This is a genomic window from Actinomadura mexicana (assembly GCF_900188105.1).
Taxonomy (GTDB): domain Bacteria; phylum Actinomycetota; class Actinomycetes; order Streptosporangiales; family Streptosporangiaceae; genus Spirillospora; species Spirillospora mexicana.
The window spans coordinates 345,638-575,495 of record NZ_FZNP01000001.1 but is presented as its reverse complement, the minus strand read 5'-3'; the positions used below and the strand labels follow the sequence as shown (position 1 = coordinate 575,495).

The 229,858-nt window shown below is 71.7% G+C and carries 198 protein-coding genes, 2 tRNA genes and 2 riboswitches (2 of these 202 cut by a window edge); of the genes, 109 read left to right on the top strand and 91 right to left on the bottom strand.

What is annotated here, in order from left to right; genetic code table 11:
* Positions 1–979, top strand: the 3' portion of a protein-coding gene (locus CHC11_RS02425; protein ID WP_089309890.1) for an AMP-binding protein. Its footprint begins 638 nt before the window's first position; only the last 979 of its 1,617 coding nucleotides appear in the window; its start codon lies off the left edge, out of view; its stop codon occupies positions 977–979.
* A gap of 107 nt (positions 980–1,086) precedes the next feature.
* Here CHC11_RS02425 and CHC11_RS02420 read toward each other — a convergent pair whose 3' ends face one another.
* From CHC11_RS02420 to CHC11_RS02405, 5 genes are read right to left on the bottom strand one after another with little or no spacing between them, the layout of a single operon-like run.
* Entirely contained in the window at positions 1,087–1,875 is a 789-nt protein-coding gene (locus tag CHC11_RS02420) for an SDR family NAD(P)-dependent oxidoreductase (RefSeq protein WP_089309889.1), read from the bottom strand.
* 22 nt (positions 1,876–1,897) lie between these two features.
* A complete protein-coding gene (locus tag CHC11_RS41945; protein WP_218825905.1) occupies positions 1,898–2,131 on the bottom strand; it encodes an SDR family NAD(P)-dependent oxidoreductase in 234 nt (77 codons plus the stop codon).
* Positions 2,107–2,226: a hypothetical protein gene (locus CHC11_RS43250; protein WP_281258277.1), complete on the bottom strand. Its 120-nt coding sequence runs from the start codon at positions 2,224–2,226 to the stop codon at positions 2,107–2,109. The genes CHC11_RS41945 and CHC11_RS43250 overlap by 25 nt, the downstream gene beginning before the upstream one ends.
* Positions 2,227–2,258: 32 nt before the next feature.
* Positions 2,259–2,495 (bottom strand): ferredoxin, encoded by a 237-nt coding sequence (locus tag CHC11_RS41030; RefSeq protein ID WP_089309888.1) that lies wholly within the window; start codon positions 2,493–2,495, stop codon positions 2,259–2,261.
* Positions 2,492–3,649 (bottom strand): 3-ketosteroid-9-alpha-monooxygenase, oxygenase component, encoded by a 1,158-nt coding sequence (locus CHC11_RS02405; RefSeq protein WP_089309887.1) that lies wholly within the window; start codon positions 3,647–3,649, stop codon positions 2,492–2,494. The genes CHC11_RS41030 and CHC11_RS02405 overlap by 4 nt, the downstream gene beginning before the upstream one ends.
* Before the next feature lie 155 nt (positions 3,650–3,804).
* On the opposite strand from CHC11_RS02405, the gene hsaA reads away from it, so the two are divergent.
* On the top strand, positions 3,805–4,971 hold the full coding sequence (gene hsaA, locus CHC11_RS02400; protein WP_089309886.1) for a 3-hydroxy-9,10-secoandrosta-1,3,5(10)-triene-9,17-dione monooxygenase oxygenase subunit: 1,167 nt from the start codon (positions 3,805–3,807) through the stop codon (positions 4,969–4,971).
* A 154-nt stretch (positions 4,972–5,125) separates the two neighbouring features.
* On the opposite strand, the gene CHC11_RS02395 is transcribed toward hsaA, so the two are convergent.
* A complete protein-coding gene (locus CHC11_RS02395) occupies positions 5,126–6,667 on the bottom strand; it encodes an FAD-dependent oxidoreductase (protein WP_089309885.1) in 1,542 nt (513 codons plus the stop codon).
* 178 nt (positions 6,668–6,845) lie between these two features.
* Between CHC11_RS02395 and CHC11_RS02390 the strand changes: the two genes are divergently transcribed.
* From CHC11_RS02390 to CHC11_RS02380, 3 genes are read left to right on the top strand one after another with little or no spacing between them, the layout of a single operon-like run.
* Complete coding sequence (locus CHC11_RS02390; RefSeq protein WP_089309884.1) at positions 6,846–7,496, top strand: TetR/AcrR family transcriptional regulator; 651 nt, start codon at positions 6,846–6,848, stop codon at positions 7,494–7,496.
* A gap of 48 nt (positions 7,497–7,544) precedes the next feature.
* Complete coding sequence (locus CHC11_RS02385) at positions 7,545–7,802, top strand: SDR family NAD(P)-dependent oxidoreductase (protein WP_089309883.1); 258 nt, start codon at positions 7,545–7,547, stop codon at positions 7,800–7,802.
* An 11-nt stretch (positions 7,803–7,813) separates the two neighbouring features.
* On the top strand, positions 7,814–8,590 hold the full coding sequence (locus tag CHC11_RS02380; protein WP_089309882.1) for an SDR family oxidoreductase: 777 nt from the start codon (positions 7,814–7,816) through the stop codon (positions 8,588–8,590).
* Between the two features lie 45 nt (positions 8,591–8,635).
* On the opposite strand, the gene CHC11_RS02375 is transcribed toward CHC11_RS02380, so the two are convergent.
* Positions 8,636–9,556: a 3-oxoacyl-ACP reductase gene (locus CHC11_RS02375; RefSeq protein WP_089309881.1), complete on the bottom strand. Its 921-nt coding sequence runs from the start codon at positions 9,554–9,556 to the stop codon at positions 8,636–8,638.
* A gap of 345 nt (positions 9,557–9,901) precedes the next feature.
* Here CHC11_RS02375 and CHC11_RS02370 point away from each other — a divergent pair, with 345 nt between their 5' ends.
* The 4 genes from CHC11_RS02370 to CHC11_RS02355 all read left to right on the top strand — a co-directional run bounded on the left by CHC11_RS02370 (position 9,902) and on the right by CHC11_RS02355 (position 14,620).
* Positions 9,902–11,062: a steroid 3-ketoacyl-CoA thiolase gene (locus tag CHC11_RS02370; RefSeq protein ID WP_089309880.1), complete on the top strand. Its 1,161-nt coding sequence runs from the start codon at positions 9,902–9,904 to the stop codon at positions 11,060–11,062.
* Between the two features lie 7 nt (positions 11,063–11,069).
* Positions 11,070–13,247 (top strand): acyl-CoA dehydrogenase family protein, encoded by a 2,178-nt coding sequence (locus CHC11_RS02365; RefSeq protein WP_089309879.1) that lies wholly within the window; start codon positions 11,070–11,072, stop codon positions 13,245–13,247.
* On the top strand, positions 13,244–13,855 hold the full coding sequence (locus CHC11_RS02360) for a PaaI family thioesterase (protein WP_089309878.1): 612 nt from the start codon (positions 13,244–13,246) through the stop codon (positions 13,853–13,855). The genes CHC11_RS02365 and CHC11_RS02360 overlap by 4 nt, the downstream gene beginning before the upstream one ends.
* A gap of 243 nt (positions 13,856–14,098) precedes the next feature.
* The gene (locus tag CHC11_RS02355; RefSeq protein ID WP_179278646.1) at positions 14,099–14,620 is read left to right on the top strand and encodes a Type 1 glutamine amidotransferase-like domain-containing protein; all 522 of its coding nucleotides are present in this window, start codon (positions 14,099–14,101) and stop codon (positions 14,618–14,620) included.
* A gap of 25 nt (positions 14,621–14,645) precedes the next feature.
* On the opposite strand, the gene CHC11_RS02350 is transcribed toward CHC11_RS02355, so the two are convergent.
* Positions 14,646–15,389 (bottom strand): hypothetical protein, encoded by a 744-nt coding sequence (locus tag CHC11_RS02350; protein ID WP_089309876.1) that lies wholly within the window; start codon positions 15,387–15,389, stop codon positions 14,646–14,648.
* A gap of 32 nt (positions 15,390–15,421) precedes the next feature.
* Positions 15,422–15,928: a DUF4240 domain-containing protein gene (locus CHC11_RS02345; protein ID WP_089309875.1), complete on the bottom strand. Its 507-nt coding sequence runs from the start codon at positions 15,926–15,928 to the stop codon at positions 15,422–15,424.
* A 151-nt stretch (positions 15,929–16,079) separates the two neighbouring features.
* Here CHC11_RS02345 and CHC11_RS02340 point away from each other — a divergent pair, with 151 nt between their 5' ends.
* Both CHC11_RS02340 and CHC11_RS02335 read left to right on the top strand, forming a co-directional pair.
* Positions 16,080–17,501, top strand: coding sequence for an AAA family ATPase (locus tag CHC11_RS02340; protein WP_089309874.1), 1,422 nt, complete (start codon positions 16,080–16,082; stop codon positions 17,499–17,501).
* 118 nt (positions 17,502–17,619) lie between these two features.
* On the top strand, positions 17,620–18,264 hold the full coding sequence (locus tag CHC11_RS02335; RefSeq protein ID WP_089309873.1) for an SDR family oxidoreductase: 645 nt from the start codon (positions 17,620–17,622) through the stop codon (positions 18,262–18,264).
* On the opposite strand, the gene casG is transcribed toward CHC11_RS02335, so the two are convergent.
* Positions 18,162–19,769 carry a steroid-24-oyl-CoA synthetase gene (gene casG / locus CHC11_RS02330; RefSeq protein WP_089309872.1) on the bottom strand — a complete coding sequence of 536 codons (1,608 nt, stop codon included), beginning with the start codon at positions 19,767–19,769 and terminating at the stop codon, positions 18,162–18,164. The genes CHC11_RS02335 and casG overlap by 103 nt on opposite strands.
* A 253-nt stretch (positions 19,770–20,022) precedes the next feature.
* On the opposite strand from casG, the gene CHC11_RS02325 reads away from it, so the two are divergent.
* The 12 genes from CHC11_RS02325 to CHC11_RS02270 all read left to right on the top strand — a co-directional run bounded on the left by CHC11_RS02325 (position 20,023) and on the right by CHC11_RS02270 (position 31,963).
* A complete protein-coding gene (locus tag CHC11_RS02325; RefSeq protein ID WP_089309871.1) occupies positions 20,023–20,784 on the top strand; it encodes an SDR family NAD(P)-dependent oxidoreductase in 762 nt (253 codons plus the stop codon).
* Between the two features lie 431 nt (positions 20,785–21,215).
* A complete protein-coding gene (locus CHC11_RS02320; RefSeq protein WP_089309870.1) occupies positions 21,216–21,569 on the top strand; it encodes a hypothetical protein in 354 nt (117 codons plus the stop codon).
* 85 nt (positions 21,570–21,654) lie between these two features.
* Positions 21,655–22,854: an NADH:flavin oxidoreductase gene (locus tag CHC11_RS02315; RefSeq protein WP_179278645.1), complete on the top strand. Its 1,200-nt coding sequence runs from the start codon at positions 21,655–21,657 to the stop codon at positions 22,852–22,854.
* On the top strand, positions 22,847–24,592 hold the full coding sequence (gene casI, locus CHC11_RS02310) for a steroid-22-oyl-CoA synthetase (protein ID WP_089310276.1): 1,746 nt from the start codon (positions 22,847–22,849) through the stop codon (positions 24,590–24,592). The genes CHC11_RS02315 and casI overlap by 8 nt, the downstream gene beginning before the upstream one ends.
* A 16-nt stretch (positions 24,593–24,608) precedes the next feature.
* On the top strand, positions 24,609–25,772 hold the full coding sequence (locus CHC11_RS02305) for an acyl-CoA dehydrogenase family protein (protein ID WP_089309868.1): 1,164 nt from the start codon (positions 24,609–24,611) through the stop codon (positions 25,770–25,772).
* Positions 25,769–26,737, top strand: coding sequence for a bifunctional MaoC family dehydratase N-terminal/OB-fold nucleic acid binding domain-containing protein (locus CHC11_RS02300; RefSeq protein WP_089309867.1), 969 nt, complete (start codon positions 25,769–25,771; stop codon positions 26,735–26,737). The genes CHC11_RS02305 and CHC11_RS02300 overlap by 4 nt, the downstream gene beginning before the upstream one ends.
* Entirely contained in the window at positions 26,737–27,801 is a 1,065-nt protein-coding gene (locus CHC11_RS02295; RefSeq protein ID WP_089309866.1) for an acyl-CoA dehydrogenase family protein, read from the top strand. Before CHC11_RS02300 ends, CHC11_RS02295 begins: the two co-directional genes overlap by 1 nt.
* Positions 27,798–28,277 carry a MaoC family dehydratase gene (locus tag CHC11_RS02290; protein ID WP_089309865.1) on the top strand — a complete coding sequence of 160 codons (480 nt, stop codon included), beginning with the start codon at positions 27,798–27,800 and terminating at the stop codon, positions 28,275–28,277. The genes CHC11_RS02295 and CHC11_RS02290 overlap by 4 nt, the downstream gene beginning before the upstream one ends.
* On the top strand, positions 28,274–29,449 hold the full coding sequence (locus tag CHC11_RS02285) for a lipid-transfer protein (RefSeq protein ID WP_089309864.1): 1,176 nt from the start codon (positions 28,274–28,276) through the stop codon (positions 29,447–29,449). The genes CHC11_RS02290 and CHC11_RS02285 overlap by 4 nt, the downstream gene beginning before the upstream one ends.
* Positions 29,446–30,252 (top strand): MaoC/PaaZ C-terminal domain-containing protein, encoded by an 807-nt coding sequence (locus CHC11_RS02280; protein ID WP_089309863.1) that lies wholly within the window; start codon positions 29,446–29,448, stop codon positions 30,250–30,252. The genes CHC11_RS02285 and CHC11_RS02280 overlap by 4 nt, the downstream gene beginning before the upstream one ends.
* A gap of 8 nt (positions 30,253–30,260) precedes the next feature.
* Positions 30,261–31,052 (top strand): SDR family NAD(P)-dependent oxidoreductase, encoded by a 792-nt coding sequence (locus CHC11_RS02275; RefSeq protein ID WP_089309862.1) that lies wholly within the window; start codon positions 30,261–30,263, stop codon positions 31,050–31,052.
* Positions 31,053–31,333: 281 nt separating this feature from the next.
* Positions 31,334–31,963 carry a GmrSD restriction endonuclease domain-containing protein gene (locus CHC11_RS02270; RefSeq protein ID WP_089309861.1) on the top strand — a complete coding sequence of 210 codons (630 nt, stop codon included), beginning with the start codon at positions 31,334–31,336 and terminating at the stop codon, positions 31,961–31,963.
* Between the two features lie 184 nt (positions 31,964–32,147).
* Here CHC11_RS02270 and CHC11_RS02265 read toward each other — a convergent pair whose 3' ends face one another.
* Positions 32,148–33,740: an amidohydrolase family protein gene (locus CHC11_RS02265; RefSeq protein ID WP_089309860.1), complete on the bottom strand. Its 1,593-nt coding sequence runs from the start codon at positions 33,738–33,740 to the stop codon at positions 32,148–32,150.
* Between the two features lie 237 nt (positions 33,741–33,977).
* Here CHC11_RS02265 and CHC11_RS02260 point away from each other — a divergent pair, with 237 nt between their 5' ends.
* Entirely contained in the window at positions 33,978–35,537 is a 1,560-nt protein-coding gene (locus CHC11_RS02260; protein ID WP_089309859.1) for a FadD3 family acyl-CoA ligase, read from the top strand.
* Here CHC11_RS02260 and CHC11_RS02255 read toward each other — a convergent pair.
* Together CHC11_RS02255 and CHC11_RS02250 are read right to left on the bottom strand one after the other, a co-directional pair.
* A complete protein-coding gene (locus tag CHC11_RS02255; RefSeq protein WP_089309858.1) occupies positions 35,521–36,423 on the bottom strand; it encodes an acyl-CoA dehydrogenase family protein in 903 nt (300 codons plus the stop codon). The genes CHC11_RS02260 and CHC11_RS02255 overlap by 17 nt on opposite strands.
* On the bottom strand, positions 36,420–37,604 hold the full coding sequence (locus CHC11_RS02250) for an acyl-CoA dehydrogenase family protein (RefSeq protein ID WP_089309857.1): 1,185 nt from the start codon (positions 37,602–37,604) through the stop codon (positions 36,420–36,422). Before CHC11_RS02250 ends, CHC11_RS02255 begins: the two co-directional genes overlap by 4 nt.
* A gap of 224 nt (positions 37,605–37,828) precedes the next feature.
* On the opposite strand from CHC11_RS02250, the gene CHC11_RS02245 reads away from it, so the two are divergent.
* Complete coding sequence (locus CHC11_RS02245) at positions 37,829–38,608, top strand: NYN domain-containing protein (RefSeq protein WP_089309856.1); 780 nt, start codon at positions 37,829–37,831, stop codon at positions 38,606–38,608.
* A gap of 30 nt (positions 38,609–38,638) precedes the next feature.
* Here the strand turns inward: CHC11_RS02245 and CHC11_RS02240 are convergent, their stop codons facing one another.
* From CHC11_RS02240 to CHC11_RS02230, 3 genes are all read right to left on the bottom strand, one after another.
* Positions 38,639–39,580 (bottom strand): SEC-C domain-containing protein, encoded by a 942-nt coding sequence (locus tag CHC11_RS02240; protein WP_089309855.1) that lies wholly within the window; start codon positions 39,578–39,580, stop codon positions 38,639–38,641.
* A 67-nt stretch (positions 39,581–39,647) separates the two neighbouring features.
* Positions 39,648–40,940, bottom strand: a complete 1,293-nt coding sequence (locus tag CHC11_RS02235) for a phosphodiester glycosidase family protein (RefSeq protein WP_089309854.1) — start codon at positions 40,938–40,940, stop codon at positions 39,648–39,650.
* A gap of 472 nt (positions 40,941–41,412) precedes the next feature.
* Entirely contained in the window at positions 41,413–44,574 is a 3,162-nt protein-coding gene (locus CHC11_RS02230; RefSeq protein ID WP_089309853.1) for an AfsR/SARP family transcriptional regulator, read from the bottom strand.
* Positions 44,575–44,901: 327 nt separating this feature from the next.
* Between CHC11_RS02230 and CHC11_RS02225 the strand changes: the two genes are divergently transcribed.
* Genes CHC11_RS02225 through CHC11_RS02215 form a run of 3 tightly spaced genes read left to right on the top strand, consistent with a single transcriptional unit; the run spans position 44,902 to position 47,776 of the window.
* The gene (locus tag CHC11_RS02225) at positions 44,902–45,996 is read left to right on the top strand and encodes a hypothetical protein (protein WP_143226890.1); all 1,095 of its coding nucleotides are present in this window, start codon (positions 44,902–44,904) and stop codon (positions 45,994–45,996) included.
* 2 nt (positions 45,997–45,998) lie between these two features.
* Positions 45,999–47,240, top strand: coding sequence for a hypothetical protein (locus CHC11_RS02220; RefSeq protein WP_089309851.1), 1,242 nt, complete (start codon positions 45,999–46,001; stop codon positions 47,238–47,240).
* Complete coding sequence (locus CHC11_RS02215; RefSeq protein WP_143226889.1) at positions 47,240–47,776, top strand: hypothetical protein; 537 nt, start codon at positions 47,240–47,242, stop codon at positions 47,774–47,776. Before CHC11_RS02220 ends, CHC11_RS02215 begins: the two co-directional genes overlap by 1 nt.
* Here the strand turns inward: CHC11_RS02215 and CHC11_RS02210 are convergent.
* Entirely contained in the window at positions 47,697–49,850 is a 2,154-nt protein-coding gene (locus CHC11_RS02210; protein ID WP_179278644.1) for an ATP-binding protein, read from the bottom strand. The two genes, CHC11_RS02215 and CHC11_RS02210, sit on opposite strands and share 80 nt — an antisense overlap.
* 195 nt (positions 49,851–50,045) lie before the next feature.
* Between CHC11_RS02210 and CHC11_RS02205 the strand changes: the two genes are divergently transcribed.
* Positions 50,046–50,411: a hypothetical protein gene (locus tag CHC11_RS02205; RefSeq protein ID WP_089309848.1), complete on the top strand. Its 366-nt coding sequence runs from the start codon at positions 50,046–50,048 to the stop codon at positions 50,409–50,411.
* Positions 50,412–50,429: 18 nt separating this feature from the next.
* Here the strand turns inward: CHC11_RS02205 and CHC11_RS02200 are convergent, their stop codons facing one another.
* Positions 50,430–51,371 carry a DUF5954 family protein gene (locus CHC11_RS02200; protein WP_245918717.1) on the bottom strand — a complete coding sequence of 314 codons (942 nt, stop codon included), beginning with the start codon at positions 51,369–51,371 and terminating at the stop codon, positions 50,430–50,432.
* Positions 51,372–51,950: 579 nt separating this feature from the next.
* Here CHC11_RS02200 and CHC11_RS02195 point away from each other — a divergent pair.
* The 5 genes from CHC11_RS02195 (at position 51,951) to CHC11_RS02175 (ending at position 58,383) form a co-directional block, all read left to right on the top strand.
* A complete protein-coding gene (locus CHC11_RS02195; protein ID WP_089309846.1) occupies positions 51,951–52,961 on the top strand; it encodes a patatin-like phospholipase family protein in 1,011 nt (336 codons plus the stop codon).
* Positions 52,962–53,006: 45 nt separating this feature from the next.
* The gene (locus CHC11_RS02190; RefSeq protein WP_089309845.1) at positions 53,007–53,507 is read left to right on the top strand and encodes an ArsR/SmtB family transcription factor; all 501 of its coding nucleotides are present in this window, start codon (positions 53,007–53,009) and stop codon (positions 53,505–53,507) included.
* A 47-nt stretch (positions 53,508–53,554) separates the two neighbouring features.
* The gene (locus CHC11_RS02185) at positions 53,555–54,388 is read left to right on the top strand and encodes a M23 family metallopeptidase (protein ID WP_089309844.1); all 834 of its coding nucleotides are present in this window, start codon (positions 53,555–53,557) and stop codon (positions 54,386–54,388) included.
* Between the two features lie 796 nt (positions 54,389–55,184).
* Positions 55,185–56,981 carry a selenium-binding family protein gene (locus CHC11_RS02180; protein WP_218825903.1) on the top strand — a complete coding sequence of 599 codons (1,797 nt, stop codon included), beginning with the start codon at positions 55,185–55,187 and terminating at the stop codon, positions 56,979–56,981.
* Positions 56,965–58,383, top strand: a complete 1,419-nt coding sequence (locus tag CHC11_RS02175; protein WP_089309843.1) for a hypothetical protein — start codon at positions 56,965–56,967, stop codon at positions 58,381–58,383. Before CHC11_RS02180 ends, CHC11_RS02175 begins: the two co-directional genes overlap by 17 nt.
* A 31-nt stretch (positions 58,384–58,414) precedes the next feature.
* On the opposite strand, the gene CHC11_RS02170 is transcribed toward CHC11_RS02175, so the two are convergent.
* Positions 58,415–59,242: an SDR family NAD(P)-dependent oxidoreductase gene (locus tag CHC11_RS02170; RefSeq protein WP_179278643.1), complete on the bottom strand. Its 828-nt coding sequence runs from the start codon at positions 59,240–59,242 to the stop codon at positions 58,415–58,417.
* Between the two features lie 154 nt (positions 59,243–59,396).
* On the opposite strand from CHC11_RS02170, the gene CHC11_RS02165 reads away from it, so the two are divergent.
* The gene (locus tag CHC11_RS02165) at positions 59,397–60,044 is read left to right on the top strand and encodes a TetR/AcrR family transcriptional regulator (protein WP_089309841.1); all 648 of its coding nucleotides are present in this window, start codon (positions 59,397–59,399) and stop codon (positions 60,042–60,044) included.
* 59 nt (positions 60,045–60,103) lie between these two features.
* Here the strand turns inward: CHC11_RS02165 and CHC11_RS02160 are convergent, their stop codons facing one another.
* Positions 60,104–61,375, bottom strand: a complete 1,272-nt coding sequence (locus tag CHC11_RS02160) for an outer membrane protein assembly factor BamB family protein (protein WP_089309840.1) — start codon at positions 61,373–61,375, stop codon at positions 60,104–60,106.
* A gap of 7 nt (positions 61,376–61,382) precedes the next feature.
* On the bottom strand, positions 61,383–62,867 hold the full coding sequence (locus tag CHC11_RS02155) for an MFS transporter (RefSeq protein ID WP_245918662.1): 1,485 nt from the start codon (positions 62,865–62,867) through the stop codon (positions 61,383–61,385).
* Between the two features lie 232 nt (positions 62,868–63,099).
* Here CHC11_RS02155 and CHC11_RS02150 point away from each other — a divergent pair, with 232 nt between their 5' ends.
* The 3 genes from CHC11_RS02150 to CHC11_RS02140 all read left to right on the top strand — a co-directional run bounded on the left by CHC11_RS02150 (position 63,100) and on the right by CHC11_RS02140 (position 67,132).
* Positions 63,100–63,777 (top strand): TetR/AcrR family transcriptional regulator, encoded by a 678-nt coding sequence (locus CHC11_RS02150; RefSeq protein ID WP_218825902.1) that lies wholly within the window; start codon positions 63,100–63,102, stop codon positions 63,775–63,777.
* Positions 63,778–64,038: 261 nt separating this feature from the next.
* A complete protein-coding gene (locus CHC11_RS02145; RefSeq protein ID WP_089309838.1) occupies positions 64,039–64,983 on the top strand; it encodes a TIGR01777 family oxidoreductase in 945 nt (314 codons plus the stop codon).
* Positions 64,984–65,323: 340 nt separating this feature from the next.
* The gene (locus tag CHC11_RS02140; RefSeq protein ID WP_089309837.1) at positions 65,324–67,132 is read left to right on the top strand and encodes a RecQ family ATP-dependent DNA helicase; all 1,809 of its coding nucleotides are present in this window, start codon (positions 65,324–65,326) and stop codon (positions 67,130–67,132) included.
* A 55-nt stretch (positions 67,133–67,187) separates the two neighbouring features.
* Here the strand turns inward: CHC11_RS02140 and CHC11_RS02135 are convergent, their stop codons facing one another.
* Positions 67,188–69,182 (bottom strand): TerD family protein, encoded by a 1,995-nt coding sequence (locus tag CHC11_RS02135; RefSeq protein ID WP_245918715.1) that lies wholly within the window; start codon positions 69,180–69,182, stop codon positions 67,188–67,190.
* A gap of 573 nt (positions 69,183–69,755) precedes the next feature.
* Positions 69,756–70,103, bottom strand: a complete 348-nt coding sequence (locus tag CHC11_RS02130) for a helix-turn-helix domain-containing protein (protein WP_089310273.1) — start codon at positions 70,101–70,103, stop codon at positions 69,756–69,758.
* Positions 70,104–70,245: 142 nt separating this feature from the next.
* Here CHC11_RS02130 and CHC11_RS41025 point away from each other — a divergent pair, with 142 nt between their 5' ends.
* Entirely contained in the window at positions 70,246–70,392 is a 147-nt protein-coding gene (locus tag CHC11_RS41025; RefSeq protein ID WP_179278642.1) for a hypothetical protein, read from the top strand.
* A gap of 479 nt (positions 70,393–70,871) precedes the next feature.
* Here the strand turns inward: CHC11_RS41025 and CHC11_RS02125 are convergent, their stop codons facing one another.
* Both CHC11_RS02125 and CHC11_RS02120 read right to left on the bottom strand, forming a co-directional pair.
* Entirely contained in the window at positions 70,872–71,066 is a 195-nt protein-coding gene (locus tag CHC11_RS02125; RefSeq protein ID WP_342749942.1) for a DUF397 domain-containing protein, read from the bottom strand.
* A complete protein-coding gene (locus CHC11_RS02120) occupies positions 71,063–71,878 on the bottom strand; it encodes a helix-turn-helix domain-containing protein (RefSeq protein ID WP_089309835.1) in 816 nt (271 codons plus the stop codon). Before CHC11_RS02120 ends, CHC11_RS02125 begins: the two co-directional genes overlap by 4 nt.
* A 99-nt stretch (positions 71,879–71,977) precedes the next feature.
* On the opposite strand from CHC11_RS02120, the gene CHC11_RS02115 reads away from it, so the two are divergent.
* A complete protein-coding gene (locus CHC11_RS02115) occupies positions 71,978–72,406 on the top strand; it encodes an ATP-binding protein (protein WP_089309834.1) in 429 nt (142 codons plus the stop codon).
* A gap of 106 nt (positions 72,407–72,512) precedes the next feature.
* On the opposite strand, the gene CHC11_RS02110 is transcribed toward CHC11_RS02115, so the two are convergent.
* From CHC11_RS02110 to CHC11_RS02075, 8 genes are all read right to left on the bottom strand, one after another.
* Positions 72,513–74,510 carry a WD40 repeat domain-containing serine/threonine protein kinase gene (locus CHC11_RS02110; protein ID WP_245918713.1) on the bottom strand — a complete coding sequence of 666 codons (1,998 nt, stop codon included), beginning with the start codon at positions 74,508–74,510 and terminating at the stop codon, positions 72,513–72,515.
* A 22-nt stretch (positions 74,511–74,532) separates the two neighbouring features.
* A complete protein-coding gene (locus tag CHC11_RS02105; protein WP_089309832.1) occupies positions 74,533–76,557 on the bottom strand; it encodes a WD40 repeat domain-containing serine/threonine protein kinase in 2,025 nt (674 codons plus the stop codon).
* A 571-nt stretch (positions 76,558–77,128) separates the two neighbouring features.
* Positions 77,129–77,201, bottom strand: a tRNA-Lys gene (locus tag CHC11_RS02100).
* A gap of 84 nt (positions 77,202–77,285) precedes the next feature.
* Positions 77,286–77,855, bottom strand: a complete 570-nt coding sequence (locus CHC11_RS02095; RefSeq protein WP_089309831.1) for a response regulator transcription factor — start codon at positions 77,853–77,855, stop codon at positions 77,286–77,288.
* A gap of 331 nt (positions 77,856–78,186) precedes the next feature.
* Positions 78,187–78,519, bottom strand: coding sequence for a hypothetical protein (locus CHC11_RS02090; protein ID WP_089309830.1), 333 nt, complete (start codon positions 78,517–78,519; stop codon positions 78,187–78,189).
* Positions 78,520–78,914: 395 nt separating this feature from the next.
* A tRNA-His gene (locus CHC11_RS02085) sits at positions 78,915–78,990 on the bottom strand.
* Between the two features lie 54 nt (positions 78,991–79,044).
* Entirely contained in the window at positions 79,045–79,641 is a 597-nt protein-coding gene (orn, locus tag CHC11_RS02080; RefSeq protein ID WP_089309829.1) for an oligoribonuclease, read from the bottom strand.
* Positions 79,642–79,693: 52 nt separating this feature from the next.
* Entirely contained in the window at positions 79,694–80,344 is a 651-nt protein-coding gene (locus CHC11_RS02075) for a pyridoxamine 5'-phosphate oxidase family protein (protein ID WP_089309828.1), read from the bottom strand.
* A 117-nt stretch (positions 80,345–80,461) separates the two neighbouring features.
* Here CHC11_RS02075 and pdxR point away from each other — a divergent pair, with 117 nt between their 5' ends.
* On the top strand, positions 80,462–81,778 hold the full coding sequence (gene pdxR / locus CHC11_RS02070; protein ID WP_089310271.1) for a MocR-like pyridoxine biosynthesis transcription factor PdxR: 1,317 nt from the start codon (positions 80,462–80,464) through the stop codon (positions 81,776–81,778).
* A 10-nt stretch (positions 81,779–81,788) separates the two neighbouring features.
* On the opposite strand, the gene CHC11_RS02065 is transcribed toward pdxR, so the two are convergent.
* Positions 81,789–82,478 carry a hypothetical protein gene (locus tag CHC11_RS02065; protein WP_245918661.1) on the bottom strand — a complete coding sequence of 230 codons (690 nt, stop codon included), beginning with the start codon at positions 82,476–82,478 and terminating at the stop codon, positions 81,789–81,791.
* A 441-nt stretch (positions 82,479–82,919) separates the two neighbouring features.
* Between CHC11_RS02065 and CHC11_RS02060 the strand changes: the two genes are divergently transcribed.
* Entirely contained in the window at positions 82,920–84,005 is a 1,086-nt protein-coding gene (locus CHC11_RS02060; RefSeq protein WP_089309826.1) for a phosphotransferase family protein, read from the top strand.
* A gap of 9 nt (positions 84,006–84,014) precedes the next feature.
* Here the strand turns inward: CHC11_RS02060 and CHC11_RS02055 are convergent, their stop codons facing one another.
* The 3 genes from CHC11_RS02055 to CHC11_RS02045 all read right to left on the bottom strand — a co-directional run bounded on the left by CHC11_RS02055 (position 84,015) and on the right by CHC11_RS02045 (position 89,760).
* On the bottom strand, positions 84,015–85,502 hold the full coding sequence (locus CHC11_RS02055) for an RNA polymerase sigma factor (protein WP_089309825.1): 1,488 nt from the start codon (positions 85,500–85,502) through the stop codon (positions 84,015–84,017).
* 213 nt (positions 85,503–85,715) lie between these two features.
* The gene (locus CHC11_RS02050) at positions 85,716–87,218 is read right to left on the bottom strand and encodes an RNA polymerase sigma factor (RefSeq protein WP_089309824.1); all 1,503 of its coding nucleotides are present in this window, start codon (positions 87,216–87,218) and stop codon (positions 85,716–85,718) included.
* A 292-nt stretch (positions 87,219–87,510) separates the two neighbouring features.
* Entirely contained in the window at positions 87,511–89,760 is a 2,250-nt protein-coding gene (locus CHC11_RS02045) for a substrate-binding domain-containing protein (protein ID WP_089309823.1), read from the bottom strand.
* A gap of 271 nt (positions 89,761–90,031) precedes the next feature.
* On the opposite strand from CHC11_RS02045, the gene CHC11_RS02040 reads away from it, so the two are divergent.
* Both CHC11_RS02040 and CHC11_RS02035 read left to right on the top strand, forming a co-directional pair.
* Positions 90,032–90,919, top strand: coding sequence for a TrmH family RNA methyltransferase (locus CHC11_RS02040; protein WP_089309822.1), 888 nt, complete (start codon positions 90,032–90,034; stop codon positions 90,917–90,919).
* A gap of 23 nt (positions 90,920–90,942) precedes the next feature.
* Positions 90,943–91,305: a hypothetical protein gene (locus CHC11_RS02035; RefSeq protein ID WP_089309821.1), complete on the top strand. Its 363-nt coding sequence runs from the start codon at positions 90,943–90,945 to the stop codon at positions 91,303–91,305.
* 8 nt (positions 91,306–91,313) lie between these two features.
* Here the strand turns inward: CHC11_RS02035 and CHC11_RS02030 are convergent, their stop codons facing one another.
* From CHC11_RS02030 to CHC11_RS02010, 5 genes are all read right to left on the bottom strand, one after another.
* The gene (locus tag CHC11_RS02030) at positions 91,314–91,733 is read right to left on the bottom strand and encodes a hypothetical protein (protein WP_143226887.1); all 420 of its coding nucleotides are present in this window, start codon (positions 91,731–91,733) and stop codon (positions 91,314–91,316) included.
* 553 nt (positions 91,734–92,286) lie between these two features.
* Complete coding sequence (locus CHC11_RS02025) at positions 92,287–93,291, bottom strand: COG1361 family protein (protein ID WP_143226886.1); 1,005 nt, start codon at positions 93,289–93,291, stop codon at positions 92,287–92,289.
* A 121-nt stretch (positions 93,292–93,412) separates the two neighbouring features.
* On the bottom strand, positions 93,413–93,781 hold the full coding sequence (locus tag CHC11_RS02020; protein ID WP_089309818.1) for a hypothetical protein: 369 nt from the start codon (positions 93,779–93,781) through the stop codon (positions 93,413–93,415).
* A complete protein-coding gene (locus CHC11_RS02015) occupies positions 93,778–97,896 on the bottom strand; it encodes an SseB family protein (RefSeq protein ID WP_089309817.1) in 4,119 nt (1,372 codons plus the stop codon). Before CHC11_RS02015 ends, CHC11_RS02020 begins: the two co-directional genes overlap by 4 nt.
* 111 nt (positions 97,897–98,007) lie before the next feature.
* Entirely contained in the window at positions 98,008–99,267 is a 1,260-nt protein-coding gene (locus CHC11_RS02010) for an aminotransferase class V-fold PLP-dependent enzyme (RefSeq protein WP_089309816.1), read from the bottom strand.
* 40 nt (positions 99,268–99,307) lie between these two features.
* A riboswitch (SAM riboswitch) is annotated at positions 99,308–99,424 on the bottom strand.
* Positions 99,425–99,473: 49 nt separating this feature from the next.
* On the opposite strand from CHC11_RS02010, the gene CHC11_RS02005 reads away from it, so the two are divergent.
* A complete protein-coding gene (locus tag CHC11_RS02005) occupies positions 99,474–99,848 on the top strand; it encodes a hypothetical protein (RefSeq protein ID WP_089309815.1) in 375 nt (124 codons plus the stop codon).
* Positions 99,849–99,861: 13 nt separating this feature from the next.
* Here CHC11_RS02005 and CHC11_RS02000 read toward each other — a convergent pair whose 3' ends face one another.
* The gene (locus CHC11_RS02000) at positions 99,862–102,780 is read right to left on the bottom strand and encodes a transglycosylase domain-containing protein (RefSeq protein WP_245918660.1); all 2,919 of its coding nucleotides are present in this window, start codon (positions 102,778–102,780) and stop codon (positions 99,862–99,864) included.
* A gap of 216 nt (positions 102,781–102,996) precedes the next feature.
* Positions 102,997–104,145 (bottom strand): FKBP-type peptidyl-prolyl cis-trans isomerase, encoded by a 1,149-nt coding sequence (locus tag CHC11_RS01995; RefSeq protein ID WP_089309814.1) that lies wholly within the window; start codon positions 104,143–104,145, stop codon positions 102,997–102,999.
* Between the two features lie 222 nt (positions 104,146–104,367).
* On the opposite strand from CHC11_RS01995, the gene CHC11_RS01990 reads away from it, so the two are divergent.
* The gene (locus CHC11_RS01990; protein ID WP_089309813.1) at positions 104,368–105,201 is read left to right on the top strand and encodes an exodeoxyribonuclease III; all 834 of its coding nucleotides are present in this window, start codon (positions 104,368–104,370) and stop codon (positions 105,199–105,201) included.
* Positions 105,202–105,302: 101 nt separating this feature from the next.
* Positions 105,303–105,506 carry a hypothetical protein gene (locus tag CHC11_RS01985; RefSeq protein ID WP_089309812.1) on the top strand — a complete coding sequence of 68 codons (204 nt, stop codon included), beginning with the start codon at positions 105,303–105,305 and terminating at the stop codon, positions 105,504–105,506.
* A 114-nt stretch (positions 105,507–105,620) separates the two neighbouring features.
* On the opposite strand, the gene CHC11_RS01980 is transcribed toward CHC11_RS01985, so the two are convergent.
* The 7 genes from CHC11_RS01980 to CHC11_RS01955 all read right to left on the bottom strand — a co-directional run bounded on the left by CHC11_RS01980 (position 105,621) and on the right by CHC11_RS01955 (position 112,301).
* Positions 105,621–106,202, bottom strand: coding sequence for a class I SAM-dependent methyltransferase (locus CHC11_RS01980; protein WP_089309811.1), 582 nt, complete (start codon positions 106,200–106,202; stop codon positions 105,621–105,623).
* Between the two features lie 10 nt (positions 106,203–106,212).
* Positions 106,213–106,974 carry a class I SAM-dependent methyltransferase gene (locus CHC11_RS41020; RefSeq protein WP_179278640.1) on the bottom strand — a complete coding sequence of 254 codons (762 nt, stop codon included), beginning with the start codon at positions 106,972–106,974 and terminating at the stop codon, positions 106,213–106,215.
* Positions 106,975–107,000: 26 nt separating this feature from the next.
* Positions 107,001–108,047, bottom strand: a complete 1,047-nt coding sequence (locus tag CHC11_RS41015; protein WP_179278639.1) for a hypothetical protein — start codon at positions 108,045–108,047, stop codon at positions 107,001–107,003.
* A gap of 112 nt (positions 108,048–108,159) precedes the next feature.
* Positions 108,160–108,996, bottom strand: a complete 837-nt coding sequence (locus CHC11_RS01970; protein ID WP_089309810.1) for an SAM-dependent methyltransferase — start codon at positions 108,994–108,996, stop codon at positions 108,160–108,162.
* Positions 108,981–109,508: an ATP-binding protein gene (locus CHC11_RS01965; protein WP_179278638.1), complete on the bottom strand. Its 528-nt coding sequence runs from the start codon at positions 109,506–109,508 to the stop codon at positions 108,981–108,983. The genes CHC11_RS01970 and CHC11_RS01965 overlap by 16 nt, the downstream gene beginning before the upstream one ends.
* Positions 109,509–109,891: 383 nt before the next feature.
* Positions 109,892–110,923: a restriction endonuclease subunit S gene (locus CHC11_RS01960; RefSeq protein WP_089309808.1), complete on the bottom strand. Its 1,032-nt coding sequence runs from the start codon at positions 110,921–110,923 to the stop codon at positions 109,892–109,894.
* Entirely contained in the window at positions 110,916–112,301 is a 1,386-nt protein-coding gene (locus CHC11_RS01955; RefSeq protein WP_089309807.1) for a type I restriction-modification system subunit M, read from the bottom strand. Before CHC11_RS01955 ends, CHC11_RS01960 begins: the two co-directional genes overlap by 8 nt.
* Positions 112,302–112,388: 87 nt before the next feature.
* Between CHC11_RS01955 and CHC11_RS01950 the strand changes: the two genes are divergently transcribed.
* The 3 genes from CHC11_RS01950 to CHC11_RS01940 all read left to right on the top strand — a co-directional run bounded on the left by CHC11_RS01950 (position 112,389) and on the right by CHC11_RS01940 (position 115,410).
* On the top strand, positions 112,389–113,582 hold the full coding sequence (locus CHC11_RS01950) for a glycosyltransferase (RefSeq protein WP_089309806.1): 1,194 nt from the start codon (positions 112,389–112,391) through the stop codon (positions 113,580–113,582).
* A gap of 85 nt (positions 113,583–113,667) precedes the next feature.
* The gene (locus CHC11_RS01945; RefSeq protein WP_089309805.1) at positions 113,668–114,921 is read left to right on the top strand and encodes a lipase family protein; all 1,254 of its coding nucleotides are present in this window, start codon (positions 113,668–113,670) and stop codon (positions 114,919–114,921) included.
* 99 nt (positions 114,922–115,020) lie between these two features.
* On the top strand, positions 115,021–115,410 hold the full coding sequence (locus CHC11_RS01940) for a DUF6221 family protein (protein WP_143226885.1): 390 nt from the start codon (positions 115,021–115,023) through the stop codon (positions 115,408–115,410).
* Here the strand turns inward: CHC11_RS01940 and CHC11_RS01935 are convergent.
* Positions 115,407–116,036 (bottom strand): nucleoside/nucleotide kinase family protein, encoded by a 630-nt coding sequence (locus CHC11_RS01935; protein ID WP_089309803.1) that lies wholly within the window; start codon positions 116,034–116,036, stop codon positions 115,407–115,409. The genes CHC11_RS01940 and CHC11_RS01935 overlap by 4 nt on opposite strands.
* Before the next feature lie 67 nt (positions 116,037–116,103).
* A riboswitch (S-adenosyl-L-homocysteine riboswitch) is annotated at positions 116,104–116,184 on the top strand.
* Between the two features lie 22 nt (positions 116,185–116,206).
* Between CHC11_RS01935 and metH the strand changes: the two genes are divergently transcribed.
* The 7 genes from metH to CHC11_RS01900 all read left to right on the top strand — a co-directional run bounded on the left by metH (position 116,207) and on the right by CHC11_RS01900 (position 125,811).
* Complete coding sequence (metH, locus tag CHC11_RS01930) at positions 116,207–119,812, top strand: methionine synthase (protein ID WP_089309802.1); 3,606 nt, start codon at positions 116,207–116,209, stop codon at positions 119,810–119,812.
* Positions 119,813–119,982: 170 nt separating this feature from the next.
* Positions 119,983–120,657: a formylglycine-generating enzyme family protein gene (locus CHC11_RS01925; protein ID WP_089309801.1), complete on the top strand. Its 675-nt coding sequence runs from the start codon at positions 119,983–119,985 to the stop codon at positions 120,655–120,657.
* Positions 120,658–120,827: 170 nt separating this feature from the next.
* A complete protein-coding gene (locus CHC11_RS01920) occupies positions 120,828–121,967 on the top strand; it encodes an SRPBCC family protein (protein ID WP_089309800.1) in 1,140 nt (379 codons plus the stop codon).
* Between the two features lie 75 nt (positions 121,968–122,042).
* Entirely contained in the window at positions 122,043–123,362 is a 1,320-nt protein-coding gene (locus CHC11_RS43245) for a putative sodium/potassium/calcium exchanger (RefSeq protein WP_089309799.1), read from the top strand.
* On the top strand, positions 123,359–123,616 hold the full coding sequence (locus tag CHC11_RS01910; protein WP_089309798.1) for a hypothetical protein: 258 nt from the start codon (positions 123,359–123,361) through the stop codon (positions 123,614–123,616). The genes CHC11_RS43245 and CHC11_RS01910 overlap by 4 nt, the downstream gene beginning before the upstream one ends.
* A 331-nt stretch (positions 123,617–123,947) precedes the next feature.
* The gene (gene bla, locus CHC11_RS01905) at positions 123,948–124,907 is read left to right on the top strand and encodes a class A beta-lactamase (RefSeq protein ID WP_089309797.1); all 960 of its coding nucleotides are present in this window, start codon (positions 123,948–123,950) and stop codon (positions 124,905–124,907) included.
* 106 nt (positions 124,908–125,013) lie between these two features.
* On the top strand, positions 125,014–125,811 hold the full coding sequence (locus tag CHC11_RS01900) for an NUDIX domain-containing protein (protein ID WP_143226884.1): 798 nt from the start codon (positions 125,014–125,016) through the stop codon (positions 125,809–125,811).
* Between the two features lie 40 nt (positions 125,812–125,851).
* Here the strand turns inward: CHC11_RS01900 and CHC11_RS01895 are convergent, their stop codons facing one another.
* Positions 125,852–126,532 carry a hypothetical protein gene (locus CHC11_RS01895; RefSeq protein ID WP_179278637.1) on the bottom strand — a complete coding sequence of 227 codons (681 nt, stop codon included), beginning with the start codon at positions 126,530–126,532 and terminating at the stop codon, positions 125,852–125,854.
* 732 nt (positions 126,533–127,264) lie between these two features.
* Between CHC11_RS01895 and drmD the strand changes: the two genes are divergently transcribed.
* Both drmD and CHC11_RS01880 read left to right on the top strand, forming a co-directional pair.
* The gene (gene drmD, locus CHC11_RS01885; protein WP_245918659.1) at positions 127,265–130,291 is read left to right on the top strand and encodes a DISARM system SNF2-like helicase DrmD; all 3,027 of its coding nucleotides are present in this window, start codon (positions 127,265–127,267) and stop codon (positions 130,289–130,291) included.
* Positions 130,292–130,293: 2 nt separating this feature from the next.
* Positions 130,294–134,325, top strand: coding sequence for an Eco57I restriction-modification methylase domain-containing protein (locus CHC11_RS01880; RefSeq protein WP_089309793.1), 4,032 nt, complete (start codon positions 130,294–130,296; stop codon positions 134,323–134,325).
* Positions 134,326–134,494: 169 nt separating this feature from the next.
* On the opposite strand, the gene CHC11_RS01875 is transcribed toward CHC11_RS01880, so the two are convergent.
* A complete protein-coding gene (locus tag CHC11_RS01875; RefSeq protein ID WP_179278636.1) occupies positions 134,495–134,845 on the bottom strand; it encodes an ATP-binding protein in 351 nt (116 codons plus the stop codon).
* A 176-nt stretch (positions 134,846–135,021) separates the two neighbouring features.
* Between CHC11_RS01875 and CHC11_RS01870 the strand changes: the two genes are divergently transcribed.
* Entirely contained in the window at positions 135,022–135,837 is an 816-nt protein-coding gene (locus tag CHC11_RS01870) for a helix-turn-helix domain-containing protein (RefSeq protein ID WP_089309791.1), read from the top strand.
* Complete coding sequence (locus CHC11_RS01865; RefSeq protein ID WP_089309790.1) at positions 135,834–136,028, top strand: DUF397 domain-containing protein; 195 nt, start codon at positions 135,834–135,836, stop codon at positions 136,026–136,028. Before CHC11_RS01870 ends, CHC11_RS01865 begins: the two co-directional genes overlap by 4 nt.
* A gap of 233 nt (positions 136,029–136,261) precedes the next feature.
* On the opposite strand, the gene CHC11_RS01860 is transcribed toward CHC11_RS01865, so the two are convergent.
* Positions 136,262–136,726 carry a hypothetical protein gene (locus tag CHC11_RS01860; RefSeq protein ID WP_089309789.1) on the bottom strand — a complete coding sequence of 155 codons (465 nt, stop codon included), beginning with the start codon at positions 136,724–136,726 and terminating at the stop codon, positions 136,262–136,264.
* Between the two features lie 1,193 nt (positions 136,727–137,919).
* Between CHC11_RS01860 and CHC11_RS01855 the strand changes: the two genes are divergently transcribed.
* The 3 genes from CHC11_RS01855 to CHC11_RS01845 are packed head-to-tail and all read left to right on the top strand — an operon-like array spanning position 137,920 to position 140,673.
* Positions 137,920–138,558, top strand: a complete 639-nt coding sequence (locus CHC11_RS01855) for a hypothetical protein (protein WP_089309788.1) — start codon at positions 137,920–137,922, stop codon at positions 138,556–138,558.
* Positions 138,559–138,571: 13 nt separating this feature from the next.
* On the top strand, positions 138,572–139,924 hold the full coding sequence (locus tag CHC11_RS01850; RefSeq protein WP_089309787.1) for a nucleotidyl cyclase domain-containing protein: 1,353 nt from the start codon (positions 138,572–138,574) through the stop codon (positions 139,922–139,924).
* Positions 139,921–140,673: a hypothetical protein gene (locus CHC11_RS01845; RefSeq protein WP_089309786.1), complete on the top strand. Its 753-nt coding sequence runs from the start codon at positions 139,921–139,923 to the stop codon at positions 140,671–140,673. The genes CHC11_RS01850 and CHC11_RS01845 overlap by 4 nt, the downstream gene beginning before the upstream one ends.
* A gap of 24 nt (positions 140,674–140,697) precedes the next feature.
* Here CHC11_RS01845 and CHC11_RS01840 read toward each other — a convergent pair whose 3' ends face one another.
* Both CHC11_RS01840 and CHC11_RS01835 read right to left on the bottom strand, forming a co-directional pair.
* Positions 140,698–141,243, bottom strand: coding sequence for a ParB N-terminal domain-containing protein (locus CHC11_RS01840; RefSeq protein WP_089309785.1), 546 nt, complete (start codon positions 141,241–141,243; stop codon positions 140,698–140,700).
* A 15-nt stretch (positions 141,244–141,258) separates the two neighbouring features.
* Positions 141,259–142,056, bottom strand: a complete 798-nt coding sequence (locus CHC11_RS01835) for a nucleotidyltransferase domain-containing protein (protein WP_143226883.1) — start codon at positions 142,054–142,056, stop codon at positions 141,259–141,261.
* 398 nt (positions 142,057–142,454) lie between these two features.
* Between CHC11_RS01835 and CHC11_RS01830 the strand changes: the two genes are divergently transcribed.
* The 6 genes from CHC11_RS01830 (at position 142,455) to CHC11_RS01800 (ending at position 156,878) form a co-directional block, all read left to right on the top strand.
* On the top strand, positions 142,455–146,492 hold the full coding sequence (locus CHC11_RS01830; RefSeq protein ID WP_089309783.1) for an Eco57I restriction-modification methylase domain-containing protein: 4,038 nt from the start codon (positions 142,455–142,457) through the stop codon (positions 146,490–146,492).
* Positions 146,493–146,707: 215 nt separating this feature from the next.
* On the top strand, positions 146,708–150,538 hold the full coding sequence (gene drmA, locus CHC11_RS01825) for a DISARM system helicase DrmA (RefSeq protein WP_089309782.1): 3,831 nt from the start codon (positions 146,708–146,710) through the stop codon (positions 150,536–150,538).
* A complete protein-coding gene (gene drmB / locus CHC11_RS01820; RefSeq protein ID WP_089309781.1) occupies positions 150,535–152,436 on the top strand; it encodes a DUF1998 domain-containing protein in 1,902 nt (633 codons plus the stop codon). Before drmA ends, drmB begins: the two co-directional genes overlap by 4 nt.
* Positions 152,437–152,707: 271 nt before the next feature.
* Positions 152,708–153,496 carry a DISARM system phospholipase D-like protein DrmC gene (gene drmC / locus CHC11_RS01810; protein ID WP_245918658.1) on the top strand — a complete coding sequence of 263 codons (789 nt, stop codon included), beginning with the start codon at positions 152,708–152,710 and terminating at the stop codon, positions 153,494–153,496.
* Positions 153,493–155,340 carry an N-6 DNA methylase gene (locus CHC11_RS01805; RefSeq protein WP_089309779.1) on the top strand — a complete coding sequence of 616 codons (1,848 nt, stop codon included), beginning with the start codon at positions 153,493–153,495 and terminating at the stop codon, positions 155,338–155,340. The genes drmC and CHC11_RS01805 overlap by 4 nt, the downstream gene beginning before the upstream one ends.
* A gap of 8 nt (positions 155,341–155,348) precedes the next feature.
* A complete protein-coding gene (locus CHC11_RS01800) occupies positions 155,349–156,878 on the top strand; it encodes a serine/threonine-protein kinase (RefSeq protein WP_245918657.1) in 1,530 nt (509 codons plus the stop codon).
* Between the two features lie 557 nt (positions 156,879–157,435).
* Here the strand turns inward: CHC11_RS01800 and CHC11_RS01795 are convergent.
* The 3 genes from CHC11_RS01795 to CHC11_RS01785 all read right to left on the bottom strand — a co-directional run bounded on the left by CHC11_RS01795 (position 157,436) and on the right by CHC11_RS01785 (position 159,621).
* Positions 157,436–157,906 carry a hypothetical protein gene (locus CHC11_RS01795; RefSeq protein WP_089309778.1) on the bottom strand — a complete coding sequence of 157 codons (471 nt, stop codon included), beginning with the start codon at positions 157,904–157,906 and terminating at the stop codon, positions 157,436–157,438.
* A 427-nt stretch (positions 157,907–158,333) separates the two neighbouring features.
* The gene (locus CHC11_RS01790) at positions 158,334–158,858 is read right to left on the bottom strand and encodes a hypothetical protein (RefSeq protein WP_089309777.1); all 525 of its coding nucleotides are present in this window, start codon (positions 158,856–158,858) and stop codon (positions 158,334–158,336) included.
* Between the two features lie 331 nt (positions 158,859–159,189).
* The gene (locus CHC11_RS01785) at positions 159,190–159,621 is read right to left on the bottom strand and encodes a hypothetical protein (RefSeq protein ID WP_143226882.1); all 432 of its coding nucleotides are present in this window, start codon (positions 159,619–159,621) and stop codon (positions 159,190–159,192) included.
* Between the two features lie 82 nt (positions 159,622–159,703).
* On the opposite strand from CHC11_RS01785, the gene CHC11_RS01780 reads away from it, so the two are divergent.
* The 4 genes from CHC11_RS01780 (at position 159,704) to CHC11_RS01765 (ending at position 162,090) form a co-directional block, all read left to right on the top strand.
* Positions 159,704–160,210 carry a VOC family protein gene (locus CHC11_RS01780; protein ID WP_089309775.1) on the top strand — a complete coding sequence of 169 codons (507 nt, stop codon included), beginning with the start codon at positions 159,704–159,706 and terminating at the stop codon, positions 160,208–160,210.
* Positions 160,211–160,235: 25 nt separating this feature from the next.
* The gene (locus CHC11_RS01775) at positions 160,236–161,054 is read left to right on the top strand and encodes a MerR family transcriptional regulator (RefSeq protein WP_089309774.1); all 819 of its coding nucleotides are present in this window, start codon (positions 160,236–160,238) and stop codon (positions 161,052–161,054) included.
* Between the two features lie 176 nt (positions 161,055–161,230).
* Positions 161,231–161,593: a metalloregulator ArsR/SmtB family transcription factor gene (locus CHC11_RS01770; RefSeq protein ID WP_089309773.1), complete on the top strand. Its 363-nt coding sequence runs from the start codon at positions 161,231–161,233 to the stop codon at positions 161,591–161,593.
* Positions 161,590–162,090 (top strand): SRPBCC family protein, encoded by a 501-nt coding sequence (locus CHC11_RS01765; protein ID WP_089309772.1) that lies wholly within the window; start codon positions 161,590–161,592, stop codon positions 162,088–162,090. Before CHC11_RS01770 ends, CHC11_RS01765 begins: the two co-directional genes overlap by 4 nt.
* 24 nt (positions 162,091–162,114) lie before the next feature.
* On the opposite strand, the gene CHC11_RS01760 is transcribed toward CHC11_RS01765, so the two are convergent.
* Together CHC11_RS01760 and CHC11_RS01755 are read right to left on the bottom strand one after the other, a co-directional pair.
* A complete protein-coding gene (locus tag CHC11_RS01760; protein WP_089309771.1) occupies positions 162,115–162,891 on the bottom strand; it encodes a class I SAM-dependent methyltransferase in 777 nt (258 codons plus the stop codon).
* Between the two features lie 127 nt (positions 162,892–163,018).
* A complete protein-coding gene (locus CHC11_RS01755; RefSeq protein ID WP_089309770.1) occupies positions 163,019–163,399 on the bottom strand; it encodes a nuclear transport factor 2 family protein in 381 nt (126 codons plus the stop codon).
* A gap of 113 nt (positions 163,400–163,512) precedes the next feature.
* On the opposite strand from CHC11_RS01755, the gene CHC11_RS01750 reads away from it, so the two are divergent.
* The gene (locus CHC11_RS01750) at positions 163,513–164,130 is read left to right on the top strand and encodes a TetR/AcrR family transcriptional regulator (protein ID WP_089310266.1); all 618 of its coding nucleotides are present in this window, start codon (positions 163,513–163,515) and stop codon (positions 164,128–164,130) included.
* Between the two features lie 138 nt (positions 164,131–164,268).
* Entirely contained in the window at positions 164,269–165,237 is a 969-nt protein-coding gene (locus CHC11_RS01745) for a suppressor of fused domain protein (protein ID WP_089309769.1), read from the top strand.
* On the opposite strand, the gene CHC11_RS01740 is transcribed toward CHC11_RS01745, so the two are convergent.
* Positions 165,234–167,186: a SpoIIE family protein phosphatase gene (locus CHC11_RS01740; protein ID WP_089309768.1), complete on the bottom strand. Its 1,953-nt coding sequence runs from the start codon at positions 167,184–167,186 to the stop codon at positions 165,234–165,236. The two genes, CHC11_RS01745 and CHC11_RS01740, sit on opposite strands and share 4 nt — an antisense overlap.
* Positions 167,187–167,457: 271 nt before the next feature.
* On the opposite strand from CHC11_RS01740, the gene CHC11_RS01735 reads away from it, so the two are divergent.
* On the top strand, positions 167,458–168,885 hold the full coding sequence (locus CHC11_RS01735) for a DHA2 family efflux MFS transporter permease subunit (protein ID WP_089309767.1): 1,428 nt from the start codon (positions 167,458–167,460) through the stop codon (positions 168,883–168,885).
* Positions 168,886–169,032: 147 nt separating this feature from the next.
* Here CHC11_RS01735 and CHC11_RS01730 read toward each other — a convergent pair whose 3' ends face one another.
* Positions 169,033–171,189 carry a TerD family protein gene (locus CHC11_RS01730; RefSeq protein WP_089310265.1) on the bottom strand — a complete coding sequence of 719 codons (2,157 nt, stop codon included), beginning with the start codon at positions 171,187–171,189 and terminating at the stop codon, positions 169,033–169,035.
* Between the two features lie 72 nt (positions 171,190–171,261).
* Positions 171,262–172,533, bottom strand: a complete 1,272-nt coding sequence (locus CHC11_RS01725; protein ID WP_089309766.1) for an acyltransferase family protein — start codon at positions 172,531–172,533, stop codon at positions 171,262–171,264.
* Here CHC11_RS01725 and CHC11_RS41005 point away from each other — a divergent pair.
* On the top strand, positions 172,503–173,192 hold the full coding sequence (locus CHC11_RS41005; RefSeq protein WP_089309765.1) for a VOC family protein: 690 nt from the start codon (positions 172,503–172,505) through the stop codon (positions 173,190–173,192). The two genes, CHC11_RS01725 and CHC11_RS41005, sit on opposite strands and share 31 nt — an antisense overlap.
* A gap of 130 nt (positions 173,193–173,322) precedes the next feature.
* Here the strand turns inward: CHC11_RS41005 and CHC11_RS01715 are convergent, their stop codons facing one another.
* Complete coding sequence (locus CHC11_RS01715) at positions 173,323–174,186, bottom strand: NAD(P)H-binding protein (protein ID WP_089309764.1); 864 nt, start codon at positions 174,184–174,186, stop codon at positions 173,323–173,325.
* Positions 174,187–174,296: 110 nt separating this feature from the next.
* Between CHC11_RS01715 and CHC11_RS01710 the strand changes: the two genes are divergently transcribed.
* The 4 genes from CHC11_RS01710 to katG all read left to right on the top strand — a co-directional run bounded on the left by CHC11_RS01710 (position 174,297) and on the right by katG (position 179,187).
* Positions 174,297–175,259, top strand: a complete 963-nt coding sequence (locus CHC11_RS01710) for an AsnC family transcriptional regulator (protein WP_089309763.1) — start codon at positions 174,297–174,299, stop codon at positions 175,257–175,259.
* A 95-nt stretch (positions 175,260–175,354) separates the two neighbouring features.
* Complete coding sequence (locus CHC11_RS01705; protein ID WP_089310264.1) at positions 175,355–176,023, top strand: nitroreductase family protein; 669 nt, start codon at positions 175,355–175,357, stop codon at positions 176,021–176,023.
* Positions 176,024–176,535: 512 nt separating this feature from the next.
* Positions 176,536–176,940: a Fur family transcriptional regulator gene (locus tag CHC11_RS01700; RefSeq protein WP_218825927.1), complete on the top strand. Its 405-nt coding sequence runs from the start codon at positions 176,536–176,538 to the stop codon at positions 176,938–176,940.
* A gap of 30 nt (positions 176,941–176,970) precedes the next feature.
* Positions 176,971–179,187, top strand: coding sequence for a catalase/peroxidase HPI (gene katG, locus CHC11_RS01695; protein ID WP_089309761.1), 2,217 nt, complete (start codon positions 176,971–176,973; stop codon positions 179,185–179,187).
* Between the two features lie 84 nt (positions 179,188–179,271).
* Here katG and CHC11_RS01690 read toward each other — a convergent pair whose 3' ends face one another.
* Complete coding sequence (locus tag CHC11_RS01690) at positions 179,272–179,706, bottom strand: Fur family transcriptional regulator (RefSeq protein WP_089309760.1); 435 nt, start codon at positions 179,704–179,706, stop codon at positions 179,272–179,274.
* Between the two features lie 213 nt (positions 179,707–179,919).
* On the opposite strand from CHC11_RS01690, the gene CHC11_RS01685 reads away from it, so the two are divergent.
* Positions 179,920–180,645, top strand: a complete 726-nt coding sequence (locus CHC11_RS01685; protein WP_089309759.1) for a hypothetical protein — start codon at positions 179,920–179,922, stop codon at positions 180,643–180,645.
* A 40-nt stretch (positions 180,646–180,685) separates the two neighbouring features.
* Here CHC11_RS01685 and CHC11_RS01680 read toward each other — a convergent pair whose 3' ends face one another.
* Positions 180,686–181,222, bottom strand: a complete 537-nt coding sequence (locus tag CHC11_RS01680) for a cysteine hydrolase family protein (protein WP_089309758.1) — start codon at positions 181,220–181,222, stop codon at positions 180,686–180,688.
* Between the two features lie 75 nt (positions 181,223–181,297).
* Complete coding sequence (locus tag CHC11_RS01675) at positions 181,298–181,915, bottom strand: TetR/AcrR family transcriptional regulator (protein ID WP_179278634.1); 618 nt, start codon at positions 181,913–181,915, stop codon at positions 181,298–181,300.
* A gap of 86 nt (positions 181,916–182,001) precedes the next feature.
* Here CHC11_RS01675 and CHC11_RS01670 point away from each other — a divergent pair, with 86 nt between their 5' ends.
* Positions 182,002–182,916, top strand: a complete 915-nt coding sequence (locus tag CHC11_RS01670) for an oxygenase MpaB family protein (RefSeq protein ID WP_089309756.1) — start codon at positions 182,002–182,004, stop codon at positions 182,914–182,916.
* Positions 182,917–182,939: 23 nt separating this feature from the next.
* The gene (locus CHC11_RS01665) at positions 182,940–184,484 is read left to right on the top strand and encodes an AMP-binding protein (protein WP_089309755.1); all 1,545 of its coding nucleotides are present in this window, start codon (positions 182,940–182,942) and stop codon (positions 184,482–184,484) included.
* 68 nt (positions 184,485–184,552) lie between these two features.
* Here the strand turns inward: CHC11_RS01665 and CHC11_RS01660 are convergent, their stop codons facing one another.
* Positions 184,553–185,089 carry a hypothetical protein gene (locus tag CHC11_RS01660; RefSeq protein WP_089309754.1) on the bottom strand — a complete coding sequence of 179 codons (537 nt, stop codon included), beginning with the start codon at positions 185,087–185,089 and terminating at the stop codon, positions 184,553–184,555.
* Between the two features lie 313 nt (positions 185,090–185,402).
* Positions 185,403–186,845, bottom strand: coding sequence for a purine-cytosine permease family protein (locus CHC11_RS01655; RefSeq protein ID WP_089309753.1), 1,443 nt, complete (start codon positions 186,843–186,845; stop codon positions 185,403–185,405).
* Positions 186,846–186,950: 105 nt separating this feature from the next.
* On the opposite strand from CHC11_RS01655, the gene CHC11_RS01650 reads away from it, so the two are divergent.
* Entirely contained in the window at positions 186,951–188,507 is a 1,557-nt protein-coding gene (locus tag CHC11_RS01650) for a PucR family transcriptional regulator (RefSeq protein WP_089309752.1), read from the top strand.
* Positions 188,508–188,535: 28 nt separating this feature from the next.
* On the opposite strand, the gene CHC11_RS01645 is transcribed toward CHC11_RS01650, so the two are convergent.
* Genes CHC11_RS01645 through CHC11_RS01635 form a run of 3 tightly spaced genes read right to left on the bottom strand, consistent with a single transcriptional unit; the run spans position 188,536 to position 191,201 of the window.
* Complete coding sequence (locus CHC11_RS01645) at positions 188,536–189,402, bottom strand: polysaccharide deacetylase family protein (protein WP_089309751.1); 867 nt, start codon at positions 189,400–189,402, stop codon at positions 188,536–188,538.
* A gap of 37 nt (positions 189,403–189,439) precedes the next feature.
* Positions 189,440–190,570, bottom strand: a complete 1,131-nt coding sequence (locus tag CHC11_RS01640; RefSeq protein WP_089309750.1) for an oxidoreductase — start codon at positions 190,568–190,570, stop codon at positions 189,440–189,442.
* Between the two features lie 46 nt (positions 190,571–190,616).
* Complete coding sequence (locus tag CHC11_RS01635) at positions 190,617–191,201, bottom strand: DUF1989 domain-containing protein (RefSeq protein ID WP_089310263.1); 585 nt, start codon at positions 191,199–191,201, stop codon at positions 190,617–190,619.
* A gap of 399 nt (positions 191,202–191,600) precedes the next feature.
* On the opposite strand from CHC11_RS01635, the gene CHC11_RS01630 reads away from it, so the two are divergent.
* From CHC11_RS01630 to CHC11_RS01550, 17 genes are all read left to right on the top strand, one after another.
* A complete protein-coding gene (locus tag CHC11_RS01630; RefSeq protein WP_245918656.1) occupies positions 191,601–192,434 on the top strand; it encodes an STAS domain-containing protein in 834 nt (277 codons plus the stop codon).
* On the top strand, positions 192,434–192,820 hold the full coding sequence (locus tag CHC11_RS01625) for an STAS domain-containing protein (RefSeq protein WP_179278633.1): 387 nt from the start codon (positions 192,434–192,436) through the stop codon (positions 192,818–192,820). Before CHC11_RS01630 ends, CHC11_RS01625 begins: the two co-directional genes overlap by 1 nt.
* Positions 192,817–193,236, top strand: a complete 420-nt coding sequence (locus CHC11_RS01620) for an ATP-binding protein (RefSeq protein ID WP_089309749.1) — start codon at positions 192,817–192,819, stop codon at positions 193,234–193,236. The genes CHC11_RS01625 and CHC11_RS01620 overlap by 4 nt, the downstream gene beginning before the upstream one ends.
* Positions 193,224–194,279: an ATP-binding SpoIIE family protein phosphatase gene (locus tag CHC11_RS01615; protein WP_245918655.1), complete on the top strand. Its 1,056-nt coding sequence runs from the start codon at positions 193,224–193,226 to the stop codon at positions 194,277–194,279. Before CHC11_RS01620 ends, CHC11_RS01615 begins: the two co-directional genes overlap by 13 nt.
* Positions 194,280–194,283: 4 nt before the next feature.
* Complete coding sequence (locus CHC11_RS01610; RefSeq protein WP_089309748.1) at positions 194,284–196,008, top strand: sensor histidine kinase; 1,725 nt, start codon at positions 194,284–194,286, stop codon at positions 196,006–196,008.
* The gene (locus CHC11_RS01605; protein ID WP_089309747.1) at positions 196,005–197,585 is read left to right on the top strand and encodes a fused response regulator/phosphatase; all 1,581 of its coding nucleotides are present in this window, start codon (positions 196,005–196,007) and stop codon (positions 197,583–197,585) included. Before CHC11_RS01610 ends, CHC11_RS01605 begins: the two co-directional genes overlap by 4 nt.
* A gap of 191 nt (positions 197,586–197,776) precedes the next feature.
* The gene (locus CHC11_RS01600) at positions 197,777–198,760 is read left to right on the top strand and encodes an urea transporter (protein ID WP_245918654.1); all 984 of its coding nucleotides are present in this window, start codon (positions 197,777–197,779) and stop codon (positions 198,758–198,760) included.
* Between the two features lie 35 nt (positions 198,761–198,795).
* Complete coding sequence (locus CHC11_RS01595; RefSeq protein WP_089309745.1) at positions 198,796–199,104, top strand: urease subunit gamma; 309 nt, start codon at positions 198,796–198,798, stop codon at positions 199,102–199,104.
* Complete coding sequence (locus CHC11_RS41000; protein ID WP_089309744.1) at positions 199,104–199,928, top strand: sirohydrochlorin chelatase; 825 nt, start codon at positions 199,104–199,106, stop codon at positions 199,926–199,928. Before CHC11_RS01595 ends, CHC11_RS41000 begins: the two co-directional genes overlap by 1 nt.
* Positions 199,918–200,349, top strand: coding sequence for an urease subunit beta (ureB, locus tag CHC11_RS01585; protein ID WP_089309743.1), 432 nt, complete (start codon positions 199,918–199,920; stop codon positions 200,347–200,349). Before CHC11_RS41000 ends, ureB begins: the two co-directional genes overlap by 11 nt.
* A gap of 6 nt (positions 200,350–200,355) precedes the next feature.
* On the top strand, positions 200,356–202,077 hold the full coding sequence (gene ureC, locus CHC11_RS01580) for an urease subunit alpha (RefSeq protein WP_089309742.1): 1,722 nt from the start codon (positions 200,356–200,358) through the stop codon (positions 202,075–202,077).
* Positions 202,074–202,784: an urease accessory protein UreF gene (locus CHC11_RS01575; RefSeq protein ID WP_245918653.1), complete on the top strand. Its 711-nt coding sequence runs from the start codon at positions 202,074–202,076 to the stop codon at positions 202,782–202,784. The genes ureC and CHC11_RS01575 overlap by 4 nt, the downstream gene beginning before the upstream one ends.
* 23 nt (positions 202,785–202,807) lie before the next feature.
* On the top strand, positions 202,808–203,443 hold the full coding sequence (gene ureG, locus CHC11_RS01570) for an urease accessory protein UreG (protein WP_089309741.1): 636 nt from the start codon (positions 202,808–202,810) through the stop codon (positions 203,441–203,443).
* A 5-nt stretch (positions 203,444–203,448) separates the two neighbouring features.
* Positions 203,449–204,393 carry an urease accessory protein UreD gene (locus CHC11_RS01565; protein ID WP_245918652.1) on the top strand — a complete coding sequence of 315 codons (945 nt, stop codon included), beginning with the start codon at positions 203,449–203,451 and terminating at the stop codon, positions 204,391–204,393.
* 8 nt (positions 204,394–204,401) lie between these two features.
* Positions 204,402–204,917 carry a FluC/FEX family fluoride channel gene (locus CHC11_RS01560; RefSeq protein WP_179278632.1) on the top strand — a complete coding sequence of 172 codons (516 nt, stop codon included), beginning with the start codon at positions 204,402–204,404 and terminating at the stop codon, positions 204,915–204,917.
* Positions 204,914–205,270 carry a fluoride efflux transporter CrcB gene (gene crcB, locus CHC11_RS01555; RefSeq protein WP_089309739.1) on the top strand — a complete coding sequence of 119 codons (357 nt, stop codon included), beginning with the start codon at positions 204,914–204,916 and terminating at the stop codon, positions 205,268–205,270. The genes CHC11_RS01560 and crcB overlap by 4 nt, the downstream gene beginning before the upstream one ends.
* Positions 205,271–205,288: 18 nt before the next feature.
* Positions 205,289–207,208, top strand: coding sequence for an FUSC family protein (locus CHC11_RS01550; RefSeq protein ID WP_089309738.1), 1,920 nt, complete (start codon positions 205,289–205,291; stop codon positions 207,206–207,208).
* A gap of 61 nt (positions 207,209–207,269) precedes the next feature.
* On the opposite strand, the gene CHC11_RS01545 is transcribed toward CHC11_RS01550, so the two are convergent.
* Together CHC11_RS01545 and CHC11_RS40005 are read right to left on the bottom strand one after the other, a co-directional pair.
* Positions 207,270–208,484: an ammonium transporter gene (locus tag CHC11_RS01545; protein WP_089309737.1), complete on the bottom strand. Its 1,215-nt coding sequence runs from the start codon at positions 208,482–208,484 to the stop codon at positions 207,270–207,272.
* Between the two features lie 131 nt (positions 208,485–208,615).
* A complete protein-coding gene (locus CHC11_RS40005; RefSeq protein ID WP_143226881.1) occupies positions 208,616–208,837 on the bottom strand; it encodes a hypothetical protein in 222 nt (73 codons plus the stop codon).
* Positions 208,838–209,174: 337 nt separating this feature from the next.
* Here CHC11_RS40005 and CHC11_RS01535 point away from each other — a divergent pair, with 337 nt between their 5' ends.
* Positions 209,175–210,185 (top strand): NBR1-Ig-like domain-containing protein, encoded by a 1,011-nt coding sequence (locus CHC11_RS01535; RefSeq protein WP_089309735.1) that lies wholly within the window; start codon positions 209,175–209,177, stop codon positions 210,183–210,185.
* A gap of 49 nt (positions 210,186–210,234) precedes the next feature.
* Here the strand turns inward: CHC11_RS01535 and CHC11_RS40995 are convergent, their stop codons facing one another.
* Genes CHC11_RS40995 through CHC11_RS01520 form a run of 3 tightly spaced genes read right to left on the bottom strand, consistent with a single transcriptional unit; the run spans position 210,235 to position 213,026 of the window.
* Positions 210,235–211,182: a SpoIID/LytB domain-containing protein gene (locus CHC11_RS40995; protein WP_179278631.1), complete on the bottom strand. Its 948-nt coding sequence runs from the start codon at positions 211,180–211,182 to the stop codon at positions 210,235–210,237.
* Positions 211,183–211,216: 34 nt separating this feature from the next.
* A complete protein-coding gene (locus tag CHC11_RS01525) occupies positions 211,217–212,107 on the bottom strand; it encodes a peptidase inhibitor family I36 protein (protein WP_089309734.1) in 891 nt (296 codons plus the stop codon).
* 58 nt (positions 212,108–212,165) lie between these two features.
* Complete coding sequence (locus CHC11_RS01520) at positions 212,166–213,026, bottom strand: peptidoglycan-binding domain-containing protein (protein ID WP_089309733.1); 861 nt, start codon at positions 213,024–213,026, stop codon at positions 212,166–212,168.
* Between the two features lie 223 nt (positions 213,027–213,249).
* Here CHC11_RS01520 and CHC11_RS01515 point away from each other — a divergent pair, with 223 nt between their 5' ends.
* A complete protein-coding gene (locus CHC11_RS01515; RefSeq protein ID WP_089309732.1) occupies positions 213,250–214,026 on the top strand; it encodes an aldo/keto reductase in 777 nt (258 codons plus the stop codon).
* A gap of 51 nt (positions 214,027–214,077) precedes the next feature.
* Here CHC11_RS01515 and CHC11_RS01510 read toward each other — a convergent pair whose 3' ends face one another.
* The 3 genes from CHC11_RS01510 to CHC11_RS01500 are packed head-to-tail and all read right to left on the bottom strand — an operon-like array spanning position 214,078 to position 216,246.
* The gene (locus tag CHC11_RS01510) at positions 214,078–214,998 is read right to left on the bottom strand and encodes an NAD-dependent epimerase/dehydratase family protein (RefSeq protein WP_089309731.1); all 921 of its coding nucleotides are present in this window, start codon (positions 214,996–214,998) and stop codon (positions 214,078–214,080) included.
* On the bottom strand, positions 214,995–215,600 hold the full coding sequence (locus CHC11_RS01505) for a dihydrofolate reductase family protein (protein ID WP_089309730.1): 606 nt from the start codon (positions 215,598–215,600) through the stop codon (positions 214,995–214,997). Before CHC11_RS01505 ends, CHC11_RS01510 begins: the two co-directional genes overlap by 4 nt.
* A gap of 43 nt (positions 215,601–215,643) precedes the next feature.
* The gene (locus tag CHC11_RS01500; RefSeq protein WP_089309729.1) at positions 215,644–216,246 is read right to left on the bottom strand and encodes a dihydrofolate reductase family protein; all 603 of its coding nucleotides are present in this window, start codon (positions 216,244–216,246) and stop codon (positions 215,644–215,646) included.
* Between the two features lie 107 nt (positions 216,247–216,353).
* Here CHC11_RS01500 and CHC11_RS01495 point away from each other — a divergent pair, with 107 nt between their 5' ends.
* A complete protein-coding gene (locus CHC11_RS01495; protein WP_089309728.1) occupies positions 216,354–219,242 on the top strand; it encodes an ATP-binding protein in 2,889 nt (962 codons plus the stop codon).
* 66 nt (positions 219,243–219,308) lie between these two features.
* Here CHC11_RS01495 and CHC11_RS01490 read toward each other — a convergent pair whose 3' ends face one another.
* From CHC11_RS01490 to CHC11_RS01455, 8 genes are all read right to left on the bottom strand, one after another.
* The gene (locus tag CHC11_RS01490; RefSeq protein WP_089309727.1) at positions 219,309–219,887 is read right to left on the bottom strand and encodes an alkaline shock response membrane anchor protein AmaP; all 579 of its coding nucleotides are present in this window, start codon (positions 219,885–219,887) and stop codon (positions 219,309–219,311) included.
* Position 219,888: 1 nt separating this feature from the next.
* A complete protein-coding gene (locus CHC11_RS01485; RefSeq protein ID WP_089309726.1) occupies positions 219,889–220,497 on the bottom strand; it encodes a DUF6286 domain-containing protein in 609 nt (202 codons plus the stop codon).
* A complete protein-coding gene (locus CHC11_RS01480; protein WP_089309725.1) occupies positions 220,494–220,847 on the bottom strand; it encodes an Asp23/Gls24 family envelope stress response protein in 354 nt (117 codons plus the stop codon). The genes CHC11_RS01485 and CHC11_RS01480 overlap by 4 nt, the downstream gene beginning before the upstream one ends.
* Positions 220,844–221,047, bottom strand: coding sequence for a hypothetical protein (locus CHC11_RS01475; protein ID WP_218825897.1), 204 nt, complete (start codon positions 221,045–221,047; stop codon positions 220,844–220,846). The genes CHC11_RS01480 and CHC11_RS01475 overlap by 4 nt, the downstream gene beginning before the upstream one ends.
* A gap of 5 nt (positions 221,048–221,052) precedes the next feature.
* Positions 221,053–221,577 carry an Asp23/Gls24 family envelope stress response protein gene (locus CHC11_RS42340; protein ID WP_245918651.1) on the bottom strand — a complete coding sequence of 175 codons (525 nt, stop codon included), beginning with the start codon at positions 221,575–221,577 and terminating at the stop codon, positions 221,053–221,055.
* Positions 221,574–222,059 (bottom strand): Asp23/Gls24 family envelope stress response protein, encoded by a 486-nt coding sequence (locus CHC11_RS01465; RefSeq protein ID WP_425427268.1) that lies wholly within the window; start codon positions 222,057–222,059, stop codon positions 221,574–221,576. The genes CHC11_RS42340 and CHC11_RS01465 overlap by 4 nt, the downstream gene beginning before the upstream one ends.
* Before the next feature lie 120 nt (positions 222,060–222,179).
* Positions 222,180–223,355, bottom strand: coding sequence for an FxsB family cyclophane-forming radical SAM/SPASM peptide maturase (locus CHC11_RS01460; RefSeq protein WP_089309722.1), 1,176 nt, complete (start codon positions 223,353–223,355; stop codon positions 222,180–222,182).
* Positions 223,352–224,722, bottom strand: a complete 1,371-nt coding sequence (locus CHC11_RS01455) for an HEXXH motif domain-containing protein (RefSeq protein WP_179278630.1) — start codon at positions 224,720–224,722, stop codon at positions 223,352–223,354. Before CHC11_RS01455 ends, CHC11_RS01460 begins: the two co-directional genes overlap by 4 nt.
* Positions 224,723–224,920: 198 nt before the next feature.
* On the opposite strand from CHC11_RS01455, the gene CHC11_RS01450 reads away from it, so the two are divergent.
* Genes CHC11_RS01450 through CHC11_RS01440 form a run of 3 tightly spaced genes read left to right on the top strand, consistent with a single transcriptional unit; the run spans position 224,921 to position 229,352 of the window.
* Positions 224,921–225,880 (top strand): hypothetical protein, encoded by a 960-nt coding sequence (locus CHC11_RS01450; protein WP_089309720.1) that lies wholly within the window; start codon positions 224,921–224,923, stop codon positions 225,878–225,880.
* The gene (locus CHC11_RS01445) at positions 225,877–226,884 is read left to right on the top strand and encodes a P-loop NTPase family protein (protein WP_143226879.1); all 1,008 of its coding nucleotides are present in this window, start codon (positions 225,877–225,879) and stop codon (positions 226,882–226,884) included. The genes CHC11_RS01450 and CHC11_RS01445 overlap by 4 nt, the downstream gene beginning before the upstream one ends.
* A complete protein-coding gene (locus tag CHC11_RS01440) occupies positions 226,881–229,352 on the top strand; it encodes an ATP-binding protein (protein WP_143226878.1) in 2,472 nt (823 codons plus the stop codon). Before CHC11_RS01445 ends, CHC11_RS01440 begins: the two co-directional genes overlap by 4 nt.
* Before the next feature lie 111 nt (positions 229,353–229,463).
* Here CHC11_RS01440 and CHC11_RS01435 read toward each other — a convergent pair whose 3' ends face one another.
* Positions 229,464–229,858, bottom strand: the end of a protein-coding gene (locus CHC11_RS01435) for a hypothetical protein (protein ID WP_089309717.1). 544 nt of this gene lie beyond the right edge of the window; 395 of the gene's 939 nt are visible here — the last part of the coding sequence; its start codon lies beyond the right edge, outside the window; the stop codon is at positions 229,464–229,466.

Below are 229,858 nucleotides of genomic sequence, written 5' to 3'. Positions count from 1 at the left end.
CATGCCGATGTTCCACTCCAACGCGCTGATGGCCGGGATCGCGCCCGCCGTCGCCGCCGGCGGCCGCATCGTCCTGCGCCGCAGGTTCTCGGCGTCCGGGTTCCTGCCGGACGTGCGCCGCCACGGCGTCACGTTCTTCAACTACGTCGGCAGGCCGCTCAGCTACATCCTGGCCGTCCCGGAGAAGCCGGACGACGCCGACAACACGCTCCGGATCGCGTTCGGCAACGAGGCGGCGCAGCGCGACATCGACGCGTTCGCCCGCCGTTTCGGCTGCACCGTCATCGACTCCTACGGGTCGAGCGAGGGCGAGATCCGCCTCAACCGCGTCCCGGGCACGCCGCCCGGCTCGCTGGGCGTCGCCGAGGCGGGCACCGTCGTGATGGACCCCGGGACCCTGCGGGAATGCCCGCGCGCCGAGTTCGACGCGAACGGGCTGCTCCTCAACGCCGACGAGGCGATCGGCGAGATCGTCGACACGATGGGCGCCGCCAAGTTCGAGGGCTACTACAACAACCCCGAGGCGACGGCGCGGCGGGTCCGCAACGGCTGGACCTGGTCGGGCGACCTCGCCTACCGCGACGCCGACGGCTACTGGTACTTCGCCGGCCGCGACGACGACTGGCTGCGCGTGGACGGCGAGAACTTCGCCGCCGCCCCCGTCGAACGCCTCCTGGCCCGCTTCGAGCCCTTCACCGACGTCGCCGTGTACGCCGTCCCGGACGACCGCGTGGGCGACCAGGTGATGGCGGCCGTCACCCTGGCCCCGGGCCGCGCCTTCGACCCGTCCGCCTTCACGGCCTTCCTGGCCGCGCAACCCGATCTGGGCACGAAGTGGACGCCCCGCTACGTCCGCGTCGTCACCGAACTACCCCGCACCCCCACCAACAAAGTCGTCAAACGGATCCTCCGCACCGAGGCGTGCGACACCACCGACCCCGTTCACGAGTACCGCGACGGCACCTACCGGCCCCGCTGATCCCGCGCCGCCGCGCTCACCAGCGGCGCCTGCCCCTCCGGCGGCAGGACTCCCCGCTGGTGCTTCCGCGAGCGCGGACGCCGCGTCCGGATCTTCTGAGCGGCGTGTCAGGACGGCTTCGGCAGCATGCGCCGCATCGCGGCGTGCGCCCCGGCGACGAGCTTCTCGCGGGGGAACCCGGCGCGTTCGCGGGCCATGTCGTAGTTCCCGCCCGCGACCCAGACCGGGCCGTCCCCCAGGTGTTCGAGGCCCTCGCGGGCGACGTCGTCGGGCTCGGCGACGTTCAGGCCCGGCATGTCCATGTCGAGGCCGGCGCGCTCCATCGCCGGGGTGCGGGTCACGCCGAGGACCAGTTCCAGGACGTCCACCCCGTGCTCGCGCATCTCCAGCCACAGCCCCTCGGCGAAGACGCGGCCGAACGCCTTCACCGCCGAGTAGATGCTGATCTGCGGCTGGCCCATGTAGCCGGCGAGGGAGCCGACCAGCAGGATGCCGCCGCGTCCCCGCTCCTTCATCAGCGCGCCGAAGTGGTGCGTCAGCGCGAGCTGGGCGGTGACGTTGAGGTCGATGACGCCCTGGAAGCGGTCCAGGTCGCCGGTGACGAACTCGTGGCCGTAGCTGTTGGCGCCCGCGTTGAAGACCAGCAGCCCGACGTCCAGGGCGTCGGTCACCTCGCGGATCGCCTTCAGCGGGTCCGGGGCGACCAGGTCCAGTCCGAGGGTGCGCACCTCGACGCCCTTCGCGCGGACGGCCTCGGCCGTCTCCGCCAGCGGCCCCGGCTTGCGCGCGATCAGCACGAGGTTCAGGCCGGCGTCGGCGAGGCGGTGCGCGAAGGCCGAGCCGACGCCCTCCGAGCCACCGGCGATCACGGCCCACGGGCCGTATCGGTCGATCATTGTTCTCCGTCCAGGTCCGGGTTCAGGCGACGCCGTTGACATGCGAGCCGCCGTCCGCGAACAAGGTGTTCCCTGTCAGGTAGCCGACGCCGGTCGGCGCCCACTCGCGGGCGGCCGTGCGGGTCAGCGTCCGGTGGGTCTCCTTGGCCGAGTTGTACTCCAGGGTCCCCATGTGGGCGTTGACGCCGTTCAGCGAGCCCATGTTGATGACGCGCCCCCACCCGCGGGCCTTCATGTGCGGGAACGCGGCCTGCATCGCCCACAGCGGGCCGTAGTGACCAGCACGCGGGCGCCCTCGGCGGCGAAGCGGCGGGCGACGCCGCGCCCGATCCCGTCGCCCGCGCCGGTCACGACCGCGACCCGCCCGGCCGGCCGTCCGCCCGTCACTCGACCACCGTGATGGCGCCGTTCAGCGCGGCCTCCTGGATGGCAGAGCGGAGCGCCGGGCAGGTCGCGTGCGGGTCGTCCAGACCCACGCACGCCTCCCTGGCCTCGGCGTTCCACTGGATGCTCGTCTGCTCCCAGCTCGACTTGCGCACCAGCACCTCGGCGGCGCAGCGGCGGCAGCGGACCGGCAGCAGCGGCCCCTCCAGGAGGCGCTCGTCCTGGCGGGTCGTCACGCCGACGCCCCCTCGGCCTCCCGGCGGGCCATGTTCGCGTCGACCTCCTTCTGCCAGGACTCCACCGGACGGGTCGTGTCGATCTCGTACTCGAACCGGTCGGTCATCTCCGGCGTGACGTCGGCGGCGTCCACGTAGAACTGCTGGTACCAGCGGCGCAGCTGGTAGACGGGCCCGTCCTCCTCGCAGAGCAGCGGGTTGTCGATGCGGGTCTTGTTCCGCCAGATCTCGATGTCCTGCTCGAAGCCCGCCAGGATGAAGTCCGACAGCTTCTGCGCGGTCGCCTCGGCGGCGTCGGCCGGCAGCGCCGCGCTGTGCTGGACGATGATGCCCGAGTGCAGCGAGAACGATTGCTCGTCGATCGGGTAGTGGCAGTTGATCAGGACGGAGTGCAGGTCGTACCCCTCGTAGTGGTACGTCAGCTCGTCGATCATGAACGCGGGGCCGTGGTAGGACGCCACGGAGGTGTTGCCGAGCATCCGCGGCCCGCCGCCCCCGCCCTCCCGGCGCGCGTCCTCCCGCGTCCGGCCCTTCATGATCTGCGTGGCCACCTGGCCCTCGAAGATGTTCTTGAAGTAGGTCGGGAACGACTTGTGGATGTAGAAGAAGTGCGCCATGTCCACGACGTTGTCGATGACCTCGCGCGCGTTGGTGTGGACGACCGTCTCCGTCCAGCGCCAGTCGGTCCAGTCGTCGCGGGTGGCGCCCTCGATCACCGGGATCGTGACGTCCGCCGGCGGCTTCCCGCCCTCCGGGTCGTTCCAGAGGAACAGCAGCCCGTCCTGCTCCATCGTCGGCCACGCGGCCGTCCGGGCCCGCAGCGGGACGCGGCGCGCGTAGGGGATCTGCTTGCAGCGGCCGTCGCCGCCCCAGCGCCAGTCGTGGAACGGGCACGCGATCGCGTTGCCCTTGACGGTGCCCTGGGACAGGTCGCCGCCCATGTGCCGGCAGTAGGCGTCCAGGACGTTCGTCGTGCCGTCCTCACCGGTGAAGACCACGAGCTTCTGCCCGAAGGCGTTGACCGTGTGGGGCTTGCCGTCCCGGAACTTCTCGGCCAGCCCGAGGCAGTGCCAGCCCCGGGCGAAACGGCGGGTGATCGCCTCCGCCTCGATGGCGCGGACGGCGTCCGACTCGGTTGCGGTCACGTGGATCATCCCTTCAGCGACGGATGGGTGATTCGAACGTTAGATCGCAGGTCACCGTCCCGACCGCCGAGTCCCATTGGGCGGGACGCCCGTCCCCGCGCCGGCACGGGACCATGGTCTCCTGCAATGGTCTCCTGCAAGGGCCGTACTAGGGAAGGAGCGGGATGAGCAACGAGGTCCTGGACGCCGTGCGGGGACTGCTGCCCGGCATCGCCGAGCGGGCCCGGTCCGTGGACGAGAAGGGACGCGTCCCCGCCGAGACGATCCGGGAGCTGACCGCCGCCGGGGTGTTCCGGATGCTCCAGCCCACCCGGTACGGCGGCGCCGAGGACGACCCGGTCGCCTTCTACGAGGTGATCCGCGCGGTCTCCGGCGCCTGCGGCTCGACCGGCTGGGTCGCCGCCGTCCTCGGCGTCCACTCCTGGCACCTCGGCCTGTTCGCCGACGAGGCGCAGCGCGAGGTGTGGGGCGCGGGGCCCGACACCCTCATCGCCTCCTCCTACGCCCCGATCGGCCGCCTCACCCCCGTCGACGGCGGCTACGAGGTGACGGGGCGCTGGTCGTTCTCCTCCGGCTGCGAGTTCGCCTCCTGGGCCCTGCTCGGCGCGCTCGTCGTCGGCGCCGAGGGCCGCCCGGTCGACTTCATGACCGTCCTCGTCCCCCGGCGCGACTACGAGATCGCCGAGGTCTGGGACTCGATGGGCCTGCGCGGCACCGCCAGCGACGACATCGTCGTGGAGAAGGCGTTCGTCCCGTCCCACCGCGCGATGCGCAACTTCGAGCAGGCCCAGCTCCGCAACCCCGGCCGCAAGGTCAACACGGGCCCGCTCTACCGCATGCCCTTCGGGACGATCTTCACCAGCACCGTCGCCGCCAGCGTGATCGGCATGGCGGCCGGCTGCCACGACCTGTACGTGACCCGCATGCGCGACAGGATCCGCCTCAGCCTCGGCGGCGGCCGCTTCGTCGAGGACCAGTTCGCCCAGGTGGCCGTCGCCCGCGCCGCCTCCGAGATCGACGCCGCGATCCTGCAGACCGACCGCAACGTCCGCGAGATCCACGAGTACGCCGTCCGCAACGAGAAGATCCCGATGGAGCTGCGCCTGCGCGCCCGCCGCGACCAGGTCCGCGGCACCGAGCGCGCCATCGAGGCCATCGACATCCTCTTCAAGACCGCCGGCGGCAACTCCCTGCACCGCGGCAACGTCATCGAACGCGCCTGGCGCGACGCCCACGCCGGCAGCGTCCACGTCGCCAACGACGTCGAACACGCCCTCTCCATGTACGGCCGAGGCGAATTCGGCCTCAAGGTGGAGGACAACCTGGTCTGACCCGGCGCCATGCCTCGGCGGAGTGCGCCCGGGTGGTGTCGGGCGTTGGCGCGGTCCGCGCGGTCCCAGGCGATCATGGCGCTGGCCCGCCGCCGCGTCGATGTGCGGTGGGCGATGCTGCGTGACAACCGGACGTTCACCCCCGCCCGGCCGGTCACGCAGGCGGCTTGCCTCGGTCATTGAGGTTCCTCCTGATGTCCTGGACGGCGCGGTAGGCGAAGGCCATGGCCGACCCGATCGGTACGCCGGGCCCCGGGTAGACGGGGCCCGTGAACGAGGCGCTGGTGTTGCCGGCGGCGTAGAGCCCGGGGAGGGGGCGTCCCGAGCCGTCCAGGACGCGGGCGTCGGCGTCGGTGCGCAGCCCGCCCTTCGTCCCGAGGTCGCTCAGGACGACCCGCGCCGCCAGGTAGGGCGGCCGGTCGACGGGCACGACGCACGGCCTGCCGCCGGAGAAGTACAGGTCGTAGGCGTCCTCGCCGCGGTGGAAGTCCTCGTCCGCGCCCCTGGCGGCGAAGCCGTTGAACCGCTCGACCGTGCCGGTGAGCGCGTCCGCCGGAAGCCCGGTCATCTCGGCCAGCTCGGGCAGCGTGCCCGCCTGGACCCAGGCGCCGGACGCGAGCTGCTCGTCCGTCCGCAGCGGCGGGACGGAGATCGCGGGTAGGCCGTCCGCCCGCGAGTCCCAGATCAGATGGAACGGTCCCTCGGCGGCGGCCATCCGGCGGCCCATCCGGTCGTAGGGGAGGGACTCGTTGGCGAAACGGCGGCCCGAGGCGTCCACGATCAGCCCGCCGCGGAACCCGAGGGTGAACGCGGGCCGGCCGTCCGGGGTGAGGAGTCCGGGGCAGAACCAGGCCTGGTCGAGCAGGCCGGTGGACGCGCCGATCCGGACGGCGGCCTCGATCGCGTCGCCGGTGTTCGCGCCGTCCGGGGCCATCGTCCAGCCGGCGCCGCCCGGCACGCCGCGCTCGGCCCGCAGCGCGGTGGACGACTCGAACCCGCCCGCCGCCAGCAGGACGCCGCGCCGGGCCCGCAGCCGCACCGGGCCGTCGGCGGTCCTCGCCGCGACCCCGGTCACCCGGCCGTCCTCGACGATCAGGTCGGTCAGCGCGGTCCGCGTGCGGATCCCCCCGGCGCCGGTCGCGTTGATCGCCAGCAGCAGCCGCCCGATCAGCGCCCGGCCCTGCGCCAGCGGCTTGGACGCCGAATGCCCCCGCCCCGCCCTGTCCCGGTCGACCGGCGGACGGACGAGCGCCGCGAGCTCCCCGAGCTCCTCGGCCGGCAGCTCCAGCGGGACGAACGACCGCCCCATGTCCAGGCGCCCTGGCGCGTCGAAGTAGTCGGGGAACGCTTGGAAACGGAATTCGATCGCCGAGTCCTTCTCCAGGAAGTCCACCAGTTCGGGGGCCGTTTCCAGGAACGCTTCGCGGCGCTCCTCCTCGTCGTCGCCCAGCAGCGCCCGCAGGTAGGTCCGCGCGCCCTCGGTCGAGTCGCCGAGCCCGGCGCGCTCCTGGACCCGCGTCCCCGGGAGCCAGATCGCCGAGCCCGAGTACGCGGACGTCCCGCCGAGCAGGCCCGTCTTCTCCAGGACGGCGGTGCGCAGCCCGCCCGACGCGGCTGCCAGCGCGCCCGCCATCGCCCCGGCCCCGGAGCCGGCGACCACCACGTCGTACTCGTCGTCCCACCCGGCTCGTCCCATGTGACATCCCCTCCGACCTCGGGATCCGGCGCGGGCACACCGTAGGGCGCGCCCCGGGCGGGGAGGTGCGGCCCGTCCCACTGACCGGTACGGATGTTCGCGGGGACGGTCCGGAGCCCGGATATTGTTCCCTGTCAGGACGGGAAGGGTCAGGACGCGGAAGGACCGGGGGAGGACCGTGGCGAGGATCGCAGCGGGCAGGCTGTCCGCCGAGCCGAGCTCGCCGGAGCAGCACGACCGGCGCGAGCGCATCCTGCGCGCCGCGTCGCGCATCGGTGCCGAGAAGTCCCTCGAACGCGTCCAGATGCACGAGGTCGCGAAGGCCGCCGGGGTCGCGATCGGCACCCTGTACCGGTACTTCCCCTCCAAGGTCCACCTGTTCACCGCGGTCATGGCCAAGCAGGTCGACCGGCTCCGCGACCAGGTCACCGAGCCCGCGCCCGGCACGAGCCCGGAGAACGCGGTCGCCGACCTGCTGGTGCAGGCCAGCCGGCACCTCATGGCGCAGCCGGTCCTGTCGACGTCGATGCTGCACGCGTCCAACACCGCCCACGTCGCGACCGTCGCCGACACCGTCTACATCGACAGCACGTTCCGGGAGATCCTGCTGCGGGCGGTGGGGATCGAGGTGCCGACCGCGCAGGACGTCACCCTCGTCCGGCTGCTGATGCAGTGCTGGTACGGCGTGCTCCAGTCGAGCCTGAACGGCCGCGCGTCCATGGCGGACGTCGAGAGCGACATCCGCCTCGCGTGCGAACTGCTGCTCGCGCCCCGTTCGAACGCCCCGGGCAGCGGCGGCACGGCTTCCGCGCCGAACGCCTCCCAGTGATCGGGACCGTTCCGGCGGACGTCCCGCGCCCGCGGCTAGCGTGCCGCCATGAATCGCTTAGACGGCGTGAAAGTGCTGCTCACCGGGGCGGCGTCGGGCATCGGGCGGGCCACCGCGATCCGGCTGGCCGCCGAGGGCGCCGCGGTGTACGCCGTGGACGTCTCGGAGCAGGGCCTCGCGGAGACGGCCGCCGCGGCGGGCGGTCCCGGCGCCGTCGCCACCCGCGTGGCGGACGTGACCGCCTCGTCCGACGCCGCCTACCTCACCGGCGCCGACCTCCGCGTGGACCGCGGCGCCCACACCTGAGAGGGACCACCATGGCACGCACCATCGCCGTCAGCGGGACGGCGTCCGGCATCGGCAGGACGCTCGCCGGGCTGCTGCGCGAGCAGGGCGACACGGTCGTCGGGGTCGACCTGCGCGACGCCGACGTGTGCGCCGACCTCGGCGGCGCCGAGGGGCGGTCGCATGCGGTCGCGCAGGTGCTGGACCTGTGCGGCGGCACCCTGGACGCCGTCGTCGCCTGCGCCGGCGTCTCCGACTTCACCGAGCTGCCCGTCAAGGTCAACTACTTCGGCGTCGCCGCGCTGATGGAGGGCCTGCGCCCCGCGCTGGCCCGGGCGGAGGCGCCGCGCGCCGCCGTCGTCGGTTCGATCGCCGGCACGCACCCCGTGGACGAGGAGATCGTGCGGGCCTGCCTGGCCGGGGACGAGCCAGCCGCGCTGGACGCGGCGGCGAAGGCCGTCGCGGAGGGCGGGGGCCACAAGACGTACCCGTCGTCGAAGGCGGCGCTGGCCCGCTGGATGCGCCGTGCCTCCGTCACCCCCGAGTGGGCGGGCGAGGGCATCCCGCTCAACGCGGTCGCACCGGGCGTCGTCAGGACGCCGATGAGCGCGCCGCTGTTCGAGGACGAGGCGATGCTCAAGGTGATGAACGAGGCCGTCCGGATGCCGCTGAACGGCTACGCCGGCCCCGAGGTGATCGCGGAGGCCCTGCGCTGGCTGGTCTCGCCCGCCAACACCCACATGACCGGCCAGGTCGTCTACGTGGACGGCGGCGCCGAGGCGACCCTGCGCGGCCCGGACGTGTTCTGAGCAGGCGGCGGCCCCCGCCTCGCGGAGGGCGGCCGCCGCCGCGCTTCAGTGCCTGCTGGTGCCGGTGTCGTCGAGCGCGGCGACGCTGTAGGCGGCGTAGGTCCTGTGCGGCTCGCGTCCCTCGAAGTACGGGGTGACCTGCTCGCCGAGCTCCTCGACGGAGAAGACGCCGTCCGCGGCGGTGAACTTGTGCTCCACGGTCGGCGCCGCCATCAGCGCGACCATGTCGCCGTACACGACGAACACCTGCCCGCTGATCTTCTCCGCGGCCGGGGACGCGAGGTAGCCGACGAACGTCCCGACCCGCTCGGGCGCCATGGAGTCCAGCCCGCCGGGGGAGGTGCCCTCGGCGAACGTCGCCTCGGTCATCGCCGTCCGGGCGCGGGGGCAGATCGCGTTGGCGCGCACCCCGTACCGGCCGAGGCCCGAGGCGGTCGACAGCGTCAGCGCGACGATTCCGGCCTTGGCCGCCGAGTAGTTCGGCTGGCCCGCCGACCCGAACAGGAACGCCTCCGACGCGGTGTTGACCACCCGTCCGTAGACCGGGCCGCCCGCGGCCTTGCCGGCGGCGCGCCAGTGCACGGCGGCGGCCCGCGACACCGACGCGTGCCCCTTCAGGTGGACGCGGATCACGTCGTCCCAGTCCGGCTCCGACAGGTTGAACAGCATCTTGTCGCGCAGCACGCCCGCGTTGTTGACCAGGACGTCCAGCGAGCCGAACGTGTCGACGGCGGCCGACACCAGCGTGTCGCCCATCGACCAGTCGCCGACGTCCCCGGTCACCGCGACGGCCTGGCCGCCCGCCTGCTTGATCTCGGCGACGACCTCCTCGGCGGCCGGGCCCATGTCGTTGACGACGACGTTGGCGCCCCGCGCGGCCAGGGCGAGGGCCTCGCAGCGGCCCAGCCCCGCGCCCGCGCCGGTGACGATGGCGGTGCGGCCCGCCAGGGAGAGGTCAGCGTTCATCCGGAGCCTCCGGGGTCGGTGTTCGGAATCGTCCGCCGGGAGGCTAGTACGTATTCTAGTTCCGCCCCCGGAGACGTCCCGCTGAGCGGGCCCGCACCGGCCGTTCGATCGGCCCGGACCGCTGAGTGGGACACGCGCCCGCTCTGAATGAGAATGAATTCTAGTCTGGCGCCATGACGCTGATGTCCCCTTCACCCCGGTCGTCCGCTCTCCGAGCGGCAAGGCCGACCACCGCTGGGCCGAGCGCATCCTGACCAGCGAGCCCACGGCCCGACTTCCGCCCGGAGACGCCGCTGCGCTGGGCGGCGTACTGATCAGTTGTTCGTAGTGAAGAGAGTGTCCTCTATGCCCGAGGCCGTCATCGTCGATGCCGTCCGGACTCCGGTCGGCAAGCGGTACGGGGCCCTTTCGGGGCTCCACCCCGCGCAGCTGCTCGGGGCGGCGCAGCGCGGGCTGCTCGACCGCGCCGGTGTCGAGGCCGCGACGGTGGAGCAGGTCGTCGGCGGGTGCGTGACGCAGGCGGGCGAGCAGTCCAACAACGTGACCCGCAACGCCTGGCTGTACGCGGGCCTGCCCTACCGGACGGCGTGCACGACGATCGACTGCGCGTGCGGGTCGTCCCAGCAGGCCGTGCACATCGTCGCCGGGCTGATCGCCTCCGGGGCGGTCCGCACCGGGATCGGCTGCGGCGTCGAGGCGATGAGCCGGGTCTTCCTCGGCCAGGCGCTCACGCCGGAGACCGGCAGCCCGGCTCCGGACGGCTGGGAGCTGGACATGCCCGACCAGTTCACGGCGGCCGAGCGCATCGCCAAGAAGCGCGGCATCACCCGCGCGGACGCGGACGCGTTCGGGCTGGCGTCCCAGGTCAAGGCGAACGCGGCGTGGGCGCAGGACCGTTTCGCCGGCCAGATCCTGGAGATCGAGGCGCCGGTCATGACCAAGGAGGGCCCCACCGGGGAGACCGCCCTCGTCACCCGCGACCAGGGCTTGCGCGACACGACCGCCGAGGCGCTCGCCGGGCTGAAGCCGGTCCTCCCGGACGGCGTCCACACCGCGGGCAACTCCTCGCAGATCAGCGACGGCGCCGCGGCGGTCCTGCTGATGGCGGCGGACCGGGCCGCCGAGCTTGGGCTGCGTCCCCGCGCCCGGATCGTCGCGTCCGGGATGGTGGGCTCCGACCCGTACTACCACCTGGACGGGCCGATCGAGGCGACGCGGCACGTGCTGGACCGGGCCCGGATGAAGCTGTCCGACATCGACCTCGTGGAGATCAACGAGGCGTTCGCGTCGGTCGTGCTGTCCTGGGCCTCGGTCCACGGCGCGGACATGGACCGGGTCAACGTCAACGGCGGCGCCATCGCCCTCGGTCACGCGGTCGGCTCCACCGGAGCCCGCCTCATCACCCAGGCGGTGAACGAGTTGGAGCGGTCCGACAAGTCGACGGCGCTCGTCACGATGTGCGCGGGCGGCGCGCACTCCACGGCCACCATCATCGAACGGATCTGAGGAGCACATGACCATCGGGCTGACCGAGGAGCACCGCGACCTGCGCGACGCCGTGCGCGCGTTCACCTCCCGGCAGGTGACCCCCGCGGCCGTCCGCGCCGCCGTGGACGCCGACCGGGAGAAGGCACCCGCGTTCTGGGACGATCTCGCCGCGCAGGGCCTGCTCGGCCTGCATCTTCCCGCGGACGTCGGCGGCGCGGGCTACGGTCTGGTCGAACTGGCCGTCGTCCTGGAGGAGCTGGGGCGGGCCGTCGCTCCGGGGCCGTTCCTTCCGGCGGTGCTGGCGAGCGCCGTGCTGCACCGGGCGGGGCACACCGATCACCTGCCGTCCCTCGCCGACGGGAGCACGGTCGGTGCGGTGGGCCTGGACGCGGGGACGCTCACGATCTCCCGCACGGGCGGCGAGATCACGGTGACCGGAACGTCGGGCCCCGTCCTCGGCGCCCCGCTGGCCGACGTCCTCGTCCTCCCGGCGGAGGACGGCGACGCGGCGGCCTGGATCGTGCTGCCCCGGGACGCCGTGACGGTGGACGAACTGCCCAGCCATGACCTGACCCGGCGGCTGGCCCGGGTGGGGTTGGAGAACCGCACCGTCCCCGCCCGTTCAGTCCTGCATCTGGACTCGCAGGACGTGCGCGACCTCGCGGCGGTGCTGTTCGCCGCCGAGGCGTCCGGCCTGGCCGACCGGGCGACGACGACCGCCGCCGAGTACGCCAAGGTCCGCGAGCAGTTCGGCCGTCCCATCGGGCAGTTCCAGGGCGTCAAGCACCGCTGCGCCCGGATGCTCGCGCATGCCGAGCAGGCCCGCGCCTGCGCCTGGGACGCCGCCCGCGCCCACGACGAGGGCCGGCCGCGGGAGGCGTCGCTGGCGGCCGCCGTCGCCGGGGCCACCAGCGTCCAGGCCGCGTTCCAGACCGCGAAGGACTGCGTGCAGACCCTCGGCGGCATCGGCTTCACCTGGGAGCACGACGCGAGCCTCTACCTGCGCCGCGCCCAGACCCTCCGCGTCCTGCTCGGCTCCACCGCGTCCTGGCGCCGCCGCGTCGCCCGCCTCACCCTCGGCGGCGTCCGCCGCGAACTCCGCGTGGAACTCCCCACGGAGGCCGAGCAGATCCGCGCCGAGGTCCGCGCCGAGCTGGAGCCCGCGAAGGCCCTGGACGGCCGGGAGCGCCTCGCCTACCTCGCCGACCGCGGTTATACGTCCCCCCACCTGCCCGAGCCCTGGGGCAAGGGCGCCGACGCCGTCGCCCAGCTCGTCATCGCCGAGGAGATGCGCGCCGCCGGGCTGCGCGCCCACGACATGATCATCGGCAACTGGGTGGTGCCGACGCTGATCGCGCACGGCTCGCCCGCCCAGCACGAGCGGTTCCTGCCAGCCTCGCTGCGCGGCGACGTCCGCTGGTGCCAGCTGTTCTCCGAGCCAGGCGCGGGATCCGACCTCGCCGCCCTCAGCACCCGTGCGGACAAGGCCGAGGGCGGCTGGAAGATCACCGGCCAGAAGGTGTGGACGTCCATGGCCCGCGAGGCCGACTGGGGCATCCTGCTCGCGCGCACCGACCCGTCCGTCCCGAAGCACAAGGGCCTGTCGTACTTCCTGCTCGACATGAGGTCGCCCGGCATCGACATCCGGCCCCTGCGCGAGCTGACCGGCGACACCCTGTTCAACGAGGTGTTCCTCGACGGTGTGTTCATCCCGGACGACCTCCTCGTCTCCGCCCCCGGCGACGGCTGGAGGCTCGCCCGCACGACCCTCGCCAACGAACGCGTCTCGCTCTCGAACGACTCGTCCCTGGGCAGCGGCGGCGAGGCCCTCCTCAAGCTGGCGACGGACGCGGACGACGAGCGCCTGACCAACCTCGGCGGCATCCTCTGCGACGCGCAGTCGAGCAGCCTCTTCGGCCTGCGCACCACCCTGCGTTCCCTCGCCGGAGGCCAGCCCGGCGCCGAGTCCAGCATCGGCAAGCTGATCGGCGTCGAGCACATCCAGCAGGTGTGGGAGACGGCCGTGGACTGGATCGGCCCGGAGGCCCTCTCCGGCGAGGGCGAAGGCGGGATGGACGACCCGACCTGGATGTTCCTGAACTCCCGCAACATGTCGATCGCGGGCGGCACCACCGACGTCCAGCTGAACATCATCGGTGAGCGCCTGCTCGGCCTGCCGCGCGACCCCCGGGCGGCGTCGTGACCCTCGACCTCCAGGCCGGGTCGCAGGCGACCGGCGTGGACGCGGCGGCCGCGGCGGCCCGCCGCGTCCTCGACGCGCTGGTCCGCTCCGGTGACCTCTCGGGTGCCGACATGTCCGACGTGGCCGACCGCCTGAACGCCGTGGCCGACGACCTGGAGGAGGCGGCCCCGCCGCTGCGCGACCGCCTGGTCGACATGTGGCGCGGCGACGGCAACACCCGCCACGACCCCGTCACCGGCCCCGAGAACCCGATCGCCCCGCCGCTCGAATACACCGCCGCGGACTCCCGCACCATCGAGGCCACCGCGACGCTGGGCCTGCCGTACCAGGGGCCGCCGTCCAGCGTCCACGGCGGGATCTCTGCCCTCCTCCTGGACCACACCCTCGGCGTGGCGAACGGATGGGCGGGCAAGTCGGGCATGACGGCGGAACTCACCCTGCGCTACCGCCGCCTGACCCCCCTCTTCGAGCCACTCACGATCAGGGCCCGCCAGGTCTCCGTGGACGGCCGCAGGATCCGCACGGTTGGAGCGATCCAGGCGGGCGGCGAGGACTGCGTGACGGCCGAGGGCCTCTTCATCGCCAAACACCCACCCCGCCCCCGCTGACCTGCACCTCTGGAGATGCGTGTTGGCTGCGGGGCCACCAGGGGAACATGCGGTGCTTGAGGAGCAGGTCGACCGGCTCGGCCGCCGCCTCGACGTCTCGGCCAGGAATTGGCCGAGGCTCGGCCGCGTGCGGGAGGGTGGGAAAGTCAGAACGTGACGGAGGCGCGGTTGTTTCTGGGGTCGGCTGGGCTGGGGGCGTTGCCCGGGTGGCTGGGGGCGCTGCCGTTTGCGGCGCGTCGGGCGGTGCTCGTCCCCACTGCGGCGAATCCGCTGCCGTCCGCCCCGTTCGTCCGTGCCGCCGCTGACCTGCTCGCCGCCGAGGGGCTGGCGGTGGACGTCCTTGATCTCGAAGGCGCCTCAGGTGACGACGTCCGGCGCGTGCTGGACGGGGCCCAGGTCGTGTTCGTCACCGGCGGGTATCCCATCTTCCTGCTGGAGCATGTTCGTCGCAGCGGGTTCGATCGCCTTGCCGCGTCCGCCGTCGCCGACGGGTCCCTGGCCTACGTGGGGATCTCGGCCGGGGCCGCTCTCGCCGGGCCGGATCTGCGGCCGCTGCAAGCCGCGGACGATCCCGGAACCGTCGACTCCACCGCCGGGCTCGGCCTGGCCTCGTTCGTCGTGCTGCCGCACCGGAACCGAGGGCGGGCCGCGCGGCACGATCGGCTGGCTCGCGAGCCCGGCCGGACGTGGCGCGTGATCTCCATCAGCGACGACCAGGCCGTCGCCGTCGCCGGCGACGGCTTCGACATTCTGGGTTCCGGCTGATTCTCAGCATGGAACGCGGGTCGCGCTAACGGCCGGTCCCCAGGGCGGTGTGGGCCTTACAGCCCTTCCTGGCCTCGGTCTCGGACGGAACCCATGCCAGCGTCTTGCCCGGGGCGACCCTGGCGAGGACGCAGCGCGGTTTGCCCGTGGGGGCGGAGCCGCTGATCAGGGCCACGCCTACGGCGAAGTCGGATTGGGACTCGGTCTCGATCCTGATCGCGGGGTGAAGGCCGAGCTTCGCCAGCGCGGCGCGGACGTCCCTCTCCTCCACGCCCCGGCCCGAGGGAAGCGCGTTCACCTTGGGGAGAGCCCGCTCGACCCGCGCAGCCGAAAGCGGCGGTGCCTCGGGCCATGGGGCGAACGTCGGGGGAGCGCCGTCGGGACACGGAGCGGGCGGCGGGAGGTTGTCCCACTCGCCGGGCCTGCCGTCGAAGGCCAGCTCGAAGCAGCGGTCCGCAGTGACCTGCCCGGGTCCCTGGAACAGCCCCTCGCTTCGTTGCGCGATACCGGAGACCCGCACGATCACCCGGACGCCGCCCGGGTCGCCGGTGCCGGTGCCGGACACCTTTAGAACCTTGACGCCCGTGAGGTCAGCGACGTGATGGCCGATGTCGCTCGCCTTGGTCAGCCGGGTGCCGTACATGGAGTTGCTCACCTGCTCGGCCTTGTCGCGGGCGTCGTCCACGGCGTCCGCCTCGGCCGCGGCGCCGGTGCAGCCGGCGGCGGTCAGGGCGGTGACGGCGAGGGCCGCGATCAAGGTGAGTCGCACGGGGCGACTCAACCACACCGAGGGGGCGGCCCTCAGTCCGGCCAGCCGTCATGGTTCGTGCAGCTCTCGCGGGAGATGCTCGAGCCGGTGTCCGGGAATGTCCCGAAACGCTTGTGGTGGACGTGGGAGAAGAAGTAACACATCGACTCGCAGTCGGCGTCCGGGACGGCGATGAGGGGGTTCGCGGCCACCGCCGTGTAGAAGTCGCGGCCAAGGGCGACGATGAAGCCGCGCGCGTAGAGGAAGCCGTCGTCGGAGCCGTCCGTCACCGCGTGGACGTCGGCCCGGTCGATCTCGTGGAGCAGGCGCTCGCACGACCGGTCGAGGCCGGTCAGCTCGTCGGCGGTCAGGTCGCGGGCGGCGGCGGCGAGGTTGCCGAGGAACGCGTCCAGGGCCTTGGTGACCACAGAGACCTCGGTCATCTCCCAGGCGTCCGTGGACGGGTCCCGGGTGGTGAGGGCCCGCCGTGCCGCGCCGACCTCGGCCCCCAAGGGCGCCCACGCGGCCTCGATCACGTCCCAGAATCGCTCGTCGGTCATGGCGGAAGCCAACCAGGAGCCGCCGACAGTTCGCCGCGTCCCACCGGAGGCGGTCACGCCTGTGGTGGGCGGCAATGCCGGGGGAGGTCACGTAGATTGAATCTATGTAGACTTTATCTACATAGATTTGAGCTACCTCCTTGGGGGTCGGGTGTTCATCGGCAGGAGGGCCGAGCTGGCGCTGCTGGGGAAGCGGCTGGAGCGGGTCGCGGCCACGGGGGCGGGGACGGCGGTCGCCCTGCGCGGTCGCCGCCAGGTCGGCAAGTCGCGGCTCGTCCAGGAGTTCTGTGACCGGGCCGGGGTGCCGTACCTGTTCTCGGCCGCCACGAAGGGGGCATCGCCCGTCGAGGCGGTGGCCTCGTTCGCGCGCGACCTCAGGGAATCGGCCCTGCCGAGCGAGCCCGACCTCGTCCCCCGGCTGGACGGCGGCAACTGGCCCGACGCGTTCAGGGTCCTGGCGGCAACGCTGCCGGACACGCCGTCCATCGTCGTGCTGGACCAACTGCCGTGGCTCGCCGAGCAGGACCCCGTGTTCGACGGCGCACTGCAGACCGCGTGGGACCGGCTGCTGTCGTCCAAGCCCGTCCTGCTCCTGCTCCTGGGCAGCGACCTGCACATGATGGAGCGCCTCACCGCGTACGACCGCCCGTTCTACGGGCGGGCCGACAACCTGGTGCTCGGTCCGCTGAATCCGGCCGACCTGGGCCAGGCGCTCGGCCTCGGCGCCGCCGACGCCATCGACGCGCACCTGGTCTCCGGAGGGCTGCCGGGCATCATCCGCACCTGGCCCCACGCCACGCCCGCACTGGACTTCATGCGGGACGAGTGCGCCGACCCGGCCGCGGCCCTGTTCGGCGTGCCGGAGGCGTCCCTCCTGGCGGAGTTCCCCAACCCCGACACGGCGCGGCGCGTGCTGGAGGCCGTCGGCTCCGGTGACCGGACACACGCCAACATCGCCGCGGCGGCCGGTGGCCGAGGCGAGGCGCTCCCGTCCGGGACCCTGTCGCCTCTCCTGCGCCGGCTGACCGGGGAGAAGCACGTCCTCGTCGAGGACCGGCCCCTCTCCACGAAGTCCGGCAAGCCCGCTCTGTACCGGATCGCCGACAGCAACATGCGCCTCTACCTGGCGGTCCTCCGGTCGGCCCACGAGCAGGCCCGCCGGGGACGCCCGGAAGCGGGCTTCCGGCTGATCGAACGCCGCTGGACGTCCTGGCGGGGCCGGGCCGTGGAACCGCTCGTCCGGCAGGCCCTGGAGCTGTCGGACCTGCCCTGGCCGGACGTCGGCGCGGTCGGCGGCTGGTGGAACCGCCGCTTCGACCCGGAGGTCGACCTCGTCGGCGCCGACCGCGCCCCCGTGGCGGACCGGATCCACTTCGCCGGCTCGGTCAAATGGCTCAGCGGTCCGTTCGACGACCGCGATCTGGCGGACCTCCGCCGCGCCGCCGCCGAGGTTCCCGGCCTGGACCCGGCGACCGCGGGTCTCGTCGTGGTGTCCCTTTCCGGCACGGAAATCACCGGTGATGTCGCCCTGAGCTGGAGCCCCGACGATGTGATCGGCGCTTGGCGCCGGTAGGCGGGACGTCAGCGGCGGCCGATCGGGTGGGGGAGCACCGGCATTCCGCGGCGAAGTCACCTTTCCGGAGCCGGCGCAGTCGTGATGAGCGAGTACAGCGGATTCGCTTGGAGGAGTCATGGCATCAGCCATCCTGGTCACCGGTGGGACGGGCACGCTCGGGCGGCAGGTCGTGCCGCGGCTGCGGGAGGCCGGGCAGGACGTGCGGGTGCTCAGCCGCAGCAGGCGGGAGCCCGCCGACGGCGTCGAGTACGTGACCGGCGACCTGTCCAGGAACGAGGGGATCGACGCCGCGCTGGACGGCGTCGAGACCGTGATGCACCTCGCGGGCGGCAGCAAGGGCGATGACGTGGTCGCGCGGAACATGGTCCGCGCCGCCTCGCGCGCGGGGGTGAGGCACCTGGTGCTCATCTCGGTCATCGGTGCCGACAGCGTGCCGGTGGCCCGGCTCAGGACCCGCATCCCCGGGGAGGCCGGGCGCGCGTACCGCGCCGGCGACAACCTCTCCATCGAAGGGACCGACCGGGGCGTTCGCACCCGGGAGGACTTCCAGGCCGACCGGCTCGGGCGTCCCGCCCCCGTCCAGGCGGCGGCCGGCCGAACGCCTCGCCGCGACTCGTCCCGCGGCGTGTCTCCGCTGTCGCCGCAAGCGCGGGCGGGTCAGAGGACTTCGGTCTCGACCTGTTTGCGGAGCACCTTTCCGGTCGCGTTGCGGGGGAGGGGGTCGGTGGTGAGGTGCCAGCGCGACGGGACCTTGAAGTAGGCGAGGCGCTCCCGGGCGAAGTCGGTCAGTTCCTCGGCGGAGGGCGGGGCGTCGGCGAAGACGGCGACCGCCGCGACCTCCTGGCCGAGGTCGGGGTGCGGGACGCCGAGGACGATGCACTCGCGCAGCCCCGGGTACTCGGCGAGGACGTTCTCGATCTCCGCCGGGTAGACGTTCTCGCCGCCGCGGATGATCAGGTCGGAGCGGCGGGTGGTGAGCCGCAGCCGGCCCTGCTCGACCATGCCGATGTCGCCGGTGTGCAGCCAGCGGTCGGCGTCGAACGCGCGGGCGGTGGCCTCGGGGTCGCGCCAGTAGCCGACCATGTTGTAGGCGCTGCGGACGCAGACCTCGCCCTCGACGCCGTCGGGGAGCGGCCGGTCGCCGGGGTCGCGGATCTCCAGCTGCACCCCGACCGACGGGCGGCCGAGCGTCCCGGGCGCCTCCGCCAGGTCGGCGGGGGTGGCGGTGGACACGCCGGTGCACGACTCGGTGAGGCCGTAGCTGTCGACCAGGCCGCCCTTCGCGGGCGGGAACACCGCGCGCAGCCGCTCCTTGAACGCCGGTGAGGACGGCGCGGTGGCCAGCGAGAACGCCGTGAGCGAGGAGACGTCGTACTTCGCCAGGTCGTCGTGCTCGATCATCCGGTGCGCCATGGTGGGGACGGCGCCCCAGTTCGTCACGCGCTCGCGCTCGATGAGGCCGAGCACCTTGTCCACGTCGAAGCCGCCCTCGTGCATGATCACCGCGGTGCCGGTGGCGAGCCGGGGCACGGCGAGGTTGTGCAGGCACGCGATGTGGAACAGCGGCAGCGCCAGCAGGTAGCGGCGGGACGCGGGGTCCACCGGGTCGCCGAAGGCGCGCATCAGGGCGTCGTTGAAGCGGTGGTACTCGATCACCGAGGTCAGGTTCCGGTGCGAGTGGACGGCCCCCTTGGGCCGGCCCGACGTGCCGCTGGTGTAGAGGATGACCGCCGGGTCGTCCTCGGCGACCCGCGGCGGCTCCAGGACGGCGCCGCCGTAGCGGCGCGTCAGCGACGGGACGTCCCGCTCCACCGTCAGCACGTCCTCGGAGATCAGCGCCGCCCGCTTCTCGTCGGCGATGACGACCTTGGGGTCGGTGTGCCCGAGGGCGTACTCGATCTCGCGGGGCGCCCACCAGGCGTTGTAGCCGACCGCGACGGCCCCGGCGGCGATCGCCGCCCAGAACGAGATGATCCACTCGGGGCTGTTGGCGGCGTCGATCGCGATGCGGTCCCCGGGGCGCACCCCGAGGTCGTCCCGCAGCGCCTTCGCCATGGAGGCGACGGCGGTGGCGTGCTCGGCGAAGCTCAGCCGCCGGTCCGCGGTGACGATGTAGTCGCGGTCGCCGTGGGACGCCGAGCGGGCGAGCACCTCGCCGAGGCTGCGGGCGCGGTTCGCGAACACCGGGATCCGGGCGCCGAGCACGTCCTCCTCCCGCAGTTCGAACTCGCCACCGGGACCTGTCAGCTTCCTGACGATCTCCATCGGGACCCCTCCTCCTCGCCGGACGCGCTCATTGTCGGCCGCCCCACCACGGGCTTCACCAGGGCATTCCGCTCAGCGGGACCGCCGCCCGCACTTCCGGTCGCGGTGGTTCCCGGTGAGCGGGACTGGTCCCTTCGCGTGGTCCCCATCACATCACCATGGGCCCTCACCAGGACTGATTCAGTCCGGCCCCCGCCGCGTGCGGCGCAGGGGACCGGGCTGGGCGCGAAGCAGGACTGAGCGGAGTCGTTTCATGGGAAGCCTCAGCGGCAAGGCCGCGATCGTGACCGGAGCGGGACAGGGCGTCGGGCAGGGCATCGCGCTCGCGCTGGCGTCGGAGGGCGCGGCGATCGCCGTGCTCGGCAGGACGCGGGCCAAACTCGACGCGACGTGCGAGCTGGTCCGGGCGCGCGGCGCCGAGGCCGGCGCGTTCGTGTGCGACGTCGCCGACACCGAGGCGGTCCCCGCGGTGGTCGAGGGGGTCGCCGAGACGTTCGGCGGCGTCGACATCCTCGTCAACAACGCCTACTCCGGCGCCTACGGCCCGCTCCTGGAGATGAGCGACCGCGCGTTCCGGAAGGGGTTCACGACCGGCCCGTTCGCCGCGTTCGCGTTCATGAAGGCGTGCCACCCGCACATGAAGGCCCGCGGCGGCGGCAGCATCGTCAACCTCGTCACCTCCGCCATGGTCCGCTGGGACCCCGCCACCTTCGGCGCCTACGCGGCCGCCAAGCAGGCGCTCCGGTCGCTGACCCGCACGGCCGCCGCCGAGTGGGGGCCGGACGGGATCCGCGCCAACAGCATCGCCCCGCACGCCCTGTCGCCCGGCCTGAAGTGGTGGGCGGAGACGAACCCCGAGGAGGCCGAGGAGTTCCGCAGGACGATCCCCCTCGGCTACATCGGCGACTGCGAAGACGACATCGGCAGGGCCGTGGTGGCGCTCGTCCAGCCCGCCATGCGCTACCTCACCGGAGCCACCATCCCGCTCGACGGAGGCCAGGCCCACTTCGGCTGAACCCGCGGCGACACAGACCACGCCCCCCGCCTGACATCACCTCACCACCCCATGCCATCGGCCGCGTGCGCGCGCGCCGGTGAAAGGAGTACGTCCGCATGAAGGTCGACAAGATCGGACGCCTCGCGGCGGGAGCCCTTGCGGTCGCGCTCGTGACGACGTCCTGTGCATGAGACCGCTCGGGCACCGACGGGACGGCCGCCGGGAACGGTCCAGGCGGCGGCGCGAGCGCGGGCGCGGGCGCCAAGGCGTTCGGGACGCTGCCGTCCCCGTGCGGCCCGGGCGACGCCAAGGGCAGGACCGACCAGGGCGTCACCGACGACCAGATCGCGATCGGGTTCGGCGACGACCGCGGCTTCACCTCCGCGGCCGGCCCGCCCGCCGAGATCGAAGACCGGCTGTCCAGCGACTACCTGGGAGGTTGACCCACCATGCGCGCTGAGGAACGGCGCCAGAAGTTCAAGGACGACGTCGCGCGGCAGCGGCTCAGGACCGACCGGTCCCGCTTCGACGGGGCGGTGCGGATCGCCGGCGTCCTGGCCATGATCGCCGGCATCGCCGGGACCTTCGTCGCCTACAACGTCTCCCTCACCAAGGACGACCTGCGGGACGTGGGCTCGCTGCAGACGCTCGCCGTCGGGTTCCTGGCGGTGACCGTCCTCGGCGCGGCCCTCTACCTGGCCGCCGCCGTCACCCGCGTCCTGCGCCTGTGGCTGCTGCGCCAGCTCGTGGAGCAGCAGTCCCAGGCCGACCAGATCGCCGCCGCGCTGCGCGGGGACGCCTAGCGGCTCGATGCTCCCGGTCAGCGGGATGTCCGGAGTGCCCGGACATCCCGCTGATTAACGTCTAGTCCCGATGGAGGACTCTCACATGAACGACCGGAAGCCCGACGTGTTCACCCCGGCCAAGCTGGGCCCTGTCACGCTGCGGAACCGCACGATCAAGGCGGCGACGTACGAGGGGCTGACCAGGGACGGCCAGGTCACCGACGCGCTGATCGACTTCCATGTCCGGCACGCGCGCGGCGGCGTCGGGATGACCACGGTCGCGTACTGCGCCGTCGCGCCGGAGGGCCGCACCGACCGCAGGCAGATCCACTGGCGGGACGAGGCGATGCCCGGCCTCCGCAGGCTGACCGACGCCGTGCACGCGGAGGGAGCGGCCGTCCAGGCGCAGATCGGGCACGCCGGTCCGGTCGCCAACCCCAAGAGCAACGGGCTCCCCGCCCTCGCGCCCAGCCGCCGCTTCCACCTGACCACGCAGACCGTCACGAAGGCCGCCACGCACGCGGACCTGGAGCGCGTCGTCGAGGCGCACGGCCGCGCGGGCCGGATGGCGGTCGAGGCGGGGTTCGACTCCGTCGAGATCCACATGGGGCACAACTACCTGACGAGCTCGTTCCTCAGCCCCAAGGTCAACCACCGCGGGGACGAGTACGGCGGCTCGCTGGAGAACCGCGCCCGGCTGGCGCGCGACATCGGCCGCGCCGTCCGCGACGCCGTCGGCGACCGCATCGCGATCACCGCCAAGCTCAACATGGACGACGGCGTGCCCGGCGGCTTCTGGATCGACGAGGCCATCCAGGTGGCGCGGTGGCTGGAGGCCGACGGCACCGTCGACGCCCTCCAGATGACCGCCGGCAGCTCCCTGCTCAATCCCATGTACCTGTTCAAGGGCGACGCGCCGCTGCACGAGTTCGCCGCCGTGATGAAGCAGCCGACCAGGCTCGGGATCAAGCTGATCGGCAAGCACTTCCTGAAGTCCTACCCCTACGAGGACCTCTACCTGCTCAAGGACGCCCGGCAGATCCGCGCCGCGGTGGGCCTGCCGATGATCCTGCTGGGCGGCGTCACCGACAGGGCGGGCATGGACACCGCGATGGCGGAGGGCTTCCCGTTCGTCGCGATGGCCCGCGCCCTGCTGCGCGAGCCCGACCTGATCAACCGGATCCAGGACGACCCCGCGACCGGGTCGCTGTGCATCCACTGCAACAAGTGCATGACCGCGATCTACGGCGGCACCCACTGCGTCCTGTCCACCGAGCCGGCCTGGGGTGCCGCGCGTGCGTGACGAGACGATCGCGGCGATGCTGCTGGACCGGCTGGGCGACACCCGGCCCGGCCTGCGCAGCCGCGAGCGGACCTGGTCGTGGGACGAGGTCGTCCGGGAGAGCGCGGCGCGCGCGTCGCTGGCCCGCGGGCTGCGCCGGAACAGCCCTGTCTCTTGCGAGGGGGCGACCCCCCGCTCCCCCCGGAACAGCCCTGTCTCTTGCGAGGGGGCGACCCCCCGCTCCCCCCGGAACAGCCCGTTCCACATCGGCGTGCTCCTGGAGAACGTCCCGGAGTACGTCCTGTGGCTCGGGGCGGCGGCGCTGGGCGGCGCGACGATCGTCGGCATCAACCCCACCCGGACCGGCGCCTACCTGGAGCAGGAGGTCCGGCACACCGACCTCCAGCTCGTCGTCACCGACCGGGCCGGGCTGGAGCTGCTGGACGGCCTCGACATCGGCGTCCCGCGCGACCGCTTCCTGCTGGTCGACGACGACGGCTACCCGGAGCTGGTCGCGGCCCACGCCTGCGAGCCCGAACCCGACGAGTCGATCACCCCGGAGACCCAGCTGCTCCTGCTGTTCACCTCCGGGACGACCGGCGCGTCGAAGGCGGCGCGCTGCTCGCAGGGCCGGCTCGCCGAGCTCGGCCGCGCCAACAGCGCCAAGTACGACGTCAAGCGCGAGGACGTCAGCTACTGCCCGATGCCGCTGTTCCACGGCAACGCGCTGATGGCGCTGTGGGCGCCGTCGCTGGCGGTCGGCGCGACCGTCGTCCTCGCGAGGAGGTTCTCCGCGTCCGGGTTCCTGCCGGATGTCCGGTACTACGGCGCGACGTTCTTCACCTACGTCGGCAAGGCGATCGGCTACGTCCTCGCCACCCCCGAGAGGCCGGACGACGGCGACAACACGCTCACGCACGGGTTCGGGACGGAGGCGTCCCCGGAGGACAAGGCCGAGTTCCTGCGCCGCTTCGGCGCGCGGCTGGTCGAGGGCTACGGGTCCAGCGAGAGCGCCGGCATGATCAGGCGGGATCCGCAGGCGCCGCCGAGCGCGCTCGGGCGCCCCGCCCACGACGGCGTCCGCATCGTCAACCCCGAGACGCGCGAGACCTGCGCGCCCGCCGACCTGGACGGGCACGGCCGCGTCACCAACGCCGAGGCCGCCGTCGGGGAGATCGTCGACGTGCACGGCGCGGCCGGGTTCGAGGGCTACTACCGGAACCCGGAGGCCGACGCCGAGCGGGTCAGGCACGGCTGGTACTGGACGGGCGACCTCGGCTACGTCGACGGCGACGGGTTCCTGTACTTCGGCGGGCGCTCCGGCGACTGGATCCGGGTGGACTCGGAGAACATCTCCGCGCTGGTCACCCAGAACGTCGTCCGCCGCCACCCGAGAATCGTGGACGCGGTCGCGTTCGGCGTGCCCGACCCGCGCTCGGGCGACCAGGTGATGGCGGCGATCGAGATCCCCGAGGGCGTCGAATTCGAGGACCTGGACCTGCCCGCCTTCCTGGCCCGCCAGGACGACCTCGGAACCAAGGGCGCGCCCCGGTTCGTGCGCGTCTCGCACGCGCTGCCGACGACCGGGTCGGGAAAGCTCAGGAAGAAGGAGCTCCAGCTCGACGGCTGGCGCACGTCCGACCCCGTGTTCCGGTGGGCGGGCCGGGGCTCGCCGGAGTACGTCCTGATGACCGAGGCGGACAAGGCCGCGCTCCGCGAGGAGTTCACCGCCGCGGGCCGCGGGCGCTTCCTCCCCTGACCGAGAAAGGGCATGTATGGATCTGCGTGAGTCCGAGGCGCATCGCGAGTTGCGCGCGGAACTGAGGGCGTACTTCGCGGGCCTGCTGCCCGAGGACGTGCGGCGCCGCGCCGGCGAGCAGGGCGTGGGCGGCGAGCGGTTCCGCGAGATCGTCAAGATGCTCGGCAACGACGGCTGGCTCGGCTACGGCTGGCCGGAGGAGTACGGCGGGCAGGGCAGGTCGATCGCCGAGCAGTACGTCTTCTTCGACGAGGTGCAGCGCGCCGGGCTGCCGTTCCCGTTCGTCACCGTGAACACGGTCGGCCCCACGCTGATGCGGTTCGGCACCGACGAGCAGAAGCGCAGGTACCTCCCGGGCATCCTGTCCGGCGACATCGTCTTCGCGATCGGCTACACCGAGCCCGAGGCCGGGACCGACCTCGCCTCGCTGCGCACCCGGGCCGTCCGGGACGGCGACCGGTTCGTCGTCGACGGCGGCAAGGTCTTCACCAGCGGCGCCAACACCGCCGACCACATCTGGCTCGCGGCGCGCACGAACCCGGACGCGCCGAAGCACAAGGGCATCTCGATCCTGATCGTCCCGACCGACGCCGACGGGTTCTCCTGGAGCCCGATCCCGACGGTCGGCGGGATGGTCGTGACGGCCACGTACTACAACGGCGTCGCGGTGCCCGCGTCGTCGGTGGTCGGGGACGTCGACGGCGGCTGGAGCCTGATCACCACGCAGCTCAACCACGAGCGCGTCGGGCTCGCCGCGCTCGGCGGCCGGATGATCAGGCTGTGGGAGGACGTGCGCGACTGGGCGCGCGAGAACGGGGTGATCGACCTGCCCTGGGTGCGGGCCGACCTCGCCCGCACGCACGCCAGGCTGGAGGCGATGCGGCTGATGAACTGGAAGATGACGATGGCGGTCGAGGCCGGAACGCTGACCGGCGCGCAGGCCGGCGCCGCCAAGACCTACGGGACCGAGACGCACATCGAGGTCCAGCGGACGCTGACCGGGGTACTCGGCGCCGCCGGCCGGATCCGCCCCGAGTCGCCGGGGGCCGTGCTGCACGGGCAGATCGAGCAGCTGTCGCGGCAGGGCATCGTCAACACCTTCGGCGGCGGCGTCAACGAGGTGCTGCGCGACATGGTCGCCGTCCAGGGGCTGGGCCTGCCGAGGGCGAGGCGGTCATGAGCGGGAGCGGCGAGGAGTACGAGGCGCGCCTGCGGGCGTGGGTCGGGCGGCCCTACGGCGCGCGGCGGGCCGGGCAGGACCCGGTGAACGTCCCCATGATCCGGCACTGGGTCGAGGCGATGGCGGACGGCAACCCCGTCTACCTGGACGAGGAGGCCGCGCGGGCCACCGGCCGCGACGGCGTCGTGGCGCCCGCGTCGATGATGCAGGCGTGGACGATGCGCGGGTACGCCGCGTCCGTCCGCGCCGACCCCGCGGGCCCGGACGAGCTGACCGAGCTGCTGGCCGAGGGCGGCTACACCTCCGTCGTCGCCACCGACTCGGAGTTCGAGTTCCACCGGGAACTGGTGCCGGGCGACCGCGTCAGCGTCGAGGAGACCGTCGAGTCGATCTCCCCGGAGAAGAGGACCGCGCTCGGCACGGGACGCTTCGTCAGCACGGTCAAGACGTACCGGGACGGGGCGGGCGAGGTCGTCGCCACGCAGCGGTGGCGCCTCCTGAGGTTCCGCCCCGCCGAGAAGCCCGCCGAGAAGCCCGCCGAGAAGACGGAGCCGAAGGCGCTGCGCCCGCGCCCGGCGATCAACCCGGACAACGCGTTCTGGTTCGAGGCGGCCCGCGAGCACCGGCTCGTCATCCAGCGCTGCGCCGACTGCAAGTCGCTGCGGCACCCGCCGGGGCCGTGCTGCCCGCAGTGCGGCTCGTTCGACTGGGACACCGTCCAGGCGTCGGGCGACGGCCACGTCCACAGCTACGTCGTCAACCACCACCCGCGCCACCCCGCGTTCGACTACCCGCTGGTCGTCGCGGTGATCGAGCTGGCCGAGGGGACGCGGCTGATCGCGAACATGACCGGGGTCGCGCCGCAGGACGTCGAGGTCGGCATGCCCGTCGTCCTGGACTGGATCGACCCGGACCCCGACCTGTCCCTGCCGGCGTTCCGCCCGGCCGGACCGAAGGAGCGCTGATGGACTTCACCCTTGGCGAAGAGCCGGCGGCGGTCAGGGACCTCGCCCGGCAGATCTTCACCGACCGCGCCACGCAGGCGCGGATCAAGGACGCCGAAGGGTCCGGGCACGGGTACGACGAGGGCCTGTGGGCCGAGCTGGGCGAGACGGGGCTGCTCGGCGTCGCGCTGCCCGAGCCGGCGGGCGGCGCGGGCCTCGGCGCCGCCGGCCTGGCCGTCCTGCTGGAGGAGCAGGGCCGCACCGTCGCCCCCGTCCCGGTCTGGCCCGCCGTCGTCGCCGCGCTCACGCTCGCCGCGCACGGCGAGGACGTCCCCGCGGCCTTCGCGGACGGGACGTCGCGGCCGACCGTCGCGCTGGAGGAGTTCGGCGCCGCCGACCCCGCCGCGCCGCGCTGCGCCGCCGTCCGCGACGGCGGGAACTGGCTGCTGACCGGCACGAAGGCCGCCGTTCCGACGCCCTTCGGGGCGAGCCACGTCCTCGTCTCGGCCGCGTCGCCGGAGGGGCCCGGCCTGTACCTGCTGGAGACCTCGGCCGCCGGGGCGTCGTGGGAGCGCGCCGAGACCACCAGCCGGGACGTCGCCGGGCACCTGACCCTCGACGCCGCCCCGGCGCGTGCCCTTCCCGGCGGCGCGCTGGACACGGCGCTGCGGCTGGCCCGCGTCTCGCTGGCCGCCGTCCAGGTCGGCGTCGCGGAGGGCGCGCTGCGCATGGCCGCCGACTACCTGTCGGGCCGCGAGCAGTTCGGCCGCCCGCTCGCCACCTTCCAGGCCGCCCAGCACCAGCTCGCAGACTGCTACATCGAGATCGACGCGATGCGCGTCTGCCTCTGGCACGCCCTCTCGCTGGTCGACGCCGGGGAGGACGCCGATACCGCCGTGCTCGTCGCCAAGTGGTGGTCGGACGAGGGCGGGCTGAACGTCGTCCACCGCGTCCAGCACCTGCACGGCGGCATCGGCGTGGACGTCGACTACCCGGTGCACCGCCACTTCCTGTGGGGCAAGCAGATCTCCGGGACGCTCGGCGGCGCGTCCTTCGACCTGGAGCTGCTGGGGGCCGCCCTGTGACCGGAGACGCCGCGGGCAGGAGCTACGAGGGTGTGGCGGTGGGGGAGCAGCTCCCCGAGCTGAGCATCCCGCTGACCCGCACGATGATCGTCGCGACCGCGCTGGCGAGCCGCGACTACCAGGACGTCCACCACGACCCTTCGCTCGCCGTCGAGCGCGGCTCCAGGGACGTCTTCATGAACATCCTGACGACCAACGGGCTCGTCGACCGGTACGTGACGAGCTGGGCCGGGCCCGCCGCGGTCGTGAAGGCCATCAGGATCAGGCTGGGCGCGCCCAACTACCCGGGCGACACGATGGTGCTGACCGGCACCGTCGCCGCCAAGGACGACGCCGGCCGCCGGGTCGAGATCGCGGTGCGCGGCGTCAACGCGATCGGCCCGCACGTCACCGGCACCGTCGTGGTCGAGCTGCCCGCCGTGGCACCGTCCGCCGTGGCACCGTCCGCCGGCCGAGCGCAGGGGAGCGGCGCATGAGCGTGCTGCCAGGGGCGGCCGCGGTCGCCGGGATCGGCGCCACCGAGTTCTCCAAGGAGTCGGGTCGCAGCGAGCTGCGGCTGGCCTGCGAGGCGGTGCTCGCCGCCGTCGTGGACGCGGGGCTCCAGCCGTCCGACGTGGACGGCATGGTGACCTTCACCGCCGACACCAACTCCGAGATCCACATCGCGCGCAACCTCGGCATCGGCGAGCTGAAGTTCTTCTCGCGCATCGGGTACGGCGGCGGCGCGGCCTGCGGCACCGTCCAGCAGGCGGCGATGGCCGTCGCGACCGGTGTCGCCGACGTGGTCGTGTGCTACCGCGCGTTCAACGAGCGGTCCGGCACCCGCTACGGCCTCGGGCAGGCCGACCGCCCGATGGACGTCAGCGCCGACAGCGCCGCGTACGCGTGGATGAACCCGTTCGGCCTCTCGACCCCCGCCCAGTGGGTCGCGATGTTCGCCCGCCGCTACATGCACGAGTACGGCGCGACCAGCGAGGACTTCGGCCGCATCGCCGTCGTCGACCGCAGGCACGCCGCCGCGAACCCGGCCGCGTGGTTCTACGGGCGGCCGATCACGCTGGAGGACCACCAGGCGTCCCGCTGGATCGCCGAGCCGCTCCGCCTCCTGGACTGCTGCCAGGAGAGCGACGGCGGCCAGGCCCTCGTCGTCGTCTCCGCCGAGCGCGCCCGCGACCTCCCGCACCGGCCCGCCGTGATCTGGGGCGCGGCGCAGGGCTCCGGCAACGACCAGCACATGATGACCAGCTACTACCGCTCGGAGATCACCGGCATTCCCGAGATGGGGCTGGTCGGACGGCAGCTCTACGGCCAGTCGCGCCTCACCCCGGCCGACGTCCAGGCCGCGATCCTCTACGACCACTTCACGCCGCTCGTCCTCCCGCAGCTGGAGGAGCTGGGCTTCTGCGCGAAGGGCGAGGGCAAGGACTTCGTCGCCGACGGCAACCTGGAGCTCGGCGGGCGGCTTCCGGTCAACACCCACGGCGGCCAGCTCGGCGAGGCCTACATCCACGGGATGAACGGCATCGCCGAGGCCGTCCGGCTCGTCCGCGGCACCTCGGTGAACCAGCCGGGCGACGTCCACAACGTCCTGGTCACCGCCGGCACCGGCGTCCCGACCAGCGGGCTGATCCTGGGGGCGGACGAATGAACGGGACACACGAATGGCAGGGGCGTGCGCTCGGCGCGCGCACGGTGACCTACGACGAGACGCGGCCCATCCTCTACGCGCTGGCGGTGGGTGCGGGCGCCTCGGACCTGGACCTGGTGTTCGAGGAGAGGCTCCGGGTCCTGCCGACGTTCGTGCTGACCCTCGCCCAGTGGGCGCCGGACGCCCTGGGCTCGGCGGGCGCGTTCGACGTGCGGACGGCCGTCCACGGGACGCAGCGCCTCCGCGTCCTGAAGCCGCTGCCGCGTTCCGGCTCGGTGGAGATGAGCGCCCGCGTCGCCGACGTGTGGGACAAGGGCTCCGCGGCCGTCTTCGACGTGGCGGTCGAGAGCGAGTACTTCGAGGCGACGTGGTCGCTGTTCGCGCCGGGAGGCGGTGGTTTCGGCGGCGAGCGCGGCCCGTCGTCCCGCCGCCGCCCCGAGGCCGACCCGGACGGCGTGCTGACCGCCCGCACGGCGTCCGGCCAGGCGGCCCTCTACCGGCTGCTCGGCGACCGCCACCACCTGCACATCGACCCGGAGGCGGCGAAGGCGGCCGGGATGCCGCGCCCCATCATGCACGGCCTGTGCACGCTCGCGGCCGTCACCCTCCCGCTCGCCGAGTCCCTCGGCGCCCACCCGGCCGACCTGGCCGAGCTCGAAGGCCGCTTCGCCGCGCCCGTCTTCCCCGGCGACGCGCTCCAGGTGGGCACCTGGCGGGACGGTGACGCGGTCCTCTTCGAGGCGGCCGTGGACGGGACGACGGTCATCTCGGGCGGCCGGGCCCGCTTCGGCGCGGCACGCTAGGCCGCGCCATGGACGATCCTTCGAGCGTCGTCGTGACCGGTGGGAACCGGGGTGTGGGGCGCGCGGTCGCCGCGGAGGCCGTCCGGCGCGGCCACCGGGTGACGATCGTGGCGCGGCGGCCGGACGCGGGCGCCGCCGCGGCACGGGACGTCGGCGCCGACCTCGTCGTGGGCGACCTGTCGTCCGTCCGCACGGTCCGTGAGCTGGCCGGGGCGCTCGCCGCGGCCGGCCCCGGGCCGAGCGTGCTCGTGCACAACGCGGCGCTCTGGCCCGACCGGCGCGAGGCCAACGAGGACGGTCTCGAGCAGGCGTTCTTCACCAACCACCTGGCGCCGTTCCTGCTGAACCGCCTGCTGGAGGAGCGGCTGCGCCGGGTCGTGCAGGTCAGCGCCGCCCTCTACGCCGCGGGCCGGGTCGACCCCGACCGGACGCCCGAGGGCCGGGACTTCCACCCCGTGCGCACCTACGCCGACACCAAGCTGGCGAACCTGCTGATGGTCCCGCTGTTCGCCGAGCGGTGGAAGGACGCCGGGGTGACGATCGACGCGGTGCACCCGGGCGTGCTGCGGACGGACCTCACCACACGGGGCGGGCCCTTCGGCCTGCTCATGAGGGCCGTCAGACCGATGCTGAAGCCGGTGGGCAGGGCCGCCCCGCCCGTCGTGGACCTGGTGGACTCCGCCGGCACCGGACGGTACTTCCACCTCGCCAAGGAGAGGCCGCTCAGGCCCAGGGCCCGCGACGGCGCGCTCGCCCGCCGCCTCTGGGACGACGCCGAAAGCGTCCTCGCCACCGTGTAGCAGCGCCAGGCCCCCCTGCCCCGCCCGGGCCCTGCCCGCGCTGCGCCGGGGTTCACGGATTCTTCATCCGCCGTCACGGGACCGGCATCTCCATCGTCGTCGCAGCTCAGCGGCTCTCGTCCGGCGGCAGACGGCACCTTCCGACCAACCGCGGTACCGCGCATGGGCAAAGCGTGACGTTTATTCGGATTTGTCGAGAATGTCACCGTCGCAGTGCCGTCGTTCCCGCTCCCCCTCGGGGCCCCAGCCCCGGCCCGGGGACGACTGCGGAAAGGCGTCCGATGCGACGACTCCTCACGCTCGCGCTCCCCGCCGCACTGAGCGCGGCACTGCTCGGTGCGGCCGCCGCGCCCGCGTCCGCCACACCGCCCAACATCCCGTCCGCCGCCACGGCCGCGAGCCGTCTGGCCACCCTCACCGTGGCCGCCGAATCGCACCAGAGCACCTACGACCGCGACCTGTTCCCGCACTGGATCACCATCTCCGGCACGTGCAACACCCGCGAGACCGTGCTGAAGCGGGACGGCACGAACGTCACCACCGACTCCGCGTGCGCCGCGACGTCCGGCCGCTGGTACTCGCCCTACGACGGCGCCACCTGGACGCTCGCGTCCGACCTGGACATCGACCACATGGTGCCGCTCGCCGAGGCGTGGGCGTCCGGCGCCTGGTCCTGGACGACCTCCCGCCGCCAGACGTACGCCAACGACCTCAGCGGCCCCGAGCTGTGGGCCGTCACCGACAACGTCAACCAGGCGAAGAGCGACAAGGACCCGGCGGAGTGGCAGCCGTCGGTCACCTCCTTCCGCTGCACCTACGCCCGCGCCTGGATCCAGGTGAAGTGGTACTACAGCCTGACCGTGGACAGCGCGGAGAAGAGCGCGCTCAACACGATGCTCGGCACCTGCTGACCGAGCGTCCCGCCGCCGGCGCCTGCGAGACCCTTCCCGCAGGCGCCGGTGCGGCGTAGGCCCTCAGCCCGCCCGGTGGTGGAGGAGGCCGCTCGCGACCACCTCGTCCCAGCGGTCGTCCGGCGCCGGGAACCTGTCGAAGCGGATCGACGTGCTCATGGTCGGCCCGCAGACTACCGATCTCTCAGGACGGCGCGGTCTCGGCGCCGCGCCACATCCGCAGGTAGGCCTCCGCCCCGCGCGCCATGTCCTCGGTGATCTCCGGCCCGCCGACCGCGCGGATGTCGGCGATCCAGTCGGGGACGAGGCCGTAGTTCGCGACGCCGTCGGTGTTGAGGTCCCAGGTGCGCAGCCCTGCGCGGAGGCGGTCGAGCCTCACCGCCGGGTCGATCGGCGAGGTGAAGGGATAGCGCAGCGGGCCCGCCTCGCCACCCGTGCGGGGCTCCGGCAGCGCGCCCATGCCGTTCGCGTCGAGCCCGTACCCGTAGCCGAACGGGCGGGCGGGATCGCGCTGGGCCTTGTTGCGCCGCCACTCGGCGGTGAACCGGTCGGCCGCACTGCCGTACCCGGCCACCATGCCGCCGAGCCGGTAGACGCGGGGCAGGTAGGTCGCGTCCATCCAGCTGTGGGAGGAGATGACGCCCGGGTACCGCGCGGCCTCCAGGACGCCGAGGGCCTGCCCGGCGGCCTTCGCGCTCATGTGGTCGATCTCGACGAGCATGTGCCGCTTCATCATCCCCTGGATCATGTACGCGCCGAGGTCGCTGAGCCCCCGGACGTTGCAGTGCGGGGCGCTCGGATAGATCGGGAGCGTGATCCCCGCCAGCCCGAGCAGCTTCAGGATCGGTTCGAGGGCGTCGCCGACCTCGCCCGCCGGGGCGATCGTGTTGTCGTGGGCGGGGCCGGTGCACGTCTCGGCCTGCCAGAACCGCCCGGTGCCGACGAAGTTGGCGAGGTTGACGAACGCGCCCGCCACGCCACCGTCGAACCGCACGCCGCAGAGCGCGTTGTCGTACTTGTGGCACACGAACATCGAGGCCACGCCGAGGCTCCGCGCCTCGTCCAGCCCCCGGTCGATGTCGGCGCGGGTGCAGGCCGGGCCGCCCTTGACGAGTCGGCAGCCGAACGGCTCTGAGGTCTCGATGCCGAGGACGACGGCGAGCTTGCCGTCCTCGATGACCCGGCGGGCGTCCGCCGAGTCGCGCACGATCCGGAACCAGCCCCTGCCGGGGCCGCCGCTCCGCTCGTCGATGAAGCTCTGCATCTCCTGCATCCGCTGCGCCTGGAGCCGGATCACGGCCATCTCGTCGCAGGGGTTGCGCTTGAGCGGGTAGATCTCGCAGAGCTGCCGGTTCGCCACCAGGTGGTTCACGAGGACGCGCTGCCCGGCCCGCCAGGACCGCTCCAGCCACTCGTAGTACACCTGCTGGTGGGTGCGGGAGTCGTAGGCGGGCCAGTCCTTGAACGTCGGCCAGCCGGTCGGGTCGTGGGTCCCGAACGGGGTGCCGTACCTGGTGAAGTTCTCCCACCAGGCGAGCACGCCGTTGCCGGCGTGGTCGGGGCAGTCGCGCAGCGCCTCCTGGATGCCGCGCGGGTCGAACGGCCTGCCGCACATGAGCGCCCCGCCGAACGCCTCGTACGCCATCAGGTGGCTGTGGGCGTCGATGTAGCCGCGCACCTCGCGCGGCTCGTCCCCCGCATGCGCGCGGGGGACGGGGAGGAGGGCGAGCAGGAGAACGAGGAGGATCGGAACGCAGGTGGCACGGCGGACGGGCATGGGGCACCTCGGCCGGGGAGACGTCCAGTGGCTCTCAGCCGAGTGAAACACCGATCCGAGAAAATGTGAATAGTCCTCATGTTGATGCTGGTCAACCCCGGTGCGCCAGGGAGGACGCGCCGCGAGGCGGCCACCAGGGAGCTCCGCTACACCCTTCGTCCGTGCGGAGGAGACGGGTGTACCGGTCACCGGGACGCCCGGGGCCGGGCGGAGGCGCGACCGGGATGATGGTGGCTCATGAGCGAGCTGACGGTTCCGGGGTTGGTGGCGCGGGCGGCGAGGGAGTTTCCGGACGCGGAGGCGGTCGTGGACGGGGACGTCCGGGTCACCTACGCCGAGCTGCGGGAGCAGGTCCGCCAGGCCACGGGGGCCTTCGCCGGCGCGGGGATCGAGCCGGGGGACCGCATCGCGGTCTGGGCGCCGAACGGGCTGCGCTGGATCGTCACCGTGCTCGGCGCGCTCGGCGCGGGCGCGACGCTCGTCCCGCTCAACACCCGCTGCAAGGGCGACGAGGCCCGGTGGCCGCTCTCCAAGGCCGGAGCGAAGATCCTGTTCGTGGAGGACGGGTTCCTCGGCATCGACTATCCCGGCATGCTCGGCGTGGACGGATCCGGCGTCCCCGGGCTGCCCGCGCTGCGGACGGTCGTCACGTTCAACGGCTCCGCGCGCCCGGGAGTGATCTCCTGGGACGACTTCACCGCCGAGGCCGCGCCCCCGGACGAGGCGGACGCGCGGGCGGCGGCCGTCGCACCGGACGATGTCGCCGACATCCTGTTCACCTCCGGGACGACCGGCAGGCCCAAGGGCGCCGTGGTCACCCACGAGCAGAACGTCCGCACCTACCAGGCGTGGGCGGGGCGCACCGGCGTGCGGGCCGGCGACCGCTACCTCATCGTGAACCCGATGTTCCACACGTTCGGCTACAAGGCCGGCGTGCTGGCGTGCGTGATGCAGGGCGCCACGATGGTGCTGCAGCGCACGTTCGACGTCCCGGAGACGCTGCGGCTCATCGAGCGGGAGAGGATCACCGTCCTGCCGGGGCCGCCGACCATCTACACCGCGCTCCTGGACGCCCCCGGCCGCGACGAGCGCGACCTGTCGTCGCTCCGGCTGGCGGTGACGGGCGCGGGGGACGTGCCCGTCGCGCTGGTGCGGCGCATCAAGGACGAGCTGTTCCCGCAGGTCGTGACCGCGTACGGGCTGACCGAGTCGTCCGGCACGGTCTCGGCCTGCTCGGTGGACGACGACGACGAGACCATCGCCACCACGTCCGGCAGGCCCATCGCCGACGTCGAGGTCGCGATCGTCGACGGCAGCGGCGAGCGGGTCCCGGCCGGCACCGACGGCGCGATCCTCGTCCGCGGCTACAACGTCATGAAGGGCTACCTGGACGACCCGGAGGCGACCGCCGAGACGGTCCGCGACGGCTGGCTCGACACCGGGGACCGCGGGCGCGTCGACGAGCGCGGCAACATCACCATCACCGGGCGCACCAAGGAGATGTTCGTCGTCGGCGGGTTCAACGTGTACCCGGCCGAGGTCGAGAACGTCCTCGCCCGCCACGACGCCGTCGCCGAGTCGGGCGTCGTCGGCGTCCCGGACGCGCGCATGGGCGAGGTGGGGCGCGCCTACGTCCGGCTCCGCCCCGGCCGGACGACCACGCGGGACGAGCTGGTCGCGCACTGCCGGGAGCGGCTCGCGAACTTCAAGGTCCCCCGGGAGGTCATCTTCGTGGACGACCTCCCGAAGACCGCGTCGGGCAAGATCTGGCGCGTGAAGCTCAAAGAGCGGCGATGACCCGCGCCCTGTGCTCGGCCACGGTGCCCCAGGCCGCGTACAGGGCCCGCGCCTTGCGGATCCACAGCGACGGGTCGTACTCGTCGGTGTAGCCGATCGCGCCGTGCACCTGGAGAGCGGTCTTGGCCATCCCGTAGGACGCCTCGGACGCGGCGACCTTCGCGGCGGACACGTCCCGCGCGAAGTCCGGCGTCCCGTACGCCAGCGCCGCCCCGAACACCAGCGGGCGGGCGAACTCCAGCTCGACCATCGCGCTCGCCAGCTGGTGCTTGATCGCCTGGTACTCGCCGATCGGGCGGCCGAACTGCCGCCGCGTCCCGGCGTACTCGACGGACACCTCCAGCAGCGCCTGCCCGAGCCCGACCTGCTGCGCCGCGCACAGCAGCACGCCGAGGTCGGTGAACCCCGCGCCCCCGGGGACGCGGAACAGCCGCCGCGCCGGGTCCAGCGACGCGACGGCCGCCCCGGTCGCCCCGCGCTCGGCGCCGTCGGCGGTGAGCACCAGGTCGGCGACGTCGGCGTCCAGCGCGTGCGGGACGGCGAGCGTCACCACCGCCTCGCCCTCGGCGATGCGCGGCAGCCACGGCGACTCGCCCAGCAGCTCGGCGGCGGCGAGCGTCTCCACGTAGGGGCCGGGCGCGGCGGCCCGCCCCAGCTCCTCCGCGGCGACGGCCAGCTCCACCGGCAGCAGCCCGGCGCCGCCCGCCTCCTCCGGGACGGCCACCGCGAACGCCCCGGCCCCGGCGACCGCCGTCCACAGCGCCCGCCCCGGCCCGGCGTCCCCGTCCGCCCAGGCGCGGGCCGCCTCGGCGGTGCCCGCCGTGGCCAGCAGCTTGCGCAGCGTGTCGCCGAACATCCGCTGCTCGGCGGAGAGAACGAACTTCACCGGGACCCCCTCGGCAGGCCGAGCAGCCGCTCGGCGATGACGTTGCGCTGGATCTCGTTCGTGCCCGCGTAGATGGGGCCGGCGAGCGAGAACACGTAGTTCTCCAGCCACTCCGACTCCAGCTCGCCGTCCGGGCCGAGCAGGTCGAGCGCGGTCTCGTGCAGCGCCACGTCCAGCTCCGACCAGAACACCTTGTTCAGGCTCGACTCCGCGCCGATGTCGTCGTCCCGCGAGACCGTCTCGAACCCCTTGAGCCGGTAGGCCCGCGCCCTGATCCAGGCGTCCGCGACCCGGTCCCGCAGCGCGTCGCCGGAGGCGTCCGCGCGCTCCTTCCACAGCTCGACGAGCCGCTCGGCCGCCGCGGTGAACCGCCCGGGGCTGCGCAGCGTGAGGCCGCGCTCGTTGCCGGCGGTGGCCATCGCGACCCGCCAGCCGTCGCCGGCCGCGCCGATGACGTCCTCGTCGGGGACGAAGACCTTGTCGAGGAACAGCTCGGCGAACGCGGGCTTGCCGTCCAGCCGCCCGATCGGGCGGACCGTCACACCCTCGGCGTCCAGCGGGAACATCAGGTAGGTGAGCCCCTTGTGGCGACTCACTGTGGGGGGGCGACCCCCCACACCCCCCGGTTCGCTCCGCTCGTTCTCGGACGACTCGGGGTCGGACCGGAACAGCCCGAACCCGCGGTCGGCGAACGCGGCCCGCGAGCTCCACGTCTTCTGCCCGTCCAGCAGCCAGCCGCCGTCGGTGCGGGTCGCCGTCGACCGCAGGGCCGCCAGGTCGCTGCCCGCGCCCGGCTCCGACCACGCCTGCGCCCAGATCACCTCGCCGGCCGCCATCGGCGGCAGGATCCGCGCGAGCTGCTCGGGCGTCCCGTGCTTGAACAGCGTCGGCGCCAGCAGGTTGATGCCGTTCTGGCTGACCCGTCCCGGCGCCCCCGCCGCGTAGTACTCCTCCTCGAAGACCAGCCATTGCAGCACCGACGCGCCGCGCCCGCCGTACTCCTGCGGCCACGACACCACGCCCAGCCGCGCCGCTCCGAGCGCCCGCTCCCACTCCCGGTGCGCCGCGAAGCCCTCCCCGGTCTCCAGCGACGGGAGGGGTTCCGCCGGGACGTGCTCGCGCAGCCACGCCCGCACCTCGCCGCGGAACTCCTCGTCCGCCGCCCCGAACTCAAGATCCATACGACCCTCTTTCTAACAACTGTTTGGTAGAGTAACCTCCCCTCGCCGTCCCCGCCTCCCCCTCCCGCCCAGTGAGATCCCGGCGGCAACCCGGCACCGCCCGCGCAGAGGCCGGGTTGCGTGGGGGCGACCGTGTCCATATCCAGCGCGGCGCGGGCGACTTTTGATGTACTGACCAGGTTCTGCTCGGCCGAAGGGCTCGGCGAGTTTCGTGGGAGGTGCGTATGGTCAGCGAGAACACTGCCAGGCTGGCGGTGCTCATCGACGCCGACAACGCCCAGCCCGCGATGGTCGAGGGCCTGCTGGCCGAGGTCGCGAAGTACGGTACGGCGCACGTCAAGCGCGCTTACGGCGACTGGACGGGCACCAGCCTGCGGGGCTGGAAGGAGCGGCTGCTCGACCAGTCGATCCAGCCGATCCAGCAGTTCGCCTACACCAGGGGCAAGAACGCGACCGACGCGGCGATGGTCATCGACGCGATGGACCTGCTGTACTCGGACCGGTTCGACGGGTTCTGCCTCGTCTCCAGCGACAGCGACTTCACCCGCCTGGCCGCCCGCATCCGCGAGTCGGGCCTGACCGTGTACGGGTTCGGTGAACGCAAGACGCCCAAGCCCTTCGTAGCGGCGTGCGACAAGTTCATCTACATCGAGAACCTGCTGTACGACCAGGACGCGACCACCCCGGCCGCCGCGACGCTCAAGCCCGCGCCCCCGACACCCGCCGCCAAGCTGAAGAAGGACGCCGCCCTCGTCAACCTTCTCCGCAACGCCGTGGAGGCCGCGTCCGACGAGGACGGGTGGGCCGCCCTGGCGTCCGTCGGCCACATCATCACCAAGCAGCGCCCCGAGTTCGACTCCCGCAACTACGGCTACGCCAAGCTCAACGAGCTGATCGCCGCGACGACGCTGTTCGTCCTGGACCGCCGCAGCCCCGGCGACGGCAAGGCGCACATCATCTACGTCCGCGACAAGCGCCACCAGGACAAGAAGCCGGGCTCCTAGCCTCCTCGCCGGACCGCACGCGACGGTGGGTCAGCGGTTGGTGGGGGAGCCGCAGCACTTCTTGTACTTGCGGCCTGAGGCGCACCAGCAAGGGGCGTTGCGTTCGAGCGGCCAGGCGAGGGTGGGGACGCCTTCGGCGATGCGGGCCCGGAGGTGGTCCGCGCGAGTCTGCTCGTCCTCGGGGTCGCGGCCTTGTTCCTTGGCGTACCGCAGGAGGTCGTCCACCTTGACGGGCAGGATGCGGAACTGTGCCGCGCCGCTCTCGTCCATGGATGCGCGCCAACCGCTCTCCACACGCGGGTAGTAGCTGGACGCGTCCAGGGCTTCGGAGCCGGTGTGCACGAGACCCTCGGCGAACGCGCGCTCGATGTCGGACCGGACGAAGAACGACCCCGTGGGCGCGGGCTCGGGCTCCGTCGCGCCGCCCTGGGGACCGAGGAGGTCCGCGACCCCTTCCTCCACGCTCGAATCGAGGGAGTCGGGCGGGAGGCCGAGGGCCCGGCGGACGCGCTGCCGTCCGCGCAGCCGGGACAACGTGAACAGGGAGATCTCATCGGAGGCTTGCGTCTCGTCCGCCAGGAGGTCCCGGCAGGCGACGTTGAACCAGGTGAGGGCTTCTTCCAGGTGGCCCCGGCTTTCGAGCAGTTCCCCGATCAGCTCGGCAGGGCCCGGGGAGACGCGCGCCCGGTCGAGCCGGGCCAGTTCCGCCTCCGCCTCCTCGTCGCGGCCGAGCTCGAACAGCAGAGAGATCCGCTCCGAGGCCGCGAACTCCGCGTCCTCACCCCGCCGGGCGTCCATCAGGTCCGCCTGGATCTTCAGCGCCCGCTCGGGTTCGCCGGCGGCGGCCCACTTCGAGGCCGCCTCCAGCAGGATCTCCGTGCGCTCGTCGGGGTACGCATCGGCGTCGCGTTCGAGTTCCTCCGCGTATCGCCGTGCCTTCTGCCGCTGGTGAGGGGAGCCGGTCGTCGCCACTGCGCCACCGTACAAGAGACGCCGCCCGTTCCCCTCACCCTTCGAGAGTGTCCGGCCATGGGCGCTTTCAGTGGCGTGCGCTTGTTGTGAAGACGCCGATGCCGTTGGCTACCGCGCGTTCCGTCCCGTCTGAGGGCGTGTTGCGGACGGTGACCGAGGGCTGGCCGGGGGAGCGCGCGACGAAGGTCGACGAGCCGCCGCCGTCGAGGTTCACGGCGTCGTCGGCGCCCGCCCTGTCCAGCAGGGACGCCAGTTCGGCGACGGTCACCCCGCCGCTCTGCTCGGACCTGCCGTCCACCACGACGAGGTAGAAGTGGCGGCCGTCGCGGCTCACTCCGGCGGCCGTGCGCGGCGCCGGGCCGGTGGCGCTCAGGCCGTCCAGCGGCCTGCCGTTCCGCAGGATCGGGAACCCGCCGACGGCGAACCGGAAGCGGACCGGCCCGGTGAAGCGGTAGGAGACCCGCACCCGGTCGCCGGGCTTGAGGCGGCGCAGCGCGTCGGCGCCCTTCTCCCGCCCGACCAGCACGGTCGTGCCGGACGGGATCGCGCCGCCGCCCACCGTGCCGGAGACCCCCATCACCACGCCCCGGCGCACGGTCACCTCGGCGGTGTTCTCGCTGCACGGGTCGTTGCGCACCTTGTCCGTCCCGCATACCGCGCGCTGCCGCGACACGTCCCCCCAGCCGGGGTCGAACGCCCCGACGCCGCCGACCGGGAGCGCGTACTGGTCGAGGCCGCGCAGGGCGATGGACGTCCTGCCGGAGCGGACCGTCCCGGTCAGGCGCAGGCGCGCCATGCGCCCCCGCCGGTCGGCGCCGACGCCGATGACGTCCTCGGCGGACGTGCCGGGCGGCAGCGGGGGCCCGAACCGCTGCCCGTCCGGGACGGCGCCCTTGAGCGGACGGCCGCCGTCCACCTCCGGTCCGGACGACGACCCCGTGGGCGCCACTCCGGCATGGGTCTCGCTGATGTTGAAGAAGTCGCCGTTCACCCCCGCCACGGCGTGCTGCGCGTCCGCCATGGCCGACACCGTGCGGCGCGCGGCGACCACGGGCGGCCGAAGCAGCCCGACCCCCGCCCTGCGCAGGTCGACGTCCACCAGATCCCCGGCGACCCGGCCGCCGGCCCCTGATGTCTCGAACGTCCGGAACCTCGCACCGGACGTGAGCCGCTCCGAGGAGGTGAACCGCACGTTCCCGACCTCGGTCGAGAGCCGGGCCCGTGCCCCTGCCGAGTCCGCCCGCTCACCCGACCCCGCCCCGTCGCCCCCCGGCGGCGGCCCCTCCGCCCGCGCCGGAACCCACCCGGCCCCGACCGCCACGACCACCACCACTCCCACGGCCGCCCACCTGCTCGCCATTCGCCCGCCCTTTCGCCGACCACAGTGTGATTGATCATGACGCGCGCACGGTGAAGACCTGGGTGCCCGCACGCTAACATCGGTGCAAGATCTTTCGACGTGTTCGGCGGACGTCGCCGGGAGTTGCCCCCACACGGCGATCGGGTGGGTCCGCGCTTCCGCGGCCCACCCGATACAGGGGATGATCTTCTCAGGTCATATGGACGAGCACCGAAGCGCTTGCCGTCCCCGCAGTGATCATCATGAGAACGGCGGCCGTGATGGTCACCGTGAAGGCGCGTTTCATCAGTGAAAGTTCCCGTTCTGACAAAGAAACACACGGTTTTTTGAGTGCTTCGCCCACAGTACTAGCTGTGCCGGGCCGCTGTCGATCAGACCGGAAGTTCGGCGACCTTTCCATCGCATTTGATGCAAATGTCAGATTTAGGGGGTTGCTGATGAGCGTGCCCTGGCCGCGAGCACGTCCCCGGTCTCAGGTCCCGGCTGCCTCGTCGAGGCGGCGGAGGCGGATTCTGAGGTCCTCTGCCTCGGGCAGGTCGAGGGACTCGAAGATCTGAGCGGCCTTCTGCCAGAGTTCCCGGGTCTTGTCCCGGCCCTGGACGTGCAGGAACGCCGTGCCGAGGCTCTCCAGGGTCTTCCCGATCTCGTCCGGCACGCCGATGCGGGCGGCGAGGTCGCCGGCCCGCTGGAGGTGTTCGATGGCGGCCGGATAGCGGCCGGACGCCGTCAGCGTCTCGCCCAGGTGCCGGAGGGCGAGCGCCTCCTCGTACCGCTCGTTTATGCTCTGCGAAATCGCCAGCGCCCGCTCGTGATGGACGAGAGCCTCACCGTACCGACCGGTATTGTGGAACGTGGCTCCGATGCCGATCAGAGTCTCGACCTGGGTTCGCCGGTCGCCCAACTCCATTGCCAGGGCGAGTGCCTTTCGATAGTGCGCCAGAGCCGTCTCGTGGTCGCCGGTATGCCTGCTGACATTGCCCAGGTTGATGAGCATGATGGCTTGGTTCTGGCGCCCCAGTTCCGCCGCCGCGGCGGCCGTCCTCCCGTAATAGTCCACCGCCCTGTCGACGGCGCCCATGCGCAGCATGAGGTCGCCCATGTTGTTGAGGGCCATCGTCCGGCCGCGCGGATCCTCGATCTCGGTGAAAATGGTCAAGGCGCGGAGGCGTAGTTGCTCGGCCTCCCGGTATCGCCCCATGTATTCGAGGTAGATCGCTGTGTAGTCGAGATTCTTCGCCTCACCGCGCCGGTCGTCTAATGCCCGGTGGATGGCGAGCGCCTCCTCGCCGTGGGCGAGCGCCTCGGGGAACCGGGAGAGATGCCAATGGATGAGGCCGACGTGATCGAGGATGTCGGCCTCGCCGTGTCGCTCACCTGCCGACCGGAAGACGGCCAAGGCTCGCTCGGCGTCCTCCAGTGCGCTGTCGTACTCGCCGCTTCGGAACCGGACGAGACTGCGGTCCGACAACGCGCGGGCGAGGCCCGGCCCGTCATCGCCGTCGCGAAGGGCGGCGATCGCGCGGGTGTGGAGTCGTTCCGCCGCATCCCAGTGCCCCTGCGACTCCAGGTATCCGGCGAGCACGCGGGCGAACCCGGCGACGTGGCCGGGCAGCCCCGCGCGCTCGGCTTCGGCGGCGGCGTTCAGCAGGCAGTGGTGCTCGGCGGCGAACCACGTGGCGGCCTCCGACTCCTCCAGCGGCGCAGGGAGCTCCGGGGGCGGGTGGACGATCCGCAGGTCAAGAGCAGGGCGGTGCGGGGAGATCAGCCGGTCCGCCCGCTCGGCCGCGGTGAGGTGAAAGTCGAGGATCCGATGGACGATCCGGCGGCATTCCTCGTCCGAATCGGTCTCGCGGGTGAGGCGGCGGGCGTAGTCGTGCACCAGGTCGTGGAATCGGTAGCGGCCGCCGACCGGTTCGGTGATCAGGTGGCGGTCGAAGAGTTCCTCCAGGATCCGCTCGGCCTCGCGGACCGGGCGTCCGAGCGCCGCCGCGGCCGCGTGCGCCGTCAGGTCGGGACCGGGATGCAGCCCGAACGCGCGGAAGGCGTCCCGGAGCGGCGCGGGCAGCCCGCGGTAGGAGACCTCGAACACGGTGGTGATCTCGCGTCCCTCGTCTCGCAGCTCCTCCAGCCTCCGGTCGTAGGGGGTCAACCGGGCCAGCAGGTCGCGGGTGGTCCAGGCACGGCGGTGTAGGAGCCGGCTCGCCACCATGCCCACCGCGAGCGGCAGCCGCCCGCAGCGTTCGACCACCTCCCTGACGTCGTCGCCGGCCTCCGCGCGCCCGGCCCCTGCGATGCCGGTGAACAGGGCCGTCGCGTCCCGGACCGGCAGGACGTCCAGCGACAGCGGCCGGGAGTCGTGCAGCCCGGTCAGCCGGCGGCGGCTGGTCACGATCACCAGGCATCCCGCGGACGCGGGCAGCAGTGGCCTGACCTGCTCGTGGCCCGCGGCGTCGTCCAGTACGAGGATCGCGCGGCTCGCCGCCAGCTGGGACCGCCACAGCGCGGCTCGCTCGTCCAGTGCCCGCGGCACGCGGGCGGCCGGAAGCCCGATCATGCGGAGCAGCGTGTCGAGCGCCTCCGCGGGGCCGAGCGGCTTCTGCCGGGGGTCGTGCGCGTGCAGGGACAAGAACATCTGCCCGTCGGGGAACTGCTCGGCCAGGCGGTGAGCGAGGCGGACGGCCAGCGCCGTCTTGCCTACGCCCGGCATTCCGTCGAGGGTGACGACGGTGACCGTGGACGCGCTCGGAGGACCCGCGGCCCCGTGCTCCCCGACGGCGGGCACCATGTCCATGAGCTGCCGGAGCTCCTCGTCGCGCCCGACGAAGACCCGCGGGTCGTGAGGCAGCGTGTGCGGAGACCGGTCGACGCTCAGCTGGGTGCCGGGAACCCGCAGCAGTGCTGGGTCGGACCGCAGGATCTGTTGCTGGAGCTGCCGCAGGCCGGGACCCGGTTCCGTCCCGGACTCCTCAACGAGGAGGACGCGGGTGCGCCGGTACACCTCCAGTGCTTCGGCCGGCCGTCCGCACCGGTAGAGGGCCATCATCAGCCGTGCGACCGGTCGCTGGTCCTGCGGATGCCGCTCGGTGAGCTCCGAGAGCTCGCGGACGAGATCGGCGTGGTTGCCGCGCTGTAGCTCCAGATCGATGCGGTAGAGAGCGGCGGCGAGCAGCTCCTCCTCCAGATTGCGGCGGGTACGCTCGGCCCAGTCGCCGGCGAGGTCGGCGAGCGGCTCGGCACGGCAGAGCGCGGCGGCCTGGCGGTGGTGGTCGAGGGCGTACTCGTCGTCGCCGCTCTCGGCGATGGCCCGCGCCTGGTCGCGCAGCAACCGGAACCGGTACAGGTCGACCGACTCGTCCGCGACGTCGATTTGATAGGAGCCCTGTCGCGACACCAGGGCGACGTCTTCCACGCCTTCCAGCCGGTTCCGCAAACGCGCCATATAGGTGTGGAGTCCTTGGCGGGCTTTGGTGGGCGGACTATCACCCCACACCCGATATATGAGAATCTCAGCGGGTACAGGTTGTCGTGGAGTCAACAGGAGCGCGGCCAGCACGCAACGCTCCTTGGTCGTTCCGAGGTCGCGCCGCTGGCCGTCGATCCACAGCTCAACGGGGCCTAAGACGCGGAACTCCACCCGGCGCCCCTTTGTGAAAATGTCCTCCTAAGTCGATTTTGGCATCAAGTGCCCGGCATGACCAGACTTCTGGTCATAGTTCACATGGCCACCAGGGGCGCCCCTACTTGCCAAGTCAGGCCGACTGCAAGTTTTCGTCAAGTTCCCCGATCGACACTCGATTCCAGAGGCGGGTCATTTCGATCCGCGACGGAGGAGCGGATGACAACATCCGAGGTCGAAGGGGGTTCGTTGACGGGGCCAATGGGTTTCGAATGGCGCCGGGCACTTAGCCGGTTCGATCCTGGCTGGTGGGGCGGACTGGGGGACCGGCGCACGGTACTGGTGGTGGTGGGCTCGTCCGAACTCGGGCAGCCCGTCCTGGACGCGGCCCGGCTGGCGGTCGCCGATCCACGGCTGCGGGTCCTCTTCACGGTGCCCCCGGGGCCGTGGGCGGCGGCGGCCGACGCGCTGCTCAGGGACGCGGGCACCGTGCCGCTGCCCTGGCGCGAGGCGATGTCCGGCGACTTCGCTTTGGTCGTCGCCGCGCCTCCGGCGCCTGGTCGCGGGCCGTCGGCGCCGCTGATCATGCTTCCGGGGGCGGGCGCGGAACGCGCAGCGCACCCGCCGGGCAGGAGAGAGCGCGCGGGAGCGGTGGTCCTCGCCTGCGCTCACGAGATGGACCGCCCCCTGCCGGCCGAGGCCGGGGCGGCCACTGAGGTGGTGGTCGTCGGGGACTCCGTTCACGACCGGATCGTCGCGAGCCTCCCGTTCCGCGACTTCTATCGCCGTGCCCTGGGGGTGGGCCGGCACCGCAGGCTCGTGGTCGTGGCGCTCCCCGCCACCGGCGCGGCGAACCGTTGCGGGGGCGCTCGCCCCGGCACGGGGAATCTCGTGCACCGCCTGCTCACCGAGCTATCTCCCGAGCGCTTCCAGGTCCTCGGCCTGTACGAGCCGGGACCCCACCCGTGCACCGGCGGCCTCAGCGCGGCCGGCCTGCGGAACGGTTCCGGGCTCCTGCCGCCGGAGGCGGACTGGCGTGCGGCCCTCGTCGCCGCCGATTGGATCATCGGTGCGCCCGGTGCGGTGACCCGGTACGGAACGATCACCGGGGTCCCGGTGATGCTCACCGACGCCCCACCTCGCGCGGCGGAGCATCCCTCAGTTCCGCCCGTCCCGTACGGTATCCGGCTGGTGGCGCACCGTCCGGTGCCGGAGCAGCTGGCCGAAGCGGCGGCGCAATGGCGGTCGGACCGCGTCCAGGCGGTGGTCCGGCGCATCACCTCGGAGCCGGGGCGGTTCGACCGCGCCGTCCGCCGCACGATGTACAGGCTCCTGCGCCTGCCGCAGCCCGCCACGATTCCCGTCGCTGAACCGGTCCCGCCGCCGCTCCGCATGGAGTGCCCGGCCGACCGCCCCATCGACGCCTGTCAGGGAGACTGAGCATGGACGGCACGACCGACACATGGGTGCCGGGCCCGTTCGGGCCGGACGCCCGGCGGGGCTCGACGATGCCGGGGCAGCGCACCGTTCTGGCGGTGGCGCACCACCTGACGGCGGCGACGCGGCTGGCGGACGTCATACCGCTGCTGGAGACCGACCGGAGAGTGGCCGTCGCCTACACCGCCGCACCGGCGTCGGTCTTCACCGGTGGGCTGGACGCGCATCTGCGGGACCTCGGCGGGCTGGTGCTGCCGTGGCGCCAGGCGGTCACCACCCGGTTCGACCTCGTCGTGGCGGCGAGTCACGGGATGCTGGAGAACTTGCACGGGCCCGTCATGACCCTCCTGCACGGGGCGGGTCCCGGCAAGCTGCTGGGCCGCCTGCGGGGCGCCGGACCTCCGGCCGCACGGCCGGTCACCGGACTGATCAGGGAGCGGATCGTCGTCGCGGGACGCGTCGTGCCCTCGTCGATGGCCCTGGCGCACGAGCGGCATCTGAGCATGCTCGACCGCGAGTGTCCGGAGGCGCGGCCGGTGGCCTTCGTCTGCGGAGACCCCTGCCTGGACAGGCTGACGGCGAGCCTGCCCTACCGCGAGGCGTACCGGCGGGCGCTGGGCGTCGGCGACGGCAGGCGGTTGGTCTTCGTCAGCTCCACGTGGGGCCGGGACTCGCTGTTCGGGGCGCACCCCGACGTGCTCCTGCGGGTGGCGGCCGAGCTGCCGCGCGACGAGTACCAGATCGTCGCGGCACTGCACCCGCACATCTGGTCGTGGTACGGCAGGAGGCAGGTGCTCTCGTGGCACGCGGACTGCCTGCGGCACGGCGTCCGGCTGCTGCCGCCGGAGGAGGGCTGGCGCGCCGCGCTGGTCGCCGCCGACCGGGTGATCGGCGACCATGGCTCGGTGACGTACTACGGCGCGGCGCTGGGCCTGCCGGTGCTCCTGGGCGCGTTCCCGGAGGAGAGCGTGGCGCCTGGGACGCACACCGCCAGGCTCGGCACGGTCGCTCCGCGGGTCGGGTGGGACCGGCCGCTCGTCCCCCAGCTCGCCGAGGCCGCCCACGCGTTCACCGGGCGGCTCCACGACGAGATGCGCCGGGACCTGAGCTCCCGGCCGGGAGAGGCGGCCCGCCTGATCAGGTCTGAGATGTACCGGTTGATGCGGCTGCAGGACCGGGCATGCCCGCCGGACGTCCTCCCCGTACCGGTGCCGTGTCCGCCCGCCATCCGCCTGCGGGCGGCGTGATGGCCACGCTGGTGCGGGTCTGGGACGATCCGGCCGGGTACCGGGACGCGGGAACGGAACGGGTCCTGGTGGGAGGCCGGGTGCTCAGACTGGAGCGCTCGCCGGGCGGCGGCGCCCCTTCCAGGCCGCCGCTCGACGAGCACCTGGTGGCGGGGCCCGGTGAGACGTCGCGGACCCTGCTGTCCTGCGCGGACGTGATCGTCCGCAACGCCGGTGAACCGGTCCTGCACCGGGCGGCCTTCCCAGGATGCCTGGTCGTCGCCGTGAACACGCGGGACGGGTGCCTTCTGGCCGCGGGCGGCTGGTCGGCGCGACTCGTCCCGGTCCTCGGGGAGACCTGTGCGGAGGAGGATGCGTCGGCGTACGCGTCGGCGGTGCATGCGTGGATGGTGGCGGGCCGCCCGCTCGGCGCGCTCACCCGCCTCACGGCTCTGCGGGGGAACACCGTCGCGCAGGTCAGGGTCCGAGATCCGGCGGCGCAGGCGGGTCCTGCGGTGCAGGCGATTCCGGCCGCACCTCGCCGAGCCGTGCCCTGACCGGCACGGCCTGCGGCGCGCCGAGCTCGGTGTAGATGGCGAGCGCCTGCTCCAGATAGCGGCGCTCGTCCGCCGAGGCGCCCCGGTGCGCCGCAACTCCGGCGAGCTCCCGCAGGGCGCCGGCCTCCACGTGGCGCGCGCCCGTCTCCCGGGCGATGCCGAGAGACGCGCGGAACGCCTCCGCGGCCTCGTCCAGACGCCCCGCCAGCAGACGGGTCTGGCCCAGACAGGTCAAGGTCCGGGCCTGGTGGTACGGCTCGTCGAGCCGCGTGAACGTCTCCAGCGCACCGGTCAGAACGGCGTCGGCCTCACCGTGCCGCCCCGCCGAGCTGAGCGCCTCGCCGATGTGGCGTTCCATCAGCGCGACGCCGCGCGGACGGCCGAGGGCCGCGTGCACGTCCCGCGCCTCCGTGAACAGGCCGACGGCGGGGACCAGGTCGCCGGTGGCGAGAGCGACGAGGCCGAGCCCTTCCAGCGCCGCCGCCTCGCCGAGCCGATGGCCGACCTGCCGCTCCAGGGCCAGCGCGGCCTCGTACCGGTCGCGGGCGCCGTCGATCTCCTGGAGGTTGAGGTGGGCCACCCCGAGGCCCACCAGCATCCGGGCTTGGGCGCGAGGGTCGTCGCAGCTCCGGGCGGCCGCGAGGCCGACCTCGTACATCCGGATCCACGCCCGGTAGTGCTTGCGGTGGAGGAACAGCGGCCAGCCCGCCTCGCAGAGCTGCCACGCGACGGAGTGCAGCCCGGCTTCATGTGCCTCCCGCGCCACCGCGGCGAGGTTGGCCCGCTCCCGGTCGAGCCAGGCCAGTGCCCCGGGGCGGTCCGCGAGCGTGTCGTTGCGCGGACCGGACCCGTAGCGGCCGCCCAGATGCCACCGTCCGGGCATCAGGAGGAGATCGGCCGTGACCGCGGAAGTGAGGTACCAGTCCGCCAACCCGGCCAGCGCGGCTTCGCGGTCGGACGCCACTGCCGGTTCACGGGCCTTGTCGCGGGCGTGCAGCCGGACGAGGTCGTGGAAGAAGTAGCGCTCATCTCTGCCTTCGAGTAGAAGGTGGGCGTCAACGAGGCCGTGCAGCAGGTCCAAGGCGTGGTCTTCGTCCGTCCCGAGCAGGGCCGCGGCAGCGGGCACGTCGAAGTCGGGCCCGGGGTGGACGCCGATCAGCCGGTAGGCGCGTGCCTGCGATTCATCGAGCGCCTGGTAGGAGGTGTTGAACACGGCGTCCACCGAGATGTCTCCCTCTCCGGTGCGCAATGCCGACAGCCGGCGCGCCTCGTCGCCGAGTTCGGCGACGGCGCGGGCGATCGGCCAGCGCCGCCGGGCGGCGAGGCGGGCGCCCGACGCGCACACCGCGAGCGGCAGTGTCCCGCACAGGGCCACCAGTGAGCGGGCGTCCTCGCGCTCGGCCCCGATCCTGTCCGCGCCGATCAGATGCTCCAGCAGTTCCAGCGCGCCCGGCACACCGAGAGGATCGACCTCCAGGAAGCGTGCGCCGTCCACCACGAGCCCGGACAGCCGTCGCCTGGAGGTGACCACGACCAGCGACTCGCCCGTGCCGGGCAGCAGCGGCCTGACCTGGGCCGCCGAGACCGCATTGTCGAGAAAAACGATCATGGGCCGACCGGTCGTCATGGACCGGAACAGCGCCGCCTGCTCGTCGACGCCGGCCGGGATGCTGTCCGGGAGCGCTCCAAGCGCCCGCAGGAAGCGTTCCAGCGGCTCGTCCGGGGGGAGCGGGTCGGTTCCGGAGAATCCGCGTAGGTCGACGAACAGTTGACCCTCGTAATCGCCTTTCAGCCCGTGCAGCCAGTGCAGCGCCAGCGTGGTCTTCCCGACGCCGCCCGGCCCGGTGATCGCCACAAGGCCGGGCCGTTGCGCGAGGGCCTTCAGTGCCGCCATTTCGTCGCGCCGGTCGGCGAACAGTCCGGGCGCCGGCAGTTGTGCCGGAGCGGGCAGGGGCGCGCCTCGCTGCATGGTGATATGGACGCCGCCGGCGATCGAGCCCGCCTGGACGCTGGAACCCGCTATCGTTCCGGTCAGTTCGTTGGTCCACCGGTCCCGTTCGTCGGGAGACTGCACGATCGATCCATCCCATGACATGGCGGACGAGGGGATTCGCGCCCGACCCGCTCGCCAATCTACCTCGCCGTTCTGGATCACCAATATAAGTCGACGTTAAATCCTATTTTGGTCGCTGCGATTTACCGGCAATGCCGGAAATCTGCGATTGGATCGTCGAAGCCTTCGTGATGAACTGTGAGGGTGACAGATCCGATGACCGTTGCAGTCGCGACCGCGATGGCGGGCAAGGCCGTCGAGGTCGCAGGAGAACCGGTCCGGGCCGCCGTCGCCGAACTCTCCCGGCGCGTCCGTGAACGGTTCCGCGGACGTCCGGCCGAAGAGGAGGCCCTGGCGCGAGCGGCCGGCGATCCGGCCCCCGACCGGATCCAAGCCCTCGCGGGCGCCGTCCAGCGCCTCATGGCCGAGGACCCCGAGTTCGGCGCGGAGTCGCGGAACCTCTGGAACCAGGCCCAGACCAACGCCGCCGCCACGAACGACGGCGTGGTCAACGTCCTCAACGGCCGGGCCGGGAAGGTGATCCAGCTCAGGGACGTCCACGGCGACCTGAACATCGGCTGACCATCCGGACGGCCACGGTCAGCCGAAGGTGGGGAGGCCGTAGCGGTCCTGGTCGGAGGGGCGCGGGGCCTCGGGACCGTCGCGGCCGAGGCGGAGCATGCGGCAGACGCGGACCGTGCGGAACTCGCGGCCCCGGACGCTGAACACGTGGCCCGGCGCCGCCCGGATACCGTCGGCGATCGCGGCCCACTCGGCGAGCTCGGCGTCCGACGGGGGGTCGCCCTGGAACTCGCGGAGCCTCGGCATCAGGTCGGTGAAGTGGCGCGCCAGCCGGTCGCGGGCCTCTTCCGGGGCGTCGCCGCCGGTGAGCGGGGCCCAGGCCTCGCCGTCGACCTCCACCGCGATGAAGGTGGGCGGGAGCAGCACGACCCCGGGGTGCGTGCGGACCGCGTGCCGCGCCTCCGTGCAGATCATGTCCGGGACGGTGCCGGGCACCGGCAGCCGCCCGACGAGGTTCAGCCGCAGCTGCGCCTCCCACTGGCCGCACGGCGCCGGCGGGTCGAGCAGGTGGTCGCGCAGCAGGCCGTCGGCGGTGAGGTCGGCGTCGGTGGACCGGGGCGGCTCCATCACCCGGTCGCCGAGCAGGATGAACTTCTCCACCCGGATGACGCGGTAGCGGCGGTCGCCGATCTCCCACTCGTCCTTGGCGAGCTGCTCGCCCTCCTCGGGGTCGAGCCGCGCGGCCGCCGCGAGCATCGCCCGGACGGTCGGGGGATCGGTCTCCTGCGCCGCGCAGGTGCGCAGGTCGATCGCGAGGTTGTAGCGGGCGGTGGCCGGGCCGTCCGCACCCAGCGACCCGATCCGCCATTCTTTCCCAAATTGCACTGCATAACCGAATTCGGGGGATCCTGCGGGAAAGAGCTTGGGATATCGCCGAATCCGCTCACCGAGTTCCCGATCTCGGACGTCCGCGACCGGATCGAGCCGGGCCACCACGTTGATGTGATCGTACCCGTGCATCAGCGGGAAGGTCATGCCCGCATCCTGGCCGGATGCGGCAGCGTCCGCACGGCTTTTCCCGCATTCGCGCGCCGGAAAGGTTCGATATTTAGGGTATTTGTGAGGTTTATTTGGCGGGGCTGTCCGGTGAGGATGATAACGGCCTTCACATCGTCCGGATGGGGGGGAGAGGACGTCCCCGAAACGCTCCGGCGGGGCGCGGTACGAGATCATTCGCGGTTTCCGGCAGGTCGTCCGGCACGGCGGCACGGGAGCCGCCGCCGTGCCGGACGACGGTCTCGCAGAGCGGGCGTCAAGGACTGCTGCATGCGAGGGAGGGAGCCGCCTGGCTCCCGCCCGGGGCGTCGACGGTGAACCCGAACGAGGCGGAGGCGGTGATCGCTTTCGCGCGCCTGCCGCCGCTGCCCGCGGGTCGGAAAAGGGTGCGTAAAAATCCTGCCGAGCGCCAATGAAACTTTGATCGGTAGGGCATCTCCAAGAGAGGGATGAAACGGATTCATTCGTGTGCCGAACGGGTTCCGTTCTCATCGGAAAAGTGACCCGTGTCGCCAGTGCGGCGTCATGGCGGAAGGGAGATCGATGGACTCTCCGGCAGTGCCGCGCGCCGACCTCGTACTGGAGGGCGGCGGCGTGAAGGGCATCGCGCTGGTCGGTGCGATCGCCGAGACGCAGGCGCGCGGCCACCGGCTCGGCGCGCCGGCCCGCGTGGCCGGGACCTCCGCCGGCGCGATCGTGGGGTCGCTGCTGGCGGCCGGGATGCCGGTCCCGGACATGGTCGAGCTCATGCGCGGACTCGACTACCGGACGTTCCAGGACGGCTCGCGCTTCGCCGTCGTCCGGGGCCTGTCCCTGCTCACCACTCTCGGACTGCACAAGGGCGACGCCCTGCACCGGTGGATCTCGGCGCGCCTTGAGGAATGCGGGGTCGAGACGTTCGGGCAGTTGAAAATGCACGACCCCGATTCGGCGCTCCCGCCGCGGCACGCCTACAAACTCGTCGTCGTGGTCTCCGACATCAGCAGCGGGCGAATGGTCCGCCTGCCGTGGGACTACGAGCGGTACGGCCTGGACCCCGACGAGCAGCCCGTCGCCGACGCGGTGCGCGCCTCGGCGTCCATCCCGGTGTTCTTCCGGCCGCGCCGCGTCCGCCGCAACGACGGCCGCGCATGCGTCCAGGTGGACGGAGGAATGCTCTCCAACTACCCGATCACCATCTTCGACCGGGAGGACCGCGAGCCCCGCTGGCCGACGTTCGGCGTGAAGCTGTCGGCCCGCCCGCTGCCCGGCGGCGTGTTCCCGCAGTGGCGCGCGGTCCGCGGCCCCGCCGGCTACGGGCGCGCGCTCGTCTCGACGATGGCGGAGGCGCACGACCGGGTGCAGATGGACGAGCCGGCCATCGTGGCCCGCACCATGTTCGTCCCCACCGGCGGCGTCCTCGCGACCGACTTCGACCTCGACGCGGCGACCCGCGACCGCCTCTACGCGGCGGGCCGCGAGGCCGCGGCCGGCTTCCTGGACGACTGGGACCACCGCGCCTACCTGGCGCGCCACCGGACGCCCCGCCCCCTCGCGCGCCCCGCGTCCGACTGAGTCGCGTCGTTTGTCGTATCTACGTACTTACGTAATACTGGAGCAGTGACAGAAGAGACCCTGGCGGAACGCCTCGCGCGCCTGGAGGAGCGCGTGGCCGCACTGGAAGGGGCCGCGCCCGCCGCCGGCCCCCCGGAACCGGCCGGCGCGTTCTGGGCCCTGGACGCCCTGAGGGAGCGGGTCGCCGAGCCCGGCGCGGTGCTGTTCACCGGCTCGGTGACGCTCCCGTCCGGGGAGCACTACGACTGGCAGCAGGGGCACCCGACCGGCGACCTGCTGTCGGACGACTGGTCGCAGAACGCCGAGACGCTCTCGGCCCTCGCGCACCCCGTCCGGCTGCTGCTGCTCCGGGAGATCCTTCAGGGCGCGCGCACCACCGCGGAGCTGGCCGCCCACGAGAGCCTCGGCACGACCGGGCAGCTCTACCACCATCTGCGCCAGCTGGTCGCGGCCGGCTGGCTGCGCACCACGGGGCGCGGGCGCTACAGCGTCCCCGGCGAGCGGGTGGTGCCGATCCTGACCGTGCTGGCGGCGACCCGCCGCTGACCGAACCGCTGCCGACACCCGCTGCTGACCGACCCGATGGAGGGGCCATGCTCAGGACACTCGCACGATCCAGGACGCTGTTCATCCTGCTTGGCCTGGTGCTGGCCCTCACCGCCCCCCTGCACGGCGTCGACGTGCTCTGGTGGATCGGCATGGCTTTCGTCGTGGCGGGGTTCGTCCTGTTCTTCGTGCGCAGCAGCCCCTCGGACACCGAACCGGTCGCCCTGCGCAGCCCGGTCGAGGGACGCTGGGTGCCCGTCAACAGCCCGGCCGACAAGGTGCCCAGCCACGGAACCCACGAGCTGGGCCAGACCTATGCGATCGACCTGGTCCACGTCCCGGACGGCGAATGGAGCGCCACGCGGAACTGGCCCCTCGCGGCGCGCCCGGACACGTTCCCGTCGTTCGGGCGGGACGTCCTCGCACCGGCCGACGGCGTCGTCGTCCAGGCGAGCGGGTGGCAGCGCGACCACTGGAGCCGGAACTCCTGGCCCGGCATCGTCTACCTGATGATCGAGGGGATGGTGTTCCGCCAGCTGCTGTCGCTGCTGACGCTTTCGGCGGGCAGGTTCATCGTCGGCAACTCCGTCACCCTCGACCTGGGCGACGGCGTGTACGCGGTCTTCGCCCATCTGCGCCGCGGCTCGCCGCGCGTCTCCAAGGGCGACCGGGTCCGGGCCGGGGACGTCCTCGGCGAGGTCGGCAATTCCGGGAACTCCTCCGAGCCGCACCTGCACTTCCACCTCATGGACCGCCCGCGCCCGATGGCCGCCGCCGGTCTGCCGTTCGCCTTCCCCTACGAGAGCGGCGGCGAGACCCGGACCGGCGTCCCCGGCGGGCGCCGTCCCTTCACCACCGCGGCCGGTGCGCCGGTCCGCTGAGCGCCGGCGCCCGCCCCCAAGCCCGGATCAGAGCGCGGCGGCCAGCTCGTCGAGCGCGGTGGTGAGCGGGCCCCGGCGGCGCGGATGAACCCGCACGCCAGCAGCGTCGACCCGACGGTGCACGTGAGCGCCCCGCCCACGTCGAACCGTCCCTCCTGCCTGGCCGACTCCCGAGGGGCGTCGAAGCGCTTCGCTCAAACCTCGGACGGCGGGCCGGATTCGGTCAGCTGGAAGTTTATGTAGCAACGCAACAGCCGGTGGGCGTGTCTTATGGGGAATGGCGGGGATGCGCGGCGCGGCCGGTGGCCGGTCGCCGGATGTTGCTCGGCGGTTGGCGGCGGGTGGCGGCGGGTGGCGGCGGGGGAGTCGCCCGAACGGGGTGAGTCATTGACCCCGGAGTTCACTCCGCGTTGGTCGGACAGTGGAATCGCCGGACGGGGCGGCGGACGGAGCCCGACCCGACCGGATATGCGCTGACCAGCGCATGTATACAGGGAAGCTGCCTGCGGAGTTCGGGATGAACGCGCCGGCCGCGGACCGTCGTCCGCGGCGTGGGAACTCGAAGGCGCACCCGGCGGAGCGCCGATCGGAACGAGAGGCGGGCCGTTGCGGAACGGCGCCCGCGAACACGGAAATTCTTCACGTCCGGGCCTCCACGGACGGCGGCCGTGTAATCCGCGCACCCTTCCGTCTTCGGCCTCGCGTGCCGCACGTCAGACTCTGGATAGCTAGTAATTAGTATAGTAAATTGACGCCGATCGGCGATCCCGCCTGCGGAAACACGGGGGAGAAGGCCATGGTCGGCATTGCACCGTTCTCGAACCTGCGCCGAAAAGTGATCGTTTTCATCGCGCTGGCGGCGGCGGCCGCCGGCCTGGTCGCGTTCCAGCCCGTGGCAGGGGCGGACGCCGGGGCCGGTGACGTGGCCGTCAGCACGTCCAGCGTCAAGGGACGCGACGGCACCACCTACACCGTCACGAACCACGTCGTCCGGACGAAGGGCGCGGGCCACCGGAAGGAATGGCTGCTGGTCTGGACGGGCGACGCGAGCATCCCGGGCGGCCCGGTCGGCGCCACGGGCCACGCCGCGCACCAGAAGGCCGACGTCGAGGGTTCCGCCGACCCCGACTTCCTCGCCGTGATCGACGCGACGAAGGGGTCCCGCGACTACGGCAAGGTCGTCAACACCGCGACCATCGGCCCGCTGCTGCAGAACGAGCCGCACCACATGCAGTACGTGTGGCACAAGGGCGACAAGGTGTACGCCGGCGGGCTGCTCAGCGACACGACCTACGTGTTCGACGTGAAGCAGCTTCCCCAGATCAGGATCAGCGGCGTCGTCACCGCCACGGACACCCCCTGCGGCACGGCCCCGGACGCCTTCACGACCCTGAAGGACGGCACCGTCTACGGCGCCTACATGGGCGGTCCGAACGTCCCCGGCCCCTGCACGTACACGCACGGCGAGGTCAGGACCGGCAACGGCGCGGCCGGCACCCCCGGCGAGGTGCTCCGGATCGACCAGACCGGCAGGGTGCGGGTCGAGTACCCGGCGGCCACGCAGGCGGCCGAGCCCGACACCTGCCACAGCATCCCGCAGGTGGACCCGCCGACCTGCGCCAACCCGCACGGCATCCGGGTGCGCGAGGATCTGAACCGGCTGGTCACCAGCGACTTCGCCGAGGTGCGGAGCCTGATGCTCCTCCCGACCGCCGACTTCTACATCGCCCGCGACACGGTGCGGATCTACGACATCGCGAAACGCGACCGCCCCAGGCTGCTGTCGGTGTCCCGCCTCCCGGACGGACCGCGCAAGGAGCCGTTCCTCATCCAGGAGGAGCCGCGCGTGGTGATGGAGACGGCGCTCACCAACGAACGCCGCCACCGCGGCGGGTTCGTGTCGACGATGGGCGGCGCGTCCATCTACTACACCCCCGACATCACCGACCCGAAGCCGACGTGGCGCGAGGTCTTCGACGACACGACCGCGTTCACCAGGCTCGCCCCTGGGCTGGACAACCGCGTCGGCATGGACGGCGGCTCCTGGCTCCAGACCAGCGCGGACGACCGATACCTGTACCACGTCGTCATGCGCCGAGGGGACGAGTCGTCCGGCGGCAAGGACACCGGCATGGTGTACGTGCTGGACGTCCGCAAGCTCGTCGACGCGGGCAGACGGACCAAGTGCAACATCGACACCCTGGAGGAGGTGACGCGCGGCGGCGCCGAGTTCGACTGCCCGTCCCTGGTCAGCGTCCTGCCCATCGAGGACCCGACGACCGGCGGACCGCACTGGGCGGCGCTGGACAACTTCCGGCAGGGCCCCGGCGGCTACTACCAGGAGACGCGGCAGCCGGCGCGGCTCGTGCTGGCGAACTACTTCGTCGCCGCGTCGCCGTTCGACGGCGACCACCGCGTCTGCATGGTGGACATCTCGCCGCGGCAGCAGCTCTCCCTGGACCGGAGCTTCAAGGACGAGAACAGCGGCCGCCCGTGCGTGGAGTTCAACCGGTCCGCGTGGCCGCACGGCGGGACCGGCGACGCCCGCCCGCACGGCGTCCTGTTCGCGGTCTCCGATGCCGACGTCCGCTGACGTCCGGCGCGCGGTGCCGTCCACCGGGGTGTGGACGGCGGCGGCGCTGCTGCTCCTCGCCTCCCCGGCGTGGGCGGACGGCGGTCACGGCGGGCACGGCGGGCACGGCGCGGTGCCGGACGGCGGCTGGGCGACGACGGCGATCCGCGTCGTCGCCCTGCTCGCCACCGCCGTCGTGGCGGGCGCCGCGCTGCTCCGGCCGCGCACCGGCCCGCCGTCCCGCGGCCTCACCGTGCTCGTCTCGGTCGGCGCGGCCGTCGCCGCGGTCGGATACCTGGTGGCCGTGGACCGCGTCCTCGTGGCCCTCGCGCTGGCCGCGGTGGCGCTCGCGACGCCCCGCGCGCTCCAGCACCCCCGGCGCTCCGTCGCGTCCGGCGCGGTGCTGGCCGCCGCGCTCACGACGCTCACCGTGGGCGGCTCGCCCACGGTGGTCCGGGACCGGGTCGCCCCCGGTGTTCCGCTGTTGCGCGAGGTCGCCCTGGCCGGGGCGCGCCTGCCGATCCTGGTGACTCCGCAGCGCCCCGGCTGGAACCTCGTCCACACCGGCGACCGTCCGGTCTCGGTGGGGACCTCCCGCGATCCGGCGAGCGCCACGGCGCGCATGCCGGGCGCACCGGGTACCTGGCGGCAGGTGTGGCTGCCGCCCGGCCGCAGCCGGATCGACCTCGGCTCCGGTGGCCGGACGGCCTCCCTCACGGTCGACACCGGCGCCGGCCCGGCCACGTCGCCGCAACTGCGCACGGACGGCCCGGAATGCGCGAGCGCCGCCCTCGGCGCCCTCGTCTCAGGCGGTGGCACAGCGGTCTCGTGCCCCGCCGACCGGCTCGGCGCCGCCGACGCCGCCGCCCTCCGCGCGACGGTCGGGTTCCTCTCCGGGCGCGGGGTCGGTTCCGTCCACCTGGTCGGCGACGGGTCACCCCGCTCGCGGGCCGCGGCGCTGGCCGTCCGGGAGGCGAGCGCGCGGGCGGGGATGAGGATCGCGGCGGCGGGCGCGAACCGGCCGGTCATCCTCGTCTCCGGCTGGTCCGAGGCCGACGCGACGCTCCGCCGGATGGCACGGGGCAGTCTGCGCGGGCAGGGCGCCTACCTGGCCCCTTGGCTGCTCAGCTCGCCGCTGCTGGCCATCCCGGCCGCCCAGATGCTCCCCCTGCGCTTCTCCCCGCGCGACCCGGAACCACTGCGCTACGCCGCCGAACTACGGGCCAGGTTCCCGGACGAAACACCCTCCGCCGCCGGCTACCAGGCATGGCGCGGCCCCGGGGGAACGCCGAGCCCGCCCCGCCTGTACGCGGCCTCCCTCGTCACCTTCATGCCGTCGAGAACCTCGACGCAACACCCGCACACCGGCACCAGCTGGCTCCCCGGCGGCACCATCACCGTGGCCACCGGCCCCCTCACCTGAGGGCTTCGCCCGCCGTTCTGCGCGCGTGGCGTCAGGCTCTGGTGTCGACCCGGCGCGTGACGACCCTGGCGATGAGCCGGCCCAGGGCCGGTACTTCCAGTGGCAGGAGCGACGTCGCCGGATGGCTGCGGCGACGCTCACCATGCTCGATGGCCTTCACGATCGCCTTGGCCATCGACTCGGGAGAGACCGGCGGCGGGGTTCGCATCGGCCCGGCGCGCCAGGGCAGCAGATCGATGTCACGCGCGGCGGTGTCCGTGGCGCCGGGCACGATCTCCAGCACTGACACGCCGGTGCCCTGCAGTTCGTGCCGCAGCGTGAGGGTCAGATGTGCCAGGGCGGCCTTCGACGCGCCGTAGTAGCCCAGAAGCGGGATCGGCACGGCCCGCAGGGTGGAGGTGACGTTCACCACCAGCCCACCGCTGGAGTGCAGGGCCGGGAACAGGTGCCGGGTCAGGGCGAGCGGGGACCAGAGGTTCGTCTCGAACAGCGCCCGTGCCTGATCGTCGTCACCGATGGCGCACTGCGCGGCCACCAGGCCGATTCCCGCGTTGTTGATCAGGATCTGCACACTCCCCAGCGCCGTTATCGCCTTCTCCGCCAGCTCGGCGGCCGCGCCGGGGCGGGACAGGTCCGCCTCGATCACGTACGGCCGTACCAGGCCGGCGTCCTCGATCCGATCGGCGATCCCTTCCAGGACCGCCCGGCGGCGAGCGGCGATCGCCAGCCGTCCACCCCGCTCCGCCAGCGCGAACGCCACCGCTCGGCCGATTCCGCTCGAAGCGCCCGTCACCAGGATCGGCGCCCCCGCCACAGTTCGGCGGCCCACCTGCCTGCTCCTACCGTTGGCGCTGCCCATCAGGCCCTCCATATTGACTGATTATCAATCAATTTGGGACGGTAGTCCCGCCGTTCCGGATCGTCAAGCACGGGAACCGAGGAAACCGGCGGCCTCCAGGGCCCTGCCGGCTCGCGCCCAGCGGCCGTCGACCAACGCGCTCTAGGCTTTTTCCATGACCGGCCCGCACACCGACGGCACCAGGACGCCCCGCATCGACCGGCGTGTCCGACTCATCACGGCCGCCTCGCAGCTGTTCTCAGAACGCGCCTACGACGAAGTGACGACCACCGAGATCGCCAGACGTGCGGGCGTCGCGTACGGGCTCATCGCTCACCACTTCACCAACAAGCGCGGGCTCTACCTGGCCACCATCCGCGCGGCAGGCGAAGCGCTCCAGACCCTTCAGGAGACCCCGCCCGACGGCGAGACGCCGGCCGAGCGGCTCCGCGACGCCGTCAGCCGGCACATCACCTACATGGACCGCCACGCCGCGGGATTCCTCACCCTCATCCGCGGCGGCAACGGTTCGGACCCCGAGGTCCGCGCCATCATCGAAGATCTGCGCTGGCAGGGCGCTCTCCGCGTCCTCAACGCCCTCGGCGTGGAGGACCCCGTCCACCCCGTGCTCCGCGCCTGCATGCGCGGCTGGGTCGGCTACCTCGACGAACTCATCGTCGACCACATCCAGCACCACGACGTCCCGCAAGAAGATCTCGTTCGGCTCACGACCAGCGCGCTGACCGCGACACTGCGCACCGCCTGCGCCATCACCCCCGATATCGGAATCGCCCCGGCCACCGTCGATCTCCTCGTCGCCTGACCGGAACCCGCAGTGCTCATCGTGTCCCGCCCGGCCTGGGCCGGGCCGCGGCAGGCCGTTCAGACGCGGATGAAGTCGTAGGTCAGCGTGTTCAGTTCGGCGTCGTGGCCTATGGCGACCCAGTCGTCCCCGAGTCCCTGCAGCCATCCGGGGAAGCGGCCGAGGCGACGCCCTGTGGATGCGTCGTAGACGAGGACGAACGGGTGGTCGCCCTCGGCCCCGCTGACGGCGATGCGCCGCTGCGTGACGGCGGTCTCCCAGCTGGCGGAATCCCCTGGCAGGCCGGGATCAGGCGCCTTCCACAGGACGCGGCCGGTAGGGAAGTCCAGCAGCGAAAGGGCGCCGGTGTCCGCGTGCTCACGGACCAGGAGCGTGCGCCCGTCACCGTCGATCGGGACGCCCGAAGCGTCGCCGCGCCAGACCGTCCGTCCCGAGACGAGGTCGAAGACCTGCGGCCTGCCGGTGTCGGTGGACGCGGCGATCCGGCGGCCGCGGCCGATCAGGTCGAGGCCGGTGCTGGACGGGGCGAGCCGCCGCTCGCACTCGCCGCCGGCCCGGCGACCCGCGTAGACCTTCCGGGTCCATGTGCGGTGAGCGCTCCCGGCCTCGGCCGCGGAGACGACGACCGTGCAGTTCTCGTCGCCGGACGGAGGGTCGTGGTCGGTGTTGATCAGCGTTCGCCCGACCACCACCGAGTACCAGCCGCTCACGTCGGAACCCTTCTCTTCTGCCGGCGGCACCGGCCGTCCGTCGCCGCGGCGTGAAGCGAAGATCTGGCCTGTGTCCGGGACGAGCGGCCGGCGCACCCCGACCGCCGCGTTCGCCGACCGCACCTCGTCGCTCCGGAGCTTCCAGCGGACCTCGCCGGTGCGCAGATCCTTGCGGGTCATCTCGCAGCCGACCCCTTCGCCGCAGACGCTGGTGAGGACGGCGTCCTTTGTGACCTGCGCCCTCGTGACCGGACCGTCCTGCCAGAGCGTCCCGCCGGTCGCCGGGTCGACGACGCTGAACCGGACCTTGTCGGAGGCCGTCCGCCGGTGCACGATCAGGGTGCCTGCCACGTCGACCTCATCGTCCTCACCGGAGGGCACCCGCCACAGCTCCCGGCCGGACCCGGGGTCGACGCCGAGCACGGCCCGGTCGTTGGCGATCACCGCGACCCGCCCGACGATCGCCGTGGTGTTCTCGCCGGTCGGCACGGACAGCGTCCAGGCCGGGGGCGGGCCCTCGCGGGCCGGAAGCCTCGGTGAGGTGACCGAGCAGGAGGCCCCCGCCGTGGACACCAGGAGCACGAGGGCGGCAGTCCCTGCACCGAGCCGTGAGCGGATCATCCCGACATTATTCCGGTTCGGCCCAAAACGGGCGCTGGTCACCCGCAGAGGCGGTTGCAGTGGTCACCCGGGCAAGCGATGGATCCGGGGCGGTTACGACGGGCGTCTGCGGACCGGCCTCGGTTCGGCGGACGTGAGTGGCCGGGGTACGGAGGTTGAGAGCGATGAGGAGGGTGGCGACGATTCCTCCGGCGATGACGAGAACCGCGGTGCGTATGCCTTCGGCGGTGGCGACGCGCAGTTCCTCACCCACGAGTCCATCAGTGCCGGCGTTGGCGACCAGGACGAGTGCGGCGAGGCCGACGACGGCGCCGATCCCGGAGCTGGTCGAGGCGATGCCCGAGGCGACCCCCTGCTGGCGGTCGGCCACCCCCGTGCCGGCGGCGATGAACATCATCGTGAACACGACGCCGTCGCCGAGGCTGACCGCGACGAGACCCGGCACGAGCGCGGCGTAGGAGCCGTCGGCCGATACGGCCAGGCCGACGCCTGCCGCACCGGCCGCGCCGATGGCGAGCGCGGCGACCAGGGTGCGCCTGAGGCCGAAGCGCGTCACCGCCTGGCCGGCGAATGCCGAGCCCGCCACCACCACCGCGGTGGGGAGCAGGAAGGCCACGCCGGTCTGCAGGGGGTCGTAGCCGCGGACATCCTGGAAATAGATGGAAAGGAAGTACAGGAGAGCTCCGAAAGTGGCCGTGAACATGAAGGCGACCACCAGGGCCACGGTCAGCGCGCGGTTGGCGAGCAGCTTCATGGGCACGAGGGGGTCCGGGCTGCGCCGCTCGACAACGGCGAACGCCGCGACCAGCAGGAGCCCCGCGGCCGCGGTGCCGAGGGTCCAGGGCGAGTCCCAGCCGAGGGCCGGGCCCTGGACCAGGGAGAACACCAGGAGTGTGACCGCGCCGGTGGAGGTCAGAGCGCCCGGCAGGTCGAACACCCGGCCCGCCTCCCGCGCCCGGTCCGGCTCGAGGAACCGGAAGGCCGAGACGAGCGCCGTTCCCGCCAGGGGGACATTGACGAAGAACACCGCCTCCCACCCGAGCATGCGGGTGAGCACGCCGCCGAGCAGAACGCCGACCACCAGGCCGGCGGCGCCAGAACCACCCCAGATGCCCAGTGCGCGGTTGCGGTCGCGGCCCTCCGCGAAAGTCGTGTTGATGATCGCCAGCGTGCTGGGGAAGACCAGCGCCCCACCGAGCCCCTGGATCGCCCGGGCCGCCAGTTGCGGCGCCGGACCGGTGGCGAGCCCGCCGGCCAGCGAGGCCACGGCGTACAGCGTGAGCCCGGTGACCAGCATCCGGCGCCGGCCGAGCAGGTCGGCGGCGCGCCCGCCCAGCAGCAGGAATCCGCTTGAGGCGACGGCGTACGCGCTGACGACCAGCTGCAGCGTCTGCGCCGAATAGCCCAGGTCACGGCCGATATCAGGCAGCGCGACGACGACGATGTACTGATCGAGGGAAACGATCAGCATCGCGAACGACAGCAGCGCCAAGGCCGCCGTCCTGGATCGACCGGGGCCCTGACGGCGCGAGCCGCGGGCCTGAGGTGGGACACGGGTGTCGTGCATGGCGTCACTCCAGTGCTGGTGCAGGTCGGCAACAGTCCGCGGGGAGGACACGTCCCGACCGCGATGATGCCCGTCCTTGTACTGTACGGAACAGTTCAGTTGAACTCAACCGTACAGTTCAGAAGTTGGTACGCTGGACGTCGACGACGAAGGAGCGATGATGGCGGCACCCTCCCAGCGCGCAGGGACGCGTACCGAGTCCCCGCGCGTGCTCACCGGTGACCGGGCGGCGCGCAAGCGGCAGGTGATCATCCAGGCGGCCCGCTCGGCGTTCGCCCGGGACGGCTTCGACGCCGCGATGGACGCCATCGCCGCCGACGCCGGCGTCTCCAAGGTCACCGTCTACAACCATTACGGGAGCAAGGAGACCCTCTTCGTCGCCGTCATCGGCGACGCCCTGCAGGAGGCCCTCGCCGACGCCATCTCCGGCACCGCGCAACGGCTGGAACACTCCGACGATCTGCGGGCCGCGCTCAAATGGACCGCCCGTGCGTGGGTGGACAGCATGACCCGACCTGACATGGTGTCCCTGCGCCGACTCGTCGCCAGCGAAGTCCGTCGATTTCCGGAACTGGGCGAAGCCTGGCGCCACCACGGCCCGGACCGCGCCCGTCCCGCACTGGCGGCGGCGTTCGAACGCCTGATCGCCGCCGACCGGCTGACCATGCCGGACGTGGAGACCGCGATCCTCCAGCTCTACGCCCTGGTCCTCTACCCGCACCTGGTGCACGGCACCTACGGAACGACGCTCGACCAACACACGACCGAGCGCCTCATCGACTCCGGCGTGGACATGTTCCTCTCGTACTACACCTACCGCGACGCCCCCGCGTAGCTTCGCGGCCCCTCCCCGGTCCCGACCCCCACCCGCGCCGCCTCTCCGACCCGCCGGCCCACAGCACCACGCGTGGAAGCCCTATGCCCATCGGCGCGACTACGGAAGCGAGTGACGTGCGCCGCCTCGACCGCTCGGGGCGTGCGCGCTGCGACGTTCGTCTCCGCTCGACACCAAGCGTTCGATCTTCTTGCGGGGCTAGTATTGAACGTGTTCAAACATTGACGTCAGGCTCGTTCACGAGACGGGGGGAAGTCCGCGATGAGGATCGTGATACCTGGGGGAACCGGCCGGATAGGCGCGATCCTGAACCGCGCGCTGACCGCCGCCGGCCATGACGTCGTGGTCCTGACCAGGCGCCCGACGGGCGAGCGCGAGCTCCCCTGGGACGGCGAGACGCCGGGCCCCTGGACCGAGGCGATCGACGGCAGCGATGCCGTGATCAACCTGGCCGGACGCAGCGTGAGCTGCCGATACACGCCGGCCAACCTCCAGGCGATGATGGATTCGCGGGTGCGCTCCACCCAGGTCGTCGGCGCGGCGATCGCCGGCGCCGCGAAGCCCCCTCGGGTCTGGCTCCAGATGAGCACCGCCACCATCTACGCCCACCGCTACGACGCGCCCAACGACGAGGCGTCCGGCATCCTCGGCGGCACCGAGCCCGGAGTTCCCGGCTACTGGGCCTACAGCGTCAAGATCGCCAAGCACTGGGAGCGGGCGCAGCAGCGGGCCGAGACACCGTCCACCCGCAAGGTCGCCCTCCGCTCCGCCATGGTGATGAGCCCCGATCGCGGCGGTGTCTTCGACTACCTGCTCTGGCTGGCACGCCTGGGCCTCGGTGGCCCGGTCGCGGGCGGCGCGCAGTACGTGTCCTGGATTCATGACCAGGATTTCGTCAGCGCGGTGGAGTTCCTGATCGCCAGGGACGAGATAGACGGACCGGTGAATCTCGCGGCTCCCGGTCCCGTGCCGCAGCGGACCTTGATGCGCACGCTGCGCACCGCGTGGGGCGTCCCGGTGGGCCTGCCCGCAACGAGATGGACGGCCGAACTAGGCGCACTCGCAATGCGCTCGGACACCGAACTTCTCCTGAAGAGCCGCCGCGTAGTCCCAGGCCGCCTACTCGAAGCAGGCTTCACCTTCAACCATCCATTGTGGGGGGAGGCCGCCGAAGACCTCGTCCACCGCGTCCGCGGCTCCCGATAACGACCCACTGGCCGCCCGGTGCGGCTGCCCCACGTACTCGCCGACCGGACGGTGAGGACGCCGTCGAGAAGCAGATTCCGGGCGGTCGGTGGCGAGTGGTCCATCCCATCGTCCCGCGCCCTCGTCAGCGTTCGGCAGGTGTGATTCGGAGGTGCCGCCGGTTTGTCGGCAGGTTGCCGCCGGACGTTTCCGCAGCGCAATGCCGCTGCACGTTTCCGCAGGCGCTCCTGAGAAAGATGTCCGCGTGTTTCGCCGCCTCCGTCGAGGGAGGACGGTCGGTGCCGCACCGACGTAGGTCCTCGAACTCGGCGGCAGGGGGACACTGCGCGAGGAGGACTGAATGGGCAAGCGGGTCGTCTGGGGCCGGATCGGCAGGCGTCGCCGGCTGCGCCGGGTGGCCAGGGAGGTGTTCGGCTGGCCGGACCTGCGCCCGGGCCAGGGTGAGGCGATGGAACACCTGCTGCGGGGCCGGGACGTGCTGCTGGTCATGCCGACCGGCGGCGGCAAGTCCGCCGTCTACCAGGTCCCCGCCCAGCTGCTCCCCGGGCCGACCGTGGTGATCTCGCCCCTGATCGCTTTGCAGCGGGATCAGATGGTCGCGCTCGCCGGTCGCGACGCCGGCGGCGCCGTGATGGTCAACTCCGCCCAGTCCGACGGGGCGAGCGAGGACGCCCTGGACCAGATCCGGGCGGGCAGAGCGGAGTACATCTTTCTCTCACCCGAGCAACTGGCCAAGCCGTCGGTCGTGGAGCGGCTCGCCGCCGTGCGCCCCTCGCTGGTCGCCGTGGACGAGGCGCACTGCGTCTCCTCGTGGGGCCACGACTTCCGGCCGGACTACCAGCAGCTCGGCAGGGTGATCGAGCGTCTCGGCCATCCCCCGGTGATCGCACTGACCGCGACCGCCTCGCCGCCGGTACGCGATGACATCCTCGCGACGCTCGGGCTCGGCGAGGCACGGCAGATCGTCCGCGGTTTCGACCGGCCCAACCTGTCCCTGGAGGTGCGGCGGTTCCACGAGGAGGAGGACAAGAGGCGGGCGCTGGTCGAGGACGCCGCCGGACGAAAGGGGCTCGGCCTCGTCTACGTCGCCACCCGGCGCGACGCCGAGGCGTACGGCGAGGAGCTCGCCGCGGCGGGCCTGCGCGCGGCTGCCTATCACGCCGGGATGAAGGCGGCGGACCGCCACCGGGTGCACGAGGCGTTCCAGGGCGACGAGCTCGATGTCGTGGTGGCCACCTCGGCGTTCGGCATGGGGATCGACAAGCCCGACGTCCGCTACGTGCTGCACGCCGCTCCGCCGGAGTCCCCGGAGTCGTACTACCAGGAGATCGGCCGTGCCGGGCGGGACGGGGAGCCCGCGGCCGCCGTCCTGTTCTACCGGTCGCAGGACCTCGGACTGCGCCGCTTCTTCGCCGCGGGTAAGCCTGACGAGGAGAGGATGCTCCAGGTCGCGACGCTCCTCCAGGCCCATGGCGACACCGTTCCGGCGAGCGAGATGCGCACCACCCTGGGCATCGGCGCATCCAAGCTCACCAGCCTGGTGAACCTGCTGGAACAGACCGGAGCCGTGGAGACGACCGGCAGGGGAGATCTGCGATACGTCCAGGAGGGGCCACCGCCCGAGGAGGCCGCGGCACGCGCCGCGGAACTCGACGAGAACCGCCGCCGCGTCGACGATTCACGCATCGACATGATGCGCGCCTACGCGGAGACGACGGATTGCCGCCGCCGTTTCCTGCTGGAATACCTGGGCGAGCCCCACCCGGGCTCATGCGGGAACTGCGACGTATGCCAGACCGGGCCGGCCGCACCCCCGGACTATGCCGACGAAGCAGCCGCACCACCGAACCATGCCGACGACGCTCCGTTCCCCCTGCACGCCGAGGTGCAGCACGCCGCGTGGGGAACCGGGACGGTCATGCGCGTGGAACCCGACCGCATCACCGTCCTCTTCGGGGACGCCGGCTACCGCACGCTGTCCCTGGAGGCGATCCAGCGCGACGACGACCTCCTGACCCTCCGCCCCGACGCGGCCCGTGCGAACTCCCGGCCACCAGGCCGCCGCGGGCGAGGACGCCAACGGACACTCCGGACCCGCCGGGACAAGGCCGCCGCAGGTCACACGAACACCACCACGGACGTGTCGTAACGCCAGGTGCAAGGATGCCGCCCCTATCGCTTTCTCGCCTTCGGAGGCTTAAGGATCAGCCGTTGATCTTGGTCTCGGCACCCGTGGGCTCCAGTTTCAGGACTTGGAGTATCTGTTGGTTGAAGCGGTCCATGGCGGTGTCGACGCTGCGGACGAAGCCGGTCTCTTCGGTGCCGCGTTTGGTGCCCATGCCGGTGGCGAGGGTCAGACGGAAAGAGTCGATCTGCTTCCCACCTTCGGGGAAGAGCAGGCCCGGCTCGGAGAACAGGTTCTTCAGTAGGTCGCAGGGGCCGTTCTTGTGTCCAGGAGTGAGCGCTTCGACGCGAAGCTCAGGTGGGGCGTCGTTCAGTTGGCGTAGCAACCACTGGACCCGGGTAAGGGGGCGGGCGCGTTCGGCTGCGGGGATCTCGACGGTGGTCTCGATCTGGCCGGTGCGCAGGTCGGCTTCGAGCAGGACCGGGCCGCCGGCGTTCGGGATGCGGATCTCGGCGCTCATTCGTCCGGATTCCACCAGTGAGGTAACGGTCTGCAGACGGCGGACCGAGGCGTCGCCGTCGCGTCGTTTGCGCAGGACCGGGGCGATGGCCAGGCCGGTCTGACCGCTGAGGCGCAGACACAGTTGCCGAATCAGTTTCTCCCAGCTTTCGGCGACCTGCATCGCGCGCCGGTCGCCGAGCCTCAGGGTGCCCGCGTTCACGGCGTTGCGTACGGGGACCCAGGCGGTGCCCATGTCGCGGAAGCCCTGGCAGCCGGCGTGATCCTGGCGAAGGTAGTGCAGCAGTTCGCTCAGCAGCCAGGCGTGGACGGGGGTGGCCACGCCGTCGTGGAGGCAGAGCATCTCGGCCTCGTGCGCGACCTCGGCCCACGACACGTGTCGTAGCGCGACCTTGCGCAGCAACTTCTTGTCGACCTTGAGAGGATGCTCGTTGTCCAGGGCCAGATCGTTGGACAGAGTGATCACCGTCTCGTAGCCATGTCGGGCCGCGACCTCCAGGTAGGCCTCGACCTGGTCGGCCTTGAGGGGGTTGCCGCCGGTCTTGGTCTCGATCAGCGCGGTCCAGATGCGACCGGCCCGTGCCACGCGTAGGACGCCATCGGGGCGGACCCTTGTGTCGCCGTGCTTGAAGGAGGCTTCGGCGAAGGTCTGGATTGTGCCGGCCGGGGCATTGAAGCGGGCGGTCAGACGGCGGCCGAACTCGGGTACCTGCGCCATGACCGCCAGCAGCGTTGCGGTGGCCCGCGTCTCGCGCTCCTGATCGTTGCGGAGGCCGGTGACGGGGAACAGGCGGGCTTGCTGCCAGGAAGGATGCTCGGCGAGGTTGACCTTGGCGGCCTTGGGGACGGTGGTCTTCTTCTTCGCCGTCCGCACCTGCTTGGGGCGCTGCTCCGTCTTGACCGACATTTCCGCGACGGGGGTAGCCATGTCTACTGCGGCAGGAGCGGGAGTTTCCGTCCGATCGGTGTCGGGTGCGCCGTCCGGATGGGACGGTGCATGAGCCGGCTCTTCCTCGTCGCTGTCGTCGACGTTGATGCCGAAGTCGGCGGCCAGACCCGCAAGGCCGGATTCATACCCTTGGCCGACGGCCCGGAACTTCCAACCCTCGCCTCGGCGGTACAGCTCACCGAAAATGAACGCGGTCTCGGTGTCGGCATCCTTGATGTCGAAGGCCAGCAAAGCTTTACCGGCGCTGTCGGAGACAGCCAAACGTAGGTCCTCGAGTGCTCCGAATGTCGCCCCGGCATAGCGGCTGGCAGCGATCACTACACGCTGAACTTCGGGGCGCAGAGCGGTCAGGTCGGCCAGAATGCGATCTTCGCTGCCAGTAGCGGTCGGGGCTTTGCCCAGCAGCCGCACCGACTCGTCTGCGGTGGCGGGTTGGTTGTAGAAGACGAAGTCGGTGTCGCTGCCGACCTTGCCATCGGTGCCGACCAACAGCACCGAAACATCGGCCTCTCCTGCGCCGGAAGGATCGATCCAACTCAACGCCACGGTGAGCGGCCCTGCCGCCGTGGTCAGCGCGGACAGGTCGATGTTGGCACCCTTGGTCATCTGCTGCACTACTCGGCTCCTCGACTCGTTTCACCTCACGCGTCCAAGGGGAGCATTGAACGCCGAAGGATCGTTCGTGTATGCCAAGTGCAGGCACAACCGAACACGACGGAAAGCGATCACCTGAACGCGAAGTGCCAGCGTACGCTCATCAATCCCGCGCAAAGGGCTGTCTGTACGGGAGGGGCCACACTCGGTCAGCGAGGTTAGCAAGAAGTTTGGGACACGCGCCGACGTCAATTCGGCAGGACGTCACGTGTCAAGGATGCTTTTCGCTCGCATAAGGCAAAGGTCATGCGCTTCATCGCCGCAGGCGCGAGGGAGGCTTCCGCAGAAGCGAGGCCGGGAGACCTGCCCAGTGCAAGCCGTGGGAGTCAGGGCGGACGCCAGGGTGCGCGGTACGCGGCTGAACCCCGTCGTGCTGGGAGACTTCCGCCAGCCGCAGTTGCGGTACGTGCGGCGGATTCCGCACGTACCGCTGGACGCGCCCTGGACGGCCGAGCCCGCGCCGCGCTGGGATGGCGAGCGCGGCAGGTTCGATGGCCGCGAATGCCATGGTGGTTGCGGTGCGGCTCAGGCGGCGTTGGTGGGTCGGTCTGTGACGGGGAGCCTCATGGTGTGGTCGCCGAAGTCGGCGACCAGGTCGAGGTGGCCCCCGAGTGCCTCGACGTATCGGGCGATGACCTCGATGGAGGTGACCTCACCGTGTTCGATCTGGGAGATACGGGCGACGCTCACGCCCATGCCGACGGCGAGGTCCTTCTGGCCGAGACCGGCGTGCTTGCGGGCTTCGGCGAGTTGGTGTCCGCGCGTTTCGGCGAGGAGCCTGCGTGCTCCGGCCTCGACCTCGGAGGGGGACACGCCGGCCGCGTGCAGTTCTCGTGCCAGGGTTTCCCAGTCCTGCGGAGTGCGCTTGGGCACGGTCACTCCTCCTCTTGGGCGGTGTGGTCGATGTAGAGCTGTTCGGCCAGCGGGATCTTGTCGTCAGGCCTCCAGCACGCTCAACCTCGCTGCGCCACCAGAGCTGCCGGACGCGGTGGGCGGGCCGTGGCACCTGCGCTCGATGAAGATCGACGAGGTGAGTCGGTTCTGTCTCGGTGCCGGAGCCTTCGACGGCCTCGGCCATCCGCAGATGGGGCTCCGGCAGGACGTGGGGGATTCGATCTCCCTGCACGATGGTGCTCTGTCTGTAACAACCGAGGCAGACTGAGCCCTCTGGATCTCGTCGGCCTGAAACGCCGGATTCACTACAGCGTTGTGACCGTCTGGCTGTGTCCAAGACGTCCCGGAACCAGTCCGGCGAGGGTGTACGCATGACCGAGGAGAAGTGCGAGGAGTGCCGGCCGGGTGTATCGGCAGGACGGTCGGGTGTCGCGGTGGTCCACCGTCCGGCGCCGTCCGCGCGCGGCGTTGCGTCATGACGCTGCCGTCGACGCTCGGGGGACGGCTGGTCTACCGTCGGGCGCTGCCGGACCCCGGGAGCACTCCTCCTCGGCCCAGCTCTGCTCGAAGTAGCGCTCTGGCTTGGCCGCTCTGGGGCCGAAAAACCGTGTGAGGCGGCCGAGTCCGCTTCCCGGTGGGCGCAGCCCAACTCGCGACGGCGAGGAAGTGCACGTCGACCGCGATCGCGGACGGGACGTCCGCCATCAGCGCCGGGCCGGAGCGTGGGGAAGTCGGGCGGGAGGACGGTCAGCGGGCCGAGTCCTGCTTGATCTGCTTGATCAGGCTGGCGAACTGGGCGGGGGAGAGGGTGAGGCGGCCCCCGTCCGGGGCCTTGCTGTCCCGGACTCCGATCCCGGTACCTGGTGCAAGTTGTGCCAGCTCAACGCACACGTCGTCGTTTGCCGTGCCGCTGTACGAACTCTTGCGCCACTGGAGCATCATGCGTATCTCTCCAAGTACTTCCCGATCAGTTCGCGCGAGGCGTCCTGAGAGTCAGCCTTTGCGCCGATACGTTCGAAAGTATCAGCAAACTGCTTGATCTCGTCTGGCATTTCGATCAAGCGTCCTCCGCCTTGGGCGCCCGCGTAGGCGACGTCGCGATCATGAAGGCCGATCAGTTGGAAGAAGCCCTCCGAGCCAAGGTGCTCACCTGCCAGGAACGGAACGACGCGCAGGATCACGTTCCAGCGCTCGGCCATTTCGAGGAGGTGTTGAAGCTGAGCTCGCATGACCGCATCGCCTCCAACGCGGCGAGCCAGAGCCGATTCGTCCAGAAGTGCCCAGAGGTAGGGAGGATCATCTCTCTCGAGAACGGACCGCTTGCGAGCTAGTCGCCCAGCCAGTATCCCCTCACGATCCTTGGCCGTACTGAGGCGGCCATAGGCCCGTGTGTAGTCGTCGGTCTGAAGAAGCAGCGGTACCGCCTGCCCGTGGAAGACCTTGATCTCGGCCGCCTGTCTCTCGTGCTGGCTGTACTGTTTGAACCAGTTCGGATCGTGGGCCATCCGGGCATACCAGAGCAGCAACTCGAACAGCCCGCCGGTTTCGAACTTGACATCGAGCCGCCTGGCGTAGTCGACCTGGAGCTTTGCTCGCCCGGCTTCGATGTTCGAAACACTTGATCGCGCCATTCCAACGATCTTGCCCCACTGGGTGAGCGACAGCCCTTCCTTCTCCCTTGTGAACCGGAGGTAGTAGGCAAGAAAGTGCCACATAGAGATCTTGGGGTCGAGTGGGTCCCGGACGATCACCATTGCTGCTCCCTGTTTTCGGTTCCTCTTGATACAGGCAAAACTAGAGCGTGCCAGTGACCCTTGCCATATGAATTCGGAATCTCGGGCAAGGGCGGGGCGATGGCGATGACGGCGAGCGGGGATCTACTTATGCCCCTGATGGGAACACCGTCCGCAGTGGGGCTGGCGCGTACTCTTGTTGATGCAAGAATCCGCAACTGGAACTATTCCCACATTCTCGACAGTGCGCTTCTGGTCGTCTCGGAACTCGTGACCAACGCGGCCCGCCAGACGCCGCACAAGGAGATCCGCCTCCAGCTCAGCCGGGACGCGCACGGCATCGTCATCGCCGTCTGGGACGCGGACTACGCCCTCCCTCAGGCCAAGCCGACGAAGGAGCTCACCCTCGAAGACCTGGACCTCTCCGAGGAGGCGTTCGACGACAACGGCGGCTGGGGGCTGCACATCGTCCAGGCGCTGTCGTCCAGGTGCGGTGTCACCGGTGACCCGGCCGGAGGCAAGTGGATCTGGTCGCGCATCCGCCCGTGAACACCCAATGAATACGCGACTCTCCGCAGCGTGTCGGCCGTCATGGGGGGCGTGGCGATGGCCCGCCACGACGCCTGACAGGACTGGGGCCGGCCGGGTCGTGCTCCTAGGCGGGCACCTTCCACAGGCGGACGGTGCCGTCCTCGCCGCCGGTGGCGAGGGTACGGCCGTCCGGGCTGAAGGACACGCTGAGGACGGCGCCGCCGTGCCCGGTGAGCTCCGGGCCGAGCTGCCGGTGGCGGGTCACGTCCCACAGCCGGACGATCCCTTCCGAGCCTCCGGCCACGAGGACGCGGCCGTCCGGGCTGAACACCGCCGTGCGGCAGCGGCCGTCGCACCGGAACGGAGCGCCCACCTGCACGCTTCGGGCCACGTCCCACAGGCGGATGGTCTCACCGCCCGCCGTCGCCAGCGTCCGCCCGTCGGGGCTGAACGCCACGTCCTCCGTCCAGGAGTCGTGCCCGGACATGTCCCCGCCGAGCCTCTTGCGGTCGTACACCTCCCACAGTTGCGTCACACCGCGGGTGTTCCCGCTGCCGGGATCCGCCTCGGTGCCGGTCGTGCCGATGGCCAGCATCCGGCTGTCCGGGGCGAACGCCAGGGCCTGCACGTTGCCGGCGCCGGTCTCCAGGAGCGGGCCCACCTTCCCGTCGTCCAAGTCCCACAGCCGCACGGACTGGTCCGTGTTGCTGGTGGCCAGGACGCGGTCGTCCGGGCTCAGGGCCAGGGACGTCAGGGGCCCGAGATCGATGTCGAGGTCGCTCGGCTCGCCCTTGCCCGACACCGGGAAGAGGCGGAGGTAGCCGTCGTCGCCCGCGGTGTACAGGGTGCTGCCGCCGTGGCTGATCGCCAGCGCGTTGACGCCGTCGGGGTGGCCGAGAGGCGCGCGGCGCTGCTTTCCGTCCGCGACGTTCCAGAGCCGTACCGTGGTGTCGTCGCTGGCGCTGGCCAGCGTCCGGCCGTCCGGGGTGAACGCCAGGTCGCGCACGGACGCGGTGTGCCCGCGCAGCGAGCGGCTCTGCGGCGGGGCCGCGGACCGGTGTGCTCCGGGGTCGCTCCGGGCGGCCGACCCCGACCAGGGCGCCACCACCAGGGCCGTGGCCACCGCCGCGCACACCGCCAGCACGCCGCACGCCGCCAGCGCGCCGCGCGGGGAGCCGAGGGCGGTGAACGGGCCGGAGCGGGGGCGGCGCGTGCAGACCAGGGTCGCCGCGGGTTCCGGGCCGGGCGCCCGCCCGATCCAGGCCCGCCGCTCGTCGATCATCCGCTGAACCGCGGGCGGCCACGGCTGCGCGGCCGGGGCGACCGCGCCGACCATCGCCGCCAGCCGGGCGGGGTCCGGCCGCCAGGCCGGGTCCTTGGCCAGGCAGGCCGCGACGGCCGGGCGGAGCCGGTCCGGTACGGCGGACAGGTCGGCCTCGGCGTGCACGACGTTGTACAGCGCCTGCGCCGGGCCGGGCCCGTCGAAGGGGCCGCGGCCGGTGCAGGCGTACACCAGCGTCGAGCCCAGCGAGAAGACGTCGCCGGCCGCGGTGGCCGCCCCCTCCTCGGCCTGCTCCGGCGACATGTATCCGGGCGTTCCGGCCAGGACGCCGGTCCGACCCTCGCCGCCTTCGCCCTCGGCCGCCCGCGCGACCCCGAAGTCGATCACCTTCGGGCCGTCGGCGGCCAGCAGCACGTTGGACGGCTTGAGGTCGCGGTGCACCAGCCCGGCCCGGTGGATCTCCACGAGCGCGGCCGCGAGCCCGGCCGCCAGCCGCAGCACCGCCGGCTCCGGCAGCGGCCCGGCCGCCCGGACCGCCTCCCGCAGCGACGGCCCCGGCACGTACACCGACGCCAGCCACGGGGTCGGCGCGTCGGCGTCCGCGTCGAGCACGACGGCCGTGTACGCGCCGGACACCCTGCGGGTGGCCGCCACCTCGGCACGGAACCGCTCCCGGAAGCCGGAGGCGCCGCTCAACCGGGCGTGCATGAGCTTCACCGCGACCGGCCGCCCGTCGGGCGCGGATCCCAGCAGCACCCGTCCCATCCCGCCGCGGCCGAGTTCGGCGAGCATCCGGTAGTGCCCGACCCGTGCCGGGTCGGACGCGGCCAGCGGTCGCATGGTCACCTCGCTCCCCGGTGGTTCAGGCGCGGGTGCGGCCGGCGACGTCGTAGAGCCACACCTTCTCGTCGCCGCCGACGGCGAGGACCCTCCCGTCCGGGCTGAACGCCACGGCGGAGGCCCTGTCCGGTAGCCCGATCGGCTTCCCGACCTCCTTGCGCCCGGCGACGTCCCACAGCCGCGCGGTGGTGTCGTTGCCGACGGTGGCCAGCAGCCGGCCGTCCTGGCTGAACGCGATGCCCTGCGGGCCGTGGTCGCTCGCGGGCACCATCTCGCCGAGCGGAGCCGCACGCTGGACCTCCCACAGCCGCACGGTCATGTCGGCGCTTCCGGTCGCCAGCGTCCGACCGTCCGGGCTCATCGCCGCACTCGTGATCTGGCCGGTGTGCCCGCGCAGGGGCTGCCCGACCTCCTTGCGGGAATCCACGTCCCACAGCCGCACCAGACGCTCGCTGGTGAAGGCCAGCAGCCGCCCGTCCCCGCTGAACGCGATCAACGACATGATGTTCGCCTTGTCGAACGTGAGACCGCTCACCTCCTTGCGGGAATCGGTGTCCCACACCTTCAGATGGGAGCCCATGGCCGCCAGCCGGTCCCCGGCGGGACTGAAGGCCACGTCGCTCACCGGGGCCGGATCGTCGGAGAAGTCGAACATGGGGATGCCGAGGGTCGCGCCGATCTGCCGGCGGGTCCGCACGTCCCACACCTTGACGCCGCCGTCCATGCCGGCGGTGAGCAGCAGCCGCCCCGCCCTGTCGAACCTGGCCCTGAGGGCCGACTTGGAGGCGATCTTGAGCGGCGGGCCGGACGGACGCCCGGTCTTGGCGTCCCACAGCCGCACCGTGCCGTCCTCCCCGGCGGTGACCAGAAGATCACCCGAGCCGTTGAACTCGGCGTGGTACACGGAACCGGCATGGCCTTCCAGGACCGCCAGCGGCTTGGAGTCCGTACCGCCGCTCCCGCCGGACACGCTCGTGCGGCCGGATGCCGGCTCGCCGTCACCGCGCAGTGCCCAGGCGGCGGTGCCGCCGAGCGCGGCGAGGCCGAGGGCGGCGCCGCCGCCCGCCATCAGCAGGAACCGCCTCCTGTCCGGCGCCGGCGCGACGGCCGTGGGGGTGGAGGTGGGCGCCGGTGCGGGCGGGAACTGCGGCGCCGGGGCCTGAAGCAGCCGGGCGACCTGGGCGTCCTGCCGCGCGATCGCCTCGTGCACCGGGTCCGGCCAGGGCCGGGCGGACGGCGGTACCTCGCCGATCCACCGCAGCAGCGCGGCGGGCTCCGGCCGTGCGGCCGGGTCCTTGACCAGGCAGGCCGGGACGATCTCGCGGATCCGGTCCGGCAGGTCGCCCAGCACGGGATCGGCGTGGATCACGTTCTGCAGGGTCTGCGGGGTGCTCCCCGCGTGGAACGGTCCGCGGCCGGTGCAGGCGTACACCAGCGTCGAGCCCAGTGCGAAGACGTCGCTGGCAGTGGTCAGGTCCCGCCCCAGGGCCTGCTCCGGGGACATGAAGCCGGGCGTGCCGACCAGAGCGCCGGTATGGGTGAGCTGGGTGCCGTCCTCGCCCTCGGCGGCCCGTGCGATACCGAAGTCGATCACTCGCAGGCCGTCCTCGGTGAGCAGCACGTTGGACGGTTTCAGGTCGCGGTGGACCAGCCCGGCGCGGTGCACCTCGGTCAGCGCGGCGGCGAGGCCGGCGGCCAGCCGGAGCGCCGGTCCGGCCGCCAGCGGACCGGTCGCGGCGACGATCTCGTGCAGCGAGGGGCCTGGAACGTACACCGATGCCAGCCAGGGCTCGGCCGCCTCGGGGTCGGCGTCGATCACCGCCGCCGTGTAGGCTCCGGCGACCCGGCGGGAGGCGCGGACCTCGCGGCGGAACCGGCCGCGGAACTGGTCGTCGTGCACGAACTGCTCGTCGACCAGCTTGACCGCGGCGAGCCGCCCGTCCGGCCCGCTGCCGAGCAGGACCCGTCCCATGCCTCCGCGGCCGAGCTGGGCGAGCATTCTGTAATGCCCGATCTGGCGGGGATCGGACGCCTCCAGGGGTCTCACAGCACACCTCCCTCTCTCAAAAAGACGATAGCGTCTGATTGAGCTTGGTGGAGGCACCCGCAGTCATCCGTCACCACGCCGCCGCCTTCCGCCACCGCGGGCCGAGAAGATCGGTTCGCGCTACCCCGACTTCCGACGGCCGGTGGCGCGGCAGCCGCCGGCGCCCCGTTTCGTCCGGCGGCCGGTCCGGCTGGGCGGGGGGCGAGACCTCCGCGTTCCGGGTCGCCGGGGCCGCTCGTCCGCGAACGCCGCCGACGAGATCTACAACCTGCCCACCGTCGACGCGCCTCGACCTGCAAAAAACGACGCGGGCGAAAGGAGCGCTTTTTCGGCTCCCTGGCGCTGACTCCGCGATGTGGAAAGGGCGACTGAGCACCATGCGGCGTGGCGACCCGACTGGGTGCAGGTGCGATGACACACGCGTGCGTCCAGGGCGCTGGACGCTCTCAAGAGGGCCGAGACGATCTCGCCTCGAACACACGCATGGCGACGGGTCAGGTTGGCCTTGATCTGGCCCCATACGACAGCAGCGACGACTCCCGGGAAGGATGTCGTCGCTGGTGGTAACGGGTGCGCCGTCAGGGACTTGAACCCCGAACCCGCGGATTAAGAGTCCGCTGCTCTGCCAATTGAGCTAACGGCGCCTGTCATACGGGCCTCGGCGGTGGGCCGGGGTCCCTCGCGACAGGAAGAACAGTATCAGGCCCTGCGGACCAGTGCGAACCGGTTTAATCGCGGGCCGGGAGGACGCTCATCATGCCCCGCCAGAGGGCGATGGCGGTGGCGCGGGAGCCGACGCCGAGCTTGGCGTAGATGCGGTTGACGTGGTTCTTGACCGTCTTCTCGCTGAGGAAGAGCTGGCGGGCGATCTCGCCGTTGGAGCGGCCGGTGGCGATGAGGTCCATGACCTCGGCCTCGCGGGCGGACAGGCCGAGGGTGGTACGGGACGCGTGGCGGACGCCGCGGACGAGGTCGTGCGCGGTGAAGGAGCCGGGAACGAGGTGGCCGCAGGCGCCGGCGCGGAGGGCGGCCTCGACGGCGGGCTGGTCGTCCGAGGCGAGGACGAAGACGCGGGAGGACGTGCTGAGCGGCAGTGCGTGACCGGCGGCCGCCGCGTCCAGCAGGACGATGTCGGGACGCAGGCGCTCGGCCAGCGGAACCGCCGCGGCGGGATCGGAGGACTCGGCGACGACCTGGAACTCGTCGCTGGCCTCCAGTACGGAGATCACGGCAGCCCTGCCCAGGGGATCACCATCCACCACGAGTACGCGAAGCGGGGCCGTCTCGTCGACGCTCATCCATCGCCCTTGGCGTGTCGTTGACATTTCCAGGGTCGGAGCATAACCGGGTGATCTTCGAAGGTCGATGGACCTGCGCCCACGGACGCCTTATCGAGACCGGAACGACGTCAGCGACGGGCTCGCGAGCTGCCACCGTCCTGTACTGGAACGGGGACCCGGGCTACCGATCACCACCTGGCGAGTGACGAGGCTTGCCTCTGCGCAGCGGCCGCCTGGTCGCTGCACAGTTGAATTTCGGCGGCTTTCTCATGGCTTACATAAAGAAGCGGCCCCGCGGGGCCGCTCCTATGTTGAAGGGCCGAAGCCCCAGATTCTGGTGGGCCGGGGCTCAGTGGGTCCGGTTCCAGTACACACGCTTCCAGTACTGGCGGTCCTTCCGTGCCTCTTCCCGGCGCCTGGCCGCGTCCCGGGTGTTCCGGGCGGCCACGCGGTGCTTGTTGATCCTGGCGACGTACGGTCCGCTCAGGTGGACCACGATGCCGACGACGAGAGCGACGGCAGCGGTGACGGTCCCCCACCACATGCCGTCGTCGATGGGGTCGTTGAGGCCGCCGTTCGCCTGGTCGATGATGCTGCCATAGATACCCCCGATGTAGAGGGCCAGGGCAGAGACACTGATGCCTGCCGCGGTGCTCAACACAGCGTCGACGAACTTGCGCATGAAATCACGACCTTCGGTCTTTTGTTCCGGGCTCCGTATGCTCGGAGCAGCCCTCGGTGACCAGGGGCTGGTGAAGACCGTGCGCGACCGATGACGGATGGCCACACCTTGATCAACATTCGGGCGCCGTTCTGCGCCGGTGGCCTGTGAACCGCGATGGGTCGCACGCCCGGCGTCGCCTGCGCAGCGCGGCGCCGAGTCTCCGATGGGGGGACCTCGCCGGGCGCGCGCAACGCGTCGCCTCGCGATCAGTGACGGAGCCGATGACCGCCGTCGCCGCAGAGTCACTCCCGGCTTGCTCCCCGGATCGGTCATCCGAAAGCGGGAGTTCGGCGCGAGACGTAAAGAAGCCCTGGTCGTCCTCGCGGTGACCAGGGCTTTCTTCGGGTCCAGCCTGGGGTGAGTGAGGGGACTTGAACCCCCGACATCTTGGACCACAACCAAGTGCTCTGCCAGCTGAGCTACACCCACCGTGGCCGGGATCGCTCCCGGCTCCCAGTAGTGTAGCGGCTTCTTCGGGGTGGGTCAGCCTGAGGCGACCTGGGAGGCGATGGTGCGGGCCGTGTCGGAGTCGGGGCCGGGCTGGGGGACGAAGACCGCGGCGCGGTAGTAGCGCAGTTCCTGGATGCTCTCGGTGATGTCGGCGAGGGCGCGGTGGCCGCCCTTCTTCTCGGGGCTGGCGAAGTAGACGCGCGGGTACCAGCGCCGGGCCAGCTCCTTGATCGAGGAGACGTCCACCATGCGGTAGTGGAGGTGGGAGTCGAGGGCCGGCATGTCGCGGGCGAGGAACGAGCGGTCGGTCGCGATGGAGTTGCCGCACAGGGGGGCCTTCTTGGCGTCCTTCACGTGGGCCCGGATGTAGGAGAGGACGATGTCCTCGGCCTCGGCGAGGGTGACGCCGCCGGGGAGCGCTTCCAGCAGGCCCGACGTGGTGTGCATGTCGCGGACGACCTTGGTCATCTGGGTGACCGACTCGGGCGGGGGTTTGATCACCACGTCGACGCCCTCGTCGAGGATGGTGAGCTCGCTGTCGGTGACCAGCGCGGCTATCTCGATGAGCGCGTCGTCGCGCAGGTCGAGTCCCGTCATCTCGCAGTCGATCCAGACCAGCCGCTCGTTCATGCACTTACCCTACGGCCATGAACGACTGCGCGGGGCATGGCGGGCGATCGAATTAGGAGGTCACGCGCCGGGTGATATGTCCGGGGATGGGGATCCCCGGGCGCAGCAGCGGATCGGGGGCCGGTGCGCCGAAGGTCTGGGTGACGGGCAGGACGCCGGCCCAGACGTCGAGGGCGTAGTCCTCGTCCTCGTCTCCGGGAGGGCCCTGCCGGACCTTCACGGACGCCTCGTCCAGGGGGAGGGCCAGGACAGAGACGCCGGCCAGTTCCTTGCGGTCGGGCCGGCGGGCCACGTCCCACTGGCCGGGGGTCAGCTGCTCGGTGATGACGCGGAGGCCGGTCAGCTTCTCCTCCGGGTCGTCGACGAGGCGGGGCGTCCCGTAGACGACGGCGCTGCGGTAGTTGATGGAGTGGTGGAACAGCGAGCGGGCGAGGACGATCCCGTCCAGGTGGGTGATGGTGACGCAGATGTCCTGGGAGGGCCCGGCTCTGAGGCTGCTCGCCCCGGTGGATCCGTGGAGGTAGAGGGTGTCGTCCAGGCGGCCGTAGCCGGTGGGGATGACGCGGGGCGAGCCGTCCACGACGAGGCCGAGGTGGCAGATCATGCCGTCGTCGAGGATCTCGTACAGGACGGAACGGTCGCTGCTGGAGCGTTCGGGAAGGCGGCCGAGGCGGGTGCGGGCGGTTGAGGAGAGTGGGTTCATGTCCGTTTACGCTAGGAGGCGAGTGGCCTGGCTGGTATGGCCACTTGACGCGTATAGCAGGTGACCACTTTGTCGATCGATCTGCCTCTTTCCGTGGAGCGGGACGCTCAGCAGCCGATGAGCGCGCAACTCGTCGCGCAGTTGCGTTCCGCCATGGGGGAGGGACGGCTCGCAGCGGGTGAACGGCTTCCGTCCAGTAGGGCGCTGGCCGGTCTGCTAGGTGTCAGCCGGACGGTTGTGACGGAGGCGTACGAGCAGCTCTATGCGGAGGGCTGGCTGGAAGGGCGGCATGGGTCCGGCACGTATGTGACCGAGGGCGTCGCCGCTGCGCCTATGCCGAGGCCACAGGCGAAGACGAAACCGGTGCGGAGGGCTGCGGCCCCGCACGAGATCGATCTGAGGCCAGGTCTCGCCTGGATCGGTGCACTGGACACCCCCGCATGGCGCAGGGCATGGCGGCTCGCTGCGGGGATGCCGCCGCAGCAGCGTCAGGACCCGCATGGTCTGCTCGGCCTACGGCAGGCACTCGCCGACTACATCAGGCGTAGTCGCGGCGTGACCTGTCCCTTGGACGGCCTTCTCATCACGCGTGGGGCGACGAACGGGCTCGATCTGCTTGCCGCGACCGTCCTTCGCCCCGGGGACCGGGTGGGTGTGGAAGAGCCCGGCTACGGCAGAGCGCGCGCGGTCCTGAGGGGACGTGGCGCGGAGCTCGTTCCCTGTCCTGTGGACGAGCACGGCCTCGTTGTCGATGCTCTGCCCGATGACCTGCGCCTCGTCTACACGACGCCGTCGCACCAGTTCCCGATGGGCGGCGTCCTGCCCGTCCCGCGCAGGCAGGCCCTGCTGGCATGGGCGAGGCGCAACGGGGCGATCATCGCCGAGGACGACTACGACGGAGAGTTCCGCTACGACGTCGCGCCCCTGCCCGCGCTCTACGGCCTGGACCCGGACGTCGTCGTCTATCTGGGCACGACCGCCAAGATCCTCACCGCGGACATGGGCGTCGGCTGGCTGGGAGGCCGTCCCGACCTGGTGGCGGAGGTCGCGCTCCGGAGGGAGGAGCTGAACGACCGCACCGCCGTGGTGCCGCAGGACGCGCTGAGGCTCCTCCTGGAAAGGGGTGACCTGGACAGGTACGTCCGCCGGATGCGCGGGGAGTACGCGCGGCGCCGCGAGGTGGTGGTGCAGGCGCTGGACGGCCTGCCCCTGCGCGGCGACACGGCCGGCCTGCACCTCGTGGTGGACGTCCCGGAGACGGTGGCCGCGCGCGCCGTGGACGAGGCGGCCCGGCGCGGCATCGTGCTGGAGACCCTGGACCGCCACCACATGGGCCCGGTGCGCGCCTCCGGACTGGTGATCGGCTACGGCTCCGCCGCGACCCTGGCCGAGCTGCGCAAGGGGTGCGAGATCGTCCGGACGCTCGCCGGGTAGCGCGGCCCGGTCAGTTGGACAGGGGGCCGACCGGGACGGGCTCCGACGCGGGGCGCAGCGGTCCGGGACGTGCGGGCGGCGCGTCGCTCGGCGCCGGACGGGCGGTCTCGGGCGTGCGGGTCCGCGGCGGGACCAGCCGGGGGCCGGTGGCGGCGCCGGGAAGGCGGGACTTCGGGATGGGGGCGACCGCGGTGTCGGGCCCCGTGATGCGCCGCACGTCGATCCCGCCGGGGTCGGGACGGTCCAGGAGCGGCACCTGGGACGCGCCGTAGTGCCCGCCGCGCGCCCAGTCCCTGCGGCTGCGCTGCGCGTGGTACGACTGCGGCGACGGCAGCGGGGGGCCGGCGGGCCAGCGGCGGGCGACGCCCCACGCGTCCAGCCACTGGACGATCGCCTCGACGCCGGTGAGCGGCGAGCCGGTGAACGGCGACCGCGACTGGCCCACCACCATGATCTGCGCGCAGACGCGGCCCTCCCGCCCGAGGGCGCCGCCGAGCAGCCGGGCCGCGCGGGTGATGGGCAGGAGCTGGACGATCTCACCGGTGCCCGGGTGCCACACCAGGTGGGCCGGGCGGTTCTCCTTCAGCAGGTCGACGGCCACCGAGCGCGCGGAGACGGTGTGCGGGTCGTGCTCCTCGGCGCACCAGACGACGCGGGGAGCACCTCCCCGCAACGCTCCGCCATCGTTCGGTGCCGGCATGCGGCCGGCTCTTGGCAGCCATGCGTCTGCCACGGTGCGTCCCCCCCAATCGGGCGGTCTGGCCCCCGAGTGGTCTCAGTTACTTCTCTTAGCCCAGCGAGACTCATAAGTCCAGCTCGCCGCCTTGTGGCGGGATGACGGCTGACGACCACTTAGCCGGGTTCGGTCCGGTTCGATCAGGTGTGGCGGCAGACGGGCACCCCGCGTGTCCGAGCATTCCACCTTGTGTCACCTTTTTCCTCCCGGGGTTTCGGTCGAGTTGCTCGCCCTGGGCGGAAGAGAGGCTGAGGCTCCCCGTGTTCGCGCAGGTCAGGCCCGACTCGGGAAAACGGATGACACGCGGCCGCAAGTCGGCCGGAAGTGGCCGGGGCATCACGGAGCGCACGGCGGTACGGGGGTGGGGTTCACAGCCCTGACCGAGCCGCGTTCTAATAGTGCGTCATGACCGTTGACGCAGAACTGCCCGCCGGGGTGCCCGGTATCGACGTCCCCCGGCTGGCGGCCTGGCTGGCCCGTGAGCTGCCCGGATCGGGACGGATCAGCGCGATCGACCTGATCGCGGGCGGGCGTTCGAACCTCACGTACGGCATCACGCTGGACGGGGGCCGCCGCATCGTGCTGCGCCGGCCGCCGCTCGGCCACGTCCTGCCGACGGCGCACGACATGGGCCGCGAGTACCGCGTGCTGTCGGCCCTCGGCCGCGGGACGGCGGTGCCGGTGCCGGTGACGCTGGCCTTCTGCGACGACGAGGAGGTCATCGGCGCCCGTTTCTACCTCATGGACTTCGTCGAGGGCCGAGTCCTGCGCACCCGGGAGGACGCCGCCGACATCACTCCCGAGCAGGCGCGCGGCCTCAGCGACGCGCTGGCCGAGGCGCTCGCCGCGATCCACACGGTCGACGTGGAGGCCGTCGGGCTGGGGGACTTCGGGCGTCCGAGCGGCTACATGGAGCGCCAGCTCAAGCGCTGGGGCAAGCAGTGGGACAGCTCGCAGGAGGCCGTCCGCGCCACCGGCGGCACCCACGACCTGCCCGAGTACGACCGGCTCGTCGCGCGGCTGGCCGACCGGCTGCCGGCCGACGCCCCGGCCCGCCTGGTCCACGGCGACTTCCGGCTCGACAACGCGCTCGCGCGGCTGGAGCCGCGCCCGCGGATCGCGGCCGTCGTCGACTGGGAGATGTCGACGCTCGGCGACCCGCTGTCCGACCTCGGGCTGACGCTCGTCTACTGGGCGGAGGCGGCCGACGCCGAGCAGCTCCCGGTGGGCGCCACGATCACCTCCGCGCCCGGCTTCCTCACGCGCCGCGAGTTCGCCGGGCGGTACGCCGAGCTGACCGGCTTCGACCTCGCCGACCTCGACTTCTACGTCGCGTTCGCGTGCTTCAAGCTCGCGGTCATCCTGGAGGGCATCCACGCCCGCTACCTGCAGAACGCGACGGTCGGCGAGGGCTTCGACCAGATCGGCGGCGGCGTGCCGCTCCTGCTGGACCGCGCCCACCGCACCCTCGACGCGGGCTCCGTCTGGTAGGCGCCCCGCTCAGCAGCGGTAGGTGACCGTCGCCGGGCCGCCGGGCGAGACCGACACCGTCCCGGTCTGCCGGCCCCAGCAGAAGCCGGACGCGCGCGACACCCGGACGCCGCTGCTGCGGCCCGCGTCGAGGTGGCCGGAGCCGCCCGCCCTGACGGGCCCGGACGTGCCGGTCACCTGCCAGTTCACAGAGCCCCCCACGGCGGTGACCGTGACGGTGCAGGAGTCGTTCCTGCCCATGTCGCAGCCGCTCACCGACAGCGTGCCCGGCTTGGGCGGCTTCGGCGCGCTGGTCGTGGGCGGCGCCGGCGGCCTGCTCGACGGCGGCTCCGACGCGCTCTTGGACGCCGAGGGCGACGGTGACGGCGACGGCGACTTCGACTCGGTCGGGGACGCCGTCGGTGACGTGGGGGACGACGGGTCGGTCGGGATCGGCTCCGGCGCGGCCGTACCGCCGGGCGGGGTGCTGCCGCCGGGGGTCACGGGCCCGGTCGCCGCCGCGTTCGTCCCGTCGTCCCCGCCGCCCAGCCACGCCATCGCGCCGGCGAACAGGACCAGGAGGCCGACGCCCACCGCGACGGCGGCGAGCAGGGGGCCGCGCCGCCGCCCGGGCGCGCGGTCCCGGGCGCGCGGGGCGGTCTGCTGGTAGGGGAGCGGCCAGCCGTACTCGTCGAACGGCTCGGTCCAGGCGGCGATGGCGCGGCGGTTCCCGGCCCGGTCCTCGGCGGTCGCGGCGGTCAGCACGTCCAGCCGCAGGTCGGTGGGGATCGCCGCGATCGGCAGCACCGACAGCAGCCGGTCCGGTGGCAGCGGCGGCGTCTCCCGCGCTCCGCACACCGGGCAGTTCTCCACATGCCGGACGAGCGCCGCCGATGTCTGCGGGGACAGCGGCCACGACTCGGTCAGCGCCGCGACGCTCGGGCATTCCTTCCAGTGGCTCTGCGCGATGAGGGACGCGTGCAGCGCGGCGGCGAGGTCCTCGCGGGCCTGCTGCGCCAGGGCGAGCGTCTCCTCCAGCGGCATGCCGAAGATGCCGGACAGGTCCACCTCGTCCAGCTCGTGGCGGACCGACAGGTCGATGGCCTCGCGCTGCCGCCCGTTGAGCGCGGCGAGCGCGCTGTGCGCGAGCAGCCGGCGCTCCTCGCGGCGGGCGAGCTGCTCGGGCGTCAGCTCGTCCTCGGCCTCGGGGGCCTCCTGCCCGGTGTGCCGGTTCGGGCTGTCGCGGCGCCGCATGCACTCCTTGCGGGCGATCGCGTACAGCCAGCCGCGCAGCCGCGCCGGCTCGGTGAGCCGGTCCACGTGCTCGCGGGCGGCGATGACGACGTTGCGCAGGGCCCCGGACGCCTCGACGCGGTCGCGCAGCAGGCCGTGGCAGTAGTCGTAGAGGAACGGCGCGTAGGTGTCGTAGACCTCGGTCAGCGCGATGACGTCCCCGGCTCGCAGCGAGTCCGCCAGCCTGAGGTCGTCGTTCTGCGCGGCCCCTGACTCACCGGCCACGGGAACCCTCCCAGTCGAAATCGGTGTTCGAAGATCTGCCCCCGATGAGCCCCGACGCGCGTCGGCCGACTCAGGTTGCCTGATCTTGCCACCAAGTTGCTGGGATTTCTCCCGTATGAGCGGATTTAAGTAACGAATCCGGCACGCCCCGTGGCCGTATCGCCTCGTGGGGCGGCCCTCCCGCCCACGAAAGTGATCTGAGTCACCTCTCGATCAGCCGGGGCCCCGGCCCCCGTCCTCCGGCGGGCACGACAGCGTCACGGTGCGCACGTCCCCGTTGGAGAAGCTGACCGTCCCGGAGCCGCCGGGCGGGGTGCAGGTACCGCTGACGCGGGCGTAGCCGGACTGGCCGCTGCGCAGGGTGCCGCCGCCGCTGGCGCTGAGTCCGCCGGACGCCCCCGTGACCGACCACGTGGCCGTCCCGCCGACGGCCCGCACGGTGATGGTGCAGCTGCCCGGACCCGCGCCCTCGATGGCGCAGGAGCCGATCGACAACCGTCCGGCCCTGGGCTGGGTCCGGGTCGCGGTCGGACTGGGCGAGCGGGACGGCCGGCGCGTCTTCGTCGGGGTCGGCGTCGGCGAGGTGGTCGTCGGCGTCGGGGTGGCCGACCGCGTGGGCGTCGGGGTGTCGGACGGCTCCTGCGACTCGGCCGGGGAGGACGGTGACACGGCGGACGCCGACGTCCCGTCCGAGGGGCCCTGCGCGGCGGGCGGCTCGCCGGACGTGCCCGACATCAGGTAGTACGCCGCCGCGACGACCGCGATGACGGCGGCGGCCGCGGCCAGCGCGGCCCACACCCCGCGCCGGCCGCCGCCTGCGCCTCCGGACGTGGCGCGCACGGGCTCCTGCTCGACCATGGCGGGCCAGCCCCAGTCGTCGAACGGCCGGGCCGCCTGCGCGATGGCGGCGAGGTCGGGCGCCAGCGCCGGGTCGGTGGCGGTCGCCATGACGCGCCCGCGCAGGTCGTTCGGCGTCATCGCGACCGGCAGCACCTGCAGGAGCCGCACCGCCGAGACGGTGCGGTCGCGCCGGGGGCCGCAGACGCCGCACGCCTCGATGTGCTGGACGAGCCTGTGCACGACCGGCGGCGGGAGCGGCCATCCCGCGTCGTCGGCGATCGCCGCGGCCTCGGGGCAGTCGTCGCGCCCGGCGCGGGCGATGTAGGCGGCGGCGAGGGAGTCGTCCAGGCGGGCGCGGGCCTCGGCGGTCAGCCCCGTGGCCTGCTGCGCGTCCATGCCGAGGACGCCGCCGATCTCGTCGGCGTCCAGACCGTGCCGCAGCATGAGGTCGAGCGACTCGCGCTCGCGTCCGCGCAGGCCGGACAAGGCGGCGTGGACCAGCCGCCGGGCCTCCTGGCGCCGGGCGAGCTCCGCTTCGTCCAGGAAGCCGTCCTCGGCCTCGGGAGCCTCGTGGCGCCGCGCGGGACGGTCCGGGTCGCGCAGCCGCCGCATGCACTCGTTGCGGACGAGCGAGTACAGCCAGCCGCGGAAGCGGTCGGGTTCGCGCAGGCCGGACACGTGCGCGTAGGCGGCGATGAGCGCGTCGTGGAGCGCGCCGGCCGCCTGGTCCTGGTCGCGCAGCAGTGCGTGACAGTAGTCGTACAGGCGGGCCGCGTAGCGGTCCATGACCTGGATGAGGGCGCTCGGATCGCCTGCCGCCAGCGTCCGCGCCAGGCGCTCGTCGTCGGCGCGGTCGAGACTGGGCCAACCGGACACGAAGTCCTCCCGCGGGCTGTGCTGGGAATCCTCGTCCGGGGCGTCAGGGACGCCGGGGACGGGCTGGAAGATCTCAGAGGGAGCGGTTCGCTCTCCCGGCCCCGGTCGGTCGTCCGACCGGCGGCCGCCTCCCCGTCACGGGCCAGGGAGGGAAGTAGGTCGGAGGCCCGACGGCCCCGCTCCCCGTCGGGCCTCCACATAGATGGACGGCCGAATCCGGCGCCCGGTTGACACGGATTTCAGGGAAAAATCAAGAACTACCTGGCGCATCCGGAAGATCACCGAGTGGTGATCACTGGATCCGGCGGGAGAGCATCTTCAGGAAGATCTTGGAGATCTCCCCGGGCGTCATGGCGATCTGCACGTTGCCGTTCGTCGCCTCGGCGATCTTCTCCAGCTCGCCCCGGTCGACGCCCTTGCCGAACCCGATCATGTTCACCTGGATGGGCTTGTTCGGGTCCTGCATGTCCCTCAACCGCGTGAGCGTCTCCTGCAGCGACGGGCCGTCCGGGTCGTCGTTCTTCCCGTCGGTGAGCAGCAGGATCGAGTTGCCGAACTCCGGCTTGTAAGAGTCGTTCATGCTCTTGTACGCGGCCAGCATCGTCCGGTACAGGCCGGTGTCGCCGTCCGGCTTCGGCTTCATCTGGTTGAGCGTGGACAGGACGAGGCCGCGCCGCGTGTTGGACCCGACCCGCTCGCCGAGGGGCCCGACCGGCACCGTCTCCTTGTACGGCGTCTTGCCGTCCATGTTCGTGGAGAACAGCCACTGGCCGAGCTCGGTGTCGTTGGACATCATGCTGAGCCCGCCCTGCGACACCTGCGCGATGGCCTGGAGCCGGTTGACGTTCGGCCCGACCTTCTCGGCCATCGACCCGGACACGTCGATCAGGGTGAGCATGCGCAGGCCGAGCGACAGCTTCGACCACGCCTGCATGACCTTCGCGACGTCCTCGCTCTTCGGCGCGGGCAGTTGCCGCGGCCGGGCGGGGCTGACGCCGGCCGCCTCGCCGAAGCCGGACGGCGCCCTGCCGTCGGCCGTCCGGAACCCGGCGTCGAGGACGTCCTTGCGGGTCGCCTCGGTCCGCATCGCCTGTTCGAGCAGGCGGGCGGCCTTGCGCTGGGCGTCGCCCTTGGCGGTGACGGTGAACGGGTAGTCCATCGAGAGCGTGCCCTCGGTCGGGTACAGCGCGACCGCGGGCTCGGCGGGCTTGCTCCGGTTGTAGGTGTAGAGCGACTGCTCCGACGACAGCGAGATCGGCTGCTTGCCGGTGCGGTCCTTGCGGAAGTGCTCGAACTCCGCCTTCACGTTCGGGACGGTGCTCTCCCGGACGGTCCGGACGATGCCGGTGAAGATGGAGTCCCGGTTCGGGTCGTTCGCCAGCAGCGTGCTCGTGACCATCAGCGAGCCCATGCCCGCGGCGTTCCTCATCGGGTCGGGCACGACGAGCCGCACCGACCCCGCGGGGATCATCTGGTTCTTGGTCACCGCGCCGCCCGCGACGCCGCCCGCGGCCTTCAGCAGGTTGTCCCACGACGGGCTGGCGGTGATGCCCTGCTTCTTCAGCTGCAGCGCGAGGGTCCGCGGCAGCCCCACCACGATCGGGCTGGCCGCGAGCGAGGTCTTGGTGGACACCACGCCGCTCTTGTCGCCGTTCTCGCCGTCGGTCTGCGCCAGCGAGATCCACAGGGACGAGTCGGGGATCCACACGTCCGGCCGGTCGTTCGCGACGGCCTGCCCGGACAGCTGCGTCGTCACCGCCGACGGCTCGACCCTCTTCACGGTCGCCTTCACGCACTTGCCGTCGACCTTGTGCTTGCCGTCGTTGAACCGCCCGGCGGCCCTCTCCACGACCGGCGCGATGTCGACCGCGGCCGCCACGGACAGGTTCATCGCGCCGTCGCCGGAGCAGCCGCCGCCGCTCTCGGCGAACGCGTAGACGCCCACGCCGAGCAGCAGGGCCAGGCCGACGGCGCCGGCCATCGGCCCGATCAGCGCGGTCGCGCTGCGCTTGCGCCTGCGGCGCCCGTGCTCGTAGCCGCCCGATCCGCTGCCATAGCCCCCCGAACCGCCATAACCCCCCGAACCGCCGGAGCCGCCCGAACCACCGGATCCGCCGCCGTACCCGCCGGAGTCACCCGGCCCACCGGAGCCGCCGAAGAACCCGGCCTGGCCGCCGTCCGACCTGCTGATGGCGTCGTACTCGCTGTAACCCGTCCCGGCCAGCGGCGAGGGCTCGAAGGGAGGCCCCTGCGGGGACGCGGTCCGCGGCTCCTCGCCGTACCGGCCCTGGCCGTAGACCGGCTGCTCGGAGGAGAGCCGGGGCGTGAACCACTCGGGCATCTCGCCGGACGCGCCGGATGCCATGCCGGGCGGGGCGCCCTGCGGGCCCGCCTGAGGCTGGGCGAGCGGCTGCCCCTGGCTGTCCCGCGCTCCGAACCAGTCGGACGACCCGTCGTTGGCCGGGCCGAAGACGGGGGTGGACGGGTCGTACCCGCCTTCGCCCGCCCCTCCGGGGAGGTCATTGCGATGACGTCCGCTCACGGCTGCCCTCGATTCACCTGAAACCGGCCCATGTTCCCCGGCACTGTAGTAGTACGCCCCAGAGGTTACAAAGGACTCAAAACTGATGATGACGCAGGTCATGAGCGTGAGCCCCGACGAACCTGGCAGCGCGCATGGCCGCCGCGCGCAGCGATCGGAGGGGTATGAGCGTACGCGAATCCCTCTCTAGAACCAGATTCAGGGAGCTCTCGCGGCCGGATCCGGCCGCCGCGCAGCCGGGGCACCGGGCGCCCGGCGGCAGACTTGGGGGATGGCCAGCCTGATCCCCGTCTCCGACCCCGCCGACCCGCGCCTCGCGGACTACGTCCGCCTCCGCGACGTCAACCTCCGCAAGAGCCTGGAGGCCGAGCACGGCCTGTTCGTCGCCGAGGGCGAGAAGGTGATCCGCCGTGCGGTCGGCGCCGGCCATCCCGTCCGCTCCCTGCTGATGGCCCGCCGCTGGGCCGGGCCGCTGGCCGACCTGCTGGACGGCGTGGACGCCCCCGCCTACCTGGCCGACGACGCCACCATGGAAGCGATCACAGGCTTCCAGGTGCACCGCGGCGCCCTGGCCTCGATGGAACGACTCCCCCTGCCGCCCGTCGACACCGTCCTCACCACGGCCCGCCGCGCCGCCGCCCGCGAGGACGTCGCCGACCGCGCCGGCACCGGCGCCCCTGTGCGGCGCACTCGGCCGCCTCGCCGCATCCTCGTCCTGGAGGATCTCGTCGACCATGCGAACGTGGGATCCATCTACCGGTGTGCCGCGGCCCTGGGCATCGACGCGATCATCCTGTCCCCGAGGTGTGCCGACCCCCTCTACCGGCGTGCGGTGAAGGTCTCGATGGGCGCCGTCTTCGCCATCCCCTACGCCCGCATGACCAACTGGCACGACGACCTGGGCAAGCTGCGCGCCGCCGGCTTCACCCTGCTCGCCCTGACCCCCGACCAGACGGCCACACCTCTGGACAAGGCATCGACGGGTGACCGCGTGGCCCTCCTGCTCGGCTCGGAGGGCGACGGCCTGTCCTCCCACTGGCTGGACGAGGCCGACGAGCCGGTGTGCATCCCCATGAGCGGGGACGCCATGTCCGCCGGCGTCGACTCCCTCAACGTCACCGCGGCCGCCGCCATCGCCTGCCACACCCTCATGAGGTAGCGCCCACCCGACCGCCCTCGGCCATGAAGTGGCGCGAGGCGGGTTCTCCGCTGCCGGCCTGGCTTTCGCCGTCGGTGGCGATGCCGGGGCTCGCGGCCGGTCTGCGCGGTGACGGCGACGGTGGCCGCCGGCGGTCGCGGACACTGGAGTTCGCCGGAGTCACCGAACTGAGGCGGTCGCCGAACCTCGCAGCGTGCACGGCCTTCGTCGAAGCCCGGCTCGCGGTGCACGCAGGGCGCACGACGGATGCCGCCCACCTGGTGCACAACGCGTTCGAGGAGTTCACACAGCCCTGGTACCGGGCCTACGCGAACGCCGCGGGCGCGGAGCTGGCGGTGCTCGCCGGCCACATCGGCGCCCGGTTCGAGCTTGAATGCACCCGGTGACACACCGACTAAGCGACGGCGGCCTCGTCGTCTCGGTCGGTCAGCAGGCTGGTCAGCCGCTCCCTCTCCATGAACGCCCAGTCCTCCGGGTCGTCCTCCCAGTCGACGCGTTCGTCCACGTCGAGGCCGGCCATGAACTCCTCGTGGAGGCCGGACGGGTTCTGCCTGACCGGGTCGGAGAACTGCCACACCTCCACGGCGGCCCTCAGGTCGCCGCGGTCGGCCAGCAGTTCGGCCAGCCGCCTCGTCGTCGGTGAGGCGTCGCCGTAGGCGCGGGCCCACACGTGCAACGCGGCTTCCAGGTCGCCGTGCTTCGCCAGCAACTCACCCAATCGTCCGGCCGCGTTCCGATCGCCGGACTCCGCTCGGGCGCGCAGCTCCGCGATCTCGTCCTGGTTCGGCACATCACCGTCTGTCCGAATTTCCATTACCGGTCACCTCTTCCGGGGGCAGCAAGGGCGCTGGCAAGGAACAGCCGCTTCGGGAGACTAACCATTCCAGAGAGCCTCAAACCGCTTCCTTGCAGCGAGTTGGCCGGGCCGCGCTCCCGAATCGGGGAGGACGGTCGCGCGGTCGCCGCCGTTTCGCCGGGCATCCCGCACGCCTGCCGACAATCGTCAAGGCGCGCCAAGGGGACCGGGATTTTCGCTCGCCTTGGAACGAGCCGGTCGGTGCCGGGCCGCGCGACGGCGGACACGAGACCGTTGTTCTCCATTAGTGGGCTAGGCGGTCGGCCAGGGGGACGGTCCGCCTTCGTTTGGTCGGTTGACGTCATCGAGCACGGGTATTTCCGGACGTCTCGGAAGGGCGTGCGTGAGATTCTCTTTCGAGGGGTCCGCCGTTTCCGGAGCCGTCCCCATGCGGTGCCGGCGGTCGAGTTCCACGGGGCATGCCCATGAACGAACACGCGCCACTCGTCGAATGCGTGACCTGCGCGCGACCTGCGCTGATCATCTGGGTGAAGACGCGGGCGTCCCGGAGTCACCCGCCGAACATGCCGCCCCGCGGTCGCCGGTGCGTTCCCCTGGGCCGCCTCGGGGCCCCGGCGGGCAGCCGCCGGCGGCCGAGGCGCAGCTGCGTCAGCAGCAGCGAGAACGCCACCATCAGTGCCGCCAGCCAAGCGATCTGCGTGCTGGCCATCCGCTCGAACGTCAGGTCCTGCGCGACGGGCGCCTTGTTGCCCTGGAGGCGGCTCTGCGGCGCCGCCGCCCCAGGGTCCGGGCTCGGCGCGACGGACGGGTTGGGCGCCTGGATGGACGGCAGCGCCACCTGCGGGTTCTGCGCCTCGAAGGACGAGTTGGGCGACGTCTGGACGGACCCGCTCGTCCCCGTCCCGTTTCCGGAGGAGCCGCCTCCCCCACCGGACCCGCGGTGCGACGTCCCCGGAGACGAGGAGCGCGACGACGTGGGCGACGGCGTCGTGGGCCGGCGCGACGGCGACTTCGTGGGCGTCTTCGAGGGCGTGGGGGTCGGGGTGGGAGGCTTCGTGGGCGGCTTCGTGGGCGGCTTGGCCGGGACGACGTACTTGAACGTCGTGTACCCGGCGACGGGGGAGAGGTCGGTGGCGTCGACGGTCACGGTGATCTTGTAGACGGTCGTCGCGTCCGGACCCTTCTTCGGGACCGTCACGTGCGACTTGACGGGCGTCCCGCTCTCGCCCTCGGCCAGGTCGCCGACGGCGCACCCCGCCGACTCGAACGGCACGCCGCAGTCGCCGGTCACCGTCGTGCCCGAGAGGGTCGCCGTGATGTTGGTGACCTTGATGTTCGCCACGGCGCCGCCGACGGCCGTGACGGTCGTGGTGATGTCGAGGGAGTCGCCGGGGTCCAGCTCGGTCGCCGTCGAGGCGACGTTCACCTGGAGCTCGCCCGTCGCGGGGGAGGCGGGATCCGACCCTGGGGTGGAGGGCGCGGCGTCGGCCACGGCGGACGCGCCGCCGGCGGCGAGGATGGCCGCCGTGCCGAGCCCCACAAAGATCGGTTTCACCGTCGCTCGGCAGATCACTGCCGCAGCACCTCCGTCGCTCGCCGTTGAACGCTTCTGTCCGAGGGATCGCCTCGGGACACATGCGAACACGGATCCAAGGGCCAAATCAACCCCGCCCGGGTCAGACGAACTCTTCCCGGACGTCCTCAATCTCTGACCCGGGCGCCCACGCCTGCCAGATGCCCTGGTCGACGCGGTCGAGCCCGAGACTCTCGGCGACCGGGGCCCGCCCGCCCGCGTACTCGACCCGCACCCACGTCTCGTGCTCCCCGACGATGACGAAGCGTTCGCCGCGCCAGCGGCACGTCGTCCGGACGTAGCGCAGCTCCTCGACCTCGGACGCGGGGACGATGCGGCGGAAGCGCCCCGGCCGCAGCTCCTCGAACCCGTCCGTCGGCCCGGGCGCGTACAGCCTGATCTCGCCGTCGGCGCCCGGCGCGGCCTCGAAGTCGCGTCCGAGCCACCGCGCGACGTACCCGTCCCGGATCACTGCGCGGCCTCCGTCCGTCCGTCCCATGCCTCGGCGCCGGCGTCCGGACGCAGCCAGGCGAGCCGGTCGGGGTCGTACATCGCGATGAACCGCTCGGACCGGTCCCTGCCGATGTAGTACATCTCCGCTCCGTACGGCAGCCGGACACTGGTCACCTTGTACTCGCGGATGGATCCGGCGCTTCCCGGCGCGAAGCCGTTCCCCGTGAACGGCGGCCGCTCGATGACCCAGCCCGACTCGCCCCAGGAGGTCATCTCCTCCTCGTCGCGTCCGCCGAAGGGGACGAGGTAGAGGTCGGGGCAGTAGGCCGGCCACCGGATGACGTACACGCCCTCGTCGTCGGGAGAGAACGAGGAGTCGGAGAACAGCAGCCCCAGCGCCTCGTAGATCTGGGCGGGCGTCTGCAACTCGGCCACGTCGTTCGTGGAGTGGACGAAGCCGCCGACGCGGTCGTATCCCTGCTCCAGGTACCAGGAGACGTGGCTGTGCGGGACGACCTTCTGCATGATGGCCGGCGACGAGACGCGGTCCTCGGGGTCGGACGGCAGCTGCGGCACCGGTTCCCGCCGCGGCGGCGGAAGCGGAACCTCCGGCCGCGCCGGGACGAGCCCGACCCGCACCGCCCACTCGCTGAGCGACTGCACCTGGTCGCCGTGCAGCGACGCCCCGATGTGCGTCCCCGGGTTGAGCACCATGGCCCAGTCCTCCCGGGGCCACGCGCCGATCAGCTCCCGGAAGTCGGCGTACACGAACCGGGACTCCGGCAGCACCTCGCGCAGCCGGACCATCGACGTGAACACCTGCACGGACACCGCGTCCCGCAGCGCCGCGTCCCACTGGAACTCCCGCTGTACCGGCGTCACCTCAAGCGGCGCGTCATCGGGGATCGGCACGAGCACGTTCGCGTTCAGCAGCACCCGCAGGAACGCGTCGGAGTCCCCGCCCGAGGCCGCCTCGTAGAGCTCCTGGTCGATCCGGTTCCCCGGCTCGAACACGGGCTCCGGCTCCCCGACGGCCCGCAGCGCCCGGCCGGCCCCCGCCTCTCCGGTGGGCGCGCCGCTTCCACCGTCATCGCCCCCGCCGGTGGCGTCCGCTATGTCACGCCTTTCCGGCTGGCCAGGGTGGGCGGCATCTTGAGGAACCGCCGCGAGGCCGCGTGGCGCCGCTTCACTGTCGGGCGCGCCATGCGGGGTCGTCGGCACGCCCGCGTGGTGAACTTCCGCTTCCCCCGGGGCGCCAGATGTGGCACCTGGAGGCTCGCTGCCCTGGGGACCGACACCAGCGGGCCCCGCTACGCGACGGTCGGCACCTTCCGGCAGGCCGGGGACGGTGCCATCACGTCCAGCCACGTGCCCCGGATCGGCGCCCGCACCCGACGGCACGCCGGGCGCGCGGCCCGCGTCGTCTCGACCGCCCGGCGCGGCACCGAGGGACTCGATGCCCTGAGCCGCGGGCCCGGGAGAAGCCGGGCTCGACGGTACGCCGGGCGCGCCCGCGTCGTCTGGTGCACCAGGCGCGGCGCCTAGGGGCTCGGTGACCTGGGGTGCGATCCCGGGAGCGGAGGCGCTCGGCGGTGTGCCCGGCGCGTCCGCAAGGTGGCGGCTCGCGTCGTCTGGTGCGCCCGGCGCGGTGCCTAGGGGCTCGGTGCCTTGGGGCGCGGGCCCGGGAGGGGAGACGCTCGGCGGCGCGTCCGCGAGGTGGCGGCCGGCGTCGTCTGGCGCGCCCGGTCCTGTATCCGGTGTCTCGGGGCCCTGAGCCTCGGTTCTCGGAAGACCAGGCTCCGGCATGCCGCCTGACGGGGTGGTCGCGCCGGGTGCGGTCGCGCCGGGTGCGCCCAGGGGGAGACGGCTCGCGTCGTCCGGCATGTCGGGTGCCGTGTCGAGAGGCTCGGGGCCCTGGGGTGCGATCCCGGGTGCGGAGGTGCTCGGGGGTGTGCCCGGTGCGTTCGCGAGGTGGTGGCCCGCGTCTCCCGGCACCACTGGCGCGGCGCCGAGGGGTTCGCCGGCCTGAGGAATGGGTTCGGGGAGGCCGGGCTCTTCAACGCCGCCGGGAAGGCTGGTCGTTCCGGGGGCGGAGCCGGGCCCGCCCATGTGGTGGCCCGCGTCGTGCGGCATGCCTGGCGCGAGGTCGAGGGGACCGGTGCCCTGGGGTGCGGGTTCGGGGAGGCCGGGCTCTTCGATGCCGGACGGGCTGGGCGCGCCCGTGTAGGGACGGCCCACGGCGCCCGGCGCGGCCCCTAGGGGCTCGGGGCCCTGGGGTGCCATTCCGGGAGGTGAGGCGCTCACTGGGTTGCCGGGCGCGTCTGCGAGGTTGCGCTCCGGGTCTCCCGGCACTTCCGGCGCGGCGCTGAGGGGGTCGGCAAGGCCGCCGGGCGGGTTGGTCGTGCCGGGGGTGGCCGCCGGTTCGGGTCCGGCCATGTGGCCCGGGTCGATGGCCGTGCTGGACGGGTCCGCGAGGTGGCCCCCCGGAACGCCCGGTACGGGGGCCGGAGCCTGGCCGACCGGGACGTCGCCCGCCTCGACCGCTGGGTCGGGGACGGCCGGGTGGGGCGGGGCGGGGCGCGGCGCGGCCGCCTCGCCGAAGTGCGCGGGGGCCGGGGGCACGGCGTCCGGAAGGCCGGGCTGCGCGGCGCCGCCAGGTGTTCCCGCGTGGTGGCGGCCCGATTCCGCGGGCGCGGGGACGGTGGGCTCGTGCGCCGGCGGCGCGCCCGCGTGGCGGCCCGGGCCGGGGGCGGCGGGGTCGGCCGGGACGGCGGGGGCCACCGGCACCGAGGGCGCGGCCGGCGGCGGGGGCGTCGCGGCGGACGGCGGAGCGGGCGGGCCGCTGAGGGTGCGGACCTGCTCGCCCGGCATGGACGCGTCGATGGGCGTGCCCGGGTTGAGGACGAGCGTCCAGGAGGCGTCCGGCCAGGCGGTGACCATCTCCAGGAGGCTCGGCATGATGAAGCGCGACGAGCCGATCGCGTCGTTCATCCACCTCAGGGACGTGAAGAGCTGGATCGACGTCCGCCCGTGGACGGGGACGGGGCGCCACGGGAACTCGGGGTCGCCGGGCACGATGCCCCACGGGGTCTCGGCGTCCACCGGGACGAGCACCTGGGCGCCGAGGAGGATCTTGAAGAAGGTCTCGGTGTCGCGGCGGCGGGCGGCGTCGAAGAGGCGCTGCTCGATGTCGTTCTGGGGCTCGAAGCGGTCGGTCATCCGCTGGGCGGCGCGCTGGTCGGCCCAGATGGCGAGGCCGGGGAGCTGCTGCGCGAGGACGGTGCCGCCCGCGGGCGAGCCGGAGTTGATGGCGAGGAGCCAGTCGTGGTCCGGCCAGTAGCGCAGCACGACGGTGAACGGCAGCGCGATGTGCTCGGTGCCGGGCCCGGACGCCTCGGCGAGGCGCTCCGGCGAGGTGAAGACCGGGACGACGGTGGAGCCGTCGACCTCGCGGGTCTGCCACGGGAAGCCGGGGCGGCCCGGACGCAGCGAGAAGTCGGTGTCGTCCGGGACGGGCAGCAGCACGTCGGTGGCCGCCAGCGTCTGCAGGAACAGGTCGTGGTCGTTGTTCGCGGCGGCCCGCAGGAGCTCGCGCTCCACGTCGTTGGCCGGCTGGAACTCCGGGCGCGGCGCCTCGCGGGGCAGGTCGCGGTGCTGGTCGCGCAGCTCCTCCCACGGCGGGGACGCGCGGCCGACCTGCGGGGGGCGGCCGTCGCCGTCGGCGACCTGCCGGACGAACCAGGCCGGCAGCCGCGCCTCGATCGGCAGGGCGGCGGGGACGCCGCGGGCGGGCGCGTCCACGGCGAGCCACCAGCGGTCGTCCGGCCAGCTCTCGGCGATGTCGCCGAACCGGACGGTCAGGAAGTGCTGGTGGGACGGCCCGAGGCACGCCCGCATCGCCGCCGCCGACGTGTAAACCAGGACGTGGACGCGGCCGTCCTCCTCCTGGGTGGGCCACGACGGCTGCGCCTCCCCCGCGAGGACCCCGTCCACCAGGTCGGGCGGAACGGGAACGACGAGGTCGGCGTCCGCGAGGAGGCGGAAGTAGCTCTCCTGGTCGCCGGCCCGTACGGTCTCCTGCAGTCGGTGCTCCAGTTCCGACGTGGGTCGCCACGCGTCGGCCACGGTCGCCACCCCCTGTTTCTAGCGTGCTCGTCCCCGCGCGACTGCCTACGCTACATGGGCGAACAGGACCAAAGAGCATAATCATCTGACTGCGCGCGAGAGTTCGCAGGTCAGAACCTGTCAGCGCGCAGTCAGTGCGGCGAGGGCGGTGAGGAGCCGGTCGATGTGCTCCTCGTCCGTCCCGATGCCGATGCTCGCGCGGACGGCGCTCCGGTCCTCGCCCAGCAGGTGCCGGACGAAGGGGTGGGCGCAGAACTTCCCGTCGCGTACGCCGATGCCGTGCTCCTCGGACAGGGTAAGCGCCACGTCCCGCGCGTTCCAGCCGTCCACGGTGAACGACACGATTCCGACGCGCGGCGCCCGCCCGCCCCACAGCGTCAGCTCCCTGACGCGGGGGAGCGCCGCGAGTCCCGAACGCAGACGTCCCACCAGCGCCTCTTCGCGGGCGGCCAGGTCGTCCCAGGCCGGGGACAGCGTCTCGCACGCGGCGGCCAGCGCGAGGGCGCCGAGGACGTTGGGGGAGCCCGCCTCGTGCCGCTGCTCGGCGGAGGGCGCCCACCGGGTCGTCTCCCCGACCGAGGCGCTGGCGCCGCCGCCCTTGAGGTAGGGCTCGGCGGCGCGCAGCCAGTCGGCGCGTCCGGCGAGCACGCCCGCACCGAACGGCGCGTACAGCTTGTGCCCGGAGAACGCGACGTAGTCGAGGCCGAGCGCGGTCATGTCGAGAGGGCGGTGCGGGACGAGTTGCGCCGCGTCCACCGCGATGCGGGCGCCGTTGCGGTGCGCGACGTGCGCGAGCTCCTCGATCGGCCACAGCTCGCCGGTGACGTTGGACGCGGCCGTGACGACGAGCAGCCGCGACCCGATCGGGCACGAGCGCAGCGCGCGGTCGGCCGCCGACAGGGCCTCGGCCGGGGTGGCGGGCGCCGGGAGGCGGACGGCGCGCTTCCACGGCAGCAGCGACGCGTGGTGCTCGCTGTCGAAGACGACGACGCTCGTCCCGGCCGGGACGGCGTGCGCGAGCAGGTTCATCGAGTCGGTCGTGTTGCGCGTGAACACCACGGCCGAGCGGCGCCACGCGCCGAGGAACGACCGCACGGTCTCCCGCGCGTCCTCGTAGGCGGACGTCGTGACCTGGGACGCGTACCCCGCGCCCCGGTGGACGCTGCTGTAGTAGGGCAGCGCGCGGGTGACGGCCTCGTGCACCGCCTCCAGACAGGGCGCGCTGGCCGCGTAGTCGAAGTTGGCGTAGGGGACGTGGCGACCGTCCCGCACCGGAACCGGGACGTCCGCTCCGATGACGCGGGGAAGCGGGCGAACCCGGACCCCCTCGGGGCGCGTCACAGCAGGCGTGATGGGGGAGCGGGCGAGCAGCGTGGGCATGCCTGGACCTTCCGGTCGGGGACCCCGGAACGTCCGTCGGGATCCGCGCTTGCCGGAACGCGGTGCCGCGTCCGGCCAGGTCCTCACCCGGGGCACCCCATCGCGGACGAAGGGTTGCCGGCCAGCAAGCCGGGGCTTTGCGCTGGCGCTCATGACCTCATGCGGAAGTATATGCGGAGCCGATCGGGGATCAAGGGGAGGGCGCGATGCGCTACGGGGTGGTTCGGACGCTGGCCGGCGGCGCGCTGGTGCTCGGCGCCCTCGGTGGGTGCGGGGCGCTGGGCGGCGGCAACTCCGGCCAGGTGTGCACCGACACGAAGAAGGCGTTCCAGCAGTACGTCACCCAGGTGCGGAGCGCTCCGGCGGCGGAGCCCGCGCAGTGGCGGCAGGCGACCGAGCAGCTCGCCGGACGCGTCGACGGGCTCGCGGGGCAGGCCGACGACGCCGACCTGAGCAAGGCGCTGAAGGCGGAGGCGGGCCGGCTCCGCGCCGCGGCGCCCGGGGTCGGTGAGGGCGACGTCTCCCAGCTCGACAGCGTGATCAGGGAGACGCCGGCCACCATCGGCAAGGCCTGCGACTGAGCGGGCGCGGAGGCTAGCCGCCGGTGCCGGGGCGGCCGAGCGGTCCGCCGCCCGTTCCGCCGCCCGTTCCGCCTCCGGGATCGCCGCCGGTCCCGCCGCCGTCGCCGCCGTCGCCCCCGTCACCGCCGTCGCCGCCACCGCCGGGCTGCTGCGGCGGGATGATGGTCGGCAGGTCGGTGGGCGGCGTCGGGACGTCGGGACGCTTCGTGGACGGCGGCGGCTCGACGGGCCCGCCCGTGTCCGGCGGCCGCGTGCCGCCCGGCGGGGCGTCCTGCGTCGGGCCGCCCCAGCCGCCGCCGGGCGTCATCGACGGCTCCCCGAAGGACTCGGGCTCGTAGCCCTTGATGTTCACCGCGTCCGACATGTACGAGCGCCACATCTGGGCGGGCAGCTGCCCGCCGTACGCGCCGTACCCGGGGATGTTCAGCGGCTTGCCGTCGCTGCGGAACATCGAGACCGTCGTCGCCATCTGCGGGATGAAGCCGTTGAACCAGATCGCGCGGCCCTCGTCGGTGGTGCCGGTCTTGCCGGCGACGTCGCGGCCGTCGGGCAGCTGCGCGCCGGTGCCGGTGCCGCCCTGCACGACCTTCTGCATGGCGTAGGTGGCGTCACGGGCGACCTGCTGGCTGAACGCCCGCTCGCCCTTCTCGGCGAACGTGCGCTTGTGGTTCTCGTTGTCGGTGACCGACTTCACCACGAACGGCGTCCGGTGCACGCCCTCGGAGGCGAACGTCGAGTACACGCCCGCCTGCTGGACGGGGTGCAGCGACACGACGCCGAGCGGGAACGTGGCGGCGTCCCGCTGCGCCGGCTTCATCTGCGATCCGGGGATGCCCATCTTCTCGGCCATGGCGACGATCTTCTTGTTGCCGATGTCCTGGCCGAGGTTGACGTAGGCCGTGTTGATCGAGTGCTCGGTGGCGGTGACGAGGTTGACCGTCCCGAAGTTCTCGTTGCTGTCGTTGCGGATGGACGCGCCGTGGAAGTACTGCGGGGAGCTGCCGTCGTAGCTGGTGGACAGCGTCTTGCCGTCGTCCAGAGCGGCCGCCAGCGCGATCGGTTTGAACCCCGACCCGGCCTGCGCCCAGTCGCCGAAGGCGCTGCTCAGCGCCTCCTCCAGGTAGCCGCGGCCGCCGTAGAAGGCGAGCACCTGCCCGGTCTTCGGGTCGACCGACACCGCGCCGGTGCGGATCTTCTTGCTCATCCCGTTCGGGGCGTTGTTCGCGACGGCCTGCTTCATCGCGTCCATCAGCCGCTTGTCGAACGTCGTGGTGATCTTCAGCCCGCTGCGGTTGATCTCGTCCTCGCTGTAGCCGCGGCGCTCGGTGAGCTCCTTCTTGGCCACGTTCACCATGTAGCCGCGCTGGCCCTTGAGGACGTCGGTGATCTTCTCCTTGCCGGGGGCCGGGAAGGTCAGCGAGGCCGCCTCGGACGAGGTGAGCGCCCCGTCCCGGACCATGTTGCCGACGATCGCGCGCCAGCGCTGCTCGGAGTAGGCGCGGCGGGAGCCGGTCGGGTCGGAGAAGTTGCTCGGCTGCTGGATCGCGGCGGCGAGGTAGGCGCCCTCCGCGGGCGTCAGCTTCGAGACGTCCTTGTTGTAGTAGGCGTGCGCGGCGGCCTGCACGCCGTAGGCGTCGCGGCCGAAGTAGATGGTGTTGAGGTACTGCTCAAGGATCCAGTCCTTGTCCTTCTCCCGGCCGACCTTCAGGGAGACCATGATCTCCTTGAGCTTGCGGGTGACCGAGCGGTCCTTGCCGATGCCGCCGTAGTAGTTGCGGACCATCTGCTGCGTGATCGTCGAGCCGCCCTGCAGCTGCTTGCCGGTCGCGGTGGACCACAGCGCCCGCGTCGTGCCCTGGACCGACACCCCGGGGTCGTCGTAGAAGCTGCGGTTCTCCGCGGCGATCACAGCGGCCCGGGTGCTCTCGGGGATCTTGTCGAGAGTGACCGCGTCCCGGTTCATCCCGGTCTTTGCGATCTGCGTCTTGCCGTCGGAGTAGTAGAACGTCGGCCCCTGCGCGATCGCCTGCTCCTGCGGCGACGGCACCGGCGTGAACAGGTAGGCGACGCCGAACGCGGCGATGCAGAACCCGATGAAGCCGAGGATCAGGAACAGCGCCCGGCGCAGGAACCGCGACCTGCGGCTGCGCGGCTTGCCGGGCCCCTTGCCCCCGCCGCCCCCGCCGCCCCCGCCGCGCCCGGGTCCGGGCGGCGAGCCCCCGTCACGGGAGCCGCGCTGGGTCGAGTCGTGCTTGGAGGCGGCGGCCATGCTCTTGGTATCTCCGGCCACAGCCCCGTCGACACCATCGACCGCGGTGACATCATCAGCCGCGTTCGCCGCGCTGACCTCGTTGGACGCACCGCCACCGCCAGACGCGGTGACGTCGTCAGGAGCGGTCATCTCGTCGGGCGCGGGGGCCTCGGTCGACGAGGCGGCCTCGGTCGGCGCAGGGGCGCCGTCGGACGTGGTGGCGTCGGACGTGGTGGCGTCGGACGTGGTGGCGTCGTCAGGTGTGCCGGGGGCATCGGAGGCGGGGGCGCCGGCGGTCGTCGTCGCGGCCGCGGGATCGCCGACCCCGGCGGGCGGGGGCGGCGTCTCGGTGACGGGTTCAGCGGTGCCGGGGGCGTCGGAAGCGGAATCCGCTGCGGTATCGGTGGAGGTCGTGGCGTTATCGGCGGCGCGCGATTCAGGACCCACGCTCGCGCCGGCGGCCTCTTCGCGTTCCTTGTCGTCGTTTCGAGATATGTCGCCCTCGTCGACGAATTCGGCGTCACCGGTGGTTTCTCCGGCGGCGGCTTCGGTGTCCACGGTCAGCGTGGCGGTCGCGGGACCGTCCGTGCCGGCCGGTGCCCCGGCCTCGGTTTCGTGCCGGTCCGCCTGGCCCGTCCCGGAGCGTTCCTCTCGCTCCGGGATCTTCTCGCTGTCGCTCACAAGCCCCCCGTGATTAATGCGTTACAGACGATACCTGAGGGAATCCGTGCGCCGACCGCCCAATGCGCATCCGCGGCCTCCCAAAGGAGGACGGGCAATCCGCCTCTCCGGTTGTCGTGACGGATGTCGCAGCGGGCGGATTCTCGTGGAAAGCCGAGCGGCGGGGCCCCGACCGGGTGCCCCGCCGCTCCGGCGCACGGCCGCGCCCCGGTCAGCTCACTTGTAGACCTTGGCGAGGATGTCCACCACGAAGACCAGGGTGTCGTCACCCTTGATCTTGGGCGGGCTGCCCTTCTTGCCGTAGCCGTCCTCCGGCGGCAGGACGAGCAGCACGCGGCTGCCGACCTTCGCGCCGGTGAGCCCCTTGTCGAAGCCGGGGACGGTCCGCCCGGTGCCGATCGGGAACGTCGCGGGCTGCTTGTTGTCCCAGCTGGAGTCGAACTTGTCGCCGGACTTCCAGATCTTGCCGGTGTAGTTGACGACCGCCTCGTCGCCCTTGGCCAGCGCGGGCCCGTTGCCCGCGACGATGGTCTTGGCCTGGAGCTTCTTGGGCGCGTCCCTGTCCGGGACCGTCACCTTGGGCTCCTTGCCGGCGCCCTTGTCCTCGACCTTGGGCAGCGACTTGTCGTCCAGCTTCTGGGCGGTGCCCTGCGGCTGCTGGCTCTTCGGGACGACCGCCTGGACGTCCATGATGAAAAGGATCGCGTCCTTGGCGGTGATCTGCTGCGGGCTCAGCTGGGTGAGCTCCTTGGACGGCGGGAGCTGCATGACGAGCCGGCTGCCGGCGGACTTGCCGACGAGGCTCTTGTCGATGTCCTTGAGCCCGCTCTTGCCGATGACGAGGTGCATCGGGCCGCCGCCGCCCTGCTGCTGGCCCTCCTCGTAGGACGAGCGGACCTTCTCGCTGGTGCTCTTGACCCGCGAGTTCTCCTCGTCCTTGTCCTTCGACCACTTGTAGGTCGCGAACTGGACGTAGACGGTGTCGCCCTCGGCGGCGACGGGGCCACCGCCCTTGATCGGCGTGCTCACCTTGAGCGTCTTGGTCGGCTCCAGCTTCTTCGGGATCTCGACCTTGGGCTCGGCGGCGAACTTGCCGGTCACCTCGATCTTCGGACCGGGGCGGCTGACCCACCAGAACACCCCGCCGGAGACCGCGAGCGCGGCGACCACGATCCCGGCGATCACCATCAGCCGGCGCTTCTTGGCCTCCTTGGCGGTCAGCGCGGACGGCTTGTTCAGCCCGCTGCCGCGGCCGGCGCTGATCCCGTGCGGGGTGAACTCGGGGCTGCGGATGCTCTGGGCGTTCGGGATCTTCGCCTTCGCCTTGACCGCCGGCTTGCCCCGGGGCTTGTCATCCTCGGACATGTTTCCTCACTTGCTCCGGGTTCGACGACACCACAACCGTGACCACCCTTCCAGGGCCGGGCTAAGCACAGCGTGAAAACCGGGTAAAGGAGGCCGACCCGCAATCTACCGGTCACACACAAGGAGCGGTGTCTCTGGCAGGGGACAGGGGAAGGCGTCAGGATATCCCCGCCGGACGTGTGACACACGCCTCCACACCGCCGGGGATGGCAGGCTGGGGGGATGCGCCTCGCGACGTGGAACGTCAATTCCGTCAAGGCACGCCTTCCGCGCCTCCTCACCTGGCTGGACGAGACGAAGCCGGACGTGGTCTGCCTCCAGGAGACCAAGTGCCGCGCCGACCAGTTCCCCGCCGCGGAGGTCGAGGAACTCGGGTACGCCACCGCCGCGCACGGCGACGGTCGATGGAACGGCGTGGCCGTTCTTTCGCGGGTCGGCATCGAGGACGTCTCGAACGGCTTTCCGGGCGAGCCCTCCTACGCGGGCGAGGCAGGGGCCGAAGGCGAGGACGAGCAGATGGAGCTGAGCGAGCCCGTCCTGCTCGCGCCCGAGGCCCGCGCGCTCGGCGCCACGTGCGGCGGCGTGCGGGTCTGGTCGCTGTACGCGCCGAACGGCCGCACCCCGGAATCGGCCCACTACACCTACAAGCTCGCCTGGTTCGCGGCCCTCCGCGACGCCCTCGCGGAGGAACTGGCCGCCGGGTCGCCGCTGGTCGCCTGCGGCGACTACAACGTCGCCCCCACGGACGAGGACGTCTGGGACCCGGCGGTCTTCGCCGGCTCCACGCACGTCACGCCCCCCGAGCGGCAGTCACTGGCAGAGCTGCGGGCCCTCGGCCTTCACGACGTCGTCCCGACGATCGCGAAAGGCCCCCACCCCTACACGTACTGGGACTACCGGGCCGGCGCCTTCCACAAGGACATGGGCATGCGCATCGACCTGTTCTACGCGAGCGAGCACGTCGCCGGCCGGGTCGCCTCCGCCTACGTCGACCGCGAGGCCCGCAAGGGCAAGGGCCCGTCCGACCACGCCCCCATCATCGTCGACCTCGACTGACCTCGCGTCTTGCCGATCATGCCGAACACCGCACGGTCCAGGGCAAGGTCCGGTTGATCATTTCCAACCGGACGCAATCGAGATAGGGAAGGGAAGCGACCATGGGCAAGAAGGACAAGGTCGACCGCCCGCACGTCAACGAGGGCAACGCTCCGACCGGGCGCTCGTACAGCGTCATCCCGCACGGCTCGTCCAGCGGGTCGTCCGGGACGTCCGGGACGAGCACCTCGGGCACCTCGACCGGCCTGGACCCGAAGGTGGTCAAGGCCCTGGAGGACGCCGCCAACGTCATCCGCGAGGACTGACGTCTGACACCCTGCCGCCCCGCGGCAGGTGAACCAGTGTTCCGGCGGGCGAGTGGCTGCGTTACGCGCCCGCTCGCCGGAACATCTTTCCCTGTCAGGGACCTGCCCGGGGCGTCAGGCGCCGCGGCGGGCGAGGAGGCGGCGTTTGCCGGCGTCGTCGTGCTGGTCGAGGACGGTGAAGCCGTCCGGGAGCAGCGAGGCGGGCTCACCGGGCTTGAGGCACCATTGCGCGGGCAGGCGCGGCCGGTCGCGGCGGGCGGCCTCGGTGAACGCCTCCCAGGCCAGCAGGCCGCCCGGCAGGACGGCCCCGGCCGCGCGCTCGAAGACGGCGCGGTCCCAGAACCCGGTGCACAGGACGAGCGCGTACCTGTCCGGGCCGGGCCGCCAGGCGCCGAGGTCGGCCTGGACGAGCGTGACCAGCGGGCCGAGCCCGCGTCGCCGGGCCTCCGCGCCTCGCCGTGCGAGGGCGATCTCGGAGATGTCCACGGCCGTCACGCGGCGTCCCGTCCAGGCGGCCAGCAGGGCGCTGCCGGACGGGCCGGAGGCCAGGTCGAGCACCCCGCCGTCCGGCATCCCGAGCGACAGCGCCCGCTCCGCGAGCGGGTGGGCCCGCGACGGCCCGGACGACTCCGCGTACTTCCCGTTCCACCGGAGCCTGTCCGGATGCCCCGCTAATTCCGCCGGCACGTCCTCCATGGGGACGACTCTAACGGCGCTCCGCGATCAAGAGCATGAACATGGCCGTGGGGAAGCCCTTGCGCCACCACGGGTCGTCCCGCAGCTGCTCTTCCGTCGGGTGCGGTTCGCGCAGGTCCGCGATGACGAATCCGGCGTCTCGGAGCGTTCCAGCGTAGTACTCCAGCGGCCGGAGCCAGCTTGTGATCATCGATGGGGATTCCAGGCCGTCCACCATGAACCGCTGGTCGATCCCGCGCGGGGTGAAGTACCGCGCCGCCGGGACGCTGCTCGCCGCGCCCTGCTCGGCGTTCTCCACGTAGAAGCAGGGGTGCAGCGTCAGCAGGACCAGCCGGCCGCCGCTGCGCAGGACGCGCGAGAACTCGCCGATGGCGCGAGTCGGGTCCTGCAGGTGGCTGAACAGGTGGTTGCACAGGACGAGGTCGAACCGGTCGTCCTCCAGCGGCAGGTCCTCGACGCTGGCACGGGTGAACGTGGCCTTGCCCTCCTGCGCCGGGTGCGACGAGGCCGCGTCGATCAGCCCCTGAGCCGCGTCCACGCCCGTGACCTCGGCGCCCATGGCGGCGAGCCGGCGCGACAGGTAGCCCTCGCCGCATCCGGCGTCCAGGACGCGCTGCCCGGTGCAGTCGCCGACGGCGTCCAGGACGGCGGCGTCGGTCAGTTCGGTCCGGTACCGGTCGCGGCGCTCCCTGATGACCTTGACCCAGTACTGCGCGTTCGCCTCCCATCGCGCGCGCGTCAGTTTCGCGATGGCTTGCGCCGTGTCCTCCACCGGCTCCCCATTCTCCAAAGCCTGGTTCAGGCAAGGCCCTTGAGCCGCCGCACCAGCATGTTGCAGGTCTGTCTGATCCTTCTGTCCCGGCAGTCGACCCCGCGCAGTTCCAGCGCCTGGACCAACTCGGGGAGCCTTCCGCCGAACGCCGGATCGCGTTTGAGCGCCAGCGGGATGTACGTCGACACCAGGTAGTAGAGGTAGGCGTCGTTGTAGACCGCGATCTCGCGGAGCACCTCGGTGGCCGTGTTGCGCAGCGACAGGGAGCTCGGAAGGGTGAAGTCGCTGCTGATCCGGCCGTCTCGCGTATAGGTGGGGAACGACCATTCCTCGAGCGCCGCGTAGACGGGCGTCGCGTCGAGTTCCTGGCGGTAGCGCTCGGCCAGGTCGAAGTCGTTCGAGCTGATCAGGGAGCCCATCACCACGCCGCGCATCATGAAGGCGGTCTGCCGCCCGGGCACCTCGAAGCCGAGGTCGGCCTCCAGCGCCCCGGTCACCTTGCTGACCTGGTGCGTGAGGATGTTGAGCGCGAGGATCGAATGGAACGAGTAGGTCTTGCGGTTCAGCCGCGGGGCCAGGTCGATGGACGAGTCGAAGAGCTTGCGGGGGTCCGTCAGGATGCCCTTGCCGGCCTCGGTGGAGTAGAGCGCCTCCAGCGCGGTGTCCTGCTCGCGCCCCCAGAAACGGGCGATGAACGAGGACGTCTTCTGCGTCGCCTGGCCGCGCATGATGTGCAGCCCGGCCTCCAGCGCGTTCAGCAGGTGCTGCTGCGCGACGGTCGAGTTCTGCAATGCCTCCAGGTCGACGGTGAGCCCTTCGCCGTGCAGGTCGGCGACGAGCCCGTCGCGCCTTTTCCGGACGGCGTGCGCCATCGAGTACTCGGCGATTCCCGGCACGGACGACATGAGGCTCTGCAGCGACCGCCCGCTGACCCGGTCGAGCCATTCCGCGTTGTCCCACAAGCGGAAGATCGTGCTCTCGTCGAGTCCGGAGAAGGCCGCCACGTCGGACATGTTGAGTCCCATGTCCCTGGTGATGTCGGAGAGAGACTTCGGCTCGCCGTCCGCTGTCATCACTCGCCCTAGATGTGGCAGTTGCTGGCGCTTCGATCGTAGCGAAGCGCCGCGTGCGCGGGACGGGCGATCGACAGAAGTCTCGGCGAGCAGCGCGGGGGACATGCCGCCGTCACCCCGTTACGCGCCCGACGCAGCCGATGAGCGGCAGCGGGCGCGGGTCGGCCTGGGGGGCGGGCCCCGGCAGCAGGGCCGGGTAGGGGGCGAGCATCCGCAGGCTCGCGCAGATGCGGGCGATCTCGTCCGCGCTCCGCGGCCGGAACGGGATGTCGACGCCCTCGCACGGCCCGGAGACCGGGTCCAGTTCCGGCGACCGCTCGGCGTGGGTGATCACCACGTGGCTGCCGGGGGCGAGGCCCGCCGCGAGCGCGGCGACGATCCCGGCCGGGTCGTCCTCGTCGGCGACGAAGTCCAGGACGCCGAGCAGGAACACCGCGACGGGCTCGGAGAAGTCGATCAGGCGGCGCAGGCCGGGGTCGGCGAGCAGCGCGGCGGGGTCGCGGACGTCCCCGGCGAAGGCGCCGGTGCCGGCGTCCACGGCGAGCAGCGCCCGGGCGTGCGTGAGCACCATCGCGTCGTTGTCGACGTAGGCGACGCGGCAGTCAGGGGCGGCCCGCCGGACGAGGTCGCCGAGGTTCTCGGCGGCGGGCAGCCCGCAGCCGACGTCGACGAACTGCCGCAGTCCGGCCTCCCCGGCGAGCAGCGCGGCGGCGTGGTCCAGGAAGCCCCTGTTCGCCTGGACGAGCCGCAGCACCACCGGGCAGTCGCGCAGCGCGCGCTCGGCGGCCTCGCGGTCCGCGGCGTAGTTGTCCTTGCCGCCGAGGAGGTAGTTGCACATGCGGGCGACGCTGGCCGACGTCGTGCTGAGCGCGGTCCCGCCCCCGGGAGGGGACGGATCGGCCCGGCGGGTCGGGCTCAGCGCCGCCCCGGAGGTCACGGCAGCCGCCATCCGTCCCGGACGCCGACGCCGAACCAGAAGGTGGAGGCCCCGCTCTTGCCGCGGCAGGTGCCGTAGTCGGTGGCGAGGGCCTTCATCAGGGCGAGCCCGCGCCCGCCGGTCGGCAGCGCCTCGTCCACCGCCCGCGGCTGCGGCCCCTGGGCGGCGCCGCCGTCGGTGATCTCGACCCGCACGTACCGGTCGACGTGCAGCACGGTCAGCGTGATCGTCCCGTCCCGGCGCGGCCGCGCGTGCAGCACCGAGTTGGTCATGGCCTCGCTGGTCAGCAGTTCCAGGTCGCCGAGTTCGGACCGGTCGGCGCCGAAGTGCTGCCCGACGAGTTCGCGGACGTAGGAGCGGCCGAGCCGTACGGCGGGCGGCGTGGCGGCGAGGTCGATCTCGCCGATGAGGCGCCCGGACGACTTGCCGTTGTGGTTCCAGGCGGACGGGATCCCGACTTCCAGCGAGGGAGCGGGTGCGGGCACCAGCACGGGCGCCCCGGACCATGTGTCTGATGCGTTCATGGCGGTGTCGGCTTCACGTCTCCGTGTCGGGCTGTAAGCGAACATATGCTTCTCGGCCAAGTCGATGTCGGACGTGGAAGTGAAACAACACACACTCTTACGCAGCGACCTCGGGCCAGTCACCAACGCTTGCGCGCATGCAAGGGCCTTGCCGCACCCTGCGGGACGTCACGCGCCGTCCAAGATCCGCCACACGGCGGCGCCTTACCGGACCTGCCCGCGATGCGCAACCGGACGGGCCTCAGCCGCGCCGCAGACCGGGGACACGAAGGGAAGAAGGCGTCGGCGCGGTCGGCGAGGTGGACCGGCAGCAGCCGGGCGCGGACGAGGTCGAACGGCCCCTCGGGCGATGATGCCGCCCGTTCGATCACGCGGCCGCGCGTTCAGGGGATCAGTTCCGGCAGGAGGGCGTCGCGGAGCCTCGCCAGGGCCGCGCTCTCCGCCGTGGCGGCCTCCACGCGCCGCGCCAGCGCGGTGGCGAAACCGCCGAACGAGCGGGCGGCGCCGTCGCCGGGCCAGGGGACCATGAAGGCGGCGATGTCCTGCCACCTTGCACGCGGCATCCTCGTGCCGTCGCCGACGGCGCAGGCGTGCGCCACGACCTCGTCGCTCGCCAGGGCGGCGAGGAGCCACCCCCGGCGGGCGGCGTCCTGCGGGCGGACGACGAGGATGTCGGTCGAGGCGACGCCGTCGACGAAGGCGAGCCCGACCTTGTGGAAGGCGGGCCGGAGCTTGCCGAACAGGACGTCCCCGGCCGCGAAGCGCCGCTTCGCGCTGGTGACGCCGGACGCGTCGGCCCAGGTCGAGAGCCACATGTGCCGCTTCGGCATGTGCTCCAGGGCGATGTAGTTCTCGTCCCGCCCGATCCGCTGCGGCGGGACGTTGCGGCGCACCAGGTCCCCGAGCTCGCCGATCGGTATGACGGACGCGGCCGTGGCCGCCGACTCGTCGTAGCGGGCGCGGACGAGCGCGTCCCCGCAGGCCGCGATGCGCCCGTTCACCTCGATCTTGTCGTCGAGCGCCCCCAGGACGGACGCCGCCGCGTCCTGTTCCGCCCGGCTCGGGCGCCGGACGGTGAGGCCGTTCAGGATCGCGTGGGTGAGGAGCGGCTGCCCCGAGCCGATGCGGTACCTGTTCAGGCCGAGCCGCTTGAGCAGGTAGTGGACGTAGCGCGGGTTCACTCCGTCCTTTGCCGCGGCGATGATGGCGTTGTCGGTGACCCAGCACCGGTCGCGGCTGTAATGGACGGTCCCGCAGTAGCTCCCGACGCGCCCCACGATCGTGGAACCCGGTTCCGCGTTGAAGTCGCCGGACGTCCCGATGATCCCGTTGGCGCCGAACGTCCGGTAGCGGGCGCCCGCGACGGGACGCGATCGTCCGTTCGAGAAGGTGACGAGTTCGCCCAGCTCAGCCACTGAACCGGCCCAGCTCGTCCCGGACGGCCCGGTCGAGGCGCGCCGACTCCTCCAGGTGCGTGAGGAGCTCCTTGGTGAGCCGGTCCACCCGGTCGGCGGCGGGCTCGTCGCCGCGGTTCGCCTCGGCGGCGCCGACGTAGCGTCCCGGCGTGAGGACGTGGTCGTGCGTCCTGATCTCGTCCAGTCCCGCCGCGTGGCAGAAGCCCGGGACGCCGGTGTGGCGGTGGTCGCGCCACGCCCGGTACGCGCCGGCGATCCGGGCGATGTCGTCGGCGGTGAGGATCCGCTCGGTGCGGTCGACCATCGTCCCCATGCCCCGGGCGTCGACGAACAGCACCTCGCGCGGGACGCTCTTGTGCTTGTCGAAGAACCAGAGGCAGGCGGGGATCGGGGTGGTGCGGAAGAGCCGGTCCGGCAGCGCGACGACGCACGAGACGAGATCGGCCTCCACCAGCGCCGCGCGGATCTCGCCCTCGCTCGACTGCCGGGACGACATCGACCCGTTCGCCATCACCACGCCCGCGCGGCCGCGCGGCCCGAGCTTGGCCACGATGTGCTGGATCCAGGCGAAGTTGGCGTTCCCCGCGGGCGGGACGCCGTAGCGCCAGCGCGCGTCGCCGGGATGCCGGTACCAGTCCGACATGTTGAACGGCGGGTTGGCGAGCACATGGTCGGCGGCGAGCCCCGGATGGGCGTCCTCGAAGAAGGTGTCGGAGCGGCGGACGTCGCCCGCGATCTCGTGGACGGCCAGGTTCATCCTGGCCAGCCGCCACGTCCGCTCGTTCGCCTCCTGCCCGTACACCGCTATGTCGTCCGGCCGCCCCCGGTGGCTCAGGACGAACCTCTCCGCCTGCACGAACATGCCGCCGGACCCGCAGCAGGGGTCGTACACCCGTCCCCGGAACGGCTCCAGGACCTCCACCAGCAGCCGGACCACGCCCGCAGGGGTGTAGAACTCGCCGCCGCGCCTGCCCTCGGCCCGCGCGAACTTCTCCAGGAAGTACTCGTAGACCTCGCCGAGCACGTCCCGCGCGGGCCGCGCCCCGGCCTCCGCCCCGAACCGCACCTGGCCGATGAGCTCGACCAGCTCGCCGAGACGCCGCTGGTCCACCCGGGTGTAGATCTGCGGGAGGGCGCCGTCCAGCGAGGGGTTGGCGCGCATGACGGCGCCCATCGCCGCGTCGACACGCTCACCGGTCTCCCCGGCGGCGGGGGAGAGGTTCGCCCACCGCGCCTCGTCCGGTACCCGGAAGGCCCCGGCACCGGACGAGTCGGACACGTACTTGAGGAACACGAGCCCGAGGACGAAGTCCCTGTACTGCGCCGCGTCGACGGATCCGCGCAGCTTGTCGGCGGCCTTCCAGAGGACTTCGTCCATCCGCGTGACTCTAGTGCTCGGCCCGCCACGCTGGCGGGACGCCGTTCGTGGACGGGAAGCGGGTGCGGTGCGAGGCTGCGTAACGTGATGGTCGTAGGCGTCCTGGCGTTGGCGGCGCTGGCCGGATGGCTGTACCTGGCGTTCGCGCACGGCGGCTTCTGGAGGACGGGACCGGGCCTGCCCGACGCACCGGAACCGGACGAGTGGCCGGAGGTCGTCGCCGTCGTCCCCGCCCGCGACGAGGCCGCCGTCCTCCCGGAGACACTGCCGACGCTGCTCGCCCAGCGGTATCCGGGCTCCTTCCGCGTGATCCTGGTCGACGACGGGAGCAGCGACGGCACCGCCGAGGCGGCCACCTCCCTCGCCGGCGGCGACCCGGCCCTGACGATCGTGCCCGCGAGGGAGCGCCCGCAGGGGTGGGCGGGCAAGGTGTGGGCGATGTCGGAGGGCGTCCGGGAGGCGGGCGAGCCCGACTTCCTCCTCTTCACCGACGCCGACATCGCCTACGCCCCCGGCACCGTCGAAGGGCTCGTGCGCGCCGCCGTGGCCGGACGCCGGGACCTGCTGTCGCAGATGGCGACGCTCAGCACCCGCACGGGCTGGGAGCGGGTGATCGTCCCCGCCTTCGTGTACTTCTTCGCCCAGCTCTACCCGTTCCGCCGCGTCGGCCGCGACGGGGCGCGCACGGCCGCCGCCGCGGGGGGCTGCATGCTCGTCCGGCGCGCCGCCCTCGCCGGGGCGGGCGGCCTCGCCCGGATCCACGACGCGCTGATCGACGACGTGGCGCTGGGACGGCTCGTCAAGCGCGCGGGCGGGCGCTGCCGCCTCGATCTCGGCCGCGACGTCGTCAGCCGCCGCCCCTACCCCCGCCTCGCCGACCTCTGGGCGATGATCGCCCGCAGCGCCTACCACCAGCTGCGCCACTCGCCCGCCCTGCTCGCCGGGACCGTCGCCGGCCTGCTGCTCCTCTACGCGGTCCCGCCCGCCGCGACGGCCGCGGGCCTGGTCGCGGGCCCGTCCGGCGGCGGCGCGCCCGCCCTCGCGGCGGGCGCGCTCGCCTGGGCGCTCATGGCGGCCACCTATGCGCCGATGCTGCGCTTCTACGGCCTGTCGCCCGTGCGGGCCCCGGCCCTGCCGCTCGTGGCCCTGCTGTACGCGGCGATGACCCTCGACTCCGCCCGCAGGCACCGCGCCGGCCGGGGCGGCGCCTGGAAGGGGCGCGTTTTGTCGGGACGGGACAAATCCGGTTCCGCCGATGCGTCCCGCACTTCATTGGAGTAAGTGTCCAATTACGTTACTGTCGGGTGGCCGTCACGCCGACGGCCAGGCGCGCAGACGCCGCCGCCACGTTGAAGGGTTACCCGCCATGTCCATCATCGTTCGCCGGCTCGTGCGCGCCGCTGCGGCGTCGTGCGTCGGCCTCGCCATGACGGCGGCCGCCCTGCAGGGCACCGCCGCCGCGGCGCCGCAGGACCCCAGGCCCCCGGCCGAGGATCCGTTCTACCAGCCGCCCTCCCCGCTCCCGGCGGGCGCGCCCGGTGACGTCATCCGGTCGCGTCCCGCGGTGTTCACCGTGGACCCGATCGGCCACTCGCCGTACGAGGGCGTCAAGTCCTGGCAGGTGCTGTACCGGTCGGAGACGGCGCAGGGGCGGCCGACCGCCGTCTCGGGCATGGTCCTCGTCCCCACCAGGCAGTGGACGGGCCAGGGCGAGCGGCCGCTCGTCTCCTACGCCGTCGGGACGCGCGGACTCGGCGACGCCTGCGCCCCGTCCTACACCCTCACGCAGGGCATGGACTACGAGGAGCTGTTCATCGCCGACGCGCTCAGCCGCGGCTGGGCCGTCGCCGTCACCGACATGGAGGGCCTCGGCACCCCCGGCCAGCACACCTACGAGGTCGGCACCTCCCAGGGCCGGGCCCTGCTGAACGTCGCCCGCGCCGCGCAGCGCCTCCCGGACGCCGGGCTCGGCGGCGCGCCGGTCGGCCTCTGGGGCTACTCCCAGGGCGGCACCACCGCGGGCTGGGCGGCGGAGCTGGCGAAGACCTACGCCCCCGAGCTGGCGATCAAGGGCGTGTTCGCGGGCGGCGTCCCGGCGGACCTGCGGGCCGTCGCCAAGGGACTGGACGGCTCCCCGTTCGTCGCGCTCATGTTCATGGCCGCCGTCGGCTACGACGCCGCCTATCCCGAGCTCGACCTGGCCGGGTACCTCAACGACGAGGGCCGCGAGCTGCTGGCCAAGGCCCAGGACATGTGCCTGGTCGGCTTCGACGGGCCCCTCACGGTCGTGCAGACCGCGTTCAGGCACATCAGCGACTACACGACCACCGACCCGCTGGCCACGCCCGAGTGGCAGCGGCGCCTGGACGCCAACAAGCTCGGCTCCACCGCCCCGAGCGCCCCGGTGCTCCAGACGCAGGCCGTCTACGACGAGATCATCCCCGCCGCGCAGGCCGACGCCCTCCACAAGGCGTGGTGCGCGAAGGGCGCCAATGTCACCTGGAAGACCTACACCTTCGCCGAGCACGCCACCGGAATGCTCTGGAGCGAGCCCGACGCGATGACCTTCCTCGGCGACCGCTTCGCGGGCAAGCCGGTCACCGGCAACTGCGCCGCCTGACCCTCCGCCGCCCGACCCATACCCGCGGGGCCGTCCCGCGTCTACGGGCAGTCCGGTGGCCATAGGGCCGTCCCGCTCCGCAAGGGGCAGGATGGCCCTATGGATTTGGTGGAGTTCCTCCGCGCCCGGCTGGACAGGGACGAGCAGATGGCCCGCGCCTGCTCCGGCACCCCCTGGAAGGCGGCCCCCTCCGGCACGGTCAGCACCGACACCGGCGATCCCGGCACGGACGCCTCCGCCTACGTCGCGACGGCGGAGAACGGCGCGTACGCCGAGCACATCGCCCGCCACGACCCCTCCCGCGCGCTCGCCGAGGTGGCCGCCAAGCGCCAGATCGTCGACGACTACGAGAAGCAGGCCTGGATCCTCGGCCAGGGCCACCGCCCCCCCGGGTTCGACGCGGCGCAGTCCGTCCGCGAGACGGTCCTGCGCCTCCTGGCCCTGCCCTACGCCCACCACCCCGGCTACCAGGAGGAATGGCGGCCCTAGGCGTCGGTGACCAGCGCCGGGTGGCCGGGGTCGTCCATCTTCAGGGCGACGTCGGCGGTGCGCACGGGCTCGACCTCGGCGTCATAGCGCGCGTAGGCGGGAAGCGTCCACGCCTCGTCCCCGGCCGTGCGGCGGGCCAGCGCCCCGCGCGACAGGAACAGGTGGACGGTCAGCTCGAACGGCAGCCCCCGGCCGAGCAGCAGCGAGCCGTCCAGCAGCAGGACCCCGCCGGGCCGGACGGGGACGTAGCCCGCCCTCGTCGACCTGTCGAGCGCCGCGTCCCACAGGCTCGGCAGGACCCTCCCCGTGCCGGACGGCTCCAGCGGCCCCAGCACCTCCCGGACGAGCCCGCCCACGTCGAGCCACTCGTCGTAGAAGACGTCCGGGTCATTCCGCCCGTGCTCGTAGCGCAGCGAGGCCGGGCGCAGGAAGTCGCGCGCCGACACCCGCACGACGTCCCGTCCGAGGGCGCGCAGCGGCGAGACGAGGGCGTCGGCCAGATCCGAAGGCGCCGCGGGCGGCGCCCCGTCGACCGCCACCCGCGTCCAGGAATCAGAACCGGACGCCGTGATCCGGTCGGCCAGCTCCTCGACCACCAGGGACGGCGAGATCGGTCGTGCGCGCATCGCCTCATCCTGCCCGCAACCCCGGGCGCGCCTGACACACCGGCCCCGAGGAATGTAACCTCGTTACCGGGCCGAGAGGCGCTGCAACGGGCGAGAGCCCGCCACGCTCGGCCCGCGACACCTGATTCCGCAAGGGCGCCTCCCAGATTCCATGGGAGGTGCTCGAAAACATGACTCAGACTCCATTGCGCGAACTTCTTGAGCAGCGGATCGCGGTACTGGACGGCGCGTGGGGCACGATGCTCCAGGGCGCGGGCCTGACCCCCGACGACTACCGCGGCGACCGCATCGCCGGCGACCACCCGAAGGACGTCACGGGCGACCCCGACCTGCTGAACCTGACCCGGCCGGACGTGATCCTGGACGTCCACCGGCAGTACCTGCGGGCCGGCGCCGACATCACGACGACCAACACCTTCACCGCGACCAGCATCGGGCAGGCCGACTACGGCCTGGAGGGCCTGGTCCGGGAGATGAACGTGCAGGGCGCCCGGCTGGCCCGGCAGGCCGCCGACGAGTTCGGCGGGCGCTACGTCGCCGGTTCCATCGGCCCGCTGAACGTCACGCTCTCGCTGTCCCCGCGGGTCGACGACCCGGCCTACCGCGCCGTCACGTTCGACCAGGTCAAGGACTCCTACGCCGAGCAGATCAGCGCGCTCGCCGAGGGCGGGGTCGACCTGCTGCTGATCGAGACGATTTTCGACACGCTGAACGCGAAGGCCGCGATCGCCGCCGCCCGCGAGGCCGCCCCGCACCTGCCGCTGTGGATCTCGGTGACCATCGTCGACCTGTCCGGCCGGACGCTGTCCGGGCAGACCGTCGAGGCGTTCTGGCGGTCGATCGAGCACGCCGAGCCGCTGGTGGTGGGCGTGAACTGCTCGCTCGGCGCCGACGAGATGCGCCCGCACGTGGCGGAGCTGGCGCGCCTGGCCGGCACCTACACCGCCTGCCACCCGAACGCGGGCCTGCCGAACGCCTTCGGCGGCTACGACGAGACCCCGGAGGAGACCAGCGGCAAGGTCGGCGAGTTCGCCGCGTCCGGCATGGTCAACGCCGTCGGCGGCTGCTGCGGGACGGGCCCCGACCACATCGCCAGGATCGCCGAGGCGGTGCGGGGCATGGCCCCCCGCGAGGTCGCCGCTCCCGGTGCCGCGAGCCGCTTCAGCGGCCTGGAGCCGTTCGCGATCGGCGCCGACACCGGCTTCGTCATGATCGGCGAGCGCACCAACGTCACCGGCTCCAAGAAGTTCCGCAAGCTCATCGAGGCGGGCGACCACCAGGCCGCCGTGGACGTGGCGCTCGACCAGGTGCGCGGCGGCGCGAACCTGCTCGACGTCAACATGGACGCCGACCTGCTCGACAGCGAGCGGGAGATGACGACCTTCCTCAACCTCATCGCCACCGAGCCCGAGGTCGCCCGCATCCCGATCATGGTCGACAGCTCGCGGTGGAGCGTGCTGGAGGCGGGGCTGAAGACCGTCCAGGGCAAGGGCGTCGTCAACTCCATCAGCCTCAAGGAGGGCGAGGGCCCGTTCCTGGAGCAGGCCCGCCGCATCCGCGACTTCGGCGCCGGCGTCGTCGTCATGGCCTTCGACGAGACGGGCCAGGCCGACACCACCGAGCGCAAGGTCTCGATCTGCGGCCGCGCCTACGACCTGCTCACCCAGCGGATCGGGTTCCCGGCCGAGGACATCATCTTCGACCCCAACGTCCTCGCCGTCGCGACCGGCATCTCCGAGCACAACGGCTACGCCAAGGCGTTCATCGACGCGCTGCCCCTCATCAAGGAGCGCTGCCCGGGCGCCCGCACCAGCGGCGGCATCTCCAACCTGTCGTTCTCCTTCCGCGGCAACGACATCGTCCGCGAGGCGATGCACTCGGCGTTCCTGTTCCACGCCGTCCGGGCCGGCCTCGACATGGGCATCGTCAACGCCGGGCAGCTCGCCGTCTACGAGGACATCCCCGCCGACCTGCTCGAACTGGTCGAGGACGTGCTGTTCGACCGCCGTCCCGACGCCACCGACCGGCTCGTGTCGTTCGCCGAGAACGTCAAGGGCGAGGGCACCAGGCGGGAGGTCGACCTGTCCTGGCGGGACGCGCCGGTCGCCGCCCGCCTCTCCCACGCCCTCGTGCACGGCATCATCGACTTCATCGAGGCGGACACCGAGGAGGCCCGCCGGGAGGCCGAGCGCCCCCTCGACGTCATCGAGGGCCCGCTGATGGACGGCATGAAGGTCGTCGGCGACCTGTTCGGGTCCGGCAAGATGTTCCTCCCCCAGGTGGTCAAGAGCGCCCGCGTGATGAAGCGGTCGGTCGCCTACCTGGAGCCCTTCATGGAGAAGGAGAAGCAGGAGGCGCTGGCCGCCGGCCGCGCCCACAGCGACCGCGGCCAGGGCAAGATCGTCCTCGCGACGGTCAAGGGCGACGTGCACGACATCGGCAAGAACATCGTCGGCGTCGTCCTCGGCTGCAACAACTACGACGTCATCGACCTCGGCGTGATGGTCCCCGCGGCCAGGATCCTGGAGACCGCCGTCCAGGAGGGCGCCGACGCCGTCGGGCTGTCCGGGCTGATCACCCCGTCGCTGGACGAGATGGTCTCGGTCGCCGCGGAGATGGAGCGCCGCGGCATGCGGCTGCCGCTGCTGATCGGCGGCGCCACCACGTCCCGGCAGCACACCGCCGTGAAGATCGCCCCCGCCTACGACGCGACGACCGTGCACGTCCTGGACGCCTCCCGCGTCGTCGGCGTCGTCTCCGACCTGCTCGACGGAAAGCGCGCCGCGGCGCTGGACGCCGCCAACCGCGAGGAGCAGGCCCGGCTGCGCGAGCAGCACGAGACCAAGCAGCGCCGCCCCCTGCTCACCGTCGAGAGGGCCCGCGAGAACCGCGAGCGCGTCGACTTCGGCGACCTGCCGACGCCCGACTTCACCGGCGTGCGGATCGTCCGTCCCGAGATCTCCGCGCTCCGCGAGATGATCGACTGGCAGTTCTTCTTCCTGGCCTGGGAGCTGAAGGGCAAGTACCCGGCGATCCTCGACCAGCCCGTCGCGCGCGAGCTGTTCGACGAGGGCAACGAGCTGCTCGACCAGATCATCGCCGACGGCTCGTTCGAGGCCCACGGCGCCTACGGCTTCTGGCCCGCGCACTCCGACGGCGACGACATCATCCTGCCCGGCGCCGCGCGCTTCCCGATGCTGCGCCAGCAGACGTCCAAGCCGACGGGACGCCCCAACCGCTGCCTCGCCGACTACATCGCCCCCTCCGGCGACCACCTCGGCGGCTTCGCCGTGACGATCCTCGGCGCCGAGGACCTCGCCGCGAAGTACGAGCAGGACAACGACGACTACAAGGCGATCATGGTGAAGGCCCTCGCGGACCGCCTCGCCGAGGCGTTCGCCGAGTACGTCCACCTGGAGGCCCGCCGCGCCTGGTTCGAGCCGGACGCCGACCCCGCCCTGGAGGACCTGCACGCCGAGCGGTTCCGCGGCATCCGTCCCGCCCTCGGCTACCCGGCGAGCCCCGACCACAGCCTCAAGCAGGCCCTGTTCGACCTGCTGGACGCCGGCCGCCTCGGCATGAAGCTCACCGAGTCGTACGCGATGGCCCCGGCCGCCAGCGTCAGCGGCCTGATCTTCGCCCATCCGGCGGCGCGCTACTTCACGGTCGGGCGCGTCGGCAGGGACCAGATCGAGGACTACGCCCGCCGCTGCGACCTCCCGATCGCCGAGGTCGAGCGCTGGCTCGCCCCCAACCTCGCCTACGACCCCGCCTAAGAATCTCCTCCGACCGCACCGGTCGGTCTCCCAGGGCCTTCGCAGCGCGTCGCCGCGAAGGCCCTGGGGCGGCGGCGATCAGACGGAGGAGACGAGTGATCAAAGCGGCGTCGAACCCGCGTCCGGGCGGCCTCCGGGCCGCGGGTGGCGATCGGTAGGCTCACCTGCTGATGAACGCGAGCACCGGGGTGGAGATGGTCGCCGTCCCCGCGGGGACGGTGACGCTGTCGGACCGGCGGACGCGGCGCAGCTGGCCGGTCGACCTCGCGCCGTACCGGCTGGGAGCGTTCCCCGTCACCCAGGCGCAGTACGCACAGGTCACCGCGGAAAGGCCGAGCACCGCACGGGGAGAGCGGCTGCCGGTCGAAGGCGTCTCTTGGCTGGACGCGGTCCGCTTCTGCAACGCCCTGTCCCGGCGTGAGGGGGCGGCGCCCGCGTACCGCCTCCATGCCGACGGCGAGCGCGCCGAGTGGGACGCCTCCGCCGACGGGTACCGTCTGCCCACCGAGGCCGAATGGGAGCACGCCTGCCGTGCCGGCACGACCGGCCCGCGGTACGGGCCCCTCGACGAGATCGCCTGGTATCGCGGCAACGCCCGGGAGCACGTTCACGACGTGGGCGGCAGGCGGCCGAACGCGTGGGGCCTGTACGACATGCTGGGCAACGTCTGGGAATGGTGCTGGGACCTCTACGACGCCGACGTCTACGGCGCCTACCGGGTTCTCCGAGGCGGCGGATGGTCCGACGAGCACTGGAGCTGCAGGGCCTCGGTGCGGCGCCGCAGCCACCCGACGTTCCGGATCGACGACGTGGGCTTCCGCGTAGCGCGTTCCACCGTGGGCTGACGGCGGGAAGACCCAGATTCGGGCTGCCGGAAAAGCCAGGCCGTTCCCGCGCATAGGGATGGTAGATCATTCGTTTTTGCTGGTCAGTGGCGCTTTTGCCGTTTTAGCTCCAGTTTCTGGGGCTATGTCGTCAGAGTCAGGGGAAACGGCTAGGGAAGCGAAGGCCGATCATGACGGAAGCGGACACGGGGAACGGCAGCAAGGCGCAGGACCTCCCCGTAGAACAGCTCAAGGACGCAGGTCGCGCCCTCGCCCAGGCGCTCATGGTGCGGGCGCTGGAGAAGGCGAGCGGCCGGATCGAGGGACTGACCGAGGGACTGACCGAGCACCTCGACGGCGGGAACGGCGGGGGAGTCGCCGGGAAGGCGGCGGCCGCCGGCGCGAAGAAGCTCGCGCAGGGCGAGTCTCCGCTCAAGGCGGGGCTCAGCGCGGGCGCCACCGGGGCGAAGGAAGTGGTGAAGGGCAAGGTGAAGGACGCCGTCGGAGGCGGCGGCGGCAAGGACGGCAAGGGCGGCGGCCAGGGCAAGATGAAGGTCACCAACATCATGGAGGAGTTCGACGTCGGGCTGCCTCGCCGCGTGGCCTACGACCAGTGGACGCAGTTCGCCGACTACCCGAGCTTCACCAAGAAGGTGGAGAGCGTCGAGCAGGAGTCCGACGAGAAGATCAACTGGCGGGCGCAGGTCTTCCTCTCCCACCGCACCTGGGAAGCGACGATCATCGAGCAGGTCCCCGACGAGCGGATCGTCTGGAAGTCCAAGGGCCCCAAGGGCTATGTCGACGGCGCCGTGACGTTCCACGAGCTCGCGCCGTCCATGACGCGGGTCCTGCTGGTGGCCGAGTACCACCCGGACGGCTTCTTCGAGAAGACGGCGAACATGTGGCGCGCCCAGGGCCGCCGCCTCCGCCTGGACTTCAAGCACATCAAGCGCCACATGATGACCAAGACGCTGCTGGACCAGGAGGAGGTCGAAGGCTGGCGCGGCGAGATCCGCGACGGCGAGGTCGTCAAGACCCACGAGGACGCCCTCAAGGAGGAGCAGGAGGCCAAGGAGCGCGACGAGGAGGAGAAGGAGCAGCCGGAGGCGAAGCAGGGGGACGAGGAGAAGCCGGAGGCGAAGCAGGAGGACGAGGGCAAGCCGGAAGCAGAGCAGGGAGACGAGGGCAAGCCGGAGGCAGAGCAGGGGGACGAGGAAGAGCCGAAGGCAGAGCAGGAGGACGAGAAGGAGCCGGAGGCGAAGCAGGAAGACGAGAAGGAGGAGCCGGAGGCGAAGCAGGAGGAGAAGGAGGCGGAGAGCGCCCGAGCCTGACGTCTTCGCTGGTGGAAGGTGGCGCTGAGGGGGCATGTACACCCCGGGAAGCAGGATCGAGCATCGGGGGGAACGATGAGCGACGGCGCGTCCGGCAATGCTGACCGCGAGCGGAACGAGTCCCGCGATGACTCGGAGGGCCTGACCGGAAGGACCGTTCGACCGGACAGGCGGGCGCAGCCCGCGGAGGGCCCCGACGTCCATCTCGACGTCCCGCACCTCAAGGTGGAAGAGATCTCGCTGGAGGTCGAGAACCTGGAGGCGCACGTCTCGCTCGTCGCCCAGGTCCTCGACATGCTCAAGCTGAACGTCGGCGCGGACGTGTTCCTCGGCCGGGTCAAGCTGGAGATCAAGGGAGTCGAGGCGCAGGCCGAGCTCCAGGTCCGGCTGGACAACGTCGCCGTCATCGTCGACCGCGTCCTGACCACCCTCGACCGCAACCCGGAGATCCTCCAGCACATCGGACGGGGCCTGGAGTCGGCGGTGAGCGACATCGGCTCCGGGACCGGCTCCGCCGTGGGCGAGGTCGGCAAGGGCGCCAGGGGCGCCGTGGAGGACGTCGGCCGCGGCGCCGGCGGCGCCGTCGAGAGCGTCGGCGAGGGCGCCGGGGGCGCGGTCAAGGACGTCGGCGAGGGCGCGGGCGGCGCCGTCAAGGACGTCGGCAAGGGTGCCGGCGAAGGCGTCGGCGAGGTCGGGCGAGGCGCCGGCCGCGCGGCCGAAGAGGTGGGCGAGGGCGCGGGCGAGGGCGTCAGCGAAGTGGGCAAGGGCACCGGCCGGGCAGCCGAACAGGTGGGCGAAGGCGCAGGCGAAGGTGTCGGCGAGGCGGGCAAGGGCGCGGGCCGTGCCGCCGAAGGAGCAGGGGAGGGCGTCCGAGACGTGGGCAAGGGCGCAGGTGGCGCCGCCGAAGGCGTGGGCGAAGGCGCGGGACAGGCCGCCGAGGCCACCGGCCAGGGTGTTGCGGACACCGCGAGCAAAACGGCCGAGACCGCAGAAGGCGCCACCGACACGGTGACGTCCCAGGACTCCTCAGATCGGGCCAAGGAGCCTGACGAGTCTGAGGACTCCTCCGGCGAGGGCGGGGGGAAGACGGAGCCCGAAGACTCTTCCGAGCAAGACGAAGAAGGCGACGACTCCTCCGACCGAGGCAAGGAGGAGACGGAGCCAGAAGATTCCTCCGAGCGGGACGAGGAGGGAGCGAAGCTCGACGACTCCTCCGGCGAGGAGGACGAGCCGGCGGGGGGACAAGACACGAACGACGGGGCGGACACGTCCGACGGCGACCAAGAGATCACGGCGCTCCAGGGCGCCCTGCGCGAGACCGAGGATTCCGTCCGCGAACTGGGCAAGGCGCTCCTGCGAATGGTCTCGGGGCCAGGAGGAGGCGCGCGATCATGAGCCCGAGCGACCTGCCCGACGCCGACCTGCAGCGCACGGCGGACATCCTCTTCACCGCCAGGGTGAAGGCCGACGAACTCCGCTTCGACGTGGTCCCCGACGTCTCGGTGACGTTCACCGAGGGCTCCTCCGACGAGTCCGCCTCCGGAAGCTCCCGCACCAACCTCCCAGACCAGGTCAAGACCCAGACCACCTACCAGGACATCCAGATCGACTACGCCATAGCCGCCAAGCTCACCCCGCCCCCGGAATGACCCCGCCATCCCTACCTGGGGCTGCTGCTATCGGTACCCGATGGGCGTGCGTCCCGCTCACCCAGGACCCTGGTGGCTGACTCCAAAGTGTATCGAAGCGGCCACTACGAAACTCTCTACAACGCGGTGGCCAACTGGGTCACCACCGAATTCCCCTTCTCTCGGCCGTACTACTCCAATGTGGAAATACCGGCCAAGAGCTAAGGCGGGCCGCGCCTCCGGAATCGCCGCCTCAACCGCGCATTCAGTAGGAGTGATATGGGGATCCATATGGATCTGTGATTCATCTGGATATTGGACATCACCCGTGAGGTCATGATCTTCTCTCGGCATGACCCGAAACCTCGGAACGCGACTGGGAGTCGCGACACTGACCGCGTCCGCGCTGCTGGGCGGGGTGGCCTATGCGGCCTCCGCCGCCCCCGGCGAGACGAAGGCCACGACGGTCGCCACTCGGGTGGGAGGCCAGGCCCCCGCGGACCTGAACACGACGCTGCAAGAACTGGAGAAGTCCTACGACGGGCGTATCGGCGCCGTGGGCATCGACCTCGGAACCGGCAGAACGGTCGGCTATCGGGCCGACGAGCGCTTCCCGTTCGACTCCATGTTCAAGGTCTTCGCCTGCGCGGCGGTAATGCAGAAAGCGCGCACCGGCGAGCCCGGACTGATGGACAAGGTGCTCCACTGGAAACCCGCCGACATGGCCGAACTGACGGAGAACTCTCCGGAGACCACCGAATACACCGACACCGGCATGACACCCGCCCAGCTCTGCCGCGCCGGGGTCACCAAGTCCGACGGCTTCGCGGGCAACACGCTGCTCGGGCAGCTCGGCGGGCCGCGCGGGCTGACCAGGTTCCTCCGCGCCACCGGCGACGGCACGAGCCGCCTCGACCGGCCGGAGCCGCACCTGACCGAGTGGAAGCCGGGTGAGGACCGCGACACCACCACCCCCGCGGCGGCGGCACGTACCTTCACCAAGCTCACCACCGGCAAGACCCTCCACGCGCGCGACCGGGCGCGGCTGCTCGGCTGGCTGAAGGGCAGCCTCACCGGCGCCAACCGGATCCGGGCGGGGCTTCCCAAGGACTGGACGGTCGGCGACAAGACCGGCACCGGCGGCGCGTCCAACTACGGCACCGCCAACGACATCGCGATCGTGTGGACGCCCGGTTCGGACGCGCCGCTCGTCCTGTCGGTCTTCACCAACCGCAACCGCCAGGTCCCGCACGACGACAAGGTGATCGCCTCCACCGCGACCGCCCTGGCCAAGGCCCTCGGCAAGCCGTGACCCCACCCCGGAGTGACCTGTCTCGGTCACCCGGCCAGAACCCTAGGGTCGACCAAACGTTCGAAACTTCAAGGTTCGAGGTCACTCCGGGGGCTAGGGTCGCGGCGTGGCGAACTCCGAAAGCGCTGAGCCCTGCGAAGGCTTCTGGGCGGACACCGCCCGGGTCCGGAGCGGTTACCTGGCTGAAGTGCCGACGCATCTGCTGGTGATGAAGGTCGCCGAGGAGGTCGGCGAGGTCGCCGAGGCCTACATCGGGACGACCGGCGGCAATCCTCGTAAGGGCGTCCACAAGACGGTCACGGACGTTCTGGACGAACTGGCCGACGTGATCCTGGCCGCCGCCGTACCCATGGTCGACCTGGCCGGGGGTCCTGAACCGGCCGAACGACACCTGGCCGGACGACTCGGCATCGTCTCGGCCCGCGAGGCCGCCCCGGCCGCGAACGGCTGGCACGGATCTTTCATCGCGCCCCACGTCCTGTTGCGGCGCGAAGACGGCGCGGTGTTGATGCTGCGCCGTCACAACACCGGATACCGCGACGGCTGGCTGTGCCCGCCCGCAGGACGGATCGAGCCCGGCGAGGACGTCCTGGCCGCGGCGATCCGCGAGGCCGGGGAAGAGACCGGCGTGACGCTGCACCGCGACGATGCCGAGTTCTCCCACGTGCTGCACCGTTCCGCCGCGTCGTTGCCGGGCCCCTGCCACGCGGTCACCGACTACTGGTTCACCTTCCGGCACTGGGCGGGCGAACCGCGCGCGGCCGAACCCGACAAAGCCTCGGAGGCGCTGTGGATCGATCCGGCGGCTCCACCGGCCGACCTGATCCCCCACTGCGCGCAGGTCCTCGCGGCCATCGGTCGCGGGGAGAGGTTCAGCGTCCACGGGTGGACCGAAGATCCCTGACCCGCACATGCGGGCCGGCCTCCCACCTGCCCGAGTCGAATCAGCGCAGCAGTGTGTTGCGCAACGTGATGCCGTGCAGGAGGCGCAGCCTGCGCAACTCGTAGTAGGCGAGGGCCGACACCGTCACCGGCGCCCCCAGCAGCAGCGCCAGGGCGAAGACGTGCGGCACTCCCTTGTAGGAGTCGGTGAACAGGTTGACCACGGCCATCGTCCAGGACGCCGACACGCTCACCAGGGGCGGGACCACCTCGTGGATGTCGGCCGTCCGGAACACGTTGGTCAGTGAGAGGACGATGCCGTAGATGGCGAAGGGGAGCATCCAGAGGAAGAGGATCACGCCCGCGGGGATCAGCACCACCGGTCCGGCCGCGTCACGCGCACCCTCCAACTCGGGTACGGCCGCGAGCACGAACGTGAACATGGAGCCGAACATCGCCGCGACCGCGATCAGCGGGTAGCGGAGCCGGCGCGCGAACGCGCCGCGGTTCGGAGGCCGGGCGGCCATGACGAAGGCGCCCACGACCAGCGGCAGGACGCACGTGAGGATCAGGACGTTGATCCAGGCGTCGTTGAACCGCTCGCTCGCCAGTTCCTTGGGGGCGGTGACCCTGTAGACCACGGCCACGGCGAGGGTCACCACGATGCCCGCCCAGGCACGGACGACCTGCAGCTTCCGGACGTGTCCGTCGACGATCAGGTCCGGCCGCGAAGGCCGGAACACCGCCCGCGCGGCGAAGATCGGGTTCAGCTTCCGGAGGAACCGTCCCGCCCGCGACGGCGGCCGAGGAGGCGGCGGAGGCCCGGGTGGCCGGTACGGCGGATACGGGGGTGGAGGCTGCGGCGGGAAGGGGCGCTGCGGGTAGGGCGGATACTGCGGCGGCGGGCCTTGCCGCCCGGGCGGCGGTGCTCCGTATCCGGGATGAGGCGGTTGACGCTGCGGTGGAACGGGGGGTGGTCTGTGTCCGCCTTGCCCCCATGAAGGACCAGCAGGACCTGTCACCAAGGGCTCCTCAGGGGTGTCGCCGCGGATGTCCGGAACACCTGGCCCGGAACCGGCTCGGGACCATAGTGCATGATCTGACCGGCCCCGCGCACCGCAGCGTGATTCCGACATCGACCGCGACGCACCTGACCTACGTCGTGATGCGCCGTATGACTCGACGAGGCCGGATCCCACCCGGCGGCATCGGCCCGCTGACCTACTCCGGCCATACGTGTATCGAGTACACGGCGAACCCGTCAGTTGACGGGCGATCGGGCGGTAATTTGGGCGAGCCGGTGCGTCCGGCCGGATCAGGCCCGTGGACGGCGCGTCATGGCGGCTCTGTGCTACGAAGTGTGCGCAGCGCGAAGCGGCGAAGATTCTCGATGAGGAGATCTGTTGGCGGCGACAGTGACCGATGAGCGTCCCGTTCCCGGTGCCCTCGTGCAGGTGCGTGGCCAGCGATGGGTCGTGAGCACCGTCGACGACCAGAAGAAGAGCACGCTCGTCACCCTCCAGTCCGTCGAGGACGGACGCTACGGCGAGACCCTCTCCGTCATCTGGGAGGTCGAGCCGGGCCGCCGCACCCTCCCGTCGGGGTCGCTACCCGAGGTGGGCCAGGGCCGGTTCGACTCGCCCGAGCGCCTCGCCGCGTTTCTGGACGCGGTCCGCTGGGGCGCTGTCGCGTCCGCCGACGTGAGAACGCTCCAGGCGCCGTTCCGCTCCGGCGTCGCCATCGAGGACTACCAGCTCGAACCGGTCGCCCGCGCCCTCGACGCCCCGCGCGTCAACCTGCTCCTCGCCGACGACGTCGGCCTCGGTAAGACGATCGAGGCGGGGCTGGTCGCACAGGAACTGCTGCTCCGCCAGCGTGGACGCAGGATCCTCGTCGTCTGCCCGGCCGGCCTCACGGTGAAGTGGCAGGACGAGATGGCCGAGAAGTTCGGCCTGGAGTTCACCGTCATCGACTCGGAGCGCTGCGCGAAGGTCCGCCGGACGCACGGCAGCGCCGCGAACCCGTTCGAGGTCTACCCGCTGGCCATCGTGTCGCTCCCCTGGCTGCGCGGCGCGAAGGCGCAGCGCCTCCTTGACGAGGTCGTCCCGGCCGACGGCCCCACCTACCCGCGCACGTTCGACCTCCTCATCCTGGACGAGGCCCACCACGTCGCCCCCGCCGCGCCCAAGCAGATCTACGCGGTCGACTCGCAGCAGACCAAGCTCATCAGAAGGCTCGCGCAGCACTTCACGCACCGGCTGTTCCTGTCCGCGACCCCGCACAACGGCTACCAGGCGAGCTTCACCGCGCTCCTGGAGATCCTCGACGACCAGCGCTTCGCCCGCGGCGTCCCGCCCGATGACTCCGCCGTCAGGGACACGGTCGTCCGGCGCCTCAAGCGCCAGATCATCGACAACGGCGACCCGCGCTTCAAGGCCCGCGACGCCCGCGCGATCCCCGTCGACTACCCCGACGACGAGCGCGAGATCCACGACCTGCTCCGCGAGTTCGCGCAGATCCGCCGCAGGCGCCTCAACAAGACCCGCGGGCGCCGCGCCGCCGACCTCGTCACCCTCCTGCTGAAGAAACGCCTGTTCTCCAGCCCCGCCGCGTTCGCCCACACGGTCGCCGCCTACATGGAGACGCTGACGGCGAAGGGCCGCCACGTCCTCCCGCCCGAGGACGAGTGGATGGAGGGCTTCTTCGACGACGTCGCCACCCTCGACGACGAGTCCCTGGACGAGGCCGAGTCCGACGCCCTGACCCTCACCACCCCGCTCGTGGAGAGCCGCGACGACGAACTGGCCCTCCTGCGGCGCATGCATGACTGGGCGGCGGCCCACGAGGCCCAGCCCGACGCCAAGGCCCGCATGCTCATCGAGTACCTGGCGTCCGTCTGCCGCCCCGGCCGCGACTGGACCAATGAGCGCGTCATCGTCTTCACCGAATACCGCGACACCAAGGACTGGCTCCGCGAGCTGCTCCGCGCCCAGGGCCTCGGCGGCGACCGCGTCGCCGAACTCGACGGCTCCATGAACGCCCAGGAGCGGGAGAAGCTGCGGCTGGCCTTCCAGAAGGCGCCGCAGGAGCATCCGGTCCGCATCCTGCTCGCCACCGACGCCGCCAGCGAGGGCATCGACCTGCAGAACCACTGCCACCGGCTCGTCAACTACGACATCCCCTTCAACCCGAACAAACTGGAGCAGCGCATCGGCCGCATCGACCGCTACGGCCAGCGCGAGGTCCCGGAGATCCGCCACTTCGTCGGCACCGGCTGGGACAAGGCCGTCGACTCCTACGAGGCCGACCTGGAGTTCCTGTCCCGCGTCGCCGTGAAGGTCGCGCAGATGCAGGAGGACCTCGGCTCCGTCAACGCCGTCCTCGCCGACGCCGTGCAGCGCCGCCTCCTCGGAGAGCACGTCGACATGGACGCCGAGACCGCGAAGGCCGCGAAGAAGGACGGCGTCCCGTCCGAGTCCAACGTCGGCGACCAGGTCCGCAGGCTCCGCGAGAACCTGGACGAGGCGGTCCGCGAGCTGCGCATCACCCCGCCCGGCGTCAAGCGCGTCGTCGACACCGCCCTCGAACTGGCGCGGCAGCAGCCGCTCAAGAAGGCCGTCGACCCCGACGACGGCGTCTACGATGTGCCCGTTCTCACGGGGTCGTGGGAGCGCGCGTCCGCCGGGCTCCTCGAAAAGCTGCCGCAGGACGGGCAGCCACCCCGCCAGCTTCCCGTCACCTTCAACCAGCAGGTCGCCAAGAACCGCGACGACGTCGTCCTCGCGCACCTCGGCCACCCGCTCGTCGCGATGTCCACCCGGCTGCTGCGCGCCGCCGTGTCCAACGACCGCATCGACCTCAACCGGGTCACCGCCGTCACCAGCGACGACCCTGAGCTGGAGGCGACGCTGGTCGCCGCGTTCTCCCGGTTCGTCCTCGTCGGCGCGGACGGCGTCCGCCTCCACGAGGAGGTCCTGCACGCCGGCGGCTGGGCCCCCGCGGGCGGACGGTTCCGGCGCTGGGAGAACGTCAACCGCCTCGGCGACCTCCTCGACCGCGCCCTCGCCACCGGCGCCCCCGCCACTCCGCGCATCCAGGCCCGGCTCGCCGAGCGGTTCGAGGCGCTGCGCCCCGGCCTCGAAGGCGCCATCAGGTGGCGCGCCGACACCCGCCGCGAGTCCCTCGAACGCCGCCTCGACCAGCGCCGCGACGCCGAGTCCCGCCGCATCACCGCCAACATCGAGCAGTTCGCCGGGACGCTCCGCGCCCAGCTCGCCAAGGGAGACGAGGAGGGCGTCCTGTTCTCCGAGCTGGCGGCGGCCAGCCCCGACGAGATCCGCCAGTACCAGAACGACCGCAGATCGTGGGAGAGCCGATTGCAGCGCCTGGAGGACGAGAAGGCCCTCGAACTACAGCAGATCGAGGCCCGCTACGCGGGTCGCGAGGCGCACTCGTTCCCCGTCGCGGTGGTGTTCGTCGTCCCGAAGCGAGAGGCGGTCTGAGCATGGCCCGGTTCCCCCGTCACAAGGACGACTTCAACCACGCCGACTGGCTCAGCCTGATCGACGTGTCCGGGCCGTTCCTCAGCGTCCCCGTCCTGCGCCGCGTCTGGCCCGCGCTCGACGCCATCGGCAAGGGCACCCGCGAACGCCTCCGCCAGGAGCACGCCGCCCTCCCCGAGCGCCCCTGGATCGACTACGTCCTGTGCGAGCTGCTCGGCTGGGACGAGCTCGTCCACTTCGAAGGCGCCGTGGACGACCTGTCCATGGACGTGCCCGAGCACGACACGACCATCATGCCGTCGTTCGCGCTCCGCGACCCGGGCACCAAGGCCGACGGGGACGCCGCGACCGTCCGCCTCCTCGGCCTCGTCTGCGACGACCGCCCCACCCAGCGGATCAAGGACTCCGACTGGGCCGCGACGCCCGTCGACCGCCTCGCCCAGCTCTGCCGCCACCACGACGTGCAGCTCGGCCTCGCCACGGACGGACGCTGGTGGGCCCTGGTCTGGGCCCCGCGCGGCGGCGTCACCACCACCGCCGTCTTCGACTCGGCGAACTGGCACGAGGCCGCCGAACGCGATGTCGTGCGCGCGTTCGTGTCGATCCTGAACCGCGCCCGCTTCTTCTCCGTCCCCGAAGACGAGACGCTCACCGCGCTCCTCAAGGCCAGCCTGGACAACCAGGAGGACATCACCGAGGCCCTCGGCGTCCAGGTCCGCCAGGCCGTCGAACTGCTGGTCGCCGCCATCGGACGCGCCCACACCGCCGACGTCGCCCAAGGCGGCCCCGGCATCGGGAACGTCTCGGCCCACGAGGTCTACCGGGGCGCCGTCGCCGTCATGATGCGCGTGGTGTTCCTGCTCTTCGCCGAAGAACGCGGACTCCTCCCCGCCGACAAGGAGCTGTACCGGACGGCCTACTCCGCCGGCCTCCTCTGCGCCGAGCTCGAGGAGCGCGCCCTCGAAGGCTCCGAAGAGGACCTGGAGCACACCTACACCGGCTGGCACCGCCTCCTCGCCCTGTTCAACGCGGTCTACAACGGCGTCGAGCATCCCGAGATGACGATGCACGCCCACGACGGCTCGATTTTCGACCCGGGCCGCTTCGGCTGGCTGCCCCTCACCATCGACGACCGGACCGTCCTGCACATGCTCCAGGCGGTGCAGTACGTCCAGATCGGCACGGGCAAGTCACGCGAGCGCCGCAGGCTGTCGTTCCGCGCACTGGACGTGGAGCAGATCGGCTACGTCTACGAGGGCCTGCTTTCCTTCGAGGGCTTCTACGCCGCAGAGACGGTCGTCGGCCTGATCGGCAAGGCCGGGCTCGAAGAAGAGGTCGCCCTCCGCACGCTGGAGGAAATCGCCGCCATTTGCCCGGACGTTCCTTCGCTGGCCGCCAAGCTCGCCACCGAATACAAGGACTCCCGGATCGGCTCCGCGAAGGCATTGGAGAAGCGCCTCGCCCCTCTCACGGACGCCGACGCGCAGGAGGCCCGGCGTAAACTGCTCGCCGTCACCGGAGGCGACTACCCGCTCGCCGAACGCCTGCTGCCCTTCTTCGGCATCATCCGGACGGACCTCCGCGACCTGCCCGTGGTCATTCTGACGGACGCCCTGTTCGTCACCGAATCGTCCCTCCGGAAGAACACGGGCACTCACTACACGCCCAAGTTCCTCGCCGAACAGGTTGTCGAAGGTGCCCTGGAGCCCCTCGTCTATTCGCCCGGCCCGCTCCAGACGGCGGACAAGGCGGAGTGGAAGCCCAAGACGTCCGACGAGATCCTGTCGCTCAAGGTCGCCGACATCGCCATGGGCTCGGCGGCGTTTCTGGTGGCCGCCTGCCGCTACCTGGCGGACCATCTCGTCGCCGCCTGGCTCCGCGAGAACGACGAACGCGCCCACGGCTACAACGCCGACGCGGCCGAAATGGCGGCTGATGCTGACGCCGACCCGGTGGTGATCAATGCTCGCCGCCACGTCATCGAGCATTGTCTCTATGGTGCGGACATCAACGAGATGGCCGTGGAGATGGCGAAGCTGTCGCTGTGGCTGGTGTCGATGGACCCGCACAAGCCGTTCACGTTCCTGGACGACCGCCTCGTCACCGGTGACTCCCTGCTGGGCATCACGTCGCTCGACCAGCTCGAAGTCATGCACATGGACGCCGAGCGCGGCCGGAAACAGCATGAGGACGAAAGCGCAATCTTCGACCTGACCACCGGCATCCGCGAACTGGTCGGACGCGTGGCCGACAAGCGCCGCGAACTGGTCGAGATCGAGGGCACCGACCTGGACAGGCTGGCGACCAAGCGCGCCATGCTCGCCGAGGTCGAGAAGGACACCGAACGCGCCCGCCTCCTCGCCGACCTCACCACCGCCGCGGCCCTCGCCTACGCCAGCAAGGGAACGGCAGGCCTGGACACGGCCTCCAACCTGGCCGTCACCGAGGCTCTCAGAATCATGTCCGGCGACGAGGCAGGCGAACTCGCGGCCCGCGACCAACTCGCCATGTGGTTTCGCACCGACCTCCCGGACGGAGCCTTCGAGCGCCAGTCAATCCACTGGCCCCTTGCCTTCCCCGAAGTATTTGAGAAGGGCGGATTTGATGCCATCATCGGCAACCCTCCTTTCTTGGGGGGCTCAAAGATCACAGGTGTGATGGGAGAAGCGTATCGCGCCTTTCTTGTGACTTGTTGCGCTCATGAAGTGACAGGGAACAGTGATTTGGTTGGGTATTTCTATCTACAAGTTCATCAGCTCCTAAATTCTGAGGGTCAGGGGGGAGTTTTGGCAACAAATACCCTAGCCCAGGGGCGTACTCGTGAAGTGAGTGTAGAGCAGGTTCTGCGCAGGGGAACTGTGATACGCAAGGCCATTAAAAGTAAGCCGTGGCCTTCTCGGAGCGCCGTTCTAGAGTACTGTGCAGTATGGACTACGCGCCAGGTCTTGGAAGAAATGGCCGAACGGGTTGTCGACGGGGTAAAAGTTAAGTCCATTGCCCCTTCGTTGAGTGGAGCCTCGCGAGTCGCCTGGACGCCCAGACGCCTTCAAAATAATCGAAATGTTGCTTTTGAGGGCGCGAAGATCACAGGCATCGGCTTTGTTCTGAGTGTCGAAGAAGCAGAGAGATTGATTTCTGTTGACTCAAGCTATGGCGAAGTACTCGCCCCTTATCTAAATGGTCAAGATCTAAATTCGCGACCAGACCTCTCTGCGAGTCGCTGGGTAATCAATTTCCATGATTGGCCTGAAGCGAAAGCCCGCAAATATCCAGAATGCTATGAACGAGTCCGCGCCCTGGTGAAGCCGGAGCGGGAGAAAAATAATCGCAAAGTGTATCGGGACTATTGGTGGCAGTATGGCGAGAAGCGTCCGGCCATGCTTAGAGCTGTCGACGAATTTAAGTGCGTTATTGTGATCGCCCGTGTTAGTAGAACTGTGGCGCCAGTTCTTGTATCCGCAGGGCAAGTTCTCTCGGATATGGTTAATGTATTTGCTACTGATGACACTGCTATGCTGGCGCTGCTGAACAGTTCACCGCATTACTGGTGGGCGGTCTCACAGGCTTCGTCGATGAAGGCTGATTTGCGGTACACGCCATCTGACGTTTTCGAGACGCTCCCGTTGCCTGAGATGGGCACCGAGTTGCGGAAGTTGGGAAATCGGCTGAACGGCTTTCGGCGGGATGTCATGTTGGCCCGGCAAGCTGGGCTGACTAAGACGTACAACTTCGTGCATGACCCTGGGTGCAGCGATGCGGACATCGTTGAGCTGCGGGAGATCCATAAGGCGATCGATGAGGCGGTGTGCCGGGCGTACGGGTGGGACGATCTGATACCGCAGCTTGACCATGGGCACCATAATCTCGGACGCGAAACGCGGTATACCGTGGGCCACACAATGTGGCGTGATTTTGTGGATCGGCTGCTTGAATTGAATCACGAGCGGTATGCGGCCGAGGTTGCTGCTGGCCTACATGACAAGAAGAGGGGCGGCACACGGCCAAAAGTCGTTTGGCAAGACGGGCTCTTTTGAACCTTGTTCATGAACGCGGCCACTGGCTGCTGCCTGGCTCGATTATGCTTCGACCCAGGCGTGTGTCAATGTGCAAGATAGTGAGTGCCTTCGTGGGGAGTGGCGTGCAGTCGTCATAAATCCTCTCCCGGACGGCAGCACGCCACGTACGCGGTCGTCGGTGGACAGGTCACGGGTGGATGCGTGACCAGATCCACTTGCCGCCGGCCGGGTCGCCAGTGACGCCGCACTTGGCCGAGAGCGCCTGGACGATGTGAAGGCCCCAGCCGCCGTTATCGTCGAACGCCTCGTCAGAGAGGTCGAGGTCTTCGAGAGTGAGTTCCTTCGTCGGCTTGGCTTGAGGGAGCGCGTAGTCGGAGTCCCAGACGGCGATGACGATGCCGTGCTCGTCCCGGCTGAGCTGGAGACGGATCTCCTTGTGTGGCGTCTGGCGGGCGGCGTTGGTGACGAGCTCCGAGACGACGAGAAGCGCGTTGTCGAGAATGTGAAAATAGCTCCAGTTGCGGATTCTTGCGTCCACCAGGGTGCGTGCTAGCCCCACCGCGGACGGTGTGCCCATAAGGGGCATAAGCAGGTCCCCGGTCGCCGTCGTTATCATCGCCCCGTCCTTGCCCGAGTTTCCGATTCCTTGTGACAAGGATCACTGGGCGTCTTAGGGTTGACCTGTACAAACAACATTGCAAAACAGGAGGAAGCATGCCTCTCGTTCGCGATCCCCTCGACCCCAAGATCTCCATGTATCACTTCCTGGCCTTCTACCTGCGATTTCTTCGCGAGAGGGCTGGTCTCTCGCTCACTCAGGCGGGAAAGATCATTGGAGTCACCAGATCTTCTGTTTGTAACATCGAGGCGGGAAGGCAGCGCCCCCAGGAAGATCACCTAGTGAAGCTGGACGAGAAGTATGGCACCGGGAGGCTATTGCAGCTCTTACTCTGGTTTGCCCGAATGATGCACGATCCAGATTGGGGGAGGCAACTCGACAAGTACGAGGAGGAGGCGATTTCGATCAAGACCTATCACGGTCAGGCCGTCCCTCTAGCGCTTCAAACAGACGACTACACCTGGGCCTGCGTCGAAGCGAGCAGGTTCAAGGATCTGGACGCGACCATGGCCCGTCGGGTCGCGCGAAAGCGGGCGTACTGGGAAAAGGGGGACTCGCTCCTGACTTGGGCGGTGATTGACGAGGGTGTCTTGGCCCGTATGGTCGGTGGTCCGGACGTAATGAAGAAGCAGTTCGAGCACCTGCTCGCCCTTGCTGAGCTTCCGCAGGTGAGTCTGCGCATCGTCCCCTTCTCGTCGGGCGCGCACATGGGTTTCGAGGGGTCGGTGCAGATACTTGGCCTGGAGGATCGTGACGTCGCGTACTCCGGCGCACAGCATGGAGGACGCCTGATCGAAACGCCTGGCGAGGTTCGGGAGCTGTCCGTTATGTTCGATCGCATCGGCGTGAAGGCTGCCCCAGAGGAAGCCTCTCGCGAGATCATCAAGCAGTATGCGGAGCGACTCACATGATGCAACAGTGGCGGAAGAGTTCGTACAGCGGTGGCGTGAATGATGAGCACTGTGTTGAGTTGGCCCGTCTTGCTCCCGGAGTCGAGATTGGATTGCGGGACAGCAAGGATCCGGATGGGGGACACCTCACCCTCTCCGGTGCCCGGTTCGCCAGCATGATCGAGCAGATCAAGCAGAGCTCGGCCCGCTGACCGTCCTGGTGTGCCTCGCGTGCACGTGGCGGCGACAGTGCCGCCCTTGCCGGACGGGGCCTCTGCCCGGAGCCTCGAAGGTGGCTCGTCTAGCCTCGATCTCCTGTGCGTTCAGCGGGCGCGGCGCACCCCAGACCTTCCAACCGGATAGGGGAAGGGACGAGAACGGGGAGCCTGGCAGTGCCAGGCTCCCCGTTGAACGAGGCCCGATGCTACCGGGCTTCGCAGGTGGGTCAGTTGTCGGCGCGGACGGCGCCGACGACGAGTCCCGCGACCATGCCGCTGAGGGTGAGGAGAACGATCTCGAGGTTGCTGGAGAGGACGCCAGCTGCGAGGGACCCGGTGATGGGGACGACGGCGATGCCGGAGGCGGCCAGGGCGACGCAAACGAGGCAGCCTGCGACCGCCGCGATGGCAATGCCACCGGCGATGCGGGAGAGGAGCTTCCGCCCGCCGGGGGTTTCAGGGCCGTCGTTGGTGCTGAGGAAGACGCCGCCAACAGCGCCGATGATGCCGGCGCTGATGCTGACGATGGCCTTGAGGACGAGGTAGCCGAAGTCACCGGACTCGAAGGGGTCGGCCCCGGCGCGGTGGTGGTCAGCGAGGAAGATGGCCCAGTTCAGGCCCTCGAGGATGCCTCCGAGGATCGCTCCGGCGAGGACACCCAGACCGGTCGAGATCGACTGACGCTTTGTCATGGTGATTCCTTGTTTGGGTCGGGGTGCGCGTGCTTGGCACGTGCACCGGGTGGTTTGTTGAGTGGTCTTGGTTTCACCACTGCTCTGGGACCTACCGTACCGAGCACGGCCCTCCCGGGAACCCCCGACAACGCCGCCCGAAACCGCTCGCACCACCTCCTCAACGCCCCGACACCGTGACGGCACCCCTCAGCACCACCACGAGGCCCGTCACATTGACTTCGCGCGTCCCACGGGCACAGCCCGCCTTCGCGCTGACGCCGTCGTCCCGCCACCGAAGAGTGCCGCCGCCGGCGCCTCCATTCATGGAGTGCCTCCGCAGCCGGGACGCTGCCTCACCGGACGTCGCCGACTCGCCCCTACCGTCCTACGGCGTCGATCTCAGGGCAGGCGTCCGGCATACTGCCGCGTCGCGCTTGGACGCCTTTACCTCCCGGCCGGTCAACCGCAGCGCGACCGCCGCCCGCGGGAAGATGAATGGGAACTGCCCAGGCGTCACGCGGGATGCCGTCCCGCGTCCGTCGGAGTGCGCGAGTCGCGGTGACGCGCGCATCTCGGCCTGGTGGCGGCTGGCCGTCCAGGGAGCCCAGGTGTGCGAGAGCCCCGGCTCCTGCACGGTCGGCGCGCTGACTCCGGCACACCCACGCCGCCGGTCGGAGCGGGCCGCCGGAAGAGGCCGGAACCCTGTGCCAGGCCATGACACGGCGGGTCGCTGACAGGAGCGCTGCACTCGCTGCCGCTGTTGACCCGACTGCGTCGGCGGCGGCGATCGTGCACCGGCTGCGACGGGTTCCTTCTCCGCAGATCAGGCACCTTTCTGAGGCCGCACGCCCAACGCGCACGCCATGCGCAGCCGATACCCGACCAGTCGCCTTCATGGATCGTTCTGCCCGCAATGGCCGCTGTCGGACATCCCTCCGAATCGATCGCAATAGCGCGGATCGCGATGTACGGTCCGGATGGATTTCTTTGCGAGCGCGCAACATCACCTTGCACGGCTGGGAAACAGGAAACGGATCGCGTAACCGCTGGACATGCTCGCAAGGGCATCAAGCGGACAAAGATCTAATAGTGTGTCGGCGTATCGTCCAATGACGGATCGGCTGTCCGCCTCTCATAATGCGGCCTATCATGGGCACGCCATCTCGATCCGGTTTTTCGGATGGGGTAATAAACGGAGAGGGTCATCGCACATGTCGGACTATGCCTGGGATCATTCGGACAACCTCGCGCACCAGGTCAAGGTGACGCAGGAGACCGTGCCCGGCAGGGTCGCACTGACAGCGACCCAGCTCGTCACCCGCGGCGGCACGGACCGGCAGGTTCTGCTGGTCGACCCGCACCCCGGGGGGACGTGGGAGACGTGGATGACCCCCTACTCCTCGCTGGTCCTCGACGAGGACGCGCTGAAGGCCAAGAGCCAGGAACTGGACGAGGAACTACAGTTTCTGAGAATCTCACCCGGCGCTTCTCTCAAAGAGCTCGCCGACTCTCTCGACCAGCTCGCCTCGGTCTACGAGCGGGAGTACCGGCAGGCGCTGGAACAGGACCTCAACAACGTACTGCCCGAGCTCACGGGTGGATGGATCGGCGACCCTTTCTACACCACCTACTCGCTGAAGTTCTCCCACACGTCGCAGAGCTTCACCGCGTACAGGTTCGCTTTCTACCACGCAGACCTCCCGGTGGCCGATGTCGCCATCGACCACCTCTGGGTGGACGTCGACGACTTCAGCACCGTGGAGAAGTCCCCGGCGCAGATCAACGGCAAGGAAGTGGCCTCGAACGTCCCGGTGGCCGTTCGGCAGCTGTTGAGTCACATGAAAGAGTGAGGAGGAGCGTCAGGTGACCTACCAGATCATCGACACCGAGCACGCCCTGACGCGCCTGTCGGAACCCCCTTCGCAGATCTGGGTGATCGCCTCCCTGGAGATCACGGTGCGCCAGGGCGGCAGGACGCACCTCCTCCTGACGTTCCCCAGCTACCCGCTGAAGGGCGGGCGCGTCGCGCCGCCGCACGACGAGGGTTACTGGAGCCCGCCGTTCGTGGCCTACCCCGTGCCCATGACGTTCTCGCCGCCGACCACGGTGGGCTCGCTGCACAAGCTCGCCACCGCGCGGATCACCGACGACGCCATGAAGGCCGACCTCGCCCACCTGGCCTACCAGATGGGCCTGCGGGACATCGAACTGGAGTATCGCGGCTCCTTCTTCGAGCTGAAGAAGTCCCCCCGGTCGCCGGAACTGGTGAAGGCCTACAAGATCGTCCGCTACGGGCTCACCGGCGTGGACGAGGCATGCCTGCGCAACCTCGCCGACCCCGACATGCGTCGCGGCTACGTCTACCTGCCGCTCGACGAGTACGAGGAGATGACCCGGCCCCTCCACAGTTCGCTCCACGGCCGCACCGAACGGTGGTTCCTGGGGAAGCCGCTCATGAGCGACGTGGAGCACATCGTCTCCGACCGCGGGTACCGCGGCATGATGGCGGCGAACGCGATCGACATCGACACGACGCTGTTCTCCCGCCGCGAGACCGGAATCCTTTGCGCGGTCGACCTGGCCGGATACGGCGGTGCCCTGAGATACGCGCGGGAGAACATGCACTCCTTCCGGGAGACGTCCGACGTCATCCAGGAGACATTCCGCAAGTCCGTCGCCACGCGCTTCGACCGGATGCTGGCGCGGCTCGGCACGACCCAGGTGCAGACCGCGGGAGACGGCTTCGTCGCCGCCTTCCCGCGACGGTCCTTCGAGAGCGCCGCCGACACGGTCGACGAACTCCTGGAGGAATGGCGCGCCGTGGTCCGCCGCATCGACGACCTGAATGAGGCGATCAGGAACCCCCAGTACCGGGTCGGGTCCCGGATGGCCCTGCACTACGGCGAGTACGAGTACGGGCGTGTCAGCGGCGTCGGGAGCTTCGCCCTGGCGTTCGACGGCGCGGCGATCATCGAGGTGTGCCGGCTGGAGCAGGCGCTGGCGATCGCCATGCGGGAGGGCCTCGCGCCCGTGGGCGCCGCCCAGCCCACCGCGCTCGCTCCCCGCCAGAACAACCTCCTCATCAGTCCCGACATGCGGGACGTTCTCGGAAGCCGCTGGCGCCCGCGCGACGACGGGTACCATCACCTCGGCGAGCTCGACCTCGTGGCGAAGGAGTTCATCGGCCACGGCCACGTCTGGCAGGTCGAGGCATGAACCGGCCGCCGCTCCTCGCCCCGGGTGAGCCGGCCGAGTCGCTCGCGCGTACGCTGCGCGGAGCGGCACTCGATGCCCGAAGCCTGGCCTTCGACCTGGTGGCCGAGGTCGCCAAGACCCTCGACACCGGCGACCAGCGCGCCGCCGCCCTCGTGGAACGCCGCGCCCGCATCCATGCCAACGGGTTCCTCAAGTTCGTTCTCGTGGCATCGGACGAATGGTCGTCGCGTGAACTGACCGGGCACAAGCTCGTCCTGCACGCCTGGCACGACTCGACGGCCGGCGGCGGCGAGAACGTCCACGACCACCGATGGTCGTTCTGGAGCACGCTCTTATGCGGTCGGCTGCGCTGGGAGAGCTACTCGCATTCCACACGGACCGGGGCCGCCCCCACCCACGTGGCATGCGAATACCGCAGCCCGGGTGAGGCCGCCGCCTACGAGATGCTGCCGCGAGGCCCCGCCGCGCTGGACTGCGGGTTCACCACCACGATGTCGGCGGGCACGACGGTCCACCTGAGCGAGACCGAACTGCACAAGGTCGCCAGGGCCGGGCCCGGCCTGGCCGCGACACTGTTCCTCCAGGGCCCTCCCGTGCGTTCCGCGACCAACGTCTACATCCCCGTCTCCGGCGAGCGGACGCGGCCGGAGACCATCCTGCGGAAAGGCAAGATCAAGGAGAGGGTCGAGCACCTGCCGGCCGACCGGGTACGGCAGCTGATCAAGGATCTGCTCGACAGGCCGCGCTGACACCACCCGGCGTCCGGAAACGGATCATGTTCCCTCACCGGGTCGGCGGCGCAGTTCCCTGCGCACCGCCGCTTCAAGGCCGCCCGCGTCACCGACCCGCCGGAAAACCTCCGGCCGCAGATTGCGGAACATCATCTCCGGCGGCCGATGCTCCGAACTGAGCCCGATGTCCCCCAGCGCGCAGACGTCCCCAGGAGGAGTCGGCAGCTCACCCGACACGACGAACAACCGGACATGGCGGATCCCTGCCCGATGAGCCGCCAGCAGTCGGTGCACCCCGTCGATGAGCACGAGGTGCGTCCCGTGCTCCTCGGCGACGGGAGGAACGAGGAACGAGCGCTCGCCTTGGCCGACCAAGCGGACCGGCACATAGGGCGCTGTCTGCGCGCCCCGGTAGAGCTGCAAAAGCTCCTCAGCCGAGTCGAGCCGCTGCCGTCGCGCCACATGGACGATCGACCGCACATCAGCGAGCCGGACCTCCCGCCACGTCAGGCGCGCTTCGTTGTAAGGGACGGGCCACATGGCGGCCAACGCGGACGCGACCACCGGCCGGATGCCCTCCGGCTCCACTGGCTCCACAGTGCCCTACCGGCCTTCCATCGCTTCGATCGAAGCGTACAACTGTGAGACCAAGGCCCTCTCTACCTCCGCTGCGAGCCCGTCCGTGTCCTCGATCGCCTTGACGCATACCTCGCCCAGTTGCCGATGGATTATTTGAAGCTCGTCCTCCGCGAGGGCTCCGGCGACCCCGGGCGCGAGATGGGCCGCCGGATCCGTCAACGCCTCGTCGGCCACGCAATGGCTGAACCACCAGGATCCGCGCATGCCCAGCAGCAGGTTCACGACCTTAGACATCCGGTAGCGGGCCTGGACCGTGCGGCCACGGGCGGCGCTCTTGGTGACTCCCGCGTACTCCGATGCCAGCTGCACCGCCATCCGGACCGCGTGCGCCTCCCGGGTCTCGCGCTTCCGGCTCTCCGCGAGAAGAGTCTGGTTCAGCGCGTCGAACCGGCCGCCCGGGTCCCAGCGGATGTCCGTCCCCTCGCGCAGGGGCGTCGAGGGGCCCGCCCCGTCCTCGAAGAACAGGTCGCAGAGGCCGATCTCGCTGCTCATGACGGTGTACTTCAAACCGAACTCCGGGACGAGCACGGGGTATGTCACTGCCGTGCGTCCTGGGAGCAGACCGGTGAGATGGTCTGGCGGCGTCCGGTAAAGCGCGGTGAGCTCTTCCGGAGTGACCAGAAAAAAGAGATCGACGTCCGAAAGCCCGTCAGCCGTCCCCCTGCCGTGAGATCCGCCGACGGCGATTCCGAGAACCTTCCCTGTCGCGCTTGAAGCCTGGATGAACGGGACGAGCCATCCGGGATCAGCACTACTCGTCATTCACCATCTCTAGCGCAGATGATGACTTTCGGTCAATGAGCGGATTCGACCTCCCTTCCGGCCGGCTGCCGAACACGGCCGAACAGGCGCGTGGAGACGGCAGCGAGGGGGTGCGGGCGCCCGGCGCCGGTGTCGGAGGAGCTTCTGTGGGCGGGCGACCAGCGGGCTCGTCGATGGAACACGAGGTTAGCCGTATATATCCGAGGCGACGGATTGTCTTGCTTCGAGGCAAGTTTGTGAACGGCGCAATGACGTCGGGCTGACGCGAGTGCCGTGATAGGCACACGACCGTATGTGGTCTCGTGGTTGATCGTATTGGGCGGAACAGGCACCATCTCGAATGTGCCCCCCGCCTCAAGTGCGTGACTTTGTCATGCGGAGGTGAAAGGGGCCGGTGAATGGCGCGGTTCACCAGGCGGACGGAAGACTTCGACCACACGAACTGGCTCGGGCTGATCGACGTCTCCGGCCCGTTTCTCAGCCTGCCCGTCCTCCGCCGCACCTGGCCCGCCCTCGACGCGCTGGAGGCGCCCGTCCGCGAGCGCCTCCGCGTGGAGCACGCCGCCCTCCCCGGACGACCGTGGATCGACTACGTCCTGACCGAACTTCTCGGCTGGGGAGAGCTCGTCCGGTTCGAGGACGAGGTGAGCGGCCTCGCCATGGACGTCCCCGCCTACGACACCACGGTGACGCCGTCCTTCGCGCTGCACGAGCCGGGTGCGGAGGCCGATACGGACGCGAAGTCGACCCGCGTTCTCGGGCTCGTCTGCGACGCCCACCCCAACCAGCGGATCAAGAGTTCGGACTGGCCGGCCACCCCGGTCGACAGGCTCGCCCAGCTGTGCCGCCACCACGAGGTCGAACTCGGCCTCTGCACGGACGGACGCTGGTGGGCTCTCGTCTGGGCGCCGCGAGGCGGCGTGACCACGACGGCCGTGTTCGACTCGGCCGGCTGGCACGAGGCCGCGGAACGCGATGTCGTCCGCGCGTTCGTCTCCCTCCTCGGCCGGACCCGCTTCTTCGGCGTCCCCGAGGAGGAGACGCTGCCCAAGCTCCTGGACGCGAGCAAGGACAGCCAGGAGGACATCACAGAGGCCCTCGGCGTCCAGGTCCGCCAGGCCGTCGAACTGCTGGTCTCCGCCATCGGACGCATTCACGGCACCGACCTCGCCCGGGGCGGCCCAGGTATCGGTGACATCCCCGCCCACGAGGTCTACCGCGGCGCCGTGGTCGTGATGATGCGTGTTGTGTTTCTTCTCTTCGCGGAAGAGCGCGGACTCCTTCCCTCGGACAAAGAGCTCTACCGGAAGTCATATTCAGTGGGACGCCTTTGCGCCGAACTTGAAGGTCGTGTCCGAGACGGCAGTGAAGAAGACCTGGAGCATACCCACGCCGGCTGGTCCCGACTCCTCGCCCTCTTCAATGCCGTGTACTACGGCGTCGATCACCTTGACATGCCCATGCAGGGGCATGACGGCTCCATATTCGACGCCGATCTGTACCCGTGGCTTCCGACCGTTGTCGACGACCGTACGGTCCTGCACATTCTCCAGGCCGTGCAGTACGTCCAGATCGGCGCGGGAAAGTCACGCGAACGCCGCAGACTGTCCTTCCGGACGTTGGCGGTCGAGGAGATCGGGTACGTCTACGAGGGGCTCCTCTCCCACGATGGCTTCTACGCGACCGAGACGTTTCTCGGACTCATCGGAAAAGCGGGCCTTGAGGAAGAAGTCGCTCTCAGCGCCTTGGAGGACATCGCCGCCTCCTGCCCGGACGTCGCCACACTCGCCGACAAGCTCGCGACCGAGTACAAGAAGTCCAGGATCGGCTCTGCCAAGGCCCTGGAAAAGCGGCTCGCGAAGCTGCCTGACGCCGACGCGCAGGAGGCCCGCCGGAAACTGCTCGCTGTCACGATGGGCGACCATGACCTGACCGAACGTCTCCTGCCGTTCTTCAACCTCGTTCGCCGGGACCTCCGTGACCTGCCGGTGGTCATACTGACGGACGCCCTTTATGTCACCGAGTCGTCCGTCCGGAAGAACACGGGTGCCCACTACACGCCCAGCTTCCTCGCCAAGCAGGTCGTCGAAGGCGCACTGGAGCCGCTCGTCTACTCACCGGGCCCGCTCCAGACCTCGGACACCAAGCGCTGGAAGCCCAGGTCCTCGGACGAGATCCTCTCGCTGAAGGTCGCCGACATCGCCATGGGCTCGGCCGCCTTCCTGGTCGCAGCATGCCGCTACCTCGCCAACCACCTCGTCAGCGCATGGATCCAAGAAGGAGACGAACGCGCACGCGTCTACAGCGCCGACCCGACTGACCACACGATTGACGCCGACGCCGACCCGGTGCTGATCAACGCTCGGCGTCAGGTCATCGAGCACTGCCTCTACGGTGCGGACGTCAACGCGATGGCCGTGGAGATGGCGAAGCTGTCGCTGTGGCTGGTGTCGATGGACCCGCACAAGCCGTTCACGTTCCTGGACGACCGCCTCGTCGTCGGCGACTCCCTGCTGGGCATCACGTCGCTCGACCAGCTCGAAGTCATGCACATGGACGCCGAGCGCGGCCGGAACCTCCACGAGGACGAAAGCGCCCTGTTCGACCTGACCACCGGCATCCGCGAACTGGTCGGCCGCGTCGCGGACAAGCGCCGCCGCATCGTCGGCATCGACGGCACCGACTTGGACAGGCTCAGAACGAAGCGGGCCATGCTCGCCGAGGCGGAGAAGGACCTCGAACGCGCCCGCCTTTTCGCCGACCTCACCACCGCCTCGGCCCTGGCCCATGCGGGTAGGGGGGCAAAGGGCCTGGACACCGCCTCCAACCTGGCCGTCACCGAAGCCAGGAAGGCCATGTCCGACGACGAGGCCGGCGAACTCGCCGCCCGCCGCCAACGCGACACGTGGCTGCGCACCGACCTCCCTTCGGGAGCCTTCGAGCGCCACCCCATCCACTGGCCCCTGACCTTCCCCGAGGTCTTCGGCAACGGCGGCTTCGACGCCATCATCGGCAACCCACCCTTCCTGGGCGGGTCAAAGATCAGTGGATCTCTGGGCGCCTCGTACCGTGAAAACCTGGCGGAGATCGTCGCCAGGGGAGCTAAAGGGAACGCTGACCTGGTCGGGTATTTCACGCTGCGCATCCATAATCTGCTGAAGTGCGGCGTTGGTCAGGTGGGTCTAATCGCAACGAATACCCTTGCTCAAGGAGATACGCGTGAAGTCTCCCTCGATCGGCTTGTACAGCAGGGTGTGGCGATCAGGAGGGCGATCAAGAGCAAGCCGTGGCCATCGAAGAGTGCTGCGCTCGAATATAGTGCGATCTGGACGACGCTGAGTTCTCTGGCGGAGAGTGTGGTATGTGACCTGGATGGCGCTGTAGTGCCTGGAATCTCTTCGTCGCTAACCTCTAGATCGAGAGTTTCCGGTTCTGTCATGCGTCTCGCAGCTAATAGCGGCCGGTCCTTCTCTGGAAGTAAGATCGACGGAATCGGCTTCACGATGTCAGCGGCCGCCGCACGAGCGATGATTTCTAGAGACGCCTGTAACGAGGAAGTGCTGCTGCCGTATGTCAACGGTCAGGACGTCACCTCAAATCCGGACCTGGCGGGCAGTAGGTGGGTAGTAAATTTCCGCAATTGGCCCAGGGAAAAGGCAAGCCTGTACTCGGAGCCGTACGAGCAGGTGCTCCAATTCGTTAAGCCGCAGCGCGATGGTAACAATCGCAAGGCACGTCGGGAACGGTGGTGGCAGTATGCGGAGCGTGCTCCCGGTCTGTACGACGCGCTCCTCGGGTTGGATCGGGCCCTTGTGATCGCGCTCGTCAGCAAGAATGTTCTGCCGGTCTTGCTGCCGACCGGGCAGGTTTTCTCGCACATGCTTGGCGTTTTCGCGACGGACGACACCGCCATGCTGGCCCTGCTGAGCAGTGCGCCGCACTACCGATGGACGCTCTTGCGGGCCTCGACGATGAAGACCGACGTGCGGTACACGCCGTCGGACGTGTTCGAGACGTTGCCGTTGCCGGGGATGACGGCCGAGATGCGGGCGCTGGGGGATCGGCTGGACCGGTATCGGCGGGATCTCATGCTGGCGCGGCAGGCCGGGCTCACCCAGACCTACAACATGGTGCACGACCCAAGGTGCACGGACACCGGCATCGTGGAGCTTCGCCAGATCCACGAGATGATCGATGAGGCGGTGTGCCGGGCCTACGGGTGGGACGACCTGATCCCGCAGCTTGACCACGGGCACCACGATGTCGGCCGCGAGACGCGATACACCGTAGGGCCCGCCGTCCAGCGAGAGCTGGTGGACCGGTTACTGGAGCTGAACCACGAGCGCTACGCCGCCGAGGTCGCCGCCGGACTCCACGACACGAAGATCAAGAAGGCGCGGCCTGTTAGGGCCGCCGACCAGGGCGGCCTCTTCTAGAGGGGCCGCCGGATCAGGCTGGTGCCAAGCTCGGCGGTCGAACGCGAAGGGCCGCCTCTGCCTGTGCGAGCGGGGGTCGGCCCCGCTGCCCGGGGCCCGCTGTTCATGTTGGCCGCTTTCGGTCGGGAGGGTGCCTGTTCTTCGATCTGTGGCCGGAGGGTCGGCGGGCTGTGCTTGTGTAGCGAGTACACGACATCGACTGCCGGAGGCGCGGCGTGGTTGAGGATGACGGGGGGCTGTTCCCGCAGCCGGGGGACGTGCAGCTCTCGCTGGCCAAGGGGGAGCCGGCCGAGGCGAAGGCGCCGCTTGACGTGCCGCAGGTGTTCGCGGAAGGCACGTCGTATCAGGTCCGCGACGAGCTGGAGAAGCTCGTTCGGGACGACCTGCTGGGGCCCTGGGGCGGCCCTGAGGAGGAGTTCGCGCCCAAGGCGATGGGGCCGCGCGAGCGTTACCTCGTCGGGATGCTCGGACCGCGGCCTTCGCCGGCTTCCACGATCGAGAGCGCGGGCGACATGCCCGATCCCGAGGCCGGGACGGGCGGCGACGCGGCCGAAGGACAGCTTCCCGAAGTCCTCAGCCCGCAGACGCTCGGCAAGATCTGGGCGTCCTCGATGGGCCTGTCGTTCTGCGTCCCCGGCGACGTGGACGCGGTCGTGGTCAAGGCCGAGTGGGGGCACTACGAGCAGCGCGAGCAGGAGGACGAGGAAGGAAAGAAGGTCCGCGTCTGGTCGCGTGAGCCGCGCGATCGCGAGAAGGAGGTGCGGCTCGACGCCGAGGAGTCGTACAAGATTCCCCTGACGGGGGAGCATGAGGACGCGCCCGGCGTGCTGCTCAGCGTGAGCGTCCGCCCCAGGGACGGCAGGCGCGTCGTCGAGGTCGCCCTCGTGAACCAGCAGAGCGAACCCGAGACCAACAAGGACACCGCCTGGCTCTTCCAGCCCGAACTGACCGTGACGGCGCTCGACGGAGCCAAGGCGATCTTCCTTCCCGTGGACGACCCCGCCGACGACCTTCATGCGGTCGGGGACGATACGGAGGAACTGCACCTGCGGTTGCTCTACCGGAACGAACGGCGCTACGCCGCCGGGCGCAATGTCGCCGTCCATGCCGCTGTGGCCGAGGGGCGGCGAACGGCGCACCGGCTCACCACGACCTGGCTGCCGGTCTACAACGTGCCCGCCACGATCGCGCCGACCGGGCCGGGTACCCCGCTCGAACACGTCGAGATGTCGATGGACGTCCTCGCGGAGGCCGCGCCCGAGCAGCTCGAACATGCGCTGCGGCCCCTGGTCGGCGGATACGCCACCTGGCTGAGCGAGAGGGAGGCGGAGATTCCGGGGCTGCCGGCTCCGCTGCGGGAGGCAGCGAGCAAGGCCGTCCATCAGGCCCGCAGGGCGGTGAACCGCATCGCCGCAGGGGTGACGCTACTGTCCGACCCGACCAGCCCGCGGCACAGGGAAGCCCTGGCCGCCTTCCATTTCGCGAACGAGGCGATGGCCCTCCAGCGCCGCCACACCGCCGTCGCGCCGCTGCGGGAGGAGGGGCTCGGATACGACGAAGCCCTGGCGCGCGTCAACGCACGGGGAAAAGCGGCCGCGAGTTGGCGGCCGTTCCAGCTGGCCTTCGTCCTGCTCAACCTTCCGTCGCTGACCGACCCGAGCCACCCGGAGCGCGCCGCCGACCACACCGCGCTCGTCGACCTGCTGTTCTTCCCGACCGGCGGCGGCAAGACCGAGGCCTACCTCGGGCTGACCGCCTACACGTTCGCGATCCGGAGGCTGCAGGGCACCCTGGGGACCGCGGAAGACGCCCGCGACGGAACGGCGGGTGTCGCCGTGCTCATGCGGTACACGCTGAGGCTGCTCACCGCGCAGCAGTTCCAGCGGGCCGCCGCCCTCGTGTGCGCCGCCGAGACCATCCGCCGGGAGGATCCCGCCACCTGGGGAGACGAGAGGTTCCGCATCGGGCTCTGGGTCGGCGCGGGCGTGTCGCCCAACTGGTTCGACGATGCCAAGGACCAGGTCATCGAGGCGCGCGACCAGGGCAGCGGCCACCGGGCCAACGTTCTGCAGACGCTCGCCTGCCCCTGGTGCGGCGAGGTGCTGCGGGCCGAACGCGACCTCCACATCGACGACGACCGGCGCCGCATCCTGCTGTACTGCCCGCGCGGAGAAGGGGACGCCTGCCCGTTCTCCCGCAGGCTGGCCAACCATGAGGGCCTCCCGATCCTCACCGTGGACGAGGAGATCTACCGGTACGCGCCCAGCCTCGTCATCGCCACCGTCGACAAGCTCGCCCAGCTTCCCTGGAAGGGCTACGCCGGAGTGCTCTTCGGACGCACCCGGAGCCACTGCGACCGGCACGGCTTCCGTCACGACGACCTCGACGAGAAGACCGGCTGCGCAGGCAAGCACAACAGGAAGGGCGCGCTGCCCGCGGTCAGCGCCCGGCCGGTCGTCAGGCTCCGCCCGCCCGACCTGATCATTCAGGACGAGCTGCACCTCATCTCCGGTGCGCTCGGCACCACGGTGGGCCTGTTCGAGGCGGCCGTGGCGGAGCTGTCGTCCTGGAAGTCCGAGGGGCGCCGCACCGGCCCGAAGATCGTCGCCTCCACCGCCACCACCAAGCGGGCGCACGAGCAGGTCCGCGGCGTCTTCGGCCGCGAGCTGGCCGTGTTCCCGCCACAGGTCATCGATGTCGCAGACACGTTCTTCTCCCGCCAGGTGCCGGTCACCGAAAGGACCCCCGGCCGGCGCTACCTCGGAATCTGCGCCCACGGAGTCCGTATCAAGTCCGCCGAGATCCGGCTCGCCGAGATCCTCCTGCTGGCGGGCCAGACGCTCTTCGACAAGTACGGCGAGCCCGCCGACCCGTACATGACCATGGTCGGCTACTTCAACGCCACCCGCGAGCTGGCCGGCATGCGCCGCTACCTGGACGACGATGTGACCACGCGCGTCCGCCGCCATGGCAGGGCCAAGGGACTGTCGGACCGCATCGTCCAGCGCGGCGGCATGCTCACCATCCAGGAGCTCACGTCCCGGATCTCCTCCGGTGACATCAGCGATGTCCTCAAGTTGCTGGAGCACGGCTACGACCCCGACATCGACACCAGCCGCCGCCGCACCGAGATCGTGGCGGACATGCGGCGCTTCTACCAGGAGCAGCGGGACTCGAAAGTGAAGGCCGCTCCGCGGCATCCGCTCACCGACCGCTTCTACGAACGGGCCCATGTCGAACTCCAGCCGGTGGATGTCGTGCTCGCGACGTCCATGCTCCAGGTCGGCGTGGACGTGTCCCGCTTCGGCCTGATGGTGATGGTCGGCCAGCCCAAGAACACCGCGGAGTACATCCAGGCGTCGTCCCGGGTGGGGCGCGACGCCGAACGGCCCGGCCTCGTCGTCACCCTCTACAACTGGTCCCGGCCCCGCGACCTCGCCCACTACGAGGACTTCGAGCACTACCACTCGACCTTCTACCGGCAGGTCGAGGCACTGTCGGTCACCCCGTACACCCGCCGCTCCCTCGACAGGGGCACGGCGGGGACGCTCGTCGCAGCCGTCCGGCACGCCGCCGACGACTTCTCCCGCAACCACGACGCGTTCGACGTCTACCGCTCCGACCCGCGCGTCGAGGAGATCGTCGACCGGATGCTGGGCCGCGCCGAAGCCGTCGCGGGCCAGCGTGGACGCGGCTACCTCCAGGAGCGCATCGAGGTCGTCCTCGACGCGTGGGAGGACCGGAAGACGGGCGGCAGCGTCCGGCTCGGCTACCAGGACGGCACCTGGAACAAGCAGACGATCAAGGGGCTGCTCCGCCCGGCCGGCAACGGCCGGTGGGAGACCACGACCGCCGGCATGTCCATGCGGGAGACCGAGAACGAGATCAACCTGCTGTTCCCCGGCGGGGAGGGCATCTTCCATCCCGTCTACAACGAGCCGGAGTGGTCGTTCGGCCCGCCCGCCGACCCGGACGCGGACGAGCCCGAGGGCGACGAGCTCGGCCAGTCCACCTTCGACGCGCCGAACGTCAGGGAGACCCGATGACCGAGACCGCGTTCTTTCGCCGCCGCGTCGGCAGCGTCCGCCCGAGCCACCTGATGTTCACCTCGGGTGTCGGGGCGCTGATCGACCTGCCGAACTTCTCCGTCCTGGTCAAGGGCCTGGACGACTGGAGCCATCAAGGACTGCCCGAGGCGATGCCGATCGCCGAGCCCCGGCTGCTCGCCGCCGTCCAGCAGAGCATCGGCAAGAGCGTCCAGAAGCTGATGCCCGCCCCCTGGATGGAGGGCCTCGACAAGGACCCGACCGGTCCGGCGTCCAGGGTCGGCGTGCCCGTCGCGCCGTTCCCCGGCTGGCTGCGCTGCACCGCCTGCAACGAACTGGGCGGCATCGACTCACGGGTCTTCGGCTTCGAGAACACCAAGGCCCGAAAACCGCACGAGGCACGCTTCTACCACGACAAGTGCAAGAAGAAGCGCAAGCCGCTGGCGGTCGCCGCCCGATTCGTTCTGTCGTGCACGAGGGGGCATCTCGACGACTTCCCCTACGCCCACTTCGTCCACCGCGGCGGGACGTGCCCGAACGCCAGCCATCCGCGGCTGCTGATGGACGACAGGGGCGGCAACCTCGGCGCCAACGTCGAGATCAAATGCGTCAACTGCGGTGAGCGCCGCAACATCCGCGACGCGCAGGGAAAGCGCGGCGAGGAGAACCTGCCGCGCTGCCGCGGCCGCCATCCCCACCTGGCCACCTTCGACCCGCAAGGCTGCGTCGAGGCCCCGAAACTGCTGATCGTCGGTGCTTCCAACCAGTGGTTCGCCAAAGGGCTCGCCGCCCTGGCGGTCCCGCCGTCCGGCGCGAGCGCACTGGACGCCAAGGTCGAGCAGCGATGGGACGCGATCAAGGACCTTCCCGAGACGATGTACACGTGGGCGAGGGAGAACGCGCCCGCGTTCAAGGAACTCGATCAGTGGGCCGACGAGGAGATCGCCCAGGCGGTCGCCAGGCATCGCGCCAAGCTCGCCGGAGCCGGCGACGGGAGTACGGCCAAGAACCCGGACTTGCGCACCGCCGAATGGGAGGTCTTCTCCGCGGAGAAGCTGCCCGACCCGAACCTCGACTTCACCCTCCGGCGCGGTTGTCCACCCGTCCCGGACGAGCTGACCGGCATCTATCAGGACGTCGTGCAGGCCGAGCGACTCCGCGAGGTGCGGGCGCTGATCGGGTTCACCCGCCTGGACGCCCCCGACCCCGAGGACCCCGAGCTCGTGAAGCTCGCCCGCCTCGCCCGCTCGAACCCGTCCTGGGTCCCGGCCAGCGAGGTCCGCGGCGAGGGCATCTTCCTCAAGGTCTCCGAAGATCTCCTCCAGGCGTGGGAGCAGCGCGTCGAGAAATCCGAAGCGGTGCGCCTGCACCAGGAGGCGTACGCGCGGCACCGCCGCAACCGCTACTCCGACCGCATCGCGACCATGGCGGACTTCGACGAGATGGCGCACTGGCCCGGCGCCCGTTTCATCGCCCTTCACACCCTCTCCCACCTGCTGATCCGCACCATCGCCCTCGAATGCGGTTACAGCTCGGCGAGCCTGTCGGAACGCATCTACTCCGGGACGGAGGACGACCCGCACCGCAGCGGCATCCTCATCTACACCGCCGTCCCCGATGCGGAGGGCACGCTCGGCGGGTTGGTCTCGCTCGCCGAACCCGAGCAGCTCGTCCGCCTCACGAGGCGCGCGCTGGCCGACGCGCGGCACTGCTCGTCCGACCCGCTGTGCGCCGAACGCCTCCCGCAGGCCCCCGCCGACTTCCTGCACGGTGCCGCCTGCCACGTCTGCCTGTTCGTGTCGGAGACGACCTGCGAACGCGGCAACCGATTCCTCGACCGCCGCTTCGTCGTCCCCGTCGACGAATCCGACCACGCCCTCTACCCGGAACTGCCATGAGTACGGGCGCCTTGCCGGACGAGCCCTCCCCCGCCGACCCGGACCACGACCAGACCAAGTCCGCCCTCACGTCGATGCCCGCCACGACCGAGCCGCCCAGCCTGACCGGCTTGCCCGCCACGACCGCTGCGACCGCTGCGACCGGTCCGTCCGCCCAGAGCTGTATCTGTGGCCCGAACTCCATACGCCGTACTGGGGGCGCGACCGGCCGGCAGGCGCGACGTGACCAGTGCGGGTTGGGGCGTTTGCGGCTGAGGGGGGCGGTGTGGTCGTGAGCGCCTTGGATGAGGACGACTTCTTCGACGATGACGACATGGGCCCCCTCGACCGGTTCGAGAAGGCCGCTCGCGGGGCCGCCGTCCGGATCGGTCCGGAGAGCCTGCGCACCCTGGCTGACCTTTTCGACCGCCCGGCGCCCTTCTCCGTCATTCGCGCGAGCGACCAGGGCTTCGAGGAGCAGGCGGACGCTCTCATCGCGGCCTCCCAGCAGGAGGATCTGCCCGTGCGCGCCGTCGCCGCCTACCTGCGAGGCGTGGCGGCGGGTCTGGAGACGGCGGCCATACAGGTGGAGCCGGTGTGGAGCGGGCCGACCGAGCACGGCGTCCCCGTCCGGGCCACGGCGCGGGTGCTGGCGCAGATCGTCCGACGCGCCCGTCACGAACTCCTGCTGATGACGTACTCTGCCAAGCCCTACCAGCCGCTGCGGGAGGCACTCGCCGACGCTCTCGGACGGGGCGTCGTCACCAGGATCGTCGTCGAGACCCTCCAGGGTGCGGGCAGCGCGATCTCGGGTGAGGAGCCCGCCGCCGCCTTCCACGGGCTGGGCGTCGAGCTCTGGCACTGGCCCGTCACCCGCAGACCCGAGGAGAGGGGCCGGATGCACGCCAAGATCGCCGTCGCGGACCGCCGCGAACTCTTCGTCTCCAGTGCCAACCTCACCCAGTCCGGGGTCAACAGCAACATCGAGGCCGGGCTGCTGGTCCGTGGCGGCACCGCTCCTGAGCGGGCCGCCGAGCACTTCGACGCGCTGCGCGCCGCCGGGATCCTGGTGCGGCTGTGAAAGAGGACGTCGTGCTCGTCAGCGCCGCCGAGATCGCCCGGCTGACCGGTCTCGGGCGGGCTGCGGTGAGCAACTGGCGGCGCCGGTACGAGGACTTCCCGCAACCGGCCGGCGGCACCGCCAACAGCCCCCTGTTCGCCCTGCCGGACATCGAGTCCTGGCTCACCGGCCAGGGGAGACCCTTGAAACTGACACCCGAGGAACGGCTGTGGCAGCTGCTGCGCACCACGACCGATGACCTCCGCCTCGGCGAACTGGTCGGCGACCTCGGCCTTGACGTCTACTTCCAGGACGGTGCCGGCACCGCCGTCCCAGAGAACCTGCTGGCCGCCGCGCGGGAACTTCGGGAGCGGCGCGGGCCCGGCACCTTCGAGTACCTCGTCCGGCGTCTCGTCGAAGCGCATGCCCGGCGCATCGTTCCGACGCCGGTGGCGACGGCGCGGCTGATGGCCGGGCTCGTCAGGGTGACGGGCCGCACCGTCTACGATCCGGCGTGCGGGCTCGGCGACCTGCTGATCACGGCCCGGGACGGTGGCGCGACCGGGCTGGCGGGGCAGGACCGGCAGGCCTACGGGGTCGGTATCACCCGGACCCGCCTGCACATCCACGGCGCCGGCGATGCGCAGGTCCTCCTCGGGGACTCCCTTACCCGCGACCGGTTCCCGGACGGACGCTTCGACGTCGCCTTGTGCGACCCGCCGTTCGGCGACCGGGCTTGGGGCTACGACGAACTGTCCGGGGACGCCCGCTGGATCCACGGGCTGCCGCCGCGCGGCGAGTCCGAACTCGCCTGGATCCAGCACGTCCTCTGGCACCTGCGGCCCGGCGGCGAGGGCGCCGTGCTCATGCCGCCCGCCGCGGCGCACCGCCGCTCCGGCCGCCGCATCCGGGCCGCCCTACTGCGCACCGGCACCCTGCGCGCCGTACTCGGCCTGCCCGCCGGTGCCGCGGCCGGTTCGCCTGCGGCACCGCATCTCTGGTTGCTGCGCCGCCCCGCCGACGGCGACCCTCTTCCGACCCGCGTGCTGGCCCTGGACGCCGCCGACGAAGACCCCGACGCGGCCGTCTCGCGCTACACCCGGTTCCTGGACGACCCTTCCGATGAGTCCGGCCCCGGCCGCGCGGTCCCGCTGATCGATCTGCTGGACGACGAGGTGGACCTCACCCCGGCGCGCCTCCTGCGCGATGGGGCAGGCATCCTGGCCGGCTACGAGGAGGCGAGGGGGCGGCTCCGAGAGCGGCTGGCCGAGACCAACGCCCTCGCAGGCCGGCTGACGCCGCTCGTGGGGAGCGGCGGGCAGAGCGGCACCACGCTTGGCGAGCTCATCCAGGGCGGCGCGGTCGAGCCGCTGAGCCCACCGCTCACGATGGAACTCGGTGAAGGGGACGTCCCCGTTCTCACCGGCAAGGACATCATCGTCGGGCGCGGCCCGTCCGCACGCACCGTGCACGCGGACGGTCTGCTGATACTCCGCTCCGGGGACGTGGCCGTCGCGCAGACGGGTCGGCGGATCGATCCCCGGGTGATCGACGCCGGGGGCGCCGCGGCGGGGCCGCAGGTGCAGGTCTTCCGGCCCGACACGAGCCGCTGCGACCCGCACTTCCTGGCCTGCTTCCTGCGTGCCGCCGGCTTGACCGGCGGGTCGTCCGCCTCGTCCCGCGCCGACCTGCGCCGGACCCGCATGCCCGTGCTTGCGGTGGAGGAGCAACGCGCCCACGGGGCCGCCTACCGGCGCCTTGCCGAGCTGTCCACGGCAATGCGCGACCTGGCCGACGCGGCGGACCAGACGGTCGCGCTAGGAATCGAGGGCCTCGGTGGCGGCGGGCTTTGTCCCGGCGGTTGAATGGCGCCGTGACGACCATCGCCGACCGCTACGCACTGGACCCCGTTCACATCGGCAGGGGCGGGATGGGCGAAGTCTGGGGCGCCACCGACACTCGGCTGAGACGCCGCGTGGCCGTCAAGTTCGTCCGGTTCGGCGATGACCAGGAACTCGTGCGGCGGTTCGTCCGGGAATCTCAGCTGACCGCGCGCATGGCGCACCCGGGGGTGCCCGTCCTTCACGACGCCGACAAGGTCACCGGCGGACCCTTTGACGGGCGCCTCTACCTCGTCATGGAACTGGTCGAGGGAGTCGACATCGACGACCTGGTCGCCGAGCAGAACCCCCTCCCGATCGGCTGGGTCGCCGCGATCGCCGCGCAGGTCTGCGCCGTGCTCAGTTATGCGCACGGCAACTCGCTCGTCCACCGCGACCTGAAGCCCAGCAACCTGATGGTGGACGTGCACGGCGCCGTCAAGGTCCTGGACTTCGGTCTCGCGGTCGCCCTGGACGCTGACGAGTGCTCCCGGCTCACCAGTACGAACCAGGCGCTCGGCACGCTCGCCTACATGGCTCCCGAGCAGTTCCGGGGGCGCTCCGGCCCCGCCGGCGACCTGTACTCGCTGGGGTGCGTCATCTACCAGATGCTGAGCGGGCGCAGCCCGTTCGAGGCGCCCGACCGCGTCTCCCTCATGCACGCTCACGTCTACGAGGACGCCGTCCCCGTGGGCCGCCTACGGGACGACGTCCCGCCGGAGTTGGACGCCCTCGTTCGGCGGTTGCTGGCCAAGGTGCCGGAAGCCCGGCCCGCGTCCGCCGACGAGGTCTTCGACACCCTGTACCCCTACACGTCCGGTCTGCGGGAACTGCCGGGAGCCGTGCGCGCCGGACGCAGCCCCCTGCGCATGTACGCGGACGTCGCAGGCCGCACGCTCGCGAGCGGCCCGGCGGCACCCGTCCCGCCCGCGCGATCCGGGGCGAGGCAGCCCGGCGACTCCTTCAGTCTGGGCGACCTGGGGCGCGCCCGCCGCAGCGCCGACCAGCTCGTTCGCGAGTCGCGCTTCGAGGAGGCGGCAGGGACCCTCAGGCGAACGTCGGCGCGAGCCGAAGGCGTTCTGGGCTCCGAGCACTCCGAAGTGATCGCGCTCCGGGGCGAGTTGGCCGACGTGCTCTTCAAGGCGGGGGACTACGCGGCGGCGGCCTCCGCTTTTCACGCCCTCGCCGAGGACGTGGCCCGGCTTGACGGCACCGGCCCGGAGTCCGCCTTCCGGTTCCGCTTCCAGGAGGCCAACAGCCGAGCGCTCGTCGGTGAGATCGACCGGGCCCTGGCTCAGCTCAGAGACCTGATCGGTGACGAGGCGCGGTCTTTCGGCAAGGACGACGACAGGGTTCTGGAGCACCGGCGCCAGTTAGGTCTGCTGCTCCACGGCGCCGGACGCGCCGCGGCCGCCGTTCGCGCATTGGAGGAGCTGGCGGCCGACCTGGAACGGCTCCGGGGCCCAGACGACCAGACGCTCCAGAACGTCCGTGAAGCCCTGGCCCGTATCGGTCACGGCTGAACCGGCGATCGCCCTCCCCGCGCCCCTGACCGCCGGTCACAACCCGCGCCGAGGCGTCCGCAAGACCGCTTGACCACTGCCCCGCAGTCGGCGGCTACGGCTGCGGCACCGGCCCGGACGGTCCGTGAGGAGCCTGATCAAGGATCTGCCCGACCGAACGCGGTGGTGCCACCCGGCGTCCGGGTCACGGGCCCGTGTCGCAGGCCCCGGACCGTGGCTGCGAGCGGCATATCCAGGGCCTCGTCTCCGACATCTGGGAGAGGCCGCAAGAAATCGCCGCGCTCCAACGATTTCGGTCGCCGGTCGTCTGGCGACGCGGATTCGGACCGGCGTTGTCGGTCGCCGTCGTGACGATCGCCTTTGATCGGGCGACGACGACCTCGGAGAGCCTCTCGTCGAGAGGACGGGGGACCGCCTCCAGGACGCGCAATCCCTCGTCGACCTGGTCAACGCCCCTCGGAGTCATGAGCAAGGGCCTCGCACACGGCACGGGGGGCCTGGCGGTGCCAGGCCCCCCGGGAAGCAGGGCCTGGTGGCTGCCAGGTCCCGCGATTGAGTCAGTCGCCGGTGCGGCCGGCACCGACGATGAGCCCCGCAGCGTAGCTGCAAAGGGCGATGAGAAAGTCGCCGGGCGTGATGGCGCCCTGAGGGCCGATCGGGCCGCGGACGGCAATGCCGAAGGCGGCCAGGACGACGAACGCGACGCAGGCGGCGACCCCGACGATGACGGTGCCACCGGCGATGCCGATGACGATCTTCCGCGCGTCAGAGCTCTTGAAGGCGCCGAGGAAGACGCCGATGAGACCGCAGACGGCCCCGATGACCGCTCCGGCGATGACGTCGGCGAACAGATAGTCGAGGTAGTTGAACGCGAAGGCGTCGATCTCGTGGCGGTGGTGGAGATCAGCGATGAGGGCGGCGTAGTCCAGACCCCCGATGACGCCTCCGACGACCGCGCCAATGATGGCGCCCACAGCGATCGTGACCAGCCGACGCTTGTTCGTCGCGATCAGCCGAAGCTCGTTCATGTTGAGTCCCCTTTTTGGGTCGGGGTGCGCGTGCCTTGCACGGGCAACCGGATTGTTTGTTGAGCGCTCGTGGTTTCACCACGGTCTTGGGTCCTACCGTGCCGAGCAGGGCCCTCCCGGCAAACGATCGGATGCGGTCTTCAGGTAGGGAACCTTGCCATACGCAGTCGCGGCGTGCCGTCGTCCCGGCCCCGCCCCCTCCCGATGGCGGGAAAGAGCAGGACGGCCCAGAGGACGGCGCCGCGGACGACATAGGTGGCACCGCGAAGGAGGATGTCTGCGGGGTGGTGCCGGAATCCTCGCGTAGCGCCTGCTCGTGCCGGGCCGCGAATTCCAGCGAATTTTGTCCAAGGAAAGGGAACGGGGGGCCTGGCGTGCCAGGCCCCCCGTGGGCGAGGTCCGGTGTGAGCCGGGCCCCGCGAGTGGATCAGTTGTCGGTGCGGACGGCACCGACGACGCCCGCAGCGTAGGTGCTGCTGCCGATGAACAGGTTGCCGACGGCGATGGCACCGAGGGGATCGGGGAGGCCGACGACGGTGATGCCGTAGTTGGCCATGGCGACGCTTGCGACGCAGGCGACGACCCCGATGATGACGACGCCACCGGCGGCGCGGATGGCGATCTCCCGCGCGGCGGCGCTGCTGAAGCCCACGAAGGCGCTGAGCGAGGAGCCGATGATGCCGCTGACGGCGCCGAGGACGGCACCGAAGGTGGTCAGGGCGGCGAGGTAGCCGAGGTCACCGAACTCGAAGGGGTTGATCCCGTAGCGGTGGTGGAGGTCAGCGAGGAAGGCGGCGTAGTCCAGTCCCTCGATGATGCCTCCGATGACCGCGCCGAAGGCGGCGCCCACGGCGACCGAGACCAGCCGACGCTTGTGGGCCGAGAACAGCCGACGCGTCTTCGCCGAGATCGGCCGGAGCTTCCTCGACGCGTTCAGCCGAAGCTTGTTCATGATGGTTCCCCTTTTTGGGTCGGGGTGCGCGTGCCTTGCACGGGCAACCGGTTGTTTGTTGGACGCTCGTGGTTTCACCACGGTCCTTGGGATCTACCGTACCGAGCACGGCCCGTGCGGCAATCGATCGGGTGCGATCTCCAGGCAGGAGCGCTGCACGGTTGGCCGGCAACGTCCTCTCAGGGACCCCGAGACCGCCGCCCGGCACCGCCCGCGCCGCCTCGGCGATCCAGCGCGGCGCACCGGTACGAGGGGAACGGACGGAACGGGGGGCCTGGCAGTGCCAGGCCCCCCGTAGGTGGGACCGGGTGTGCCAGGCCCCGCGAGTGGATCAGTTGTCGGTGCGGACGGCACCGACGACGGCACCCACGGCGAAGCCGCAGGCGACGATGAGGAGGCCCCCGAAGTGACCTGCACCAAGGGGCCCGGTGATGGTGATGACGGCGACGCCGAAGGCGGCCAGGGCGACGCATGCGACGCAGGCCGCGACCGCCGCGATGGCGACGCCACCGGCGACGCGGATGACGATCTTCCGCGCGCCGGGGCTGTCGGGGCCGTCGTAGGCGGTGCAGAAGGCACCGCTGATGGCGCCGATGGCGCCGATGGCGGCGCCGAAAGCGGCCTTGGTGGTGAGGTAGCCGAGGTCACCGAACTCGAAGGGGTCGATCCCGTAGCGGTGGTGGAGGAGGCCGACAACGTTCCCTTGAGGAACCTCGACACCCGCCGCTCGGCACCGGCCGCGTTGGCGACGAGGGGAGGGCACGTGATCGTCGAGAGGACGGGGGACGATCCCTGCCACCATCCGGATTTGACCCTGACGTCGCGTCAGCCTCCACGATGAACGCATGAGCGACTACTACGACGCGTTCGAGGTCAGCCCGGTCCCCCCGCCTGGGCCCGACGCGACGCCACCTGAGATCTACCGGGGCATCTACGGCATGCCGATGTTCGTCACCGTGCCGACATCGGACCTGGCCGCGTCCGTGGACTTCTGGGTTCGCGGGTTCGGTTTCATCGACCTGTTCACGATTCCCGACCAGGTCACGCACCTTCGACGGTGGGCGTTCCAGGACGTGCTGCTCGTCCCGACCGGCGCCCCGCCGGCCCCGCCAACGGTGAGCATCAGCTTCTCCTGCGTGCTGAGCCAGATCGACGAGATCGCGCAAGCGTGCACCGCGCTGGTGCCCGACTGCACGGCCGGACCGCGGAAGACCCCGTGGAACACGGTGGATCTGGAGGTCATCACACCGGAGAACGCTCGCGTGATCCTCACCGCGGCGCGGACCATCGACCCTGACAGTCCCGAGGCGCGCAACCTCAAAGCGGCCGGCATCCCCTTCCCCAAGGGGTGAAATCGCGAATGTCAGACTCGACGGCATGACCGGCACTGCGATGGACGATGCCGCGGGCCCCGGCGGGCTGACCATCGGGGCCGCGGCATCGCACGCGGGAGTCACCGTGCGCACCCTCCACCACTGGGACGCGATCGGGCTCGTCCGCCCGTCGGAACGGACTGCCGGCGGTTACCGGCTCTACTCGGCGGCCGACGTCGCGCGCATCAACCGCGTTCTCATCTACCGCGAACTGGGTCTGTCCCTCGACGACATCGGTGAACTCCTCGATGCTCCGGCCGTCGACATGACCGTGCCGCTGAGGCAGCAGCGCGCCCAACTCCTCGACCGGATCTCCCGCCTGCAGGCGATGGTCGATGCGGTCGACCGCATGATCGAAGCCGCGAGCGCCGGCATCCTGCTCTCCGCGGAGGAACAAGCCGCGATCTTCGGGCAGCGCTGGAAGCCGTCATGGCTCGCGGACGCACGCGAGCGGTGGGGCGAGACGGCTCAATGGGCGCAGTCCGCCGAGCGTGCCGCGGGCAGGGCCCCCGAGGACTGGCAGCAGATCGCCGACGACATCGCAACGCTCGAAAACGACCTGGCAACGGCCAAGCGCGCCGGCGTCAGGCCAGGCAGCGCGGAAGCCGATGTGCTGGCCGAACGGCACAGGGCCTCCATCGGCGAGTACTTCGACTGCACTCATTCGATGCAGGTCTGCCTGGGCAGAAGGTATGCCGCGGACCCCGGCTTCGCGGCCTACTACGACGCGATCGAACCAGGTCTGACCAGCTGGCTCCGCGACATCATCGACGCCAACGCCCGCGGCAAAGGCATCGACCCGGACTCAGCGACCTGGACCTGACGCGCCCCGCCGCGCGCAGGCGTGATCGCCCACCTTGACGACACCCCCAGCGGGCTCTTCGACCAGGTGAGCACCGGCCCGCCCTTCTCGCGGCGCTTTTCGCCTCCCCGGTTTCCCCGTGGGTGCAAGGCGGCCCGCCGTCGACAGAAGCGTAACCTATAGGTTACGCTTTCGGTGTGGACGACGTGGTGAGGGCGATCGCGGACCCGGTGCGCCGGGAGGTTCTGGTCTTGCTGCGCGGCGGTCGGCTCACGGCGGGGCAGATCGCCGGACACTTCGAGATCAGCAGGCCGGCCGTGAGCCGCCACCTGCGCGTGCTCCGGGAAAGCGGCCTGGTACGCGACGAACTCGTCGGCAGGGAACGGCTCTATGAGATCGACCCGGCGCAGCTGACCCACCTCTCCGCGTGGCTCGCGCAATTCCTCCAGCCGCACGGCTGGGAGCACCGCTTCGACGCGCTGGAGACGGAGGTTCGTCGGACCCGCCGCGACCGCCGTGTCTCCAGCACCTCCGACGAGACGAAGGAGAACACCGGATGAACCCTCGACCCACCGGCAGGCTGGTCCGTACCGGCACCGGAAGTGATCTCGTCCTGACCCGCTCGTTCCGGGCATCCGTCGAGGACGTCTGGGCCAGCGTCACCGAGCCCGAGCGCACGGCCCGCTGGTTCGGCCCGTGGAAGGGCGAGGCCGCGCCGGGCCGGACGATCCAGGTGCAGATGACGTTCGAAGACCAGGCGCCATGGAACGACATGCGCATCGAAGCATGCGAGCCCCCGCGGCGGCTGGCCCTCTCGGCGACGGACGAGTTCGGCAGCTGGCACATCGAGCTGCTGCTGTCCGAGGCCGACGGCACGACCGAGCTGCGGTTCGTGGAGCATCTCGACAGCGAGGAGCAGATCGGCGAGAACGGTCCGGGCTGGGAGTACTACCTGGACATGCTCGTGGCCGCGCGCGACGGCTCACCCCAGCCGGACTTCAACGCCTACTATCCCGCCATGAAGCCGTACTTCGTCGAGCTGGCCGCCCGGACCTGACCTGGCCCCCGTGCGGGCGAACGGTCAGTGCCGGCGTGCTTCGATGATCCAGGCACGCGAGTCGAAGTACACGCCGCCGCCGGTGTCGTGGGCGGCGAGAGCGGCTCGTAGCCGCGTGCGCGCCTGCTCGACCGTCGCCGCGTCGAGGCCGGCGAGCAGATCCTCGTCCCAGAGGCGGAGCACATTGTCGAAGGCTGCGGCGCTGTCCGGGCCGTAGTAGACGGGCTCACGGACGTCGGTGAAGCTGACGTCCGTGAAGCCCGCCGCCGCCAGGATCGCTTCGGCGGCGGCCGGGTCGGCGAGTGAGAACGGGTCTGGACCGCCGGTCGGCGAGGCGGATCCGGGATCGCGGGGCCGGCGGATCGCGGCGGCCCATTCATTGCGGTCGCGGCCTTGCCAGACCAGCAGCACCAGGCGCCCCCCGGGCCGCAGAGCGAGCCCGATATTGGTGAACGCGGCGACCGGGTGGGCGAAGAACATCGTTCCGAACCTGCTGACGCAGAGGTCGAAGTGCGCCGGAGCGAAGCGGTGGACCTGGGCGTCCCCCTGCTCGTAGGTCACGTTGGACAGTCCCTCGTCGTCGCTCAGCCGGCGGGCCCGTTCGAGCATCTGCGCGGATCGGTCGACGCCTACCGCGCTTCCTTCGACGGCGGCGCGGGCGGCCTCGCGCGTGGACTGCCCGGTGCCGCAGCCGATGTCGAGCACACGGTCGCGGGACCCGACGCGGGCGGCGGCGCGGAAGATCTCGTTGTGCAGGCGCAGTTCAGCGTCGTAGTCGAACACGTCGGTGTGGTCGGCCATGGTCAACAGATCCCTCTCGCTGGTCCTGTGGAGCGCCGGGTAGCCCCACCATCCTGACCGCCGTCACTGACGAAACTCGTTCGGGCTGCGGTGAACAGGCCCTCCGAGGAAACCTCGCCGAACACTCCTAGGCGAGCAGGTCCTCGGGACCGGCGGAGGGCGGGAAGCCCGTTCCGGCGCCCCACATCTCCGCGAACCGGCCGTCCTCGAAGCGGAAGATCTCGAACAGTTCGGGCTGCGCGTCCCCGTCCGGAAGAGCGAGCCCCTCGACGGCCGAGCGGACGGCGGCCCTGTCGCCGTCGACCAGGATGTCCCGGGCGACGACCCGCATGCCGGGGAACCGTGCGACGAGCGCGCGCCAGGCCGCCTGGCCGGCCTCGAACCCGGCGCCGAGCGGGTGGCTGAAGAAGTCGGGCGTGTGCAGAGCGGCGGCCTCGTCGAACCGCCGGCTGTTGAAGCACTCCTGCAGCCGTCGCACCAGGGTGCTTGCGTCCTCGCGTGCGGTCATCGGCGCGATCTCCTCATGGCGGGTGCGTGACGGGCGACGCGGCGTCAAGCGGTGCGGCGCCCCGGTTGGTTCCAGAGTATCCGGTGCGCCGCCCCGGTTATGCTGTGATCGACATGTCCAGCCAGCCACCCGAACCCGAACCGGCGAAGCCGCCGGCGGCCCCCCGGCGCGACCGGGGGTTGCGGGCCGACGCGCGCCGCAACCGCGAGCGGGTCCTGCGGACCGCTCGGCAGCTGTTCGCGACGGAGGGGCTGGGCGTCCCGCTCGACGAGATCGCCCGCCGGGCCGGCGTCGGCCCCGGCACCGTCCACCGGCACTTCCCGGCCAAGGAGGAGCTGTACCACGCCGTCGCGATCGACATGCTGGAAGGGCTGGTGGCGGAGGCGGAGGCACTCGCCGCCACCGGTGATCCCGACGCCGTCTTCACCCTGCTGGGCCGGATGATGGCCACGGGCGCCGCGAACGTGGCCGTGAAGAGCGCGCTCGCGGCCGCCGAGTTCGACCTGCGCACCACCGCCCCGGACGTCGCGGCAGACCTCACCCGCCACGTCGCGGACCTGCTCGGCCGCGCACAGGCGGCGGGCGTCGCGCGCGCCGACGTCACCGCCGACGAGGTGATGGCCCTGGTCGCCGGCGCCTTCGCCGCCATCCGCCACGCCGCTGCGGAGACCAGCCGCGAACGCTCGACCCACATCGCCCGACTCATCCTGGACGGTCTACGCCCCCGCTGAACAGCACGTGCTCGAACGCCCGGGGCCACCGGCGATTTCGCCTCAGCTCTACGGCCGTGAGTCCGGGCGATCGGGGGTGAACCTTGATCGTGTCGGGTGCGTCGGTACGGGGGACGGTGGGTCGACGAGAGGAGCGGGATGCTCAATCTGCACGGGTGGAACGCGATCGACGGGGTGCTCAAGGAGCGGTACGGGGACGCGGAGCGGTTGGAGTGGGGCGCGCCCGTGCCGTACCGGCCGGTGGGGCCGATGCCGATGGGGCAGTTCGTCACCAACACGATCGCGATCTATCCGCGGGACGAGCCCGTGCCGCACTGGCATCTCATCGGGTACGCGCTGACGGCGCCGTACGAGGAGCGCGGGTACGAGTTCACGCTGCGGGTGCCGCGGCGGCCGGAGGAGACGGAGGCGCCGAACTGGGCCCTGGCGCACCTGGAGCACCTGGCTCTGTACGTGGTGAAGAGCGGCAACGACTTCCAGGTGGGGCACTACATCGAGTTCCCCGACCCGCTCGATCCCGAGCGTCCGGACTCAGGCGTCCGGGCCGGGGGGCTGGTGCTGGATCCGGAGCTCGGGCGGGCGCGGACGGAACTGGGGGAGATCGCGTTCCTGCAGTTCGTCGGCCTCACCACCGACGAGCTGCACGCGGCGCAGGCGTGGCATGTGGCCGGGCTCGTCGAGGCGATGGCCCCGCACCTGCCGCTGCTGGTCACCGATCTCGACCGGATGTCGCTGGCGGACCTGCCCGATGTCGCGTCGACGGTCCGCGAGGGCTCGGCGCGGGAGGGGTCCGGGACCGGGTTCCTGTTCTTCGAGCGGCTGGCCGCCGACACCTCGGACGGGGTCACGCTGGAGATCGGCGTCCAGCACGTCCCGCAGTTCACCAAGGTGCTGCCGGCCCGGGTGCCGCACGGGAACCCGCTGATCCTGCGCGGTCCCGGGGAGCCCGTCGTGCTGGCCCCGGGACGGGATTTCCGCCACACCCGCAACGGCGAGACCCTGGAGATCACGCTGCCGGACGGGGTGTGCCGCGCCGTCGCGGACGCCGTCCGGCCGCGGCCCGGGACGTACCGGGTCGGGCCGCTGACGGTGAACGTGGTCGACTAACCGGGCTCGGCCGTCGTGTGGGGGAGGGCGACCATGGCCATGACGTGCTGCGCGGGGCTGCCCGGCGGGGCGTAGAGGAGGAACGGGCGGCCCGGGGGGTCGGTGCGGGTCTCGGCCTCGTAGAGGACGGCGACGCCGGCGCTGGACAGGTGGGTGACGCCGGTCAGGTCGACGGTGAGGGGCGTGGTGCCGCCGCGGGTGCGGACCACGAGCTCCTCGCGCAGCTGCTCGGCGGTGGCGGCGTCGACCGGGCCGTCCAGCCGGATCCGCGGGTGCCCCTCCGAGGGCTGGTCCAGGATCAGCAGCAGGTTCGGCAGGTCCGACGGGACCGGTGACGGCGTGACCTCGCCGGGCGCGAGCAGCCGCGCGGGACGGGTCAGCCGGTGCCGGACGGTCGCCGTCGTCCCGCGCGGGCCCGTCTCCACGTGCAGTTCGTCGGCGAAGTCGCTCGCCATCGCCAGGCCGCGGCCGCGGTCCTCGGTGGGCTGCCAGGGCTCGCGCCAGTTGCCGTCGTCGGCGACCTCGATCTCGACGACGCCGCGCCCGGTGCACTCGGCCCGGATCCGGACGGCGCCGGGCGTGCCGTCGTAGGCGTGCTCGACTCCGTTGGTGACGAGCTCCCCGATCGCGTGCCGCAGGAGGATCACGTCCTCGGCGCGGGCCCCGAGGTCGTACAGCCACTCGTCGAGGGCCTTGCGGGCGGCGGGGATCGCCTCCGACTCGGCCGGCAGGTCCAGCAGCAGCGGGGCGTGCGCCGCGGTCCGCTGCGCGGCCAGCAGCGCGATGTCGTCGTCGTGCCCGGACGTCCTGACCAGCAGCTCCAGCGTCTGCGTGGTGAGGCGGTCGACGGCGGCGAGCCAGTCCTCGCGCAGCGCCCGCCCGGCGGCGACGTCCGCGGCGACCTCCGCCAGCTCGACGGTTCCGGCCGCGACGTCCTGGCCGGGCCGCCGCAGGAGGCCGTCGCTGTACAGCAGGAGCTGGTCGCCGACGTCGAGGCGGTCCTCGGCGAGCGGGAAGCCGGTGCCGGTGCCGAGCGGCCCGCCGCCGGACGAGCGCAGGTAGCGGGCGGGGCCCCCGGACGGGATCAGCAGCGGCGGCGGATGCCCGGCCGTGCAGTACGTGAGCCGCCCGTCCGCCGGGTCCACGGCGGCCACGCACAGGGTCGCCGACCGGGCGGCGGGGAGCCGTTCCGCCAGCCGGTCGGCGGCGGCGAGCGCCTCGGCGATGTCGCCGGTGTGGTCGAGCCGGTCCTCCAGGACGGCGCGGAGCCGTCCCATCGCCGCCGCCGCCTCGACGCCGTGCCCGGCCACGTCCCCCACCACGAGGGCCGTCCGGCCGTCCGGGAGGGGGACGGCGTCGAACCAGTCGCCGCCCGCGGCGGAACCACCGCCGGCCGGCAGGTAGCTGCCGCCGATCTGCAGGCCCGGCAGGATCGGCAGGCCCGCGGGCAGCAGCTGCCGCTGCAGCACCCCGACGACGTCCGGGGGCCCGTCGCGGCCCTCCTCGGCGGCCCGGCGCGCCGCCTGCCGCTCCCGCACCCGCTCGGTGACGTCCTGGGCGAACGCCACGAGCCGGACCACCTCGCCGCTCGCGGACTTCTGCGGGACGACCGTGCAGTCGATGTAGACGTCCTCGTCGGGACCGCCCTCGCGGGGGAGCTGGATCCGCCACTCGCGCGCCGTCACCGTCTCACCGGTGCGGAACGGGCGGTCGAGCAGGTCGAACAACTGCTGGGCGACGAGCTCGGGGAACAGCTCGGAGGCGGAGCGGCCGAGCACCTCGTCCCGCTCCACCAGCGCGCGGTAGGCGGCGTTCACCGCGACCAGACGGTACTCGCCGGGGGTCTCGACCCCGGCGACCGCGGCCGGGATCGCCTCGAACACCTGCCGGACGGTCCGGGCGTCGCCGGTGAGCCTGTCCATGTTCTCGTCGCGTGCGGATTCCTGCATCAACCCTCCGGATGGTCACCTCCGTGCGTCCCTTTGTTTCCGACTCATCCGGGTTAACACCTTGTGACGCACTCGTTGCGCAAGCATCCGGTACCCGCTTGCGTCGAGGAGATTCATCTCATACCCGGGGCGTCCCGCGCCAGGCCCGGCGTGCGCCCGGACGCGCCGCGGCACCGCCGGAGCGCCTCACCTGGTCCTAGGCCGATCGGACCTCGCCGGTCGGGACCGCAGACCGACGCGGCCGGGCCGCCCCGGCGACCAGCATGGACGCATGACCGCAGACCTCACCGCCGCGGCGACGGCGCGGCCGGCCAGGGCGCAGACCCCGGGCTGGGCAGCGCTGCTCGCCGCGTCGATCGGCCAGTTCCTGGTCGTCCTCGACATCTCCGTCGTCAACGTCGCCCTGCCGCACATCCGCGAAGGGCTCGGCCTCGGCGCGACCGGCCTGCAGTGGGTCGTCAACGCCTACTCGCTGGCCTTGGCCGGGTTCCTCCTGCTCGGCGGGCGCGCCGCCGACCTGTTCGGCCGCAAGCGCGTCTTCATCACCGGCCTCGGCCTGTTCACCGTCGCCAGCCTCGCCGGCGGGTTCGCGCAGGACGGCGCCATGCTGATCGGCGCCCGCGCGTTCCAGGGCCTCGGCGCGGCGATCCTCGCGCCCGTCACGCTGTCGCTCATCACCGGGACGTTCCCCGAGGGCCCGGCGCGGACGAAGGCGATCGCCATGTGGACGGCCGTCGGCACCGCGGGCGGCGCGACCGGCGGCCTCGTCGGCGGGCTGCTGACCGACTACCTGAGCTGGCGCTGGGTGCTGCTGATCAACGTCCCGGTCGGCGCGGTGGTCGCCGTCGTCGCCGCCCGCTGGCTGCGCGGCGAGGGCGACGCGGCCGGGCGCCGGCGCCTCGACCTGCCCGGCGCCGTCCTCGTCACCGTGGGCGTGGGCCTGCTCGCGTTCGGCATCGGCGAGACGGGGGACCACGGCTGGAGGGGCGTGATCCCGCTCGCCGCCGGCATCGTCCTGCTCGCCGCGTTCGTCGCCGTCGAGGCGCGCACCTCCGAGCCGCTCGTGAAGCTGGGGCTGTTCCGGCTGCGCAGCGTCGCGGTCGGCAATCTGGCGACCCTCGTCGGGACGATGGCGGGCTTCGCGCTCTGGTACTTCCTGTCGCTCTACATGCAGAACGTCCTGCACTACAGCGCGGTCCGGACCGGCCTGTCGTTCCTGCCGCACACGGCGGGGATCATCCTCGGCTCGCGGCTCGCGCCGCCCCTGATGGCCCGGATGGGCGCCCGGCGCCTCGCCGGCATCGGCGGGCTGCTGGCGGCGGCCGGCTTCGGCTGGCAGGGCCTCGTGCTGGACGCCGACGGAACGTTCCTCACCGCGATCCTCGGTCCGGGCGCGGCCATGGCCCTCGGCTTCGGCCTCCTGATGACCCCGCTGGTGGAGGCGTCGACCAGCGGCGCGGACTCCTCGGAGGCGGGCGCGGTCGCGGGCGTCGTCAACACCTCCCGCACGATCGGCGGCGCGATCGGCCTCACCGTCCTCGGCACCGCCGCGGCGCACACCGGACCGGACCTGGTGGACGGCTACTCGGCGGCCTTCCTCGTCGCGGCCGTCATCACCCTCGCGGGCACGGCCATCGTCCCGTTCCTGCCGCGGCCCCACCGGGCGTCCCCGTCCGAGGGGGAGGAGGCTGTCGCGTGACGCGCGGCCCCGGCCGCGGACGAAAGCAGAACGGGCGCGCCGGAAAGGCGCGCCCGTTTCTGCCGGAAGCGAGGAAAGCGAAAAGGCTGGTGCATCCAAAGTGTGAGAAGGAAGCCTTTTCATGGCCTCGCACGCCGACTTTATCAGTCAGGCCGGGATCAGGTCGCCCAGATTTTCCGGCGTGTACACGGTGGAGCCCTCGTGCAGGCCGTCCGGGCGTTCCAGGCCGATGAACGTGACCGGTTCGGCAGGCGCCGTGCCGTCCCAACGGACGGTCTTCCCGGCGTCGAGCAGGTCCACCAGATGGCGGACGGTCAGGTAGCGGCGCTCCACGATGCCGCGCAGCAGCTCCGCCGTCGTCACGCGGTTGTCCTCCACCCGGTTGAACTCCGGCGCGCCCTGCAGGTGCAGGTGCAGCCACTTGGCGCGCCACCGGCCGTCGTCGCCGCGCAGGAACACCATCGGCAGCGCGACCCGGCCCGGCCCGCGCAGCTCCGACTTCGCCCGGACGGTCCGCGCCTCGAACGGGCGCCCCTTCTGCTCCCCGTCGCGCAGCATGAAACCGAAGAACGACTCGTCGACCTGGTCGAACCCTTCCCCGGAGTAGATGTCCACCTGCGGGACGATGAACCGGGCCCCGACCTTGGCCAAAGTCAGGTTGATGAACTCCGAGGCGCCTTCGGGGGCGTTGGTGATGTCGCCGGAATGCTCTCCCGCCACGGACTCGAGGTTGGTGTAGGAAATCCATTCGGGGTCGCCATAGTCCTCGCCGAGCATGAGCACGGAGAGGTCGAAGTCCGTCCTGCGCTCGTGCTGCCGCCAGTAGACGAAGAACCGCAGCAGCCCGCCGTCGACGGGCGTCACCGAGCCCCGCGGAAGGACGCCGAGCCCCTTCCCGGCGGCCTTCCCGCTGAGCGGCAGCGCGACGTCGAGCACGTCGGGGTCGACGACCAGCCGGCCGACGGACGGGAGGCGGCCCCGGATCTCCTCGTCCAGCAGCGCCGAGAGCCGCTCCGCCGCGTCCGGGTCCAGGGGCGGGCGGGTGTCGGGGACGGTGACGCCGCGGCCGAGCCGGTTGGCGAACAGCCGCGTCCGCCCGGCCTCGGCGGCCCGGTTGAGCAGGTGCTCCCGCACCGACAGCAGCACCCGGCCCGAGACGCGGTCGACCACGGACTCGGCCGTGTCCAGCACCGCGTCCTGCGAGTCCGGCGCGAGGCGCAGCAGCCGGTCCAGGGATCGGAACAGCATCCCGGGCGCGCCCGCCGCCACGCGCGCGGCGCCCGCGACGTCCCCGGACGCCAGCCGCGCCTCGAAGCGCGCCGCGACCGACGGCGCCTTCCTCTCGCCGCGCGCGACCGCGAACACCTCCGCCGCCCCGGCCCACTTCGGGTACTCGTGCGGGTGGAGCCGCTCGCCGAGTCGCTTCCACGGCTCGCGCCAGGCGGCGACGTCGCCGAGCTTGCCGGGGTGGTCGCGGACCACGCCGTCGAGCGCGGCGAGCAGCGCCCGGCGCGTGGGACGCGGCATCGACACGAACCGCGTGGGCTCCTGGAGGGTCACGTCGCCGTCCGACAGCGCGCACGCCAGGCGCAGCACGTCGGTGACCGTGTCGACGAGCAGGTCGGCGCCCAGCGCCAGGCGGACCCGGTTGACGACGGCGCGGTTCTCCCGGACGGGGATCCGCGCCGGGTGCGGTCCGGAGGCGTGGTGCGCGGCCAGCTTCCCGAGCGTCTCCAGGTCCTCCTCGCCGAGCGGCGTGGTGCTCTCCGCGAGCCGCAGGTAGAGCTCCGCGGCCTCCTCGGTGAGGGCGCGCCCGAGGTGCAGGACGGTCACCCGGTCGTCCGCGGCGGCGACCAGCTCGTCCTGCGCCGCCAGCATCTCCTCGTAGGTGTGCTGGTAGCGGCCGTAGCCCTTGAGTGCGAGCAGGTCGAGGACGCCGCTTCGCCGCGCCTCGCGGGCCGCCGGCGCGAGCTCGGCGTCCTGCAGCGTCTCGTGGAGGAGCCCGAGCCAGAAGTCCAGGGTGGCGGGCACGTTGTCGGGGAAGTCGCGGAAGTAGGTGTTGTGCCGGACGTGGTCGCCCGCGATCTCGCGGACGGTCGCGAGCGTGCGCACCGCGACGCTCCGGACGGTCTGCGCCGACAGCTGCGACAGCGCGCGCAGGACGTCCCCGGACAGCTTGAAGCCGGCCGACATCAGCGCGGCGTCGAACTGCCGCGCCACCGCCGCCCCCTCTCCGGACGGACCGGACGGCGCGGGAATGCGATGCGTGTGCCGGACGACCAGTGCCTCAAGCCAGATGTTCACCGCGCCATGGTGACAGAGCACCATAAATCACTGCACTCGATTAAGCGCTTCCGATTGGCCGGCCCGTGCTTTTCAGGAGGCGAGGGCGTGCTGTTCCAGCCGCCTGTCCGGCGGGGAGGGGCGGGTCAGGCGCCTGCCCAGCCGTTGCGCGGGCGCCTCGATCCAGCGCTGCGAGGCCCAGCTCGCCGCGATCAGAACGAGAAGGAAGAAAGCGAGGCCGACCGCGTCCTCGCGTCCGGAAACGCCGAGGAATTGCGCGGCCGCCATCAGCAGCAGCGGATGCAGCAGGTACACCGAGAAACTGATGGTGCCGAGACCGGTCGTCCAGGCGGGAAAGCGCCGGTGCCGCAGCCGCCACCCGGCCGCGAAGGTCGCGGCCGCCGCCAGGACCGCGCCGCACCACACGAGCTGGGCGTTGCGACCGTAGGGGGCCGCGTTCCACGTCCCGGCGGCGAGCGCGCCGGTCAGGACCGCCGCCCCCGTCGCCCCGGCCGCGCGCCGCGAGATCTGGCCGTGCTCGGCGCGGTGCACGGCGGTGCCCGTGAACATGGCCGCCAGCATGAGCAGGCCCTCCCACGCGCCGACGCGGCCGTTGACCGCGACCAGCGCGAGGGCGAGCAGCCCGCCGAGCAGCCCGCCCGCGACGCGCGGCGCGGAACGCCGGGACGACGCCGCCGGGATCGCCACCGCCAGGGCGGCCACCGTCACCGCGACCACCGGACCCGTCCCCGCGGTGCGCGACAGCAGGGCGGCGGGGGCGTACGCGCCCGTCAGCAGCCCGCACGCCGTCAGCGCGACCGCCACCAGCGCGACCACCGTGAGGACGACGGCGGCCGGTGCCGAGCGGCGGTGCCCGCCGACGACGAACAGCGCGACGACCAGCAGATAGAAGGCCATCTCGTAGGAGAGCGTCCACAGCACGTTCATCGCGTTCGGGACGTTCAGGACGTCCTGCAGCATCGTCATGTGCGCCAGGACGGCGGTCGCGGGGGAGTACCGCTCCAGCCCCGCCCGGAGTCCGAGCACGCCCAGCAGGAAAGGCAGGACGGCGAGGAGGCAGGTCACCGCCAGCAGCGGGTAGATGCGGAAGAACCGGCCGAACCAGAACTCGCGCACGCTGCCGCGCCGTTCCAGGGAGGCGGGCACGATGTATCCGCTGACCAGGAAGAACACCAGCACGCCGAACAGGCCGGGGTCGAACCGGTCGGCGAGCCGCACCCGGAGGTCGGGCAGGTACACGTAGCTCGCGTGGTGCAGCGCCACCGCCAGGGCCGCGGCCCCCCGCAGCGCATCGAGCCACCCAAGTCTGGACGATGCGGGGGAAACACCCAAAGCGGGAATCATTCCGACAGACTAGTTGCTCTCGCCTCATCTCCACCATCGAACGCAGGTCTTCCCTGAAGCGCATATCTGCCGTGAAATGGATGCGAAACAGTTCTCGCTCGCCGCTCGGAAAGCGGCGGATCGGAGGGGCAATGCCGGGGATCACGCATCGCTCGACCAAGGAGGCCGCGGTCAGGTCGCGTTTCCTTTCGCACGGCACACTCAAGATCACTGATGTGGCGGCCACCCGGCGCTTCTACGAGGAGGTGCTCGGCCTGGAGGTCGTCCAGCCGATGACGGCGGTCCTCTACGCCCGGCTCGGCGGCGACCACACGTACGTGTGCGTGGAGTCCAGGCCCGACCGCCCCGACATGCCGCTGCTCTACCACAACGGAATCGACGTGGGCAGCGACGGGGAGGTGGACGAGGCGTACCGCGAGATAGCGGAGGTCGGCGAGGAGTACGGGGTGAAGGAGCTCAACAGGCCCGTCCGCCAGCACGGCGTCTACTCCTTCTACCTCAAGGACCTCGACGGCAACTGGTGGGAGATCGGCCACCTGCCGCCCGGCGGCTACCGGTTCCGCTTCACCGACGCGCGCAACGACCTCACCGGCCGCACCGACCTCACCCCCAAGGAGGCCAAGGACGTCTTCCTCAACCCGATCATCGAGACCGACTGACTCGTCCCCCCGAGTGACCGTGACACCGGAGTGACCGTGACACCGGAGTGCCGTGACACCGGCACCGCGCCGGAGCGCCGATCCCCGGCGCGGCGGTGCGTGGTCGCGGTTCTGCGTCGTCGGCTCGGGGCTACCGCCGGGAGAAGTGTTCAGCGTGGTCGAGCACCCACTGGTGGAAGGTGCGCGCCGGAGTGCCGGTCACCGTCTCCACGGTCCGGGTGAGGGCCGGCGCGGGAGCGTCGAGCATCTTGGCGTAGCCGTCGAGCAGGACGTCCACGAAGGAGTCGGGGAAGGACGCGTCGTCCAGCAGCCGCCGCCTGGCCTGCTCGCGGGACAGTTCCCGCCACCGCAGCGGCCGGCCGAGGGCCCGGCCGATGATGTGGACCTGCTCGGCCTGGGTCAGCAGCTCGGGGCCGGTCAGCCGATGGCACTCCTGGTCGTGCCCGTCCTCGGTCAGCGCGGCCACCGCGACGGCGGCGATGTCGGCCTCGTGCAGCATCGCCATCCGCACCGCTCCGAACGGTCCGGCGACCGTGTCACCAGCGCGGATCTGGCCGGCCCACCACAGCGCGTTGGCGGCGAACGTGCTCGGCCGCAGGACGGTCCAGGCCAGGCCGGACCGCCGGAGGAGGCGCTCGACCTCGGCGTGCGAACGGCCCACGGGATCGGTGTGCCGGTCAGGGGCGAGCCCGTCCTGCACGGCGCCCGACGACAGCAGCACCACGCGCCGGGCATGCTGCTCGATCACCTCCAGGATCGCCGTCATGGGCCGAGCGTCATGGAACGGCCACATGAGGAAGACCGCGTCCACGCCGTCCAGGCACGGCCGCAGGCCCTCCGGGTCGGCGAGGTCTCCGCGCACCACCTCGGCGGCCTCGGGAAGGCGCGCCGACCCGGGGTCGCGCGTCACCGCCCGCGCCCGGATCCCGCGTTCCACAAGCCGGGCGATGACCTGCCCCCCGACGTTTCCGGTGGCCCCGGTCACAAGAATCATCGTCTCTGTCTCCTCCGGTCGCTGTCGTGGCGGGTCAAGGCTCGTTTCGATGAGCAGTGCGGCGCCAGCTCGGGGCTGAAATCCGGCGGACTCCTCCATCGCGATAGCTTGTGGCGGTGGATTCCGTCGATCGTGGCTTGGTGCACGCCCTTCAACTGGACGGCAGAGCTCCCTTCAGCCGGATCGCCGAGGTGCTGGGGACGTCCGAGCAGACGGTCGCCCGGCGCTACCGGAAGCTGCGGTCGAGTGGGGCGATCCGTGTGGTGGGCGGCGTCGACGGCGCGCGGCTCGGCCACACCTCGTGGACCATCCGGCTGCGCACGACCCCGGACGCCTCGAACGCACTGGGCGCCGCGCTGGCCCGCCGACCCGACACCTTCTACGTCCACCTGCTCTCCGGAGGCACCGAGATCTCCTGTTTCACCCAGGCCCGCCTGGAGGACGGCGAGGCGTCGCTCCTGGACAAGCTGCCACGAACGAGCAAGGTGCTGGCGATGAGCGCGCACTCGCTCCTGCGGGGGTTCGCCCTCCCCAGCGGCTGGGCGGGGCTGGCCGCCCTGGACGAGGAACGGGCCGCGCGGCTCCGGTACGCCGCGGCCCCTGAACGCCAGGTCGCCGCCGACGCCACCGACCGCGCCCTGCTGGAGGCGCTGGCGGCGGACGGTCGGACCAGCCACGCCGACCTGGCCACCGTGACCGGCTGGTCGGAGTCGACGGTCCGGCGCCGGCTGGACCACCTGCGCCGGTCGGGTGCCCTGCTGATCCAGTTCGAGTTCGACCCGCGGGCCCTGGGGTACCGGGCCCAGGCCAGGCTCTGGATGTCGGTCCGCCCCTCAGGACTGGTGGCGGCCGCCGAAGCGCTGGCCGCCCACCCCGAGGTGTCCTTCGTCGGCGTCACCACCGGCACGACCAACCTCATGGCCGAGGTGATCTGCCGCGACAACGCCCACCTCTACCGGTACCTGACCGAACAGGTGAGTGCTCTGGACGCCGTCCAGACGCTGGAGAGCGGCCCGGTGATGCGCACCCTCAAGCGGACCGGCACCGTCCTGCCGCCGGCGCCGGCCGACTGAAGATCCTCGACACGGGACGGTCGTCGCCCCTTTCCGGCTTACCTGGTCTGCCCCCGCAGCGGGTAACCCCGGGGTGCCTGGGGACGATGGTCGGCATGACGACTGACGAGGGCGGCACCACGCTGCCGCTGAGCCCGGACGAGCTGCTGACGACGACGCGCACCGTGCGCAAGCGCCTCGACCTCGACCGTCCCGTTCCCCTGGAGCTGGTCCGCGAGTGCCTGGAAATCGCTCTGCAGGCGCCGAGCGGCAGCAACCGGCAGGGCTGGCAGTGGATCGTCGTCACCGACCCCGGCGTGCGCGCGGCGATCGGTGAGCACTACCGGCGCGCGTTCGCCGCCTACGCGCAGGCGGGCGGCGCCGGCGGCGGGCAGTACCAGGACGACCCCGAGCGCGCCGAGGTGCAGCGCCGCGTCGGGGAGAGCGCCGCCTATCTGGCCGACCGCATGGGCGACGTGCCGGTCCTGGTGATCCCGTGCCTGCGCGTGCCCGGCGGGCGGCTGCCGGAGGGCAACCAGGCGGGGCTGTGGGGATCGCTGCTGCCCGCCGTCTGGAACTACTCCCTGGCGGCACGGGCCCGAGGGCTCGGCACCGCGTGGACGTCCCTGCACCTGACGTACGAGCGGGAGGTCGCCGAACTGCTCGGCCTGCCCGAGGACGTCCGCCAGGGCGCGCTCATCCCGACCGCCTACTACACCGGCGACACCTTCCGCCCGGCCCCGCGGATCCCGCTGGAGGAGATCCTCCACTTCGACCGCTGGTGACCGCCTCCTGGTGACCAGGGCCCATCCAAGGCCGTGCCCCCGGACGAGCCGGGCGTTCTCACCCGACTTATTGGCGGATCGCCAATAAGCTATTGCCGCAGCGCCAATAACGTTCTAGGGTTCGGTGTGCCCCCCGGGACGCGGAGGCGACCGGCCGCCGCCGGCGGCTGCGCCCCGGACCCCCGGGCGGTGAACGGTTCCCGCCGGAGACACCGGCGGCCCCGCGTGATCCCCGTCTTCGCGCCAGACGCACGCGGGACCGCCGGCTTCCCGCCCCGGCCCCTGGAGCGGCCCGGTCCTCGGGCGACTCTCGCCGGAACGAGCGGCGATCTACGGCGAACATCGCCACGTGACCGGCCCCGCCGCCCGATCTAGGCTGCTCGCTTGGGGTCCCCTCTCGGCCGGGACGGGGCAAAAGCCGATCTTCCTGGACATGGTTCATTCAATATCTTGACTGATTCCAGAAAATGAGACAGTCTGGGCCCGTGGCCAGCTCCTTGGACTTCCACGAGATGCTGCGCGCGGCCGCCCTGAGCGTGACCCGCCCGCGGCTGGCGGTGCTGAGCGCGGTCGACGCGCACCCGCACGCCGACACGGAGTCGGTCATCGGCGCCGTGCGCGAGGAACTTCCGAAGGTGTCCCACCAGGCCGTCTACGACTCGCTGCGCGCGCTGACGGCGGCGGGCCTGCTGCGGCGCATCCAGCCGTCCGGTTCCGTGGCCCGCTACGAGTCGCGGATCGGGGACAACCACCACCACGTCGTCTGCCGTTCGTGCGGAGCCATCGCCGACGTCGACTGCGCCGTGGGCGAGGCGCCCTGCCTGACGGCCTCCGACGACCGCGGCTACCTGATCGACGAGGCCGAGGTCGTCTACTGGGGCCTCTGCCCCGACTGCTCAACCGCCCACAATTCCTGATTCACCCATGGTCGCCCTGGAAGGAATTACATGTCCGAGAAGAACGAAGCCGCCGCAGGTGGCGGCTGCCCGGTCGCGCACGAGCGCGCTCCCCACCCGACCCAGGGTGGCGGCAACCGCGGCTGGTGGCCGGAACGGCTCAACCTGAAGCTGCTCGGCAAGAACCCGCCCCTGGCCAACCCGCTCGGCGAGGACTTCAACTACGCCGAGGCGTTCGAAAGCCTCGACCTCGCCGCCGTGAAGCAGGACATCGCGCACGTGCTCACGGACTCGCAGGACTGGTGGCCGGCCGACTTCGGCAACTACGGGCCGCTGATCATCCGCATGGCGTGGCACAGTGCGGGCACCTACCGCGTCAGCGACGGCCGCGGCGGCGCCGGCGCGGGCCAGCAGCGCTTCGCGCCCCTCAACAGCTGGCCGGACAACGCGAGCCTCGACAAGGCCCGGCGCGTGCTGTGGCCGGTCAAGAAGAAGTACGGCCGCAAGATCTCGTGGGCCGACCTGATGATCCTGGCCGGCAACGTGGCCCTGGAGACGATGGGCCTGAAGACCTTCGGGTTCGCCGGCGGCCGCCGGGACGCCTGGGAGGCCGAGGAGGACGTCTTCTGGGGCCCCGAGACCGCCTGGCTCGACGACGAGCGCTACAGCGGCGAGCGCGAGCTGGAGAAGCCCCTGGCCGCGGTGCAGATGGGCCTCATCTACGTCAACCCGGAGGGCCCGAACGGCAACCCGGACCCGGTCGCCGCGGCGCGCGACATCCGCGAGACGTTCGGCCGCATGGCGATGAACGACGAGGAGACCGTCGCGCTGATCGCCGGCGGTCACACCTTCGGCAAGACGCACGGCGCGGCGCCGTCCGACAGCATCGGCGCCGAGCCCGAGGGCTCCCCGATGGAGGACATGGGGCTCGGCTGGAAGGGCACGCACGGCACCGGCAAGGGCCGCGACTCCTACACCAGCGGCCTCGAGGTCACCTGGACCCCCACGCCCACCAAGTGGGACAACAGCTTCTTCGAGATCCTCTTCGGGTACGAGTGGGAGCTGACCAAGAGCCCCGCCGGGGCGAACCAGTGGCGGCCGAAGGACGGCGCGGGGGCCAACACCGTCCCCGACCCCGAGGACGGCACGCTGAACCGCCAGCCGATGATGCTGACGACCGACCTCTCGCTGCGCTTCGACCCGATCTACGAGCCGATCTCGCGGCGCTTCATGGAGAACCCGGACGAGTTCGCCGACGCGTTCGCCCGCGCCTGGTTCAAGCTGACGCACCGCGACATGGGCCCGGTCTCGCGCTACCTCGGCCCCGAGATCCCGTCCGAGACGATGGTCTGGCAGGACCCGGTCCCGGCGGTGGACCACGAACTCGTCGACGCGCAGGACGTCGCGGAGCTCAAGCGCCGCCTGCTGGACTCCGGGCTGTCCGTCGCCCAGCTCGTCACCACCGCGTGGGCGTCGGCCGCCTCGTTCCGCGGCACCGACAAGCGCGGCGGCGCCAACGGCGCCCGCATCCGGCTGGAGCCGCAGCGCAGCTGGGAGGTCAACAACCCCGACGGGCTGCGGAGCGTGCTGCGCACCCTGGAGCAGGTCCAGGAGGTCTTCAACGCCGAGCAGACCGGCGGCAAGCGGATCTCCATCGCGGACCTGATCGTGCTCGGCGGGTGCGCCGGGGTCGAGCAGGCCGCCAAGGCCGCCGGGTACGACGTCGAGGTCCCCTTCACGCCGGGGCGCACCGACGCCTCCCAGGAGGAGACCGACGTCGAGTCCTTCGAGGTGATGGAGCCGACGCACGACGGGTTCCGCAACTTCCTGCAGAAGGGCAACGTCCTGCCGGGCGAGTTCCTCCTGGTCGACAGGGCGAACCTGCTCACGCTGACCCCGCCGGAGATGACGGTCCTCGTCGGCGGTCTGCGCGTCATCGGTGCGAACTACGACGGGTCCTCCCTCGGCGTCCTCACCGACAACCCCGGGGCGCTGACCACCGACTTCTTCGTGAACCTGCTCGACATGGGCACGGTCTGGAAGGGGACGGGCGAGGACCCGATGACGTCCGAAACCTTCGAGGGCCGCGACGCCTCGGGGCAGCTCAGGTGGACCGGCAGCCGCGCCGACCTCGTCTTCGGCGCCAACTCCGAGCTGCGCGCCGTCACGGAGGTCTACGCGAGCGACGACGCGGGCGAGAAGTTCGTCCACGACTTCGTCGCCGCGTGGGACAAGGTGATGAACCTCGACCGGTACGACCTCACCTGATCGAGGAAGTCCGGGACGTCCGGGCCGGTCGCCGCGGCGGCCGGCCCGGACGCCGTTTCCGGGGGCCGTGCGGGTGCGGCCGGGTCAGCCGGCGTCCGCCCGGCACGCCGGGCACACGCCCCAGAACGTCACGTCGGCCTCGTCGATGAGGTATCCGGCGTCGTCCACCGGGTCCAGGCAGGGCGGGTGCCCCACGGCGCAGTCGACGTCCTTGATCGCGCCGCAGTTCCGGCACACCAGGTGGTGGTGGTTGTCGCCGACGCGCCCCTCGAACCGGGCCGGGCTCCCGGCCGGTTCGATCCGGCGGACGAGCCCCGCCGCGGTGAGCGCGTGGAGCGCCTCGTACACCGCCTGCAGGGAGACGTGGCCCACGCGGTCGCGCACGCCCGCGGCGAGCGCCTCGACGCCGAGGTGGTCGCCGGCCCGGACGGTGTCCAGCAGGGCCACGCGGGCGGCCGTCACCCGAAGGCCGGCGCCGCGCAGATCCTCGGCGGTGGACGGGGCCTGGGACGCGGTCATGGCGCCGAACCCTCCCTCGCGGACGCGAATCGTTTAAGACGACAAATGAGCCAAGTCTAGCCGGGCCTTGAGCCCGTAGGCGTCGATGACCTTCTGGTACGCGAACTCCAACTTCCAGCCCCGACCACCCCTGCCAACGCACCGAACCAGCCCGCCGGCGCCCGGAGAACTGACATGATCTTTTGCGTCGAGATCAGACAGGACGGTACGCCGATGCCTCGCAGATTCGCTGCCGGCGCACTCGCGCTCGGTTTGGCCGCCGGCGTGCTCGCCGGCGGCGCCACCGCCGCCGAAGCCGAGTCGCTGCAGTTTCATATCAAGGTGCCGAAGCACCTCTCCGTAGGAAAGGGGGAATATGACAAGGCCTGCGCCATGGACGTGTGGGTGTGGGGCACCGAAGGCTCCACGGTCGCCTACTCCAAGGCCTATCTGATCGATCCCAACGGGCGGACCCCGTCGCCGCTGGTCTACAAGAAGGTCCTGCCCGGACGCCAGGTCGGCTGGGGCGTCGGGTGCCCCAACCAGGTGGAGGACCTCGGAAAATGGCGCGTCCGGGTCATCGCCTACGACAGGAAGGGCAAGGCCCTCGGAAGTCGTGAGGACTACTGGTACGAGAAGTTCGACACGGCCATCCAGAACCACAACGCCGCGCCCGAGCCCGTGCGCGCGGGCCGCGCGATCACCGTGTCCGGCCGCCTGAAGCGGCTCGCCGACCTCGGGTTCGGCTACACGGCATATTCGGGCAAGGCCGTCCGCGTCTATTTCCGTCCCGAGGGCTCCGCGTCCTGGGCCTACATGGGATCGGCGAAGACCGCCCGCGACGGCCGTTTCCGCAAGGCGTTCAAGGCCGAGCGCGACGGCTACTGGCGGGCCTACTTCCCCGGCACGACCAACTGCGATCGCCAGAAGTCCCTCGACGACTTCGTCGACGTGCGCTGAACGCCAGGGGACGTCCCGCACGCGTCGCGGGACGTCCCCCTCAGAAGCACCGGTCGGCGTCGACGATCTCCGCGCGCATGTTCGACTCCATCATGCGCAGCGCGGCGTCGCCGAGGCCGGCGTCGATGTGCGCCACCGCGTCCCGGACCACCTTGAGCTGGAAGTGCCGGACGTAGGCGTCCAGCGCGCTGTAGAGGACGCACTGCTCGGTGACCTGGCCGGTGAGGACGACCCGCTCCACCTTCTCGCGGGACAGCAGGTACTCCAGCGCGGTGCCGTAGAAGGCGCTGTGCCGGACCTTGGACATGAACCCGCAGCCGGGCTCGGGGACGATGGGCTCGACGAGGTCGGGCCGCCGCCCGTTCAGGGCGCGGTCGACGAGGTCCTTCCGATCGGCCGAGAAGTCGCCGTGGTTGTCGTTGACGTAGAGGACGCGCACGTCGTCGCGCCCCCTGGCCTCGTCCAGCAGGCGCCGCAGCGGGTCGACCACCTCCTGAACGCTCTCGACCAACGCGTCCGCGTCCTGGTGGTCGTAGGGGTTCAGCATGTCGATGACGATCAGTGCGCTCGTGCTCACGGGCGTGCCCTGCCCTGCCACAACCGCCGCAACCATGGCCGTGAGCGGCGCCGCCGTGCCGCCCGCCGGGGACGGTCAGCCGCGGATGTAGCCGATGACGAGCTCGGCGAGCTCGTCCACCATCCGCTCGTGCGGGATGGGCGGCCGGTCCAGGACGTACTTGATGGACAGCAGGCCGACGGTCTCGGTGATGATCCACAGCGTGGCGTCGATGTCGAGGTCGTCCCGGAACTCGGCGCGGTTGAGCAGGAGGTAGACGCGCACCAGGTCGGTCAGCCGCCGCTGCAGCGCCGCGAGCTTGTCGAACGGCCCGAGCCGCGGCACCTGCTCGACGACGATGCGCAGCAGGTCGGCGTTCTGCTCGAACAGCCGGATCTGGACGTCCAGCAGCGCGCGCCCTGCCTCCTGCCACGGCAGGCGCATCGTGGCCTCGATCTCCGCGCCGAGCCGGTCGGCGAGGCGGTCGGCGAAGCGGTCGAGCACCGCGATGACGATCGCGTCCTTGTTGGGGAAGTACTGGTAGAGCGAACCGTTGCCGACGCCAGCCGCCTTGGCGATCCGGTTGGTGGAGGCGCCGTCGTACCCGTGCTCGGACAGAACGCGAGTGGCGGCCTCCAGGATCCGCTCGACGGTGCGGCGCGAGCGGTCCTGGGAGGGCGTCCTGCGCGGTGAAAGCCCAGGTGAGCGCGCCACCGGCGGTTCCCTCCGAAACGCGACTTGTAAGCGACTCCTTATTCGCGTTTAGCTTACAGGAGTCGTTTCGTCAGGAGGTCGCGCCGATGACGGTGACCGATGGGACGCCCGCGAGTCCACCGGCCGAGCGGGAGCGCCGCGGCGAGCCGGCGCCGTTCGGGCCCGGTTCGCTGCTGTGGGAGCAGATGGGGCTCTACACCTCGGCGATCGCGGGCAACAGCGTTTTCATCCTCCAGGTGATGCACCCGGCGATCGGCACGGTGGTCGACCGGCTGTCGAGCTTCCGCACCGACCCCCTCGGCCGCGCCGCGCGCAGCTTCGCCTCGGTGCAGACCTGGGTCTACGGCGGGCGCACCGCCATCGAGGAGGGCCGGCGGCTGCGCGAGATGCACAAGCCGCTCAGCGCCGTCGACGAGGAGGGGCGGCGCCACCACGCGCTGTCGGCCGAGCCGTGGGCGTGGGTCCACCTCACCGGCTTCTACGCCGCCGTCACCGCGGCCGAGTACTTCGCGCCCGCCCCGCTGACCCCGGAGGAGGAACAGCAGATCTTCGACGAGTTCCTCCAGCTCGGGAGGATCCTGCAAGTGCCCGAGAGAATGCTGCCCGAGAGCATCGCCGATTACTGGGCCTATTTCGACGACATGGTGGCCGACACCCTCGTCCCCCACAAGGTGGCGCACGAGGTGCTCGCGCAGATGGGCCGGGTGCCGCCCAACGTGCCGGGGCCGCTGCGTCCGGCCGTCGCCCCCCTGAGCATGGCCGCCGGACGGCTCGGACGGCTGATCACGATCGGCACGCTTCCGGCGGAGGCGCGCGACAAGCTCGGCCTGCGGTGGACCGCGGCGGACGAACGCAGGCTGCGCCTGGCCGGGCAGGTCATCGGGCGCGGCACGCCGCTGCTGCCCGAACGCGTCCGCTACATGCCGATCGCCTACCGCGCCCGGCAGGCGGCCCGCGCCCAGGAGCGGCTGGAGCGCGCCCTGGCGCACCGGCCCATGTGAACCCCCGCAGGAGGTCGATCACCATGCCCGCCGAAGACCCGCTGGCCGCGATGGCCGCCGCCGCCCCCTCGAAGATCGCGGTCGTCGAGGACGACCGGCGCCTGACCTACCCCGAGTTCAACGCCCTGGTGAACCGGTACGCCAACCTGCTGGTCGAGCACGGCGTCCGGGCCGGCACCAAGGTCGTGTGGTGCGGCCGCAACAGTACCGAGGTCGTCGCGCTGATCTCGGCCCTGCGCAAGTGCGGGGCCATCGGCGTCCCGCTGAACTACCGCCTCACGCCGGAGGAGACGACCTACGTCGTCGAGAACGCCGACGCCGCGCTGGTGGTGTTCGACGCCGAGCAGGCTCCGCAGCTCCGGGCGGCCCGCGACCAGGCGGCCGGCGTCCGCGCCTGGCTGGCCTGGGGCTCCGCGCCGCCGGACTGGGCCTCCTCGCTCGACGCCCTGGCCGGACGGAGCCCCGACACCGAACCCCTCGCCCGCGGCGCCGACCCGGCGGCGGGCACCTCGATGTTCTACACCTCCGGGACGACCGGCAGGCCGAAGGGCGTCGTGCGGGGCGAGCCCGACCCGGCCCTGATCCTCGGGCTGGTCGGCGAGATCGGCTTCGAACCCGGCGACGTCTACCTCACCACGGGCCCGCTCTACCACTCGGGCCCGATGAGCTTCATGCTCATCGTCCAGCTCATGGGCGGGACCGTGGTCGTGATGCGCGACTTCGACCCCGAACGCTGGCTGGACCTGGTCGAACGGCACCGGGTGACGACCACGTTCTCCGCGCCGACCCCGATCCGCCGCGTGGTGGACCTGCCGGAGGAGGCGATCCGCCGCAGGGACCTCACCTCGCTGCGGCGCGTCGTCGCCAACGCCGCCCCGTGGCCCTTCGAGCTCAAGCGCCGGTACGTCGACCGGATCGGCGACGGCTCCCTGTTCGAGGTGTACGGCTCCACGGAACTCGGCGTGGACACCGTCCTGCGCCCCGAGGACCAGATGCGCAAGCCCGGAAGCTGCGGCCGCGCCGCCCCCGGCGTCGAGATCGCGCTGTTCGGTGAGGACGGCGGTCCCATCGAGGCACCGCACGTGCCGGGCGACCTCTACGTGCGCGGCACCGGCACCTTCAACGCCTACTACAAGGCCGAGGGCAAGTTCCAGGACGCCAGCCGCGGCGAATGGCTGACCGTCGGCGACATCGCCTACCGCGACGAGGAGGGTTTCTACTACATCTGCGACCGCCGCACCGACATGATCATCTCGGGCGGCGTGAACATCTACCCGGCCGAGATCGAGGCCGTCCTCACCGCCCACCCGGCGGTGGCCGACGCGGCCGTGTTCGGCGTCCCGTCCGACGAGTGGGGCGAGTCCGTGCACGCCGCCATCGTCCTGGCTCCGGACGGCGCCGCCACCGACGACGAACTCCGCGACTTCTGCCGGGGGCATCTGGCCGCCTACAAGACCCCGAGAGGCTTCGACCGGCTCACCGAGATCCCGCGCAACCCCTCGGGCAAGACCCTGAAACGTCAGCTCCGCGCCCCCTACTGGGACTCCCGAACCTCCAATCTCGCCTGACCTCCGTGCGGACGGGGCCGTCGGCGGCGGCCGCGGCGCGGGCGCCGCGGCCGCCGGTCGTCATCCGGTCATGGGCGGGCGCGCTCGGTGCGTCGGTGATCCGCCTTTCCCTCGGGCTCCGGAGGACGGGCCCAGGGAGAGCGTTGGGCGGGGTGGCGGTGGCGGGTTCTGGCCCGCCTCGGGGGACGCTGCGTCAGGTACTCCGTGGTGTCCTCGGCGTCCCGGGCGGAGGGCAGGCGCGGCGCGGTGCCCCGGTCGGCCGGGAGCGCCGAGGTGATCGTGAGTTCGTAGTGGGCCCACACCATGGCGGCGTTCTCCAGGCGGCGGGCCGTGGCGTGGACGAGGTAGGCCTCGGACAGGGCGGTGACGATCAACAGGACGGGCGTGCCGCGGTCCAGGTCGGCCGCGGTGGGGGCGGACGGCCAGACCGCCACGCGCAGGTGCCGGTCGTCGAGGACGAGGAGTTCCCCCCAGTCCGGCACGCAGACCCGGGGCCGCCCGTCGGGGGCGCAAGTGATCATGACGACGGGATGCTGGCGGGAGGGGGCGCTGCTGATCGCTTGGACGGCGGCTGGGAGCACCTCGGGGGAGAACGCCATCGGCATGTCCGCCTTACGTCGAAGGTCCTGCCGGCCCCGGCGGGCGACCCGGGCCGGTCCCTGCTCGAAGAGCCTCCTTCTCGCTCACTCGATCATATGTTCGATTTTAGGGCCAAGTGAGCGATATTTCCACGAGCGAGGTCGCCTGCATCATTCCCAGTCCCGGCGGTCCGCCATGCGCCGACCTGTCGCGCAGGAAACAGGGTTGGCCCTTTGGGGATGCGTCGATCTCGGCGGTCCGCACATGGGCGGACGCACACGGTGAAGCCGCCGGCGCGTCGGCGTCGGCGGCTTCACCGTGGAGGGCGCGGGCTCTCGGTTAGGAGACCTTCTCGACCGGGGCGGCCTCGGGGCCCTTCCGGTGGGCCCGGCGCGCCAGCGCGTAGTACAGCCCGCCCGCGACCAGGCCGCCCGAGAGCCACGAGAAGTCGGTGTGCCCCAGCGTCCGCGCGATCGGGCCCTGCAGTGCGGGCACCGTGCCGAACTGCCATGCCCATGCGGCCAGCAGCCCGAGCGCCAGGCTGACCAGCGCCCGGGGGTTCGCGCCGCCGTCCCGGTACAGGGCGGCCACGTCGATCCGGCCGCGCCGCAGGACGAAGAAGTCCACCAGGACGATGGCCGCCCAGGGGCTGATCCACACCAGGATGGACGCCATCCAGTGGTCGAACGCCTGGGCGAAGCTGCCGGCGTGCAGGAACACCACCAGCACCAGGGACGCCACCGTTCCGGCCACCAGCGTCACCTTCCAGCGGGCGACCCGGATGCCGACCGACAGCGCGGCGAGCGAGCACGAGTACAGGTTCAGGATGTTGGTCGCCACCGGACCGTGCATGATCAGCAGCAGGACCGGCACGGCCATCACCCCGAACGCGCCGGTCACCAGGCTGGACGGGTCGCCGCCGTCGCCCGCGCTGGCCAGGCAGGCGCCGAGCGCGGCCAGCCACACGGTGGGGACGTACATTCCGAGCGCGGTGGACCAGAACACCGACCGGTCCGAGGCCCGGGGGCGCACGAAGCGGCTGTAGTCGGCGGAGTAGGGCAGCCAGCTGATGCCCCAGCCGATGCCGATGGCGGTGAGCAGCTGGGTCACGGCGGTGAACTTGTCGCCCGTGGTGGTGGCGGTGGCGGCGGTCCAGTGGAGGTCGGCCTGTCCGAGGGCGAGTCCGGTCATGACCACCATGACCAGCACGGTGGCCGGGACGGTGTACTTCTCGAACGTGCGGATCGCGTAGAAGCCGTAGAGGGCCAGGACGAGCTGGGCGGCCATGATGAGCCCGGCCACCAGGTAGCGCAGCCCGGCGCCGCCGTGCACCCCCGCCTGGGCGAGGACCTCGATCACCAGGTCCAGCACCACCCAGGTGTTGACGCCGACCCAGCCCATGGTCAGCAGCCCCTGCACCAGGCCGGGGACGAGGGCGCCGCGCCGGCCGAACGGCCCGCGGCCGAGGACCATCTGGTTGACGCCGGTCCGGTGGCCGATCACGTTGAACAGCCCGAAGACCGCGCAGCCCACCAGGTTGCCGAGGGTGACGACCACCAGGGTCTCCACCAGGCTCAGGCCGAGCGTGACGCCCAGCGCCCCGAGCACCCAGTTGATCGGCGCGATGTTGGCCCCGCACCAGATCCAGAACTGCTGCCACGGCGTGGAGTCGCGGGCGGAGGCCGGGATGGGCTCAATTCCGTGTTCGTCGAAGCGGACCGGCTCTTCCAATCGAACCGGTTCGGCGGCGCGACTCTGGTGTGCGTATTCGTTGCTGGACATAGGTTCCTCCGTCCGTGACGTACAGCACACCAAAGCACCGCGCCTTCTCGTCCAGAAGTAGAGAAACCTCTATCATTGACCGGGTTGGCTGGATAGATTCACAGGGTGTTCACGCTGACGTCCCTGCTGGAAGACGAGTCGCTGGGCCTCACGGTCCTGGTTCCGGGCCCGCGGGGGGCCCTGGAGGAGCCGGTCGCCTGGGTCCACAACACCGAGCTGCCCGACCCCTCGGGCTACGTGCGGCGGCGCGAGCTGGTGCTGACCAACGGCCTGTGGGACGACCGGATCGCGGCCGCCGGGTTCGTCGCCAACGTCCAGCGGGCCCAGGCGGCGGGCATCGTGTTCGGCCTGCGCCCGGAACGTCCCACCACGCCGGAGGACCTGGTCGCCGCCTGCCGCGACGCGGGCGTGCCCCTGCTGGAGATCGCGGCGGCGGTGCCGTTCACCGCGATCTCCGAGGCGGTCGCCACCCGCTACACCGAGGAGCGCCAGGGCGCGCTGGTCGGCATGGTGCGCCGGGGGGACGCGCTGGCCACGGCGATCTCGCGGGGCGCGGGCGCGTCCGGTGTCCTGCGGGTGCTGCGCCGCGACCACGAGCTGCCGCTCGCGGTCGTCGACCGGATGGGCCGCCTGCTGGCCTCGGCGGGGACGGAGCCGGACGCCGCCCAGCTCCACACGGTCGCCACGGGGCTGACCCGCCGTCCGCCGCCCCTGGAACTCGACCTCGGCCCCGCCGGACGGGCCGCGCTGTACCTGGTCGGCGCGGTCGGCGACGTGGACGCGGCGCTGATCTGCCTGCGCCCGGTGAGCGAGCTGACCCGCGTCGAGCAGGACGCGCTGGACCAGGCGGCGCGCTTCCTCAGCCTGGAGGTCGCCAAGCAGCAGGCCGTGCAGGCGATCGAGCTGCGGTTCGCCAGCGAGCTGCTGGAGATGGTGCTGTCGGGCGGCAGCCGCGACGCCGAGGTCCCCGGCCGGCTGCGCGCGTTCGGCGTCGACCCCGAGGGGCCGCTCGCGGTGTGGACGGCGGCGTTCGCGGGCCCGGAGGCCACCCTGCCCGGACTCGCGGAGGTGATCGGCGAGTTCTTCGTCGCCGCCGGCGTCCCGGTCGTGGTGGCGGCCGGGTCGCAGGACGTGGTGGCGGTCCTGTCGTGGCGGCACGGCGAGCGGGAGGCGGCGCCCCTCGCCGAGCGCCTCGCCGCCGCCGTGGGGAAGCGGTTCCCCGGCCACCGCGCCGTCGTGGGCCTCGGCGGGACGGCCCGGGGGCCGGCGGGGCTGCGCGAACCGCTCATCAGGTCGCGCGAGGTCTGCCGCACCCTGCGGCGCGGCGGCGCCGGGCCCGCCGTCCGGACCTTCGCCGAGCTCGGCCCCCACCGGCTGCTGCTCGGAACGCAGAACGCCGCCGCCCTGCGCACCCTGGCCGACGGCGTGCTCGCGCCGATACGCGAGCACGACGCCAGGCGGGGCGGCGAACTGGAGACCACGCTGCGCGCGTTCCTGGACCACGACGGGCACTGGCAGGCCACCGCCGCCGCCCTCCGGGTGCACGTCAACACCCTGCGGAACCGCCTCGCCAAGATCGGCGAGCTGACCGGCCGCGACACCTCCCGCACCGCCGACCGCGTCGACCTCTTCCTGGCCCTGCAGGCGGCCGACATGGTCTGACCCTCGCCGGCCGGGCCGGCGAGTGCCGTCAGTGCGGGTGGACGTCCGGGTCCACCCGGGGCGGGCGATGGGGACGCGGCCGGACGTCCGGATCGGCCAGCGCCGCCTCCGCCACGTCCCGGCACCGGGCGAACGCCACGTCTCCGCACTCCCGCGCGTACTCGATGAACCGGCGCAGGGCCAGCGCCCGGCCCGGCCGTCCGGACAGGAACGGGTGCAGGCAGAGGTTGAACAGGCACCGGTAGTGCCGCATGCCGTCCAGTTCGGCGCGCCACAGCTCCAGCACCTTGCCCGGCGACTCGATGACCGCCCCGACGTGCGGCTCGGGCAGGTAGGCGTACTGCTCCCAGTCGTCCAGCGACCAGTGGACCGGCAGCTCGACGATCTCGCCCGCCGCGGCGGGCACCCGGTAGGGCCGGTCGTCGCCCATCAGGGACGAGTCGTAGCGCAGCCCGTGCTCGGCCACCAGTTCCGCCGTCGTCCAGGACGCCTCCCACAGCGCCGCCCGGTGCCCGGTGATCTCGATGCCCTGCCCGGCGAAAACCTCCAGGGCGCGCTCGAAGTCCGCGCGCTCCTCCTCCGGCGACATCGACGCGGGCGGACGGTGGGCGTAGGAGTGGTGCGCCACCTCGTGCCCGCGCTCGACGATGGAGGCGGCCAGGCCCGGACGCCGCTCGGCCACCCAGCCCGGCACGAAGAACGTCGCCGGGACCTCCATCTCGTCCAGCATCCCGAGGATGCGGGGCAACCCCACGTCCGGCCCGTAGGTCTGGTGGGACATGGTGCTCGCGTGCGCGGCGTACCGGCCGCCCTGGGCGAGGATCGGCGTCTCGGCGTCCACGTCGAAGCCCAGGGCCACCACCGCGGCGGCCCCGCCGTGCCAGCTTCCGGTCATGTCCCCGTCACTCCTCCCCTCGCCCAAGGCCGCCGGATCAGGCGTCCGCACCGGCCGCCAGCCGCCAGCGCCGGACGTTGTCCAGGGTGACCATCGGCGACAGCATCGCATGGTCGAAGGGCTCGGGCGCCCTGCCCTCGGCGAGGCGGCGCGGCAGGTCGGGATTCACCAGCGCGCCCCGGGCCACCGAGACCAGGTCGGCGTGGCCGTCCGCCAGGACCTGCGCCGACAGCTCCGCATCGTGCATCCCGCCGTTGGCGATCACCGGCAGCCCGCTCACCCGGCGGGCCAGGCCGGTGACGGTGAGCCCCCGGTCCAGCCGTGCGGAGTCGAGCCAGTTCCGCCCCTCGCTCGCCACGTGCAGGTAGGTCGCGCCCGCCTCGGCCAGCGCGGCGAAGATCACTTCCGCGTCGTGGGCGCCGCCGGGCCAGCGGTACCGGAAGTCGTTCACCTTGGTCTGCGACACCCGGACCCCGACGCACCAGTCCGGCCCCGCGTCGGCGCGGATCGCCGCGACGACCTCCGCCGTCAGGCGCACCCGGGCCGCGATCGGCCCGCCGTAGGAGTCCTCGCGCAGGTTGGTGTAGTCGGTGAGGAACTGGTCCAGCAGGTAGCCGTTGGCGGCGTGGACCTCCACTCCGTCGAACCCGGCCCGCCTGGCGTTCGCCGCCGCGGCGACGAAGCCGTCCACGGCCTGCCTGATGTCGTCCGGGCTCATCTCCCTGGGCGCCGCCCAGGGACCGTGCCCGCCGTACTCGGGCATCTTGACGCCCTGCGGCACCACCGCCGACGGACCCGCGGTGTCGTCGCGGTAGGGGTTCCCCTGCGATATGGCGCCCGCGTGCATCAACTGGGCCACGATCGAGCCCCCGGCCTCGTGCACACCGGCCGTGGCCTCCCGCCAAGCGGACACGTGGCGCTCCGACACCAGGCCCGGCTGGTTGAGGTAGCCCTGGCTGTAGACGGAGTCGGTGTAGGTCCCCTCTGTGATGACCAGGCCGAAACCGCCGCGCGCGTAGTCCGCGTAGTACTCGGCCATCTCGGGCGTCGCCGTGCCGTCAGGCGCGGCCGAGACCCGAGTCATCGGCGCCACCACCATGCGGTTGGACGTGTGCAGCCCGCCGACTCGTCCCGGCTCCAGCGCCGGGTGGGCGACTGTGACGGTCATCTTCGCTCTCCTTCTCGTTGGTGGACCGGATCGACACCGGTCCGCTTCACAGGACGTCGATCGCCATCGGGGTCGGGCCGTCGCCGTTGATCCCGGCCAGGTCCTGCGGGCACGCCGAAACGACGACCACGCAGTCCATGGCCGCCTCGAAGGTGATCGCGTCCCCGGGCCGGCTCTCGGCGGCCAGCCACCGCAGCCGTCCGGACTCCTCCACCGGGATCCGCATGAACACGTTGACCGGCTGCGGGACGGCGGCGGTCGACAGCCCCATCTCCGCCAGCGCCGATTCCAGGTTCTGCGCGCACGAGGCGTGCCCCGGCGCCCCGAGCCCCGCGTACCGGGCCGGGTCGCACGCGGCGATCAGCATGTCGTGCGAGCCCGGCGAGGTGTCGCCGGCCAGGGTCAGGATCGGCCTTCGCCTGTCGGTGACGAACGACTCGCCCACCTGCGGGAACAGTCGGCTCGTCACGCTGCGGGTGTGCGCGGCGCTCAGATGCTCGCGCGGATCGCCGGCGGCGAACGCGAACAGGTCGCCGACCTGGCCGCCCTCGACGTCCACGACCCGCACCCGCCGCCCGGCGCCCACCCGCACCGCCCGGCCTTCTCCGGCGGGCACCATCGTTCGTCCCATCGTCACCATGCCGGCCAGCACACCACCGGCCGGACCTGCTGAACCATGGACTTTCATCCAGGCTTTGGCGAGTAGGTTGGGCTTTCCTCTATCGCCGACGGTTCTGAGCGGGCCGACGGCCGGCCGCCCGTCGAGCGTGGCGCTCTCGGCCCGCACGGGGCGGGGCCGATGGCGGACATGCACCCTCGGTCACCGTCGGTGACCGGGAGGGCCGGTTACCGGTCAGTCGCTTATTGGTCTCCCGCCCGCCCGCCGAGCCCCGCCCGCGGCCGAGCCAAAACTCCCCGGGGTGTCCGATGGTCATGGCGTTTAGTCCGATTCTCTCTGGTATGGGCGGTACGCTTTCCGCAGCGTCCTTGCGTGATGAAGGCGGCCAGCGGGTGATAGGGAGCACGGCAGTTGAGCAAGGGAACAGGCGAGGCGCAGCTTCTAGAGCTGTTGCGCTCCCGGCGGGACGTCATTCTTGACCGGTGGGCCGACCTGGTCGTCGCGGGGGTGCGCGGCCGGATCACGGAGAGTGAGCTGAGGACAGAACTCTCCGAGCTGTACGGGTTGATCGAGAGAGCGACCGGCGGGGAGAGCGAGGCGGCCGCGGAGCTCCGGGCCGCGCTGATGGAGATCTCTCGCAGCCGGGCCCGGCAGGGGTTCAGCCCCAGCGAGACCGCGGTGAGCGTGTTCGGGCTCAAGCAGGCGGTGCTGGAGCAGGTCGGCGCCATCGGTGACGTGGCGGCGTACGCCGAGTTCCTGGCGTTCTCCTCCGAGATCGATGATCTGGGGCTGCTGACCTTCGAGACCTACGCCGCCGCGCGCGAGCAGGTCATCGCCGACCAGACGGAGCAGCTGCTCGAACTCTCCACTCCGGTGGTGAAGCTGTGGGAGGGGATCCTCGGGGTCCCGCTGGTGGGCACGCTCGACTCCGCGCGCACGCAGGTGGTGATGGAGACCCTGCTGGAGCGCCTGGTCGAGACGGGCTCGCAGTTCGCTGTGATCGACATCACCGGTGTCCCGGCCGTGGACACCGAGGTGGCCCAGCACCTGCTGAAGACGGTGATGGCGGCCAGGCTGATGGGCACCGACTGCGTGATCTCCGGCATCCGCCCGCAGATCGCCCAGACCATCGTGGCGCTCGGGATCGAGTTCGGCGACATCCCGACGAAGGCCTCGCTCGCCGACGCACTGGAGTGGGCGCTGGACCGCATCGGCACCCGGGTCGTCGGCGGGGCGGGGGCCTGATGGAGCGCGTGCCGATTCTGAAGATCGGCCAGGTCCTGCTGGTGTCGATCCAGATCGACCTCCAGGACCAGACCGTGCTGGCGCTCCAGGAGGACCTGGCCGACCGCATCGTCAGGACGGGCGCCCGCGGCGTGATCATCGACATCACCGCGGTGGACATCGTGGACTCCTTCATCGGCAGGATGTTCGCCACCATCGCCTCGATGTCGCGGCTGATGGACGCCGAGACGGTCGTGGTCGGGATGCGGCCCGCGGTGGCGATCACCCTGGTCGAGCTGGGCCTGTCACTGGGCGGCGTCCGGACCGCCCTGGACCTGGAGAAGGGCATGCGGCTGCTCGGCGTTCCGCTGCCGGCCGTCGGTTCCGGCGCCGTGGACGGCCGGTGACGACTCCGGCGGGCGAGCACGTCCCCGTCGTCCCCATCGCCTCCAACGACGACGTGGTCCGGGTACGGCAGCTCGTGCGGACCGCGGCGGCCTCGGCGGGGATGTCGCTGGTCGACCAGACCAAGATCGTCACGGCGGCCAGCGAGCTGGCCCGCAACACCTTCGTGCACGGCGGAGGCGGCTCCGCGCGCGTGGAGTCCGTCGTCAACGCGCGGGGACGCGCCGGCGTGCGGCTGGTGTTCACCGACACGGGCGGCGGCATCCCCGACGTGGCGCAGGCCCTGACCGAGGGCTGGACGAGCGGAGGCGGCCTCGGCCTCGGCCTGCCGGGCGCGCGGCGCCTGGCCGACGAGTTCGAGCTGGAGACCGAGGTCGGAAAGGGCACCACGGTGACGGTGACCAAGTGGATCCGCTGACCGGAACCGGATGGATGACCAGCCCGCCCTACGGCGACGCGGTGTGGCTGCGGGTCGAGGAGCCGAGCGCGGCGGCCGGCGCGCGCCGCCAGGCGACCCGCCTGGCCGGAAGGCTCGGCTTCACGGGGGAGCGCCTCGGGCAGATCCAGCTCGCGGTGACCGAGGCGGCCACGAACCTGGCCAAGCACGCCGTGCAGGGAGAGATCCTCCTCCGGATCGTCCGGATGGGGGAGGAGGCCGCGCTGGAGCTCGTGTGCATGGACCGCGGCCCCGGCATGAAGGACGTCCGCGCGTCCCGCCTGGACGGCAGTTCCACGTCCGGCACGCTCGGCCTGGGGCTCGGCTCCATCGAGCGGCTCGCCGACCGCACCGGCCTGCATTCGCTTCCAGAGGTGGGCACCGTCCTGTACGCGGCGTTCTCCCCGTCCGGCGACAGGACGGTCCCCCCGCCGCCGGGGCCGCCCTTCGCCGGGCTGACCCGGCCGATCGACGGTGAAGAGGAGTGCGGTGACGCCTACGCCGCGCGGCTGCACGGCGGAACGGTCTACGCCATGGTCTGCGACGGACTCGGGCACGGGCCGATGGCGGCGCGGGCCGGCCAGGAGGCCGTCATGGCGATTCGCGAGGCGGCGCTGCCGGCGCGTCCCCTCGACCTGCTGCGGCAGGTGCACCAGCGGCTCGGGGCGACCCGGGGCGGCGCGGTCGCGGTGGCGGCGGTGGACCCGGCGGCGGGCGTGGTGCGGTTCGCGGGGCTCGGCAACATCGCCGGATGGATCGTCGGCCTCGACCGCCGGCACGGCATGATCTCGGTGCCGGGCATCGCCGGCGCGAAGACGAGGACGCCGCGCGAGCACGCCTACGACCTGCCTCGGGACGCCGTGGTGGTGCTGCACTCCGATGGGCTGACCGACAAGTGGCACGCCGTCGGCCGCCCCGGGCCCTTCCGCGAGCCGCTGCTCATCGCCGCGGATCTGCTGCGGTCCGCCGGGGTGCGGCACGACGACCGCTGCGTCCTCGCCGTGACCACCGCCGGTTGGAGGTGAACCGATGGCGGAGGAACTGCTGCGTCTGCGGGTGGCCGACGAGGAGGGGGTCTTCGCCCTCCGCCAGGCCGGGCGCCATGTCGCCGCCGCCGTCCGGCTCGACTTCCAGGACCAGGTGCGGGTCGCCACCGCGCTCAGCGAGATCGGCCGGGAGCTGGTGGCCCACTCCGGCGGGGTCGCGGTGGCCTTCCGCCTCGACCGGCGGCCGGCGCCGCGGCTGCTGATCGAGATGGAGTACGCGCCCGCGCAGGGCTCCCCCCGTCCGAAGGAGGGCGACACCGCGGCCGCGCGCCTCATGGACCTGGTCGAGGAGACGGGGACCGAGGCGGGGCGGACCGTCAGGCTCGCCAAGGACCTGCCCGCGGACGCCGCCACGGTGACCGGCGCGACGCTGGCCGACCTCCGTGCGCGGCTGGGGCGCCTCCAGCCCGCCTCCGCCCTGGAGGAACTGCGGACCCAGAACGCCGAGCTGCTGCGGACGCTGGAGGACGTGCGGCGGCAGAGCGGGGAGCTCCGCGCGCTCAACACCGAGCTGGAGGAGACCAACCAGGGCGTGATGGCCCTCTACAAGGAGCTGTCCACCGAGCTGGAGGAGACCAACCGGGGGGTGGTGGCGCTGTACGCCGAGCTGGAGGAGAAGTCGGACCAGCTCCGCGAGGCGGGCGATGCCAAGAACCGCTTCTGGGCCAACATCAGCCACGAGCTGCGCACGCCCGTCAACGGTGTCATCGGGCTCGCCCGGCTGCTCCTCGACCCCGCCGCCGAACCCCTCACCGAGGAGCAGCGGCACCAGGTCTCGCTGATCGCCGGCGCCAGCGAGACCCTGCTCTCCCTGGTGAACGAGCTGCTGGACATGGCCAAGGCCGAACAGGGCGGGCTCGCGCCGCGCCGCACGTTCGTCGAGGTGTCCTCGATGCTGCGGCAGCTGAGGGACCTGATGACGCCCATGGCCGAGCAGACGGGGGTACGGCTCCGGGTGGACGCGGCCGAGGCGGGGGCCCTCATCCTGGTCACCGACGAGGTGATGCTGAACCGCATCCTGCGCAACCTGGTGGCCAACGGGCTCAAGTACACCGACGAGGGCGAGGTGCGCCTGACGACCCGGCGCACCCCCGACCACCTGGAGTTCGCCGTCGCCGACACGGGGATCGGCATCCCGCCCGGCGAGCAGGAGCGCGTCTTCGAGGAGTTCTACCAGGTGCCGGGCGGCAAGCCGGGGGGAACGGGGCTCGGGCTGACCTACTCCCGCCGCCTCGCCCACGCCCTCGGCGGCGAGCTGACGCTGGAGAGCGAGGTCGGCACGGGCACGACGGTGACGCTGCGCCTGCCCCCGTACCACGGCCTGGCCGAACTCCGCCTCGCGCACGTGCTGGTCGCCGACGAGCACGCCGCCGCACGCCGGGTGCTGTGCGACGCGCTCGACGGCACCGCCGGACGCGTCAGCGAGGCCGGCGATCCGCGGACCGTCCGCGACCTGGCCGCCTCCTCCGACCCGCCCGAACTGATCCTGCTCGGTCCCGGCATCTCCGCCGCCGACGCGGTCGGCGGGCCGGGCGGACCGCCGCCCGGGACCGCCGTCGTGCTGATCGCCCCGTCGGACGAGGCCGCCTCGGACGGGACGCCGCCGGAGCGCGTCGACGCCGTCCTCGACCAGGCCCAGCTCGCACCGGTGATGCTCGCCGACGCGGTGGCGCGGGCCCGGGCCGGCCGAGCGGCGCGGCTGCCATGACCGATGTGATCGCGGCCGTGACCGCCCTGGTCGTCGACGACAACGAGACCAAGCGCTACATCATCGGCAGCTGGCTGCGCCGCGCCGGGCACACCGTCCTGGAGGCCGCCACCGCCGCCCAGTGCTGGGAGCGGCTCGCCGAGCACCAGATCGACCTGGTCGTCCTGGACATCCATCTGCCCGACGCGAACGGCATGGAGGTCTGCGAGCAGATCAAGGCCGCCCCCGCCACGGCGTCGCTGCCCGTCGTCCACATCTCCGCCACCGCCGTCGAGGCCACCGACCGCACCCACGGGCTGCGGCGCGGCGCCGACGCCTACATGACCGACCCCATCGACCCGGGCGAGTTCATCGCCACCGTCGAGGCGGTCCTGCGCTACTACCGGGCCCGGCGCCGTGCCGAGCGGATCGCCGAGCAGATGGCGGCCTTCACCCGCACCTCGCTGGCCATCAACGCCGCCCAGACGTTCGACGGGCTCGCGGCGGTGGCGGCGCGCGGCGCCCTCGACATCTTCTCGGTGCCGGCGGCGGTGTTCGTCGTCCCCCCGGACGGCCAGGCGAGGAGGACCGTCCACATGGGCAACGAGCCGTGGAACCGGCCCTGCCCGCCCGAGGTGCCCGCGCGGCTCGTCGCGATGACCGGCCTCGGCGAGGACACCGGGACCCGCATCGTCGCCGTGCCGGAGGCGCGGTGGCGGGACCTGCTGCCCGACAGCGCCTCCAAGGGCGACGTTCTCCTGGCGACCTCTCGGGTCAAGCGCGGCCGGCCGGCGATCGGCGTGGCGATCGAGGCCCGCGGCGCGTCCGACGAGGACGGAACCCAGCTCCTGCGGCAGCTGGGGCAGGCGGTCGCCCTGGCGATGGAGGCGCTGCGCTCCTACACCGAGGAGCACCTGATCTCGCTGACGCTCCAGCGCAGCCTGCTTCCCGCCGTCCACCCCGCCATGCCCGGCTGGGAGTTCAGCGTCCGCTACGAGCCGGCCAGCGACCAGGCCGAGGTGGGCGGCGACTTCTACGAGGTCGTCGACCGCGGCGAGGACGTCCTGGTGGCCATCGGCGACGTACAGGGGCACTCCCTGCACGCGGCCACCGTCATGGCGGAACTGCGGCACGCGATGCGCGCCTTCGCCGCGGAGGGCCACGACATCGCCACCATCATCAGACTGCTCAACCGCGTGATGCAGCGCTACCACGACGACCAGACCGCCACGATGTGCCTGATGTCCCTGGACCCGCGGACGGGACGGCTCCGGGTCGCCAACGCGGGCCACATCCCGCCCCTGCACATCGCCGCGGGCCGGGCCGAGTACGGCTCCAGGGGCGGCCTGCTGCTCGGCTTCCCCGCCGAGCGGCTCGGCCTCGAGGAGACGAGCATCCCGCCCGGCGGCACCGTCGTCCTCATCACCGACGGCCTGATCGAGGACCGCGCGGTCCCCCTGACCACCAACCTCGAACGCCTCCGGACCCTCGCCATGGACGTGGACGACGACCTGGAGGCCTACAGCGACCGCATCCTCGCCGAGTTCGGGCACCGCGAGGACGACGTCGCCCTCATCGCCCTGCGCCGCGCCCCCTGAATCAGGGCACCAGGGATCGCCGGCCCCTGCCGGCGCCGCGGGACGCGAGCGCCGGGTCCGGTCGCGCGTCCGCGCCGTCATTGACGCAAAGCGTGAACTCTCTTGAGCTAGTTGATCGAGTCAGCGGGAATCAGGCCAGGCGTACGAGATCCGCATCCGCGACTGCCCGCATGGCTTTAAGGAGTCCGCACTTGCCCTCGGCACCCGCGCCGTCCGATCCGCCGGAACCCGCGGAGGATTCGCAGCGGCGTCGGGGCCTCGACCATCTGCTCACCATTCCGAAAGGCATCGCCCAGGTCGACTTCCAGCCGAACCACTGGACCGGCCTGATCTTTCTCGCGGCCTTGTTCGTGGGCGGCTGGCAGTTCGGCGTCTTCGGACTGCTGGGGACGGTGGTCGCCACCCTCACCGCCTACCTGCTCGGCGTCTCCTGGCGGGACCGGGTCTCGCTCGGACTGGAGGGCTTCTGCGGCACGCTGATCGGCGTCAGCCTGGTGCTCTATCTGGACGCCCGGTGGATGACGGCCCTGCTCGTCGTCGGCGGCGCGATCGCCGGCAGCGTGCTCACCTCGGCGCTGAGGGTGGTCCTCACCCCGTACGACCTGCCCACGTTCACCGCGCCCTTCTGCGTGATCACCTCGGTCATGGTGATCGGCGGGCCGTCCTTCGGCCGGGTGTGGGCGGAGCACGCGGGCTCGGCCCCGCCGTCCGCGACCGCTCCCGGCACGGCGATGAGCTGGGCCTACTTCTGGAAGGGCACGTTCAACGGCGTCGGCCAGGTGTTCTTCCAGGACAAGTGGTACGTGGGTTTGATCTTCCTGGCCGGCCTGGTCGTCGCCGGGTGGGCGACCGGGCTGGTGGCCCTGGCCTCCAGCCTGATCGGCCTGCTCACCGGCTGGGCGCTGGGTGCGCAGGCCGCGGACCTCGGGGCCGGCCTGTACGGCTACAACTCCGTGCTGACCGGGCTCGCGCTGTTCGGCACCTTCGTCGCGGTCACCTCGGTGAGCGCCGTCTACGCCGTGATCGGCACGGTGGCGGCTGCGGGCGTCACGGCCGGGATCGGCACCCTGTTCGAGGTGGTCGGAGGCCACACCCTCACCTGGCCTTTCGTGCTGGTGACCTGGGTGTTCCTCGCCGCCGTCCCGATGCTCAACAAGATCGAACGCGCTGGCTGACCGTCGGTGGCGACCGGGCGCGAGAAGGAGAACCGATGAACCTCACCCCGCGGGAGATGGACAAGCTGGTCCTCTTCACCGCCGCCCAGATGGCGCAGCAGCGCCGGGACAGGGGCCTGAAGCTCAACTACGCAGAGACGGTGGCGCTGATCAGCTCGGCGATCGTGGAGGCGGCCCGGGACGGCAGGACCGTCGCCGAGTGCATGGAGCTCGGCAAGCAGGTCGTCGGGTCCGACGACGTGCTGCCCGGCGTGCGCGCGATGCTGACCCTGATCCAGATCGAGGCCGCCTTCGACGACGGCACCAAGCTGGTCTCCTGCCACGACCCGGTCGGCGGCAGATAGTGTCCGGCGGCCGGCGGGTCGTCCTGGTCGGCGGGCATGAGAGCCGGCAGGGCCGGTGCCTTCCGCACCTGCTCGGGTCCCGGGACGCGGACGTCCGTGCTCCGGGCCGGGACCTGCAGTCGGCGACGCGGCCGCGGGACCGGCTCGTGGCGGTGCCGATGACGTTCGGGCGCGACCCCGACCTGCCGGTCGTCGCCGCGCAGACCCTGAGGTGGGCGGCCCGGGACCGGGCGCCGGGGGACCTGCTGCTGGCCGGGCCGCTGGGTACGGCCGAGCACCTGGTCGGCTGGATCAGGGGCGCGGTGTCCCGGATGCTGCGCGACGGACCGGGGGAGCGGGCGGTCCTGCTGGTGGCGCCCGCCGCCGGGCCCGAGCCGGACGCCGACCTGTTCAGGGTGGCGCGGCTGGTGTGGCAGTACACGCCCGTCCGCTGGGTGGAGGTGGCGCTGTCGGGCGGTGAGCCGGACGTGGACGAGGGCGTCGAGCGCTGCCGGCGGCTGGGGGCGGAGGAGGTCGTCCTGGTCCCCGCCTCCTTCGTTCCGGCGCCCCAGCGGGCCGACGCCCGGACCGCGGGCCCGCTTCTGGGGCCGGCCTCGCTCGGCGCGCTGATCCGCGAACGGGTGGCCGAAGCGGAACGCCGGTGGAGCCGGGACGGCGACGACGGACTGGCACCCGCCACCCACGGCCACGGCCACGGCCACGGGCACGGGCACGGGCACGGCCACGGGCACGGCCACGGGCACGAACAGGATCACGGTGATCCCCAGGAAATTCCACGTCGGGTGATGGCGGACATGAAAGGGGCGGCATCTCATGTCGGATGACATTTACATGTACGGCGAGGGCGACATCGAACTGAACGCCGGTCAGCCCAGGGAGACCATCCTGGTGCAGAACACGGGTGACCGCGCCGTACAGATCGGCTCGCACTTCCACTTCTTCGAGAGCAACCGGGCGCTGAAGTTCGAACGCGACAAGGCGTTCGGAAAGCGCCTGGACATCCCGTCGGGAACCGCGGTCCGTTTCGAGCCCGGGGACACCAAGGAAGTGACCCTGGTCGAGTACGGCGGCGGGCTGCGGCTGGTGGGGTTCGGCGGCCTGCTCAACGGCAGCGTCCGGTCCGATGAGGCGCACCGCACGGCGCTGCGGCGGATGCACAAGCGCGGCTATCTCGACGAACCGGTCGAGCCGCCGAAGAAGTCGTCCAAGAGGACGAGGTCCGCGCGTTCCGGAAAGAAGGGCTGAGCCGCCATGACCACGATGAGCCGTCAGCAGTACGCCACCATGTACGGCCCGACGGTGGGCGACCGGGTCCGCCTCGGGGACACCAACCTCGTCGTCGAGGTGGAGAAGGACCACACCGAGGGGCACTACGGAGACGAGACCCAGTACGGGGGCGGCAAGACCGCCCGCGACGGCATGTCGGCCGACCCCGCGTCGGGCGTGTCGGTCGCCCTGGACGTGGTGATCACGAACGCGCTGATCCTCGACCCGGTGCTGGGCATCGTCAAGGGCGACATCGGCATCAAGGACGGGAGGATCGCCGGCGTCGGCAAGTCGGGCAACCCGCACACCCAGAACGGCGTCGACCGGCGGCTGATCATCAGCGCGAGCACCGAGGTGATCTCCGGTGAGAACCTCATCGCCACGCCCGGGGCGATCGACACCCACGTCCACTTCATCGCCCCCCAGCAGGCCCAGCACGCGCTGAGCAACGGGATCACCACCCTGGTCGGCGGCGGCACCGGCCCGGCGGACGGCAGCCGCGGCTGCACCACCACCCCCGGCCCGTGGAACATCTCCCGCATCCTGCAGGCCTACGAGGACATCCCGATCAACATCGCCGTCTACGGCAAGGGGAACAGCAGCCTGCCGGGCCCGCTGGAGGAGCAGATCCTCGCCGGCGCCGCCGGGCTGAAGGTGCACGAGGACTGGGGCGCCACCCCGGCCGTCATCGACTGCGCGCTGTCGGTGGCCGACGAGCTGGACATCCAGATCAACATCCACACCGACACCCTGAACGAGGCCGGCTTCGTCGAGGACACCCTCAACGCGATCAACGGCCGCGCGATCCACACCTACCACTCCGAGGGCGCGGGCGGCGGGCACGCCCCCGACATCCTGCGGGTGACCGGCGAGCCCAACGTGCTCCCGGCCTCCACGAACCCGACGCTGCCCTACACCGCCAACTCGGTGGACGAACTGCTGGACATGACGATGGTGTGCCACCACCTCAGCTACGACGTGCCCGAGGACGTGGCGTTCGCCGACAGCCGGGTCCGCGCCGAGACCATCTCGGCCGAGACGGTACTGCACGACCTCGGTGTCATCAGCATCATCGGTTCGGACTCCCAGGCGATGGGCCGGGTGGGCGAGTCGTTCACCCGCGCCTTCCAGGTGGCCCACCACAACAAGGACAAGAGGGGCGCGCTGCCCGAGGACTCGTCCCGCAACGACAACTTCCGGGTGCTGCGCTACCTGGCCAAGCTGACCATCAACCCGGCCCGCGTCTCCGGAATGGCGGACACGATCGGCTCGCTGGAGGACGGCAAGCTCGCCGACGTCGTGCTGTGGCCGATCAACGCCTTCGGCGCCAAGCCCTCCATGGTCATCAAGGGCGGCTTGATCGGCTGGGCGCAGATGGGCGACCCGAACGCGTCCCTGCCGACCCCGCAGCCGGTCTACTTCCGGCCCATGTACGGGGCCTTCGGCCGGGCGCTGTCGAGCACCTGCGCGACCTTCATGTCCGGCGGCGCGATCGAGGCGGGCGTGCCCGAGCGGCTCGGCCTGAAGCGGCTGATCCGGCCGGTGCGCCAGTGCCGGACCGTCGACAAGCGCCACATGCTCCGCAACTCGACGCTCGCCGAGATCAAGGTCGATCCGGAGACCTACAAGGTCACCGTGGACGGGGAGCCCGCGCACATCGAACCGGCCACGAAGCTGCCGCTGAACCGGCTGTTCTTCCTGGCATGAGCATGCCCGCCGGCACCGCCGACCTGGATCCGCTGCTGGCCCAGCTCCAGCTCACCGACTCCGGCTTCCCGAGCGGGATGTACACCTTGTCGCACGGCCTGGAGGGGTACGTCCAGCTCCAGATCACCGGGCCGGAGAACCTGCGCGAGCTGCTGACCGACCTGCTGTACAACGCGGTGGGCCCCGCGGACGCGGCCGCCCTGGCACTGGCGCACCGCGCGGCCAGCGAGGCCGACTGGGACGGGCTGGTCCGCGTCGACCGGCGGCTGCACGCGATCAAGCTCAACCGCGAGCAGCGGGGCGCCTCGACCCGGACCGGCCGGCAGCTCCTGGACACGGCGGCCTTCGCCTTCCCGGTGCCCGAGGGCGCCCGGCTGGCGGAGCTGGTGGCGGACAGGACCGCGCCGGGCAACCACGCGGTCGTGGTGGGCGCGCTCTACGCGGGGCTCGGGGTGTCCGCGGCGCACGCGGTCGCCGCCGACCTGTACGCCTTCGCCGCGAGCTGGACGGCGGCGGCGGTGCGGCTGGCCCGCACCGACTTCCGCCGCGCCCAGCGGCTGCTGTGCGAGATCCGCCCGGACCTCGCACGGGTCGCGCGGGCGGCGCTCGCCGCCCGCCATCCGCGGGAGCTGCACGGCTCGGTGCCCGTCGCCGACGTCGTCTCGGCCGCGCACGAGCGGGCGGCGGCCCGGCTGTTCGTCACCTGATCCGTTGACACGAAGGAGGCGGGATGGAACTGGAGAAGGTCTTCAAGGTGGGCATCGGCGGCCCGGTCGGAAGCGGCAAGACGGCGCTGGTCGAGGCGCTGGTGCCGCGGTTGCAGACGCTGGGCCACCAGGTCGGTGTGATCACCAATGACATCTACACCCAGGAGGACGCCGAGCACGTGCGCCGGACCCTGGCCGGGACGCTCGACCCCGAGAGGATCGTGGGGGTCGAGACGGGCGCGTGCCCGCACACCGCCGTCCGCGACGACCCGACCATGAACCTGGCGGCGGCGGCCGAACTGCTCGACCGCTTCCCCGAGATCGACCTCCTGCTGTTCGAGAGCGGCGGCGACAACCTCACGCTCACCTTCAGCCCGGCGCTGGCCGACGTGTACATCTTCGTCCTGGACACCGCGGAGGGCGAGAAGATGCCGCGCAAGCGCGGCCCCGGCACCACCGACTCCGACCTGCTGGTCATCAACAAGATCGACATCGCCCCGTACGTCCGCACCGACCTGGCGGTCATGGAACGGGACGCGCGGGCGGTGCGCGGGGAGGGCCCGGTCGCGCTGACCGACTGCCTCGCCGGCACCGGCATCGCGGAGGTCGTCGACTTCATCGAGGCGCGGGCGGGAGCGGCGTGTACCTCGCCGGTGTAGGGACGGTGGGCGGCGCAGGGGGGACCGACCGCCTCTCGCCCGAGCGGTACCTGCCCCGATGGGTGCCCGAACCGGTGCGGCGGCACGCCTGCGCCGTGGACATGCTCCCGGCCGGCAGCCCCGGCAAGGTCGGCGTCCTCGACCTGGAGTTCGAGCTGATCGGCGCCCGGACGGAGCTGACCGGCCACTACCAGAAGGCGCCGCTGCACATCACCCGGCCCCTCTACCCCGATCCCGCGGCACCGGACCTGCCGTACGTCATGCTCATGTCGTCCGGAGGCGGAGTCCTCCAGGGCGACCGCTACCGCGTCGACGTCTCCTGCGGCGCGGGCGCGTCCGTCCACGTGACCACCCAGGGCGCCACCCGGCTCTACCGGATGGAGCAGGACTACGCCACGCAACTCGTCGGTCTCGCCGCGGGCCCCGGCGGCTACCTGGAGTACCTGCCGGACACGACGATCCCCTTCGGCGGAACCCGCTTCTACCAGCACATCGCCGTCAACGCCCATCCCGACTCCACCGTCCTGGTCGGCGAGACGCTGCTGGCCGGCAGGCTCGCCCGCGGGGAGCGGCACGCCTACACGGCGTACTGCGGCGACCTCGAGGTGCACGACACCGCGGGACGTCTGCTGTTCGCCGATCCGCTCCACCTGGTGCCGGCGGACCGGGCGGTGACCGGCCCCGCGGTGATGGACGACTTCGGGGTCCTGTCGTCCCTCTACGTCGTCACCGGTCGGAGACCGGCGCAGGCCGTGGCCGACACGATGCACGAGGCGCTCGCCCGCACGGGACTGCGGGCCGGAGCCAGTGTCCTGCCGGGGGACCGGGGGGCCTGGGCACGCGTCCTGGGGGACCGGTCGCCCGAGGTCGAGACCGCCTTCATGCAGGTCTGGGACGCCGTCCGCCGACTGCTGCTGGGTGTCCCGGCCCCCGCCCGGCGCAGGTGGTGACACCGGCCGTGGGGAACGGGGGAAGGCCGGGAAGGCATCTGCTTCACCGCGAGGCGGCCGAGGCCACCGTCCTGGACCGGCGCGGGAGGGGGCGGGTCCGCCACCCGGGGATCAAGCCGCGCGCGCTCCTGGACGTCGCGATCGGAGGAGCGGTCGGGGCCCTGGCGCGTGATCTGCTCATCAAGGCGATGCCCGGAGCCGAGCACGGCTTCCCCTGGGGGACCCTCCTGGTAAACATGCTGGGCTGCCTGTTCATCGGGATCCTGACGACGTACCTGCTCAAGGGCAGGCCGCACCCCGTCGCCCGGCCGCTGCTGGTGACCGGCTACCTGGGAGGGTTCACCACGTTCTCCCACCTCATCGACGGGGTCCACGCCCTCGGCCGTGCCGGGTCCTGGGACCAGAGCATCGTCTACGCGGTGGTCAGCGTGGTGGGCGGGTGGATCGCGGTCGCCGCCGGCCTCTGGGGCGGAGGGCTCCTGCCGTACCGCTCGGCCGGACCGGAGGGGGGCGCGCCGACATGATCGCCCTGCTGGTCCTCATCGGAGGGGCGTGCGGCGCCATGCTCCGCTTCGTCCTCGACACGATGGTCAAGAACCGGTTCGGGAAGGCGTTCCCCTGGGGGACGCTGACGGTCAACCTCCTCGGCACCGGGATCCTGGGCGCGCTGCACGGCGTGACCACGAGCGCGGTACCCGACGGCCTGGTCGGCACGGGCTTCTGCGGCGCGCTGACCACGTTCAGCACCTTCGAACTGGACACCGTCCACCTCTTCCAGGACGGGAAGTACGCCAGGGGCGCGGTCAACGTGCTCCTCTCCCTGGGTCTGGGCATCGGCGTCTTCACCCTCCTGTACGCCGCGTTCCAAGCGGTCTGACGCGTGCCGTCGACGCCGATGGGCGCCACACGGGTCGACGCGGGGAACTGGCTGAAACGGGCCCTCGCGGTGTCCAAGGAGCCCGTGCCCTGGCACGAGGCAGTCCGCGTTGGGGGCGCGTTCGGCGCTGTCATCGCGGTGGCGCTGGCACTGGACGAACCCCGTGCGGGGCTGCTCGCCGCGGCCGGCATGGTGCTGGCGTCGATGCGGCCCAACACCGGCCCGTACCGGTCGAGGGCGCTCGGGCTCCTGGTCTCGCAGCCGGCAGGCGCGGCCGGCCTGGTGATCGGCCGGCTCGCCCACGGGCACGGCTGGCAGACGGTGGCGATGACCACGGTGGTCGCCCTGTTCTGCGGGCTGGTCAGCTCGATCGGCGGCGTCGTGTCGGGGGCCGCGCTGGCGCTACTGTTCCTGAACGTGATCGGCACCGGGCTGCCCCAGCTCGGGTCCTGGTGGCTCCCCCCGCTCTGCCAGCTCGCGGGCGGAGCCTTCTTCTTCGTCCTGACGCTGCTGAGCTGGCGTCCGTGGAGCCGGCGTGCCGGCCCCGAGCACCGGGCCGTCGCCGGCGTCTACGACCGGGCCGCGGACCTGATCGACGCCGCCGCCCACCCGGGCGACGCCCGGCTCGCGCTCAGCGAGGCGGTGGACACCGCCCAGGACGCGCTGACGCGCCATCGCGTCCGGGGGAGGGAGAACTGGGGCGAGGAGGCGCGGTGGCTGGTCGGCATGCTCAACGCGGCCATGCCCCTGATGGAGGCGCTCACCCTCCTCATCCGGTCCGAGCGGCCCGCGCCCGCGGGACTGCCGGAGGAGGTGCGGCGGATCGCGGACGCCGTCCGGGCCGGGAACCGGGACGCGGCGATCCCGCCCTTCCGCGGGGACCCGGAGTTCGCCCGGCCCGTCGAGTTCGCCCGGCGGCGGCTCTCGGAGGCGCACCCGGAGGACCCTGACTGGCTCGGCATGCCGAGACCTCTGCCGGCCCGGGCGTACCGGGCCACGCTGATGGCCTTCACTTCCGGGGCGGCCTGGTGGTACGGGCTCCGGCTGGCCCTGTGCATGGCGATCGCCTCGGCGTTCGTCGAGTTCCCCGGGGTGCTCCATGACCTCTGGATCCCCACGGTGCACTCCCTCTGGCTTCCGCTGACGGTCGCCGTGGTCCTGAAACCCGACTTCGGCTCGGTCTTCGTCCGGTCCCTGCTGCGCGGGATCGGCACGATCGTCGCGGCCGTCCCCACCCTGCTGGTGCTGGTGGCCGTCCCGCGCGGTTGGGCCGCCGTCCCGCTCGCGGTGTTCTTCGGCGGGCTGATCCCGGTGCTGAAGGGCAGGTCCTTCGCGATGCGGACGGTCGCCGTCACCCCCCTCATGCTCTTCCTGTTCGACATGGTCTCGCCCGTGCCCTCCGACGAACTCGTGCTGGCCCGCCTGTCCGACACCCTCCTCGGATGCCTGATCGTGCTGGTCTTCGGCTACGCCTTCTGGCCGGGGAGCCGCCGGTTCCGGATCAGTGACGGGTTCGCCGCCGGGTTCGGGGCGCTCGCCGACTACCTCGACGAGGCCTTCACCGGTTCCCGGGACGTCCGGGCCCGGGACCGGCGGGCGCTGCACCGCACCCTCGACGCCGTCCGGGTCGACCTGCGGCAGGTCCGGTCCGAACCGCCGCCGGCCAGCCGCACGGGCGCCGCCTGGTGTCCGGTCCTGGGCGCGCTGGACGCGCTCGTGGACGCCGTCACCGCGGCCTCCGTCAAGGTCCGCGGAGGCGCCGAAGCGCCGCCGCAGCAGGCGGTCGGGGCCATCTCGGCGGATCTCCGGGAGATGGCCGCCGCGGTCCGCGACGGACGGCCGCCGCCGGCGCGGGACCTGCCCGGCCCCTCCGCCGAGGGCGTCCTCGGCGAAGCGGCCGCCCAGACCCGTCGCCTGCGCAGGACCCTTCCGCTGTGACGGCCGCGTCCCTCATCGGGTCCCTCACCTGGTCCTTCACCTGGTCCTTCGCCGGGAGCGCTCACCCGATGCGCAACTCCGTGTCGAGGCCCTCGGCCTCCTCGCGGGCGCTCGGGCGGAAGGCCAGCAGGACGTCCACGGCCTTGCCGATGACGTAGGTGATCACGAAGCTGTAGCAGCCGACGGCGAGGATGGCGACGATCTGCTTGCCCAGCAGGGAGATCGAGCCGCCGTAGGCGAGGCCGGCGGTGGGGCTGCCGTACTTGCCGGTGGCGAAGAACCCGAGCAGGACCACGCCGACGATGCCGCCGGCCCCGTGGATGCCCACGACGTCCAGGGTGTCGTCGTACCCGGCGGACGTCTTGACCTCGACGGCGTAGGTGCAGACGACGGCGACGACGATGCCGAGGACCGTCGCGCCGAGCAGGTTGACGTAGCCGCAGGCCGGCGTGATGGCCACCAGGCCGGCGAGCGCGCCGGTCGTGCCGCCCAGCCTGGAGAACTGACCGAACCGCGCCCGTTCGAGCAGCATCCAGACCAGCATCGCGACGCACCCGCACATCATGGTGTTGACCACCGCGTTCGCCGCGAGGGCGCCGTCCGTCAGCGCCGATCCGCCGTTGAACCCGAACCAGCCGAACCACAGCAGCCCCATGCCGGCCATCACCAGCGGGATGTTCTTCGGCTCGGGAGGGCCCTCCCTGCGGAAGCGCAGGCCCGGTCCGAGCACCAGCGCCAGCGCCAGGCCCGCGATGCCGGAGTTGAGCTCGACGACCAGGCCGCCGGCGAAGTCCAGCGCGCCCCAGCGGTTGATCCAGCCCCCCTTGGAGAACACCCAGTGTGCGACCGGCAGGTAGACGAGGGTCACCCAGACCACCCCGAAGACCATCCAGGGCCCGAGCCTGACGCGGTTGGCCACCGAGCCGCTGATCAGCGCGAGCGTGATGATCGCGAAAACGAGCTGGAACATCGAGAACACGTACTCCGGGATGACCCCTCTCAGCACCGACGGGGTGGTCTTGAGGAACTGCCACCGGCCCCAGCCGATGAGGCCGGCCCCTCCCACGTCGTCGCCGAACGCCAGACCGTACCCGTAGAGGAACCAGACGACGCTCACCACGGCGATCGAGACGAAACTCATGTACAGGACGCTGACGAGGTTCTTCGCCCGGACCATTCCGCCGTAGAAGAGGGCGAGTCCCGGCGTCATGAGCAGCACCATGGCGAAGCTGACGAGCACCCATGCCGAATCGCCGGTATTCAACCCAGATCTCATGCCCAACTCCTGGCTTCAGGCGACACCATTGAGGTATGGGCAAACGGCGGGCACGCGAAACACTCAGGTGGAGCGCTCCGGACAAATTTACGGCCATCGGCCTTTACCCTCGGCCGACCAGGAAGGACTTCTCATTTCATTTCGACTCCGCGACGTTTCGGGATGCCCGTCAGTTGGTGGGTTCTGCGGGCGGCCGCCGGTCCGCCGCCGAAGGTGAAGCGCGGCCTGGGAAGGCCGCCGAGCGGCTCCGGACACTTCCGCCGGATACCGCTCGCCCGCCCGTCGGCGACCTGGTTGCGCAGGCGCGGCGACGCGTGCCGGGCGTCGCCGAAGCCGGTGGGCTCCGCCGTCATGCAGGTGTCCTCGTTCTCGATGCCGATGGTGTGGTCGTTCTGACCGAGGGTGCGGCCCCGGCGGTGCGGGTTCCGGCGCCGATGGCCTCCAGGGTGCGTTCGCGGCCGTCCAGGAGGTGGCGCGGCCGGTGGTGAGTCGCCGGGCGACGCCGTCCCGGCCGTGCGGTGTGGGGACCCACGATGTGATCGGGGCCAGGTTCGGCACGGTCGCCTGCACGCTGGGCGGTCCCGCCCGCATGTTGATCAGCTCAAAAGGGCGACCACAACGGAAGATAACCGATAAAGATCTGTGCTTGAGGGAGGACGCGGGCGCTGTTAGCTTCACCCGGTGGACCCCATGCGTGCACAGGCGGAGGCGATCGAGGACTTCGCGGCGGTTCTGCGGGAACTGCGGGAATCGGTTGGCAACCCGCCTTTACGGGAGATGTCGGGAAGGTCGGGGGCGATCTCGCACACGACGCTGCACGAGGCCACGAAGGGCAACCGGCTCCCGAGTTGGGGGACCACCGTCGAGTTCGTCAAGGCGTGCGGCGCGGATCCGGCGGCGTACCGCGAACGCTGGGAGCGGGCGAACCTGGCGGTCAGGTCGGCGAGCGCGGGGAGGCCCGCGTCCGCCGTGCTCGAAGGCTCCGCCGCGAGCACCGGGGAAGCGCAGGCCGCGCACCTCGCCATCGGGCCGCCGGAGCCCCCGGCGGGTGACGAGACCTCGCGATCCCGGCCCGTCCGGCCACCACCGACCGGGCGGATGGCGGGGGACGTCCAGGCGACCTTCCCCGCCCCGAAACGCCGGCGGCGAGTCCAGCTGAGCAGTCCGGGGGCGATCGCGCTGGCCGCAGCCGTCATCGGTACATGGGCCGTGGTCCTCATCGTGGTCGACCGCGACTCCGGCAAGGACGCGCTGGAGGAGTACGGCAACCGGTCGAAGACCGCGCTGTCTCCGGCCGACTGCCCGGTGCAGGCGACCAACCCCGCTGCGGCTCCGCCGAGGCACAAGGGCGACGCCGCCATGTTCGTCGCCGACATCACGCTGCCCGACTGCACGCGCGTCGGCACCGGCCAGAACATCACCAAGGTATGGCGGCTCAAGAACTCCGGAACGGTCCCGTGGGACGGCTACTCGCTGCGCCGCCTCGACCTCCCGCAGAAGGCCGACAACTGCCAGACCATCTCCGAAGTGCCGATCGCCGACACGGAACCAGGCCAGGCGGTCGACATCCGCACCGACATCACCACGCCGCGGAAGCCGGGCTTGTGCTACGTGCGGTTCAAGATGGTGGACGGTGCGGGGAAGGTCGCGTTCCCCGGAAGCCGTCCGGTCAACTTCCAGGTCATCGTCGAAGGGCCGTAGCCCCCGCCGTGGAGGGGCACGGCGGGGGGCTCGGGTCGGACGGTAGTGATCAGGAGAGGACGATCCCGTCGTAGTAGGCCTGGAGGATCCTGGAGTGGCTCCAGCCCGCGTCGGCCTTGTCGCGGGAGCCGTACTGCGACATCCAGTCCCCCGTGACCCAGCCGCCGCACGCCGTCGTCGTGGAGCAGTAGTGGGCCTCAAGGATCTTTCCGCCGCGGGCCATGCGGGTGCCCCACGTCGCGTCCACCGCGGTGCTCGTCGGCGCCTGGGCGGAGCCGGGCCTGTAGACCTGGCTCGACGTGGTGTCGTAGACGTCGAAGCACTGGCCGCCCGACGTCTTGCGGGTCGAGTGCAGCGCCCAGTACCAGCCGTAGCTCTTGACGGCCATCGCCCCGGCCTTCAGGGACTCCGTGGGCCAGCTCGGCACCCACTCGTTGGGCAGGACGTCCTTGACGTAGGTCTTGAACGCCACCCGGTCCACCCGGCCGAGTGACACCCGGTACACCAGGATCGTGGAGGGGAGCTTGTCGTCGGTGCCGTCGGTCTTGCATCCGGTCGGGGGCGGCGTCGAGCTCAGGAACCGGTGCGAGGCGTTCTGGTTCTTGAGCGTGGCGTTCAGGTCGCCCTTGGCGCCGGCCTTGAAGTCCTGGTAGCTGCCGCCGTAGTCGCTGTTGTAGTAGACGCGGACCGTCTCGCCGCTCTTGTTCCAGACCGAGGCGGCGGCGTTCTTGATGCAGGCGCCCTTGCCGTTGCCGGGGCCCTTGAAGTCGTAGCAGGAAGGCTGGGCCGTCCCGTAGTCGGCGACCGAGCCCGTGAAGTCCGAGACCGAGCCCTGGTTGCCGCTGTTGAAGTAGTAGCAGAACTCGCCGGTCTCGCAGTCTCCGTTGCGGGTCGCGGCCGAGGCGGGGGAGGCCGGGATGAGGGCGGCCCCGCCGAGCGCCATCGCGGCGGTCGTCGCGGTGAGCCGCGAGATCAGCCGCACGCTTCGTGTGGACACAGTCGTCTTCCCCTCCGGTGGAGGCCGCTGCGCTCTATCGGACGTTGTAGCCCTGGGAGTTCCAGAACGAGGTCGGGTTCGGGTTGTCCAGGGTCGGGTCGCCGACGCTCTTGGCTGCGTGCGTCTGCTGCCCGGGACGCATCTCGACGTGGGTGTGGGCGGACGAGCTGGACGACACCCCGTGCCACGACTCGTCGGCGATGACCTGGCCGCGGCTGATCGACTGCCCCACGCTCAGCGAGGACCGCGGAGCGGAGTGCAGGTAGATCACCGTCTTGCCGAGCGAGGCGTTGTAGACGGAGATCGTGGACAGTCCCGAACTGCCGGTGGCGCCGCGCGCGATGTAGATGATCTTACCGGCCACCAGGGCGTGGACGTCGGAGCCGATGCCGCGGGCGATGTCGATGCCCTCGTGCCGGCCGGGCGTGGTGGTGTAGCCGTCGAAGCCGCAGGTGATGCTCCCGCCGCTCGTCGCGTACAGCCCGTAGGACATGTTCGTGCGCGCCGACGGCGAGAACTCGTGCGAGGCGTTCTGGTTCTTGAGGGTCGCGTTCAGGTTGCCCTTGGCGCCGGCCTTGAAGTCCTGGTAGCCGCCGCCGTAGTTGCTGTTGTAGTAGACGCGGACGGTCTTGGTGCTGTTGTTCCATACCGACGCGGCGTTGTTCTTGACGCACGTGCCCTTGCCGTTGCCGTCGCCCTTGAAGTCGTAGCAGGAGGGCTGCGTGGTGCCGTAGTCGGCGACCGAGCCGGTGAAGTCGGAGACCGAGCCCTGGTTGTCGCTGTTGAAGTAGTAGCAGAACTCGCCGCTCTCGCACGTGCCGTTCCGGGCCGCCGCCGAAGCGGGCGACACGAAGACCGACACGACCCCGCCGAGCGCGACGGCGCCGGTCACCGTCGTGGTGAGGACCTTGGTGAGCTTGTTCATGCCGTTCTCTCCTCTGTTCTCGTTCCTGTCGTCGTTGCCTGGTGTACGGACGGACGGGTCAGGTTCGCTGGTACTCCTCCCAGGTGCGGATGGTCACTTTCGGGCCGTCGTCGGGGCCGCGGCCGGAGAGGCCGTTCAGGCCGAGGTAGTAGTCACCGGTCTGGTGCTGGGCCTGGCTTGAGAGATCGGTGTCGCTGATGGCGGCGGCGTGGATGTGCCACGGCCAGTCGCCCTGGGCGGGGCTGCGCACCCATGCGGCGAAGCCGACACGGCGCAGCGCGCGGGCGACCGCGGTGCGGGCGGCGGAGTCCATCCCCTTCACCGAGACGTCGACGACGCCTCCGCCGTCGTGGGTGCCCGCGGACGTGGGGTCGCCGCCGGGGTTGTAGGAGCCCTGGTCCAGCGCGAGGTCGCGGCCGAGCAGCCGCGCCGCCTCGGCCAGCATGCTCCGCGTCCGGGCGTTGACGACGACCCCGCCGGTGGACCCGCGGGCACCCGGTTCGATGACGTCGGCGACCGTGAAGCGTCCGGTCCCGAGCTGGGCGAGCGACGTCCTGCCCGGCAGCCCGTTGGCGGCGAGGCCGGTGTAGCCGAGCGACTTCTGGTATTTCGCGTAGGCGGCGGTCGTGGTGGTGCCGAAGTAGCCGTCGACCCATGCGGCGTCGAGCAGGTTCCGGTCGCGCAGTGCCTGCTCGACCAGGAGCACGCCGGCCTTCGCGCCCGGGGTCAGCGTGTCGTCCGCCCGCCGCGGGTCGATCTGGGCGGCCTTGACGGTGGCCTCCATGTTCACGCTGGGCAGGGCCCGGGCGCCGGGGACCCGGCCGCCGGCCGCCTGGGCCGCCGGCGACCCGGCCGTTCCGGTGAGCGAGGTGAGCAGGGTCGCCGTCACGACGGCGGCGGCATACGAAGGCGGCTTCATCGGGTCTCCTGGTAGGGGAGCCGGGCGCAGAGCCCGCGACGAAGACCACGGTCGCCCGACCGCGCACGTGTTCACAAGAAGATCGTTGTTGTCAGCCTGTCCGCCAGGCGATTCCGTACAGACGCCCACGCGATCTGACAGATGGGACACCCGTGTCCGGGAAGCCGCCAGGGCGGAAACGGACGTCGTTGGAAGGGCGACGATCATGGGCAGAATACGAGGCATGACGCGGACTGTGAATCTGCCCGGCGGCACCGCGCTGCCGTTGATCGGTTTCGGGACCTGGCAACTGCGGCCCAAGGCGGCGTACGCCTCGGTGCGCGCGGCGCTCGAGATCGGTTACCGGCACGTCGACACCGCGACCCTGTACCGCAACGAGGCGGACGTCGGCCGGGCCGTGAAGGACAGCGGCGTGGACCGGGAGCAGGTCTTCCTCACCACCAAGTTGCGCCCGCAGGACGCGCGGCACGCCCGCCGCACCCTGGAGTCGAGCCTCCGGCTGCTCGACACCGGCTATGTGGACCTCTGGCTGATCCACTGGCCGACCGGCCGGGACGAGTTCGTCCCGACGTGGGAGGCCCTGCTGGAGGCGAAGGACGCGGGACTGGCCCGCAACGTCGGGGTGAGCAACTACAGCCCGGCGCTGATCGACCGGCTGACCGAGGCGACCGGGCGGCGACCGGCGGTCAACCAGATCTCGTGGGGCCCGGCGCAGCACGACCCGGCCCTGCTGGACGAGCACCGGCGCCGGGAGGTCGTGGTCGAGGGCTACAGCGGTCTGAAGAACACCGACCTGCGCGACCCGGTCCTCACCGGGATCGCCCGGCGGCACGGCGCCACGCCCGCCCAGGTCGTCCTCCGCTGGCACCTGGAGCACGACATCGTGATCCTTCCCCGGTCGTCGCGCCCGGAGCACATCGCCGCCAACTTCGACCTGGACGGCATCGCCCTCACGGACGAGGACGTCGCCGCCATCGACGCCCTCGCCCGCGGCGCCTGACCTGGCCCGTCCCGCGCGAGCGGGGGCCAGGAGAGCGGCGGAAGCCCGTCGTCAGCGGGGGTTGCCGGCGCGCCAGGCGACGTAGTCGGCGACCGCCGCGGCGGCGCCGAACTCCGGCGTGAAGCCCGTGTCGCGGGTGAGCCGGCCGATGTCGAGGTAGGGGTCCTCGCCGGGGCCGTTCCGCCGTCCGGGCAGGAGGTCGAGCCGCAGGCCGGGCGTGATCGCCTCCAGGGCGTCCGCGAACTCGCGGTTGGCGACCGGACGGCCGCTGGAGACGTTGTAGGTGTCGTGCCCCAGTGTCCTCGCGGTCATGAGGAGGGCGATCGCGCGCCCGGCGTCCGGTGCGTAGCAGCAGTCGCCCCCGTCGCCGTCGTGCAGCGGGGGCGGCCGCTCACCGCGGAGCACCGCGTTGATGTACGGCGGGACGTGGAAGAACGGGGAGTCCGGATCGACGAGCGGCCCCCAGATCGTCCCGATCCGGAGTACGACCGGCTGGACGCCGCTGCCCTGGAGGGCGTGCGTGGTGAGCGGCTCCACGGCCTTCTTGAAGGCGACGATCAGGTGCGGCAGTTCCGTGGCGGGGAGCGCGAGTTCCTCCCGCCAGGGGATCTCGGAGCGGCCGGCGTACGCGCCGAGGCTGCTCGCGACGGCGAACCTGCGGACGCCCCAGGCGCGGGCGGCGTCCAGCGCGTTGAGCAGGCCGGTCGTGTCCGTGCGGAAGTAGCGGACCGGGTCCTCGCCGGGGATGCTGCCGGCGAGGTGGACGATGTCGCCGATGTCGTGGCGGTCGGCGAGGGCGAGGAAGGCGTCCCGGTCGGTGACGTCGAGGCGTTCCACCGTGACCCGGCCGGCGAGGAAGGACGGGACCTCGCTCCGGCGGTGCGAGGTGACGACCACCTCGTGCCCGAGGTCGGCGAGCGCGCGGGCGGTGTGGGCGCCGATCATGCCCAGTCCTCCGGTGACGAGGATCATCGGACCACCTCGTAGCGGAGGTGGGTCACGCCGGGCGCCGGGACGGCCTCCAGCAGCCGGAGGTCCACGTGCTCGGGGAGCGCGCGGAAGAAGCCGTGACCGCCGCCGAGCAGGACGGGCACCTGGTGGAGGATCACCTCGTCGACCAGGCCCGCCGCCAGCGCGGAGGTCAGCACCCCGCCGCCCATGAGGGCGACGTCCTTGTCGCCGGCGGCCTCGCGCGCCGCCGCGACCGCGTCCTCGATCCCGCCGGTGACGAGGGTCTGCCGCTCGCCGATCCCGGGAACCGTGCCGTGGCCGAGGACGAAGAGCGGCGCCGTCGGGTGGGGGCCGCCGCCTCCCCAGCGCCCGGAGTGCTCGAAGGTGACGCGCCCCGCCACCACCGCTCCGACGCGTGCCGCGGCGGCGTCGAAGAAGCGGACGCTCGCCTCGCTCAGCTTGAATCCGCCGAACTCCCGGCTCGGGGTGTCCCCGTCGAAGTACCAGTCGAAGAGCGTCGGCGCGTCACCGAGACCGCGTCCGAGTTCCTCCTGCCCGTCGGGGGTGCGGCCGCTGATGTAGCCGTCCACCGAGACGGCATGGGCGCTGAATACCCTGCTCATATGTGTCCTTCGCTGATGGTGGCTTCGGGTCCGTCCGAGGCGTTCAGCGCTCGGCCCGGTCGTAGAGGAGGCAGATCGCGCCGCTCGCGGTGACCTGGCTGGAGGTCAGCGTCCACGACGCGGACGGGCCGTCGGGGAACAGCCGGGCGCCGCCGCCGACGAGTTCCGGGCACAGGGTGATGCTCAGCCGGTCCACCTCGCCCGCCTGGAGGAGGCTGCGGATCACGCTGGCGCTGGCCAGGACGATGATGTCGCCGCCCTCCTGCTCGCGCAGTCGCCTGACCGCCGTGACGGGGTCGGTGCCGGCGATGCGGGCGTTGTCCCAGACGGCCTCCTTGAGCGTGGTGGAGAAGACGACCTTCTCGGCCGCGTCGAGCCACCGGGAGAACTCCCGGTCCCGCGGGTCGGCGCTCTCGTCGTCGGCGACCGCGGGCCAGAACCCGGCGAAGCCCTCGAAGTTCTTGCGGCCGAGCAGGGCGGTGGTCGCCGTGCCGGTAACCATCACCATGTGGTCGCGGGCCGCGGACGTGGTGGCGTGGGGGACGATCCAGCTCATGTCGTACTCGCCGCCGGGGCCGTTGATGCGGCCGTCCAGGGACAGCGCGATGTTGGCGGTGACGGTGCGGTGGGCGTTCTGTTCAGTCATCGGACGGTTCCTTTTCGGTCGTGGTCAATACCCCTCCACAGTGGCGGCACGGATGGGAGGCTGTCGTCGTCAGAGTTGGTGACATCCGGTCCGGGCTTGGAGGGGCGATGACCGGTTCCGTCGTCAGCCCGGTGCTGGTCGGACGGGACGACGAGACCGCCGTGCTGCGGGCGGCCTACGAGAGTTCCCGGGCGGGGAGCCCTCGGACGGTCCTGGTCTCCGGTGAAGCGGGCATCGGCAAGTCGCGGCTGGTCGCGACGGCGGTGGGGGGCCTGCCCGGCGATCCGCTGGTGCTGTCCGGGGGATGCCTGGAACTCGGCTCGGAGGGCACTCCGTTCGTACCGTTCGTCGCCGTCCTGCGCGATCTGGTGCGCCGCCTCGGCCGCGACCGGGCGGCGGCGCTGCTTCCGCCGGGCGGGGCCGCGCTCGGCGACCTGCTCCCGGACCTCGGCCCGGCGCCCGTGCGGTACGGGCCGGCCCGGCTGCTGGAGGAGATGCTGTCGCTGCTGGGCCGGGCGGCGGAGGAGCGGCCCGTCGTCGTGCTGGTCGAGGACCTCCACTGGGCGGACGCGTCGAGCCGCGAGCTGTTCGCCTACCTGGCCCGCAACCTGGCGGGCGCCGCCGTGCTGCTGGTCGGCACCGTCCGCACCGGCGAACTGGCCGCAGGGCACCCGAACTGGCGGACGCTGGCCGAGCTGGGCCGCAGCGGCGCGGTGTCGCGCATCGTCCTCGGCCCGCTTAAGCACCGGCACGTCGCCGCCCTCCTGGCGGCCGTGGACGGACGGCCTCCCGACCCGGCGCGCAGCGCCCGGATCCACCGGCGCAGCGGCGGGAACCCGCTGTTCGTCGAGGCGCTGAGCTCCGCGGGCGAGACGCCGCCGGGCGATCTGCGGGCGCTGCTGCTCGCCCGGGTCACCGACCTGCCGGACCCGTCCCGCGAGGCGCTGGAGGTCATGGCGGTGGCGGGCGCCGAGCTGGACGACGACCTCGTCCGCGCGGTCGCCGGCGGGCCGGGCCGCGGGCTCGGGGACGCCCTCGGCGACCTGACCGGGCGGGAGCTGGTGGTGGCACGGGAGGGCGGGTACGCGATCCGCCACGACCTCCTCCGCGAGGCGGTCTACGAAGCGCTGCCGCCGCCCCGGCGGCGGCGCATGCACGCCCGGTACGCGGCCGCGCTCGCCGGCCGCGCCGCGCCCGGCGACCCTGCCGCGGGCGGTACGGCCCTGGCCGAGCACTGGACCGCCGCGGGCGAGTTCGAGCGGGCCCTGCCCGCCGCATGGCACGCGGCCGGCCGCGCCGGGCGCCAGAACGCCTACGACGAGCAGCTCCACCTCCTGGAGCTGGTCCTGGAGCACTGGCCGAAGGTGCCGGAGCCGGTCGACGCCATCGGCGCCGACCGGGCGGTCGTGCTGGAGCGCGCGGCCACGGCGGCGTTCAACGCGGGCAGGTCGGCCGCCGGCGTGGCGTACGGCACCGCGGCGCTGGACGAGCTGGACCCGGCGGCCGAGCCGGAGCGGGCGGCCCGGCTGCTCGGCCTGCGCGGCCGGTTGCAGAGCCGCATCGACGGCGGGGGACGCGACGACCTGCGGCGGGCGGTCGCGCTGGCACCGCCCGGGGCCTCGGAGGAGCTGCGCGGCCGGCTGCTGTCCGCCCTGGCGTTCGTGGAGTTCATGGCGTTCGACCTCGACGACTGCCGGCGCCACGCCGCGCAGGCCCTGGACCTCGCCGACCGGCTCGGCGACGACGCCCTGCGCGCGCCCGCGCTGCTGGTGCTGGGCGCGCTCCACGGCACCGACGGTGAACTGGACCGGGCGGGCGGCGCCTTCGCCGAGGCCCGCCGCGCCGCCGACGCGGCCGGCGACGCGCACACGTTCCTGACCACCTTCCAGTGGGAGTCGACCTTCCTGGGCGACGCCGGGCGGTACGAGGAGGCGGTCGAACTGGCCCGCACCGGGCAGTCGGCCGCCGAACGGCTCGGCCAGGCCCGGTCCCGCGGCAGCATGCTCGCCAACGCCCGCGGCGTCCCGCTGCTGCTGCTGGGGCGCTGGGACGAGGCCCTGCGCGTCGTCGAGGACGCCCTCGCCCTGGCGCCGCCCCCGCTGTACGCCGCGTACCTGCGCCTGATCGCCGCGGACATCGCGCACCGGCGCGGTCATACCGAGCTGGGCGGGACGCTCCTGCGCCAGGTCACCGAGTTCGCCGTGCACACGGTCGGCGCGGCGGAGGCGAAGTCCTGGCTGGCACTGCTGCGCCTCACCCGCTCGATCGACCAGGACGACCCCGACACGGCGGACCTGATCGTGGGCGAGCATCTGGCGACGGCACCGGAGACCTGGCCGCCGCAGGAGACGGCGCGGCTCGCGGTGCTCGGCGCGCGCGTGCAGCGGGCCCGGCGTGCGGCCGCGCCGCGGAACCGGCGGGTCGCGGCCGAGACCGCGGACCGGCTCGCGGCCCTCGACCGCATGCTCGGCACGGTGCGCACCACCACCCCGGTGATCGACGCCTTCCGGCTCACCTTCCGCGCGCTGACGGAGGGCGGCGGACTGCCCGTCTGGGACGGGGCGGCCGCGGCCTGGCGCGACCTCGGCAACCGCCACGAGACCGCCGTGGTACTGGTGGAGGCGGCGGCCGCGGCGCTCGCGTCGGGCAACCGTCCCGGCGCCCGGTCCCGGCTGTGCGAGGCACGCGCCGTCGCCGCCGACCTGGGCGCCGCACCACTGCTGGCGCGCATCGACGACCTCGCGGCCCGCGGGCGCCTCACCGCCACCGAGAGCGGCGCGTCCGACCCCGCCTTCGGCCTGACCCCCCGCGAACTCGACGTCCTGCGCCCCCTCGCGGGCGGGCGGACGAACCAGCAGATCGCCGCCGAGCTCTTCATCTCCGCCAACACCGTCGCCACCCACGTGACCAGGATCCTCACCAAGCTCGGCGCCGCGTCCCGGACCCAGGCCGCCGCCAAGGCCCGCGAGTCCGGCCTCTTGGACGCCCCGCCCTGACGCGGCGCGTTCACCGGAGCACGCGTCGGCCGTTCCGCGGCGCGGCCGCCGGGTGAGGCGCCGGGGTCAGACAACGGTGGCGGGCTGCTCTCGGGGTGTCAGCCGCAGCCGCACCACAGTGGGAATCGACTCGCGTTCGAGGGCGGCGCAGAGGCGCGGGACGGCCTCGTCCTGGATGCGGCGCCGCAGTTCGGCGGGGTCCGCCTCCTGCCCGTAGGCGATGCTCAGCCGCAGTCCTGCCCCGCCGGACGAGCGGATCAGCAGGGCCCGCACCCTGCGCACGCCCGGGTACTCGCCGATCTCGGCTTCCAGCGCGTCCGTGATGGCCTTGGCCTCCACCCGCGTCGCGCCGGCCTGGACGTCCGGCTCCAGTGAGAGACCCCGCAACCGGCTCGACCGGAGTTGCGCGAGCATCCAGGACAGTCCCAGCAGCGCCAGGACGACGGCCACGGCGGCGACGGCCGGCCAGAACCAGCCGTGGCCGTCGGCGAAGCGGCGCGCCTCCCCGGTGAGCACGGGGCCCGAGGCCCGGGCGTCCCCGAAGGCGCCGAAGCCGCGTGCGAGGCCGGCGCCCCCGGCGGCGAACAGGATCACGCCGAGAACGAGGAGGCCGGTGCGGTTGATGTGCGCGTGGCGGCGGTCCATGTCAGTCCTCCCGGTGCTTCATTCGCACCATGACGGAGCGGGCGGGCACCGGCCGGAGCCGGTCGAGCCGGTCGCGCACCGCCTCGGTGATCCCCGTGTCCAGGCCCGCGGGCTCGCGCATGGGCGTCCGCGCGACCACCCGCACCCGCCGGCGGCCCAGCCGGACCCTGCTGACCCCCGACACCCCCGGCGCGCCTTCGGCCGCGGCGGCGACGGTGCGCTTGAGCCCCCGCCTGCTCACGCCCATCATCAGGCTCGGATCTCGCCCGTGCAGCGGGACGATCCGGGACTTGCCCGGCAGTACGGCGGCCAGCACGAACCAGACGCCGATCAGTGCCAGGGCAGCGAAGATCGCGCGGGCGTCCACCCCGTCCCAGTTCCGGTCCCGCACCCACCCGTAGGGGAAGACGTGCGCCGGGCGGTCCACGGCCGCCGAGATCACCTCGATCGCCGCCAGCACGCCGGCCGCCGTCATCAGCAGCGCGGCGGCGAGGGCCGGCAGCATCCGCTGCGAGCGGAACGTGTGCCTGGCCGCCCGGTCGGCCTTCCGGGCGTCGGCCCTCCGCGTGCTCGGCTCCGTGGCGGCCCGCGCCCCGGCCTGCGCGGTCACAGCACGGTCCTCTCGCCCGTGGCGGGCCGTCCCAGTTCGGCCACCTCGACGTCCACCTGCCCGACGGTGAGACCGGTCAACTCCGCCACCCGCTCGCGCACCCTCTGGCGCACTTCGCGGGCGACCGCGCGGACCGGCATCGGGTAGGCCACCGACAGCGCCACCTTGGCCGTGACGAGGTCGCCGTGCACCCGCACCTCCGTGCGGGCGGGACCCCGCCCGGGGATCGGCACGCCGACCAGGGTCCGGCCGAGCCCGCCGGACGCCTCGACGTCCTGCGCGGCCTCGGCGACGATGCGCGCGACGCTCCGCTCACGGATCGTCGTCCTGCCCCGCTCGGCGCTCGTCATCGCGGACGCCGCCCCGTGCGGCCCGTCGAGAAGATCTGCCCGAGGTCGAGGCTGCCCTCGATGACACGGCCGATCACGAAGCCGAGCGCGCCGAGGAACAGGACGAGGAAGAACGCGCCGGCGCCGCCGAACGCTCCGGCGAACCCCAGTGCCAGCCCGACGACCAGGCCGATCACGGGCCACGGCACTCTCATGTCCATTCTGATCACCCTCTCGGCTCGGCGGGGCCCTCGCCGTCACCGGCCGCGTCCCCGATCACCACGTCCCCGATCATCACGTCCACCGTCCGCCGGCCGGCCAGCGGGCGCACCAGACGCCGCACCTGCTCGGCGATCTCGGCGAAGGGCCGGCCGTACCGGACGACCACCCCCACCTCGATCACCGCGTCGTGCACCACGACGCCCACGTAGGGGGGGCCGGCGCGGTAGGTCGCGATCCAGCCGCGCGGACCCGCCGTCAGTCCCAGCACGTCCGGGCACGTCAAGGCGATCTCGCCGACCCGCTCCGCCAGTTCGGCGAGCGGCTCCCGCCGGCCGGGCGCCGCGCTCGGCCGGGCGGCCGCCGTGCCGGTCCCTCCGGAGGGTGCCCCGCCCGGCAGGACCCCCGGCCGCGCTCCCCCGGCGAGGAACTCCGGCCCGGCCGGCCCCCTGCCGCGGGCCGGGTCCGGCCCGCCGGCCGGGGCGGGCCGGGGCTGGTGGGCCGCGCCCACCACGTCGGTCCAGGAGATCATCGAACTCGGGACTCCTCGGGCCGCGGCTCCGGCGGCTGCTCGTCGGCCACGTGCACGTCGTCCACGGTGATGTTCACCTCGACGACCTCCAGGCCGCACATGTGCTCGATCTCGTTGACCACGTTGGTGCGCACGGCGGCGGCCAGGTCCGGAATGGACAGCCCGTACTCCACGACGAGATCGATGTCGACGGCCGCCTGGCGCTCACCGACCTGTACGGCCACGCCCTGCGTGCTGTCGGCCGTCACGCCCGGCAGCCGCTCCCGAACCGTCCCGAGCGTCCGGGACATGCCCGCGCCCATCTCGTGCACGCCGCCGACCTGCCGTGCGGCCATCGTGGCGATCTTCGCCACGACGTCGTCGGCGATCCTGGTGCTGCCGCCGGACGTGACGAGTTCGCTCGACCCCCCGTCGGCGCCCCGCTTGCGCCTGGTCCCGACCGCGGCCTGCTCGGCTCCTCGCCTGTCGTCCTGACTCACGATGCCCCCCATGCCCTGCGTCGGCTGACGTGCGGATGATGCTCACGGGGCGTGACCTGAAACAGCCATACAGTCAAAAGGCGGGTCAATGTCGGACTAAATTAGAGGAACCGGAGACGCCCGTCAGGCCGCGCCGCCGCGCTCGGAGGGGCGGGCCGCGGCCGCCACGTCTTCGGCCACGCGGCCGCGCACGTGCTCGATGAGGCGGATCATGTCCGGGCAGTAGACCGTGGGGTTGTCGAAGCCCGTCCCGTGCCGGTAGCGGTGGACCTGGAGGCCCGCCCCGCACACGGCGACGAACCGGCAGGCCCGGCACCGCTCGCACAGGGCCGCCGCGCCGAGCTGGCGCTCGACGGCGGCCGGCAGGGCGCGCGCCGCGTCCAGGGAGTCGCGCAGGACGTTCAGGCCGGTGCCGGCGGACGCGGCGGTCATCGGTTTGAGCAGGTCGGAATGCTCGATCGCGCCGTCGGTCTCGATGACGGCGTACCGTACGGGGGCGAGCCCGAGGCCCTCACTGCCGACGACTCCGCCGAGCAGCAGGGTGAGCAGGTCGCTGAACGTCCGGACGTCCGCGGGCGGCTCCGCCGCGCCGTACCAGCGGTCGAAGATCTCGATGAGCCAGTCGGCGTACGGCGTGGCGGGCGACCCCTCGGCGCGTCCCGGGGGAGGCGCCGACCAGTTCCCGTGGGGGAGGAGGAAGTCCACGCGGGGCGGGCGGTGGCGCAGCAGCGCCTCGTAGGTCGCGACCGGGTCGTTGCGGAGGTCGATCGTGCAGAGGATGCCCGAGAACAGGTGCCGGTACGGGCCGGTGGACAAGGGGTGCAGCGCGGCCGACACCGAGGCGTGGCTTCCCCGGCCGTCCGGCAGACGGCGGTGCCTGTCCTGGGCGTCGGCGTCGCCGTCCATGCTCACACCGATCCGGACGCCGAGCCGGTCGAGCTGGGCGAGGCGGGCCCCGGTCAGGCGGGTGCCGTTCGTCTGCACGAAGAACGACGCGGACACGCCTTCGGCGCGCACGGACCGGACGACCCGCTCGATCAGGGGCGGCGCGGCCAGCAGCGGTTCGCCCCCGTGCAACACGACGTCGACCGAGGGAAGCGCGTGCGCGCGGACGTGGTCTCCGATGCGCCGGGCGGCGGCGTCCACCACCTCGGGCGGCATCGTGACCGGACGGTCGCGCCAGCTCTGGTCGCCCATCTCGTAGACGTAGCAGTAGTCGCAGGCCAGGTTGCAGCGGCTGTGGATCTTGAGGATGAACTCCCGGAAGGGCAGCGCCTCGCGGGCCGCGGGCGGGCTCATGCGACCGGGTCCGGCAGGTCGAGGACCGTCCGCAGGCACCGGGGCAGCGGCCCGTTGGCGGCGATCCAGTGCTCGCGGTGCGCGCGGAACCGCTCCGCAGCCAGCGCGGCGGCCGGCCCCGGGACCGGCTCGGCCACCCACCCGTCCAGCACGTGCCGCATCCCCTGGACGAACCGCTCGGTGAGCGCGGGCAGGCGGTCGTGCGAGCAGAGCTGGACCAGCCCGAGCCGCACCGCACCGCGCCAGTGCGCGTACTCCAGATGTGCCGCCAAGGCGTGCTCGCCCTGCTCCAGCCAGCGCTGCCGCCGCCAGAAACGCACGACGCCCATGAACGCGTAAGTGCCGTGCAACAGGCCGGCGAACGGCCTCGGGTCCGGGCGCCAGGGCGCGTAGTACCGGCGGCCGTCGTCCCCGGGCAGCAGCTTCACCGCGTCCATGACCGCCGCCAGCTTGCCGTGCTGGGCCTCATGCACGAGCGTGACCGCGAGCTGTGTCGGGTCGACGGGCAGGGAGAGCGCGACGCAGCCGTAGTGCTCCCGCGAGGTGGCGCTGCGGAACGAGCCGATGGAGGCCCGCAGGGGCGTGAGGGTGGACACCGTGCCGGAGAGCTCGCGCGCGCTGGCGCCGTGGTGGCGCGACAGCAGGTCCCAGCTCTCGCCGAGCGTCCGCTCCAGTTCGGCGACGGCGGCCTCGGAGAGGCGCTCGGCTCCGGCGGACGACGCGGCGGGGAAGCGGAACGGGTCCACATCGTCGAGAAGGAGCTCGATCTCGGTTCTCCCGGCGGACGGCGCGCGGAGGGTGCGCAGCCCCCGCCAGCCCGGCGCGTCCGGGGGCCCGTCGACGGGGACGGGTGAATTCGTGCGTCCGGCCGTGGCGACGACCTCCCGGCCGTCATGGACGATCCGCACCGTCTCGGCGCCTCCGGGCGCTGTGAGCACGCCCACCGAGGGCAGGGTCGCCACGCCGAGGGAGACGGGAACGGTGAACGTCCCCGCGCAGCGCCCGCGCACCGCCACGGCCGCGGCCATCCCCGCGAGCTGCGCGGGGCGCACGCCGGGCGGGTCGCCGGGCGAGGCGCCGCCCTGGAGGACGCGCAGTGCGTGCAGGCCCCACCCGCCGGTCGAGGGGTGCCTGATGACGGCCGCGGCGGCGTCGGGGACGCGCCGCCTCAGCTCCATCAGCTGCTCGAAGCCGTGCCGGGCCGCCCCGGCCTCCGGGTGGCCGGTCCGGCGGGCGGCGTCCACCACGGAGCGCAGCAACAGCAGGTTCCGGCTGTGCTGGATCGCTCCCAGCGATTCGATCGCACCGGACGTCGCCATTCCCGAGGCGAGCGAGTCGAAGTCGGCACCGGAAAAGGAGTGATTCATCAAAGTCATAAAGCCCGGCCTTCCGCCGAACGCCCCATCACCAGCATTTTAGTCCGCATCCCGTGATCGTTACACGTCGCCGCCTCCTCCCGTATGCACCCGTCACATGTCGGGAGCCGCTTGCCGTCGGGTAGCGAGTCCGTGACTCGTCCCCGGCGGACGGCGCCGGCGCGCTATTCTGACCGCGGAGGACGATCAATGAGTGTGCGCAGGCTGTTCTTCTGCACGGTCGGTCTGCTGCTCATCGGGTGCGTGAGCCGCCCCTTCGGCGCGGCCGCGGAATTGCCGTCCTCGTTATCGGACGCTTCGCCGCCCTTATCCGCGGCGTCCCCCGGCACGGGGGACCGGCGGGAGGCCGCCACCGTGTACTGCCTGTCCCGCCCCGGCCAGATGACCACGGCCCTCCTGGCGCTCGGACTCCCCGTCCCGGGGGCCGCGCCCGCACCGGCGCCCACCGGGGCACCGCCGGGGACTCCGGCCCCCACCGCGACGCCCGCCCCTTCCGGAGCGTCGCCGTGGCCGACTGCGGCCGCTCGCACACCCGGCCCCGCCGAACTGCAGGCCTGGGCCGTACATCATAGAAAGGACTTCGACCGCGCCTGCGACGCCCTGATAGGCGCCCAGACCGTTTCGCGCGAGAAGGAGAAGAAGGGATCATCGGGGTGGGTGTCCGCCGGAAAGGTTATCGGTCCGCTCCTGCTCGGCGCCCTGCTCACCCTCTTCACCACCGAATGGAGAGCGGCCGTGGACCGCGGACGGCGGGAGGGGCTCGAACTCCGCAGACTGGGCAGGGACTTCCTCACCGAGGCGAGCGACTACACCGAGAGGCGCAGGACGGCCGGGCAGCCGTCCGCCCAGGCCCTGCGCGACACCGCACGGAAACTGGCACTCCGACTGGAGGAGATCAAGGCTCGCCGCCCCTGGTGGCGCACTCTTTCCCCGGTGCTCGCGGCCCTCGCCCCGGACCGGCTGGACGCCGCCGTCGTCGCGGGGTGGAGCGACCTGAGTGACGAGGACAGAAAGGCCAGGCACGCGGCGGTCATGGACGTCGTTCACCGGATCGACGCCCAGGTCGGCAGCACAGCGCGCGCCCTGGAGCACCCATGGCGACCGCCGGTCCTCCGCTGGTTCACGTTCTGGCAGAAGGTCCCATCGTGACGGGCGACCCCAGGCCGGGCAACGGGCGCCTCTCGTCGAAGAATCCGCTCCGTCTGGTGCGTTACGTCGACAGGCCGCCCCTGGCCCTGGAGCCCCACCGCGTCGGCAAGCACGCGGATCACTATGTGAAGACGAGTTCGTTCACAGCGTGCTTCTCGGCCTTCAAAAGCGAGATGGACGATATCGAGACGATCCGCGACAGGGGCCATCTCGTTTTCGTGCACGGGGTGGAGGGCACCGGAAAGACGTCCCTGATCTGCAGGTGCGTCCATTTCCTCAAGGAGCTCGCCGGGCAGACCGACCTGCAGGTCGTCGACGCCAGGACGCTGAGCGGCCCGGTCGGGACACCGGAGCGGCGCATGCTGGGACTGGTCTTCAAAATATGCTCGCAGCTGATGGAGAGCGAGCACTTCTCGGGCTCGCCGTCCCGGCTGGAGCGCCTGCAGAGCGTGATCAAGGACGTCGACCGGCTCAAGGCGCGGGAGGGCCTCACCGCGGACCGGGTGAGAGACGAGGTCGCCACCATGCTCTGGGAGATCGGACTGGGCTCCGCCGACGAGGGACCGCTTGTCGTGGTCGTCCTCCCGCGCTCCGCGAGCCTGCTCGACGTGCGGTTCTACGCCGAGGTCGTCCAGCCCTGCATGCTGTTCTTCGCGGAGCTGGAGGACGAGGACACCGATCAGGAGCACCCTCCGTTCGACGGCAACATCTCCGTCATCCCGCTGCGTCCCCGCCCGCTGGCCGTCGAGGACGGCTGGGAATTCGTCCGGCGGCGCCTCTACTGGGAAACGGACCGCCGCGAATCGATGAATATTCAGGAAGACCATATCAAGGCCATTATGACGGCATATGACGGGCGCATGACGATAAGGCTGCTGGTGGACGGGCTGGCGGAGGTCTTCGAACAGATCATTAGGGCTGACAGTTCGCGCGATGTGGGTTACAGTGATCTGGCGTCCCAGTTCATCCTGGCCCCGCCGAGCGAAGAAACGGGCTCCTCATGACTGCTGATCATGAGCCGTCACCGGCGGCACGGCGCAATCCCTTCCCGCCCGGGGCGTCCGCGATGCTGGGCGAACTGCCGGGCGAGGTGGTCAGCCTCGACACCCCGGCGATCCTCACGGTGCGGCGGGTGGTCGACGACTACCTCGCGCGGAGCCTGATCCTCTGGCGGGACGTGCGCTCCCCGCAGGGCGCCGGTCGGCACGGCGGCGAGGCCGGCGCGGCCGACCCGCGGGAGCTGACCGACGACGAGGCGGTGCGCGCGTCCTCCACCGGCGCGAACGGCGAGGTCATCGCCGTCTCCGGGGAGGCGGGCACCGGCAAGACGCACCTGCTCAACACCCTGATCCACCGGTTACGCCATCCGCCGCCCGGCGCCGCCATCCCGCGCAAGATCATTTCCCTGTCGGCGCAGACCTCCGACTTCGGCACGCTGTTCCGGGCCTCCTTCATCACCAGGTTCCACCCCGACGAGCTCAAGGACGTCGCCCTCGGCTACTACGCCGACGTGGTCGCCGAGCGGCTCCGGACCGACTTCCCCCACCTGGCCGAACAGGCGGCGGCGCTGGAGAGGCGCGACCCCGGACTCGATCCCCGGACCCTCGCGCGGCAGGCCGGTCTGGCGGCCAGGGTGCCGAGGCAGCTCCAGGAGCGGCTCTGGCAGGTGACGGGGAACAAGCAGTTCGGCACCGCCTTCGCCCTGCTGGCCGACGTGCAGCTCGCCCTCGCGGTGATGGACTGGCTGGCGAGCGGCGCGCCGCCCGACGCCCGCCTCCAGGAGCAGGGCATCACCGGCGCCCTGTCGTCCAACGCCCAGATGCTGGACTGCATGGGCGCGCTCGCCAGCCTCTTCGGACGGCAGGGCCTGCACTTCGCACTCGTCGTCGACGACATGGAGAAGCTCCTCGGCCGCCCCGGCCCCCTCCTGCCGGACATGACGAACACGGCGGACACCCTGAAGTCGTTCCACAAGCTGCTGCGCACGTTCGTCGAGAGCGGTGGACTGCTCGTCCTCGGCGGCCTGCCCGAGTACCTCGACCAGCTCCCCGACGACGTCAAGTCCCGCATACGCACCCGCATCTCGCCGTCCCCCCTGGACGGCGGGCAGATCGCCGAGTACGTCCGGCTCCGCCAGGGCGGCGTCCTCGAACCGTTCGAGCAGTCGGCCTGCGACGCGATCCACCGGCTCACCGGCGGCAGTCCCCGCCAGGTCGTCAGGCTCTGCTACCGCAGCTTCCAGCTCACCGTGCCGCCCGCGCGGGTGGACGCGCCCGCCGTCCACACGGCGGCACGGCAGGAGAACCTCGGCTACGTGGTGCCGCTGGACGACCTCCTGTCGAACATCTCGGAGATCCTCAACGGCCGGGGCTGGGTGGCCGAGACGAGCTACCCCCTGCTGCCGGAGCGCGAGCGGCCCGACTTCTGGATCCCGATGCCCCCCGGGCAGGACCGCGCGGGCTGCGCGATCGTGGTGAGCGCGCCGCTGGTGCAGCTGGACGAGGCCGAGTCGCTGATCGGCCGCGTCCGCGCCATCCGCAGCAACAGCCCGAAGCGGCGCGTGGTCGTGGTGACGGGGTTCCTGAGCGAGGAGATCCGGCCCTCCCTGACCCAGGCGTGCGGAGCACCGCCGATCGTTTACCTCGCCGACCGGTTCCACGACGTCCTCACCGCCCACCTGGACGGCCTGAACCGGGAGATCATCGGCCACCGCGCCGGCCCCGCGGCCGCCGGCAGCGACATCGCGATGATGCACGACTCGATGGAGCGGATCAGGCGGCAGGTGACCGCCTCGCACGACCACCTGCTCAACCTCCAGAGCCAGGTCGAGCAGATCCGCCAGCAGGCCGACCGGCAGCTCCAGGCGATCAGGAGGGATCTGGCGCACCCGCCCGCGGGTTCCGCCGGAGCCGCCGCCGAGCCGGAGCGGCCCGGACGGGGCCTGCCGGACGCCGTGGCCCGTCCCTTCGCCCTCGCGCGCGAATCCCTCGCCGCGATCGACGACGTCGACGCCTACATCGGGCGTTCCTTCGACCTGTCCCGGGACGACGCGGCCACCGCCGGCGCCATGCTCAGCTACCGGCTGCGCCGCTACGAGATCTTCGAGGCGATCGGCGTGAGCATGGTGCTGCGGCGGCTCGTGACCTCGTTCGAGGAGTCGGTCGCCGGCTGGCTGGCCGGCGTGCGGTCCCGGCCGGGCCCCACCGCCGAGGACCGGGCCCGGCTGGACCGGCTCTGCGAGGCGTTCGAAGCCAGCTACGACGCCGTCCCGCTGTCGGCGCTGAGCCAGCTCGGCACCCTGTCCGACGACGCGGTCCCCGGCCTGAGCGGCTCGGTCGCCCAGGTCGCGATCGTGGACAGCCTTGACGGGCTGAGCGGACGCGTCAGGCGCAACGCACTCAGCGCCGCCGAGGACGCGGTCAGCGGTTCCGATCCGCCGTCCGGCGCCGTGCCGGGCCCCTCGCCCGTCTGAGAGACGTCCCGCCGTCGACGCCCGTCCGCTCCCGCGAGAGACCGCTCCCCCTCAATCTCCGCCCCCCGACTCGCGGACTCCCGCTCTCCCGCTCTCCCGCTTGCCCGGTGCTCACGGCGCGGAACGGCCGCCGGTGTACTCGTCGATGATCGTTTCCAGGCGCCGGTCGGCGTCCCACACGTTCTTCTGCTCCAGGGTGACACCGAAGAGCCCTGTGTCGTCCGGCAGGCACCGGTAGTACAGCGCCCCCTGCTCGACGTCCATGACGAGCCGGGACAGCCGCCCCCGCAGAACGGGTCTGAGCTGGTACGACAGAGACCGCACGAGTTGCCGGGAAAGGAGGAGGATCTCCTCGTAGCGCTTCCTGTGCTCGGCGACCGACACCCTGCGGAAGAACTTTCCGAGGCTGTCGTCGGCGAGGACGTCGGTGCTGAAGAGGTGCTCGCCGCCCCGGTGACCCGAGACGTAGTGCAGGTCGAGCGGAGTGACCTGCCGCCGGCTGAGCT

Coding starts and splice junctions, on each gene's coding strand:
- CHC11_RS02420 (WP_089309889.1), bottom strand. CDS start 1,875: ATGATCGACCGATACGGCCCGTGGGCCGTGATCGCCGGTGGCTCGGAG.
- CHC11_RS41945 (WP_218825905.1), bottom strand. CDS start 2,131: ATGCAGGCCGCGTTCCCGCACATGAAGGCCCGCGGGTGGGGGCGCGTC.
- CHC11_RS02405 (WP_089309887.1), bottom strand. CDS start 3,649: ATGATCCACGTGACCGCAACCGAGTCGGACGCCGTCCGCGCCATCGAG.
- hsaA (WP_089309886.1), top strand. CDS start 3,805: ATGAGCAACGAGGTCCTGGACGCCGTGCGGGGACTGCTGCCCGGCATC.
- CHC11_RS02395 (WP_089309885.1), bottom strand. CDS start 6,667: ATGGGACGAGCCGGGTGGGACGACGAGTACGACGTGGTGGTCGCCGGC.
- CHC11_RS02385 (WP_089309883.1), top strand. CDS start 7,545: ATGAATCGCTTAGACGGCGTGAAAGTGCTGCTCACCGGGGCGGCGTCG.
- CHC11_RS02380 (WP_089309882.1), top strand. CDS start 7,814: ATGGCACGCACCATCGCCGTCAGCGGGACGGCGTCCGGCATCGGCAGG.
- CHC11_RS02375 (WP_089309881.1), bottom strand. CDS start 9,556: ATGAACGCTGACCTCTCCCTGGCGGGCCGCACCGCCATCGTCACCGGC.
- CHC11_RS02370 (WP_089309880.1), top strand. CDS start 9,902: ATGCCCGAGGCCGTCATCGTCGATGCCGTCCGGACTCCGGTCGGCAAG.
- CHC11_RS02365 (WP_089309879.1), top strand. CDS start 11,070: ATGACCATCGGGCTGACCGAGGAGCACCGCGACCTGCGCGACGCCGTG.
- CHC11_RS02345 (WP_089309875.1), bottom strand. CDS start 15,928: ATGACCGACGAGCGATTCTGGGACGTGATCGAGGCCGCGTGGGCGCCC.
- CHC11_RS02335 (WP_089309873.1), top strand. CDS start 17,620: ATGGCATCAGCCATCCTGGTCACCGGTGGGACGGGCACGCTCGGGCGG.
- casG (WP_089309872.1), bottom strand. CDS start 19,769: ATGGAGATCGTCAGGAAGCTGACAGGTCCCGGTGGCGAGTTCGAACTG.
- CHC11_RS02325 (WP_089309871.1), top strand. CDS start 20,023: ATGGGAAGCCTCAGCGGCAAGGCCGCGATCGTGACCGGAGCGGGACAG.
- CHC11_RS02320 (WP_089309870.1), top strand. CDS start 21,216: ATGCGCGCTGAGGAACGGCGCCAGAAGTTCAAGGACGACGTCGCGCGG.
- CHC11_RS02315 (WP_179278645.1), top strand. CDS start 21,655: ATGAACGACCGGAAGCCCGACGTGTTCACCCCGGCCAAGCTGGGCCCT.
- CHC11_RS02305 (WP_089309868.1), top strand. CDS start 24,609: ATGGATCTGCGTGAGTCCGAGGCGCATCGCGAGTTGCGCGCGGAACTG.
- CHC11_RS02300 (WP_089309867.1), top strand. CDS start 25,769: ATGAGCGGGAGCGGCGAGGAGTACGAGGCGCGCCTGCGGGCGTGGGTC.
- CHC11_RS02295 (WP_089309866.1), top strand. CDS start 26,737: ATGGACTTCACCCTTGGCGAAGAGCCGGCGGCGGTCAGGGACCTCGCC.
- CHC11_RS02285 (WP_089309864.1), top strand. CDS start 28,274: ATGAGCGTGCTGCCAGGGGCGGCCGCGGTCGCCGGGATCGGCGCCACC.
- CHC11_RS02280 (WP_089309863.1), top strand. CDS start 29,446: ATGAACGGGACACACGAATGGCAGGGGCGTGCGCTCGGCGCGCGCACG.
- CHC11_RS02275 (WP_089309862.1), top strand. CDS start 30,261: ATGGACGATCCTTCGAGCGTCGTCGTGACCGGTGGGAACCGGGGTGTG.
- CHC11_RS02270 (WP_089309861.1), top strand. CDS start 31,334: ATGCGACGACTCCTCACGCTCGCGCTCCCCGCCGCACTGAGCGCGGCA.
- CHC11_RS02265 (WP_089309860.1), bottom strand. CDS start 33,740: ATGCCCGTCCGCCGTGCCACCTGCGTTCCGATCCTCCTCGTTCTCCTG.
- CHC11_RS02260 (WP_089309859.1), top strand. CDS start 33,978: ATGAGCGAGCTGACGGTTCCGGGGTTGGTGGCGCGGGCGGCGAGGGAG.
- CHC11_RS02250 (WP_089309857.1), bottom strand. CDS start 37,604: ATGGATCTTGAGTTCGGGGCGGCGGACGAGGAGTTCCGCGGCGAGGTG.
- CHC11_RS02245 (WP_089309856.1), top strand. CDS start 37,829: ATGGTCAGCGAGAACACTGCCAGGCTGGCGGTGCTCATCGACGCCGAC.
- CHC11_RS02235 (WP_089309854.1), bottom strand. CDS start 40,940: ATGGCGAGCAGGTGGGCGGCCGTGGGAGTGGTGGTGGTCGTGGCGGTC.
- CHC11_RS02220 (WP_089309851.1), top strand. CDS start 45,999: ATGGACGGCACGACCGACACATGGGTGCCGGGCCCGTTCGGGCCGGAC.
- CHC11_RS02215 (WP_143226889.1), top strand. CDS start 47,240: ATGGCCACGCTGGTGCGGGTCTGGGACGATCCGGCCGGGTACCGGGAC.
- CHC11_RS02205 (WP_089309848.1), top strand. CDS start 50,046: ATGACCGTTGCAGTCGCGACCGCGATGGCGGGCAAGGCCGTCGAGGTC.
- CHC11_RS02200 (WP_245918717.1), bottom strand. CDS start 51,371: ATGCACGGGTACGATCACATCAACGTGGTGGCCCGGCTCGATCCGGTC.
- CHC11_RS02195 (WP_089309846.1), top strand. CDS start 51,951: ATGGACTCTCCGGCAGTGCCGCGCGCCGACCTCGTACTGGAGGGCGGC.
- CHC11_RS02185 (WP_089309844.1), top strand. CDS start 53,555: ATGCTCAGGACACTCGCACGATCCAGGACGCTGTTCATCCTGCTTGGC.
- CHC11_RS02180 (WP_218825903.1), top strand. CDS start 55,185: ATGGTCGGCATTGCACCGTTCTCGAACCTGCGCCGAAAAGTGATCGTT.
- CHC11_RS02175 (WP_089309843.1), top strand. CDS start 56,965: ATGCCGACGTCCGCTGACGTCCGGCGCGCGGTGCCGTCCACCGGGGTG.
- CHC11_RS02170 (WP_179278643.1), bottom strand. CDS start 59,242: ATGGGCAGCGCCAACGGTAGGAGCAGGCAGGTGGGCCGCCGAACTGTG.
- CHC11_RS02165 (WP_089309841.1), top strand. CDS start 59,397: ATGACCGGCCCGCACACCGACGGCACCAGGACGCCCCGCATCGACCGG.
- CHC11_RS02160 (WP_089309840.1), bottom strand. CDS start 61,375: ATGATCCGCTCACGGCTCGGTGCAGGGACTGCCGCCCTCGTGCTCCTG.
- CHC11_RS02150 (WP_218825902.1), top strand. CDS start 63,100: ATGATGGCGGCACCCTCCCAGCGCGCAGGGACGCGTACCGAGTCCCCG.
- CHC11_RS02145 (WP_089309838.1), top strand. CDS start 64,039: ATGAGGATCGTGATACCTGGGGGAACCGGCCGGATAGGCGCGATCCTG.
- CHC11_RS02140 (WP_089309837.1), top strand. CDS start 65,324: ATGGGCAAGCGGGTCGTCTGGGGCCGGATCGGCAGGCGTCGCCGGCTG.
- CHC11_RS02135 (WP_245918715.1), bottom strand. CDS start 69,182: ATGACCAAGGGTGCCAACATCGACCTGTCCGCGCTGACCACGGCGGCA.
- CHC11_RS41025 (WP_179278642.1), top strand. CDS start 70,246: ATGAAGATCGACGAGGTGAGTCGGTTCTGTCTCGGTGCCGGAGCCTTC.
- CHC11_RS02125 (WP_342749942.1), bottom strand. CDS start 71,066: ATGATGCTCCAGTGGCGCAAGAGTTCGTACAGCGGCACGGCAAACGAC.
- CHC11_RS02120 (WP_089309835.1), bottom strand. CDS start 71,878: ATGGTGATCGTCCGGGACCCACTCGACCCCAAGATCTCTATGTGGCAC.
- CHC11_RS02115 (WP_089309834.1), top strand. CDS start 71,978: ATGGCGATGACGGCGAGCGGGGATCTACTTATGCCCCTGATGGGAACA.
- CHC11_RS02110 (WP_245918713.1), bottom strand. CDS start 74,510: ATGCGACCGCTGGCCGCGTCCGACCCGGCACGGGTCGGGCACTACCGG.
- CHC11_RS02095 (WP_089309831.1), bottom strand. CDS start 77,855: ATGAGCGTCGACGAGACGGCCCCGCTTCGCGTACTCGTGGTGGATGGT.
- CHC11_RS02090 (WP_089309830.1), bottom strand. CDS start 78,519: ATGCGCAAGTTCGTCGACGCTGTGTTGAGCACCGCGGCAGGCATCAGT.
- orn (WP_089309829.1), bottom strand. CDS start 79,641: ATGAACGAGCGGCTGGTCTGGATCGACTGCGAGATGACGGGACTCGAC.
- CHC11_RS02075 (WP_089309828.1), bottom strand. CDS start 80,344: ATGAACCCACTCTCCTCAACCGCCCGCACCCGCCTCGGCCGCCTTCCC.
- pdxR (WP_089310271.1), top strand. CDS start 80,462: ATGAGCGCGCAACTCGTCGCGCAGTTGCGTTCCGCCATGGGGGAGGGA.
- CHC11_RS02065 (WP_245918661.1), bottom strand. CDS start 82,478: ATGCCGGCACCGAACGATGGCGGAGCGTTGCGGGGAGGTGCTCCCCGC.
- CHC11_RS02060 (WP_089309826.1), top strand. CDS start 82,920: ATGACCGTTGACGCAGAACTGCCCGCCGGGGTGCCCGGTATCGACGTC.
- CHC11_RS02040 (WP_089309822.1), top strand. CDS start 90,032: ATGGCCAGCCTGATCCCCGTCTCCGACCCCGCCGACCCGCGCCTCGCG.
- CHC11_RS02035 (WP_089309821.1), top strand. CDS start 90,943: ATGAAGTGGCGCGAGGCGGGTTCTCCGCTGCCGGCCTGGCTTTCGCCG.
- CHC11_RS02030 (WP_143226887.1), bottom strand. CDS start 91,733: ATGGAAATTCGGACAGACGGTGATGTGCCGAACCAGGACGAGATCGCG.
- CHC11_RS02010 (WP_089309816.1), bottom strand. CDS start 99,267: ATGCCCACGCTGCTCGCCCGCTCCCCCATCACGCCTGCTGTGACGCGC.
- CHC11_RS02005 (WP_089309815.1), top strand. CDS start 99,474: ATGCGCTACGGGGTGGTTCGGACGCTGGCCGGCGGCGCGCTGGTGCTC.
- CHC11_RS01995 (WP_089309814.1), bottom strand. CDS start 104,145: ATGTCCGAGGATGACAAGCCCCGGGGCAAGCCGGCGGTCAAGGCGAAG.
- CHC11_RS01990 (WP_089309813.1), top strand. CDS start 104,368: ATGCGCCTCGCGACGTGGAACGTCAATTCCGTCAAGGCACGCCTTCCG.
- CHC11_RS01985 (WP_089309812.1), top strand. CDS start 105,303: ATGGGCAAGAAGGACAAGGTCGACCGCCCGCACGTCAACGAGGGCAAC.
- CHC11_RS01980 (WP_089309811.1), bottom strand. CDS start 106,202: ATGGAGGACGTGCCGGCGGAATTAGCGGGGCATCCGGACAGGCTCCGG.
- CHC11_RS41015 (WP_179278639.1), bottom strand. CDS start 108,047: ATGACAGCGGACGGCGAGCCGAAGTCTCTCTCCGACATCACCAGGGAC.
- CHC11_RS01970 (WP_089309810.1), bottom strand. CDS start 108,996: ATGGCGGCTGCCGTGACCTCCGGGGCGGCGCTGAGCCCGACCCGCCGG.
- CHC11_RS01965 (WP_179278638.1), bottom strand. CDS start 109,508: ATGAACGCATCAGACACATGGTCCGGGGCGCCCGTGCTGGTGCCCGCA.
- CHC11_RS01955 (WP_089309807.1), bottom strand. CDS start 112,301: ATGGACGAAGTCCTCTGGAAGGCCGCCGACAAGCTGCGCGGATCCGTC.
- CHC11_RS01950 (WP_089309806.1), top strand. CDS start 112,389: ATGGTCGTAGGCGTCCTGGCGTTGGCGGCGCTGGCCGGATGGCTGTAC.
- CHC11_RS01945 (WP_089309805.1), top strand. CDS start 113,668: ATGTCCATCATCGTTCGCCGGCTCGTGCGCGCCGCTGCGGCGTCGTGC.
- CHC11_RS01940 (WP_143226885.1), top strand. CDS start 115,021: ATGGATTTGGTGGAGTTCCTCCGCGCCCGGCTGGACAGGGACGAGCAG.
- CHC11_RS01935 (WP_089309803.1), bottom strand. CDS start 116,036: ATGCGCGCACGACCGATCTCGCCGTCCCTGGTGGTCGAGGAGCTGGCC.
- metH (WP_089309802.1), top strand. CDS start 116,207: ATGACTCAGACTCCATTGCGCGAACTTCTTGAGCAGCGGATCGCGGTA.
- CHC11_RS01925 (WP_089309801.1), top strand. CDS start 119,983: ATGAACGCGAGCACCGGGGTGGAGATGGTCGCCGTCCCCGCGGGGACG.
- CHC11_RS01920 (WP_089309800.1), top strand. CDS start 120,828: ATGACGGAAGCGGACACGGGGAACGGCAGCAAGGCGCAGGACCTCCCC.
- CHC11_RS43245 (WP_089309799.1), top strand. CDS start 122,043: ATGAGCGACGGCGCGTCCGGCAATGCTGACCGCGAGCGGAACGAGTCC.
- CHC11_RS01910 (WP_089309798.1), top strand. CDS start 123,359: ATGAGCCCGAGCGACCTGCCCGACGCCGACCTGCAGCGCACGGCGGAC.
- bla (WP_089309797.1), top strand. CDS start 123,948: ATGACCCGAAACCTCGGAACGCGACTGGGAGTCGCGACACTGACCGCG.
- CHC11_RS01880 (WP_089309793.1), top strand. CDS start 130,294: ATGGCCCGGTTCCCCCGTCACAAGGACGACTTCAACCACGCCGACTGG.
- CHC11_RS01870 (WP_089309791.1), top strand. CDS start 135,022: ATGCCTCTCGTTCGCGATCCCCTCGACCCCAAGATCTCCATGTATCAC.
- CHC11_RS01865 (WP_089309790.1), top strand. CDS start 135,834: ATGATGCAACAGTGGCGGAAGAGTTCGTACAGCGGTGGCGTGAATGAT.
- CHC11_RS01860 (WP_089309789.1), bottom strand. CDS start 136,726: ATGACAAAGCGTCAGTCGATCTCGACCGGTCTGGGTGTCCTCGCCGGA.
- CHC11_RS01855 (WP_089309788.1), top strand. CDS start 137,920: ATGTCGGACTATGCCTGGGATCATTCGGACAACCTCGCGCACCAGGTC.
- CHC11_RS01845 (WP_089309786.1), top strand. CDS start 139,921: ATGAACCGGCCGCCGCTCCTCGCCCCGGGTGAGCCGGCCGAGTCGCTC.
- CHC11_RS01835 (WP_143226883.1), bottom strand. CDS start 142,056: ATGACGAGTAGTGCTGATCCCGGATGGCTCGTCCCGTTCATCCAGGCT.
- CHC11_RS01830 (WP_089309783.1), top strand. CDS start 142,455: ATGGCGCGGTTCACCAGGCGGACGGAAGACTTCGACCACACGAACTGG.
- drmB (WP_089309781.1), top strand. CDS start 150,535: ATGACCGAGACCGCGTTCTTTCGCCGCCGCGTCGGCAGCGTCCGCCCG.
- CHC11_RS01795 (WP_089309778.1), bottom strand. CDS start 157,906: ATGAACGAGCTTCGGCTGATCGCGACGAACAAGCGTCGGCTGGTCACG.
- CHC11_RS01790 (WP_089309777.1), bottom strand. CDS start 158,858: ATGAACAAGCTTCGGCTGAACGCGTCGAGGAAGCTCCGGCCGATCTCG.
- CHC11_RS01780 (WP_089309775.1), top strand. CDS start 159,704: ATGAGCGACTACTACGACGCGTTCGAGGTCAGCCCGGTCCCCCCGCCT.
- CHC11_RS01775 (WP_089309774.1), top strand. CDS start 160,236: ATGACCGGCACTGCGATGGACGATGCCGCGGGCCCCGGCGGGCTGACC.
- CHC11_RS01765 (WP_089309772.1), top strand. CDS start 161,590: ATGAACCCTCGACCCACCGGCAGGCTGGTCCGTACCGGCACCGGAAGT.
- CHC11_RS01760 (WP_089309771.1), bottom strand. CDS start 162,891: ATGGCCGACCACACCGACGTGTTCGACTACGACGCTGAACTGCGCCTG.
- CHC11_RS01755 (WP_089309770.1), bottom strand. CDS start 163,399: ATGACCGCACGCGAGGACGCAAGCACCCTGGTGCGACGGCTGCAGGAG.
- CHC11_RS01750 (WP_089310266.1), top strand. CDS start 163,513: ATGTCCAGCCAGCCACCCGAACCCGAACCGGCGAAGCCGCCGGCGGCC.
- CHC11_RS01745 (WP_089309769.1), top strand. CDS start 164,269: ATGCTCAATCTGCACGGGTGGAACGCGATCGACGGGGTGCTCAAGGAG.
- CHC11_RS01740 (WP_089309768.1), bottom strand. CDS start 167,186: ATGCAGGAATCCGCACGCGACGAGAACATGGACAGGCTCACCGGCGAC.
- CHC11_RS01735 (WP_089309767.1), top strand. CDS start 167,458: ATGACCGCAGACCTCACCGCCGCGGCGACGGCGCGGCCGGCCAGGGCG.
- CHC11_RS41005 (WP_089309765.1), top strand. CDS start 172,503: ATGCGGGGGAAACACCCAAAGCGGGAATCATTCCGACAGACTAGTTGC.
- CHC11_RS01725 (WP_089309766.1), bottom strand. CDS start 172,533: ATGATTCCCGCTTTGGGTGTTTCCCCCGCATCGTCCAGACTTGGGTGG.
- CHC11_RS01715 (WP_089309764.1), bottom strand. CDS start 174,186: ATGATTCTTGTGACCGGGGCCACCGGAAACGTCGGGGGGCAGGTCATC.
- CHC11_RS01705 (WP_089310264.1), top strand. CDS start 175,355: ATGACGACTGACGAGGGCGGCACCACGCTGCCGCTGAGCCCGGACGAG.
- CHC11_RS01700 (WP_218825927.1), top strand. CDS start 176,536: ATGCTGCGCGCGGCCGCCCTGAGCGTGACCCGCCCGCGGCTGGCGGTG.
- katG (WP_089309761.1), top strand. CDS start 176,971: ATGTCCGAGAAGAACGAAGCCGCCGCAGGTGGCGGCTGCCCGGTCGCG.
- CHC11_RS01690 (WP_089309760.1), bottom strand. CDS start 179,706: ATGACCGCGTCCCAGGCCCCGTCCACCGCCGAGGATCTGCGCGGCGCC.
- CHC11_RS01685 (WP_089309759.1), top strand. CDS start 179,920: ATGCCTCGCAGATTCGCTGCCGGCGCACTCGCGCTCGGTTTGGCCGCC.
- CHC11_RS01670 (WP_089309756.1), top strand. CDS start 182,002: ATGACGGTGACCGATGGGACGCCCGCGAGTCCACCGGCCGAGCGGGAG.
- CHC11_RS01665 (WP_089309755.1), top strand. CDS start 182,940: ATGCCCGCCGAAGACCCGCTGGCCGCGATGGCCGCCGCCGCCCCCTCG.
- CHC11_RS01660 (WP_089309754.1), bottom strand. CDS start 185,089: ATGCCGATGGCGTTCTCCCCCGAGGTGCTCCCAGCCGCCGTCCAAGCG.
- CHC11_RS01655 (WP_089309753.1), bottom strand. CDS start 186,845: ATGTCCAGCAACGAATACGCACACCAGAGTCGCGCCGCCGAACCGGTT.
- CHC11_RS01645 (WP_089309751.1), bottom strand. CDS start 189,402: ATGACCGGAAGCTGGCACGGCGGGGCCGCCGCGGTGGTGGCCCTGGGC.
- CHC11_RS01640 (WP_089309750.1), bottom strand. CDS start 190,570: ATGACCGTCACAGTCGCCCACCCGGCGCTGGAGCCGGGACGAGTCGGC.
- CHC11_RS01635 (WP_089310263.1), bottom strand. CDS start 191,201: ATGGGACGAACGATGGTGCCCGCCGGAGAAGGCCGGGCGGTGCGGGTG.
- CHC11_RS01625 (WP_179278633.1), top strand. CDS start 192,434: ATGGAGCGCGTGCCGATTCTGAAGATCGGCCAGGTCCTGCTGGTGTCG.
- CHC11_RS01610 (WP_089309748.1), top strand. CDS start 194,284: ATGGCGGAGGAACTGCTGCGTCTGCGGGTGGCCGACGAGGAGGGGGTC.
- CHC11_RS01605 (WP_089309747.1), top strand. CDS start 196,005: ATGACCGATGTGATCGCGGCCGTGACCGCCCTGGTCGTCGACGACAAC.
- CHC11_RS01595 (WP_089309745.1), top strand. CDS start 198,796: ATGAACCTCACCCCGCGGGAGATGGACAAGCTGGTCCTCTTCACCGCC.
- ureB (WP_089309743.1), top strand. CDS start 199,918: ATGTCGGATGACATTTACATGTACGGCGAGGGCGACATCGAACTGAAC.
- ureC (WP_089309742.1), top strand. CDS start 200,356: ATGACCACGATGAGCCGTCAGCAGTACGCCACCATGTACGGCCCGACG.
- CHC11_RS01575 (WP_245918653.1), top strand. CDS start 202,074: ATGAGCATGCCCGCCGGCACCGCCGACCTGGATCCGCTGCTGGCCCAG.
- ureG (WP_089309741.1), top strand. CDS start 202,808: ATGGAACTGGAGAAGGTCTTCAAGGTGGGCATCGGCGGCCCGGTCGGA.
- crcB (WP_089309739.1), top strand. CDS start 204,914: ATGATCGCCCTGCTGGTCCTCATCGGAGGGGCGTGCGGCGCCATGCTC.
- CHC11_RS01550 (WP_089309738.1), top strand. CDS start 205,289: ATGGGCGCCACACGGGTCGACGCGGGGAACTGGCTGAAACGGGCCCTC.
- CHC11_RS01545 (WP_089309737.1), bottom strand. CDS start 208,484: ATGAGATCTGGGTTGAATACCGGCGATTCGGCATGGGTGCTCGTCAGC.
- CHC11_RS40005 (WP_143226881.1), bottom strand. CDS start 208,837: ATGACGGCGGAGCCCACCGGCTTCGGCGACGCCCGGCACGCGTCGCCG.
- CHC11_RS01535 (WP_089309735.1), top strand. CDS start 209,175: ATGCGTGCACAGGCGGAGGCGATCGAGGACTTCGCGGCGGTTCTGCGG.
- CHC11_RS01525 (WP_089309734.1), bottom strand. CDS start 212,107: ATGAACAAGCTCACCAAGGTCCTCACCACGACGGTGACCGGCGCCGTC.
- CHC11_RS01520 (WP_089309733.1), bottom strand. CDS start 213,026: ATGAAGCCGCCTTCGTATGCCGCCGCCGTCGTGACGGCGACCCTGCTC.
- CHC11_RS01515 (WP_089309732.1), top strand. CDS start 213,250: ATGACGCGGACTGTGAATCTGCCCGGCGGCACCGCGCTGCCGTTGATC.
- CHC11_RS01510 (WP_089309731.1), bottom strand. CDS start 214,998: ATGATCCTCGTCACCGGAGGACTGGGCATGATCGGCGCCCACACCGCC.
- CHC11_RS01505 (WP_089309730.1), bottom strand. CDS start 215,600: ATGAGCAGGGTATTCAGCGCCCATGCCGTCTCGGTGGACGGCTACATC.
- CHC11_RS01500 (WP_089309729.1), bottom strand. CDS start 216,246: ATGACTGAACAGAACGCCCACCGCACCGTCACCGCCAACATCGCGCTG.
- CHC11_RS01495 (WP_089309728.1), top strand. CDS start 216,354: ATGACCGGTTCCGTCGTCAGCCCGGTGCTGGTCGGACGGGACGACGAG.
- CHC11_RS01490 (WP_089309727.1), bottom strand. CDS start 219,887: ATGGACCGCCGCCACGCGCACATCAACCGCACCGGCCTCCTCGTTCTC.
- CHC11_RS01480 (WP_089309725.1), bottom strand. CDS start 220,847: ATGACGAGCGCCGAGCGGGGCAGGACGACGATCCGTGAGCGGAGCGTC.
- CHC11_RS01475 (WP_218825897.1), bottom strand. CDS start 221,047: ATGGACATGAGAGTGCCGTGGCCCGTGATCGGCCTGGTCGTCGGGCTG.
- CHC11_RS42340 (WP_245918651.1), bottom strand. CDS start 221,577: ATGATCTCCTGGACCGACGTGGTGGGCGCGGCCCACCAGCCCCGGCCC.
- CHC11_RS01460 (WP_089309722.1), bottom strand. CDS start 223,355: ATGAGCCCGCCCGCGGCCCGCGAGGCGCTGCCCTTCCGGGAGTTCATC.
- CHC11_RS01455 (WP_179278630.1), bottom strand. CDS start 224,722: ATGAATCACTCCTTTTCCGGTGCCGACTTCGACTCGCTCGCCTCGGGA.
- CHC11_RS01450 (WP_089309720.1), top strand. CDS start 224,921: ATGAGTGTGCGCAGGCTGTTCTTCTGCACGGTCGGTCTGCTGCTCATC.
- CHC11_RS01440 (WP_143226878.1), top strand. CDS start 226,881: ATGACTGCTGATCATGAGCCGTCACCGGCGGCACGGCGCAATCCCTTC.